This window comes from Mangrovimicrobium sediminis, from assembly GCF_004745945.1.
Lineage (GTDB): Bacteria > Pseudomonadota > Gammaproteobacteria > Pseudomonadales > Halieaceae > Mangrovimicrobium > Mangrovimicrobium sediminis.
The window spans coordinates 1-229,099 of sequence record NZ_SRLE01000002.1; the positions used below are offsets into that span (position 1 = coordinate 1).

A 229,099-nucleotide genomic window follows, 5' to 3' on the forward strand; every position below is an offset into this window, starting at 1 on the left:
AGTTCGGGGGGGAGTGTTCGGGGGGAGGGATCAGTGCCGCTGGCTTGTCGCCGCGGGCGAGGGCAGTACAATCCAGGGATGCTATCCACGTTCAGACAATCCACCGGCATTGCATGCCGCCGGGCCGCTGCACCGGGGCGCATAGCGCTGCTGTTTGCGCTGCTTGCCCTCGCTCCCGGCTTACCCGTGGCCGTCGCCGCGGCCGTTACGCCCGACGCGCAGGACACGGCGCCGCCCTCGGACCTGGTGAGCGAGTCCTTCGGCAACCGGGCGCTGCTCAGCTTCTGCCAGGGCCACCTGTACGGCGAGAATGGCTATCCGCTGGATATCGAGAAGGCGTTTCGCTGGTGTCGGGAGTCCGCCGAACGCGGCTCCGCCGCGGCCCAGATGATGCTCGCTGAGATCTACCTGATGGATGACTGGGTGGAGCACAACCCCGCCGAGGCGGTGCGCTGGTACACCCGCGCCGAGGAGCAGGGCAACGCCCACGCCGCGTTCGTGCTGGCCGTGATCTACGGCACAGGGGATGTCGTCCCGCAGGACAGGGACAAGGCGTATGTCTACCTGATGCGCGCCGCGTCCGCTGGCCACAGTGATGCCATCGAATTGCTGCGCAGCGTCAACCCCGATTACAAGCCGCCGCCGACCGAGGCGGAAATCGCAGTCATTCTGGAGAAGAACAGCGCGCTCAAATTCGCCCCCGTCTACCCGCCGCAAGCGCTGCGCGAGGGTACTGAGGGATACACGGTGGTCGAGTACACCATCGACGTGACCGGGCGCACTGCAGACCTGAGAATAATCGCGTCCGAGCCGGCGGGGGTGTTCGATGAGGCCTCGCTGAATGCCGCGCGCAAGTTTCGCTACCGGCCGACCCTGGAGGACGGCGTGCCGGTGGAGCGGCGCGGGGTGACCAACAAGTTCACGTTCGAGTTGGAGGATGACCCTGGGCAGAGTCCTGGGAAATCTGAGTAAGTCGGGATTGGGGAAGAGATGGTGCCCAGGAGAGGACTTGAACCTCCACGGCCGTTAAGCCACTAGCACCTGAAGCTAGCGTGTCTACCAATTTCACCACCTGGGCAGGGGGGTTCGTCGCTGTCGCAACGGTAGAGGGCGCGCACTTTACTTTTACCGCGCGGCTTTGTCAATCCTCGCGTATAATGAAACTTTCCCAACGCCCCTTCTACTTATAACCCCCTGAATCTGCATGTGAATCTATGACCAAAAAAGGCAAACCTGCCGACCCCCACGCGGACCGCGAAGCGGCCAATTACGATAACCCCATCCCCAGTCGCGAGTTGATCCTCGAGGTCCTGCGCGAAGCGAACCGACCCCTCAACCAGGAGAAGCTGAGCAAGAAGCTCGGCATCGGCGGCGAGCGCGACAGCGAAGCCCTGCGCCGGCGCCTGCGCGCCATGGAGCGCGATGGCCAGGTCATGTACGACCGCAAGGGCGCCTATGCCCTGGTCGACAAGCTCAACCTCGTGCACTGCAAGGTGCAGGGGCATCGCGACGGCTACGGCTTCGCGATTCCGCTGGGCGAGGGCGAGGACATCTACCTCGGCAGCCGCCAGATGCACTTCGTGTTCGACGGCGACGAGGTGCTGGTGCAGATCACCGGCGAGGACCGCCGCGGCCGCTTTGAGGGCAAGGTGGTGGAGGTGCTGAACCGCGCGGTGACCCGCGTGGTGGGGCGCTACGAGGAGGAGAGCGGCATCGGCTGTGTCATCCCCGACCACAGTCGCCTGACCCAGCACATCCTGATCCCGCCGGCGGAGAAGCACGGCGCGAAGCACGGCCAGATCGTCACCGCCGAGATCACCCAGTATCCCACCCGCACCCTGGGCGCCAAGGCGCGCATCGTCGAGGTGCTCGGCGACCACCTGGACCCGGGTCTGGAGATCGACGTCGCCATCCGCTCCCACGGCATTCCCCACGAGTGGCCGGAGGAGGTGCTCGCCGAGGCGGCGCGCCTGGAACCGGAGCCGCGCGAGGAAGACAAGCAGGACCGCATCGACCTGCGCGAACTGCCCTTTGTCACCATCGATGGCGAGGACGCGCGCGACTTCGACGACGCGGTGTACTGCGAAAAACGCCGCGGCGGCTGGCGCCTGTTCGTCGCTATCGCCGATGTCTCCCACTACGTGCGACCGGGTTCGGCGCTGGACGAGGAAGCCGCGTCGCGCGGCAACTCGGTGTACTTCCCCGAGCGCGTGGTGCCCATGCTGCCCGAGGCCCTGTCCAACGGGCTGTGCTCGCTGAAGCCGCAGGTGGACCGCCTGGCCATGGTCTGCGAGATGGAAATCAGCCGCGTCGGCAAGCTCAGCGGCTACAAGTTCTACGAGGCGGTGATCCACTCCGCTGCGCGTCTCACCTACACCCAGGTGGGCATCGTGCTGGAGAAGGGCGCGCACCCGGATGTGCGCAAGTTCCTGGTGCCGCACCTGGAGCGCCTGCACGCGCTTTACCACGTGCTGCGCGAGGCGCGCGATGTGCGCGGCGCGATCGATTTCGACACGGTGGAGACGCGCATCATCTTCGACGAGCAGCGCAAGATCGATTCCATCGTACCGGTGGTGCGCAACGACGCCCACAAGCTGATCGAGGAGGCGATGCTCGCCGCCAATGTGGCCACGGCGGAATTCCTCGAGGCCAGCGGCCTGCCCGCGCTGTACCGGGTGCACGAAGGGCCGTCGGAGGAAAAACTCGAGAACCTGCGTAAGTTCCTCGGCGAGCTGGGCCTGGACCTGCGCGGTGGACTCAAGCCCTCGCCCCTGGACTACCAGCACCTGCTGGAACAGATCGCCGAGCGCGACGACGCCCACGTCATCCAGACCATGCTGCTGCGCTCCCTGAGCCAGGCGGTCTACCAGCCGGATAACAAGGGCCACTTCGGCCTGCACTACCCGGCCTACGCGCATTTCACCTCGCCGATTCGCCGCTACCCGGACCTGCTGGTGCACCGCGGCATCCGCCACCTGCTGCGCTCGCGGCGCAAGGTGGAGGGGGTGCAGCGTGTCAGCGGTGCGAAGACGATCCCCAAGAAGCAGATCTTCCCCTACGACGAGGCGGCCATGGCGGCGCTGGGCGTGCACTGCTCGATGACCGAGCGGCGCGCGGACGACGCCACCCGCGAAGTTGACGCCTGGCTCAAGTGCGAGTACCTGCAGGAACATGTGGGCGACGAGTTCGAGGGGGTTATCAGCGCGGTCACCAGTTTCGGCCTCTTCGTCGAGCTGAAGGACCTGTATATAGAAGGCCTGGTGCATGTTACCGGGCTGCCCGGGGACTACTACCAGTTCGACCAGGCCAAGCAGCGCCTGACCGGCGAGCGCAGCGGCCGCAGCTTCCAGCTGGGCGGGGCGGTGCGCGTGCAGGTGGCGCGGGTGGACCTCGACGATCGCAAGATCGATCTCGAACTGATCGACGCCAAGCCGCCGAAGAAAGAGCGGGGGCAGGCGCGCGGGGAGAAATCCACGGGCGGCGAGCCCGGGGGCAAGAAAGGCGGCGGGAAGAAAGGCCAGGGCAAGTCTGCCGCGGGCAAGCCCAAGGGCAAGCGGCGCAGCGGCATGCGCCGCCGCTACTGATTCCCGATGGACTACCGCTACGGCATCCACGCCGTGGACAGCCTGCTGCGCCACCGGCCGCGAGAGATCCAGCGCCTGCTGGTGCAGTCCGGGCGCGAGGACAAGCGCGTTTCTTCTTTGCTCGAACTGGCACGGGACCAGGGCGTGGCCGTCGAGCGCCTGCCGCGGCGCGAACTGGATGCGCTGGCAGGTGGGCGTCACCAGGGGGTGGTGGCCGAGGTGGCCGCAGTGGCGGGCGAAGCCAGCGGCGATAACCTGTGGGACGAGGCCGCCCTGCTGCGCCACGTCGAGGCCAGCCCGAGTCCGGTCCTGCTGCTGGTGCTGGACGGCGTCACCGACCCGCATAACCTCGGAGCCTGCCTGCGCAGCGCCGACGCCGCCGGGGTGGACGCGGTGATCGTACCGCGCGACAAGTCCGCCGACCTCGGTCCCACCGTGAGCAAGGTGGCCTGCGGCGCGGCGGAGGTCATCCCCTTTGTGCGTGTCACCAACCTCGCGCGCACCCTGGAGGCCCTGAAAGAGCACGGCGTGTGGCTGTACGGCACCGCCGGCGAAGCGGAAAACTCCATCTACGACAGTGACTTGCGCGGCCCCATGGCGCTGGTGATGGGCGCCGAGGGCAAGGGCCTGCGACGCCTCACCCGCGAGCACTGCGACCACCTGGTCAAACTCCCCATGGCCGGCACCGTGAGCAGCCTCAACGTCTCCGTCGCCACCGGCGTCTGCCTCTTCGAAGCCGTCCGGCAACGCAAGTAAAAGCGGGGTCAGAGCCCTTTTTGACGCTTTTTGCTTCCTTCTGCCCAGCCCCAAGGCTTGCGAGGGATCAAAACTGTCCAAAAAGGGCTCTGACCCCGGTTTGGATTGCGCCAAAGTGCCGCTTGCGGCGGCTGGTTAACTTACGTACAATCCGCGCCTCAAAATTTGCCCGGCGGCCCGCAGGCTGCCGATCTCCTTGCCACACCGCCCCGCGAGGGTGACGGGTGGCATAAACCCGTAAGGAGCCTTAGATGCGACACTACGAGATCGTATTCATGGTCCATCCGGACCAGTCCGAACAAGTGCCCGGTATGATCGAGCGCTACAGCAACACCATCACCAAGGATGGCGGCTCTGTCCACCGCCTGGAAGATTGGGGCCGCCGCCAACTGGCCTACCCGATCAACAAGGTGCACAAGGCGCACTACATCCTGATGAACGTGGAAGCCTCCAACGACGCGATGGAAGAGCTGACCACCACCTTCCGTTACAACGACGCCGTTATCCGCAACCTGGTTATTCGCCGCGACGAAGCTGTCACCGACGAGTCCTTCATCATGAAGAACGAGAAGGAGTCACGCGAGCGCAAGAGCCGCAACGATGAGCGCCGCGCAGCGGAAAGCTCCGGTAACGACAACGATTCCGACAGCCGTCCCGCCAAGAGCGAGTCCGGCGCGGAAGAAGGCGAAGAGTAAGCAGGAGGATATAGGTCATGGCACGTTTTTTCCGTCGTCGTAAGTTCTGTCGTTTCACCGCCGAGGGCGTCAAGGAGATCGATTACAAGGATCTCGAGACCCTGAAGGCCTACGTTTCCGAAACCGGCAAGATCGTCCCCAGCCGGATCACCGGCACCAAGGCGAAGTACCAGCGCCAGCTGGCTACCGCCGTGAAGCGCGCGCGCTTCCTGGCCCTGCTGCCGTACTCGGATTCACATCGGTAAGTTAGCGCTTACCTGCGCTACGCGTCCCAGCGAGGCCTGATTTGAAGGCGATAGCTGAGTTTGCCATGCGCTCCCGCTTCCACGCCCTGGGGCTCGCTGTAGCCGGGTCGGGAAGCATTCTTTTTTGCTGGATCAGCGCCGCGATTCTGGGGCTGGTCACCCTGCGCAAAGGCGTGGGGAGCGGCCTGCAGCTGATGCTGTGGGCCCTGCTGCTGCCGCTGGTGCTGATTTTCACCTACGGCGACAGCGGCCCGTTCACCCTGTTGCTGGGCACGACCCTGCTGGCAGTGGTGTTGCGGACGACGGTCAGCCTGTCGCTGACCCTGCTCGGCGGGGTCGCGGTGGCGGCACTAACCGGTCTTGGCCTGCTGGTACTGGCCAGCGCGTACCTGGAGCAGTTGCTCGCGGTGTTCGTGGAGTTTATCGCGTCGCTCGAGCAGCAGTTTGCCGAGGGCGGCCAGCAGGTCACCCTGCAACGGCCCAGCGCGCTGCAGATTGCCGGCCTGATGGGCGCGGGCATGGGGATGAGTTGCATCCTCTGCCTGCTGCTGGCGCGCTACTGGCAGTCGGCGCTGTACAACCCGGGCGGCTTTGGCAGCGAATTTCGTGCCCTGCGCTACCCGCCCGCGGTGACCGCGGCGATGGTGCTGGTGGCCGTGGCGGTGTCTGCCCTGGGCGTGGAGTATCGCACCTGGGCGGTGATCGCCTCGCTGCCGCTGAACTTCGTCGGCCTCGCACTGGTGCATGCGCGGGTGCAGATGCGCGGTATGAGCGGTGGCTGGTTGGTGGGTTTTTACCTGGCCTGGCTGCTGCTGGACCCGGTGAAGCTACTGATGATGGTATTCGCCGTGGTAGACAGCTGGCTGGATTTTCGCCGGCGCTGGGCGGGGGCAGAGCCACCCGCACGCGGCGACGGTTAACAGAATTCGAGAACGAGGGAGTGCGCTCCCCGAAAAGAGGAAACCAAGATGGAAGTCATTCTGCTGGAGAACATCGGCAACCTGGGCGTACTGGGTGACCGGGTTGAAGTGAAGGCCGGCTTTGGCCGCAATTTCCTGATCCCGCAGGGCAAGGCCGTTCCCGCCACCGAGTCGGCGATCGCCGAATTCGAAGCGCGTCGCGCCGACCTCGAAGCTGCCGCGGCGGAAGCCCTGGGCGCCGCCGAGGCACGTGCCGCTGCAATCAACGAGCTGGGCCTGATCAGCATCACCGCCAACGCCGGTGAGGAAGGCAAGCTGTTCGGTTCCGTCGGCACCCGCGACATCGCCGATGCGGTCACCGCTGCCGGCTGCGAAGTCGACAAGGCCGAAGTGCGCCTGCCCGAGGGCGCCCTGCGCGAGATCGGTGAATACGAGATCGCCATCCAGGTGCACGGCGACGTCACCGCGATGGTCGCTGTCGCCGTCATCCCGGAGTAAGTCCCCGCCGGCCCACGGGCCGCGCGTAGCTCCACCGAGAATGCACCGACCACCCCGTGGCCGGTGCATTTTTGTTGCCCGCGAAAAAGTGGGGTCAGATACGACTTTTTTTGATGTGTGTTCAGCGCGGGCCCGGCATCAGTGCAGGACTTCCCAAAGTAGTCCCTGGGAAATCTCCCGCCGGCAGTCGCGAGCACATCAAAAAAAGTCGTATCTGACCCCACTTTTTCGGTCCGGGCTACCTAGCCCAGGCATTTTTCGGTAATCTGTTTCGCCCGATAAGAAAGCGTTCCCGATGGCTGAACCCGACTACAGCGACCCCCTGCCCGAGCCGCCCTGGTCCCCCGATGGCGACATCGCCCGGATCAAGATGCAGCCGCACTCGGTGGAGGCGGAGCAGTCGGTCCTCGGCGGCCTGCTACTTTCCGCGGACGCCTGGGACTCGGTGGCCGAGGAAGTCGCGTCAGGTGACTTCTACCGCCCCAATCACCGCCTGATCTTCCGCGAAATCGCCCGGCTGGCCGACGATGCCGAGCCGGTGGACGTGATCACCGTCGCCGACAAACTCGAGGCCCGCGGCGAACTCGACGCCGCCGGTGGCCTGCCCTACCTGGCGGAGCTGGCCCAGAACACCCCCAGCGCCTCCAACATCCGCGCCTACGCCCAGGTGGTGCGCGAGCGCGCCACCCTGCGCAAGCTGATCGAGGCCGCCCAGGAGATCGCCGAGTCCGGCTTCAACCCGGAGGGCCGCAATTCCCAGGAGCTGATCGACGAGGCCGAGCGCGCGATCATGCAGATCTCCGAGGCCGGCCGCCGCAGCGGTGGCCCCGAGGGCGTCAACGCCCTGCTAGGCAGGGCACTGGAGCGCATCGAGGAGTTGTTCAATACCGGTGGCGACATCACCGGCCTGACCACCGGCTTCAGCGACCTCGACAACATGACCTCCGGCCTGCAGCCGGCGGACCTGGTGATCGTCGCCGGCCGCCCGTCCATGGGCAAGACCAGTTTCGCCATGAACCTGGTGGAGAACGCTGCCCTGGCGCAGGGCAAGCCCATCCTGGTGTTCTCCATGGAGATGCCCGCGGAACAGCTGATCATGCGTATGCTGTCCTCGGTGGGCCGCATCGACCAGAAGCGCGTGCGCACAGGCCGCCTGGAGCAGGAGGACTGGCCCAAGCTCACCGCCGCGGTGAACAAGCTCAAGGACGTGTCCCTGCACATCGACGACACCCCCGCGCTCACCCCCACCGAACTGCGCAGCCGCGTGCGCAAGGTGGTGCGCGAGAACAAGGGCGAGATCGGCATGATCATGATCGACTACCTGCAGCTGATGCAGGTGGCCGGCTCCTCTGAGGGGCGTACCGCGGAGATCTCCGAGATCTCGCGCAGCCTCAAGGCTATCGCCAAGGAGTTCAACGTGCCGGTGGTGGCGCTGTCGCAGCTCAACCGCTCGCTGGAACAGCGCCCCAACAAGCGCCCGGTCAACTCCGACCTGCGCGAATCCGGCGCCATCGAGCAGGACGCGGACATCATCCTGTTCATCTACCGCGACGAGGTGTACCACGAGGACACCCAGGACAAGGGCGTCGCGGAGATCATCATCGGCAAGCAGCGTAACGGCCCCATCGGCACCTGCCGGCTGGCCTTCATCGGCGAATACACCCGCTTCGAAAACCTCGCCCGCGGCGCCCAGGCGGACTACTAAAAAAGGGGTCAGAGCCCTTTTTTCCTTCAGCTACCTATCTCTAAAAGTCTCATCTGACCCCATTTTTCCGTGTGGATGCAGGGGCGGTTCCTGCTCAGACAAAGACGCAGGATGTTTACGGGTTGATCACCGCGATTCACTAAACTGGGTTGTATAACGCGGACTCCCGCACCGCGGCCCGATAACGATAAGTGAACCAGGTGAGAACCATGACGCATTCCCGCAAGTTCCACGCAGCCAGTGTGTTTTTCGCAACCGCAGTTCTTTCCCAGGCCGTCGCCGCCCAGACGCCGTCATCGACCGCCGGCGGCGCCATGCTCGAGGAGGTGATGGTCACCGCCCAGCGCCGCGAAGCGACGCTGATGTCGGTGCCGCTGTCGATCCAGGCGATGTCCGGCGAGAAGCTGACCAACAGCGGTATCACCGACCTCTCCTCGCTGAAATTCACCACCCCGGGCTACTTCCCGGACACCAACAACGGCTTCGTGCAGATCTACATGCGCGGCATCGGCAACGCCATCTTCCTCGGCGCCGACCCCAGCGTGGCGACCTTCATCGACGACGTGCCGCAGATCTACGGCATGTCGGTGGACGAACTGGTGGACGTGGAGCGCGTGGAAATCCTCAAGGGCGCCCAGGGCGGCCTGTACGGGCGCAACGCCACCGGCGGCGTGGTCAACATCATCACCCGCCAGCCCTCGCTGGAGGAACTGACCGGTGAGGTGCGCGTGAGCTACGGCGAGGAGGACACCTTCAGGGGCACCGCCTACGTCAACGTGCCCCTGGGGGACATGGCCGCCTGGAGCCTGTCGCTGGAGAAGTCCACCCACGACCCGTACATCAAGAACAACGCCGCGCGCACCCCCTACAGCGCCGCCTACTTCCCCTCCGGGTCCTTTCTCGGCACGCCGCAGCAGACGGCGGATTTCTTCAACGCCGGGCAGAAGCCCTCGGAGATCTACGACCGCGACTTCACCGCCGCGCGCACCAAGCTGCTGCTGCAGCCGACGGATGACCTCTCGATCACCCTCGCCGCCAACTACGCGGAGAAGGACGACACCGCCAGCAGCCAGTTCGTCAGCTCCACGCCGGAGTTCAACCAGGCGGCACTGGTGGGTCTGATCAACAGCTTCGGTATCCAGGTCGAGCTGCCGCCGGGCTTCATCCCGGACAACACCAACAAGGACTGGACCACCGCCATCGGCCCCGAGCAGGTGGGCTACATCGAGGACAAGAGCGGCTCCGCCACCGTGGTCTGGAACGGCCCCGGCTTCGACCTCACGTCCATCACCGCCTACCGCGAGATGGAGAACAAGACCCGCGGCGACTCGGGCACCTCGGCGGTGCTGTTCGTGCCCTTCGATATCAGCTCCGAGCGCGACTACGTCTACCAGGAGTTCCGCTTCACCTCGACCGGCACCGGCCCGTGGAGCTACCTCGGCGGCCTCACCTACCTGGACAACAACCTGAGCGGCCACACGGATGTGTACTTCCTCAGCTACGACGTGCTCTTCGGCGTCACCGAATTCGACCAGGAGATCAGCAACTGGTCGGCCTACGCCGAACTCGGCTACGACCTCACCGACCGCCTGAACCTCACCGTTTCCGGCCGCTACATGACCGAGGAGAACGACGTGAAATTCACCCAGCCGGTGGTCTCGGGCATCAACAACGAGGAGAGCAAGTTCGTACCCTCGGCCACGCTCAGCTACCAGATGGATGACAGCCTGTTCTACCTGCGCTGGGCCCAGGGCTTCAAGACCGGCGGCGTCAACGTGCTGGTGGCCCCGGCCTTCTACCCGCAGCCCTCCGACGGCAGTATCTTCGACCCGGAGACCGTGGACACCTTCGAGGCCGGCTTCAAGGCTTCGCTGGCCGACCGCAGCGTGCAGGTCACCGGCGCGGTGTTTTACAACGACTACAGCGACCTGCAGGTGGATGTGCGTGCGCGACCGGAATTCCCCGCCATCACCAGCGCCATCATCAACGCCGACTCGGCCGAGACCTGGGGTGTGGAGGGCAGCGTGGCCTGGCAGGTGGCGGCGCCGCTGACCCTGGGCGTCAACGCCGGCTACCTGCAGGCCGAGTACAAGGATTTCGCGCTCGCCGGTAGCGAGGTGCTGGCGGACTTCGACCTCAGCGGTGAACAGATGCCCAAGGCACCGGAGTGGCAGCTCTCGGTGGACGCCGCCCTGGACCAGCCGATCGGCGAGAACCTGCGCCTGGTGGGCAATGTGCTGGCCGCCTACACCGACGAGGTGGTGTTCAAGTACTCCGCGCTGCCCGGCATCCTCCCCGACGCGACGGGCGACAGCTACTGGCTGGTCAACGCGCGCATCGGCGTGCACAGTGCGGACGACAAATGGGGCTTCGATATCGTCGCCGACAACCTGTTCGACGAGGTCTACTACATCGGCGCCGATGCCGGCGTGTTCGGCAACCTGCTCAACTACGGCAACCGGCGCATCGTGCGCGGCGAGTTGATCTACCGGTTCTGAGCCCGTGGCGCGAGCGCCTGGCGACGCGGCCGCGCCGACCCGCGCGACCTGTTCCCCGAACTGCGCGAACTCGGTTGCAGCGCCCCGCTGGACTACGCGCTGGGCGATATCTCCGTGCACGATATCCTCACCGTGCACGGCGCCGGCCCCAACCTCACCGACCGCCCGCGCTGGGCCTACCTGCTAGTGCTGCACCCGCAGGACGCCTGCTGGAACGGGGCGCAGCCGGAGGCCTTCGACCCGGCGGGCATGGTACTCAACCAGTGGCTGGATGATGGGCGGTTTCCGGTGCTTGGCGGCTAGGCGGGTCCCGCGGTGAGTTCGTGGCCCGCGGCGTTGCTCCAGGCCGCTTTTTGTTGCGCCTGGCCTGCGTGCTTCCGGGCTATCACTGCGCGCTATTGCCCGTACGATCCCCGATAAAGGCGGCAATCTCCCGGTCCTCCGCCAGGAAGTAATCCAGCGTTTCGCGCGGGAGGATCTGCCGTTCGACGTTCTCGGCCATCTTCGCCAGGCGCTCATCGGTCGGGTGAGCCAGGCGAAATTGCACAAGCTCGTCGATGTAGTCCTCCTTGTGGTCGACAAACTCCTCGAGGAACAGCGAAGACAGCAGGTGGTTGCCGGATTCCTCGTACCAGATATACGACTTGATACCCGAGTTGATCATGGTGCCGAGGTGCGAGCGATACAGGCTGGTCCTGCCCGCTTCGATGTGCCCGGCTAATCGCGTATCCAGGACGATGGTGGGCAGTGCCGCTATCGATCCCGTGTTCTGCACGCCGAGCCAGAACCCCCAGAGCAGGCCGCCGCACAGTCCTCCAAGTGCCGCAAGCAGGGCGGTCAGTATCAGTCTGGGCATGCTAGTCCCCCAAGCGGTGGGCTGTACGCGAGACGCCGGCTCGTGCTTCCTGCAGCGGCGTGTTGTTACTCGAAGCCGGTGGATGCGCGCAGCGCGCGCAGGGCGTCCTGTCGCTCCTCCAGCGTCATCGGCGTGCCCGGTTGCTGCTCCAGTGCCGCCGGCGCCGGAATCTCCAGGTCCTCCCCGCGCAACACCGCCGCGCAGTAGCCCTGGTAGCGCTCGCGGAACACCGGCCAGGTGCGCTGCTCCGGTTCGCTGGAGAGGAAAAACCAGTCGCTGTCGCGCCCGGCGAGGTACACCGCCGGGTGGCTCCAGGGCTGGGCGGACTTCGGCGAGGCGGCGTTGCAGGCCTCGAGGTAGGCGTCGCGCGGGGCGGGCAGGCCCAGCCCCTGCAGGCTGGCGGTGCAGCACTCGAGCATGCGGTGCAGGGTGGGCAGGTACTCGCTGTGCTCGATGGCGTACTTGGCGCCGCGCAGGATCTGCTCCACCGGGAACTCGCCCAGCGCGTCCAGCCACAGTTTCTTGATCTGGTTGATCTGCGCCTGGTCCGGGTAGGCCGCGTAGTACTGGTTGTGGTAGTTCAGGCGAAACAGGGCGAAGACCTGGTTGATCGCCTCGATATGCGCCTCGTCCGCGGCGCGCGGCGCGTCAGTTTGCCCAGCTGGTGTCGCTGAGGTCGTCCTGGAGGCTGCGATCTCGCGTTCTACCCGCTGGATTAGATCCCTGCTGTCCGCCATGGTCGTCGTCCGTTCGTTGCAACTGGTGCCGCTTGGCCCAGTGGTATTTTACATGTTGCAGGAACTTGCTGTTCCAGGAAGTGTGCACCTGGCCGCTGTCCTTCCAGTACACGATGAATTCCGGCAGCAGCTCGCGGGCGAAGTCGAGGTCGATGTGCGACATGCGCAGGATGTCGAACACGTCCGGGCTCGGCCGCCAGTGGCTGGGGATGGGGCGCGCCTCGGTGCCGTGATTGACACTGGCGGTATACCGCGCCCACTGCAGCCTGACGTGTTGAATGAACTTGGTGTTCAGCTCCTTGGGCGGTGTGCCGCGCTCGCGCCAGTAGAGTATGAACTCGGGAATGGCATCCTCGATGAACTCGCGGGCGATGCCGCCGCGCTCCATGATCTCCAGCGCATCCTCGCTGGGGCGCCAGTCGCGGTTCAGGGGCGCGGGTTCCAGCACCTCGAATCCTCCGCCACCGGACTGCTGCTCCCGTTGCCAGGCGCTGGTGACATGCTGTCGAAACTTGTTTTCCCAGGCGTGACTGGTCTCGCCGCGCTCGCGCCAGTAAAAGATGAAATCTTCCAGTTGGTCCAGGGCAAACTGTAGCGGTATGTTGTGATTCAGCGACAGGTATTTCAGCAGGTCTTCACTGGGCGACCAGTTCGCCGGCAGGTGCGACGCGCTGCGCCGGGTGGGCGCCGGTTCCGGCGCCGCGGCCGAGTGCGGAGTCCGGGGCTGGGTGGGTGCCTGCGAGTGCCCTTGAGAGTGCTCCAGGTTGTGCGTCTGGGTGTGGGCGTGAGCCTGGGCCTGAGGGCGCAGCGGTTCATTGAGGGCGAACACCAGTCGCTCCCCCGCGTGCAGCGGCGGCGAGTCGACCAGGATCACGCCCTTGTCCACCAGCGAGCGGCTGATGCGCTGCAGGTCGGTGGCGCTCCAGAACGGCAGGCTGGCGAGCAGGTACTCGCGCGGCACGCTGAGCCAGGCATGGTTGTCGCGCAGCTGTGGGGCGCGATGCTCGAACAGGGCGTGCAGGTGTTGCAGCAAGATGGCCTCCTCTAGCCCGATAGTCGCCGCCAGGCCGGGTGAAAACACCAGCTGGCGCTCGGGGACAATGGAGGAGTCGCTCATCGCTTTACCGGTTTCTGTAGCGGGTCTGCTAGGATACCGGCCTTGCGCGAGTAGCGGTAGCTCCCGGTGCCGCAGGGATGCTCCCGGCCGGGGCGATCGCACCCGGCTTGCGCGCTGCCTGTCCTGCGCAAGTGCAGGCTCGGCGCCGCCCCGCGCCTGAGCGGGCGCCCACTCGCCGGCGCGTGACCGGCGCGAAAAAAACGCGAAAAAATCGACGACGGAAATTCATGGCCAAACAGAAAACCGCCTACGTCTGTACCGAGTGCGGCTCGGACTACGCCAAGTGGCAGGGCCAGTGCGCCGACTGCGGCGCTTGGAACACCATCAGCGAGGTGCGCCTGGGTCCGGCGCGCAGCCCCGCGCGCGGCACCGCCGGCAACCGGGCGGGCTTCGCCGGGGCGCTGTCCGGTGCGAAGGTGCTGGCGGAGATCGACCTCGAGGACCTGCCGCGCTTCTCCTCCGGCGCGGGGGAATTCGACCGCGTGCTCGGCGGCGGCCTGGTCCCCGGTTCCGCGGTGCTGGTGGGCGGCCACCCCGGCGCCGGCAAGAGCACCCTGCTGCTGCAGACCATGTGCCACCTGGCCCGCGACATGGAGGCCCTGTACGTCACCGGTGAGGAATCCCTGCAGCAGGTGGCGATGCGCGCGCGGCGCCTGCAACTGCCCCAGGACCGGCTGCGGCTGATGTCCGAGACCAACGTCGAGACCATCGCCGCCGCCGCCCAGGAGCTCAAGCCGCGCGTACTGGTGGTGGACTCCATCCAGGTCGTGCACTCCGACGACATCGCCTCGGCTCCGGGCAGCGTGTCCCAGGTACGCGAGTGCGCGGCCTATCTCACGCGCTACGCCAAGCTAACCGGCACCGTGCTGTTCCTGGTCGGCCATGTCACCAAGGACGGCTCCCTGGCCGGGCCCAAGGTGCTGGAGCACATGATCGACTGCTCGATCCTGCTCGAGGGTTCCCACGATTCGCGTTTTCGCACCCTGCGCGGGCAGAAGAACCGCTTCGGTGCGGTCAACGAGCTCGGCGTGTTCGCCATGACCGAGCAGGGCTTGCGCGAGGTGAAGAACCCCTCGGCGATCTTCCTCGACCGCAGCCACGGCCCGGCCCCGGGCAGTGCGGTGATGGTGGTGTGGGAGGGCACGCGGCCGCTGCTGGTGGAGATCCAGGCGCTGGTCGACGACAGCGCGCTGGGCAACCCGCGGCGGGTGGCGGTGGGCCTGGAGCAGAATCGCCTGGCCATGCTGCTCGCCGTGCTGCACCGCCACGGCGGCCTGCAGGTGGGCGACCAGGACGTGTTCGCCAACGTAGTCGGCGGGGTCAAGGTACTTGAGACCAGCGCCGACCTGGCGCTGCTGCTGGCGATCGTCTCCAGCTATCGCGACCGGCTGCTGCCGCGCGACATGGTGGTGTTCGGCGAGGTGGGTTTGTCCGGGGAGATCCGCCCGGTGCCCTCGGGCCAGGAGCGATTGTCAGAGGCCGCCAAGCACGGCTTCAAACGCGCCATCGTGCCGCGCGCCAACGCCCCGAAGTCGCCGATCCCGGGTATGGAGGTGCAGGCGGTCAGTACGCTGCAGGAGGCGCTGTCTGCGGTCGAATAGCCCGCGGTTTCCGTCATTGAGGCGTGGTGGACAGGGCGCGTCGCGAGCATCGCTTCGACCGGTAGACGCTGCGGCCCGGGTGAATCAGGTCAGCTGCGCCAGTTCTTCGTCCAGGGTGGCGAGGTCCATGAACCGGCCCAGCAGGTCGCACAGGGGCTCGATGTTCTCGCGGTCGACGTGCTGCACGGCAAAACCCAGGCGCTCCGCCTCCACGTGCTGCAGGTAGGCGTGCAGTTCCAGTTCCTTGTCATCTTCCAGGTGAATGACCAGGGTGAAGGGTTCGTTGTACTGCGCGTCCCAGGTCAGGGGCTGGTCGGTGGCGAGGCCGCTGAGGGAAAGATCGATCAGCCGCTGTCGCCACCGGCTGCCGCCCTGGTGGATGTCCACGGGCAGGTCCACATTGACACGGGTGTGGGACCGGCGGTCTGACTGGGTCACGGTGTTCCTTTCCTTGCGATGGCTTGCTCCATCCCAGAACTATAGCGCCGCGGCCTGTCTTGGCAAGCGCGCTCCGGGAAATCGCCGCAAAGCGCGACCTGGGTCACTGTATTCGCACGGCCAGCGTTGAAATTGCTATAGTCCCCCGGGCCACGAAGCTGTCGCGGGTTCCTTTCCGGTACGGCGCATAGATAACCGTGGTGGCAGTCGCTCGATACCTCAACCGCAATCAGGGAAACCAGGCCATGCCCAGGATGCCAATCGCCCTTCGCGCCTGCTTCGGTGTGGCGCTTTGCCTCGCTGCCTGCACGGCAAAAGCCGAATGGCTGGCGCAGACCCGCAGCATGATGGGCACCGAGATTCGCGTGGAGCTGTGGGCGGAGAATGCGGAGCGCGGCAGCGCGGCCCAGCAGGCGGTGTTCGACGAGGTACACCGCCTGGACCTGATGATGAACCCGATGAACCCGGACAGCGAGTTGTCGCGCATCAATCGCGAGGCGGCGCAGGAGCCGGTGGTCACTACGCCAGAGATTGTTGAGGTGGTGCAGCGTGCCCTGTACTACTCCGACCTCAGCGGCGGTGCCTTCGATATCACCTTCGCCTCCGCGGGACGCCTTTACGACTACCGCGGCCACGTCAAACCCTCCGCCGACGCTCTGGTTCAGGCCGCCGAAAAAATCGATTACCACCACCTCAGGCTGGACCCCGAAGCGGGCAGTATCGCCTTTGACCAGCCCGGCATGGCCATCGATCTCGGCGGTATCGCCAAGGGCTACGCGGTAGACCGCGGTATCGCCATCCTGCGCGCGGCGGGCATCACCTCGGCGGTGGTCGCCGCCGGCGGCGACAGTCGCGTCCTCGGCAACCTGGGTGACCGCCCGCGGGTCATCGGCATCCGCCACCCGCGTAAGGACGGCGAGTACGCGGCGCTGATTCCCCTGCAGGACACCGCGATATCAACCTCCGGCGACTACGAGCGCTACTTCGAGGAAGACGGCGTACGCTACCACCACATCATCAACCCGCGCACCGGCGGCTCCGCCGGCGGCGTGCAGAGCGCCAGCGTGATCGCCCCCCACGGCATCGACAGCGACGCCATGTCGACCACCGTTTTCGTCCTCGGCGTGGAAAAAGGCCTGGCCTTCATCAACGCCCGCCCCGGCGTCGAGGCCATCATCGTCGACAGCGAAGGCCGCCTCCACTACTCCGACGGCCTGCTGCAAGAATAGGGGTCAGAGCCCTTTTTGGTCGTTTTGGATGTGTTGCCGGTGAGCGGCCGTCCGTATCTCACATCAAATTCGTGCAAAAAGGGCTCTGACCCCGGGGTTAGTACCAGAGGGTGAGGAGGAGCTTGATGACGTCGGCGTCGAGTTCGTACTGGGGTTCCTCGCCGGGCAGGAAGCCCTCGCGGGTGAGGTCGGTGAAGTCGTCGTACTCGAACATCTTGCGGTCGTATTGCAGGGTCATGCCGGCCTGGTAGCCGAAGCGCCATTCCAGCGGGCGCTTGTAGCTAAGGCCGATGGAGAAGGTCTGGTCGCTGAACTCGCTGATCTCCTTGTCGCGTCCGCGGTAGTCCTTCTCGTCCTGGGACGGGAACAGGAACAGGTCCTGGTAGAAGTCCGCGCCGGTCTGGGTGTACCAGCGGTACTTGAGGTCCACCGTCCAGTGCTGGCGCAGCACGTGTGAATAACTGAGTTGCGCAGTGTGCGCGTCGATACCCCAGTCGTCAGTGTATAAGCGGTACATCGCGCCCACCGCCGCGTACCAGGGCAGGCGGTAGCGCAGCTGGATCGAACCCGCGTCCGAGGTGCGCGTTTCCGGGTAGACCTCGCGGGCGAACTGGAAGCCGGCGGCGGGGTCCAGCGGGTCGCTGAGGAAGCGGTAGCTGCGATAGGGGTTGTTGAGGTAGCCCTCGTCGGTGATCAAGTCGTAGGTCAGGTCCATCACCAGCTTCGGCGTGAGGATCTGGCTGACGCCGAGTCGGAAGGTGTGACGGTCGAGGTCCTCGTCGAACTCGTTGTTGCCGTTTTGCGAGACCTCGTCCTGGCCCAGGGCATAGCCGAAGCTGAGGGTGGTGAGGTCGCCGAAGAAGTCGTGGCTGACACCGAAGGAGTAGGTGGCGGCCTGGTAGTCGCTCTCGTCGCTGATCGTCACGCCGGCGCTGTACATGCTCTTGCCGTACAGGTAGTCCGCGCCCACCGAATACTCCGTACGCGTCTCGCTGTATTCGCTGGCGCCGGAGGCGATGACGTCGATGGAGGCGCTGCTGACGAAGTCCACGTAGTAGCTGCCGGAAACCGACAGCGTCTCCTCGAAGTTCTTGCGCACCAGCACCGCGGGGCCGTCGACGGTGACGCCGCCGCCGTCGTAGCGGTGGTACATGGCGTCGGCGCGTTCTTCGGGTAGCACGGTAGCCTGCGCGGTTGCCGCGCAGAGCAGGGCCGCCAGTAGCGGCGCGAACCTAGTTGCAGCCACAACCCACTCCCGCGCCGCCCTCGGCGCCGCGCGCCCCTTCGCGCGCCTCGTTCACGTGCTTGTCGTAGGCCCCGGCGATGGGGTCGCGCTCGAAGCGCATCAGCGGGTCCGCCAGGTACTGGCGCTCGTAGGGTTTCACCCAGGGCTCGATACCGCAGCCGGCGAGGCTGGCGAGCAACCACAATGCGACCAACAGGCGCGCACGCATGGCCTACTCCTTCACCAGTTGGCGGACTTGTTCTTCGTACAGCGCCTCGTTGCCAGGCTTGTAACCCTTGTGCGCGAAGCGGATCTGGCCGCTGCGATCGACGATCACCGTCACCGGCATGGCGTCCACGTCGTACAACTCGCTCACCGCGTTGTCCTCGTCGAACAGTACCGGGAAGGTCACCGGGATGTCGCGCAGGGCGCGCTCCGCCTCGCCGCGGTCCTGCTCCACGTTGACACCGAGGATGGTGAAGCCGAGGTCCTGGTACTTCTGCTGCAGTTCATCCAGCCGTGGCATTTCCTGGCGGCAGGGTCCGCACCAGGAGGCCCAGAAGTTGATCAGCACCACCTCGCCGCGCAGTTCGCTGAGGCGGATGTTCTTGCCACCCGCGCTCTTCAGCGTGAAGTTCGCGGCCTCGCCCTCGGCGGTCACCGCCAGCGCCAGCGGCGCGGCGAGCATCAGCAGTATGGCAATCAGTGTTCTCATGGGCGGTTACTCCCGGCAATGGCCTAGAAAAAGAAAGTGACCCCGGCGGTCCACTCCACGTTGTTGGTGAGTTCCTCCTCGCCCAGCGCGTCGCGGTCGAAGATGTGGTCGCGCACGTCCAGGCGCAGGGCGATCCAGTCATTGAATAGCAGGCGATAGCCGATGCCGGCCACCGCGGTGAACCAGGTGTCGCCGAGGAAATCGGTGCCGCCGACGCCGCCGACCAGGTACAGGTCCGACTTGAACGCGCGCTTCTCGGAGAAATAGATCTCCCCGGGCAGGAAGTTCCAGCCCACGGTGAGGTCGTAGAAGGTGAAGTCGCGCTCACTGTCCTTGAACAGCGGCGGACCGCCGCTGAGTTTCTCGTAGCTGGTGAGGTCGGCCTGGGCGGTGCCCACGCTGGCCTCGAAGAAAAAGTCCTCGGATACGTGCCAGGCCCCGCGCAGGCCGTACACCCACTCGCTGGAGAAGTCCTGGATGCTGAGGCCGCCGACGAACAGCCCCACCTCGAAGTTCTCGGTGTCGATAGCCGGGGTCACGATCTCCCGGCGGTCCACCTGCGGGTCGATCACCTCGACCGGTTCCTGCGCCAGCGCGCCCGCGGCCGCCAGCCACAGGCCTGCGCTCAGTAGAACGCGCTGATACCGATATTCCATTCTCCTGCCTCCTCGTCGTCATCACGGTCAGTCATGATGACGTGGTGTTTATATTGCAGGCGCAGCATGAGGCGCCCGGTCAGGTAGATCGTCACCCCGGCGCCGACATTGGCCACGTTGTCCACGCGGTCCTCGGTCTGTACCAGCGATGAACGCGGGTTGGTCTCGCGGATGCCCACGCCGACGGTGAAGAACGGCGAGTAGCGCCAATGCGGGAACATCTCGTGCACCAGGTTCAGGCTGCCCATGCGCCCGTCGGAGAAATCCCCGTAGTTCTCGGTGTAAGCGCCCTCGATCGACAGGTTGCGGGTGAAGTGCCAGCCGGTATACGCGGTGATCGCGTCGGAGCTGTCGAAATTGCCGAGCATGAAGCCCGCCTCGAAGCGCCGCCGGGAGAAGTCCTCGCGGTCCGGCGCGGCGAAGGCCAGCGGCTGGCCGGCGGCGTCCACCGTGCGGCCGATCTCGTCCACGTGGACCCAGCCCTCGATGCCGCGGGCGTTGCGCACCTTGATCCAGTCGGTGCGGCGCTTGAGTAGTTCGATGGTCTCGCCGCGCTCGGCGACGTAGAACACCGGGTAGGTGCGGCCCGGCTGGGTGCGCATCTCGATATAGGCTTCCACCACGCGGCTGGTTACTGCGGGGTCGTCGTCCGCGCGGGCGGCGGCCGGCAGGTAGGCGAGGCCGAGCGCAGCGGCGCACAGGCCGCAGCGAAGCACTGTGCGTATGCCCCGGGATAGGGCCGGGCAGAGCGAGCGGGCTCGTGATCGAAATAGTGATCGAGACAGTGACCGCGACAGCGGCCAGTACAGGAACAGTTGGCAGGCGCGCGCCACGGCTCAGTCCGCCAACCGGCTGTCGAAGGGGTTGTTGAAATACTGCGCGCCGATATCCAACCACTCGGAAACCAGCCGCAGCTCCGCCTCGCTGAGCAGGCCGACGTGATCGATGGTATTGCGCGTGGCCGGCACCGGGTCGCTCTCCTCGATGCAGTTGGCCGGCAGCGGCGGCGCATCCGCCGGGCCGCAGCTGCCGCCCTCGAAACAGGCGAAGAAGCGCTCGCTGCCGTTGGCGCTGCCGGCCTGGGCGGTGGCGGCCACGCCCGGGGTCTGCGTGGTGACCGTAGTGTTGCCCTCGTCGTCGGTCACCGTGCACTCCCACACGCGGTCGGCGAGGGCGCCGTTGGCGTCCAGCCACTGCTCGCCATCGCCGGTGAGAAGTTCGCGGTAGGAGCGGTACTGCAGCGGCTCGGCGTCCGAGGGCAGGGCGTCGAGGTCCAGCTGTCCCGCGGGCACGACGGTGTCTCCGGCGCTGGTATGGCAGCCGGTGCAGGTCTCGATTTCGTTGCCCTCGCCATCCATCACCGGTGCGCGTACGCGGTCCCAGATCGGCTGGATGTGGTCCGGGTAGTTGATCACGATGCGCCCGGGCAGGTTGCTGTCGAAGCCGCGCACGATGATCGGGTACTCCGGCGGGATGTTGGTCCAGGCCGGGTCGTAGGCGCGGTCGTCGATACTCGCCTCGGGGGTGAGGTCCGGGGCGCTCCACAGATCGGTCCAGGCCGGCTCGCTGGCCAGTTCGCGGGCCGGTGCCGCGGGGTTGTCCAGCGGCATGCGCGCGTCCCAGGTGGCGGCCATGCTGTCGCCGGGGGTATCTGCGAACAGGGCGTCGGTGTCGGTGTTGGGGTAGCCGAGGATACCGGTGGGCAGCGCCCGCGCGCCGGGGTTGGCGGGCACCGGTGCGGAATCCTCGCGGCCGTGGGGCAGGCCCTCGCCCTCGTCGTGGCAGCCGGTGCAGTGCAGCACTTCGCCCGGGGCCAGTTGCAGCCAGTAGTCGTGGCGGGCACCGCCGATGCGCCGGCCGCGCACGTCCAGCACCTCGAAGTTGAAGGCGCGCTGGGCGGGGATATTCACCGTCACCGAGCCGTCCGGCTCCACCGGCACGTAGCCGAGAATCTCGCGGAAACCGAAGCCGGTGCTCACGCCGAAGGCGTAGCGGGGTACTTCGTAGACGTCCGGGTCGGGCAGCGGTACCGGCTGCAGGATGCGCAGGAAGCGCGCCGGGCGCTCGCGGAAGGCGGCGCTGCCGGGGCGCGCGTGATTGGCGATGCCCGCCGGGGAGTCGTCGGCGCCATCGCTGTCGTAGAGGCTGTCGATGCGCAACTGGCCCTGGCCGACCACCGCGAGGTCCGCGTTCTCGGCCTCGGCGCGCGGCAGCACCGCGGGGAAGTCGCGGTTCTCCAGCGCCACCGCCTCGCTCACCTGGAAGCCCTCGCGTGCCAGCACCACCGGGCGCTGGGTGTCCGAAGCCGGGTCGTACACCCAGGCGCCGTAGTTGGGCGGCGCGGCTACGGTGTTGTCCGGCTGCAAGGTGCACGGCTGCAGGTCGCCGGCGTCGGGTTCTTCGTCCGGCGCCAGCTCGGCGTCCTCGTCCACCACCCGGCAGGCGCTCCAGGTCACCAGCAGGCGGCCGGTGCCGTCGCGCAGGGGGTACAGGCTGGCGTACTGCCCGCCGGGGGAGAGCAGGCCGTCGCTGCGCACCTCGGTGTCGGTGAGGGATTCCTGGCCGCTGCCGGCGGCGCCCTGGCTCTGCCACAGGGGCTGTTCCAGGTCGGCGAAGCTGGCGGCGTCCACCAGCACGATCTCGCCGCCCAGGCTGGCCGGGCGGTAGCCGCGGGTGAGGGTGGCCAGGCGGCCGTCGTCCAGCTCGCGCGGGTAGGCGTAGGCGATGCGCGCGCCCTCGGTGCCGCCGTTTTCGCTGTGGAAGCCGTACACCGGCATCAGGCCCGCGCCGGAGGGCCGGATGCGGTACAGGCTGATGTGGTCGCCGGTGCTGTTGTTCCAGCGGCTGAACAGGATCTCGCCGTCGGCGGTGACGGTAGGGTCGAGGTCGTGGCTGCGGTTGAAGGAGATCTGCGTGAGCTCCTCGCCGCGGCGCAGCGGGTCATAGATATGCAGCACGGCGGCGGGGTCGTCGCCGTCCTCGTCGAGGGCGGCGAACAGCTGGCTGCGGCCCTCGTCGAGCAGGCGCGCCTGGCTGGCCACCTGGCGGGTGGAACTGAACACGATACGATCGTCGGGCAGGAAATGGGGCGCGATGTCCTGGGCGCCGCCGGCCTCCATGCCCTCGTTGCGCTGGATGCGCGAGGGCATAACGTAGCTGGCCTCGCCGGTTTCCAGGTCGTACCACCACAGGTTCCAGGTGGTGTTCTCGAGGTTGGCGGCCACCGGTTCGGGCACGACGCGGGCGGCGAACAGCAGCACGTCGCCGGCGTAGCTGCTCTCCAGGTCCTTGATATCGATAGCCAGGTTTTCCGCGTCAGTTGCCAGCTCTTCGGCGACGATAGCGGCAATTTGCTCGGTGATGTTGGTCTCGTCCGCAGACGTGGAGGCGCTGTCGCGCAGCCACAGTTCGGCCCCGGGCGTGAAGGCCAGCGGGTCGCGCAGGTCGGTGGCGGTTTCGGGCAGCGGCCGGCGCACGTAGGCGATGGGAATCTCCAGCACCACCGGGTCCTCGCCCTGTTCGTCGGCGACCAGCGTGACACTGCCGCCGCCACCCCCGCCGCCGCAGGCCGTGAGGGTGGCGAGCAGGCATGCCGCCGGCAGCAGCCGGCGCGCGCGCTTGGACACTCGCGTCTCGGACATCCCTCGTTTTCGACCCCTGACCCATGAATTCGGGCTAAAGCTAAGCAAAGGGTTTCGCGCACCGGCAAGCAAAATCCGGAGAAATTGGCATTTATCTGAAATGTCCACATTTCGCCGGTTTTTTCTTGTGGACTGTGAACTGCTCTGCAAAGTTTGTTGCGGGGTGAACCCGTGAAAACGTGAGTAATGACTAATAAATTCAGACAATTGGCAGGGTATTGCGCGATCGTAGCGGTGTTGCTGGTGCCGTCGCTGGCGGCGGCGGACGCGCGCGAGCAGGCGCGCCGCATCCACGACCGCCTCACCGGCGTCCCGCCCACCGACGCGATGCTCGACGCCATGACCACCGCGGTGGCCGGCGGCCGTGCGGAGGAAGCCGCGCTGTACGCCATCGACGGCGCCCCCGGCGTCGCCGCCAACGGCGATTTCTACACCGTGGTGCTGAAAAACTGGGTGACCCCCTGGACCAACGAGGCGCAGGACCGCTTCGCCCCGCTCAACGACTACAGCGCCACGGTGATCGGCATGGTGCGCGATGACGTCGACTTCCGCGAGATTCTCTCGGCGGACACGATCTACGTCGGCCAGGGCGCCGGCCTGCCGGCCTATTCGCGCTCCGACAACGACCACTACGCCGCCCTCGAACGCTCCGGCGCCAACCTCGGCGACCCGGGCGTGCTGGTACCGCGCAGCCAGAGTGCGGTCACCGGCCTGCCGGGGCCGGCGGTGGCCGGCGTGCTCTCCACCCGCGCCGCGGCCCGCGCGTTCTTCGTCGACGGCACCAACCGCGCCATGTTCCGCTTCACCATGCTCAACCACCTGTGCATGGATCTCGAGCAGCTCAAGGACGGCACCCGCCCCGCGGACCGCATCCGCCAGGACGTGTCGCGCAGCCCCGGCGGCGACAGCCGGCTGTTCCTCAACAACTGCGTGGAGTGCCACGCGGGCATGGACCCGATGGCCCAGGCCTACGCCTACTACGATTTCGATTACCCCTCCGAGGAGGCCATGCCCAATCTCGAGGAGGAGGCGCGCATGGACCTCGGGCAGATCGTCTACACCCCGGGGGCGGTGCAGGGCAAATACCTGATCAACGAGAATTCCTTCCCCGCCGGCTACGTCACGCCCAACGATCACTGGACCAACTACTGGCGCCTGGGCGTGAACAGCGCACGCATCGGCTGGCTGGGCGCCGCGGGCAACAGTGGCAGCGAGGACCTCGCCGCCAACCCGGCCTACTCGGAGGGCAACGGCATGGCCTCCCTGGGCCGCGAGCTGGCCAACAGCCGCGCCTTCGGCCAGTGCCAGGTGAAAAAGGCCTTCCAGTCGATCTGCGCGCGCGAGCCGGCGGCTTCCGAGGCGGGCGCGGTGAACCAGATCGTCAACGGCTTCAACAGCGGGCACAACATGAAACAGGTGTTTGCCCAGGTGGCGGCGTACTGCGCCGCGCACCTGTAGGGGGTCGCCATGCTGCGCGCCATTGCCGTCACCAGCCTGAACCTGTTCCTCCTCGCCGCCTGTAGCGCCGGCAGCGGTGGCGGCGGCAGCGAGCGCGAGGTGGACACCAGCAATCCCTCCGAGGGCGGCGAATTCGTCTACTCGGGGCCGCCGCCGGCCTCGGACGAGATCCAGAGTTTCAAGATCAATTTTTACGACCCGCTGGCGGCCAACAACCGCTGCGGCGAGTGCCACACGCCGGGCGGCAGCGGTACCACCGCGTTTGTCGACCAGGGCAACGTCAACGAGGCCTGGCAGGCGGCGCGCACGGTGGTCAACCTGAACGACCCGGCCGCCTCGGCGGTGGTCACGCGGGTGGCCAACGGCCACAACTGCTGGCTCGGCGCCGGCCAGGAAGAGGCCTGCGCCACCACCCTCACCGGTTATGTCGAACGCTGGGCGGCGGACAGCGTGCAGAGCGCCGCGGTAGTGCAGCTCTCGCCGCGGCGGCGGCTGGCCCCGGGCGGCGCCCGGGTGACCCCGGCCACCCTGGACGAGGCCCTGGTGCTGATGCCTAACCTGCAGTCCGGCGGTGAACTGATGGGCCTGCTCGGCGAGTTCTGCGCCGGCTGCCACGCCGAGGACGCGCCGGTGCCGCAGGTGCCGTTCTTCGCCAGCTCCGACGCGACCCTGGCCTACGCCGCGCTGCGCGACAAGATCAACCTGAGCCGCCCGCAGGACTCGCGGGTGGTGCTGCGCCTGTTCCCCGAACTGCACAACTGCTGGAGCGACTGTGAGGCCAACGCCGGCGCCATGCAGGCCGCGGTGCAGCGCTTCGCCGACACCATCGAGCCCACCGAGGTCGACCCGGCGCTGGTCACCAGCATGGCCCAGGTGCTGGAGGCCGACGGCATCGTCGCTACCAGCGGCGGCCGCTACGAGACCGACCTGGTGGCCAAGTGGGAATTCCGCGAGGGCAGCGGTGCCACGGTGGCGGACACCTCCGGTGTGCTGCCGGAGATCCCGCTGGCCCTGTCCGGGGACTACTCGTGGATGGCCAGCTGGGGCATCCGCTTCGTCAACGGCAAGGCGCAGGGCGGCGTCACCGGCAGCGGCAAGCTGTTCGAGCAGATCGGCGGCACCGGTGAGTACAGCCTGGAAGTGTGGGTGGCGCCGGCTAACGTCAGCCAGGAGGAGGCGTGGATCGCCGGCTACTCCGGCGGCGAGCAGAACAGCAACCTGGTGCTGCGCCAGAGCCTGTACAACTACGAGGTGTTCGCGCGCAGTTCGGTCACCGAGCAAAGCAGCGCCGGCGAGCCGGCCCTGGTCACCGACGACGACGCCGAGTTCGCCCAGGCCACGCTGCAGCATGTGGTGGTGAGCTTCGACCCGGTGGAGGGGCGGCGTATCTACGTCAACGGCCAGTTCACCGGCGACGTCGACCCGGCTGGCGGCGGCCTGCTCAACAACTGGAACGAGGCCTTCGCCTTCGTGCTCGGCAACAGCACCGCCGGCAGCAACCCCTGGGCCGGCGCCCTGCGCATGGCGGCGGTGTACAACCGCGCGCTGACCCCGTCGCAGGTGCTGCAGAACTTCGAGGTCGGCGTCGGCCAGAAATACTTCCTGCTGTTCAGCGTCAGCGACCTGGTCAGCGACGGCGCCTGCAGTGGCACGCGCAACGGCGAGGCGGTGGACTACTGCTACGTGGCCTTCGAGGTCAGCCAGTTCGACGACACCAGCTACCTGTTCGACGAGCCCTTCTTCGCCAACCTGAATCCGGACGGCGGCGATGTCGACTTCGACCTGCGCGGCATCCGCGTCGGCGTCAACGGCCGCCTGGCCGCCGTCGGCCAGGCCTTCGTCAACGTCGATACCCGGGTCTCCGGCGGCAACCTCGGCGCGCAGCCGCAGGTGCTGGCCAATATCGGCACCATCCTGCCGCTGGAGTTCGGCGCCGAGCAGGACCAGTTCTTCCTCGCCTTCGACAGCATCGCCGGTACCAGCGGCGCGGCGGACGACGGCGAAGTACAGAGTTTCGCCCCGGTGTTCAGCGGCGCGCCCGCCCCGGACGTGGCCATGCGCACCTTCGACGAGGTGAACGCCACGCTCTCGGCGCTCACCGGCGTGCCCACCGGCAGCAGCGTGGCCAGCCAGGTCACCGGCAAGACCGTGGCCGAGACCTACGCCGCGGTGCGCCGCGCGCTGCCCGGCATCGCCGACTTCAACGCGTTCATGTCATCGCACCAGATGGCCGCCACCCAGCTGGCGGCGGCCTACTGCGACGCACTGGTGCAGAGCCCCAGCCTGCGCTCTGCCGTGTTCCCGGCCGGCTTCAACTTCAACGCGCCGGTGGCGGACCCGGGCATCGACTGGCGCAACCAGGTGGCCGCGCCGCTGGTCGACCGCGCCGCCAATACCGGCCTGCTGGATGCTGCTGATCGCGCTCGTATCCTCGATGAGGTCGAGTTGCTGATTACCGACGACCGCGATCTCGCGCCCTACGTGCTGCTTAACGGCGAGTGGGTGAGCGATCCCAATCCCGCCGCGCACAACAAGCGCGACGGCCTGATCTACTGTGAAAACAACGCACCGTGCCCCGCCTCGCGCACCGCCGACGTGGTCAAGGCGGCGTGTACCGCGGTGTACGGCAGCGCCCTGGCGCTGATCAAGTGAGGGGAATGTCCTGATGGCACGCCGCTATCGATTCTTCCGGCCGGGCGAGGCGCTGCGCCACCCGGACCACCACCGCCCGCTGACCCGCCGTGACCTGCTCGGCCAGGGTTTTCGCATGGGCGGCGCCACCATGCTGGGGACGTCCCTGGCCAGCCTGCTCGGCACCCGCGCCCTGGCGCTGTCGCCGGACCTGCTGGACCCCGCCGTCACCCCGTTCAGCAGCTGTGAGCTGGGTTCGGTGGCCGGGCGCAAGCTGCCGTTCATCTGCTTCGACCTGGCCGGTGGTGCCAACATCGCCGGCTCCAACGTACTGGTCGGCGGCCCCGGCGGGCAGCAGGACGCGCTGTCCACCGCGGGCTACGCGCGCCTCGGCCTGCCGCCGGACATCCTGCCCTTCAACAACAACCCCGGCTCGCTCAGCGGCATGTTCACCGACGACTCCCTGGGCCTGCTGTTCCACTCCGAGAGCGCGCTGTTGCGCGGCATCCTGAGCAAGGCCACCGGCACCCGCGGCTTCGTCAACGGCGCGGTGATTCCCGGGCGCTCGGAGAACGACACCGGCAACAACCCGCACAACCCGATGTACGGCATCTACCGCGCCGGCGTGCGCGGCCAGGTGCTGCAGTTGATCGGCTCGGAGAATTCCGAGTCCGGCGGCAACTCGCTGGCCCCGGCGATGATGATCGACCCGGAGTTGCGCCCGACCAAGATCGACCGTCCCTCGGACGCCAGCGGCCTGGTCGACGTCGGCGACCTCAACCTGCTGCTGGACAACCCCGAGGACATCGTCGCGGTGATGGAGACCATGAAGCGCATCACCGACCAGAAACTGCGCCTGGTGAACACGCGGGTGAACAATCCCACCGGCGAGGACCAGCGGCTGAAGGAGCGCCTGAGCTGCGAGTACCTGCGCAGCGCCGACACCCTGGAAAAGTTCGCCAGCCCCGACGCCCTGGACCCGCGCCGCGACGCCAATATCGTCGGCCCCGCGGGCATCTTCAGCCAGGCCGAGTTCGACGGTGACGGCGAGTTCCAGAAGGCCGCGTCGGTATTGAAACTGGTGATCGATGGCATCGCCGGCGCCGGCACCATCGAGATGGGCGGCTACGACTACCACACCGGCGACCGCCGCACCGGCGAGGCGCGCGACTTCCGCGCCGGCCAGTGCATCGGCGCCTGCCTGGAATACGCGCGGCGCACCGCCACGCCGCTGATGATCTACGTGTTCTCGGATGGCTCGGTGTCCAGCGACGGCAGCACGGAAGTGGTCAATGGCGTGGAGAAGGGCGTGTGGAGCGGCGACAACTCCTCCACCGCGGCCTCGTTCTTCCTGGTCTACGACCCGGCCGGCGCGCCCATGCTCATGGATACCCGCGGCGACCCGCTGCTGCACCAGCAGATCGGCTGGATGCGTCCGGACGCCTCGGTGGAAACCACCTCCACGCCGGCGGCGGCCAACGTCAACCTCAACGTGGAGCTGGTGATCCTTAACTACATGGCCCTGCACGGCCAGCAGAACCTGTTCGCCGAGGCGGGCTTCTTCCCCGGCCAGGGGCTGGGTACGCCGGCGGCGCGCGACGGCCTGATCGCCTTCCAGCCCCTGCAGAGCGTCAGCGGCGGGGTGCTGGTATGAAGGTTTGGGTAGCGAAAGTTTTCGCGGTACTGGCCTGGGCCGGCCTGCTTGTGCTGGCAGTCCCGGCGCCGCAGGCGCTGGCCCAGGACGCCGCTGACAGCGCGCAGGGCAGTCTCGCGGACCAGATCCAGGACATCAAGCAGCAGACCCTGCAGCTGAACCGCGACCTGTTCATCCTCGAGGAAGAGCTGCTGTACCCGACCAACACGCAGATGGCGGTTTACCTGTCGGTGGATATCGGCACCTTCTTCGCCCTCGACGCGGTGAAGCTGAGTATCGATGGCACAGTGGTCGCCAACTACCTGTACACCGAGCGCCAGGTGGACGCGCTGCAGCGCGGCGGCATCCACCGCCTGTACCTGGGCAATGTGAAGAACGGGCCCCACGAGGTGGTAGCGGTGTTTACCGGCAAAGGGCCCCAGGACCGCGACTACCGCCGCGCCACCTCGCTGGTGGTGGAGAAGACTGCGGGCGCCAAGAACCTGGAACTGCAGATCAGCGATTCCGAGGCGCGCCAGCAGCCGGAGTTCATGGTCAGGGAGTGGTGAGGGTGCGCGCGGCGCAACACATGACGGGTGCGGTCTGCCGGCGGGTGCTGGCAGCCCTGTGCCTGTCGTGGGCGCCGCTGGCCGTCGCCCAGCCGGCGGAAGATGCCGCGCCGCGTATCGACCTGCGCTACGGCGTGACCCTCTATCACTACTACCAGCAGCAGTACTTCGACGCGCTTACCGAGCTCTCCGCGGCGCAGGCTATGGACCTGCTGCCGGTGAACGCCGGCGCGGCGGAACTGCTGCGCGGCGGCATCAGCCTGTCCTACGGCATGGACCGCGAGGCCCGGCGCATTTTTGAAACCCTGCTCGACACCACCGACCAGAATGTCGATCGCGACCGCGTGTGGTTCTACCTCGGCAAGCTGGCCTGGCGCCGCGGCGACGGGCTCGCCAGCGCCTCGGCCCTGGCGCGCATGCAGCCGGGCTACACCGGTATCGTCGCCGACGAGGCCAATTACCTGCGCGCGGTGCAGGCGCTGCAGCGCGGCGATGCCGCCGGCGCCGACGCCGCACTGGCGGCGCTGACCGACGACTGCCCGTTCCGCCCCTACTACTTCTACAACCAGGGCGTGGCGCTGGCCGGCGCCGGCGAGTTGCAGGCCGCTGCCGAGGCGTTCCGCCAGGTGCGGGAGATCGGCTGTGACGACCTGGAAGGCCGCGCCCTGCGCGACCGCGCCCTGGTCGCCGCGGGCTTTGCGGACCTCGCCCAGGGCGAGCCGCAGCAGGCGCGGCTGGACTTCCTCGACGTGCGCCTGGAGGGCCCGGAATCCGACCGCGCCCTGCTCGGCTACGGCTGGGCCCTGGCCGGGCGCGAGCTCTACCGGGACGCGCTGCTGCCCTGGGAGACCCTGGCCGCGCGCAACCTGGTCTCGGCCAGCGCCCGCGAGGGCCTGATCGCGATTCCCTATGCCTACGAAAAACTCGGCATGCCGGCCACCGCGCTGACCCACTACCGCGATGCGGCGCAGCGCTACGCCCAGGAGCGCGCCGGGGTGGTGGCCGCCATCGAAGCCCTGCGCGAGGGCGACCTGGCCCTGCTGTTCGGCCTGGAAAACGCGGCGGATCACGCCTGGCTGGGCGGCGACGAATCCCTGCCCGAGGGCGAGCACGCGGTGTACCTGACGCAGTTGATCAGCAGCGACAGCGTGCAACTGGCGCTGCAGGAACTGCGCGACCTGTACGAAATGCAGCGGCGACTGGCGCTCTCCGCCGAGCGCCTGGCGGTGTTGCGCCAGGTGGACGACGAACAGCGCGAGGCCTGGCGCGAGACGCTCGAAGGCGGCCGCGCGGAACAACTGGCACAGCAGCGCGAGCGGCTGGCCGCTGCAGCCGGGCAGTTGCGCAACCAACTGCAACAGGCCGAAGCCGCCAACGACGGCCGGGTGCTGGCGGACGCCGAGCAGGTGGACCGCTGGCAGCGCCTGGAGCGCGCCGAGCGCCGCGCCCGCGCTATCGGCGACGCCGATGCCCAGGCGCGCCTGCGCCTGCTGCGCGGCCAACTGCAGTGGCGTGACAGCGAGGCATTCCCCGGCCGGCTGTACACGCTGCAGCGCGAGATGGGCGAACTGCAGGGCCTGGTGCAGCAGTCCGAACAGGCGCTGGAGGCCGTGCGCGTGGCGGCGGCGAGCCACAACTACGCCACCTTCGATACCCGTATCACCGACCTCGACGCGCGCGTCGGCGCGCAGCGCGAGGTGCTCGATGGCGCCCTGGCCCTGGCCGAGGACCAGCTGCGCGGTGCTGCACTGGCGGAACTGGAAAGCCAGCGGCAGTTCCTCGCCCTGGGCGAAGGGCGCGCGCGTCTCGCCGTGGCGCGGCTGTACGACCGCGCCAGCCCGGACGTGCCGCGATGAGTGCTCCGGTGATGCACGCCCTCGCCGGGCGCCGCCCGTGTGCCGATGCGCGTGGGGCTGAGGCCGAGGTTTTCAAACTGCGCGGCAACAGTCGCGTCGCCCTGCAGCGCCTGGCCCTGGCCGCCGCCCTGTGCAGCCTCGGCGGCTGCAGCTGGGTATGGGATTTCAACCTGCCCGGCAGCGGACCGCCGCCGGAGCCGACCCTGGCGGACCTCAAGCCCGCGGAGGAGACCGAGGGCCCCATCCTGCCCTACGAGCCGGGCGAGGAGGAGCAGGTGCCGGAGGTGGACCTGGCCCAGCTCGAGCAGTATTACCGCGAGGTGCTGGTGGTGGCGGAGGACCCGGAGCTGCGCTTTGAGGTGCGCCGGCGCCTCGCCGATTTGCAGATGATGGCCAACGAGGCGCAGGGCGCCGAGGAACCCGGCGCGGTGTCCTACGCGGGGGTGATCGAAAGCTACGAGTCCCTGCTGCGCGAATACCCGGAGGCGGCCGGCAGCGACCAGCTGGTCTACCAGATGGCGCGGGCCTACGACATGGAGGGCCGCGGCGACCGCGCCGTCGCCCTGATGGAACAGCTGAGCGAGGAGTACCCGGAGTCCGAGCACCTGGCCGAGGCCGAGTTCCGCAAGGGCGAGGCCTACTTCGCGGCGGGCAACTACCTGCAGGCGGAACTCGCCTACAACCGCGTGGTGCAGACCTACGACGACAACGACTATTACGCCAACGGCCTGTACATGCTCGGCTGGTCGCGCTTCAAACAGGACGCCTGGCCGGAGTCCGCCGCGGCGTTCGTCGCCACCCTGGACGAGCTGATGCCCGCCGACAACCGGCTGGAGAGCATGGCGCGCGGCGACCGCGAGATGGCCGCCGACTGCCTGCGCGCGCTGGCGGTGATGTACAGCTACCAGGGCGGGGGCGACGCTATCGCCGCCGGCTTCCGGCAGATGGGCGAGCGCCCCTACCAGCACCTGGTCTACCTGGCCCTGGGCGAGCTCTACCTGGAGCAGGAGCGCTACCAGGACAGCGCCAGCACCTTCGCCGGGTTTATCGCCGAGCACCCGGAATCGCCGGTGGCCCACGAATTCCAGTGGCAGGCGATCCGCGTCTACGAGGCGGGCGGCTTCCCGGAAAAAGTGATCGAGGCGAAGGCGGACTACGTCGCCAGCTACAGCGTACTCGGCCCCTACTGGGCGGCGGCGGACGACACCCAGCGGGACATCATGCGCCCCCGCCTGCAGGAGTACGTAGACCAGTTGGCGCGCTACCACCACGAACTGGCGCAGGCCGGCGAGCTGCCGGCGGCGCGCGATGACTACTTCGCCGCGGCCGACTACTACGGCCTGTACGTGGATAGCTTCCCGGAGGACGAGACCGTCCCGGAAAAAATGTTCCTGATGGCCGAGGCGCGCGAGGCCGGCGGCGACCTGCGCCAGGCGATCGCCGACTACCAGCGCATGGCCTACCGCTTCACCAACCACGGCCAGGCACCGGAGGCGGCCTACGCGGCGCTGCTCGCCTACGACCGCCTGGACGACCTTAGCGCCGAGGAACAGGCCGAGCAGGTCGACAGCCAGCTGCGCTTCGCCTACACCTTCGCCTGGGACGAGCGCGCCCCGGTGGTGCTCGGGCGCGCCGCGGCCAGCCTGCTGGCGGCCCAGGACTACCCGCGCGCGGTGGACGCCGCCACCGACCTCACCCAGTGGCAGCCCTATCCCGGTGACGAACTGGTGATCGGCGCCTGGCGCGTGCTCGGCCACGGCCAGTTCGAGAGCGCCAACTACGCCCAGGCGGAACACGCTTACGGCCAGTTGCTGGCGCGCCTGCCGGCGGGCGATGCGCGCCGCGCCGACGCCCAGGAACAGCTCGCCGCGAGTATCTACCGCCAGGGCGAGGCGGCCTCCGCCAGCGGCGACCCGCTGCTCGCCGCCGGCCACTACGCGCGGGTCATCGAGCTGGCACCCACTGCAGAGATCCGCCGCAACGCCCAGTACGACGCCGCCACCAGCTACCGCGCGGCGGGCGAGCTGGACAGCGCCAATGCGCTGTTAGTGGACTTCCGCCAGCGCTTCCCGGACAACGCCCTGAGCGCCGGCATCGGCGCCATCCTGGTGGAGAACTACGAGGCGCAGTCCGACTGGCAGTCCGCCGCCCGGGAGCTGGACCGCATCCACGCGGATGCCGCCGACCCCGAGGTGCAGCGCGAGTCCCTCTACCTCGCCGCCGACTACTACCTGCGCGCCGGCGACGAAGCGCGCGCTATCGAGCGCCTGCGCAGCTACGCCCACGGCTGGCCGCAGCCGCTGGCGCCGCGCATGGAGGCGATGCTCACGCTGGCCGACCTGTACGGCACATCGGGCGAAACCGACAAGCGCCAGTACTGGCTGAACGCCATGGCCGATGCCCACGATAGCGCCGGTGCACAGGCCACCGACCGCAGCCGCTACCTCGCCGCCAGCGCCGTCTCCGAGCTGGCCGACGACGCCTACGCCGGGTACACCGCCATCGCCCTGGTCCAGCCCCTTGAGCAGAGCCTGCGGCGCAAACGCGACGCCCTGCGCGAGACCGTCGATGCCTACGAGCGGGTCAACGACTACGGCCTGCAGGAGTTCGGCACGCGCGCCACCTTCCGCCTGGGCGAGGTCTACCGCGAGCTGTCCAGCGGTTTGATGGACTCGGAGCGGCCCGCGCAGCTGGATGCCCTGGCGCTGGAACAGTACGAACTGCTGCTGGAAGAACAGGCATTTCCCTTCGAGGAGAAGGCCGTGGCCATCCACGCCGCCAACGCCGAGCGCGCCTGGGACGGCCTGTACGACGAGTGGATCGAGGGCAGCTTCGCCGTGCTCGGCGAGTTGCAGCCGGCGCGCTGGGGCAAACGTGAGTCGCGCGTGGAATACAGCCGGGGGATTCGCTGATGCGCGCGCCGCTGGCTGTGACTGTTTTGCTGCTCGCCGCGCTGGTGCTGCCCGGCTGCAACAGCTCGCCGGTGCGCGGCTTGCGCGAACTGGTGGCGCCGATCGACCCGGCCACCGAGCCGGTGCCCGCCGCCGCCCAGGCGCGTTTCGACCAGGGCCTGGCGGCGATGCAGGCCGGCCGCTGGAGCGATGCGCTGTCGCTGATGGCGGACCTGTGGCAGGACTACCCCTGGCTCTCCGGCCCGCCGCTGGATGCGGCGCTCAGCTGCCTGCAACTGCAGCGGCCGGAGGAGGCCGAACGCTGGTTCGGGCGGGCACTGGAGATCAACCCTGGGAACCTGGATGCGCGCAACGCCTACGCGATTTTTCTGCGCGAGCAGGGCCGTTTCGGCGAGGCTGAGGCGCAGTACCTGGAGGCGCTGGCCACAGACGACGCCGACGCCACCACCCACTACAACCTGGGCATCCTCTACGACCTCTACCTGGGCCGCAAACCGCAGGCGCTGGCGCACTACTCGCGCTACCAGGAACTGTCCGGCGGCGACGACCGGCAGATGGCCGGCTGGATCGCGGACCTGCGCCGGCAACTGGATGCGGGGGGGCGCTCGTGAAGAAACTGGTTTACATCGTGGTGCTTGCGCTGGCGCCGCTGGCCGCCGCCCAGGAGCCCACCGTGGAACTGGAATCGCGGGTCATCGGCAACCGCGAGCTGCCGCGGGTGATGTACATCGTACCCTGGCGCCAGGCGCCGGACGTGGACCTGGGCTGGGAGCCCGAGCAGGTCATCGCCGGGGAACTGTTCCAGCCGCTGCGCCGCGACGAGTACCGGCGCCAGCTGCACTACCGGGAAAAACTGGCCGAACCCGGCGACGACGGGTCCGGCGCATCATCGACTTCGACTGACTCACAGAGGAACTGACATGGACAGCTTTGACATAGTGGTCCGCTTTTTCCAGAACGGCGGGCCGTTCATGTACCCCATCGCGCTGGTGCTGGTGATCGGCCTGGCCATCGCCCTGGAGCGCTGGCTGGTGCTGGGGGTCGCGCGTCACCGCAACCGCCGCGCGTTCGATGTCGCCATGGGCCAGCTGCGCAACAAGCAGTACAAGGCGGTGGTGGATACCGGCGCCGAGTCCAGCGTACCGATTGCGCGTATCGTCGCCGCGGGTATCGCGCGCTACGTCAGCAGCCGGCGCCGCGAGGACATCGAATCGGCGATGGAGGAAGGCGTGATGGAAGCCCTGCCGCGGCTGGAAAAACGTACCCAGTACCTGGCGACGCTGGCCAACGTGGCCACCCTGCTCGGCCTGCTCGGCACCATCATCGGCCTGATCGCCGCGTTCACCGCGGTGGCCAGCGCCGAGGCCACGGAGAAGGCGAGCATGCTCTCCACCTCGATCTCGGTGGCGATGAACACCACGGCGTTCGGCCTGATCTCGGCGATCCCGCTGCTGTTGCTGCACGCGGTGCTGCAGACGCGCACCTCGGAGATTGTCGACAGCTTCGAGATGGCCAGCGTGAAAGTGGTCAATGCCCTGGCCGACGCTGGCGCGCTGCCCGCGCGCACGCGCGAGTCCGACGCGTAATCCGCGCGCAATATTACCGGGAGTGCGCGCATGAGACGCCATCGCCGACCACCCGTCGAACAGGCGGAACTGGATATCACCGCGTTCATGAACCTGATGATCGTGCTGGTGCCCATCCTGCTGCTGGGCATGGTGTTCGCGCGCATCACCGTGGTCGACGTGTTCCTGCCCGAGGGCGCCAGCGGCGAGTCCGACGAGCGCCTGGAACGGCTGGAACTGGTGATCCGCGACAGCGGCATGCGCGTGGACTACCCCAGCGGCATCCTGCTCAAGAAAATTCCGCTGACGGAGGAGGGTGAACAGGACTTCGCCCTGCTCTCGCTGGTGCTGCAGGAGGTGAAGCGCCAGCTCACCGAGAAGGGTATCGAGAAGCGCGAGATTACCCTGTTGCCGGAACCGGATACCGATTACCAGACTATCGTGCGCGCCATGGATACCGTGCGCACCTTCAAGGCGGTGGTCGCCGCGTCTGTTGTGGATGCCGCGCTGTTCCCGGAGATCGCCTTTGGCAGCGCACCGGTGATAGAACCTGCGCCAGAGGAAGGCGGCGTGATGGAGGAAGCGCAATGAGTTCCCTGCGGGCGCGACGTATCGCGCGCAACCACCGGCGCAACCGGCCGGCGCGACTCAACCTGGTTGCGCTGATGGACATCTTCACCATTCTCGTGCTGTTCCTGATGGTCAATAACGGCGATGTCGAGGTCCTGCAGGCGGACAGCAATATCACCCTGCCGGAGTCGATCTCCGAGCAGCGCCCGGAGCGTAATGTCACCATCAAGGTCACCCGCGAACACCTGCTGGTACAGGGCGTGGCGGTGAGTACATTGAACGACGCCCTGGGCGGCGAGGAGCCGTTGATTGCCGCGCTGCAGGCGGAATTGCGCCACCAGGCGGAGCTGGCCGGTCCGCTGGACGAGGAGGCGGAAAAGACCGGCCGCCCGGTGATCATCATGGGCGACGAGACCACGCCTTACAGCCTGCTGCAGCGCATCATGAGCACCTGTGCGGCGGAGGACTTCCGCGATATCTCGCTGGCGGTGAACAGCGTGCCGGCACCGGCGCTGGCGCCCGCCGCGGCTCCGCGCCTGGACCCGCTGGCCAGCGGGCAGGAGGGTTGAGCATGGGTGCCGCGCTGTCGCCTGTCGAACTGGTCCTGCCCTGGGAGTCCGGGGAGGGCGAGGACCGCCGCTTCGGCATGATCCTCGCCGCCATGCTGGCGCTGTTCCTGGTGGTGGCGGTGGCGGTGCCGCTGATCGAGGTGCCGGACCTGGCGCTGGAGGAACCGGACGCCGAGCCCGAGGTGCTGGCGCGGGTGTTGATCGAGGAAAAGGAACTGCCCAAGCCGGAGCCGGTGGAGCCCAAACCGAAGGAAAAACCCAAGCCCAAACCTAAGCCGAAGGACCTGCCGCCGGTGCCGGCCCAGGCGGTGCAGGTGGAGCCCATCGACCTGCAGCAGCAGGCGCGCGACGACGCCCTGGCCGCCGGGGTGCTGGCGTTCAAGGACGACCTGATGGACATGCGTGACACACTGGACGTGGACGACCTCGACCGCGCCCAGACCAGCCGCGGCGAGACCGCGGCGGCGCAGGTGGAGCGCTCGGTGATCACCGCCAATACCGCGGGTAGCGGCGGCATTACCACCGCCGACCTCAGCCGCGACGCCGGCGGCCCGGCGCTCTCCGGCCGCGAGGCGACCAAAGTGCACAGCAACATCGCCGACGACGCCAGTGCCAACGCCAATGCCGCGGGCAGTGCGAACAGTCGCGGCAAGGGCCAGTCCGCCAGCCTCGGCGGGCGCAGCGACGCCGCCATCCGCCAGGTCATGGATCGCAACAAGGGCGCGATCTTCGCCGTCTACAACCGCGCCCTGCGCGAGGACCCGCTGCTGCAGGGCAAACTGGTGTTCGAGATGGTGATCGAACCGGACGGCCGCATCTCCAGCCTGACCCTGGTCTCCAGCGAACTGCAGGACGCGGACCTCACCCAGAAGATCCTCACCCGCATCCGCATGATCAACTTCGGCACCCAGAACGTCCGCGCCACCCGCGTCAACTACGCCTTCGACTTTCTGCCCTACGGCTAAGCCCAAAAAGTGGGTCCAGATACGACTTAAATTGATTCCTAGAGAGGCATCAAAAAAAGGCGTATCTGCCCCCACTTTTTTTCAGTCCGGGGCTGTGACTCTCTTTCCCCTCTGTCATGACCCCGGCCGCAAAAAAGTGGAGATCGTCGAGCACACGCCAGAATCACTTGATGCAGGACAAGTTTTGCTGCCTCGCTTCACCTAGCATGGTTCGACGCGACCGCCCAGGAAAAGAAAAAGGCTCGCGGTATGCCAATGGAGGTTTCGGCAATGGAACAGCACACAGCAACACTTTACGACCGCGACGGCCATCTCTGCCTGTTCTTCACCGGCCTGGTCGACGGCGAGGGAATTCCCAGTAACCAGTTGATGATCAAGCACGGCGGCGAGGCGGTGCTGTTCGATCCCGGTGGTGACCTCACCTACACACCGCTGTCCATGGCGCTGTCGCGGCACCTCACACTGAAGACCGACCTGCGCTACGTGTTCGCCTCGCACCAGGACCCGGACATCATCACCTCGCTGCCGCGCTGGTTGATGCACACGGACTGTAAGGTGGTGTGCTCCCGTTTGTGGTCGCGCTTCCTGCCGCACCTGGTGTCCGGGGTCGTGTCCGGGACGATGAAAAAATCCCTGCACAAGCGTCTGCTCGAGTTACCGGACGAGGGTGGGCAGATTCCCCTCGGCGACAGTTATATCGAGGCGGTACCGGCGCACTTCCTGCACTCGGTGGGCAATTTTCATTTTTACGACCCGATCAGCAAGATCCTGTTCAGCGGCGATGTCGGCGCTGCAGCGACGCCGGGCATGGATCACGTGCCGGTGGATGATGTCGCCACGCATATTCCGCTCATGGAAGGCTTTCACCAGCGCTACATGGCCAGCAACACCGCATGCCGCAACTGGGTCGCCCGCGTGCGCGCAATGGACGTGGAGATGCTAGTCCCGCAACACGGCCGTCCCTTCGTCGGCAAACAGAAGATCGGCGAGTTCCTGGACTGGTTCGAACAACTACAGTGCGGCGTGGACCTGCTGCAAGAGGCCTGAAATAAAAAGTGGGGTCAGATACGACTTCAAATGATGTCGATGTTCAGGCGAGCCCGGCGATCAACATCATTTAAAGTCGTATCTGACCCCACTTTTGGTGGGTGCTACTTAAGCTTGCGGTATTTGACGCGGTGGGGCTGCTCGGCAGCCGCGCCCAGGCGCTTCTTGCGGTCTTCCTCGTAGTCCTGGTAGTTGCCCTCGTGGAACACCACGCTGCCGTCGTCCTCGTAGGCGAGGATGTGGGTGGCGATGCGGTCCAGGAACCAGCGGTCGTGCGAGATCACCAGGGCGGCGCCGGGGAAGGCCAGCAGGGCTTCTTCCAGTGCGCGCAGGGTTTCCACGTCGAGGTCGTTAGTCGGTTCGTCGAGCAGCAGCACGTTGGCGCCCTGCTTGAGCAGCTTGGCCAGGTGCAGCCGGTTGCGCTCGCCGCCGGAGAGGTCCTTGACGTGCTTTTGCTGGTCCGAGCCCTTGAAGTTGAAGCGGCCGCAGTAGGAGCGCGAGGGCACTTCGTAGCTGCCGATGCGCATGATGTCGTGGCCGTCGGAGATCTCCTCCCACACGGTCTTGCTGCCGTCCAGGGAATCGCGGGACTGGTCGACGTAGCCCAACTGCACGGTCTCGCCCACCTTCACCTCGCCGCCGTCCGGCTGCTCGATACCCATGAGGATCTTGAACAGGGTGGATTTACCCATGCCGTTGGCGCCGATGATGCCGACGATGCTGCCCTTGGGCACGGTGAAGCTGACGTTCTCGAACAGCAGCCGGTCGCCGAAGGTCTTCTTCAGGTCCTTCACCTCGATCACGTTGTCGCCCAGGCGCGGGCCCGGCGGGATGTAGATCTCGTTCGTCTCGTTGCGCGCCTGGAATTCCTGGGACTGCAGCTCCTCGAAGCGCTGCAGGCGCGCCTTGCTCTTGGCCTGGCGCCCCTTGGGATTGGAGCGCACCCACTCCAGCTCGGCCTTGATCGCCTTCTCGTGGGAGGCCTCCTGGCGTTTTTCCTGCTCCAGGCGCTTCTCCTTGGCTTCCAGCCAGTCGGAGTAGTTGCCCTCGTAGGGGATGCCGCGGCCGCGGTCCAGCTCGAGAATCCAGCCGGCGGCGTTGTCCAGGAAGTAGCGATCGTGGGTGATCGCCACCACGGTGCCGGGGTAGTCGTGCAGGAAGCGCTCCAGCCAGGCCACGCTTTCCGCATCGAGGTGGTTGGTGGGCTCGTCCAGCAGCAGCATGTCCGGGGCCGAGAGCAGCATGCGGCACAGGGCCACGCGGCGGCGCTCACCGCCGGAGAGCCTGGTCACGTCCGCGTCCCAGGGCGGCAGGCGCAGGGCGTCGGCGGCGACCTCCAGCTTGGTCTCGATGTTGTGCGCATCGGTGGCCTGGATGATGTCCTCCAGGCGCGCCTGCTCCTTGGCCAGGGCGTCGAAGTCGGCGTCCGGCTCGGCGTAGGCGGCGTAGACCTTCTCCAGGTCGGCCATCGCACTGATCGCCTCGCCCAGGCCTTCCTCGACGTTGCCGCGCACGTCCTTCTCCGGGTCCAGCTGCGGCTCCTGGGGCAGGTAGCCGATCTTGATGCCCGGTTGCGGGCGCGCCTCGCCGAGGATGTCGGTGTCGATGCCGGCCATGATGCGCAGCAGGGTCGACTTGCCCGCGCCGTTCAGGCCCAGCACGCCGATCTTGGCGCCCGGGAAGAAGGACAGGGAGATGTCCTTGAGGATCTCTTTCTTGGGCGGCACGACTTTGCCGACCCGGTTCATGCTGTAGACGTATTGGGCCATGGGATATCCGCGGGAATAAAACGACGCGCGCATTCTAGCAAACCCGGGGCAGTCCGGGGCAAACGCCATCAGCGCCCGGCAAGTCGCGCGCCGGGGCGGTCACGCAGCATTGAAAAATTGATGTCTCTCACGGCTTCAGCAAAACCGCGGAGTGCCGATAGCTGAGCAGTAGTATTTCGCCAGAAAGCGAATTATGCTGTCGGTCCGCTCAATTCGGGCGGTGTACAAAAATTAGCCAACCCGACCCTATGACCTACTGTATTGGAATCAGGCTTAAAGAAGGCCTGGTGTTTTGCTCGGACTCGCGTACCAACGCGGGGCCCGACCGTGTCAGCACCTACGGCAAGCTGCACCGCTTCTCCCTGCCCGGGGAGCGCCAGCTCATGCTGATGACCGCCGGCAACCTGGCCACCAGCCAGGCGGTGGTGGCGCAGATCGAGCGCGACCTGCGCGAGGACGCCAGCTTCAACGTGGCCAAGGCGCAGTATGTCTCGGATATTGCCGACTACATCGGCAAGCTGGGCCTGAACGAGCAGAAGAAGTACGCCTCCGGCGGCCCCGGTGCGGGCTTCAATGCCGAGGCCACCTACATCCTCGGCGGCCAGATCAAGGGCCAGCCCACCGAGCTGTACCTGGTCTACCCGGAAGGCAACCACATCACCGTGTCCGAGCAGTACCCGTTCCTGCAGATCGGCGAGACCAAGTACGGCAAGCCGATCCTCGACCGCATCATCCGCCCGGACACGGACCACGAGACAGCCATGCGCTGCGCGCTGGTCTCCATGGATTCCACCATGCGCAGTAACGCCACGGTGGGCCCGCCCATCGAGCTGCTCTACTACGCCGCCGACACCCTGGCGGACCCCGCCGAGTACTGCCGGTTCGAAGAGAACGACGAGTACCTGGTGAGCCTGCGCCGCGCCTGGGATGACAATATCCGCAGGGCCTTCAACGACCTGCCCTCGCTGCAGGCGGTGTTCGACCGCGACCTCTAGGCGGGCAGCCGCTCGCCTCAGCCGACCTCGACCAGGGTCACCCGCATTCCCTCACAGCTGTCGTCCAGCCGTAACTGGCAGGACAGGCGCGAGTGCGGGCTGCGGTTGTCCACCATGTCCAGCAGCCCGTCCTCGTCCTCGGACATCGGCGGCAGCCGGTCGGCAAAGGCCGGGTCGATGTGCACGTGGCAGGTGGCACAGCTCAGGCAGCCGCCACACAGGGCGAGCAATTCGTCGCAGCCGGCGTCGCGGATGGCCTCCATGAGCGTGCCTTCGGGGTCGACGGCGACGCTGTCGACACTGCCATCGAGGCGTACAACGTTGATGCTGGGCATGGCGGAATCGGTCCTGGTCGGTGGCGGGAAAGGGGCCGGGTCCGGGCGCTCAGGGCGCCAGGACCAGGTGCAATTTTGACAGGCCGCGGATGATAAAGCTCGGCTCGTAGTCCAGCTCGCGCGCCCCCTGCGGCCCGTGGTGGGCCTCGTCCAGGCTGATGCGCGAGGTTTTCGCCAACAGGTGTTCGAGCAGGATGCGTACCTCGACCCGCGCCAGTGGCGCGCCGGCGCAGGTGTGCGCGCCGCGGCCGAAGGCCAGGTGTTCGCGCAGGCGCGGGCGCTGCATGTCGAATGCCTCAGGGTTTTCCCAGCGCTTCGGGTCGCGGTTGGCCGCGGCCACCGCGATCATTACCGGTGTGCCCGCGGCCACCGGCAGGCCGGCGATGCTGGTGTCGCGCACCGCCAGCCGCGCGGTCATCTTGGTCGAGCCCTCCATGCGCAGGACTTCCTCAATGAATGCCGGGATCAGCCTGGGGTCTGCGCGCAGCTCGTCCTGCAGCGCGTGGTCCTCGGCCAGCCGGCGGATCGAATTGCCCAGCAGCTTGGCGCTGGTGTCCTGGCCGGCGCCGAACAGGAAGGTCGCCAGGCGCACGATTTCCAGCGCATCCGGCGTGCTGCCGTCCGGGTAGGTGGCGTTGGACAGCTCGCTGAGGATGTCCTCGCGCGGATTCTCGCGGCGGTCCATCACGTACTGGAAGAAATAGGTGCCCATGACCACCAGGGGGCTATTCTCGTCGAAGGACGGGGGAGCGTCCGCCTCCATGTTGCCGGGTGGCGGGGCGTTGTCGATCACCTCGCGAAAGTGCTCGCGGTCGTCGGCGGGCACGCCGAGCAGGTCGGCGATCACCAGGGTGACGAAGGGTGTGGCGACCTCGTTGATCAGTTCGCAGCCGCCTTTGGCGACCATCTCGTCGATCAACTGCGCCGAGTAGGACTGGATGAATTCCTCGTTGGCCTTCAGGCGGCTCGGAGTGAACAGCTTGTTGAGGATGGAGCGCGAGAATTTGTGCTGCTGGCCGTCGTAGGCGACCAGCAGGTCACCGCCGAGAAATTCGCCGCGGTGTGCCTCGATCTGGTCGGTGATGTTGTCGCCCTCGGGGGTGAAGGGCAGCGGTACCGCCGGCCCCTGGGGCGCATTCGCCGAGGAGAAATCCTCGGTGTTGCGCAGCACCTCCACGGACTCCTCGAAGCCGGTGACAACCACCAGGTTGCGCAGGGTGGAACGAAATACCCCGCCGCGCTCGCGGATGCTCTCGAAGTACTCGTAGGGATCCCTGAGTACCGACAGGTCGGTGAAATAATCGCGTTCTGTATCCTGTGCCTGCTGCTCCACCACATGCCTCCTGTGCGGCCGTATCCGCTGGGAGGGCCGCTGTTTTGTTTATTTTATGGAACTGTAAGTTCCGGAAGTGATGGGGAGAGTGACAGTATCCACGAGCCGGGTCAAGTTGTGAGGCGACCACCACCGGACACGCCTGACCACGGCCCGGCGTGCAGTTCCCGCGATTTTTGGCTAGTATGAAGTGTCGTTGTGTAAAACCGCGGTGTTCGCGGGCCGTGGGTGGCACTCACTCGTGCCCTGTGGCGTGAATACCTGCCGCCGGCCGAGGAAGACATGTGGAACAGAAAGTTTCCAAGATAAGCTCCGATCCCAGGGCGCTGCGCTCGCGCGAGGCGCTGCGCCGCGCGATTCTCGCGCTGCTCGACCGCATGCCCCTGGAGCAGATCACTATCGCCGACATTACCGGCGAGGCGGACGTCGGCAAGACCACCTTCTTTCGTCACTACGCCTCAAAGGAAGCGCTGCTCGACGATATCGCCGACGAGCAGATCAAGCGCCTGATCGGCCTCAGCCTGCCGGTGTTCGAGGCTCACGACCTGCAAGCCGCGGCTATCGCGCTGTTCTCCTACGTGGACGCCCATCGCCCGCTGTGGACGGCGCTGCTCACCGGCGGCGCCGCCGGCTCTATCGCCGAGGCCTACACCCGCCAGTCGCACGCGGTGGCGGCGACCAAGCAGCCCCCGGCGGGCTGGCTGCCGGCGGATTGCGGGGTGGCGCTGGTGGTGAGCGGGACGATAGGCCTGCTGGCATGGTGGCTGGGGCAGGAACAGCCCATTTCCATCCGCCGGGTGGCGGAGATCTACGAGAAGCTGGTAGTGGCGCCGGTGTTTGCCGCCAACCGGGCTCCCGACTGAGTCGCTACCCAGCCCCGGGGCGCGGTTCAGGCCCCCAGTCGCTGCACATCCACCGCCACGTCCAGGGCGTGGCCGGCACCGCCACCCAGCACCGAACCCTTGAGCGGCGTGATATCCGAGTAGTCCCGGCCCCAGGCGGTGGTGATGTGTTGCTCCATCGCCATCAGGTTGTTGGTCGGGTCGAAGTCGGCCCAGCCCTCGGTCGGCGAGTACACGGAGAACCAGGCGTGGCTGGCGTCGGCGCCCTCCAGCTTGGTCTGGCCGGGCGGCGGCAGGGTCTCCAGGTAGCCGCTGACATAGCGCGCCGGGTAGCCCAGCGAGCGCAGGCAGCCTATCGCCAGGTGGGCGAAGTCCTGGCAGACGCCGGCGCGCAATTCCAGCACTTCCTCGAGCGGCGTGGTCACCTCCGTGGAGCGCGGATCGAAGGTGAACTCGCTGTAGATCTTGTGGGTGAGTTCGCGCACGCAGGAAAAGAACGGCCGGTCGTCGACAAAGCAGTCGCTGGCGTAGTCCGCCAGGGTCTGGCTGCGCACGACCTTGGGCGAGTCGAGCAGGAATTCCCGGGCGCGGATGTTCTCCTCCGGCTCCAGGTTGTACAGCAGGCTGCGCACTTCAGCGCAGGTGGCGCCGAAGTCCAGCGCCAGGCTCTGCCGCTGGGCGAAGATCTCCACCTCGCTCTCGGCGACCACCTCCAGGTAGCGGTGCGGGAACTGTACGGTGAAATGGTAGGCGTGGTTGCCAAAGTAGTCGGTGCGGTCCGCGCCCTGGGCGGGCAGCGGGTCGACGCTGATGCTCGCCCGCTCGCAGCGCTGGTAGAAAGTGTTGCGCGGCAGCAGGTGGGTCACGCTGTAGCACTGGCTGACAAGGCCCTGGTACTCGTAGCGGGTGCGGTGGCGGATGCGGTATTTCACGGCTCGTCCCTCCGCTCCGACAGGGTCATCGGCTGCGGGCCGCCGGTGTGTTCGAAGTACGTGTCGGTGACCACGCCGGCGATATCGCTGACCAGGCGCTGGATGCGCGCCAGCAGCTGGTCGAGCCCGCCGCGCAGGAATTCGTCGTCCTGCGTGGCCGCAAGCTTGGGCAGGTCCGCCAGGGTCAGCTGGGAGACGGCCTCCAGGTGCAGGCGCTGCTCCGGGGTAAGGCGCGTATCCTGGCGGTCCGCCGGCAGGCTGGCGAGGTGTTCGCGCAGGCGCTCGAACTGGAAGGCCAGCGAGCGCGGGTTGGCCGGTTCCAGCAGCAGCAGGTCCAGCGCGTCGTCGATGTTGACGTTGCGCTGGTAGCGGCGGCGATAGGTCATCAGCGCCTCGGCGCTGACCAGGACGGTCTCCAGCAGCAGCGATTCGGCTTCGCCGCTCACCTTGGGCACCAGCAGCGAGCGCAGCAGTGAGATAGTCAGCAGGCAGCGCTCGACGCGCCGGCCCATGTCGAGGAAGTGCCAGCCCTGGCCGCGCACCATGGATTCCTGGGACAGGCCGGCCAGGGCCAGCAGGGTCGAGACCAGCCGGTCCAGGGCCTCCTCCGGCGCGGAACTGTAGTCGCGCTGCAGCAGCTCGGGCAGCTGTGCCATCTCGTCGCGCAGGTCGTTGAGGATGCGCTGGGTGTCCGCCGACATGAACTCCTTCACCTGGTCCACGGCGCGCAGCAGGGCGTGCAGCGAGTAGGTGATGCTGCCCGGCCGGTCGGCGTCGATGATCACCGACAGCAGCTCCGGAATCGGTGCCTCGGTATTGGCCTTTTTCGCCATGAAGCCCGGGTAGGTGCCGGTGAGGTGGGTGACCGAGCGCAGCAGCAGGGGGCGGCTGTCCGGGTCGATCGAGTGCTCGCCCTTGAGGCAGCTGAGCACCGTGCGCATCAGGCGCAGGGAGGCCTCCGCGCGCTCCGTGTAGCGGCCCACCCAGAACAGGTTGTCGACCACGCGACTGGGCAGTTCCATGCCCGCCCAGCCGGTGCCGGCGGCGCGCGGCTCGGCGCCGGCGTCCAGTTCGGTGCGCTTCTCCGGCTCCGAGGCGAGGATCCAGGTGTCCTTGCTCAGCGAACCGAGGCGGTTGGAGATCTCGAACGCGCCGGACTGGGCACCGACCCGGGTCAGCCCGCCGGGCATGACCACGTAGGAGGATTCCCCGGCCACCGCGAAGCTGCGCAGCACCAGTGGCAGGTCGGCGTTCTCGCCGGCCTGGCCGTCCCACACCGGCGACAGCGACGGGTTGAGGCGTTCCTGGGCAGCGTAACGCAGCGGATGTTCGCTGATCTGCGCGGCCAGGGCAGTGCGCTGGGCGGGGTTCAGCGTGGCGCCGTCGACGATGCGCGAGTCGGGTCCGCGCGAGGTGGTCTTGACGATCAACGTGTCGAGGTTGCGCAGGGTGTAGTCGAGGTCGGCCGGGTCGCCGCACCACCAGCAGCGGGCGGAGGGCAGGCGCAGGTCGCGACCGAAGAAATACTGCGCCGCCGCCGGCAGGTAGCGCGGCAAGCCGCGGTTTTCCAGCACCCCGGAGCCGAGCGGGTTGACCACGGTCACGTTGCCCATGCGCGCGGTCTCCAGCAGGCCGGGCACGCCGAGCTGGGATTCGCTGAGCAGCTCCACCGGGTCGCAGTAGACGTCGTCGACCCGGCGCAGGATGACATCGATGCGCGACAGGCCGTCCAGGGTCTTCAGCCACACGTAACCGTCGCGCACGGTGAGGTCGCGGCCCTGTACCAGCGGGTAGCCGAGGTAGTTTGCCAGGAACACGTGCTCGAAGTAGGTCTCGTTGTAGGCGCCGGGGGTGAGCACCGCCACCCGCGCCACCTCGCCGTTGGGGTTCAGCTCGCTGAGCTTGAGGCGCAGGTTGTTGAAGTACAGCGACAGCCGGTGCACGTGGCTGTCGCGGAACAGGCTCGGGAACACCCGGCTCATGGCCATGCGGTTGACCAGCGCGTAGCCGGTACCGCTGGGGGTCTGGGAGCGGTCCGACATGACCCGCAGCGCGCCGTCCGGGCCGCGCACGATATCCGTGGCGTACTGGATCAGCTGCTGTTCGCCGGGCAGCGCCAGGCCCTGGCACTCGCGCAGGAAGCCGTCGTGGCTGAACAGCAGCTCGGGCGGGATGATGCCGTGCTTGAGCAGGTTGCGCGGCCCGTACAGGTCGCGCAGGATCAGGTCGAACAGCTCGGCGCGCTCGCGCACGCCGGACTCGATATCGTTCCACTCGTCGCTGGAGAGCAGGAAGGGGACCGGGTCCAGCCCCCAGGGGCGCGCGGTCAGCCCGGCGCTGTAGTCGTTGTAGGTGGCGCCGTCGTCGCGCAGGATGCGGTCCAGGGTCTGCTGGCGCAGGCGCAGCTCGTCCGGCCCCAGCTCCTTGAAGCTGTCCAGCAGGTATTGCCAGTGCTCGCGCACGCCGCCATCGGCCTGGAAGGCCTCATGGAAGGCGTCGGCGGGTGCGGAGACCGCCGCTGCTGCGCGTGTCTGGTCCTGGGTGGGCATCGTTACCACTGAAAACGTTGTTCGGAACTCTCAATTATTGCCCAAATGCGGGATTCAGGCTATCCGGACTCCCCGGCCATGCGGGGCGAGGGGAGCCCCGCGCCGCGGTCGCAGCGCGGGCGTGCCGGTCGGGGTCAGCGTCCCGGCCGGCGCAGGTCCAGCGTGTGCGGGTATTCGCCCGCCGGCTCTTCCGGCGGCGGCGCCATCGGCCGCGGCGGCTGCTGGTTGGGGAAGAACTCGCGGATGCTGTCGAACTCGCCCAGCGGCGGGAACAGGTTGGGCGTGTGGCCGTGGTCCCAGAAGCGGTTGACGCGCCGCGACTCCGCCTCGAAGGCGTTGACCGGGAAGGTCTCGTAGCTGCGCCCACCCGGGTGGGAGACGTGGTAGGTGCAGCCGCCGATGGAGCGTCCGTTCCAGGTGTCGATGAGGTCGAACACCAGCGGTGCGTGTACGCCGATCATCGGGTGCAGGGCCGAGGGCGGCTGCCAGGCGCGGTAGCGCACCGCGGCCACGTACTCGCCGTGGGTGCCGGTCTCGCGCAGGGGTACGCGGCGGCCGTTGCAGGCCAGCACGTAGCGGCCCGGGGTGAGTCCGGAGAGCTTCACCTGCAGGCGCTCCACCGAGGAGTCCACGTAGCGCGAGGTGCCGAAGCTGCTGACTTCCTCGCCCAGCACGTGCCAGGGCTCGATCGCCCAGCGCAGCTCCAGGTTGATGTCGCCGATGTTCATGTTGCCGTAGTGCGGGAAGCGGAACTCCTCGAAAGCCGCCAGCCACTCCAGCTGGAAGGGGAAGCCGTGCTCGTTGAGGTCGTCGATGACATCCTTCACGTCGGTCCACACGTAGTGCGGCATCATGAAGCGGTCGTGCAGCAGGGTGCCCCAGCGCACCAGCTTGTGGTTGTAGGGGTTCTTCCAGAAGCGCGCCACCAGGCAGCGCAGCAGCAGTACCTGAACCAGCGCCATGTGCGAGTGCGGCGGCATCTCGAAGCCGCGGAACTCGAGCAGGCCGAGGCGTCCCGTCGGCCCGCTGGGGGAGTACAGCTTGTCGATACAGAACTCGGAGCGGTGGGTGTTGCCGGTAATGTCGATGAGCAGGTTGCGCATCAGCCGGTCCACCAGCCAGGGCTGCATGACCTCGCCCGGGGGGATCTGGCTGAAGGCGATCTCCAGCTCGTAGAGCATCTCCGAGCGGCCTTCGTCGACCCGCGGCGCCTGGCTGGTCGGGCCCAGGAACAGGCCGGAGAACAGGTAGGACAGGCCCGGGTGGTGCTGCCAGTAGGTGACCAGGCTCTGCAACAGGTCCGGCCGGCGCAGCAGCGGGCTGTCCTCCGGTCGCGCCGCGCCGAGCGTCACGTGGTTGCCGCCGCCGGTGCCCGAATGGCGGCCGTCGAGCATGAATTTTTCCGTGCCCAGGCGCGACTGGCGAGCCTCTTCGTAGAGCGCGGTGGTGTTGTCCACCAGCTCCGCCCAGCTGGTAGCCGGGTGGATGTTGACCTCGATGACGCCGGGGTCGGGGGTGACCAGCAGGCGCTGCAGGCGCGGGTCGCGCGGCGGTTCATAGCCCTCGATCACCAGCGGCAGGCTGAGGTCGCGGGCGGTGCGTTCCATGGCGTGGACCAGGTCCACGTAGTGTTCCAGGTACTGCAGCGGCGGCAGGAAGACGTGCAGTTTACCGTCGCGCGGTTCCACGCAGAGCACGGTGCGCACCACGTCGCCGGGGTAGCCGCCGTCGTCTTCCGTCGCACTGCCCGGTGCCGGTTGCGGCTGGATGGGCTGCGCCACCGACGCCTTGTCATCGGCGGGCGGCAGCGGCCCGCGCGGGTCGAAGCTGTCGCGCTCGGGTTTTATCGCATCGCGCTTGCTCTGCGGTTGCTGCAGGGCGTCCAGCGGCAGGCGCAGGCCCATCGGCGAGTCACCCGGCGCCAGGTTGACGCGCTCGGCGCGCAGCTGCCACGGGCCGCTGCGCCACGGGCCTCCCGGCTCGCGCTCCAGCGGCAGCAGGTAGCCGGTAGGGGTGTTCAGGCCGCGGCTGAGCAGCTTGGCCAGGCGCCGGCGCTCGGCGTCGTCCTTGATGTCCGCCTTGGTCGGGTCGAGGTTGTCGGGAAGGTTCTGCTCCTTCCACATGTAGTAAAGAGCATCCTCGTAGGCGGGGAGAATGTACGAGGTGCTGATGCCCAGGGCCTCAGTCAGCCAGTACATGAAGCTGCCCGCTTCGGACAGGCCGTGGCCGTAGTCGCGGTCGACCCGCGCCAGCAGCGCCGGGTCCTCCCACAGGGTTTCGCCGTCGGTGCGCCAGAAGCAGCCCAGCGCCCAGCGCGGGGTCGGCTCGCCCGGGTACCACTTGCCCTGGCCGTAGTGCAGCAGGCCGCCGGGGGCGAAGCGGTCGCGCAGGCGGATGATCAGGTCCTTGGCCAGCTTGATCTTGTGCTCGCCCAGCGCAGCGATATTCCACTGCGCGGAGTCCATGTCGTCGATGGAGACGAAGGTCGGCTCGCCGCCCATGGTCAGGCGCACGTCGCCGGCCTCGAGCTCCGCGTCCACCGCCTCGCCCAGGGCCTGGATGGCCAACCACTCGGCCTCGCTGTAGGGCTTGGTGACCCGCGGGTCCTCGTGGATGCGCTCGACCTCGTTGAGGAAGCTGAACTCGACCTCACACTGGCTCGTAGCGCCGGTGATCGGCGCCGCGGAAATCGGGCTGGGGGTGCAGGCCAGGGGGATGTGGCTCTCGCCGGCGAACAGTCCCGAGGTCGGGTCCAGGCCGACCCAGCCGGCGCCGGGCAGGAACACCTCGCACCAGGCGTGCAGGTCGGTGAAGTCGGCCTCCGGGCCGGAGGGACCCTCCAGGGATTTCTGGTCCGGCGCCAGCTGCACCAGGTAGCCGGAGCAGAAGCGCGCGGCGAGACCCAGGTGGCGCAGGATCTGCACCATCAGCCAGCCGGAGTCGCGGCAGGAGCCGCGCTTGATCTCCAGCGTCTCCTCGCAGGTCTGTACACCCGGCTCCATGCGCACGTTGTAGTCGATATCCTGTTCCAGGCGCTGGTTGAGCGCCACAAGGAAGTCGATGATCGGCATCTTGTCGCGCTTGACGCCGGCCATCCAGGCCTTGAGCAGCGGGCCGTCCTCGACGATCTCCAGGTAGGGGCCGAGTTCCTTGACCAGGTGCGCATCGTAGGTGAACGGGTAGTGCTCGGCGTACTCCTCGACGAAGAAGTCGAAGGGGTTGATCACCGTCATGTCGGTAATCAGCTCGACCTCCACCGACAGGTGGTCCTCTTTTTCCGGGAACACCAGGCGTGCAAGGAAGTTACCGAACGGGTCCTGCTGCCAGTTGATGAAGTGGTTTTCCGGCTTCACCTTCAGCGAGTAGCTGTAGATGCGGTTGCGGCAATGGGGCGCCGGGCGCAGCCGCAGCACGTGCGGCGCGATGTTCACATGGCGGTCGAACTTGTAGTACGTATTGTGCCGTACGGCGACACGGATGCTCATGGCGATCTCCGGAGTTTACGGCTCCTGGCGCGGCAAAAACCAGGTTTCGGCGACGCTGTCCGACAGCGCATTGATGTCCAGCTGGATGCGGTCGATGAAGCGGTGCAGTTCTTCCCAGGAGACGTTCTCCGGGTTGAGCCGCGACAATCGGCGCCGGGCGCGTTCCAGCTCTTTCAGGGCGGGTTTGTGGTGGCTCAGCTGCGACAGCTCCGCGCGCAGGCCGTTGAGGCAGAACGACAGCGAGCGCGGCAGGGTGGCTTCCTTGAACAGGAAGTCCACCACCGGCGCGGCCTCGGGGATCGGGCCCACCTTGCGCCGGTAGGCGCTCATCGCCGACAGGCTCTGCAGCAGCGAGCTCCACACCAGCGGGTCGATGGTCGGGTTGTGGCGATCCTGCTGCATCAGGGCGCCGGCGCCGACGTCGATGATGCGCGTGGTCATGTCCGCGCGCTCGACCATGTGGCCCAGGGCCATGAAGCGGTAGGTGTCGTCGCGGGTCATGGTGGTGATGACCAGCCCGCTGATCACCTGGCAGCGGCTGATGACCTGGTCCAGGAACTGGTGCCGGTGGCGGCGGCCGACGGATTTCTCCGCCGTCTCCTGGGCGTACAGGTACAGTTCGTTGACGTGCTCCCAGACCTCCGCCGGCAGCACGTCGCGGGTGGTGCGCACGTTCTCCCGGGCCGACTTGATCGACTGGCGGATGCTGCCGAAGTTGTCCTCGTCGGTGATGACGAAGCTGAGCACGTTCTGCTCGTTGTAGGCGCGGTAGCTCTGCTCGAACACCGGCTGGCCGTCGAGGATGCGCACCAGCGCGTCCCAGCCCAGCTCGGTGCCCATGGGGATGTCCAGCACCAGGTGGGTGTAGGCCTGGGTGACGCGGGCGGTGTCCTCGGCGCGCTCGAGGTAGCGCGCCATCCAGTACAGGCGCTCGGCGACGCGGGAGAGAAGTCTCATTGGCTGCCCTCCACGATCCAGGTGTCTTTACTGCCGCCGCCCTGGGAGGAGTTCACCACCAGCGAACCCTTGACCAGGGCCACGCGGGTGAGGCCGCCGGGGGTCACCCAGACATTCTTGCCGCTGAGGATGAACGGGCGCAGGTCCAGGTGGCGCGGTTCCACGCTGTCCTCGAGGTAGGTGGGCGCGGTGGACAGCGCCAGCGTCGGCTGGGCGATGTAGTTGCGCGGGTTCTCCTCGATCAGCTTGGCGAACTTGGCGCGGGTGGCCTTGGTGGCGCGCGGACCGACCATGATGCCGTAGCCGCCGGACTCGTTGGCCGGCTTGACCACCAGTTTGTCGAGGTTGGCGAGTACGTAGTCGCGGTGTTTCGGGTCCATGCACAGCCAGGTCTTGACCGAGGCCAGCTTGGGCTCCTCCTTGAGGTAGTAGCGGATCATGTCCGGCACGAAGGCGTAGACGACCTTGTCGTCGGCTACGCCCGAGCCCGGCGCGTTGGCGATGGCCACGTTGCCCTTCTTCCAGGCGCGCATGATGCCGGGTACGCCGAGGATGGAGTCGGAGCGGAAGGCCTCCGGGTCGATGAATTCGTCGTCGATGCGCCGGTAGACCACGTCGACCCGCTCCGGGCCGCCCACCGTGCGCATGTAGAGGCAGTCGTCGTCATCCACGAACAGGTCCGAGCCCTCCACCAGTTCCGCGCCCATGCCCTGGGCGAGGAAGGCGTGCTCGAAGTAGGCGGAGTTGTAGATGCCGGGGGTGAGTACCACGATGCACGGCCGCTTGTGCTCGCGCGGCGACAGCGAGGCGAGCATGGTGTAGAGCTGGGCCGGGTAGTCGTCCACCGGGCGGATGCTGTAGTTCTCGAACAGTTCGGGGAGGATGCGCTTGGTGATCTCGCGGTTCTCCACCATGTAGGAGACGCCCGAGGGTACGCGCAGATTGTCCTCCAGCACGTAGAACTTGCCGTCCTTGTCGCGCACGAGGTCCGTGCCGCAAATATGCGCCCACGCACCATAACGGGGCGAGATGCCGGCGCACTGGGGTTTGTAGTTGGTGGAATCGAGCACGATATCCGCCGGCACTACCTTGTCCTTGAGGATGCGCTGCTTGTTGTAGATATCGTTGATGAAGGCGTTCAGGGCCCGGGTGCGTTGGTTGAGGCCTTCACTGACCAGGTCCCACTCCTTGCCGGGGATGACCCGGGGAATGATATCGAAGGGCCAGGAGCGGTCGATATTCTTGCCTTCGGAGTAGATGGTGAAGGAGATGCCCATCTCGCGAATGGCCAGTTCTGCCGCGGCGCGCCGCGCTGCCATCTCCTCCCCGCCAAGGCCTTGCAGGAGGTTTACCGCCCGCCGCGCCGCCACTCGTGGCCGGCCGGCCGGGGTGATCAACTCGTCGTAGAAGGGGCCGCTATCGTAGGATTTCCAGCTTTTTTCCATGGGGGTCCTGTTCTTGTGGCGTGCACGAAGCGCGCCTTGCCGCTGCTTATGCAAACAGCGCGCCACTGGCAATGGTATAGCCGATCACACCTCCCGGTGCAATGACCACGTACGCACCTCCCACTGTACCGAACATAAAGTGGGGTCAGATACGACTTTTTAGGATGCCATCAAAAAAAGTGGGGTCAGATGTGACTTTTAAAGATGTCTGTGGCGTGTGGGTTGGCATGGGGGTGCAGTCTGCGCGGAGCCCGACCCCTCCTCGAAAGTCGTAACTGACCCCACCTACCGGGCGCGTGCCAGGTGTGAGGCATCTTTTAAAGTCGTATCTGACCCCACTTTCTGGGGGTGGCGGGGGTTGCACGAAAAGTGGGCGATTGCTGGTTCTGCGGGCCTGGCTTTTTCTGTAAAATGCGCCGCTTTCCAATTGTCGCCCCGGCCGTGAATCGGCGCGCGGGGCGGCTCAGCAGACGCCGGGAGTCCAGCATGTTCGACAAAAGCATGACCATCGAGGGGTTCGACGACGAGATCTTCTCCGCCATCGGTGAAGAGGAGCGTCGCCAGGAGGAGCATATCGAGCTGATCGCCTCCGAGAACTACGCCAGCCCCCGGGTGATGCAGGCACAGGGTACCGTGCTTACCAACAAGTACGCCGAGGGCTACCCCGGCAAGCGCTACTACGGCGGCTGCGAGTACGTCGACAAGGCCGAGGAACTGGCTATCGCGCGCGCCAAGCAGTTGTTCGGCGCCGACTACGCCAACGTGCAGCCGCACTCCGGCTCCCAGGCCAACAGCGCCGTGTACCTCGCCCTGCTGCAGCCCGGGGACACCGTGCTTGGCATGAGCCTCGACGCCGGCGGCCACCTGACCCACGGCGCCAAGCCCAACTTCTCCGGCAAGGTCTACCACGCGGTGCAGTACGGCCTGAACGCCGAGACCGGCGAGATCGACTACGAGCAGGTCGAGGCCCTGGCCCTGGAGCACAAGCCGAAGATGATCGTCGCCGGCTTCTCCGCCTACTCAGGGATTGTCGACTGGGCGCGCTTTCGCACCATCGCCGACCAGGTCGGCGCCTGGCTGATGGTCGACATGGCCCACGTCGCCGGCCTGGTTGCCGCCGGCGTCTACCCCAACCCGGTACCCTTTGCCGACGTGGTCACCTCGACCACCCACAAGACCCTGCGCGGTCCGCGGGGCGGCATCATCCTGGCCCGCGCCAACGAGGAACTGGAGAAGAAGTTCAACTCCGCGGTGTTCCCCGGCGGCCAGGGCGGCCCGCTGATGCACGTCATCGCAGCCAAGGCAGTGTCGTTCAAGGAGGCGATGAGCCCCGAGTTCGTCGAGTACCAGAAGCAGGTGGTGAAGAACGCCAAGGCCATGGCGGCGACCTTTATCGAGCGCGGCATCAATATTGTTTCCGGCGGCACCGAGAACCACCTCATGCTGGTGGACCTGATCGGCAAGCCCTACACCGGCAAAGACGCGGACGCAGCGCTGGGCGACGCCTATATCACGGTCAACAAGAACGCGGTGCCCAACGATCCGCGCTCGCCGTTCATCACCTCGGGCCTGCGCGTGGGTACGCCGGCGATCACCACCCGTGGCTTTGGCGAAGCGGAGTGCGTAGAACTCACCCACTGGATGTGCGACGTGCTGGAATCCCTGGAGAACGGCACCTCAGAGCAGGTGATTGCCGAGGTGAAGGCGAAAGTCCTCGCCATCTGCGCGCGCTTCCCGGTCTACGGCTGAGCGCTCGGCTCCTCGTTCACCGACTACCCAGCCGCACAGGCTGGGTCACCGCGCCAGTTCCCCCGGCGCGGCGCCGGTGGGGCCTTCGGCCGGTGCTGGAACCGGCTGCGGCGGCGGTCCCGGCTGGGGCACCTCGCGCAGGGCCGACCAGGTGCCGCTGGTGCCGCTGCCATCGGTGCAGCGCATCACGCCTTCCATATAGATAGCTGTTGGGTCTTCGGCGATGTAATTGGGCATACAGCCGCCGGTGAAATGCATGATGACCTGGGTCTCCAGGGACAGCCCGACGCCGGCGGAGCCATCGCCCATCTCAAAGTTGATGAATGGCCCGATCTGGTTGATGTCCAGGCTGGAAACCAGGCAACTGCCCACCCGCCAGCAAAACTCGATGTTCCAGGCCCCGCCCACCGGGGTAGTGTCTATCGCCTGCGATTGGGCGGGCGCGGTCCCGCACAGCCCTGCAAGCAGCAGTGCGGCGGCGGTCGGCAGGTGTCGGTAGGTGGTGTTGGTTTGGTTCATGGCAGCCCCCCAAAGCACAGAATAGTGCGTTTTGCTGGGGAGAGAAAAGGCGGGGGCGATACCTGCCCCCGCCGGATGCGTCAATGCGCAGGGTTTAGCGCGGCCCGGCAGAGCTGACGCCTGCCGCTTGCACACTCGCGCCGGCAACCTTGGTTGCGGTCCATGTGCCGGAGTCAGTGGAGCCCTCGGTGCACTTCATGCGGCCCGACATCAGCGTGGCGCTCGGGTTTTGTGCAATGTAATTGGGCATGCAGCCACTTTGGTAGTGCAGGATGACCAGGGAGTTCAGTGCGAGGCCGACGCCGGAACCGCTGTCACCGGTGGTGAAGGTGGCGAACGGGCCGAACTGCACGATATCCAGGCTGGTGGTGCCACAGCCGAAGCCATCCCAGCAGAACTCCAGACTCCAACTGCCGCCTACGGGCGCCGCCGCGACTTCTGACTCCCCTGCAGAAGCGCCGTGGCTGAGGCTCAGCGCAAGCGCTGAACCGAGGACAAAACGGGATACATTCATCAATGAATTTTTCAAGGCAAATCTCCTTTTCTTAGTGTTGGGCCGCGCTGCGGAAATGGCGGCCCGTCGTAGGGACGTGCGGTCGCCGAGGCGACCGCTGCTAAGCCTAGTACAGGCTGGCGCTCGCTCAAGGTGAAATTGAGTTGCAGTGGACAAATAATTGCGCCCGAGGGTTTTTATCCCGGGAAATGTGTTACTCTTCAACAACTTACGATGTCAGGAGAGGCCTGAATGCACTGTCCTTTTTGCGCCGCGGAGGATACCAAGGTCATCGATTCGCGACTGGTGGCAGAGGGCGACCAGGTGCGCCGCCGGCGCGAGTGCCTGAGTTGCAGCGAACGCTTCACCACCTACGAGGTGGCGGAACTGGTGATGCCGCGCATCATCAAGCAGAACGGCGACCGCGAACCCTTCAACGAGGACAAGCTGCGCGCCGGCTTCCAGCGTGCGCTGGAGAAGCGCCCGGTCTCTGTCGAGAGCATCGAGGCGGTGATCAACCAGATCAAGCACGAGCTGCGCGCCACCGGCGAACGCGAGGTGCGTTCACTGGTGCTCGGCGAGCTGGTCATGGAGCACCTGAAGAAACTCGACAAGGTTGCCTACGTGCGCTTTGCCTCGGTGTACAAGAGCTTCGAGGACATCGAGGAGTTTCGCCTCGCCATCGAGTCCCTGGAGGCGGAGCCCAGGACCGACTGACGCGTGGCCGACTCGCGTGACATCGAACTGATGGCGCGGGCGTTGCGCCTGGCGCGCCGCGCCCGTTACTCCGCCCGCCCCAACCCCCATGTCGGCTGTGTGCTGACGCGCGACGGTGCGGTGATCGGCGAGGGTTTCACCCAGCCCGCCGGCGGCGACCACGCCGAGATCCAGGCCCTGAAAGCCGCCGGCGATGCGCGCGGCGCCACTGCCTATGTGTCCCTTGAACCCTGCGCCCACCAGGGTCGCACCGGACCCTGCGCCGATGCCCTGCTCGCCGCCGGGGTGACCCGCGTGGTCGCGGCCACCCGCGACCCCAACCCGCAGGTCGCCGGCGAGGGGCTGCGCCGCCTTGCCGCGGCGGGAGTTGCAGTGGAGTGCGGCGTGCTGGAGCGCGAGGCGCGGCGCGAGATCGCCGGGTTTATCGCGCGCATGGAGCGCGGCCGCGGCCGCATGCGGGCGAAGCTGGCCATGTCGCTGGACGGGCGCACCGCCATGGCCTCCGGCGAGAGCCAGTGGATCACCGGCCCGGCGGCCCGCGCCGATGTGCAGCGCCTGCGCGCGCGCAGCTGTGCCGTGGTCACCGGTGTGGGCACGGTACTCGCCGACGACTGTTCGCTGACCGTGCGCGCGGCGGAACTGGGCCTGCCTCCGGAGGATATCGCGCTGGCCACAGCGCACCCGCCGCTGCGCGTGGTGCTGGATTCCGGCCTGCGCACTCCGCTCGCGGCGAAGGTTCTCGACGCGTCGGCGCCCAGCCTGTTGTGCCATGCCGCGGATACTCCTGTGCCGCAGGCGTTGGCCGCCGCCGGTACCGCCCTGTGCGCGCTGCCGCGCGACGCGCGGGGCCTCGACCCCCACGCCCTGGCCGCCGTGCTGGCGGCGCGGCATTGCAACGAAATTCTGGTAGAATGCGGCCCCCGTTTGGCCGGGTCCCTGCTGCGCGCAGGCCTGCTGGACGAACTGGTGATATACACGGCGCCGGTGCTGCTGGGCAGCAGTGCGCGCCCCCTGCTGGACCTGCCGCTGGCGCATATGGCGGACAAGGTCGCACTGCAAATCGAGGATCTGCGCCAGGTGGGGCAGGACTGGCGCATCACCGCCATCCCCACCGCGCACAGCTAGGAGCCCGCCGGCGCGGGCGTTCGGAAGACTATGTTTACAGGTATTGTCCAGGCCGTCGGCGAGGTGGCCGCACTGCAGCCCTCCGGCGGCGACCTGCGGCTGCGCATTCGCAGCGGCAAGCTGGATCTGGCCGACGTCGAACTCGGCGACAGCATCTGCACCAGCGGCGTCTGCCTCACGGTGACCGAACTGCCGGGCGACGGCTACTGGGCGGACGTGTCGGTGGAAACCCTCGATTACACCACTCTCGGCAAGCTGGCGGTGGGCGACCGTGTGAACCTGGAAAAATCCCTGACCCCGGCCAGCCGGCTGGGCGGGCATATCGTCTCCGGCCACGTCGATGGCGTGGGCGAGGTGGTCAGCCTGCATACGGACGCCCGCTCCACCCGCTTCGTGCTGCGCGCGCCGGATGCCCTGGCGCGCTACATCGCGCACAAGGGCAGCATCACCGTGGACGGCACCAGCCTCACGGTCAACGCGGTGAACGGCGCCGAGTTCGACCTCAACATCATTCCCCAGACCATGGCCGAGACCCTGTTCAGCGAGTACCGCGCGGGCACCCGGGTGAACCTCGAGGTCGACCTGATCGCCCGCTACCTGGAGCGCCTGGTGCTGGGCGACGCCGCGGCGCAGCCGGGGGCCGCGGGATTGTCGCTGGAAACCCTCGCCGAGCACGGTTTCCTCGGTGGAGGTAAGGCACGGTGAACATGCAGGTCAACAGCGTCGATGAGCTGGTCTCCGAACTGCGCCAGGGGCGCATGGTGGTGCTGGTGGACGACCACACCGAGGATCTCAACCAGGGCGTGGTCATGCTGGCCGCCGAGCACTGCGATGCCGGCCACGTCAACTTCATGGCGCGCAAGGCGCGCGGCCTGGTGTGCCTGGCGCTGACCGAGGAGCGCTGCCGCCAGCTGGACCTGCCGCCGATGGTGGACGACGCGATTGGCGAGAAATCCAATTTCACCCTGTCCATCGAGGCGGCCGAGGGCATCGATACCGGCATCTCCGCTGCGGACCGGGCACACACCATCCAGGTGGCGGTGGCGCCCCACGCGCAGCCTGCGGACATCGTCCAGCCCGGGCATATCTTCCCGCTGACCGCGGTGCCGGGCGGGGTGCTGACCCGTGCCGGGCACACCGAGGCCGCCACCGACTACGCGCGCCTGGCGGGCCTGCTGCCGGCGGCGGTCATCGCGGATATCCTCACGCCGGAGGGCACCCTGGCCGAGGGCCAGGCGCTGGCGGATTTCGCCGATGCTCATGAGCTGAAGATCGGCAGTATCGCCGACCTCATCCACTTCCGCCTGGTCAACGAGCGCACCATCGAGCGCGTGCGCGAGGGCGCCATCCAGACTGCCTACGGCGAGTTTCACCTGGTGGCCTACCGCGAATTCAACAGCGGCGACATCCATCTCGCCCTGACCCGCGGCGACATCGCGCCGGACCAGCCGACCCTGGTGCGGGTGCACGCGCAGTCGGCGCTGCGCGACCTGTGCCACTCGCACCTCGACGAGCGCCCCAGCTGGAGCATGGCGAAATGCCTGGAGGCGGTGGCCGCCAGCGAGCGCGGGGTGATCGTGCTGCTGGCCCGGGACGAATCCCCCGAGCGCCTGCTGGACAGCATCGACATGGCCCTGGGCGGCACGCCGGCGGCGGTGCTCAGCCAGCCGGATATCTATACCTCGGTAGGCCTGGGCTCACAGATTCTGCGCGACCTGGGGGTGGGAAAAATCCATCTGATGGGTGCGCCGATCAAGTACAATGCCATCTCCGGGTTCGACCTGGAGGTGCTGGATTTCGTGGACCCCTGACTGTGTAAATGGCTGCGTTAGCAGCTATGCAAGCACCGCGAACAACATGCAAGCACCCGCGCGGCGGGCGACGAGAAGGAACGACCAATGAGCGATATCAAGACCATCGAGGGCGATTTCACCGGGGCCAAGGGCAACTACACCCTGGTCGTGGGGCGCTGGAACAGTTTCGTCGTCGAGCACCTGCTGGAGGGCGCGGTGGACTGCCTGCGCCGGCATGGCGTGAGTGAGAGCCAGATCACCATCGTGCGCGCCCCGGGTGCGTTCGAGATCCCGCTGGTGTGCAAGAAGGTCGCGGCGAAGGGCGACAGCGACGCCATCCTCGCCCTCGGCGCGGTGATCCGCGGCGGCACCCCACACTTCGAGTACGTCGCCGGCGAGTGCACCAAGGGCCTGGCCTCGGTGACCATGGAATACGGCATCCCGGTCGCCTTTGGCGTGCTCACCGTGGACACCATCGAACAGGCGGTGGAGCGCTCCGGCACCAAGGCGGGCAACAAGGGCGAGGAAGCAGCGATGTCCGCGCTGGAAATGGTCAGCCTGCTGGGCAAGCTGGGCTGAATGAGCAAGCAGCAACCCAATACCCTCGCCGCCGAGCGACGCAAGGCGCGCCACTACGGCATGCAGGCCCTGTACCAGTGGTACATGGCCGAGGCGCCGCTGAACAACATCGAGGCGGAGTTTCGCACCGACTACGACTTCGCCCATGTCGACCTGGAGTATTTCCAGGCCCTGTTGCACGGCGTGCCCGCGCAGGTGGATGAACTGGAGGCGATCTTCGAGCCGCTGCTGGACCGCCGCATCACCGACCTCGACCCCATCGAGCGCACCCTGCTACGCATGGGCACCTTCGAGTTGCGCGAGCGCATCGACGTGCCCTACAAGGTGGTGATCAACGAGGCGGTCTCCCTGGCCAAGAAATTCGGCGCCACCGACAGCCACAAGTACATCAACGGCGTTCTCGACAAGGTCGCGCGCCAGCTGCGCGAGGCCGAGGTCGGCGCCGCGTCCTGAGCCACCCATGCCACACTCGCGGCGAAAAGGGGTCAGGCGAAAAGGGGTCAGAGCCCTTTTTTCGAGGATCAAAAAAAAGGGCTCTGACCCCTTTTCGCCTGACCCCTGTCCTGAAAGATGTCCGTGGGCGAGTTCGAGCTGATTTACCGATATTTCTCGGCGCTGGGCCACGGGCCTGGCGTGGACCTGTCCGTGGGTGACGACTGTGCGCTGCTGCGGCTGGAGCCGGGGGAGCGCCTGGCGGTGTCGGTGGATACCGTGGTCGAGGGCGTGCATTTCCCCGAGGACATGTTCCCGGAGGATCTGGGCTTTCGCGCGGTGGCGGTGGCGGCCTCGGACCTCGCCGCCATGGGCGCCCGCCCGCTGGCCATGACCGTGGCCCTGACACTCCCTGACTCGGACCAGCTCTGGCTTCACTCCTTCAGCCAGGGCGTGGCCCAGGCGGTAAGTGAGTTCTCACTCCCATTGGTCGGTGGCGACACCACGCGCGGGCCGCTGGCGATCTGCGTGCAGGTGATGGGTGCGCTGCCGCTGGACAGCGCGCTGCTGCGCTCAGGCGCCAGCCCAGGGGATGCGCTGTGTGTATCCGGGACCCTCGGCGATGGCGCCGCGGCGCTGGCGGTGCTGCAGGGCGATTTCACCCCGCCGGAGGGGTTCGAGGAAGCGCTGCTCGAGTGCTACCTGCGCCCGCGCGCCCGCCTGGCCCTGGGGCGGGAACTGCTCGGTGTGGCCAGCGCCTGTATCGACATCTCCGATGGCCTGCTGGCGGACGCCGGGCATATCGCCGCGGCCAGCGGCGTCGGCCTGCGCATCCAGCCGGAATTGCTGCCGCTGTCGCCGGCCCTGGCCGGACACGCGGAGCGCGAGCGGGTGTTGCGCTGGGCACTGTCCGGCGGCGACGATTATGAGCTTTGCTTCACCCTGCCTCCGGGCAGCGCGCTCCCCGCCGGATGCACGCGTATCGGCGAGGTGGTGGCGGGCGAGGGCGTCGATGCGGGAATCGACCTGGAGGGCAGCGGTGGCTTCGAGCATTTCTGAGCTTAGCGAACAGGCCCGCCGCGGGCCGCGCCCGGACCTGCGCCGCTCGCCCGCGCAGCTGCTGGCCTTCGGCTTCGGTTCCGGCCTGTCGCCACGGGCACCGGGTACCGCGGGCACCGTAGCCGCCGTGCCGTTGTACCTGCTGCTCGCCCAGCTCGGCTTGCCCGGCTACAGCATTGCGCTGGTCCTGCTCACCGGCCTCGGCGTGCTGGTCTGCCACCGCGCCAGTCGCGAGTTGGGCGTCCACGATCACCCGGGCATCGTCTGGGACGAGTTCGTCGGCTACTGGATCACGCTGTGGGCGATGCCCGTGCACTGGACCTGGATGCTGGTGGGATTCGTGCTGTTTCGCCTGTTCGATATCGCCAAGCCCTGGCCGATCAGCTACCTTGACCGCAGGGTCTCCGGCGGCGCCGGGATCATGCTGGACGATATCGTCGCCGGCGTATTCGCCTGCGCCTGCCTGCACCTGCTACAGGGATGGTTGTCATGAACAGTTCTTTGCACAGCGCGCCAAAGCGCAACGGCCTGCGCGTCCTCGCGCTGGTCGCCGCCTGTCTGCTGGCGTCCCTGGCCGCGGCCGGGCCGCGGGTGGTGGTCCAGGGCCTGCTGCCCGGCGCCGCGATCATCTCGGTGGACGGGGAGCGCAAGCTGATGCGCGCCGGCGACGAGTTCCGCGGCGTGCGCCTGCACGCGGCGACACCGGAGGTGGCCGATGTCGAAGTGGAAGGCGAGCGCATGCAATTGCGCCTGTCCCAGGTCGTCGGCACCGCGTATGCGGAGCCCGAACTACAGTCGGTAGTCATCCGCCGCGACAATGCCCTGCAATACCAGACCCGGGCCGCGATCAACGGGCGCGACGTCATGGTACTGGTGGATACCGGCGCCAACCTGGTGGCCATGAACGAGGCCGATGCGCGCCATCTCGGCGTCGATCTCGCCAATGCCGAACCCACCCAGGTGGAAACGGCCTCGGGCATGGCGCGCGCCTGGCGCGTGAGCCTGCGTTCGGTGGATGTCGGCGGCATCGTCGTCCACAACGTCGAGGCCGGTGTTATGGAGGGCCGCTTCCCGGTCACCATTCTTCTTGGCATGACCTACCTGCGTCACGTCAAAATGGAGGAAAAGCAGGGTGTTATGACCCTGTTTCGCACACAGTAGCGGCGCTCGCCCCGCGCGCTGCAAAACTGTTAGAATACGCGCCCCCGCTACGGATGAATTTTTCTTGACTGTACGCTTCGTAGACTCCGCTAGCCTGCCCACCGCCTGGGGCGAGTTCGACATGCACGGCTTTGAAGACGCGCAAGCCAACAAGGAGCATGTGGTGCTCACCATGGGTGATGTCGGCAATGGCGAACCCGTGTTGGCCCGGGTGCATTCCGAGTGCCTGACCGGTGACGCCCTGTTCAGCATGCGCTGCGACTGTGGCAACCAGTTGCAGGCAGCCCTGGAGGCGATCGCCGCCGAGGGCCGCGGCGCCCTGTTCTACCTGCGCCAGGAGGGTCGCGGTATCGGCCTGCTCAACAAGATCCGCGCCTACAAGCTGCAGGATGCGGGCGCCGACACGGTGGAGGCCAACGAACGCCTCGGCTTCGGCGCCGACATGCGCGACTACAGCATCCTCAAGCCCATGTTCGACCACCTGGCCATCGACTCGGTGCGCCTGATGACCAACAACCCGCGCAAGGTGCAGGCGCTGGAGGAGTTGGGGGTAAAGGTGGTCGAGCGCATCCCGCTGCACACCCACAGCAATCCGCACAACGAGAAATACCTGCGCACCAAGGCGGGCAAGCTGGGGCACCTGTTCGGCTGACACCCTGCGCGCGCTGCTCCAGCGCTCGCACTCTTATCCAGCTTCAGCGCTAGCGTCTTGCGTCAGAGATAGGGATTTGTTTCAGCGGTCACGTTCCACGATGTACCGCGCCAGTTCGCGCAGCCGGTCGGCAGAAGCGCCGAACGTCTCCAGCGCGGTGAGCGCCGCCTGCAGCAGCTGTTGTGCCTCCTGCCTGGCGCCGTCCAGCCCCAGCAGTTTCACGTAGGTCGGCTTGTTCGCGGCCGCGTCCTTGCCGCCGGTCTTGCCCAGTGCCGAGGGGTCGCCGTCGACATCGAGAATGTCATCGACCACCTGGAAGGCGAGCCCGATGTGCCGCCCGTAGTCGTCCAGGGCGCGCAGCTGCGCCTCGCTGGCGCCGGCGGCGATGCCGCCGAGGGCGAGGGCGGCGCGGATCAGCGCCCCGGTTTTCAGCTGGTGCATCGCCTGGAGTGCGGCCAGGTCCATGTCCGTGCCGGTGGCATGTATGTCGATGTACTGGCCCCCGACCATGCCCTGCATCCCCGACGCCCGGGCCAGTACGCCGATCATCGCGACCTTCTGCGCTGCATCCAGCACATCGCTCCCGGCGATGACCTCGAAGGCGCGCGCCTGCAGGCCGTCGCCCACCAGGATGGCGGTGGCCTCGTCGTAGGCCCGGTGCAGGCTGGGTTGGCCGCGGCGCAGGTCGTCGTCGTCCATCGCCGGCAGGTCGTCGTGGATCAGCGAGTAGGTGTGGATCAGTTCCAGGGCGTGGGCGGGCGCGGCGGAGCGTGTGCGGTCAGCGGCACCGAGTGCGGCCGCGGCCGCGTGGCACAACACCGGGCGGATGCGTTTGCCGCCATTGCCCAGCGAGTAGGCGCCCGCTTCGGCCAGCCCCCCGGGTACCGCGGGACAGTCGCTGCCCGGCGGTTGGCACAGGGCGGGAAGCGCCTGTTGAAAGTCCTGTTCGCAGTCCTGCAGGAAGCGCGCAAGCTCCGGGCTCACTACGGTTCCTCGGTTTCGTCGAAGGGTGTTGCACGCGGTTCGTCGCCGTTTTCCACCAGCAGTTTGACCTGTTGTTCGGCGTCCGTCAGCTGTGCCTGGGCGCGGCGAATCAGGGTGATTCCCTGTTCGAAACTCGCCAGAGAATCCTCAAGGGGGGTTTCCGTGTTTTCCAATTTTTCCAGCAGTTTCTCGATGGATTCCATGGTAGATTGGAAATCGGGGCTCGGGCTTTCAGCCTTTTTTTTGCCTGTACTCATGCAGTGATCCTCTGGGGCGGGGGGCGTGGCCGCAAGCCTGGATGCTGATAAAACTGGGGCAATGGTAGTCGAATTTGGAACCTGTATGAAGTCGATAAAGTCGGCCGGCGACCTCGCCATCAACGGCGCTCCGCCGGCTTTTCCCGAGATGCTGCACGTCGGGCGTCCCTGGGTCGGCCCGCGCGAGGCCTTCGATAAATATGTCGATGGCATCTACGAGAGGAACTGGCTGACCAACGACGGTCCGCTGGTGCAGGAACTGGAGCGCCGCGTCGCCGAGCACCACTGTGTCGAGCACTGCGTGGCCATGACCAACGGCACTATCGCGCTGGAAATCGCGATTCGCGCCCTGGAACTGGGCGGCGAGGTCATCGTTCCTTCCTATACCTTCATTGCAACCGCGCACGCACTGCACTGGCAGGAAATTACCCCTGTGTTCGCTGACATCGACCCCGCGACACACTTGCTTGATCCCGCGGCAGTGCGACGCATGCTCACACCGCGCACCTCCGCCATCATTGGCGTGCACCTCTGGGGACGTGCCGCGCCGGTAGACGAGTTACAGGCCATCGCCGACGAGCACGGTCTGCACCTGATGTTCGACGCCGCGCACGCGTTTGGCTGTTCCTACAAGGGCCAGATGATCGGCAGTTTCGGGGCCTGCGAGGTACTCTCCTTCCATGCCACAAAGTACTTCAACAGCTTCGAGGGCGGCGCTGTCCTGACCAATGATGTCGTCCTGGCAGACAAGATGCGCCTGATGCGCAACTTCGGTTTCTCGGGCATGGACAACGTCATCCATCCGGGAACCAACGGCAAGATGAGCGAGATCTGTGCGGCGATGGGGTTGGTCAATCTCGATTACCTGGAAGAGCGCAAGCGGGTGAATCGACTCACCTATGAATCCTACCGATCAGCGTTGCAGCGGATACCCGGGTTGTCGGTGCTGGAGTATAACGACGCGGAGAGCAACAACTACCAGTACGTGGTCGTCGAACTCGACGCCCGCTTCCCCAGCAGTCGCGATGCTTGCCTAGAGGCGCTGCACGCAGAGAATATTCGCGCTCGTCGGTACTTCTGGCCGGGTTGCCATCGCATGCAACCCTACCGGAGCCTGTTTCCCCACGCCGGGCTTCTACTGCCAGAGACGGAAGATATTGCCGCCCGTGTCCTAGTGATGCCTGCCGGTGGAATGGTTGATGAAACGGTGGTCGAGACGGTGGCTGCGGTGTTTCGGGTGCTTGCAGAGAATCCGGCGTGAAGCTGGGAATCATGCAGCCTTATTTTTTTCCTTACCTGGGCTACTTCCAGCTGTTGAATTACGTTGATGAATTCGTGCTCTACGACAATATACAGTTCACCAAAAAAGGGTGGATTCACCGCAACCGGATCCTTATGAATGGCGCGCCCGTCTATGTTTCGCTGCCGTTGAAGAAAGACTCGGATTACCTGGATGTTGTGCGGCGGGAAATTGCGGAGAGTTTTGTGCAAGAGCGTGAAAAAATGTTGCGCCGCATTGCGGCGAGTTACCGCGCAGCGCCCCAGTTTTCAGCTGTATTCCCGATGCTGGAGGACTGCCTGCGCAGTTCAACCTCTAACCTGTTCGTCTTCCTGCGCGAGTGCATTCGCGCCGTATGCAGTTTCATAGGCATCGAGACGCGGTTGGTGACCTCTTCCACGATACCCGTGGATCACACTTTGCGGGCACAGGACAAGGTCATCGCGATCTGCGGGGCACAGGGTGCCTCCGGCTACATTAATCCAATTGGGGGGGTTGGCCTATACTCCGCCGATGCGTTCGCCCGGCAGGGCGTAGAGCTGCAATTCCTGGAACCACAAATCAGGCCCTACGCGCAGGGCGGCATTGAATTCGTACCGAACCTTTCCATGATCGATGTGATGATGTGGGTACCGCCCGATGAGTTGCGAGAGCGATTGCAGGAGTTTCGCCTGGTCGCATGAGTGCAGGATGGACCATGTCTACTTGGTCTGGGTATATTCGGACACACAACCGGCACGCAACTGCAGGCTCACTGGAGACGATGGCATATGGCGGTACCATGGGGCGCTCCGCTAGCGCAGCCCGGCAAACGCGAGTTGCAGGTCCCGGTAGAAGAGCCGCAGGAAATACCGCGGAAACTGGCGGGTACGTAATTTCTGCGTCAGGTACTGCGCTGAAGCGAATTGGCCGCATGCCAGTAGTCGGGAAATCTCCGGCGCTGGTGTCGACACGTAGCCGCTGACTTTAGCGGACATTCGGGCGAGGAAGATACGCGCGTCACCCGTGTAGAAATGAACCCGCCCGTCGCGCTGCTCCGCGCAGCCGTGGAGTTCGCCCACCAGTTTGTCGATGTCGTTTCCCAGCGCTGTCATTACTTGGTCACTCGCCAATGGCTGCAACAGGTCAGCCAGTCGGAGGCTCGCGCAGAGCTGAGCCTGGAGACAGTCAAACCTGGCTCGGGACGGTACGGGGTGTCTTGCCTCGATGACGGTCGCGACGAGTTCCAGCATGCGCAGGTCATGGGCCAGTTGGTTGGGCCGGTTGCCCGACATGCTTCCGTCGTGAACCCGGTAGTGTACAAATGCATCTGCGGCCGGGCATGGCGGCCCGTAGTGTGCTAGTAGCCTGAGCCAGAAATCGTAGTCCTCGCAGGCTTTCAGGGTAGTGTCGAAACGCAATCCAACGTTCCTGGCCGCATCGGCGCGTACCAGCCACGCATGTGGAGGGGCGATATTGGCAAAGCACAGGGCGGCCTCCAGTTCCTCCGCCTCAGGGAGTGTCCAGCCAGCGAGTAGTCGGTGACGCAGGCGTTGTGTCAGCGAGCCGGTGGTCATTTTCAGGTGGGTGCGGCAGCAGCAGAAGACTGCTTGCGGATTTGCCTCCAGGGCGTCGATCTTACGCTCTATGCAGCGTGGGTCGAGCCAGTCATCCGCGTCGAGGAACTGCAGGTAGTCGCCGCGAGCCAGGTCCATCCCTGCGTTGCGGGCCGCCGGCAGGCCGGCATTTTCCTGTCGGTAGTAGCGCACCCTTGCGCCATAGGCGTCCACCCTGTCAGCGGTGTCGTCGGTAGAGCCGTCGTCGACCACGACCACCTCGGTGTGCGGCCAACTCTGGGCAAGGGCGCTGTCTACCGCCTGCTCGATAAAATGCCCGTAGTTGTAAGCGGGGATGATGATACTGACCAGCGACTTGTTCACGTTACAGGGGTCGGTGGTTCAGGGCTTTCAGGCTGGGCGCGGGGTCTCGTCCGGCCGTGGTGCGCCCCGATTGTAGTGGTCTATCGTCGGGCACCGACTGGCTCAGCGCAGCCTGTGGATCAACCTGCGCAGCTTGCTCCGGCGGGAGCGCGCCTGCTCTCGCAGGGGCTGGCGAGACGATTGGGCAAGAAAGTTGAACGTACACTGGTCTGCAGTTAGGTAGCGGTAGCTGTGTTTACTCGCCGGGATCAGCCGTGAATCAAGCCCATTTTCCGAGATGAACGCACAGTAATTATCGTAGCGTTCGGCGTAGGTTTTACGGAAGCGGGCGAAATTAACCGACGAGGCTAGGGATGTCAGGGTGTGCGAGGCAAGGGTGTCGTATGTTACCGAGGGGAAGTTGAACACCTCGATCATCTCGCGTGTGCGTAGATCCCGGTAGGCGAGCACTGCGGGAACACCCTGGATAAGCGCGGCGATGCATCCGTGAAGCCTCGGTCCAAAAACAAAATCGTGCCCGCCGATGGTATTGAACCAGTCGTCAAAGCCCGCCGGGAAGATACCCCGGTCGCGTACTGCGGCAAGGGCACTCTTGCCATCCTCTAGTGTGTCGTAAAACTTGCGCTCCATTTCAAGCAGTCGGGTATCTTCACCGAGGTCATCTGTAAAGATTGCTTGGTCCTGGAAGTCCTGTCCGAGCAATGGCATGCCCTGGAGCAGAGCGGCCGGGTCGACAGCCAGTGTTTTGTGATAGACCACCAGCGGTTTGTGGACCGGCCCGACCTTGTCGGCAATAGGGAAATCGCGGCCCAGATTCCAGTAAATTGTCGGACAGCCGATCGGCAGTACGTCCTTGTAGCCGTTGCGGTGAAGGACTGAAGCGGTGTAGGGGCCGCGCACACCTATCCAGGTAGAGCTCTCAGCCGCGATATCCAGAATGCGACAGACTGATGTGTGGAGCGGGTAGTTCTCTTCGCCGGGCTGTACGTAGTCTGACAAGCCCAAGGAAACGACGATAACTTTCATCTGCAACTTTTCGACGATATCGGCATAGCGCTGTACGCTGCGTGTAGCGTGCGCGTGTGTGGCGAACGCCATAATGCATGTGTCATAGCGATTCTTCAGCGCTGCCATATCGGAGAAGTCATCGACGTAATCCGCGTCGAATTCCCGCATGATCGCCCTGGTAATCAGGGAGCCGCCGAAATTGCTCGCGAAGTAGGTGTTGTCCTGGCGCCATTTATCGTAGGCCCCGGGGTAGTTGTACTCCGGGCTAATACCGATGGTCATGGCCTTCATGCCGGTCGTTTTCCTGTTCCGAGATCTTATGGTCTGGTCTGAAATTGGCTATCGCACAGCGTCCGGTCGGTGTGGCTTTCAGATACGCCGAGGTCGCGTCATTGTACTGGGATATGCCGACAGAGGCTGCAATGTGTGGGGATATTTAACGATTTTTTTGGTAGTTTGCATATAAAAGTGTTGGCGACCACGCTATCATTTTGCGCAAACGCAGGGTCAGGCAGCGCCTGCTGGACCGCTGGTGCCGAGATGCGCTCCTTGGCCATCTCGCTCTATTCATACGATCAACAACACTATGCAATTAGGCGGTTACTTCGAACTGGAACTGCCGGAGTTCGGCGACCAGGTGCACCGAGATGCCATGGCATTTCAGTCTGCCAGGGCATGCCTTCATGCCTACCTGCGTACGAGCAGACCCCGCAGGTTGCATATACCCTATTTTATATGTCCCAGCATCCTGCCGGCGATCCGGCAACTGGGTATCGAGATTGTCTACTACCGGTTGGGCGAGGAAATGCTGCCGGAGGAGACGCTTTGTATCGAAACCGACGAGCGCCTGCTGTTGGTGAATTATTTCGGGTTGCTCGGAACGCGCCTGGCTACGGCCTGTCCGCAGGTGCCCCGATCCGCGGTCATTCTCGATAATGCACAGGCCCTTTTTTCCCCCCCTCTGCCAGGCGTCGCTGCCACAATATATTCACCGCGGAAATTCCTCGGTGTTACCGATGGGGGATTCCTGTACACCGAGGCCGCAGTGCCTTGCCCTGATACCGCGTTTTCTGCCCACGAGCATCTGGCACATCTGTTGTTGCGCGCCGCTGGGGAGACCGAGGCGGGATATCGTAGTTACCAGCGTGCGGAAGCAGCCCTGGATGATTTCGAACCCAGGGCGATGTCTATGATCGCCAGGCGCCTACTGAGCTCGGTGGATATGAGCTTCGTGGCTAGCTCGCGTACCAACAACTTCAACCGTTTGCACGCAGCCCTGTGCGATGTTAACCGTCTCCCTGTCGACCTCGCGATACCTGCACCACTGTGCTACCCACTCATGCTTGAGCATGACGTTACGGATTTCTATCGCCAATTCCATGCAAGGCATATATACCTGCCGCGCTACTGGCCCGAGTGCCCCGCTCTGGGTGTTGGTGGGCAGGAGGAAAAACTGGCGAGGCATATCATTTATCTGCCGGTTGACCAGCGAATGTCCGCGCAGCAGGTGGACGAATTGTTGAAGGTCATAGAGGTGGTGTGTGGTTGAGTGCAGCGAGGGTGGCGTGTCTCGGCAGGGAAATCGGAAAGGGGCTGGTAGCGGATCGCCTGCTTGGGTATTGGGTTCAGACGGGCGCATTGGGTGGGGAGTTGCGTGTGGCAGGTGACAAAACCTCAACCCCATTCGCCTCACTTGAGCGGTCTCCCGAGTTCGCTGAAAATCCGCGCCTCAATATGTTGCTTGCGGAGCTTGCCCGCCAGCTCGGCCCGGTGGATGCTCTGGCCAGTGCGAATCTGCAGGCCCCAAAATTCCCACCGCTAATGGTGCTCGGGAATCCCAGGAGTGGCACGACCCTGCTTATGAGTCTGTTGCAGCAGTCTGGCGGGTTTGCGGTGCCGACCAATGTCCTGGCCCGGTTCGCCTACGCGCCCTACCTCGGTTCGTTGATCCAGCAACTCCTGTTTAACCCGGAGTTCGACTACCGCGGCCAGCTTGGTGGTGCCGCGGGCGGGGAGGGCGGGCATTCGGTGCTGGGTTCGACCCGTGGTCCGTTGAACGTCAACGAGTTCTACCATTTCTGGCGACGTTTTTTCCCCGCAGGTGATATCGCCGAGCTGGATGCCGGAGCACTGCAGGCTGTAGATATCGAGGGTCTTCTGCGCGGTATCGCTGCTATCGAGTCGGTATTTATCCAACCGGTGGCGCTCAAGGCGCTTATGCTGCAGTTCAATCTTTCGCATTTCCAGGCTCTTCTGCCACCGGTATTCTATGTGTATATCCGTCGTGATCCTGTGGATGTCATGTGTTCGATACTGCGTGCACGGATGCGGTATTACGGCGACGAACGACAGTGGTGGTCAGTGAAGCCAGCCCAGTATGAGCACCTCAGGCACCTGTGTGTCGAGGAGCAGATAGCCGGGCAGGTGTACTATACCGAGCGCGCTATAAGGAGCGGCTTGCGTGTAGTGCCGGAAAACCTACAGTTGGTCGTGGATTATGAGTCGATTTGCCGTGCACCTGCGGATGTCATCGCGGAGTTGCGCCGGTCCTACCGAGAGCTCGATGTCACTTTGGAAACGCCTGGCCAGTTGCCGGAGCGGCTTGCTGTTTCGCACAGCGAGGATGTCCCGGTGGAGATGCGGGAAAGACTGCGCGAAGCCTATTCCCGGCTCGATTTGGAGTCTTAGGCCTTGAGTGTGAATTCGGGAGCCTGGAAGCGCTGCCTCTTTGGTGCCAGATCGACATGGGGTGGTAACTCTTGATCTCCTCACGCCCCGGCTTGCTGCACCGCCTGCTTGGCGCACTTGGCATCTTCCAGCGGGGAAACAGTCCGCAGTTTATGGTGATCGGTGCGCAAAAGGCAGGGACTTCATCACTGCACAGTTATCTCAGCCAACATCCGCGTCTGTGTGGTTCCAGTCCCAAGGAACTGCGCTATTTCAACTCCCGGCGATTCGAGATGCATAGCCTGGGTAGGTACTGTCGCGATATGCGCGGCCCGGCCGGCAGTATCTTCTTCGAGTCGACACCGGATTACCTCTACTCACCCCAGGCAGCCGGTAGAATCGCCGGGGCGTATCCGGATATCCGGTTGATCGTAGTCCTGCGCGAGCCGGCGGCGCGCGCTTACTCTGCCTGGAATCATTTACGTGAGCTGTTCGAAAGCGGCGGGTATCGCGCCCGGGCCAGGAGTCGGTATCGTATGCCCGACAACCTGCTCTACGAGAAGCTATTTATCGGCCGGGAGTGCTTTCCAGGCTTTCGCGAGTGTCTGGATGTCGAGCTGGAGATGATCGCACAGGGTGAGGGGCTGGAGCCCTCGCTGCTACGCAGAGGCCTGTACTTTGAGCAATTGCAGAAGTACTGGGCTTTCATCCCCCGAGAGCAGATGCTGATCCTCGGTTTTCGCGAACTGGTAGTGCAGCCACTAGTCGCCCTGGAGCGCGTGGCCAGGTTTGTTGGCCTTGAGGGTTGGCCGGAGATTGATCTCGACCTCGCTCCGAGGAACGCACGTCGATATCCAGCTCGTATGGCGGAAGCAGACGCCCGATTCCTTGAGCGATACTACGCACTGCCCAACGCGGAACTGGTCGCTGCGATCGGCGAGATCGACTGGTAGTGGCCGCCCAACTACGACAGAAAACCACTGTCGGCGTGGCCTGGAGCCTGCTCGAGCGTGCTGTGTTCAGAGGGGTGGGGGTGCTGGTCACCCTAGTGCTCGCGTGGTTCGTCGTTCCCGAGAGTTTCGCGCTAATTGCTGTTGTCAGCGTCTGCCTGGCTTTCGTCAACGTGATTGTCGATGGAGGAATGACTGATGCGCTGATCCGTATGCGAGCTTGTAGTACTTCCGTCCTCAATACGGTCTTTGTCTGCAATCTCGTTGCGGCGGTTGCGATGTATGCAGGGCTGTGTGCCGCCGCACCGTTTCTGGCGGAATTCTTTCGACAGCCGAGCCTCGTGCGCCTCTTGCCGGTGGGTGCGCTGGCGACGCTGTTCTATGCCCTGTCCGCGGTGCATCGGGCACAGCTGGTTCGCAAGATGAATTTCCGAGTGCAAATGCGTGTGTCGTTTCCCGCGGCTTTTTGCTCGGGACTGATAGCCATTCTGCTGGCGATGCTGGGATTCGGCGTGTGGGCGCTTGTGTTCCAGATCGTATTGCAAGCGGCCTTGCAGGCTGCGTTGTACTGGCGCGTCAGTGACTGGCGGCCGCAACTCAAGTTTCACTGGCAGGATTTCCGCGAAATTTTTGCCTTTAGTGGTTTCCTGCTTCTCGCACGTATCCTCAATGTCCCCTTCAGGCATATGTATGTCATAGTGATAACAAGGCTCTATGCTCCCGAGGTGGCCGGCCTATATTTTTTTGCCGAGCGGGTTCGAAACCTTTTGCTGGATCAATTAGTTGCCGCGATCCAGTCCGTAACCTACCCGGCTCTTTCCAGCCTGCAGAACGACGATGCCCGACTAAAGCAAGGCTACCGCGATATCGTAGCGACGAGTGCTTTCCTTTTTGCGCCTCTGGTGATTGCGGTGGTGGTCTTGGCGCCATTGTTTGTCGAAGTCATTCTGCCGGAGCGTTGGCTCTCGGCATCACCTTACCTGCAACTTACGATTCTTGCCGGGTTGCTCTACCCGCTGCACGCGGTAAACATCAATATCATGAAGGTTAAGAGACGTGCTGACCTCGTTTTCTGGGTCGGGGTCGTCAAGAAGTGTATGGCCGTGGGAGTATTGTTGGTTTCTTTGCGCTGGGGTGTCATGGGTGTTTTGGTAGGGCAGGTGATCAACTCATTCCTCTCGTTTCTGCCAAACAGTTATTGTTCGAAGCGTCTACTGGGATATACGTCTTGGGAGCAAGTGGTTGATTACGCCCCAAGCGTTCTCCTGGCAATTGCCGCGGGCGGATTCGCGACCGGCCTCCAGCTGTTGCTGGACTTGACGCCCGTGTTGGCATTGCCAATGGCTGCCGTTGCAATGCTGGCTACATACGGCAGTCTAGCCTACCTGTTTGGAATGCGCGGCCTGCGTTTCGGCCTCGCGATTCTTGGCGACCTCTCCTCGCGACGCTCCCAGAGCGACTGCTGACCGAAGGGTGTGTGCTTATCTTTATGCGCCGGTACGGTGTGGAAATTACATTCCCTGTTGCTCGCAAGGAAGAAGCCTGAATTTTGCCGCCGTCAGTGGACTGTCATCGGCTATTCTCATATCGATCCGTCGCTATTGGTGCGGATTAGTGGTGCAGCTCCTGCTGCTTGGCGTCGCCATGGCGGGCGGTATACCATGTCACGCAATTCTATTGCCTCGCCTCGTCAAAAGCTGCATGAAACGTTCTGGCCAATACTGCACAGGCTCTCTTAAGCGCATCGGACATAGCGCTTGGAAGTGAGCTCTAACAGTCAGGCGCTGCCGACCGAGGCGGAGATCATCGCGACATGGCGGGATCCTCAAAAGATTGACGTCAGTGTACTGTGCCCGACGTACAATCATTGCGCCTACGTCGAGTATGCTCTTCGGGGTTTCCTGCTGCAGTCGGGGAGCTGCTCATTCGAAATACTGGTGCATGATGATGCATCAACCGACGGTACGGCGCAGATCATTCGCGACTACCAGCAACGCTATCCCAACATCATTCGCGCGACTCTGCAGGTAGAGAACCAGTTTTCCAAGGGCGGCTTCAGGCCGGCGTTCTTCCTCGCGAGCCAGGCTCGGGGTCGGTACCTGGCGCTCTGTGAGGGGGATGATAGCTGGGTCGATACGCACAAGCTGCAGCGGCAGGTGGCGGCGCTCGACCAGCGGCCCAGTATCAACCTCTGTGTACACGACGCGTACTGTCTTGATGACTCCGGTGCGCCGTCTTCCTACACATTTCTGGAGCGGGGCTCCGGAGAATGCTTGCTGCGTTACAGGGATATTTTCCGCTGTCACGGCCAATTCGCGCCGACCTCTTCATTTTTCCTGCGTAGTGAGTACATGCAGAATCCACCGGAGTTCATCTACAGCGCACCTATCGGAGATTTCTTCATCGAGGTATTTGCAGGGTCAGGAGGGGTTTGGTACCTCCCGGAAAAGATGTCGGTCTACCGCCGTGCAGTCCCGGGCAGCTGGTCGGCGGAGATAACAGTAGACCACCTGCGCAGTATTACATTCGATAGCTCCTTTTTGGCCAGTCTGGCGGAACTCGAGTCGTACCTACCTGACGACTTGGCCCCGTTGGTGGGATATAAGCGCGTCGATGTCCTCGCAAGCCTTGGCTTGCGGCATGCCGCTCTAGGGCAACTTGGAACTGCACTACGTTACGCCGTGCTATGTTTGCGAGAGAAACCGTTCTATTTTCGTTCCTGGGTGATGCCCTGGCGCGTCCTTCGCCGCTGGGCGCTCAGGGGTCGCTAAGTGGGTATTCAATCGGCGCGGGCGATAAGCGTGCGAATGTCAGGATAAGCCTCCAGTATGCGTCGGAACTGGCGGTCATTTTCGCTGCGGTGGTTGGCATACTTCAGGCTGTCACCGCGGATATCCGGCACCTTCAGATAGTGGTCGAAGGGTCTGGCGAAGTCCATGAGGCGGCACGGTGTCGAACAGCGGAGGCTCATGGCCTTCAGCCACAGGTCATCCGCGCTGGGAGCCAGCTCAGTGAAAGCCTCGACATTTGTCACTTCCCGGTCGAAGCTGGCGGCAGTGTAGATAACGCCACCACAGCCAGTCGGACAAACCAGTAGGGATTCTGCTGATTGCTGGTGCTCGTACTCCCAGCGCGCATATGGTGCGGGTGTGCCGTCGCTGTGCCTCGTGATCAGGTGCGCGCGGCCGCAATGTATAGTTTCGGGTGCCCGGCTGTAGGCCAAGTAGAGACGCTCGATATGGTCGTGAGGATAGATAACGTCGTCGTCGACAGTGACCAGGATGTCGTCGGGATAGCGCAGCAGAGCGGGAATGATTTTCTTGTATGAACGCAGTTCCTCGCAGTACTCGATTTGCAAGCCGCGCGCTTGCTGTAGCGCCAGTATTACGGGAACGGGCTGGTCGCGGAACTCCTCCTCGGCCAACCACAGAATGATTCGATCGGGCTTGACCGTTTGTTGCAGCAGGCTCTCGATGACCAGGTGCACGCTGTGAATGCGATGGGCGTAAGTAGTCAGCGTGACGGTGAGCGAGCGCTCTCGGGGTTCGGATGAAATGCCTGGTGACTTGCTGGTCAACGCGAGGTGGTTGTAGTGGTCCAGTCTCCCGTAAGTGGTGTGCAGTTTCAGCCATTCGCTGAACTTTTTAACCTTCCTGAATGGACCGAAGTACATCTACCAAATGCTCGAATTCATATGAAGCCACTCTACTGATTACGCTACAATCCGGTGTTTTCGATCAGCGCCCATCGATGACAGGCGGGGGACCAGGGTTGCAAGTAGACGTAGTGTATACATGGGTCAATCATGAGGACAAGGATTGGCTCGTCCAGTACCAGTCGGCGCTGGCAGCCAATTCGGACGAGGGTGCCCGTCACCGAACTGCGAAGACCATTGCGCGTTTCCAGTGTCGCAACGAGCTCGTGTATTCGATACGTTCCGTGAAGAAATATGCGCCCTGGGTGCGCCGCATCTTCGTGCTGACCAACTGTACACTCCCGGCAGAGGTAGCCGCTGACCCCCGGGTAACCCCGGTCAGCCACGAGGCGGTTTTTCCGGACCCGGCGGTTTTACCTGTTTTCAATTCGCGAGCGATAGAATCGAACCTGCATCGAATTGAGGAGCTGGCCGAGCACTTCCTGTATTTCAATGACGATTTCTTCCTCTGCCGGCCTGTCGAGAAAGGAGATTTCTTCGACGCACAGGGCAATGTGTATGTCTTTCCCAGCAAGCACGATATGCCCGATCCGGAAAAAGCCGACCTGTCGCCATTTGAGCACGGTGCGCTGAACACCTGCCGGCTTGTGTACCAGGAGACCGGATACATGCCCGCAAAACGCCTGCACCACGCGCCGTATCCGGTGAGGCGCAGCACACTCGTGGAGATCGAGCGCAAGTACCCGGAACTCCTGGCGCAGACACGGGAGCACAAGTTCCGGCACAATGCCGACATCCCGCTGGCGACATCCATGCACGCCTACTATTCAGTAGCCCACGGTCGCGGTGAACTGCGCGACTTCGCGTGCCGTTACGTCGACATTGGGGATCCGGCGTTCCTGTTGCTGGTGCTCCCCCTGTCGCCGTTGCGTCGGGGCAAGTACGTGTCACTGTGCCTCAACGAGCGAGAGGATATGCAGTACTTTCCGCGGTTGCGTGACTGGTATGTCCAGCGCCTGCTGGAAAAAATGTTCGGAGGCCCGTCGACTGGGGCGGTCCGGGAATGAATTCAGATAGAGGGGCCCGCGGTCGCAGACATGAGTAGAGTCGTCATTACTTTCGGCACATTCGACGTCTTCCACGTCGGGCACCTGCGTATTCTGCAGCGGGCGGCCGCGCACGGGGACAGCCTTGTGGTCGGCGTATCGACCGACCAGCTGAATCACAGCAAAAAGGGACGCTATCCGGTATACACGCAACAGGAGCGCGCAGAGATCGTCGCGGCGATCAAATGCGTAGACACGGTGTTCTACGAGGAGTCCCTCGATCTCAAGGGCGACTACATCACGCGGTACGCGGCGAATGTGCTGGTCATGGGTGACGACTGGCACGGCAAGTTCGACCATTTCGCGGGCCAGTGCGAGGTGGTCTACCTACCCAGGACGCCGGCCATTTCAACCACCGAGGTAATCGAGAAGATTCGCTACTGATCTTACGCCAGTATTTCCGACAACCTTTCCAGTTGCTGCTGCGCGGCAACGCCGATTGTGGATTGCGCGTAGATTTCCTGCAGTACCTGTTCCTGTAACACGCCGTATTCGGCCGTGAACCGTTCGGGGTCATCAAGGTAGGCGCCGATGGCTGCCTGTAGTCTTTCCAGGCTGTCGACGACAGCGCCTGCGCGGTAGGACGCGTCGAGCGAAAAGCCGTGCCTGAACGGAGCCGGTACATCGAGGAATACGATCGGTCGGCGCAATGCCAGAAAGTCGAAGGCAATTGAGGACCAGTCGCAAAGCAGGATATCGGTTTGCAGCAACAGATCCTCGGTATCCGGGAAGTCGCGCTGTGAACAGAACACCACGCCTGGACAATCCACGCTGTTCATGCTCGAGTTCAGGTGGCTCCTGATCAACAGTGTGGCGCCGTTCTTGCGCGCGACCGCGGCGATGGCGCGGACAAAGTTTTCCGCGGTCTCGCCGAAGGGAAATAACTCGCGTCCGGTATCGTCCTGTTTCCACGTCGGCGCATACAGGATGCGCTTTCCCGGTGGCAGGGTGAGTTCCGCGGTCGACTGCCCACTCGCGGGCGTGCAGTTGAACAGCGAGTCCGTTCGCGCATAGCCGAGCACCCTGAGGCGCTCCCGCTCAAAACCGAAGCGCTCCTGGTACAGCGCTGCCAACAGCGGTGACGACAGCCAGATTTCGTCGTACTTGCGCTGCAGGGCGAAGTCCTTCGGGACGAAACCCTTGAAGGGAATGCCGTGCCAGACGTCCACGAAGCGAATATTGCTGATGTGGATGAGAATGCCCATGGCGTGCAGGCCATGATCCGTAACCATGACGCTGCAGCGCGCCAATGCCGCGATAATTGCGATCTCGGTACCGCTAAGGCAGTGGATACCCTGCCTGCGCAGCGCGGCGGCATATTCCGGGTCCAGGGCGATGAAGCGAACGTCAAGGTCATCGGCGAAGCTCCGTTCCCACTCCCGGTAGAGGGCCTTGAGGTTGCCGGAGAACTGGTGGCCATAGAACAGCACCAGCGGTCGCCGGGGCCGCGGCAGCAGGGGGCGCAGCAACGCCGCCACGGCGGCACAGGCGCCCTGTCGGGCGAGCAGCCACCAGTGCGAGGCGCGTCGGGTATCGATCTTCACCTAGCCCCCGGAGCGCTCATGGCTGTTTTTTCCCGGGTTCCAGCAGCGGACCCAGTGCGTTGTGCAGGTGCTGGTGAAAGCGCGGCCAGCTGTACTTTTCCGCATGGCTGCGACATGCGACGGCCTGGCCGGCAGGTTGTTCCTCGAGTTGTTGCAGGACCCTCCGGGTGAATTCGGCGTAGTCACCCGGTGGGACCAGCTGTCCGCTGTCTTCGCTGATGGCGTCGGCCACACCGCCGCAGTGGAAGGCGATGGTCGGCGTGCCGCAGGCCGCAGCCTCGATCGCGACCATACCGAAACCTTCGACGTCGCCGGGGATCTCCAGCAGCGGAAAGACCTGCAGATCTGCCGCCGCGAAGGCAGCCAGCAAATCCGCATCGCTGACCTGGCCGAGGAATCTCACCTTGTTCTCCAGGGACAGCGAAGCCACGCGCTCCAGTACCCGGCCCATCTCGCCCTGTTGGTTCAGGCTGTCCCCGGGGTTATCGCCAACCACCACCAGTCCGGCTTCGGGCTTTTCAGCAAGGATTGTAGCGAGACAGTTTTCGATGAACCGGGATAAACCCTTGCGTCGCGTGATGCGCCCTGCGAACAGGAGTATCTGTCGGAACGGGATGTCGTAGCGTGCGCAGAAGTCTTCCCGAGAAGCAACCTGAGAGAGGTCAGGGATACTGGTGCCAGGATTGACGACGCTCACCTGTTTCTCCGCCACGCCCCGTTCGCAGGCCAGCGCCATGGTGTTGTGGCTGTTGGCGATGACCAGGTCGGCGCCGCGCAGGCAGGGGGTGAACAGGGTTTGGTATGCGAGGTTGTCCACCACGATGTCCAGGCCGTGGACGAAAACCGCCGTCGGTACACCGAAGCGCAACTGCAATGCGCGCAGGGAGGGCGCTGCCAGTCCGCTGCCACCGATAACCAGGTCGAAACGGCGCCGGCTGCAGGCGCGCCAGGCGGCGAGCGTGCCCCGGGTGACGAAGCCGCCGAGCGAGGCGGGTACTTCGACGACCTCGCAACCCGCCGGCGCCCAGACGCTGCAGCCGCGTGGCCCGACGATGCTCAACTGCGCCCACTCGGCGAGCCCCTGCGCGGTGTGCTGCATGAGCCTTTCCATACCGCCGGTCAGCGGCGGGAAGTTGCGGGTGACCAGCAGCAGTTGCGGTTTGTCTGGGTTCGGCATGGCCCCGTCTTCAGGCCGCGGGTTTGCGCAACAGCCAGATGTGCGGGGTGGCCCACTTGCAGTAGCGGGCCACGGTGCTGGCCAGTCGCCACTTCAGGCTGCCCGGGCGCAACATGTATTCCACGCCGAACTTCTCCGGTTCGCTGATCACCCGCGGTGAATAATCGTGCAACTCGAAGCCGGCACACAGCCGGCGCAGCCCGGTATAGCTCAGGTGTTTCTCGTGGTAGTACCGGCCTTTGCCCGCCGCGCGCATGTACAGGTGGGCGAGCGGTCGCGGCAACAGGGAGAGCAGCGGCAGGCGGTAGTGGGGCTCCATCAGCATGACGCGATTGTTGCCGGAGAAGTAGCAGAATCCACCGGGCCGCAGCACGCGGAAGATCTCCGCGAAGAGGACGGCGGCATCGGGCACGTGTTCGTAGACGTGGGAGCAGACCACCACGTCCACGCTGTTGTCGCCGCGCTCGAGTTGCATGGCATCGCCCACCGCGAAGTGCAGGTTGGGTTTGTCGAAGCGCTCCCGGGCGAACGCCATCGCCGGTTCATCGATGTCGATGCCGAAGACTTCACCGAAGTGGTCCGCCAGGTAATTGTCGATGATGCCGCTGGAACTGCCGACGTCGAGTAGCGTGAGGGAGCTGAGGTCTTCCGTCTGCAGGAAATCCCGGCACACGCGGACGATGGTCTCCGCCTTGCGGCTGCGGCCATCGCTGTCGAAAACCGAGGGCCGGATCTCCGAATAGTTGAACTGGTATTCGCGCTGCATCGCCCGGCGTTCAGGGTGTCTGCAGGCCGGGATTGGCGGCCGTTCGCCGCTCGGGAAACTCAGCTGCCGCCGTCAGGGGCTGGCCGTCGGAGCAGCGCTGCGCGATGGCGTCGGTGATGCCCGCCGCATCCAGCCCTGCCTCCTGCAGCAGCAGGGAATGCGCCCCGTGCTGGATAAAGCTGTCCGGCAGCCCGAGGTTAAGCACCGCGACATCCACACCGTGTGCAGCCAGCAGTTCGTTGACTGCGCTGCCGGCACCACCGGCCACCGCGTTCTCCTCCACGGTCACGATCAGGCGGTGAGTCTCGGCGGCCGCCAGCACCGCGTCCTCGTCCAGCGGCTTGACCCAGCGCATGTCCAGCAAGGTGGCACCATGCGCCTCCGCGGCTTCGCGCGCGGCCGCCAGAAGGGTACCGAAATTCAGGATGGCCACGGCGCTACCTCGGCGCAGTGTCACCGCGCGACCGATCTCCACCGCCGCCATGGTTTCCTCGATGGTTGCCCCGGGGCCCTGCCCGCGCGGGTAGCGCACCGCCGCGGGGCCGGGGTGCTGGAACGCGGTATACAGCAGCTGCCGACACTCGTTCTCGTCCGAGGGCGCGCCGATTACCAGGTTGGGTATGCAGCGCAGGTAGCTGAGGTCGAAGGCGCCGTGGTGAGTGGGGCCGTCCTCGCCCACCAGGCCGGCGCGGTCGATGCCGAAGGTCACGTCCAGGTTCTGCAGCGCCACGTCGTGGATCAGCTGGTCGTAGCCGCGCTGCAGGAAGGTCGAGTAGATGGCCACCACCGGCTTCAGGCCATCGCAGGCCATGCCCGCGGCCAGGGTTACCGCGTGCTGCTCGGCGATGGCGACGTCGTAGTAGCGCTCCGGGTACTGGGCGGCGAACTCGACCATGCCCGAGCCCTCGCACATGGCCGGGGTGATGCCCACCAGCCGGTCATCCTGCGCCGCCATATCGCACAGCCACTGGCCGAACACCGCCTGGTATTTGGGGCCGCGAGGGCGCGCCGCAACCGTGGGCTGCGGCTGCTTGGGCTTGGCCTCGATCTTGTTGATGGCGTGGTAGCCCACCGGGTCTTCCTCGGCGGGCAGGTAGCCCTTGCCCTTCACCGTGCGGATGTGCAGGAACTGCGGGCCGTCGAGTTCCATCATGTTGTTCAGGGTGCGCACCAGCTGCGGCAGGTCGTGGCCGTCCAGCGGGCCGATGTAGTGGAAGCCCAGCTCCTCGAACAGGGTCCCCGGGGCCACCATGCCCTTCATGTGCTCCTCGGTGCGCTTGGCCCACTCCCAGAGGAAGCTGAACTTCTCGAGGAAGCGCTTGGAGCGCTCGCGCATGCCGAGGTAGGTCTTGGTCGCCCAGATCTTGGCGAAGTAGGTGGCCAGGCCGCCGGTGTTGTGGCCGATGGACATCTGGTTGTCGTTGAGGACCACCAGCATGTTGGGGCGCTCGTGGCCGGCGTGGGCCAGCGCCTCGAACGCCATGCCGCCGGTGATGGCGCCGTCGCCGATCACCGCCACCACCTTGCGCTCGATGCCCTGCTGGCGCGCCGCCAGCGCCATGCCCATGGCGGCGGAGATACTGGTGGAGGAGTGGCCGACGCCGAAGGTGTCGTACTCGCTCTCGCTGCGCTTGGGGAAGCCGGCCAGCCCGCCGGCCTGGCGGATGCTCTGCATCTGGCGCATGCGCCCGGTGAGGATCTTGTGCGGGTAGGTCTGGTGGCCCACATCCCAGACCAGTCGGTCGTGCGGCGTATCCAGCACGTGGTGCAGGGCGACGGTCAGTTCCACCACGCCCAGTCCGGCGCCGAAGTGCCCGCCGGACTGGCCGACGCTGTACAGCAGGTAGCGGCGCAGTTCGTCTGCCAGCTGCTCGAGTTCGGCGCTGTCGAGGTCCGCGATGGCGGCGCCTTCGTCGATGGCCTGGAGCAGCGGGGTGGGCGGTGGCGCGACTGGTATTTCGGAGATCATGGGCGGATTCTAACCCATAAACCCCCCTGCCGTGGCCTAGGTTTCGGCGTTTCCAGCTATCGGCTCCTCCGCCTCCAGCGCCGATTTCAGCAACAGGGACAGGCGCAGGTAGCCGTGCTCGTTGAGGTTCAGGCCGTCGAAGCGGAAATAGGCCGGGTCGGGGTTGCCCTCGGCGTCACAGAGCAGGGCGTTGGCGTCGAGGATCTCCACCCGCGCGTCCCCTCGCGCCCATTCCTGCAGCAGGCGCGTGGAGGCCTCCACGCGCTCGCGATCGCCGGGGTGCAGCGGAGTCTTCAGCGGCGAGATGACATAGATGCGCCGGGTCCGGGCGAAGCCCGCGTCCAGGGCCACCAGGTCGCGCACGGCGCCCGCCAGCTGTGCGGCGTCCTTGTTGTCGCGCAGGTGGAAGTCGCTGTCGCCGGGCATCACCACCAGGGTATCCGGCCGGTAGTAGGCGACAAGGCGCTCATAGTGGTGGGCGATATCGTCGATGGTGGCGTTGCCGAGGCCGCGCATGAGCACCGGGCGCGGCGCCAGCAGCGGTTCCAGGCCGCGCCACAGGGTCACGCGGTGGCCGCCCACCACTTCGATGGGGCGCTCGGGCAGCGTGGTGCTCTGGTCCTCGCGCACATAGGCCGCCATATGCGGGGCCCAGGCCTCGGGCGAGGCATCCAGCGTGGCGGTGGTATCCCTGGCTACCAGGTAGGTCAGGTGCACGACGGGCGCCAGCAGGAGTACCAGGCAGATGGCGCGCAATACTCTCCAAGGGATCATGTCATCTTCCGTGTATGGCCCAATGGTCGCCCCTGTCGGGGCGCGCGGCAAGCGCGCATCGCGAGTGTGTGAAGCACCTCGCAGCTTTGCGCTCCGGACATGGGAATCTGCCCCGCGCACTGTAGGATCAGCAGATGATATACCAGCGGTACATTCCGGCCCACGAGTTGTTCAGTGCGCAGCTCGAACTGCTGATGCAGAACGGGCAACTGCCCACCGTGGCCGCCCACCTGATCGGCGTCGCCGCGGCGCTGGCCATGTTCTGGCCATTCCTCGACCCCACCGCGATGCTGCTGTGGGCCGGGGCATTCCTGGCGCTGCTGCTGTTGCGCTCGCTGCATATGAGTCGCGCGCTGAGCAGCCACGCCTATCGTATAGCGCCGCGCTGGGTGTACGCCTGGCTGGTACTGGGTTCGGCGGCCACCGGCACGATCTGGTCGGCGGTGTACATCTACGCCGCGCACCATGTGCCGATCACCATGCAGTACACCTTCCTGCTGCTGATCCTGATGATCACCGCGATATCGGTCGGTTTCTCGGTGATCCTGCGCGAGTATTTCATCGTCTACCTGTTCACCGCGATCTGGCCGATCGCCTGGTGGAGCCTGGCCAACTACTGGGAGCAGCCCTACAACCTGGTGCTGGGGCTGGTGCTGTTGGCCTTCTGCGCCCTGCTGGTGGTGATCTGCGACCGCATGTACCGCTCCTTCCGCAACATGATCTCGCTCAACTGGGAGCGCGAGGCGATGTCGCGTGAACTGGGCGAACTGACCCACTCCCTGCGCGAGCGCAACCGCCAGCTGCGCGACGCCCGGCAACAGCTGACCTGCCTCGCCAACATCGACGAGCTCACCGGGCTGGGCAACCGGCGCATGGCCAACAGCGCGCTGAACGACGAGATCAACCGCGCCCGGCGCACCGGCGCCTGCCTGTCCCTGGTCATGCTCGACGTGGATTGCTTCAAGGCCTACAACGACACCTACGGCCATCCGGCGGGGGACCGGGTGCTGCAACGCCTGGCCGATCTCATGCAGCGAGCCACCACCCGCGCCGGGGAGCTGGTCGCGCGTTTCGGCGGCGAGGAGTTCATCCTGATCCTGCCCGGCGCCTGCGCGGAGACTGCCCTGCGCACCGCCGAGCGCCTGCGCCAACTGGTCGAGGAAGAGGCGATCCCGCATGCCGGCTCGCCGCAGTTCGGTGTGATTACCGTCAGCCAGGGCCTGCTCACGCTGGAGCCGGGTACCGATGCCCAGCCCGGTGAACTGGTTTCGCGCGCCGACCAGGCGCTGTACCGCGCCAAGCAACTCGGGCGCAACCGGGTGGTGGTGGCCGGGCCGTCGCCCAGCGCGGACATTGGCGCAGCGCCGCCGGGCTAGTCGTCCTCGCCGGTCTTGAAGCGGTGGATCTGCCGCCGCTGCTTCTTGGTCGGGCGCCCCAGGGGTCGCTCGATCATGCCGCCCGCCGCCTTGCGCGCAGCGGCCGCCGCTTCCCGCCGCTGCAAGCTCTCCGCCGTTTCCAAATACAGTGCCTGGGCCTCGGGCGCGCCGCGGCGCTGGTCGGACAGGCCCTGCACCACCACGGTTTTCTCATCCCAGCCCTGGCGGATCTGCAGGGTGTCGCCGACGGCGATCTCCCGCGAGACTTTCACCCGCTGGCCGCCCAGGTGGACCTTGCCGCCCTCGATGGCCGCCTTGGCCAGGCTGCGGGTCTTGAAGAAGCGCGCCGCCCACAGCCACTTGTCCAGGCGCAGGCGTTCGCCCTGGAAGCCGCTCATGGCTGTGCCGCCTCGGGCATGATTTCGTCGAAGTGGTGAATGCCGGGGAAGCGAGTATCGATGCGCTTCTGCCGCCGGCTGTCCGGCTGCAGCAGGGTGAGCAGGTGTGCGATGCCGTAGCAACGCGCGGATTCCAGTACTCGCTCGGTGTCGTCGATGAGCAGGGTGCGCGCCGGGTCGAAGGGGTGCAGTGCCTGTAGGCGGTGCCAGAAATCCTGCTCCTCCTTGGGCGCGCCCAGCTCGTGGGAGACCACCACGCGGTCGAACCAGCCGGTGATGTCGACATGGCCCATCTTGATGTCCAGGGTCTTGCGGTGGGCGTTGGTCACCATCACCACGTCGCGGCGGGCGTCGCGCAGGCGCTGCAGGAACTCCAGCACAAACGGCCGCACCGCCACCATGTGGCGCAGTTCGTGGGTGAGGGCGGGGATATCCAGTTGCAGGCGCTCGGACCAGTAGTCCAGGGAGTACCAGTCCAGTGTGCCCTGCTCGATGCCAAAGGCCTCGTCCAGGCGCGCCGCGGACTCCGCCGGGCTCAGTTGGTGGGTGCGGGCGTAGACCTCGGGGATGTGCTCGACCCAGAAGAAGTTGTCGAAGTGCAGGTCCAGCAGGGTGCCGTCCATGTCCAGCAGCACGGTATCTACACTGTCCCAGTCGATCATCGGTCCTTCCGTTTACGGGGCTGCGGCGATTATACCCGACGCCGTCCGCGGCCGGGCAGGGCGGCGCAGTTCCCGGTATAATGCGCCGGCTTATGTCACACACCGATTTATCACTACCGGGCCTGGTCGCGCCGCTGCTGGCGGTATGCCGGGAGGCCGCCGCGGCCATCGTCGAGCACTACGACTCGCCGGGGGCCGATGCGTTTCACGCCAAGGCCGACGACTCCCCGCTGACCCGCGCCGACCTCGCCTCCCACGCCATCCTCAGCCGCGGCCTGCAGGCGCTGGCGCCGGGGGTGCCGGTACTCTCCGAGGAATCGCGCCCGGAAGACGTCGCCGGTCGCCGCGACTGGCAGCGTTTCTGGCTGGTGGACCCGCTGGACGGCACCAAGGAGTTCCTCGCCCGCACCGGTGAATTCACCATCAATATTGCCCTGATCGAAGAGCATCGGCCGGTATTCGGCCTGCTCTATGTACCCCTGCGCAGCCACGCCTTTGTCGGCATTCCCGGTGAACTCGCCCTGCAGTTCACCGGCCCGGACTGTCCGGGACTGCCGCTGGCCACGCGTCCGCTGAGCGCGCAGCACCCGCTGGTGGTACTGGCCAGCCGGCGCCACCGCGGCGAGCGCCTGACCAGCTGCCTTGCGGGGCTGGCCAGCGCCGGTTGGGAGATCGAGCGCCGCAACAGCGGCAGTGCGCTCAAGTTCTGCGACCTGGCGGCAGGAGACGGGGACTTCTACCCGCGTTTCGCACCCTGCTCGGAGTGGGACACCGCAGCCGGGCAGGCGCTGCTGGAAGCGGCCGGGGGCGCGCTGCTGGACCTCGCCGGGCAGCCGCTGCGCTACAACTGCCGCGACAGCCTGCTCAGCCCGCCGTTCCTGGCCATCGCCGACCCCGGGCACGCCCTGTGGGCCGATGTGCTCGCGGAAATCGCCGCCTCCGGCACGGCGCGCTGAACGGCGCTTGTACCGGCAATCGAATCGGGTATAGAGTGGCACTCTTGTCTGACGCTGCACCGGGAAGCACGTTGCGAACATGAGTGACATCGAAGAGCCTGGCAAGGACGCCGAGTCCGCACAGGAAGCCGCCAACGAGGTGATGACCCCGGCCATGCGGTTGATGGAACTGCAGGGCAAGCACCGCGCCCTGGACGCCCGGATTCACGAGATGTACGAGTACCCGTACCAGAACCAGATCCTGCTGCAGCGCCTGAAAAAAGAAAAACTGCGACTCAAGGACGCCATCGAACGCCTCAAGGACGAGATGATTCCCGACCTGAACGCCTGATCGCATGGCCGCAAGGAGGTCCCCCGTGTTCCGATTCCCACTCGCCGTTTTCTGCCTGGCGACCATCCTGGTATTTCCCGCGGCCGCCGGTGCCGCCGAGGAGGCGCCGCGCGTCAAGATCACGCCGATCAAGGGCCCCCTGTACGAGTTGCAGGGCAGTGGTGGCAACGTGGTCGCCTCCGTCGGTGACGACGGCGTACTGTTGATCGACTCGGACTACGCCGAGTACGCCCCCGCCTACGAGGCGGCGCTGGCCGGCCTGAGCAGCGTGCCCGGCGCCCCGCGCTTCCTGTTCAACACCCACTGGCATTTCGATCACGTGGGCGGCAACGCCTACTGGGGCGAGCAGGGCACGCTGATTGCCGCTCATGACAATGTCTACCAGCGCATGAGCACCCGCCAGGAAATGAAGGTGTTCAACCGCGTGGTCGAGCCCAGCCCGGCGGCGGCGCTGCCGGTCATCACCTATGCCGATGAAGTAGCGGTGCATTTCAACGGCGACCTGGTGCGCGCCCGGCACTACCCGCACGGGCACACGGACGGCGACAGCATCATCTTCTTCACCGGGCAGAATGTCGTGCACATGGGCGACCACGTGTTCAAGGGGGCCTTCCCCTTTATCGATATCGGTTCCGGCGGCAATGCGTTCAGCTTCATCGACAACCTGCGCGCCGTGCACGGCCAGGTCAACGACGAAACCGTACTGGTGCCCGGCCACGGCGCCGGCTTCCTCGACCGCGCGGGCCTCGCCGCCTACATCGAGGTCCTCGCGACCACCGCGGAGTACACCCGCGCGCAACTGGCCGCCGGCAAGTCGGTGGAGGAGATCGCCGCGCAGGACTGGTGGGAGCAGTACGCCAGCTACGGACAGGGCTTCATCGACACCGCGTCATGGGTCAGCTTCATCGCGGGCAGCCTGTAAACGGCCGTTAGCGCGCGGCTTGTAGTGAGTGGCCTGTAGTGAGCAGTGTAGTGCGGAGGCAGTGTAGTGCGGAGATAGCCCCGTGAACCTGGTCCAGTACGCGGTTCCCTTTTTCATCCTGGCCATGCTCGTCGAGCTGGCCTGGGGCGTATCCCGCGGCCGCAATACCTACCGTATCAACGACAGCGTCGGCAGCCTCTCCCTCGGCGTGCTCAGCCAGGCGCGGCGATTCGTCACCCTCGGTATCGGCGGCTACGTCTATCACCTGGTGACCGAATACTTCTCCCTGCCATTGCTCGACGCCGGGCACTGGAGCACCTGGCTGCTGGCCCTGGTGCTGTACGACTTCTGCTATTACTGGCTGCACCGCCTGGGCCACGAGCGCAGCATCCTGTGGGCCGCCCACGTCGCCCATCACCAGAGCGAGGAGTACAACCTGAGCACGGCGCTGCGCCAGACCAGCACAGGCTTCCTGCTCGGCTGGGTCTTTTATGTGCCCATGTACCTGCTCGGCATTCCCGCCGAAGTGGTGGTGACCGCGGGCGCGATCAACCTGATTTACCAGTTCTGGGTGCACACCGAACATATTCCCAAACTGGGCTGGTACGAGTGGGTGTTCGTCACGCCATCCAACCACCGGGTGCACCACGCGCAGAACGACATCTACATGGATCGCAACTACGGCGGCATGTTTATCCTCTGGGACCGCCTGTTCGGCACCTTCCAGGAGGAACTGGCCGAGGAGCCCCCGGTGTTCGGCATCCGCGGCCCGCTGCGCAGTTTCAGCCCGCTGCGCGCGCTGACCCACATCTACGCGGACATGGCCCGCGACAGCTGGTACACCCGCGACTGGCGCGACAAGCTGCGCGTGTGGGTGGCGCGCACCGGCTGGCGGCCGGCGGACGTGGCGGCCGCGAACCCGCGACCCAAGCCCGAGCTGGCGGCGTTTCGCAAGTACGACCCGGCGGTCGCCGCCCGGGTGCCGCTGTATGCGTTGTTCCAGCTGGTCGCGTCGATTGCCCTGCTGCTGTGGATGCAGTCAGCGCAGCTGTCCTACGCGGCAGGTTTCCTTGGCTGGTGCGTGCTGCTGGCGACCCTCAGCCTGGCGGCGGCCTGGCTCGACGGGCGGCCGGCGCGGTGGGTCCTGGCGCTTGAAGGTGTGCGTCTGCTGGCTAGCGCGCTGCTGCTGGTGTGGGGCGCGGATGCCGTTTCCGGTGCCCTGCTGGCGGCGCTGGCCTACCTGGTCCTGAGCGCGGCCTGGCTGGTTCAGCTCGGGCGCAGCAGCGATTGCGGTTCCAGGCTGGCCGACGCCGAGCCGTTGTCCACGTAGATCACGCCGCCGGTCACCGACACGTTGAGTTGTGCGCCGCGCTCCAGCAGTTTGGCGGCAGCCTCGACCTCCTCCCAGTCAAACTGCCACAGCTCGAGGCGCGGCAGGTCCTCTAGGGCGGCGCGTTCCTTCTGCCACCAGGTGCCCGAACTGCGGCCGAAGGCATAGACGATCACTGTCGCGGCGCGGCCGCAGGCCTTGCGCAGGCGCGTCGGCTCCGGCTGTCCTACCTCGATCCAGGCGGCGATGTCGCCGTTGTCCTGCACTTGCCACAGGGCCGGCTCGTCGGTATTCGACAGGCCGCGGCCGAACTCCAGCCCCGGTCCCGCATTCAGGCAGTAGGCGAGCAGGCGCACCGCGAGACGCTCCAGGGTTTCCGAGGGGTGCCGGGCGAGGGTCAGGGTGAGGTCCTCGTAGTGCTGGCGATCCATGTCCGCCAGCGCGACCTGCGCCTTGTAGATCGTCGGTTTCAGGGCCATCAGGCAGTCTCCTCGCCGCGGCGTCGCCACAGCACGGTGGCGCACAGGGCGGCGAGCAGGGTATCGGCGAGCAGGGCGAGCGCGGTGCCGGCGCTCAACTCGCCGGTGGTGTAGTGCAGGCGCAGCGCCGCCGCGGCCAGCGGTGCGGCCACGCCGAGGTACAGCGACAACTTGCCGCGGCCGGCCAGGCCGAGGGCGATAAACAGGTAGACCGTACCCTGCATCAGTGAGGCCAGCGCCGCCCAGTCCAGTGCCCGCAGCCACAGGGAGCCGATATGGCCGGCGCCGCAGGCGATCGCCAGTGCGGCCGAGCCGTGGCGCAGGTTGGGGCGGGGCAGGGCGGGCATGCGCGCTCAGGCCTTCAGTGCGTTGGCGACATGCGAGGCACAGGGAATGTCCAGCGCCGCGCAGACGTGCCGCGCGGCGTCCACCAGGCGCGGCAGGTTGATACCGGTCTCGATACCCATACCGTGCAGCATGTAGACCACGTCCTCGGTGGCCACGTTGCCCGCGGCACCGGCGGCGTAGGGGCAGCCGCCGAGGCCGGCGACCGAGGCGTCGACGGTGGCGATGCCGCGCTGCAGCGCAACCAGGATATTGGCCAGGGCCTGGCCGTAGGTGTCGTGGCAGTGCACGGCCAGTTTATGTGCGGGGAACTCGCTCAGTATCAGGTCCAGTAACCGCGCCATGCTGCCGGCGGTACCGGTGCCGATAGTGTCGCCGATGGAGACCTCGTAGCAACCCATGTCGAAGAGCGCCCGGGTCAGCGCATGGACCGCATGCGGGTCCACCTCGCCCTCGTAGGGGCAGCCCAGGGCGCAGGAGATGTAGCCGCGCAGGGGCACTCCGGTTTCACTGGCGGCGGCCGCGACCGGCGCCAGGCGCTCCAGGCTCTGCTCGATGCTGCAGTTGGTGTTCTTCTGCGAAAAGCTCTCCGAGGCGGCGGTCATGATTGCGATCTCGTCCGCCGCCACCGCCATGGCGCGCTCGAAGCCCTTGAGATTGGGGGTGAGTGCGGTGTAGCGCACACCCGGCGCGCGGCGCACCTGGCGGAATACCGCCTCGCTGTCCGCCATTTGCGGTACCCACTGCGGGTTGACGAAGCTGCCGGTCTCGATGACCGTCAGGCCGGCCGCGGCGAGGTCGTCGAGCAGGCGCAGGCGGGCCGCCAGCGGAATCTGCTCGGGCCGGTTCTGCAGGCCGTCGCGGGGGCCGACTTCCACCAGCGTGACACGGGAGGGGAGGGTCATGGCTGCCTTGTCATCAGGTGCGGGGAGGCGCGCCGGTTCAGCGGCTGGCGTTGAACAGCTCGCGGCCGATCAGCATGCGGCGGATCTCCGAGGTGCCGGCGCCGATCTCGTAGAGCTTGGCGTCGCGCAGCAGGCGCCCGGTATTGGCCTCGTTGGTATAGCCGAAGCCGCCCATGGCCTGGATCGCCTCCAGCGCGCACTGGGTAGCTTTCTCCGCGGTGTACAGGATCACCGCGGCGCAGTCCTGGCGCGTTTCCTCGCCGCGGTCGCAGGCGGCGGCGACGGCATAGAGGTAGGCGCGGCTGGCGTTGAGGTCGGCGTACATGTCGGCCAGTTTGCCCTGCATCAGCTGGAACTCGCCGATGGACTTGCCGAACTGCTTGCGGTCGTGCAGGTAGGGCAGCACCTCGTCGATGCAGGCCTGCATGATGCCCACCGGCCCGGCGGCGAGGACGGTGCGCTCGTAGTCCAGGCCGGACATGAGGATGCCGACGCCGTCGCCCTCGTTCTTGAGCAGGTTTTCCGCCGGTACCGCGCAGTCCTCGAATACCAGCTCGCAGGTGTTGGAGCCGCGCATGCCCAGCTTGTCGAGCTTGGGCGAGCGGGAGAAACCGGGCAGGTCGCGTTCCACGATGAACGCGGAGATACCCTTCGAGCCCGCCGCCGGGTCGGTCTTGGCGTAGACGATGTACACATCCGCGTCCGGCCCGTTGGTGATCCACATCTTGGTGCCGTTGAAGATGTACACGTCGCCCTCGCGGCGCGCCTGCAACTGCATGCTGACGACGTCGGAGCCGGCGTTGGCCTCGCTCATGGCCAGTGCGCCGATCTTTTCCCCGGCGCACAGGCCGGGCAGGTACTTCTCTTTCTGCGATTCGGTGCCGTGCTTGCGCAGCTGGTTCAGGCACAGGTTGGACATGGCGCCGTAGGAAAGACCCACGGAGGCCGAGGCGCGGCTGATCTCTTCCATGACGATCGAGTGGGCCAGGTAACCCATGCCCGAGCCGCCGTAGGCCTCCTCCACGGTGATGCCGAGGATGCCCATGTCGCCGAACACCCGCCACAGCTCGTTGGGGAAGGCGTTGTCGCGGTCGATCTGCGCCGCGCGCGGGGCGATCTCCTTCAGGCACATCTGGCGCACTGCGTCGCGCAGCATGTCGATGTCTTCGCCGAGGCCGAAATTGAGGGACGGGTAGCTGCTCATGGGGAATTCCTGTGTTGCTGCATTGCGGCGCGGGGCGGCGGCGCCCGCCAGCGGCAGACAGTATAGCGAGCTGCGCGGTGAAGTAGGAGGGCGCGGCCCGAGCTGTGCCTGATATCAGCTGTGCCTGTTATCATCCGCTGATCGTGCACGACTTGCGTAACACCATGACCAGTTCACCGCTGCTAACCCTGCTCGCCGACGGCGAGTTCGTCTCCGGCCAGACCCTCGCCGACGCCCTGGGCGTCAGCCGCACCGCGGTGTGGAAACAGCTCAACAAGCTGGGCGAACTCGGCCTCGAGGTCGAGTCGATCAAGGGTCGCGGCTACCGAATCCCTGGCGGCATCGAGTTGCTGGATGCGGACGCGGTGCGCGCGGCGATGAATCCGCAGGCGCTGGGCCTGCTGGCGCAGCTGGACCTGCGCGACGAACTGGGCTCCACCAATGCCGAGGCCATGGCCCAGGTGGCCGCCGGCCGGCGCAGCGGCTACGTGTGCTGCGCCGAGCGCCAGAGTGCCGGGCGCGGCCGGCGCGGCCGGCCCTGGGTCAGTCCTTTCGCCCGCAACCTCTATTGCTCCGCGGTCTGGGAATACGCCCAGGGCGCGGCGGCGCTGGAGGGCCTGAGCCTCGCGGTGGGTGTGGCGGTGGCGCGGGCGCTGCAGCGCGCCGGTGTGGCCGACGTGCAACTGAAGTGGCCCAACGACGTGCTGCACGGCGGCAACAAGCTCGGCGGTATCCTGCTGGAGATGAGCGGCGACGCCGCCGGCCCCTGCCAGGTGGTGGTGGGCATCGGCATCAACGTTGATATGCCGCCCACCGCGGGTGCGGACATCGACCAGCAGTGGACCGATGTGCGCCGCGCCGCCGGTGGCCCGGTGCCGGGTCGCAGCGTCCTGCTCGGTTACCTGCTGGACGAGTTGCTGCCCATGCTGGCGGATTTCGAGCAGGGCGGCTTCGCCCCCTGGCGCATGGCCTGGGAAGCGCTGGACGCCTATGCCGGGCAGCCGGTGGTACTGGCCAGCGGCGAGCGGCGCGTCGCCGGTGTGGCGCGCGGTGTGGACGAGCGCGGCGCGCTGCGCCTGGAAACCGCGGCCGGCGGTGTGCAGAGTGTGTTTGGCGGCGAAATCTCCCTGCGGCCCGCGTCGTGAACTGTCCCTGCCTGCAGATCGACCTCGGCAACAGCAGTGCCAAGTGGCGGCTGGTGGACGATGGCCAGGTGCTGGCCCGGGGTCGCTACGGTCGCGATGATCCCGCCAGCCGCGAAGCCCTGCTGGGTGTAGCGCCGGTGCCGGTAGCAATCTGGGTGTCCAGCGTGGCCGATGCGGAGCACGAGTCACAACTTGTGACCATGCTGGGCGAGCGCTGGGGCGTGGAACCCTGGTTTGCACGTACCCCCGCCCACTGCGCGGGCCTCTCCAACAGTTACGCCGAGCCGCAGCGCATGGGCGTAGACCGCTGGCTGGCGATGCTCGGCGCGCGCGCCCGTTGCGCCGACAGGCTGTGTGTGGTGGATGCCGGTTCTGCCCTGACCATCGACCTGGTGGATGCCGGCGGGCGCCACGAGGGTGGCTACATCATTCCCGGCGCCCGCCTGATGGAGCGCGCGCTGTTGCTCGACACCGGTCGCGTGCGCTTCGAGCAGGACCCCCAGTACGACCTGGCCCCGGGCACCTCCACTGCGCAGGCGGTGCGCCACGGCATTGCCCTGGCCCAGGCCGGCGCTGTCCAACAGGCCCTGGCCCAGGCCGGCGAACCAGCGCCTGCGCTGTTCTTCTGTGGTGGCGACGGGGCCCTGCTGCGCGACCTGCTCGGCGAGCCCGGCGAGTTCGCCGCGGACCTGGTCTTCGAGGGCCTGCAGGTGATGGCCGCCGAGCAGGGAACTCAATAGCGACGCGGTTCAGTCCGCTGCTGGGCGGGTCAGTTGCAGGTGTTCGCCAAGGTAGCGGGAGCCAGGCAGGGAGAGGTGGCCCGGGTCGCGGTACAGCAGCACGCCGTCGTGCATGCCGGTGCAGAAATCCGCATCGCAGAAGACTGCCGGCGTATCCCACAGCATCACCCCGGGCCGCTGGGCCGCGACCGTCTCCAGGATCCTGCGGTAGGCGGCCTCGCGCCGCTGGTGGCGGGCAGCGGGTGTGCGGCATTCCCGCGGCGTGAATGGCGCAAGGCGCAGCGGTCGCAGATCCACGCAGGTCGCCGGGTCGAAGCCCAGCCCCGGCCAGTCGAGAACCAGTACCACCTGTTTGCCGGCTGCCTGCAGGCGATCCACGGTGGCCGCCAGCGCGCGGGCGAACACCTTGCGGTTGCTGTCCAGTGCCGGCGCCGCGGGGTCCTGCAACTGGTAGCGCCCGCGCTGGCTCAGGTACATCGGGCCCATGGAGGACAGGTACACGGTCTCGATCTGCGGGTTGGCCAGCACCCAGTCGAGGTTGCCGGCGGTCGCCGCGCGGCAGGTGTCCGGCGCCCCGGCATCGCGCACGCTCACGTCATACAGCGGCGGGCAGCCACCGACACCCAGGCGGATCACACCGGTCGGCGTATCCCGGTAGTAATGCGCCAGGGCGAAGAACACGTTGCTCGAGTGGCTGTCGCCGAGCACCGCCACCTGCGGCGATTTGCCGTCACTGAGACAGCGTCCAGGCACGCTGAGGCGGTCGGAGCAGTCGTCGCGTTCGTGCAGGCCCAGTTCCTTCCAGTAGAGCGTCTGCGCGCTGGCATTGAACTGTGTGGTGCGCGCGGGCACTCCGTCCAGCCGCCAGATCACGAGCCCGGCCAGCGCCACCAGCAGCATTGCGCCCAGCAGCAGCGCGGGAACCCGCCGCGCGCGGTGGTAGCGCAGCGGCCGCTCGAGGATGCGCCAGGTGAAGGCGGCGAGCAGCACCGCCAGCGCCACCGCGGCGCCGCGCACGGTCGCGGGCGGTTCGCCGGAGTACATGATGCGGGCGAAGGTCAGCAGCGGCCAATGCCACAGGTACAGCGGAAAGCTGATCTTGCCCACCAGCACCAGTAAGGGGTTGGCCAGCAGCCGGTTGGCAATACCCGCCGGGCCGGCGGCAAGCATGGTCGCGGCGCCGAGTACCGGCAGCAGCGCCCACCAGCGCGGGAATGCCGCCGCGCTATCGATGACGATGGTGGCGGTGACCATCAGAGCCAGGCCGGCGAGTGAACACAGGTGCTGCGCGGTGCGGCCCGCTGCGGCGGGTGTGCGGCTTGCGGGCAGGGCTGCGAGGGCGGCGCCGGCGAGCAACTCCCACACGCGGTTCCAGGGCAGGAAAAAGGCGCTGGCGCGATCCGCAGCCAGCAGGCCGCTGGCAAAGGACAGCAGGAGCAGGGCCAGGATCAGCGGCAGCGCCTGCCGCAGGCGCAGTGCCAGCAGGAGCAGCGCCGGCCAGACCAGGTAGAACTGTTCCTCGACGCCAAGGGACCAGAAGTGCAGCAGGGGTTTCAGCTTGCTGTCGGTGTCGAAGTAGCCCGCCTCGGTCCAGTACACGAGGTTGGGGACGAAGCCCGCACTCGCGGCAGTGTGCTTGCCCAACTGGGCGTATTCGTAGGGCAGCAGGACCCACCAGCCCGCCAGCATTGTGACCGCGAGCACCAGCGCCGTGGCGGGGAAGATGCGCTGGACCCGGCGGCGGTAGAAGTGCGCCAGGCTGAAGCTCCCCGCGGCGCTCTCGCGCAGGATGATGCCTGAGATCAGGTAGCCGGAAATAACGAAGAAGACGTCGACGCCGACGAATCCCCCCGGCAGCCAATCGGGAAAAGCGTGGTACACCAGCACCGCGATGATGGAGAAGGCGCGCAGCCCGTCGATATCCGGCCGGTAGCCGGTGGTGTCGCTCACCGGGAGGCGTGCGTGGCGCCGGGTCGTGGCCACACGCGCCTCGCGCTACAGGGAATGTTGTGCACAACAATCATGCGGGTTGCCTGGCCGACGGGTCCCGGGGGTGAAAAGGCGGTAGCGCGCGAGGATAGCGGGGCGGGCCGCGCCAAGTCCAGTATCAGGTCACCAGCGCTGGTGGCGCGCCCGGGTTTTACGCGTATTAGCCCAGGGGGGTAGGCGTTCGGCGGCGTTTTTTCCCGCTACTGACCCGGGCGGGTACATGAGCAGCACATGGCCGTGGGATACAGTTTTCTGCAGATTAGTTGCACTGTCTCGGGTCCGTGATCACTGCAGGGGTGATCGCAATACCGGGCAGGCTGGCGACAGAGAACTGAACAGATACCCGGGGGGAAATATGGCCAGGCACTGGCTAGGTACGCAGGTCTTGGGGATGGCGCTGGCCGCGCTGTGCTCGACCCAGGCGCAGGCAGCGCTGGTCGGGTCGCTGGAGTTTCTGGAGCCGGATGGTACGGCGGCGGCGAACGAGGCCATCGAGGTCTGGGTACGCCTGACCCTGGACCCGGCGTCGGACGACCTGACCTGGGATTTGAACCAGAACTTTCCCTACGGCGTGGACCCGACCCTGATCCCCGATACCGGGTTCGGTGGCGAAGCCTTCGAGAGTTATTACGGCGCCTACAGCTTCGTTGCATTCTCCTGTAACGACACCTTCCTCAGCACGCCTGGATCGTGCAGCGGCGGGCCCTATACAACCAGTTATCCCAGCGGTCCCGGCCTGTGGTTTGACCAGGACAGTGGCTCGCTGGCCGCCGGTGCCAGCATGGACATCCTGCTGACCGTCCTGGTCCCGGATGGCGGTGTGGCACCCGACGGCACCTATACACTGTTCAATATCGGTTTTGGCATGGGTGTCGATGGCGAGGATGCCAACGGCAACTATCTCGATGCCGATATCTTCAGCTTCAGCACCGATTGCGGTGATGAGAGCTGTGCATTTACCCGCACCATCTCAGCGGTACCTTTGCCCGCGGCGGCATGGCTGTTCAGCTCGGCCCTGTTCGGCCTGGTGGTGGCGCGGCGCCGCAGCTGACCGCACCGCATCGCGATTCACAAGCCACCCCGCAGCGCGGGGTGTTTTTTTATCTGGCGCCGGCGCGTGCAGCGCTTGCATGCCCCCGGTGCTTTGCATAGAATCGGCGACCTTCAAAATGCCGTCCCCAAGCAGGGTTCCTGCTGCCAGGGCGGTATTGGCAAGACTGGTTCTGGCTGGCGTAGCTCAGCAGGTAGAGCAGCTGATTTGTAATCAGCCGGTCGGGGGTTCGATTCCTCTCGCCAGCTCCATTTTCCCACCGGAACGCATGTGTAGCGCGAGCCCCGCGGGGGCCCGGTCGCCGCACACTGCTGCGCGTTTTCCGGGCGGGCGTAAGTGGATAATTTTGTTGAAAAGAAGCGGTTGACAAGGGCATTAGGCATCCGGACAATATGCCGCCTTTCGGAGGGGTTCCCGAGTGGCCAAAGGGATCAGACTGTAAATCTGACGCGCGAGCTTCGGTGGTTCGAATCCACCCCCCTCCACCATGATTTTCGGCGACGCGATTGTGAACTTGCGCGCCAACTGGTTGAAAAGCCAGTAAATAATGCAGGTGCCACACGGGAACGGTGGGCAGGCATAGGAAGGCGTCGACTTCGGTGTCCCGCACGAGGGCCGTGGTCGGAGGGATGGCTGGACTATCCCGGGGCTACACAGGTGGCCTGGAGGCGAAGGCGGCAGCTAGCAAGTGATCGTCGCCCGGACTCCGCAGACAATCTGGTTAATGCAGGTCGCGGGTATAGTTCAATGGTAGAACCTCAGCCTTCCAAGCTGATGATGCGGGTTCGATTCCCGCTACCCGCTCCAGAGTTGGAAGGATAAAGCTCATATAGCTCAGTAGGTAGAGCACTTCCTTGGTAAGGAAGAGGTCACCGGTTCAAATCCGGTTATGAGCTCCATTCCAGTTCTGTCGTTTATAAGTGGTTATGAAGGGTTTTTACTCAGGCGCGAACCGGCAAGGCCGACGCCAGTGTTAAGGAGACTGTCGTAATGGGAAAGGCAACATTTGAACGCACCAAGCCGCACGTCAACGTGGGCACCATCGGTCACGTGGACCACGGCAAGACCACACTGACCGCGGCCCTCACCCGCGTGTGCTCGGAAACCTGGGGCGGCGCTGCTGTCGCGTTTGACGGTATCGACAACGCGCCGGAAGAGAAAGAGCGTGGCATCACCATTGCGACCTCCCACGTGGAGTACGACTCCCCGACCCGCCACTACGCGCACGTCGACTGTCCCGGACACGCCGACTACGTGAAGAACATGATCACCGGTGCTGCGCAGATGGACGGCGCGATCCTGGTGTGTGGCGCCACCGACGGCCCGATGCCGCAGACCCGCGAGCACATCCTGCTGTCGCGCCAGGTTGGCGTACCCTACATCGTCGTGTTCCTGAACAAGGCCGACCTGCTCGCAGAAGACTGCGGCGGTGCGGACTCCGAGGAATACGAAGAGATGAAAGAACTGGTCGAAATGGAGCTGCGCGAGCTGCTGGACCAGTACGAGTTCCCGGGCGACGACACCCCGATCATCTGCGGTTCCGCGCTGATGGCGCTGAACGGCGAAGACGAGAACGAACTGGGCACCACCGCGGTGAAGACCCTGGTCGAGACCCTGGACAGCTACATTCCGGAGCCGGAGCGTGCGATCGACCAGCCGTTCCTGATGCCGGTGGAAGACGTGTTCTCCATCTCCGGCCGCGGCACCGTGGTCACCGGTCGTGTCGAGCGCGGCATCATCAAGGTCGGTGAAGAGATCGAGATCGTCGGTATCAAGGACACCACCAAGACCACCTGTACCGGTGTCGAGATGTTCCGCAAGCTGCTGGACGAAGGCCGTGCGGGCGAGAACGTGGGCGTTCTGCTGCGTGGCACCAAGCGCGACGAAGTCGAGCGTGGCCAGGTGCTGTCGAAGCCGGGTTCTGTAACCCCGCACACCAAGTTCGAGTCTGAGGTGTACGTACTGTCCAAGGAAGAAGGCGGTCGTCACACTCCGTTCTTCAAGGGCTACCGTCCGCAGTTCTACTTCCGCACCACGGACGTGACCGGTTCGGTCGAGCTGCCCGAAGGTGTCGAGATGGTGATGCCGGGTGACAACATCCAGATGGTTGTGACGCTGATCGCGCCGATCGCCATGGAAGAAGGCCTGCGCTTCGCGATCCGCGAAGGTGGCCGTACCGTTGGTGCTGGCGTCGTCGCCAAGATCATCGAATAAGACCCAGTTGGGTCGGGGTTGTCGACTCCGACCCCTGTTTGGCCAAGCCGAACCGCCCTCCAAGAGGCAGTTCGGCTTCGTCGTCTAGGTTGGAAGATTTAGGCCAGTAGCTCAATTGGCAGAGCAGCGGTCTCCAAAACCGCAGGTTGGGGGTTCGATTCCCTCCTGGCCTGCCATTTTATGGCAGGGGTGGCGCACCGGCGTCACCAATGGCAAGAACAGGTGAAAGCCGCGCAGGCCCCGGGCAGTTGTCCGCCGGGCCTGGGTTTTCACGGGAAGGATAGAGATTGATGAGTGCTGAAACCACGACCAGCCGGTTCGACGGCCTGAAGTGGCTGGTCGTCGTCGCCCTGATCGCGGTAGCGGTAGTGGGCAACAACTATTATGCCGACCAGTCCATGCTGTACCGGGTGCTCGGCATCGTGGCGCTTGCCGTGGTGGCGGGCCTCGTTGCCCTGCAAACCGCCAAGGGCGCTGCATTCTGGGCGCTGGTCAAGGGCTCGCGCACGGAAATCCGCAAGGTCGTTTGGCCCACCCGCCAGGAGGCACTGCAGACCACGATGATCGTGGTGGCGTTCGTGCTGCTCATGGCTATTCTCCTGTGGGGACTCGACAGCCTGCTGGGCTGGCTGGTCTCGCAGGTCATCGGGTAACGGAAACAGGTAAAGGGTTTCAGCATGTCTAAGCGTTGGTACGTGGTTCACGCCTATTCCGGCTACGAGAAGAAAGTCGCGGCGTCGCTGAAGGAGCGCATCGAACTGCACAGCATGCAGGACCAGTTTGGCGATGTCCTGGTGCCCACCGAGGAAGTCGTGGAGATGCGCGGTGGCCAGAAGCGCCGCAGCGAGCGCAAGTTCTTCCCCGGCTACGTACTGGTGCAGATGGAACTCAACGATGATACCTGGCACCTGGTCAAGGAAACCCCGCGCGTGATGGGTTTCATCGGCGGCAAGGCGGATGCGCCGGCGCCGATTACCGAAGCGGAGGCGAACGCCATCCTGCAGCGCGTCGAGGCCGGTGTGGAAGCGCCGCGGCCCAAGACTTTGTTCGAGCCCGGCGAGATGGTGCGGGTTATCGACGGCCCCTTCAACGACTTCAACGGTGTCGTCGAAGAGGTCAATTACGAGAAGAACCGCCTCAACGTGGCGGTACTGATTTTCGGTCGCTCTACCCCGGTGGAACTGGAATTCAGCCAGGTCGAAAAGGCCTGAGGAATCGAAAAGGGGTCAGAGCCCTTTTTTAAAGCAGTTACCTGGAAAAGGGCTCTGACCCCTTTTCACACTGATGGGGAGCCCCAGTAGGCGCGAGCCGAAACGGCGTTATTACCCGGGAGACAAGCAATGGCAAAGAAAGTCGAAGCTTATATCAAGCTGCAGGTGCCTGCCGGCCAGGCAAACCCGAGCCCGCCCGTGGGCCCGGCGCTGGGTCAGCACGGCGTCAACATCATGGAGTTCTGCAAGGCGTTCAACGCCGAGACCCAGGGCATGGAGCCCGGTCTGCCGACCCCCGTGGTTATCACGGTTTACAGCGACCGCTCCTTCACCTTCATCAAGAAGACCCCGCCGGCGGCCGTGCTGCTGCGCAAGGTCGCGAAGATCCAGAAGGGCTCCGCTACCCCCAACACCAACAAGGTGGCCAAGGTCACCCGTGCCCAGCTCGAGGAAGTGGCTACCCAGAAGTGGCCCGACCTGACCGCAGCGGACATGGATGCAGCGGTACGTACCATTGCCGGCAGCGCTCGCAGCGCCGGTATCGAAGTAGAGGGGGTGAACTGAGATGGCCAAGCTTTCCAAGCGCGTTCGCGCGTACCGTGAAAAAGTCGATCCCCGCAAGTCTTACCCGCTGGAAGAAGCGGTCGGCCTGCTGAAGGAGTTCGCCACCGCCAAGTTCAACGAGACCGTCGAGGTCGCCGTGAACCTGGGTGTCGACGCCCGTAAATCCGACCAGGCTGTCCGCGGCGCGACCACGCTGCCCTTCGGCACCGGTTCCGAAGTGCGTGTCGCCGTGTTCACCCAGGGTGACGCGGCCGAGAAGGCCAAGGCGGCCGGCGCCGACTTCGTCGGCATGGAAGAGCTCGCCGAGCAGATCAAGGGCGGCATGATGGACTTCGACGTGGTCATCGCCTCCCCGGACGCCATGCGCGTCGTCGGCCAGCTGGGCCAGCTGCTGGGTCCGCGCGGCCTGATGCCGAACCCGAAGACCGGCACGGTAACTCCCGACGTGGAAACCGCAGTGCAGAACGCCAAGGCTGGCCAGATGCGCTACCGCACGGACAAGAACGGCATCATCCACGGCGGTATCGGCAAGGTTAACTTCGAGCTGGACGCACTGCGCGGCAACCTCGAAGCGGTACTGGCCGACCTGAAAAAGGCCAAGCCGTCGACTTCCAAGGGTATCTACCTGAAGAAGATCAGCCTGAGCACCACCATGGGCCCGGGCGTGACCATCGACCAAGCGTCGCTGGACCTGTAAGGGTCCCCGCCCCTCCGTCAAAAGAGGGGCAATGAAGAATATTGTCGGGTCGCACCCACAAGGCGCGGCCCCTCGATACCTCCCCAGGGATGGAGAGGTGGTCGGCCCGGAACGAACCCACAGGTTCACGCCGGGCCACTTTGAGGTCTTTTGGACAAGGCTGGGCGCAAGCCCGATCAGCTGAGAAAAGAAGGCCATCAAAGACCGTAGGTGTCACGGCCGCAGCGGTAGGCGGCACGGGCTTAATCCACGCGTCTTTCCGGGATCTCCCGGTAGCGCGGCAGCCTACGCAGATGGTGAATACGTTCACCAGGCAAGCGGTAGTCGCATAGTTTTGTGACTGCTTTAGTTAGCAATCCAGGAGTAATGCCAGTGGCAATTGGACTCGAAGACAAGAAAGCGATCGTAGCTGAAGTTAACGAGACAGCCACCAGTGCCCTGTCCCTGGTTATCGCCGATGCACGTGGCGTGACCGTGGACGGGATGACAGCTCTGCGCAAGGAAGCGCGTGAAAACCAGATCGTATTGCGTGTTGTGCGCAATACCCTGGCCAAGCGCGCTTTCACGGGGACCGAATACGAGTGCGTCAACGACGCCATCGTAGGCCCGTCCCTGTTCGGTTTTTCGATGGAAGACCCGGGCGCGGCAGCACGACTTTTCAAGGACTTCTCCAAGGAGAATGACGCCTTTGAAGTCAAGGCACTGGCGGTTGGCGGCCAGATGCTGGGTGCGGATCAATTGGATGTGCTGGCGAAGCTGCCGACGCGCGATCAAGCGCTCTCGTTGTTGATGAGCGTAATGAAAGCGCCGGCAACCAAGCTGGTTCAGACGATCAACGAAGTACCTGGAAAACTGGTTCGCACACTCGCAGCAGTACGCGATCAGAAAGAGGCGGCGTAAACCCCGCCTTTGGGAAATTTTTTACTCAGCTAGATAGGAGATATGAGTCATGGCTCTGTCCAAAGACGACATTCTGAATGCAATCGCTGATATGAGCGTAATGGAAATCGTTGAGCTCATCGAAGCAATGGAAGAAAAATTCGGCGTGACCGCCGCTGCTGCTGTTGCAGCTGCGCCGGCAGCTGCTGGCGGCGACGCCGGCGGTGCCGCGGAAGAGAAGACCGATTTTGACGTAGTTCTGACCGCCGCTGGCGAGAAGAAAGTCAACGTCATCAAGGTTGTTCGCGAAGTCACCGGTCTTGGCCTGAAAGAAGCCAAGGGCCTGGTCGACGGCGCACCTTCCCCGATCAAGGAAGGCGCTTCCAAAGACGAAGCCGAAGAGATCAAGAAGAAGCTGGAAGAAGCTGGCGGTTCTGTCGAGCTCAAGTAAGCTGGACGCCGCCCGCAGACATCCGGGCAAGGACGAGGCTGGTGGAGCGCAAGCCCACCGGCCTTTTCCCGCTTCATGAAAGACAGTTCCGACAGGTAGGTTGTTTCGGCAAAGCCGCCAACCAAAAGTGGGGTCAGATGAGACTTTTTGTGATGTCTCATCGCAGACGGGCATCAGAAAGAGTCTCATCTGACCCCACTTTTTAAACACGGCTTTGCCGAAGCAACTGCCACAGATCATGCTGGGGAGTACCGATGGCATACTCGTACACTGAAAAGAAACGTATTCGCAAGGATTTCGGCATGCTGCCGAAGGTAATGGACGTCCCTTACCTGCTTGCGATTCAGCTCGACTCTTACCGCAAGTTTACCCAGCAGGGGATTCCTGCATCCGAGCGCGGCGACTACGGCCTGCACGCGGCGTTCAAGTCCGTATTCCCCATCGTCAGCTACAGCGGTAACGCGGCGCTGGAATACGTCGACTACGCCCTGGGCACCCCGGTGTTCGACGTGGGCGAGTGCCAGCTGCGCGGCGTCACCTACTCCTGCTCGCTGCGGGTCAAGGTGCGCCTGATCATCTACGACAAGGACTCCTCCAGCAAGACCATCAAGGACATCAAGGAGCAGGAAGTCTACATGGGGGAAATCCCCCTGATGACCGAGAACGGTACCTTCATCATCAACGGTACCGAGCGTGTGATCGTCTCCCAGCTGCACCGCTCTCCCGGTGTATTCTTCGATCATGACAAGGGCAAGACCCACTCCTCCGGCAAGCTGCTGTACTCCGCGCGGGTGATTCCCTACCGCGGCTCCTGGCTGGACTTCGAGTTCGACCCCAAGGACCTGGTCTACGTGCGTATCGACCGTCGCCGCAAGCTGCCGGCGACCATCCTGCTGCGCGCCCTCGGTTACCAGACCGAGGAAATTCTGGACATGTTCTATGACGTCAATTCGTTCAACCTGAACGACGACGGCAATTTCCTCATGACCCTGATCCCCGAGCGCCTGCGCGGGGACGTCGCCACCTTTGAAATCAAGGCGGGCAAGAAGGTCGTGGTGGAGCAGGGCCGCCGGGTCACCGCGCGCCACATCCGCGAGCTGGAAAAGGCCAACATCACCGAGCTGGAGATCCCGCGCGAGTACCTGTACGGCCGCCCGCTGGCGAAGAACATCGTCGACGAAAAGACCGGCGAAGTGCTGGTCGAATGCAACACCGAGCTGTCCGAGGAAATCATCGGCAAGCTGGTGGAAGCCGGCATCACCAGTATCGAGACCCTGTACACCAACGAGCTGGACTGCGGCCCGTTCATCTCCGATACGCTGCGCCAGGACACCACCCGCAACGAGCTGGAAGCGCTGGTGGAAATCTACCGCATGATGCGCCCCGGCGAGCCGCCGACCAAGGAATCCGCCGAGAACTTGTTCCAGAACCTGTTCTTCTCGCCGGACCGCTACGACCTGTCCGCGGTCGGCCGCATGAAGTTCAACCGCCGCCTGGGCCGTGACGAAGTCACCGGCAGCGGCGTACTGGACCGCGAAGACATCGTCGACGTACTCAAGACCCTGGTCGGCATCCGCAACGGTAAAGGCATGGTCGACGACATCGACCACCTGGGTAACCGCCGTGTGCGTTCCGTGGGCGAGATGGCGGAGAACCAGTTCCGTGTCGGCCTGGTGCGCGTCGAGCGCGCCGTGAAGGAGCGCCTGTCCATGGCCGAGTCCGAGGGCCTGATGCCCCAGGACCTGATCAACGCCAAGCCGGTATCGGCTGCGGTCAAGGAGTTCTTCGGTTCCAGCCAGCTGTCGCAGTTCATGGACCAGAACAACCCGCTGTCCGAGGTCACCCACAAGCGCCGCGTCTCCGCGCTTGGCCCGGGCGGCCTGACCCGCGAGCGCGCGGGCTTCGAGGTGCGCGACGTACACCCGACCCACTACGGTCGCGTGTGCCCGATCGAGACCCCTGAAGGTCCGAACATCGGCCTGATCAACTCGCTGGCGACCTACGCCCGCACCAACGACTACGGCTTCCTCGAGTCGCCCTACCGCAAGGTGGTGGACGGCCAGGTCACCGACGAGATCGAGTTCCTCTCGGCGATCAACGAAGCCGAGTACGTGATCGCGCAGGCCTCGGCCTCGCTGGACAAGAACAACCGCTTCACCGACGAACTGGTCAACGTTCGCTACATGAACGAATTCACCGTCAAGTCGCCGGAAGACATCGCCTACATGGACGTGTCGCCGAAGCAGGTGGTGTCCGTGGCCGCGGCGCTGATCCCGTTCCTCGAGCACGACGACGCCAACCGCGCACTGATGGGCTCGAACATGCAGCGCCAGGCGGTGCCGACGCTGAAGAGCGACAAGCCGCTGGTGGGCACCGGCATGGAGCGCTACGTCGCCGCCGACTCCGGCGTGTGTGTCGTCGCGCGCCGTCCCGGCGTGATCGATTCCGTGGATGCCAGCCGTATCGTGGTGCGCGTCAACGACGCCGACGTCGGTGTCGACGAGGCGCCGGTAGACATCTACAACCTGACCAAGTACACGCGTTCCAACCAGAACACCTGTATCAACCAGCGCCCGATCGTGAAGACCGGCGACGCGGTGGCCCGCGGCGACATCCTCGCCGACGGCCCCTCGGTGGACATGGGTGAACTGGCCCTGGGCCAGAACATGCGCATCGCGTTCATGCCCTGGAACGGCTACAACTTCGAGGACTCCATCCTGGTTTCCGAGAAGGTCGTGAAGGAAGATCGCTTCACCACCATCCACATCCAGGAGCTGACCTGTATCGCTCGCGACACCAAGCTGGGGCCGGAGGAAATCACCGCCGACATCCCCAACGTGGGTGAGAGCGCGCTGGCCAAGCTGGACGAATCCGGCATCGTCTACATCGGTGCCGAGGTAGACGCGGGCGACATCCTGGTGGGCAAGGTCACGCCGAAGGGCGAAACCCAGCTCACCCCGGAAGAGAAGCTGCTGCGCGCGATCTTCGGCGAGAAGGCCTCCGACGTTAAGGACACCTCCCTGCGCGTGCCCTCCAGCACCAAGGGTACCGTCATCGACGTACAGGTCTTCACCCGCGACGGCCTGGAGAAGGACCCGCGCGCGCTGCAGATCGAAAAGCACCAGCTCGACGAGTACCGCAAGGACCTCAAGGAAGAGTACCGCATCTTCGAAGAGGCGACCTTCGCGCGCCTGGGCAACCTGCTCAAGGGCGCCAAGACCGTCTCCGGCGCCGGCCTGACCAAGGGCACCGCGCTGAACGACAAGGTGCTGGGCGAACTGGACCGCGAACAGTGGTTCAAGCTCAAGCTGGACAACGCCGACCTCAACGACGCGCTGGCCTCCGCCAAGCGCCAGCTCGACGAGCAGAACAAACTGCTCGAGGAGCGTTTCGAGGACAAGAAGCGCAAGCTGCAGTCCGGCGACGACCTCGCACCGGGCGTGCTCAAGATCGTCAAGGTCTACCTCGCCATCAAGCGCCGCATCCAGCCGGGCGACAAGATGGCTGGCCGCCACGGTAACAAGGGTGTGATCTCCGTGATCATGCCGGTGGAGGACATGCCCTACGACGAGAACGGCGAGCCGGTGGACATCGTGCTCAACCCGCTGGGCGTGCCCTCGCGCATGAACGTGGGCCAGATCCTCGAGACCCACCTGGGCATGGCTGCCAAGGGCCTGGGCGTGAAGATCGACCACATGATCCAGGAGCAGCGCAAGGTCGCCGAGATCCGCCAGTTCCTGGAGGCGATCTACAACAACGGCGCCGGCCGCATCGAGGATATCAAGTCACTGAGTGACGCCGAGATCCTGGAACTGGCCGGTAACCTGGTCGGCGGCGTGCCCATGGCGACCCCGGTCTTCGACGGCGCCGCGGAAGAGTCGATCAAGCAGCTGCTGGAGCTGGCGGACCTGCCCGAAAGCGGCCAGTTCACGCTGTACGATGGCCGCACCGGCGAGGAGTTTGATCGCTCCGTGACCGTCGGCTACATGTACATGCTTAAGCTGAACCACCTGGTGGACGACAAGATGCACGCGCGTTCCACCGGCTCCTACAGCCTGGTTACCCAGCAGCCGCTGGGCGGCAAGGCGCAGTTCGGTGGCCAGCGCTTCGGGGAGATGGAGGTCTGGGCCCTGGAGGCCTATGGCGCCGCCTACACCCTGCAGGAGATGCTGACGGTCAAGTCCGACGACGTGACCGGCCGCACCAAGATGTACAAGAACATTGTCGATGGCGACCATCGAATGGAGCCGGGCATGCCCGAGTCCTTCAATGTGTTGGTCAAGGAAATCCGTTCGCTCGGTATCGATATCGAGCTCGAGAACGAATAACCGGCCAACGAGATAACCTCGCGGAGGAAATACTTTGAAAGACTTACTGAATCTGCTGAAAGCCCAGGGACAGGTTGAAGAGTTCGATGCGATCCGCATCGGCCTGGCCTCGCCGGAGATGATCCGCGCCTGGTCTTTCGGCGAAGTGAAAAAGCCCGAGACCATCAACTACCGTACCTTCAAGCCGGAGCGCGACGGCCTGTTCTGCGCCAAGATCTTCGGCCCGGTGAAGGACTACGAGTGCCTGTGCGGCAAGTACAAGCGCCTCAAGCACCGCGGTGTGATCTGCGAGAAGTGCGGCGTTGAAGTCGCCCTGGCCAAGGTGCGCCGCGAGCGCATGGGCCACATCGAGCTGGCCAGCCCGGTCGCGCACATCTGGTTCCTGAAGTCGCTGCCGTCCCGTATCGGCCTGCTGCTGGACATGACCCTGCGCGACATCGAGCGCGTGCTCTACTTCGAAAGCTACGTGGTCACCGACCCGGGTATGACTACCCTGGAACAGGGCCAGTTGCTCTCGGACGAGGAATACTACGAGGCGATGGAGGAATTCGGCGACGAATTCACCGCCAAGATGGGCGCCGAGGCCGTGCAGGACCTGATGATGCAGCTGGACCTCGACCAGGAGATCGCCACGCTGCGCGAGGAGATCCCGGCGACCAACTCCGAGACCAAGATCAAGAAGCTGTCCAAGCGCCTGAAGCTGATGGAAGCCTTCGCCAACTCCGGCAACAAGCCGGAGTGGATGGTGCTCAACGCGCTGCCCGTGCTGCCGCCGGACCTGCGCCCGCTGGTACCGCTGGACGGCGGCCGCTTCGCCACCTCGGACCTCAACGACCTGTACCGCCGGGTGATCAACCGTAACAACCGTCTCAAGCGGCTGTTGGACCTGAACGCCCCGGACATCATCGTGCGCAACGAAAAGCGCATGCTGCAGGAAGCCGTGGACGCCCTGCTGGACAACGGCCGTCGCGGCCGCGCCATCACCGGCTCCAACAAGCGCCCGCTGAAGTCCCTGGCCGACATGATCAAGGGCAAGCAGGGCCGTTTCCGCCAGAACCTGCTGGGCAAGCGCGTGGACTACTCCGGTCGTTCGGTGATCGTGGTCGGTCCCGCCCTGCGCCTGCACCAGTGCGGCCTGCCCAAGAAGATGGCGCTGGAGCTGTTCAAGCCGTTCATCTTCGGCAAGCTGGAAGCGCGCGGCCTGGCCACCACCATCAAGGCGGCCAAGAAGATGGTCGAGCGCGAGCCCCCGGAAGTGTGGGACATCCTCGCCGAGGTCATCCGCGAGCACCCGGTGCTGCTGAACCGCGCCCCGACCCTGCACCGCCTGGGTATCCAGGCCTTCGAACCGGTGCTGATTGAGGGCAAGGCGATCCAGCTGCACCCGCTGGTATGTGCGGCCTACAACGCTGACTTCGACGGCGACCAGATGGCGGTACACGTACCGCTGACCCTGGAAGCCCAGCTCGAAGCGCGCGCGCTGATGATGTCCACCAACAACATCCTGTCGCCCGCCAACGGCGAGCCGATCATCGTGCCTTCACAGGACGTGGTACTCGGCCTGTACTACATGACCCGCGAGCGCATCAACGCCAGGGGCGAGGGCATGGCCTTCGCCAATGTGTCCGAGATCCACCGCGCCTACTACGCCGGCCACATCGACCTGCAGGCGCGCATCAAGGTGCGCATCACCGAGACCGTGATCCAGGACGAGGGCGATACCTTGGAGCGCACCGTGGTGGTCGACACCACCGTGGGCCGCGCCCTGCTGTGGGAGATTGTGCCCAAGGGTATCGGTTTCGACATGGTCAACCAGGCGATGACCAAGAAGGCCATCTCGCGCATCATCAACCAGTGCTACCGCGTGGTCGGCCTGAAGGCGACGGTTATTTTCGCCGACCGCCTGATGTACACCGGTTACGACTACTCGACCCGCTCCGGCGCGTCCATCGGCGTCAACGACTTCGAGATCCCGGAAGAGAAAGCCGAGATCATCGAGCGCGCCGAGGCCGAGGTACTGGAGATCGAGGAGCAGTACGCCGCCGGCCTGGTAACCCAGGGCGAGAAGTACAACAAGGTGATCGACATCTGGTCCCGCGCCAACGACCTGGTCTCCAAGTCCATGATGGAAGGCCTGTCCAAGGAGACCGTGGTCAACCGCGAAGGCGAAGAGGAGCAACAGGCTTCCTTCAACTCGGTGTACATGTACGCCGACTCCGGCGCCCGGGGTTCACCGGCCCAGATCCGCCAGCTGGCGGGTATGCGCGGCCTGATGGCCAAGCCGGACGGCTCGATCATCGAGACCCCCATCGTGGCGAACTTCCGCGAGGGCCTGAACGTACTGCAGTACTTCATCTCGACCCACGGCGCTCGTAAGGGCCTGGCGGATACCGCACTGAAGACTGCGAACTCCGGTTACCTGACCCGTCGCCTGGTCGACGTGGCCCAGGACCTGGTGGTCACCGAGGAAGACTGCGGCACCGACGCCGGCCTGTTGATGACCCCGGTCATCGACGGCGGCGACATCATCGAATCCCTGGGCGACCGGGTGCTGGGCCGCATCGTGGCCCGCGACGTGATGAAGCCGGGTTCCGGTGACGAGATCGCCATCACCGCCGGCACCATGCTCGACGAGCTGTGGATCAAGCGCCTGGAGGAAATGGGTATCGACGAGATCGAAGTGCGCTCGCCGATCACCTGTGAAACCCGCCACGGCATCTGCTCCTACTGCTACGGTCGCGACCTGGCCCGCGGTCACCGCGTCAACATCGGCGAGGCCATCGGTGTGGTCGCCGCCCAGTCGATCGGTGAGCCCGGCACCCAGCTGACCATGCGTACCTTCCACATCGGTGGTGCGGCCTCGCGGGCGACCGCGCAGGACAACATCCAGGTGATGAACGACGGTACCGTGCGCCTGCACAACCTGAAGACCGTGGAGAACAGTGACGGCAACCTGGTGGCGGTGAGCCGCTCCGGTGAACTGTCGGTGCTCGACACCCTGGGCCGCGAGCGCGAGCGCTACAAGCTGCCCTACGGTGCGGTGCTCAAGGTGAAGGACAACGAGAAGGTCACCGCCGGCGCCATCGTCGCCAACTGGGACCCGCACACTCACCCGATCGTCACCGAGGCGGCGGGTTACGTGAAGTTCAGCGGCATGGACGAAGGCATCACCATCAAGCGCCAGACCGACGAACTGACCGGCCTGTCCAGCATCTCCGTGATGGAAGCCGGTGAGCGTCCCGCGGCGGGCAAGGACATCCGTCCGGCCCTGACCCTGGTCTCCGACAAGGGCGAGGAACTGCACCTGCCCAACACCAACGTCCCGGCCCACTACTTCCTGCCCGCCCACGCGCTGGTCGGCCTGGAGGACGGCGCCAAGATCGAGGTGGGTGACGTCATCGCGCGTATCCCGCAGGAAGGCTCCAAGACCCGCGACATCACCGGTGGTCTGCCGCGTGTTGCCGACCTGTTCGAGGCGCGCAAGCCGAAGGAACCCGCCATCCTGGCGGAGATCTCCGGCACCGTGTCCTTCGGCAAGGAGACCAAGGGCAAGCGCCGCCTGGTGATCACCCCGACCGAGGGCACTGCGCCCGACGGTTCGGAAACCTACGAGGTGCTGATCCCCAAATGGCGCAGCATGTCGGTGTTCGAGGGTGAATTCGTCGAGAAGGGTGAAGTGGTCTCCGAAGGTCCGCCCAACCCGCACGACATCCTGCGCCTGAAGGGCATCGAGGAGCTGGCGAAGTACATCGTCAACGAGATCCAGGAGGTCTACCGCCTGCAGGGTGTGAAGATCAACGACAAGCACATCGAGGTGATCGTTCGCCAGATGCTGCGCAAGGTGATCATCACGTCCAGCGGCGACTCCACTCTGATCAAGGGCGAGCAGGTGGAATTCACCACCCTGCTCGAGGAGAACGAGCGCCTGCTGGCCGACGGCATGGTCGCCGCCAACGGCGAGCGCGAGCTGCTGGGTATCACCAAGGCCTCGCTGGCGACGGAGAGCTTCATCTCCGCGGCCTCCTTCCAGGAGACCACCCGCGTCCTCACCGAGGCGGCGGTTACCGGCAAGCGCGACTTCCTGCGCGGCCTGAAGGAGAACGTGGTCGTGGGTCGCCTGATCCCCGCCGGTACTGGCCTGGCCTACCACGACGAGCGCAAGCGCCGTCGCGAAGCCAGCTCGGAGATGGCGGTGTCCGCCCAGGAAATCGAAGCGGCACTCACCGAGGCTCTGCAGGCGGACGACTGATCGCCCGCGGCGCCCCGGCGCACAGCGTTACTGCAAGGGCTCACCCGCGAGGGTGGGCCCTTTTTCTTTGCGCCGTCCGGTGGCAGCCGCCGGGGTCAGAGTCGCGACTGCGACCCCTTGTAGCCGGCCCGCCGCGTGCAGCCGGGGTCAGAGTCGTGACTCTGACCCCTCAAGGCCCTGCGTCATCCCAGAATGTGAGCAGGTGCACTATCCGGACACGCCGACACCGGCAAGTGCCAGCTTTATGATGCAAATCCAGGGCGTTCCAGCTAATGTTCATAGAGAGATCAGGGGCATGGATGCAGTATGGAGAACAGGCCTGTGGGGACCATGAATCAAGCCAGGCGGGACGTGAGGGCAAGCGGCGCCGCTGCGCCCGTGCCAATTCGGCCCCCGGCCGGCGGAGCCGCGCGGTGATCTGGCAGTTGTTGCTGCGGGTGATCGACCCCCTGGTGCCGCGCAGCATCCGCGAGCACCAGCAGGTCGAGGAACTGGTGCGCGCGCGCTCCCTGGTGCTGATCACCCTGACCAGCTGCCTGGGTGCAGCCGGGGTACTGGCGGCCTCGCTGGTCTCGACGATTCTGCCCGAAGACATGCGGCTGATCTCCACGCTCGCCCTGCTCGCCCTGTTGCTGGGCAATGCGCTGGCACTGTGGGTGTTCCGCTACAGTGCGCGTTTCACCCTCGCCGCAAACATCTATGTCCTGAGCGTCTATCTCGCCACGGTGGGCACATTCCTGATGGCGGATGCCCCGGAATACGTGCATCTGCTGATGATGATGTTCTGTATTCCGGTGGTCATGTCCTATATTGCCGACCACACATCGGCGATAAGCTGGCTGGTTGTCATCACCGTTTCTCCCTGTCTCGCAGTGCTGGCCGGTAATCCCCTGGTCGGCGCCATGTTCCTCGCCTGCTGGTGGCTGGGTTGTTTCACCATGTTTTCGGCGCTGTGTATGGAGCAGTTCTACCGCGAGAGCATGCGCTCCCGCCTGCATATGGAGCGGGACCGCTTCGAGTTTGCCGCCGCCCACGACCCGCTGACCGGCCTGGCCAATCGCAACACCTTCGACCAGCGCCTGCAGCAGAGTATCGAGCGCTGCGCGACGACCGGCGAGCGCCTCGTGCTGGTGATGATCGACCTCAACCGCTTCAAGCCGATCAACGACTGCTACGGTCACCAGACCGGCGACCTGATCCTGACCACCGTGGCGCAGCGCCTGCGCAACCTGGTGCGCCGGGCGGACACCGTGGCCCGCCTTGGCGGCGACGAGTTCGCCATCCTCGTCCACAGTCGCGACGCGGACGGCATTGCCGCGCGCATTTCGCGCACCATCGGTGCGCCGGTGGCGGCGGATGGCCAGCGCCTGAGCGTGGGCTGCAGTACCGGGGTAGCGGTATGTCCCGATGACAGCCTCGAAGCCGGGGAACTGCTGCGCATCGCCGACGAGCGCATGTACGTCGACAAGCGCCGCCGGCGCATGGAAGTCGTGGTCTGACGTTGCTCTCGCAGGATTACTCCTGCGCCGCTTCCTCCTGCCCGGCGTGACGCCGGAACCATTCCAGGATCGCCGCCACCTTGCCCAGCAGTTGGCTGGGGCGCTTGTAGATGCTGTGTGAGGCCCCGGGCATGCGCACCATGGCGGTGTCGATGCCGCGCATTTTCAGCGCCTGGTAGTACTGCTCGGTCTCCGCTATCGGCGTGCGCAGGTCGGCCTCGCCGGTCAGCAGCATGGTCGGCGTGTTCACTTTACCCACCAGCGACAGCGGCGAGCGCCGCCAGTAGGCGTCGGGGTCGTCCCAGGGCATGGCGCCGAACCAGTACTGGGCGAAATACGGCGGTACGTCGGAGGTGAGCACGAAGCTGGTCCAGTTGATCACCGGCTTGGCCACCACCGCCGCGCGAAAGCGGTCGGTATTGCCGACGATCCAGGCGGTCAGGGTGCCGCCGCCGGAGCCGCCGGTGACGTAGAGCTGGTCGGTGTCCACGTAGCCGCGCGCGATTACCGCGTCCACCGCGGACATCAGGTCGTCGTAGTCCTGGCTCGGGTAGTTGTGGTGGATCTGGTTGGCGAAATCCTCGCCGTAGCTGGTGCTGCCGCGCGGGTTGGCGTACAGCACCACGTAGCCGGCGGCGGCGTACAGCTGGATCTCCGCGGCGAAGTGCGGGCCGTAGGCAGCGAAGGGGCCGCCGTGAATCTCGAGGATCAGCGGGTATTTCTTTTGTGGGTCGAAGCCCGGTGGGGTGGCCACCCAGGCCTGGATATCCCGGCCGTCGTGGCCGGACTTCAGCCACAGTTCCTGCACCGGCGCCAGATCGCGGTAGCCGAGCAGGTTGTCATTGAGCGCGGTGACGCGCTGGTTCTTGCCGCGGCGCCCGACGGAAATGTCCGCGGGAGCGGCGGCCGAACCCGAGGTATACGCGTAGACGCCCTTGCCGCCCACGGCGAAGTTGGCGCCTGTGTAGGGACGGCCCAGGGACAGGCCGCCGAGGTCGCGCGCCAGTTCATCGATGTTGCCCGAGAGGTCGACGGCGGCGAGTACGGTATCGCCGCGGTCGTCGTAGCTGAACAGGATGTGACGGCCGTCCGCCGACCACTGCGGGTCCTGCGCGCTGCGGTCGAGGTCCGGGAGCAGGTCGCGGCGGCCGCTGCCGTCGGCGTTCATCACATACAGGTGGTTGCGCTGGTAGCCCAGGCGCTGGTCGTCGTAGCCGAGGAAGGCAATGCGCTTGCCATCTGGCGATACCACCGGGTGCGAGTCCGGACCGTCGCGCTCGGTGAGCGCGGTGATCGCACCGGTCGCGATATCCACGCGGTAGATCTCGCTGTTGCCGATGCGCATCTCCCAGTCGGGATCGCGGTTGGCGGAGACGAACAGGGCGCTGCCGTCCGCCGCCCAGGCGATACCGCCACCGTGATGGAAATCGCCCGAGGTGACCTGCCGCGGGCTGCCGCCTTCCGCGGGCATGATGAACACCTGGGTGAAGCCGTGGTCCCGGTTGCCGCTGCCGTCGTCCCGGTACAGGGTGCGGTCCACAATCACCGGCGAATTGGCCCACTCGGCGCCCTGGGGCGCGCGCGGCAGGCTGCCCATGGTTGGCGCATCGGCGGCCACACGCATGGAAAACGCCAGCCACTGTCCGTCCGGCGACCAGGCCAGTTGGCTGGGCTTTACTGGCAGTCGGGTCAGTTGCGCGGTGCGCGGCACGTCCAGCCAGGTGACGAACAGCTGGGAACCGATGTCGTCGCGATCGATGTAGGCGACGCGGTCGCCCTGTGGTGAGAGCACCGCGCCGCTGACGTTTTTCGCGCCGGTGGTCACGGGAGTCTCCTCGCCGCTGTCGATGTCCAGCAACCACAGGTTGCTGCGCGAGCGGTCGCGCATGATATCCATGGAGTGACGCAGGTAGAGCAGGCGCTCGCCGCGGTTGTCCACCAGCGGGTGGCTGGCATAGCGCAACTGGAACACGTCCTCTGGCGCGAACACCGGGCCGGGTGCGCCGCGCGCCGCCAGGCTCGCGAGGCACAGGCAGGAAAGCAGGGCAAACCCTGCAATTCGACGGGAGGTCATCATGGGTTTCTCCTCGAGTGGTCGGTGCGGTCGGGCTGCCTGTGCGCGCTGCGCGGACGGCGACTCCGCCTTTTCCCCCTCAGGCGGTATAGTACGGCGCAGAAACCCGGGGAGATGAGTCTTGCGATTAAAACACAAAACAGCACTGGTGACCGGTGCGGCCAGGGGCCTGGGCGCGGCGATTTGCCGGGCCTTTGCCGCCGAGGGAGCACAGGTGGTGGTCACCGACGTGGACGAGACGGCGGGCGCCGCGCTGGCCGCCGAGCTTGGCGGTATCTGGCAGCGCCTGGACGTCGGCGACGAGGACAACTGGATTGCCGTGATGGCGCAACTGCGCGAGCGCGGCGTGGCCCTGGATATCCTGGTCAACAACGCCGGCGTGATCGGCATCGGTGACGGCGCGCCGCAGGACCCGGAGCACGGCGACCTGGCCAGCTGGCACGCGGTGCACCGCATCAACCTCGACGGCACGTTCCTCGGCTGCAAGTACGCGATCCGCGCCATGCGCGAGCGCGGCCGCGGCTCGATCATCAACATGTCCTCGCGCGCGGGACTGATCGGCGTACCCGCCGCGGCGGCCTACGCGTCATCCAAGGCGGCGGTGCGCAACCACACCAAGACAGTGGCGCTGTACTGCGCTCAGCAGGGGCTCGATATCCGCTGCAACTCCATCCACCCGGGCTCGATCATGACCCCGCTGTGGGACCCGGTGCTCGGCGAGGGCAGCGCGCGCGAGGCGGCGATCACCGCCTTCACCGCGGGCACGCCCATGGCGCGCTTCGGCACACCGGAGGAAATCACGCCGCTGGTGGTGTTGCTGGCTTCTGACGAGTCCACCTACACCACCGGCGCCGAGTTTCATATCGACGGCGGCGCACTGGCCGGCTGAGGCAGGGCGCAGCGGCGCTCGTCTGCTGCCCGCCAGCTCGCGCCGACGGGTTCTGTCCCGGCCCGGGAATCGCTACAGTAGGTAGACACGATAATCACAACAGCAGGGAGAACCCGCGGTATGAGCAAGCCCAATGTATCCATCACCACGCCACAACACACCCTGGACGCCTACCTGGCGACGCCCGAGGGCGAGGGGCCCTGGCCCGGGGTGGTCATCATCCACGACATCTTCGGTCTCACCCCGGTTGCTACCGGCCATGCCGACTGGCTGGCCAGCGAGGGTTTCATGGCCATCGCGCCGGACCTGTATTCCTGGGGCGGTACCCTCAAGTGCGTGAAGGCCACCATGTCCGACATGCTCAAGGGCGAGGGCGCGGCCTTCGACGATATCGACACGGTGCGCCAGTGGCTGTCGGACCAGGCGGGCTGCAGCGGCCAGATCGGCGTTATCGGGTTCTGCATGGGCGGCGGCTTCTGCCTGTTGCTGGCCTCGGGCCACGACTTCCAGGCCTCCGCACCCAACTACGGGATGCTGCCCAAGCAGGAGCTGGAGGACGTGTTGCGCGGTGCCTGCCCGGTCATCGCCAGTTACGCCGGCAAGGACAAGCAGCTACAGGGCGCCGCGGCGAAGATCGAGGCGGCGCTGGTCAGCAACGGCGTGCCCCACGACGTCAAGGAATACCCCGAGGCCTACCACTCCTTCATGGACGACCACCACACCCTGGTGCCGCGCATCCTCGGCAAACTGCTCGCACTGCGCTTTAACGAGAAGGACGCAGCGGACGCGCGCTCTCGCATCAGCGCCTTCTTCCGCGACCACCTGGCCGCCTGAGCGCGCTGCGACATAACCGGAGAGTATCGATGACCCAACGCCATTTCGTGCAGACCTGCTACGTCGTACCGGATCTCGAGGCGGCGATGCAGCGCTGGCTGGATACCACCGGCATGGGGCCGTTTATCGTCATGAGTCACGTCAGCCCCAGCGACGGCTTTTACCGCGGCCAACCGGATGACCTGGAGATGAGTTGCGCCTTCGTGCAGGCCGGCCCGATGCAGATCGAGTATATCCAGCAGCACAGTGACGGCCCCTCGGTGTACCGCGATATGTACGCGCCGGGGGAGGGCGGTTATCACCACCTGTGCTACTTCGTCGACGACCTCGACGCCGAGATCGCCTATTACCGCGAGCGCGGTATCGACGCCGCCTACCTGGCGAAGTTCGGCGACCTGCGTTACGGCTACTTCGACACCCGCGCGCAGCTGGGCGGGTTTACCGAGGTGCTGCAGCGCGAGCCGGGCGTGCTGGGCTTGTTCGAATCCATCGCCGAGGCGGCGCGCGACTGGGACGGCAGCGACCCGGTGCGCTATCTCGATCTCGGATAGCTCTGGCCGGGCCCGAAAGGCTCAGTCGAAGTCGTCGCTGTCCGGCAGTTCCGGTGGGTCGCCGCCGGCGTCACTGGCGTCCGGGTCCTCGATCGTAGCCTCGGTATTCGGGTTGTTGGGGTCTACCGCGGCTGCCTCGCCCGCCGGCTCCCGCGCCGCGGCGCCGGCCTGCCAGGCCATTTCCTCCACCTCTTTTTTCGGCGTGGCAATGGCGATGTGGAAGGCGGCGAAGCCGGGCAGCACCACCTGGTTCAGGGCCATGCCGATAACCCGCCCGTCGTGGGGTGAATAGATCTTCGAGCTGATGTTGGTGATCGGGTCGGTGACCTCGCCGAGCAGATCGCCCTTGCGCACGCGGTCGGCGAGGTTGACCACGCTGAACAGGATGCCGCCGCGGTCTGCGCGTACCCACACCGAGCGGTAGTACACCGGTTCCGGGTAGCCCCACAGGCTGAAGCGCTCGATCATGCCCATCTTGCTCATCAGGGTGGTGATGCCGTCCACCCCGTGTTCCACCGCGGCCTCCTGCAGGCGCATCGATTCGCCGGCCTCCAGGGTAAGTGCGGGAATGCCCGCTTCCACCGCGGCGCGGCGTAGGCTGCCCGAGGCGCCGCCGCTTTGCAGTACCACCGTCGTGCCGAAGGCCTCGGTGAGTTCGCGAACCTGCGGGTAGCGCAGGTCCGCGCGCAGCTGCGGCATGTTGGTGCGGTGGAAGGAGCCGGTGTGCAGGTCGACCAGCGCGGAGCAGTGGCGGATGACGCCCTCGAAGAACGAATGCGCGATGCGCGAGGCCGAACTGCCGGAGGGATTCCCCGGGAAGTAGCGGTTAAGGTCGCGGCGGTCGGCCAGGTAACGCGAACTGCGGTGAAAGCCCTGCAGGTTGACGATGGGCACGCCGATTACCGTGCCCACCAGCGATTCCTTGTCCAGGTTGTAGAGGATGCGGCGCACGATCTCGATGCCGTTGAGTTCGTCGCCGTGCAGCGCGGCGGTGAGACACAGCACCGGGCCCGGGCGCCTGCCGTTGACGATCAGCACCGGGGTGGGTGTGGCGATGCCCTCCAGGGTGTGGCTGGGCGACCAGGACAGGCGCGTTGTGGTGGCCGGGGGAATCTCGGTGCCGAGCAGGACCAGGGTCGGTTCGGGCGGTGCCGGGGGGACTTCTTCCTCGGCGATCGGGACGAGCACTTCCTGCGGATCGTCCGGTTGCACCTCGGTACCGGCGGGTTCGACCACGGGCGGTGGTACAACTGGTTCTTCAACTACCGGTTCATCGAGTTCTACGCTGACCGCTTTCGCCGGAGTGCCTTCGGCGCCTTCCGCGGCCTCTACAGGTGCGGCTTCAGATGCGGACTCCGGCGTCGCGCCGGACGCTGCTTCCTGTGCCTCCAGCGCGGGCGTTGGCGACTCCACCGCCAGCGCCGATAGCGCCAGCAGTGCACCCAGGCCTGCCGCGGCCAGCACGCGTATTGTCAGTTGCCCCGTCACCAGTTGCGGATTGCCGTTGCTCGTCCGATGGGTTGTCGATAGCGCGGGTATCCGGCGGACACCGCTGGCGCCAGACTACCGTATTCCGCTCACGCCGGGTAGTTGCGACACACCCGCTGCAGGCTTCGGTGGCGAGCGTTGGCGGGCTGTGCAATGCAGCGGCATTAGCCCGGGTGGGCTAACGATGCTTGTCCCTCTGTGGGACTTAAGCCCCGTATGTGCGAAAAGCTGTGACGTCCCTCACAGTACGGGAAAGTGGGTTGGACGGGTTGCGGGTCTTCACTTAGGTTTGATACAGGTGTGCGTAATCGTGGTTCAAGCGCAGCGTACGCACCGGAAAAAGGGAGTGACGCAGCGCGCGCTATTTTCCCCGAATCAACTAACTGGGCCACCCGCGGGGCGGTCACGGAGTAAGGCTGTGACAGCGGAAGCAACCATGCAGACGATACGCCGGGCGCCGGGCCTGGACCGCGCCGACCCGGGCGTGTACCGCCAGTTGCTGGACACCATGGGCAACGCCAAGTCGGTACGCACCCACCGCGATTTCTTCGAGTGGCTGCAGGGCGACGTGTACAACTGGATTCCGCACCAGACCCTGCTCGCCGCCTGGGGCGACTTCACCCGCGGTGAACTGTCCTACGATGTCGCCTCCTCGCTGCACGGTCTCAACACCAGCATGCTGGCCAGCGTGCGTGGCCTGGACTACACGGTCACGCGCCTGTTCGAGGCGGTCAGCAAGTCCAGCCGCGGCTGGATCTTCTTCAACGACTTCCATCGCCTGGCCCGCGAGTCGGGCATGGATGTGGACTCGCATTTTTACCGCACCACCACCGCCACCTCGCGCGGCCTGCTGGCCTGTGCGATGCGCGACGAGCGCGGTCGCCAGGACTGCCTCTACGTGTTCTCCATCTCCGCGGAGCACGCCGCCCTCGACGAGGTGGTACTGCGCCTGCTGTTGCCCCACCTGGATTCGGCACTGCGCCGGGTCGAGTGCCTGCCGCCGGCGGCCACCGAACAGGAACAGGTGATCCGCCAGAACGTCGAGTCACTGAGCGACCGCGAGCACGAGGTGCTGACCTGGGTCAGCCAGGGCAAGTCGAACGAGGAGATCGGTACCATCCTCGGCATCAGCCACAACACGGTTAAAAATCACCTGAAGCGCATCTTCAACAAGATGGGTGTCACCGCCCGCTCGCAGGCCGTGTGCGTCTACCTGCAGGGCATGGCGAGTAATTCCCGCTGAGCTTTTCGCTCGCTTTTTGCGGGCGTTTTTCACCTGATTGTTCCCCGGAATCGACGAGCCGCCCCGCTACCGCGGTGAGCGGCCGCAGCGCGATTGACAGCATACCGCGCCGCGTAGAACCATAACTCCCGTACCCCACAAACTTCTCGCCGCGTCGCTAGCGCGGTTTTCGGCGAGTGCTATACAAGAGGAAATTCCATTGAATACAACACCCGTTCGTATCGCCGCCTTCGCACTGTTTTCGCTGTTAACCGCAGGTTGCGTGTTCATCGATGGCGAGCACGTGAAGGACACTGACTGGGAAGTCGAGCAGCGCGACAACCGCGCGGCGATCAGCAAACTGGAAATCGGCATGACCCGCGAAGCGGTCCTCGACCGCCTCGGCACGCCGAACGATTCCGAGGCATTCACCGCCGACGGCGAGGAAGTGCGTGTGCTGTTCTACCGCACCCGCCACACCACCTCGGATGGCCGCACCACCCGCGACGAAACGACGCCGCTGGTGTTTCGCGGCGACCGCCTGGTCGGCTGGGGGGACGAAGTCTACAGCGACCTGCGCTGAGCGCGATTCAAGCGTGCGGGCCAGCGCGCCGAAATACGTCTAGTATCTGTAGGGCCGGCACCCGATGCGGTGCCGGCGCTGCGGTACCCAGAAATTTCGGTAAGCGCCAGACAACCAGGGGAGCGTCGGACGCATGCACGAACTGCCCAGCAGCTTTGCCCAGGTCCCGCCCGCCGGGGAACCCAAGCGCCGCTTCATGCGCCACCCCTCAGATATTCCCATCCAGGTCCGCGCCGAGGGCCTGGCCGCCGCACCGGTGAGTCTGCACAACATGAGCCTCGGCGGCCTGTGCTGCGAGACCGGCCAGGCGCTGGACACCGGCACCCCGATCAGCATCCGCATTCCGCTTATCGATACCGACTACGAAGGCCACGGTGTCGTGGTCTGGTGCCGGGCTCTGGGGGCGCGCTACGAGGTCGGTATCCAGTTTGTCGAGGAGCGCGAGGCGTTCAAGGGGCGCATGGTCGAGCAGGTGTGCCGCATCGAACGCTACCGTCGCCGTGTCTTCGAGGAAGAGGGGCGCGTCCTCGACGGCGAGCAGGCCGCGCGCGAGTGGATCGCGCGCTTTGCCGGCGCCTTCGCCGCGGCGGAGGCGGACGATATTCCCGGTCGCGAGGTGTGAAACCACCGGGTTCGGGACAACGCTGTTGACTACCGTTTATATTGGTGACAGTATCATGCCACCAAAATAATCCAGCGAGAGTCACAGCCATGACTGCACAAACCGAAACCAGCGCGGACGCCCCGGTCTACTGGGACCCTTACCGTCCGGACCTCGGCAACGACCCCTACCCGACCTTCCGCCGCCTGCGCGAGGAAGCGCCGCTGTACCACAACCCCGAATACGGCTTTTACGCCCTCAGCCGCTTCGCCGACATCGAGGAGCACTTCGCCAACTGGGAGATCTTCAGCTCCTCGCGCAGCGATATCCTCGAGTTCATCCAGGCCGAGGAACTCGAAGTGCCCCCGGGCATGTTCATCTGGCAGGACCCGCCCCAGCACACCGCCTACCGCGCGGTAGTGGCGCGCGTGTTCACGCCCAAGCGCATGAACGCCCTGGAGGCGCAGATTCGCGCCTACTGCGCGCGCTGCCTCGACCCGCTGGTGGGCACCGACCGCTTCGATTTCATCAGCGACCTCGGCGCCCAGTTGCCCGGCGGCGTGATCGGCATGCTGCTGGGTATTCCCGACGAGGACCGCGACGCCGTGCGCGAGCGCGTCGAGGGCGCCCTGCGCACCGAGGAAGGCAAGCCGATGGAACTGGACCAGGCGGCCTATGTCGGCGAGGGCTTCGAGGACTACATCGACTGGCGGGTGAACAACCCCTCGGACGACCTGATGACCGAGTTGCTCAACGTCGAGTTCAAGGACGACACCGGCACCCTGCGCAAACTGACCCGCGACGAGATCCTGATTTTCGTCAACGTGCTCGCCGGCGCCGGCAACGAGACCACCTCGCGCCTGATCGGCTGGTTCGGCAAGGTGCTGGGCGACCACCCGGACCAGCGCCGCGCCATCGCCGCCAACCCGGCGCTGGTCAACCCCGCCATCGAGGAGATCCTGCGCTTCGAGCCGCCGGGACCTTCCGTGGCGCGCTACGTGATGAAGGACGTGGAAGTGCACGGCCAGGTCGTGCCCGCGGGCAGCGTGATGCTGTTCCTGCTCGCCTCGGCCAACCGCGATTCCGCGCGCTTCCCGGATGGTGATACTTTCAACATCCACCGCGAGGGTCCGCCGCATATCACCTTCGGCCGCGGCATCCACTCCTGCCTGGGTGCTGCGCTGGCGCGGGTCGAGGGCCGGGTGGCGCTGGACGAAGTGCTCAAGCGCTTCCCTGACTGGACCGTAGACACGGCGAACGCCAAATTGTCCTCGTCCTCCACCACGCGCGGCTGGGATACGCTGCCCAGCTTCATCGGCTAGGGTCCGCGCATGGCGAAGATCACCTACATCGGCTTCGATGGCGAGGAAAACGTGCTGGACGTGGAGAACGGGCGTTCGGTGATGCAGGGTGCGGTGAGCGAGGGCCTGCGCGGTATCATCGGCGACTGCGCGGGCTCCTGCTCCTGCGCCACCTGCCACGTGTACGTGGACCCGGCCTGGTTCGACAAACTGGCCGAGCCGTCCGAGATGGAGGCCATCCTGCTCGAGGAGGTCTGCGACCCGCAGCCGACCAGCCGCCTGTCCTGCCAGATCACCGTCAGCGATGCGCTCGATGGCCTGGTGGTGCGGATGCCGGAAAAACAGGTCTGATGCGCTGTCCCGGGCCGGCTGTGGTGGCCGGCCCGGGGCAGCATTCTTTCAGGGTTGGTTGATCACCCGGAGACGATCGATCCGTCAGAGTTGGTCGATCACTCAGAGCTGGTCGAGCGTGGCGTCCAACTCGTCGACCATGGACTCGAACACCGCCAGCGCCGCGTAGATCGGCTCCGGCGAGGTCATGTCCACTCCCGCTTTCTTCAGCAGTTCGATCGGGTAGTCGTTGCTGCCCGAGCGCAGCATTTCCAGGAAGCGGTCGCGAGCCGGTTCACCCTCCTCGAGAATCTTCACTGCCAGTGCGTTGGCGGCGACGAAGGACGTCGAGTACTGGTACACGTAGAAGTTGTCCGTGCGCAGGAAGTGCGGGATACGGCTCCACTCGCTGGCGTTGAGCGGGTCCGCGACCACCGCGTCGCCGTAGAAGTCCTCGAACACGTCGGCATAGATGCCGTTGAGTACGTCCTGGGTCAGGGCCTCGCCGCCCTCGACCTTGGCATGGGCGCGCATCTCGTAGTCGGCGAAGGACGCCTGGCGGAAGAAGCCGCCGCGGAACTCGTCGAGATAGTGCTGCAGCAGGTAGGCTTTCTCCTTCGCTGTTTTCGCATCCTTGAGCATGCTCTGGAACAGGATTGCCTCGTTGGTCATGGAGGCAATCTCGGCGATGAAGATGCGGTAGTCGCCGTAGGTGTAGGGCTGGGTGCCGCGCGACATGTACGAGTGCAGCGAGTGGCCGTACTCGTGGGCCAGCGTGGACACGTCGTTGAGGGTGCCGGAGTAGTTCATGGACAGGAAGGGCTTGGAGTCGTACATGCCCCAGGAGTAGGCGCCGCCGCGCTTGCCCTTGCTTTCGAAAGCGTCCACCCAGCCCTCGTCAAAGCCCTTCCAGTACAGGGCGATGTAGTCCTCGCCGAGCGGGGCCAGGCCGCGTGCGACAATTTTCTTGGCCTCCTCGAAGTCGATGTCCTCGAACGGGCTCTCGACCATCGGCGCGTACATGTCCCACACCTGCAGTTGGTCCAGGCCCAGCGCCTTGCGCCGCACCTCGAGGTAGCGCTGCAGCTGCGGTGCGCCCTCCTTGGCCACGCGCACAACGTTGTAGTAGACCTCTTCGGGAATCGCGTTGCGGTAGGTGGCGGCCTGCAGCGCGGAGTCGAAGCCGCGGGCGCGGGCGAAGAAGATGCGGCTTTTCACGTGGCCTTCGTAGTTGGCGGCCAGGGTGTCGCCGTGTTGCTCGTAGGGGGTGAACAGGCCCTTCCAGGCCGCCTCGCGGTAGGCGCGGTCGGAACTGGCCAGCGCGGCGCCGTACAGGCCCTTGGTCAGCTCCACGGTCTCGCCCTTGTCGTTGACCACCTCGCCGAAGCTGAGGTCGGCGTTGTCCAGGGCGCCGAACACGCTGGAGAACTTGCCCAGCGGGTCCGAGGCCATGGCCAGCAGCGACTCCTCCTTCTCGGACAACGTGTAGGGACGCATGCGCGACTGTTCATCGAGGAAGTGGCGGTAGGGTTCCAGGCCCGGGGTGCTGGCGATCATCGACTCCAGTTTTTCCTCGGGGATCGCCACCAGCTCGGGGGTCATGAAGGAAGTGAGCGTGGACAGCTCCGCGGCCAGAGATTGCGAGCGCGAGTAGCGCGCGCTGTTGTCGCTCACGCGCATGTCCTCGAAGGACTTGAGTCCGGAATAGACGAAGATTTTCTCCAGCCGGCGGCTCAGGCCCTCGTAGGCCTGGATCGCCTCGAGCAGGGTCTCACCGCTGTCGGCGAGGTGGCCGGAGAAGCGCTTGATGCCCTGCATGTCTTTCTGGAATTGCTCGACGTCCGCCTCCCAGGCGGCGGCCGAGGCGTACATGGAGGACAGGTCCCATTTGTACTGGTCGGGAATCTCCGAGCGCTCTTTGGCCTGGGGGTAAGCGGAAAGGGCGGTGCCGCCCAGTGCGAGTGCGAGGATACAGCGTGAAAGTAAACGCCTTGGTGCCATGGGGTTCTCCATTGCCGGTCTGATTTTTTGAGGATCGGTCGGGTTTCGCCACCGCCGCCGCGGACTCGTCGCGCCAGTGCCGGATGCAATGACCTGCCTATAAGACGAACGAAGGGCGCGGTCCTTCAACCGGTTCCGCCGCCGGCGATTCATCAAATGGTCACGCCAGCCCGCTAGCGTGGCCTGATTCGAACCGGGCGGCAAGCGCCCGGGAAAGCAGCGGTATGGGGGACAGTGCTATGGGCAACGACAAAACGGGTGACAACGGTAGCGGCAACTCTGCGGGAATGACGCGCAGGCAAGTGCTGCGCAGCGGTGGTGGCGGCCTCGCCGCGCTGGCCCTGGGGACGGCGGGCCTGCCGGCCATGGCCGGCCCCCTGCGCCCGTGGTCCCTGGCGCGACTGGGGCCGCTGCAGGCGCCCAACGAGCTGGGTTTTCGCCTGCCGCAGGGCTTCAACGTGCGCGTAGTGGCCGAATCCGGCCTGTACGTGGCCAGCGGCGACGTGCCCGGGCGGCTCGACTACCGCTGGCACAGTTTTCCCGATGGCGGCGCCACCTTCGCCTGCGACGACGGCGGCTGGATCTATGTTTCCAACAGCGAAACCGCGAGTTTCCTCGGCGCCGGGACTTCCGCGCTGCGCTTCGATGCCAGCGGTGCGGTGGTCGACGCCTATCGCATTCTCGGCGGCACCAATGGCAACTGCGCCGGCGGGCCGACCCCCTGGAACACCTGGCTGTCCTGCGAGGAGATCGACTTCGGCCGGGTGTTCGAGTGCGACCCGCACGGCATCGAGCCGGCGCAGGAGCGCCCGGCCCTGGGTTACTTCAAGCACGAGGCGGTCGCCGTCGACACCCTGTTCGGCCACCTGTATCTCACCGAGGACGAGGGCGATGGCCGGCTCTACCGCTATGTGCCGGACGGCACCGACGAGCTTGGCCGGCTCAACCTGTCCGCCGGCCGGCTGCAGGTGGCCGCGGTGGATGCACAGGGCTACGTGCGCTGGCTGGACCTGCCCGACGCCAACCCGGGCCTGCGCGACACCCCGACCCGGCAGCAACTGCCCGAGAGCACCGCATTTCGCGGCGGCGAGGGTATCTGGTACAGCGACGGACAGGTCCATTTCACCACCAAGGGCGATAACCGGGTGTGGCGGCTGGACACCAACCTCAACCACCTCGAGGTCATCTACGACGCCGCGACCGCAGCCGACCCCATGCTCACCGGCGTGGACAACCTCACCCTGTCCTCCGGCGGCGATATCCTGGTGGCCGAGGATGGCGGCGACATGCAGATCGTGGTCATCGACCGCTGGGGCCACATGGCGCCGCTGCTGCAGGTGGTCGGCCAGGACGGCTCGGAGATCACCGGCCCGGCCTTCAGCCCGGATGGCCACCGCCTGTACTTCAGCTCCCAGCGTGCGGCCGCCCTGCGCGGTGGCGACAAGGGCCTGGGCGTGACCTACGAGCTCACCGGCCCCTTCGCCCGCTTCCTCGCGCCGGCCTGAGCCGGCCCGCACTGGCAATCCTCCCGGGAAGGTAATAGCCTTCCCTGTCATTGCGCGCAGCCGCGCCGCAACCGCCGCTTTTTTTGCAGGAGGCCTTCCATGCCAGCCCTTCGACGCCTACTCGCCGCAGCCTTCATGTGCTGCAGCGCATCGACCTTCGCTGCGCAGCCGGCCACCGCGCCGGCGCACGAGGCCGCGCAGCAGATCACCGACAAGTACATGCGCGACTTCATCCGCGAAATCTCCAGCGACGCCTACGAGGGTCGCGGCCCCGGCAGCCGCGGTGACGCGAAAGCCCGCGCCTACCTGGTGCAGCAGATGCAGGCCCTCGGCCTGCAGCCGGGCGCCGCCGGCGGGCAGTGGGAACAGCCTTTTGACCTGGTGGGCGTCGAGGCGCAGCAGCCACCCAGCTGGACCTTCCAGAAGCGCGATCACGCCCTGGTCCTCAAGCAGTGGGACCAGTTCATCGTCTTTAGCGGCGTGCAGCAGTCGAAGGCGCGCCTGGTCAATGCGGAGCTGGTGTTCGTCGGCTACGGCATCCAGGCGCCGGAATACGACTGGGACGACTACAAGGGCGTGGACCTCACCGGCAAGGTGCTGGTGATGATGAACAACGATCCGGACTGGGACCCGGCGCTGTTCGCCGGCGACACCCGCCTGTGGTACGGCCGCTGGGACTACAAGTACCTGAGCGCCGCGCAGCAGGGCGCCGCGGGGGCGATTATCATCCACACCTCGCCCTCCGCCGGCTACCCCTTCCAGGTGGTGCAGACCTCGTGGACCGGCGTGCAGTACGAACTGCCCGCCGGCGACGAGCCGCGCAGCCAGGTCAAGGCCTGGGTGAGCGAGGACGCCGCCCGCGAACTGGTCGCCCTGGGCGGCTTCGACCTGGACAAGCTGCGTGCCAGCGCCCGCGAACGCGACTTCCGGCCGGTGCCGCTGGGGGTGCACACCTCGCTGGCGATGAGCGTGGAGGTCGAGCGCGTGGAGACGGCCAACGTGCTCGGCCTGATCCCGGGCAGCGACCCGGTGCTCAAGGACGAGGTGGTCCTGCTCACCGCGCACCACGACCACCTGGGTATCGGCACCCCCGACGCGAGCGGCGACACCATCTACAACGGCGCCATGGACAACGGCGCCGGCATGGCCCAGGTGCTGGCCATCGCCCGGGCGATCAAGGCGTTGCCCGAGGCGCCGCGGCGCTCGCTGCTGGTCGCCTTCGTCGCCGCCGAGGAACAGGGCCTGCTGGGCTCGAAGTGGTACGCCGAGCACCCCACCTTCGCGCCGGGGCGTATCGCCGCCAACGTCAACTACGACGGCGGCAATATCTGGGGCGATACCCACGACGTGACCTACATCGGCCTGGGCAAGTCATCCATCGACCAGATCGCGACCCTGATCGCCGGCGAGCAGGGCCGGGTGGTGAAGCCCGACCAGTTCCCGGACCGCGGCTACTACTACCGCTCGGACCAGTTCAGCCTGGCCAAGATCGGCGTGCCCGCCATGTACCTGGACACCGGTACGGATTTCGTCGACCGCCCCGCCGGCTGGGGCCGCGAGCAGAAGGACCACTACACCGACCACAGCTACCACCAGCCCAGCGACGAATACAAGGAGAGCTGGAACCTGGACGGCATGCTGGATGATGCCCTGCTCGGCTACTGGACCACACTGGCGCTGGCCAACGCCGACACGCTACCGACCTGGACCCCCGGTGACGAGTTCGAGGCCGCCCGCCTGCGCGCCCTGGAGGCGTTGGACACCCCCTAGACCCGTTCGCGCACCTGCGGCGGGCCGCCTCCGCCGCAGGCCCGCCCCGGCGGCGATCAGGCACCCGACTTTAGGGTGTAACTCCCTGTCAAAGCGCCGATTTCCCGTTTTTGTGACACGCCCCCCAAACCTGCGGCGCGGCGCTGTATTTGCACGGGGCCTACCCTTATTCTGCGCTGGAGTCACGGTGGTGAGAGGGACTTCACGACAGATCTACAGGAGGCACAGGATGATGGGGTTTGCCACCCATCGTGTAGCGCAGCGCATGCAACCCAGCAGTCCCGGCCTGCGGCAGGGTGGTTTCACCCTGCTGGAGGTTTTGATTGCGGTTGCTATCGGCTCCATCGTCCTGACCATGGGCATGTCCGCCTACACCGAGCACCAGAAGCGCGTGCGCCTGGAGCTCGTCGTCGCGGACATGAAAATGGCTGAGCTGGCCATATTCAGCTACTTCCAGGATTACCAGCGCTACCCCCCCTCCCTCGCCGACGTCGGTTTCACCAAACTGGACCCCTGGGGCAACCCCTACCAGTACCTCAACATCGCTAATGCACCAGCGCCCGGAAAGGGCAAGGGCAAGGGCGGCGTCGGCAAGATGCGCAAGGACAAGAACCTGGTGCCCATCAACAGCGACTACGACCTCTACAGCATGGGTCCGGATGGCCGGTCTGTCGGTCCACTCACCGCCAAACCCAGCCGCGATGATATCGTGCGCGCCAACAACGGTGCTTTCATCGGCCTCGCCGCGGACTACTGAGCGGGCGCCCCGTGTTTATTCCCCGGCTGAAATTTCCCCAGGAGCGGATAACCCGCCGCCTGTTCGCCATCTTCACCTGGCTGGCCCTGGTACCCGTGTGCCTGCTGTCGCTGGTGGCGCTGAGTTATGTCAGCAGCACTTCCCAGGAGCAGATCAACAGCGTACTGGATCGCGAGGTCACCACCTTCGGCGATACGCTGGTGGGCCGCCTGCGCCTGGCCGAGGAGCGGCTGATCTTGTTCGACCACAATCTCGATACCGACGAGCCGGGGATCGCGCGCAGTTGGGCAGAATTTGACGCGCTGCCGGACGGCGACCTGGTATTCGGCGTGTTGCCGGCCAGTGCCTTCGCCGCCGATGCCGAACAGGCCGAGCACTTTGGGCGCGGACGCAGCCTGCTGGTGGTGCGCGCCCTGGGCGGCGGCAAGAGCGCGGTGTACTTGCTGCACAGCGACACCGGGGCACATGCGGACCACGCCTTTGCCGCGGTGCGCATCGGCAGCCACTTCATGCTCGGCGACCCGACGGCGCGCGACTACACCCGCGACTATTGCGTGTACCTGCCCTCCGGCACGCGCCTGTACGCCACGGACCACAACCTGTGCCGGGAATTCGGCTCCTCCGCCAGCGTGTTCAAAGGCCGGCGCAGCCTGAATACGGGCAAAGGCCTGTACTACATGACCTATCGCAGCCTGTTCCTGCGCGAGCGCTTCCTGGCGCAGGACTGGAAGGCCAGCATCGTGACGCGCAGCGCGGAAGTGCTGCAGGTCTCGCAGATCTTCCGCAGTCGCTTTGTCATCTTTGCCAGCCTGGTGCTGCTGGTGGTGTCCCTGTTGAGCATCCGCCTCATCCGCCGGCAGATGGCGCCGCTGTCGGCGATCATGGAAGGCATCGACCGTGTCTCGCAGCAGGACTACGACGAGCGCGTGGAGGTGCACAGCGGCGACGAATTCGAGGAACTGGCCGAGGCCTTCAACCAGATGTCCGGCCGCGTTTCACAGCAGCTGGCCACGCAGGAGTCGATGTCGGAGATCGACCAGATGATCCTCGCCCGCTGCAACCGGGAGGATATCCTGCGCATCGTGCTGCGCAAGACGCTCAACGTGCTACCCGGCGACAGCGTCGCCCTGCTCATGCCCGAAGCCCGCCACGCCGCGCGCCTCTTCTGGCTGGACGACAACTGCGACGAGGGCTTCCAGGCCGCCGAGGTGGAACTGCTGGACGAGGACCGCAAGCAACTTATGGAGCTGGGTCCGCGACTGGTGGATGTCACGGCGGACCTGCTGCCCCTGTTCCTGCTGGTGCCTTATATCGACAACTGCCGCTCGCTGCTGCTGGTGCCAATTACCCTGGAGCGCGAGCTGGTAGCGGTTGCGGTCATCGGTTTCACCAACAAACACCGCGCCGACCCTGAAGAAATCGAGCTGGCCGCCCGCTATGCGGACCGCATAGCCGTCGGCCTGTCCAACGCGGAGTGGGAGGAGCGGCTCTATCGCCAGGCCCACTACGACAGCCTTACCGGCCTGCCCAACCGCATGTCGCTGACCGACCAGTTGCGCCTGCAGATCAACCAGGCGCGGCGCGACGCCGGCAGCTTCGGCCTGCTGTTCGTCGACCTGGACAACTTCAAGCTGGTCAACGATACCCTGGGCCACGATGTCGGCGACCAGTGCATCCGCGAGATGGGCGAACGACTCAGCCAGTGCCTGCGCGAGGAGGACGTGGTCGCCCGGCTCGGCGGCGACGAGTTCGTGGTGCTGGCGGTGGACGGCGGCCAGGAGGTGGCGGACGTGCCGGCGATGATTGCGCTGGCCAACCGCATCCTGCAGGCCGCGGACCAGCCGATGACGATCAAGGGTTACGACTGGCGTTCCAGCGCCAGTATCGGTATCGCGCTGTACCCGCGCGACGGCGAGACCCCCGAGGAGCTGATGAAGAACGCGGACCTCGCCATGTACCACGCCAAGGCCACCGGCCGCGGCAAGTTCCACTTCTACTCGGAGGAGCTCAACGCCCGCTCGGAAGAGCTGATGCGCCTGTCCGTGGAGCTCAAGGCGGCGCTGTCGCAGCGGCAGTTCGAGGTCTACTACCAGCCCAAGGTCGACAGCAGGAGCCTGGATATCGTCGGCGCGGAAGCGCTGATCCGCTGGAATCACCCGCAGCGCGGCCTGCTCTCGCCGGCGCATTTCATCGACGCCGCGGAGAGCCTGGGCCTGGTCAACCAGCTCGGCGACTGGATTCTCGAGGATGTCTGTCGGCAAATCTGCGAGTGGCGCGGGACCGCGCTGCCGGTGGTGCCGGTCTCGATCAACGTGTCCGCCAACCAGATCCGGCGCGACAACCTGCTGCAGTTGCTCGAGGTGCAACTGCGGCGTTACCAGCTGCAGGGCTCAGACCTGGAACTGGAGATCACCGAGGGCGTGCTGGTCACGCGTATCGAGGAAACCGTCAGCGTACTCAATGCGATTCGCGAGCTGGGCACGACGATCAGCATCGACGACTACGGCACCGGCTATTCCTCCCTCAGCTACATGAAAACCCTGCCGGTGGACAAGCTGAAGATCGATCGCTCGTTTATCACCAGCCTGTGTTCGGACGAGATCGACCAGGCCATCGTCAACTCCACCATCATGCTCTCGCGCAGCCTCGGCCTGAAGGTCATCGCCGAGGGCGTCGAGGAAGCCGGCCAGCTGGCCATGCTGCGCGAGTTCGGCTGCCACGAGATCCAGGGCTTCTACTTCAGCCCGCCGGTGCCCGCCGGGCAGTTTGCTGACTTCCTCGCCCAGGGTATCCCCGGTCTGGAGCACTGCGGCTGAGACTGGTCACTGCTGCGCGTTCGGCCAGCGACTTGTTATAGTGCCGGCTGTGACAAACCCGGGTAGCGTTGCATGACCCTCTTCACATGACTCTCTCCACATGACCATCTTCCAGTGGCTCGCCGGCTCGGCGCTGGCCCTGTTGTGCGCCGCGGCCGTATTCGTCTGGTGGCCGCGCTGGCGCCGCCGGCGTATGCTGCGCCAGCCGTTTCCCGCCGCCTGGCAGGCGCACCTGGCGGAACTGCCCTGGTACGCCCGCCTGCCCGCCGCGCTGCGCGAGGAGTTGCAGCGCCTGGTGCGGGTGTTCCTGCATGAAAAACAGTTCGTCGGCTGCGAGGGCCTGGAGGTCAGCGATCGCATGCGCGTGATCGTCGCCGCCCAGGCCTGCCTGCTGCTGCTCAACCGGCCGCATCGCGGCTACCGCGACCTGCGCTGGGTCTATCTGTTTCCCGGCGAGTTCCGCGCCCTGCAGCCGGAGTACGACGAGGCGGGGGTGGTCTCGCATCGCCGCGGTTCGCTGCTCGGCGTGTCCTGGGAGAACGGTCGTGTGGTCCTGGCCTGGGACAGTGTGCTGCAGGACCTTGCCGACGCCTCCGACGGTCGCAACGTGGTGCTGCACGAGTTCGCCCACCAGCTGGACCAGGAGGACGGCGCCGCGGACGGTGCGCCGCTGCTTTACACGCGCGAGGGTTACCGCGACTGGTCGGCGGTGCTCGGCCACGAGTACCATCGCCTGCAGGCACAGCTGGCGCGCGGCCGGGAGAGCCTGATCGACCCCTACGGCGCCAGCGATCCGGCGGAATTTTTCGCCGTCGTCACGGAGCTGTTCTACGAGCGCCCGGCGGCCATGTCCAGCGCCTACCCCAAACTGTTCGAGGTATTGCACGGCTACTACCGGGTGGACCCGCGGGACTGGCGCTGCGATGCCAGGGGGCCGAGCCTGGAGGGGGAGGGTACCGGCTGGCCGGGCACCTGTCGCACGCCGCCGCTGCGACCGCCGGTGGCGGACCTGGATACGTTGGACTGACGCCACTTTGATACGGAAGGACTGAGACATGATTGGAACAACTTCAATTTCAGTGACAGGCATGAAAAGGCATTGGTTCTGGCCCGCCGCGTTCGCTGTTGCTGCTATCAACGCTTTCACCATCGTTATCGATGGCTGGCAGGCGCCCCAGCTCAAGGAGTTTGGCGTAATTTTTGATTTCGCCGTGCTGATTCCGCTGCTCTACTTTTTCTGCTATCGGAAGTTGGGTAAACAAACCCTGGTACGAACAATCGCTTTCGCATGCCTTGGTTTTTGGGTGGCTGGGAAGATTGTTCCAGATACACACCATTTGCTGATTGATCAGCTTGCCTGGGTGCGCTACCTCGGGCTGGCGGTCCTGGTTCTTATTGAAATCCGCATCGCCACCGAAATCTGGCGCCTGGCATTTTGCAGTCGATCTGAGGACGCGAGCGAAGCGATAAAGTTGAAAGCCGAACAGGAAGGTATGCCGCCCTGGGTCGCAAAACTGATGGCCGCCGAAGCGAAATTCTGGAAAAAATTGCTGCAGGCCGTTCGCAGCATCTTCGATTGCTCTCGCTGAGCACGCAGAGCAAGTCAAGAACGTGGTGCTGCACGAGTTCGCCCACCAGCTGGATCAGGAGGATGGCGCCGCGGACGGTGCACCGCTGCGCCAGCGGGCCGAGCCTGGAGGGGGAGGGCACGGGTTGGCCCGGTCATTGCCGCACTCCGCTGGCCTCGAAGTTTGTTGCAAATGAGAATCCATCTCACTAACATCAATCCCCTGGGGCGTCGCTGACAACGACAGCGACGTTTTTCTAGCGAGGGGGAAGCCGATGTATCTACTGACGGGCGTGGTCCTGCTGGCCGTGGGTACTGCGGGGCTGTATTGGTCCTGGCGGCGATTGCGCTTTGCCGGCGCCTGGCTAGTCACCACGAGTTGGCTGGTGATCGGCATGTCGCTATGGGCGTGGTGTGCGGGACTGGGCGCGGAAATTGGCCTCGCCGCCGGACTCCTCGGCCTCAGCCTGTGCGGCGGTGCGCTGGTGGCGCTCAATCTCGAGCTGCGTCGGCGCCGCGCCCTGGCGGAGGCCGCTACGGGGCGCATTGAGATCACTCCGCGCTCCTGGGGCCGGCACCTGCTCCTGTTTGTGGTGAGCGTGCCGCTGGCCGGTGCCGCGGCGATTATTGGCAGTGTCTACCTGTGTCGCCTGCTGCCCTGGCATCCTACCAACGAGATGGCGCTGGCGGTGTTCCTGGCACCGGTGGTCTGGGGCCTCGCCGCCTTCTGGGCCTGCGCCGACCCGCGCCCGGCGCGTCCCGCGCTCGCCTGCCTGGCCTTTGCCGCGCTGCCGGCGGGCCTGCTCTACCTGTGAGGTTCCCGTGAAATTCAGTCTCTCTCCCGGGCTGGTCAGGCAGTCCCTGGCCAGCCATTCCTGGCTGGGTCTGCTGGCTGGCGCGGCCATGTACCTGGTGTGTCTGTCCGGCACCCTCGCCGTGTTCTACCCCGAGTTCGAACGCTGGGAGCAGCCCGCGGTGGCGGAATTCACCGTTTTCGACCCGGCGCTGCTCGAGGGCGCCTACAGCGAAGCCCTGGCCCGTGACAGCGAAGCAACCGAACACGTGTTCATCGGCCTGCCGTCGCCGGGCATGCCTCGCGCCAGTGTATCCACGGACAACGGCGGCTGGTTCGTCAATGGCGACGGCAGCCTGGGCGAGCCGGTGGCCCACGAGTGGACCCACTTCCTGCTCCACCTGCACCTCTACCTGCACCTGCCCGAGAGCTTCGGCATGATTGTGGTGAGCCTGCTCGGCGCGCTCCTGTGCGGGCTCATCGTCTCCGGTGTGCTGGCCCACCCGCGCCTGTTCCGCGACGCATTCAGCCTGCGCCTGCGCGGCTCGAAGCGCATGGAGCAGGTGGATATCCACAACCGGATCAGTGTCTGGGGGCTGCCTTTCCACCTGATGATCGCCGTCACCGGCGCCTACTTCGGACTCGCCTCGCTGGCCATCTTGGTGATTGCCCAGGCCTACTTCGACGGCGATACCGACCGCGTGGTCGGCGAGCTGTTCGGCCCGGAGCCGCAGCTCGAGCAGCGCCTGGAGGGACCGGCGGCGGTGGCCAGCGCGGTGCACCAGGTGCGCGCGATGGCCCCGGAGGTCACCCCGATCTACGTCACCCTGGAGGAGGTCGGCACTCCGCGGCAGTTCATCGAGGTCGGCGCGCAGATGCCGGAGCGGCTGATTTATTCAGAGGTCTACCGCTTCGACAGCGCGGGCCGATTCATCGACCGCGCAGGCTACAGTGACGGCGAGGCGGGCAGGCAGGCGGTGTTCTCCAGCTACCGGCTGCACTTCGGCCACTTCGGCGGGCGCCCGGTCCAGTTCGCCTACCTGGTGCTCGGACTGGGCCTCAGCGTGGTGGCGGTGACCGGGATCAACATCTGGTTCGCCCGGCGCAAGTCCCGCGATGCGCTGAACAGCCTGTGGACGGGGTTCGTGTGGGGCACGCCGCTGGCGCTGGCCGCCAGCGCGGTGGCCCTGGTGCTGCTGGCGGTCCCGGCGGCGCCAGTATTCTGGCTGTTCCTGGTGGCCTGCTGCAGTTTCAGCCGTTACCTGGATGACGATCGCCGGGCGCGGCGCGCGCTGCTGTGGGCCGGTGCCGGCGCCATGCTGTTGCTGGCCGCCGGCCACGCGCTGAAGTTCGGCGGTGTCGCGTTCAGCGGCGCCGCCCTGTGGGTGAATGTTGGCCTGGTGTTGTGTGCCGCGGCCTTTGCGCTGGGCGCGCTGCGGCCGCTGCCGGCCCGCGACGCCGCCGTGGAGGCGGCGCCCGAGCCGGCCTGAGGGCGATGGATCAGAAGCGGTAGGCGACCCGGCCGACGACGGTCCGCGCGTCGCCGGGGAAACAGTCGCCGCGGGCCAGGCAGGCACCGTAGTAGTCCTTGTCGGTGAGGTTGCGCACGTTGAGGGTGAAGTCCCAGTGCGCCATCTCGTAGCCCAGCATCAGGTCGCCGAGGGTGACCGAGGGCGTCTTGATGGTGTCCAGGCCACCCCAGCGCGCGCTCATGTAGCGCACCCCGACACCCGCCTTGAGCCCGGCCAGGGCGCCGCTCGGGCGATAGCCGATCCAGGTGGAGGCCTGGTCCTCAGGCACGCTGTCGACGCGGTACCCGTTGGCGGTCTCGGTCTCCAGGTGGCTGAGATTCAGTTCCACGCTGAAATCGCCAAACTGCGCCTGGGCCTCCAGTTCCACACCCTCGAAGCTGGCCTTGCCGCTTTGCTGCTCCACCAGGTTGGGGGCAGAAAGGGGGTCCGAAAGGTTGCTCTGCTCGATATCGAACCAGGCCAGCGTCACCAGCAGCGGGAAGCTGTCGGGCTGGTACTTGATGCCGGCCTCGACCTGCTCGCCCTCCTGTGGGTCCAGCGGCTGCGGGTTTTCCGGGTCGCCGTTGTCACCGATCACCGGTTCGAAGGAGGTGGCGTAGCTGATGTAGGGCGCGAGGCCGTTGTCAAACTGGTAGAGCACGCCGGCGGCGCCGCTGAAGGCATCGTCCTTCTGTTTGGCGCCGGCGGTCTCGCTCTCGGTCTTGTCGTAGCGCAGGCCCAGGGTGATGCGCCAGTCGCCGATGCTGACCTGGTCGTTGAGGTACAGGCCGTAGTCGACGCTGTCGGTGTCCGGGCGATCGACGACGCGCTCGTTGATGTAGTCGGTGGGCGCGCCGGTGTACACCGGGTCGAAGAGATCGATCCAGTACTGGTCGCCGAAGAAGTCGTCCGGGCCGCCGGTGGCGAAGCTGTAGCCCAGCGCGAAGCCATAGAAGTAGGCATCGCTGCCGGTGGTGACATCCTGGTACTGGGCGCCCATCAGTACCTCGTGCTCCAGCGCGCCGGTGGCGAACTGCGCGCGCAGGCGGGCGTCCACTGCAGCCTGTTCGGAGGTGGCGTCGTTGCGGTAGAAGGTGCGCGGTACCGTCCCGTCCCCGTACAGGCTGCCGTCCGGGTTGTAGACGTAGCGGTCGCCACCGAGGAACGCGCTCCAGGCCTGCTGGTAGTCCGCCTGCGCGTCGGTGTAGCGCGCGGTCAGCTCACCTGACCAGGTGTCGTTGAAGCGGTGATCGGCCAGCAGGGTGACGGCGGTGGTGGTCGCGTCGTAGCGGTTGAAACCGGGCTCGCCGGTATAGGTGCTGCTGTCGATGTGGCGGCCGTTGGGGGCCTCGTACAGGGTGCCGTAGAGGGGCAGGAACTGCGCGGCGGTGTCGCTCTCGATCTCGGTGTAGTTGAGCAGCAGTGTGATATTGGTGTCCTCGCCGGGGCGGAAAGTGACCGAGGGGGCAATGACGATGGAATTGTCGTCGACGTGGTCCACCTGGGTCTCGGCGTCCCGGTAGACACCGACCAGCCGGTACAGCCAGCGGCCGTCGGCGTCGAGGGCGCCGGTGGAATCGAAGGCCAGCTGCTTGCGGTCGAAGCTGCCGTACTCGGCGACGATCTCATGGGCGGCCTCAGCCCGCGGCCGCTTGCTCACCACGTTGACGATACCGCCGGGGGAGCCCTTGCCGTAGAGCACCGAGGCCGGACCCTTGAGGACTTCCACCTGCTCCAGCGTGTAGATGTCCGGCCGCGTGTTGTTGTAGTTGCCGAACAGGGATTGCAGGCTGTCCTGGTACTGGGGCACGTTCAGCCCGCGCACGCGTAGCCAGTCGCCGCGGGTGGCGAAGCCGTAGGTCTCGCCGGTAACACCGGCGCTGTAGGTGAAGGTGTCGTCGAGGACCAGCGCGCCCTTGTCGAGAATCTGTTGCTGGCTCTCGATGGAGACCGAGCGCGCGGTCTCCATGATCGGGACGCTGGATTTCAGTGCGGAATAGCGCGAGAGCTGGCCGGTGACTATCACCTCCTCCACACGCTCGGGGTCTGCATCGGCCTGGGCGGCGGTGGACAGCGCGCCGCAGAGCAAAGCAGCCAGGGGTTTTCTCGAAAACACGTTGGGATCTCCATGGTTGTTGTCGGCAGGGTTATAGTCCGCATGCTATTACAGAATAAGCTAAATATAAATAATAATGATTATCATTTAAGTATTGCGAGGGAGATTGGCTCGGCCGGTGGTATCCGGCCCTACAGGCAGTGGGGCCAGGCCGGTGTCGGGTTTGAGGTCGGGCCAGGATCATGCGTGTGGCGGGCCGGCGTGGAAGGTGTGGCCATGCCAGCGCGGAAGTTGTGGTTGCGCCGGCGCGGAAGTCGTGGCCAGCGCCCGGCGCAGGGGCGGCAACTTCGCCTGGCAACCCGTGGCCAGCGAAGCGCGTTGCACACGCGAGACTGACGGCGGGCGGAATCTCTATAATGCGCCGCTATGCGCCGTTCCATCGTCCATCGTATTTCTCCGCGCGTTGCGCTGCTTGTCCTGTTGTTGTGCTTGTCCCCGTTCCCGGCGGTCGCCGCAGGCGCGGATGAGGGCAGCAGCCGCTTCCAGCGCGCGGTCGGCGCCGTGGCCGCGGCACAGGACGCGGCGCTGGCGGCGCGCTTCGCGGATGCCGCGCTGTTGGAGCTCGCCGAGGTCTACCTCGCCGAGGCCGACCTGGCGCGCAGTGAGGTGCGCTCCGGAAACAACGGACTGGGGCTGGAGGCGTGGTCTGCCGCCGTGGAACGCTACGCCGCCGAGCTCATTGCACTGGCGGACGCCGCGGCAGCTGGTTCGCCGGTAACCCTGCGCCGTTATCCCCGTGAAGTACCGGCGATCAGCGTCGAGCAGCGCACGGTCATGCTTTCACACCCGCGCGCGCCACAGCAGGCGATGTATGAACAGGCGGTGCTGGCGCGTTTCTGTACCGGCGGCATCTGCGACCGGTTGCTGGCGACGCAGGTGCAGTCGATACCGCTGGCTTCGGCCAGTGTCCAGCCGCGCTGGGAATTCAGCGCCGGCAACTCGCTGTGTGTTTACCGCGGTCTGGCCCTGCGCTTCGGCCCCGCCGGCGACCTCGCCCGGCGCCGCGACCTGTGCCGGCAGTTCCTGCAGGAGGCCGAGACCCTGGCGCTGGAGATCGCCCGGCAACAGCGCCACGGCGTGGCCGTGGAGTGGCCGCACCTGCGGGTTCTCTCACTGCAGGGTCGCCCCGGACAGCTGGCGCGGCTCAACGAACTGGGCGACACCGTGTTCGCCGAACTGCCGCTGCTGGCCAGTACCCCGGGTATGCCCGCCGCCATCGCGTCCTGGTTGCGCGGGCGCAGCAGCGGTGCTGGGGACGTTGCACTGGAGCTTGCCGCCGGTGACCTGGGCTGGGAGTAGGCGACTCCCGGCGCTGTTGGTGCTCGACCCGGCCAGCATCCCGTCATCTGCAAGCACAGCGGTGTCGCCCACCCGCGCAAGAAACAAATGAGGAATTTGTGACAGTTTCGTGATTACTCCGATAGAGCGTGAATCGCACACTGGCGATCTCCACTCACCAGGAATGCAAAGTCATGAAAAAGTCGCTATCCATACTCTCCCTGTTGTCGCTGTGCTCGCTGCCGGCGGGCGCTGCAGACATCGACATTGAAATCACCAACCTCACCCACGGCAGTTTTTTCACACCGTTCCTGGTCGCGGCGCACGCGGACAACGTGAGCCTTTTTGCCAGCGGCGAACCCGCCAGTGCCAGCCTGCAGGCGATGGCCGAGGGTGGCGACATCAGCGGCCTGGTGGCCGATGCCGAAGCCGTCAACGCAACGCTGGTGACCGACCCTGCAGGGGGGTTGCTCGCGCCGGGGCAGGCCGCCAGCACCAGCCTCAATACCGACGACGCGCCGGACAACACCCGGCTGTCGATCGTGGCGATGATCCTGCCCAGCAACGATGGTTTCATGGGGCTCAACAGTGTCGAGATTCCCAGCGAACCCGGGCGCTACATGTTCAGCGTGAACGCCTACGACGCGGGCACCGAGGGCAACGATGAAATCCTCGGCGGCGGTGCCCCGGGTGATCCGGGCTTCCCCGCGCCGCCGCCGGTGATGGCGACCAGCGGTACCGGCGGCACCGGTGTCGCCGCGGATGCCGAGGGCTTCGTGCATATCCACCGCGGCGTGCTCGGCGACGCCGACCCCAGTGGTGGCGTGAGCGATATCGACGCCACGGTGCACCGCTGGCTGAACCCCGTCGTGCGCGTTGTCGTCACCGTAAACTGAGGGCGGCCCGATGAAACGATTGCTGATACCCGCGCTGATTGCGCTCGCCGCCGGCTGTAGCGATAACAACTCGAACTCCAACCCGAGGCCGGACGAGACCACGCCCCCCGAGCCGGAACCGGTGGTCAACGCCATTTTCGAGGTGGGCGTGGTCAACCTCACCAACGGCCAGCCGCTGTCACCCATTGCGCTCGCGCTGCACGATGACAGCTTCGCCGCCTTCGCCGTGGGCGCGCCGGCCAGTGCCGGTCTCGAGCTGCTGGCGGAGGGCGGCGATAACAGCCAGCTTCTGGAGGAAGTCGAGGGACGCGTGGAAGCCAGTGGCGAAGCGCCCCTGGGTCCGGGCGGTGAGGAGACCTTTGTCCTCGAACTCGATGGCGACGACGTCAGCGACCTGCACCTCAGTGTGGTGAGCATGCTGGTCAACACCAACGATGCTTTCACCGCGCTGAACGGCGTGGACGTGTCCGCGATGGAGGTGGGCGATACCTGGATGGTGAATGCCGTGGCCTACGACGCCGGGACCGAAGCGGACAGCGAAGCGGCCGGCACCATTCCCGGACCCGCCGACGGCGGCGAGGGCTTCAACGCCGCGCGCGATGACGCCGCCGACCAGGTGACCATGCACAGCGGTGTAGTGACCTCGGACGATGGCCTGCCGACCTCGGTGCTTACGCAGATGCATCGCTTCGACAACCCGGTCGCGCGCTTTACCGTGACCCGCACGCAGTAGAGTACGGCCGGCGCAGTAGCGATACTGCGCCGGTGCTCGTCGGGCGTTTGCGGCTGGCCCGCCGCGAGGTTTACCGCCCCTTGCGTGCGTTGGCAAACGCCGCGGCGAAGGCGTTGTTGGCCGGCGGATTGCTGTCCTGGCGCTTTGGCTGGCGCGGCGGCTTGCCGCCGGAGCGCGAACCACCGTCGCGGCGGCCGCCCTCACCGCGCTCGCCGCCGCGACGGGAGCCGCGCTGTGCGCCCTCCTCGCCGGCGCTGTCGGACAGACGCATGGACAGGCCGATGCGCTTGCGCGGCTCGTCCACTTCCATCACCTTCACCTTGACGATGTCGCCGGCCTTGACCACCTCGCGCGGGTCCTTGACGAACTTCTCGGACAGCGCCGAGATGTGCACCAGGCCGTCCTGGTGTACGCCGATATCGACGAAGGCGCCGAAGTTGGTGACGTTGGTCACCGTGCCCTCCAGCACCATGTCCGGGCGCAGGTCGGAGATCTTCTCGACGCCGTCGGCGAAGCTGGCCATCTTGAATTCCGGGCGCGGGTCGCGGCCGGGTTTTTCCAGTTCGGCGATGATGTCCTTCACCGTCGGCAGGCCGACACTCTCCGAGGTGTAGTCCGCCGGGTCGAGGCCGCGCAGGAACTTGCCGTCGCCCACCAGGCTGCTCACCTCGCGGCCCTGGCGCGCGGCGATGTTCTGCACCACGCCGTAGGATTCCGGGTGCACCGAGGAGGCGTCCAGCGGGTTGTCGCCGCCCTGTATGCGCAGGAAGCCGGCGGCCTGTTCGAAGGTCTTGTCGCCGAAGCGCGAGACCTTGAGCAGGGCCTGGCGGTCGGCGAAGCGGCCCTGTTCATCGCGCAGGGCGACGATATTGCCGGCGATGCTCTGGCTGAGGCCGGACACCCGCGCCAGCAGCGGCGCCGAGGCGGTGTTCACGTCTACCCCCACCGCGTTCACGCAGTCCTCTACCACCGCGTCGAGTTGGCGCGCCAGCTGCACCTGGCTGACGTCGTGCTGGTACTGGCCGACGCCGATGGACTTGGGCTCGATCTTCACCAGTTCCGCCAGCGGGTCCTGCAGGCGGCGGGCGATGGAGATCGCGCCGCGGATGGTGACGTCGAGGTCCGGGAATTCCTTCGCCGCGAATTCCGAGGCGGAGTACACTGAGGCGCCGGCTTCGTTGACCATCACCTTGCGGCAATTGAGCTCCGGATGCGCCTTGAGAAGGTCGCCGACGAAGCGGTCGGTCTCGCGGCTGGCGGTGCCGTTGCCGATGGCGATCAGCTCCACGCCGTGTTCGCGGATCATCTTCAGCAGTACCGCTTCCGCTTCCTGCACCTTCTTCTGCGGCGGGTTGGGGAAGATCGCGCCGTGGTCCAGCACCTTGCCGGTGGCGTCGATCACCGCCACCTTGACCCCGGTGCGCAGGCCCGGGTCCAGGCCGATGGTGGCCTTGTGCCCGGCGGGCGCCGCCAGCAGCAGGTCCTTGAGGTTGCTGGCGAACACGCGAATCGCCTCTTCCTCCGCCTGTTCCCGCAGTGTGCCGAGCAGGTCGGTCTGCAGGTGGGTGAGCAGTTTGACCCGCCAGGTCCAGCGCACCGTGTCGCGCAGCCAGCCGTCCGCGGCGCGGCCGCAGTCCTCGATGCCTACGTGCTGGGCGACCATGGCCTCGCAGGGGTGCGTCTCGGTGGGGCTCTCCTCGGCGTGCATCACCAGGCTCAGGTTGAGCACGCCTTCGCGGCGGCCGCGGAACATGGCCAGGGCGCGGTGCGAGGGTACGCCGGACAGCGCCTCGGTGTGCTCGAAGTAGTCGCGGAACTTGGCGCCGTCGTTCTCCATGCCCTCGGTGACGCGGGCGGCGAGCAGGGCGTTCTCGGCGAGGAAGCTGCGCAGCCGGGCCAGCAGGTCTGCATCCTCGGCGAAGTTCTCCATGAGGATCTGCCGCGCGCCGTCCAGCGCCGCCTTGGCGTCCTCGATCCCCGCGTCCGGGTTGAGGAACTGGCCGGCGAGGGTTTCCGGGTCCTGGGTCGGGTCCTGCAGCAGGCCCAGCGCCAGCGGCTCCAGCCCCGCCTCGCGGGCGATCTGCGCCTTTGTGCGGCGCTTTTGCTTGTAGGGCAGGTAGAGGTCTTCCAGGCGCTGCTTGGAGTCCGCCGCGAGCAGGGCGGTCTTCAGCTCGGGGGTCAGCTTGCCCTGCTCCTCGATGCTGGCGAGGATGCTGGTACGCCGCTCCTCCATCTCGCGCAGGTAGTGCAGGCGTTCCTCCAGCTGGCGCAGCTGGGTGTCGTCCAGGGCGCCGGTGACTTCCTTGCGGTAGCGGGCGATGAAGGGGACGGTGGAACCTTCGTCGAGCAGGCCGATGGCCGCCTCGACCTGGGCCTCGCGCACGGCGAGCTCTTCGGCGATGCGCCGGGAAATGCTGTTATTCATGTGTCGATCAAGTAATACCGCGGTTGGGTTGGGGGGGTAGTAACGCTGTCGTGGGCGGGATTATCGGCGATGCGCGGCGGCAATTCGATCTGGAATTTCCGCCGGTTTTGTGCCTCGGGGGGATTTTCTGCGCTTTTCGCGAGATTGCCCGTGTTGTGGGTGCAGGGGTGCAGAGGGGTCAGGGTGCAGGTAGCGCCGGGTAGAGAGCTGGGTGCGGGCGCGTGGGGCGCCCGCGCTCAGTACCAGAAGTCGTTGTACCAGGTCGAGTATTCCTCGTGCCCGGGCACGTCGCGGGCGTTGGCGGTGCCGTCCACCGGGATCTGGATCACCGCCGGGCGGCCGCTGGCCAGGGCGCGCTGCACCGCCGGGCCGATGTCCTCCTCGCGCTCCACGAACTCGCCGTGGGCGCCGTAGCCCTCGGCGACCTTGTCCAGGCGCAGCTGCTTGCCCCAGTGGGCCTCGGTTTCCGGCGTGCCCTCGCCGAGCATGCCGCGGTAGCCGCGCACCTCCACGCCCCAGGCGTAGTCAGCGGAGACGATGCAGATCACCGGCAGGTTCTTGCGCACCGCGGTTTCCAGTTCCGAGGTGTGGAACAGGAAGGCTGAGTCGCCGGATACCAGCACCACGCGGCGCTCGTTGCCCACCGCCAGCTGCGCGCCGATGGCGTAGGGCAGGCCGGTGCCCAGGTGGCCGAAGTTCTGGTTCCAGATGGAGTCGCGTGGGGTGACCTGGGCGTAGGTCCAGGTGTAGATGCTGGTGGCCCCGCCGTCGCGCACGAATACCGCGTCCTCCGGCAGGGCACGGGTGGCCTCCAGCATCAGCCGCGCCGGGTGCACCGGCTGGCTGCCGCGCGGCGCTTCGGCCTCGCAATCGGCGCGGAACTGGCGGTGCAGTTCGATAAGGCGCTCCACCTCCGCGCTGCGCTGGCGCGGCGTGTCCGCCAGTGCCGCGGTCAGTTGCGGCACGGCGTCGCGCAGGTCGGCGAGGATCGGCACATCGATATGGCGGTTGACGCCGAAGGCCAGCGGATCGCACTCGATGTATATCCACTTGCGCGCGGCGTCGCCCTTCTCCCAGTGGCCGCCGACGCCGTGCTGTACCGGCTCGCCGATCTCGGTGCCGATGGCGACGACCAGGTCGGAGCCGGAGACCGCCTGCGCCCCGGCGGGGGAGAAGCCGCAGGGGAAGGTGCGCTCCTCGGCCCCGGGCGGGAAGGAACTCACCGGGTAGGTGTGGATGACCGGGCACTGCAGGTTGTCCGCCAGCGCGGCGATGGCATCGTGGGCGCGGGCGGTGAATGCGCCCTGGCCGACCAGCAGGATGGGGTTTTGCGCCGCGCGCAGCAGCGCCGCGGCCTGGGCGATGGCGCCGGCATCCGCGGGCTGGTGCAGCACGCGGTAGTCGGCGGGTGGCAGGGCAGGGGGAAAGTCCTGTTCCGCCTGCATGGTGTTCATGGGAATCTCGATATACACCGGGCCGGGCCGGCCGGTGAGCGCCTGGCGGAAGGCCTCGCGGATGATCTCGTCGGTCTGTTCCGGGTACTCGATCACCGCCACCCACTTCATCGCCTCTTCAAAGTAGCGGTACTGCGGCGTGTACTGGATGCGCCCGCGGCGCACCCGGCGCGCGGCGATCTGCGCGCGCTGGCCGCCGATGAAAATCACCGGGGCATTTTCCTTGGCCGCGTTTATCGCCGCCGGTACCAGGTTGGCCACGCCCGGGCCCTGGTTGCCGACGATCACGCCCGGCGTGCCGGTCATGCGCCACATGGCCTCGGCCATGAACGCGCCGGCCTCCTCGTGGTGCGGTGCGATCACCTGCCAGCCGCGCTCCTCGGCGGTGACGAACATGTGGAAGAAGCTGGGGTCCGGGATGCCGAACAGGTGGCGTATGCCCTCCGCTTCAAGCAGTTCGAGGACGCGTTGGTAGACTTTGCTCGCCATGTTGGGGTCTCCGCCAGGGCAGTGGTTGCGATGGATGACTGTGGGTGGCCAGCGGCGGACGGCGCAGGCTGCGCGCGTCCGCCGCGGTGTGTCAGCGAATGGCTTCCGTGCCGAGTACCGAGGTGCGGTGCATGGTGCGGCCGGAGTTGCGATCGTAGGGAATCACGCGGTGCAGGGCGCCGCTGTTCTTCCACACCACGAAGTCGCCCTCGGCCCACTCGTGGCGGTAGCTGAAGTCCGGCTGCGCCGCCCATTCCAGCAGGCGCACGAGCAGGGCGCGGCCCTCCGCCAGCGGCATGTCCAGCACGCGCTCCGCGGTGGTGCCCACCAGCAGCGACTTGCGGCCATCCTCGTGGGTCCACACCAGGGGGTGGTCGTTGCTCTTGCTAATGCCCTGCCAGTCCGCCGGGGTGACGTCCAGTTCCAGTACGCCGCGGATGCTGGCGAACACCGAGTGGTGTACACGCAGTCCCTCGAGTTCCGCCTTGTCCGCGTCGGGCAGGTGCTCGTAGGCGGCGTACAGGTTGCAGAATTCGGTCTGGCCGCCCCTGGGCGCGACGCTGCGCGCGGTGAGCAGCGAGGCCAGCGGCGGCGGGAAGGTTTCCATCACGCCATCCATATGCCAGAAGAAGGTGCCCAGCACGTACTCGGGGGCGTTGTTGATCTTCGGGTCCAGGGTGATCTTGTACACGTCCCGCGCGGCGGCCTCGCCGCCCGGGGCCTGCTTGACAAAATTCACCCGCTCGCCGAACAGGTCGGTGAAGGCCAGTTGTTCGTCGTCGTCCAGCCCGATGCCGGGGAACAGCAGCACGATGCGCTCGTCCAGCAGTTCGCGGCAGGCGGCGGCGAATTCGGGGTTGGCGAAATCGGCGCGGCTGGCGTGAATCCGGCTGCCGATCAGGGGCTTGATGTGTTCTGTATTGAGTTCCATGGCGACCCGCTTGTTATTGTCTTGATGGCCATCGCGGGCGACTGTGGCCGCCCTTTTCAGGAAGTATGCGCCAAGGACGGCGAAATATCGACGGTTAAGTCAACGATGTTGTTTACTAAAATCAGAATTGTCCGGACACACGGTCGCGCCCGGGAAAGGCTTTCGTGCGGGTACCGCTCGCCCGGGGACGGATTATTGCTGGAACTTGCGCACCGCGCCGAGCAGGCAGCGGCAGGTGACCTGCCCCACCAGTTTGCCGTTCTCCACTACCGGGCGGCGGCGCTTGTTCTTGGCCAGCATGTCCTGGGCGACGTCGACGATGTCCTCGTCCGGGTGCGCCACCACCAGGTTGTCCGAGGCCATGTAGTCGCGCACCAGGCCGGCGCCGGTGTTGTCGTAGGCGGCGGCGAGCACCGCACGCAGGCAGTCCATCTCGGAGAGGATGCCGACCAGGTTGCCGGCGTCGTCGATCACGCAGACGCCGGAGATCTTGTTGTCGAGGATGACTTTCATCGCCTCGTTGATCGTGTCGTCGGGTTTGACCTTGACCGGGTTGGTCAACATGTAATCACGCAGACTGACGGACTTGAGCATGGCTGCCACCTTGCGGGCTGTTATCGATTTTTTCCCGAGTATAGCCTTTTCACCGGGCGAAGGGGCGTGCGCCGCGCGGGCTTGTCAGGCCTGTAGATAGCGCCTACTATCAATTCGACAGAATAACCATCGTACAAGCGGCGCACCGCCAGGGTGCCGCGCGGAGTGAACCCATGCCCTACAGACTCGACCGCCCGCCGTCGGACTTCGACGCCGGCACCGGCCTGCTGCAACTCGAGCATTTCCAGATGGCCTACGTCACCAATGACATGGCCCAGGCCTGCGAACTGTTCCAGCGCCGCCTCGGCATCCGCGAGTTCGCCACGCTGGCGGGCGAGACCCCCGGCGGCGGCCAGATCGAGGCGAAGTTCGCCTGGGTGGGCACGCTGATGTACGAGATCATCTGCGCCAGCGGCCCCGGGGCGGAGATCTTCACCGGCCACCTGCCGGTCGCCGACGGCTTCGTCATCCGCCACCATCACCTCGGCTACCTGGTACAGAACCAGGTCCAGTGGGATGCGATCCAGGCCAACGCCGCGGCGCAGCAGTTCGAGATTCCCCACCACAACGTCAACCCGCTGGTGGAGGTCTGTTTCGTGGCGGTGCCGGAACTCGGGCACTACCTCGAGTACCTGTACGCCACCGACGTGGGCATGGGCTTTTTCGACAGCGTGCCCAGGACCTGAGCCGATGACGGAGATCGCCCCGGTGTTCGATTACCTCGAGGACCTGCAACTGGCGGTGGACGAGATCGCCAATACCTGGCGCCCGGACGACCCGGCCTACCGCGCGGACGTCTATCGCCAGATCATGATGCAGTTTTCCTACGGCTACTTCGCCTTCTTCCACGCCGACCCCGCCCACCCGGACTGGGCGCCGCTGTGGAACCCGGTGTACACCCTGCAACCGAACCCGGACGACATCTACCTGTACGCGCCGGTGAGCAGCGACCACCGCTACCGGGTCAGCGGCAGCCGCGGCACGGTGAAGATGCTGGCCTTCAACACCCAGTCCAACCTGCCGGGGCTGCCCGGCGAGGTGGACATGACCGGCGAGTTCTACGCCGACCTCGACGACCGCGACCTGCTCATCGGCGACGATGGCGAATTCGAAATCCTGCTGGGTAGCGAGCGCCCCGCCGGCCACGCCGGCAACTGGCTGCAGATCAAGCCCGGCGCCACGGTGCTGATGGTGCGCCAGCGCAGCTACGACTGGGCCGGGGAGGAGGACGCCAACCTCGCCATCGAGTGCCTGGACCCGGTGCCGCCCAAGCCGCGCCTGTCGCCGGAGGACATCCTGCAGCGCATCCGCCAGATGGCGGCGATGCCGGTGGCGGCGACAAAACTGTTTTACTGGATGCAGAACCAGGTGCGCGAGAGCGTCGGCGTCAACGTGTTCCAGCCCATGCCCCTGGGCGGCGCGCTGTCCAAGCAGATCTACCTGCCGGCGGTGTTCGAGTTTGCGCCGGACGAGGCGTTGATCCTGGAAACAGACCTGCCCGCGGTGCGCCCCTACTGGAACTTCCAGCTTAACGACCCCTACTTCAATGCGGTCGAGTACGTGTACCGCCTGTCCAGTACTAACGGCCACTTCGCGCGCTTGAGCAGCGATGGCAGGTTTCGCGCGGTGATCTCGCTGGAGGACCCGGGTGTCCCCAACTGGCTGGACCCAGCGGGTTTTACCGAGGGCACGATCTACGGCCGCTGGTACGACTGCGACAGCCAGCCGACACCGACCCTGCGGCGCGTGAAGTTCGCCGACCTGCGCGAGCACCTGCCGGCGGACACGCCTGCCGTGAGCGCCGAGGCGCGTGCGCAGGAGTTGCGCGAGCGGGTGCGCGGCTGCCAGCGGCGTCGGCGCTGGTAAACGCGCTGTCCGCAATCGGACGCTTCTGCCGGATATGTATCCGCAGCGTCAGTCCCGCCCGCCCTGTTCGGTGCACAGCAGGGCGACAAAATCGTCAGCCATCGCGTCGGTGGCCTGCATCTCACCCTCGTTGAAGCGCCGGAAGACCTCCTCCACGGCGCTCACCGGATCGGGGTGATCCACGCCGTAGACAGCGACATAGCGGTGCTGTGCCCGGTTGCCGGTGAATTGCTGAACGTCGTAGCGCCGCGCCGAGGTAATGCCCGGGCAGTCCAGTACGTTGGCGAGGTGATGCCGGTCATACCACTCGTTGAACGCGGCGTCCCTGCCGGGGACAGCGTTGGTCAGCGCAATGAAAATACAAGTGGCCATGCGTGTTCCCTCTGGCTGTTTGTTCTGGTGCAGGCTGGAACCGTCTGCCTGTCCCGGCGGCGAGCTTCGACTCTACGCCGGCCACGGCACCTGGAACAGCGCGCAGGGCGATCTTTCGCACCACATTATTTGTAGCTTTGCCGAATTCTTCAAAAAGCCTGTCGCGGTAGCTCTGGCCTCCCATGGCACCCCTCCATAGCATCGTTCCCCATGATTTATCGCAGTCCGCAAGGGAAATCCCATGGCGTTTGAAGGATCCGAAAGCCTGCTGAGCCGCTCGCGCGATTTCGTTCGCGACCACATGGCGGCCTACCTCGACAGCGGCGGCCGCGAAGGCCATATCGTCGACGTCTCGCACACCGGAGTAGAGCGCCTGTTGCCCACGCTGTTATTACAGACGATCGGCCGCAAGAGCGGTCGTCCGCTGCTCGTACCGCTGATTTACGGCTTCCATGGCGGTGAATGGGTCGTGATTGCCTCCAAGGCAGGCTCGACGTCTCATCCGGCCTGGTACCTGAACCTGCGCGAGATGGAGGAGGTGCGCTTCCAGGTCGGCGGGCAGTGCTTTCGCGGCCACTGGCGCGAGGCGCAGGGCACGGAGAAAGCCGCCGTCTGGGACTACATGTGCGGCGTATTCCCGCCCTATGCGGATTACCAGGCTGCGGCGGGCGAGCGCGACATCCCGGTCATCCTGCTGCGCCCGGCAGCAGTGATGCCGGTCTTCCAACCCTGACTACTCACAGCGGCCTGCGCGGGGGTATCGACCCGCGCCGGCGAGGGATACAACAATGAAAATAAAAAACAACACTGCGGACACTTTGAATAAGCCTGTCGCCCGGACAGCGCTCCACACAGGCCTGCTACTGGCATTGGCGCTGCCGGTTGTGCCCGGCATTGCCCACGCCCAGGCGGACGCCGGTGCCCAGGGTGGGCTGGAAGAGGTGGTGGTCACCGCACGCAAGCGCGCCGAGCGACTGGAGGATATTCCGGTGTCGATCACCGCGCTTAGCGGTGAACAGATCGACAATATGGACCTGACCAGCCTGGAGCGTGTCGCGGCGTATACGCCGCAGCTGGTGGTCACCCGTGCTCCCTTCGGCTCAGGCGCCTCGCTGACGCTGCGCGGTATCGGCTCGCCCTTCTCCAGCGTGGGTATCGAGCAGTCGGTGGCGGTGATTGTCGATGGCGCGTACTACGGCCAGGGCCGGACGATCAACGAAGGCCTGTTCGACGCACGCTCGGTGGAGGTGCTGAAGGGGCCGCAGGCGCTGTTCTTCGGCAAGAACGCCACCGCCGGCGTGATCTCCATCCAGACCGCCGATCCCGGCGAGGAGCTGGAATTCAAGGCCCGCGGCGGCTACGAGTTCGAGCTGGAAACCGTGCTCGGCGAAATGATGGTCTCCGGCCCGTTGACCGATACCCTGGGTGCACGCCTGGCGATACTGGGCCGCAAGAGCAACGCGGGCCTGTCGGAAAACCTGGCGGAACCGGTGGACGCGGAGTTCTTCGACGTGGCCACCAGCCAGACCAATGTCTACACCTTTCCCGGTGCGGCCCGCGACCAGCCGAAGGAGGAAGAGCTGTTCGGCCGCCTGACCCTGAAGTGGGACCCCTCCGACGATCTCAGCTCCACCCTCAAAGCCTACGTCTCGGAGCGCAGCCAGGGCTCTATGACGGCCAACGTGATCGTGCAGTGTCCCGAGCCGACGTTTTTCTCCAACCCGGGTATCGCCTGCCCGAAGGACGATTACAAGACCTACCAGAACGCATTGCCCGCACAGATCGGCAACAACTTCCCCTACGCCAAGGGCAGCGACCTGTACGAGGATTACGATTCCTACGCCTTCAACCTGAACACCGACTACGACGGTATCGATCGCCTGTCCCTCAACCTGGTGCTGAACTACCAGGAAAACGACTACGAGGCGATCCAGGAGTACTTCTACGAGAACGTCGTCCCCGGCTACGCCACTTACAAATCGACCTTCGACGCCTACTCTGCAGAGCTGCGTGGCCTCACCCAGTTCGACGGCCCGCTCAACTTCCTGGTCGGCGGGTATTACCAGCAGACCGAGCGCCACCACCAGGATATCGTGCTCATCGCCGGGCTGGAGAACACCGCGGAGGACAGGAACCGGTACGTCACCTTCGACAAGGATTCGGAAACTGACGACGACACGCTGGCGCTGTATTTCCAGGGCATTTTCGAACTCGGCGACGACATCGAGATAACCGCTGGTGCGCGCTACACGGACGAAACCAAGAAATCCTATTTTGTGCAGCCCTACGTCAATCCCGCGGTCACCAATGTCTGGGTGCCGGATCAGTTCGTGCGTGACGACCAGAGCTTTTCCGACTGGTCGCCCGAGGCAACGGTCTCCTGGAAGATGACACCGGACCTCATGCTCTACGCGGCCTACAAGACCGGCTTCAAGTCCGGGGGCTTTTCCAACAACTCGATCCTCACCCCGACCACGCCCCCCGGCGGCCTGTCCTTCGACGAGGAGACGGCGGAGGGTTTCGAGGGCGGCCTCAAGGCGACGTTGCTCGACCGCCAGCTCAGCCTCAATGTCATCGCCTACCGCTACGAGTACGAGGACCTGCAACTGGACTTCTACAACGCGGCAAACGTGTCTTTCGTCACCACCAACGCCGGCTCCGCCGTGACCGAGGGGATTGAGTTCGAGGCGACCTACGCGCCCAACGCGCTGCCGGGACTGAACCTGCACGGTACGCTGAACTACAACAGCGCCGAGTACGAGGAATTCCTCGGCCCCTGTTATATCGGCCAGACCGCCGCTGCAGGATGCGTGCTGACCGGCCCCGGAGGTGCGCCGTTCCAGGATCTCGGCGGCCAGGCCCTGGCCAATGCGCCCGAGTGGACCGCCTCTGCGGCCGTCGCCTACGACTGGGAACTCGGCGCCGGACGCAGCCTCGCCCTGCTGGTGCAGGCCAAGTACGTGGACGACTACTACGCATCGGGCTTTGGCTCGCCGCTGTCGCAGCGGGACAGCTACTACCGCGTCGATGCCTCGGCGCGCCTGCGCCTGGACAACGATGCCTGGGAAGTGGCAGTCATCGGCAAGAACCTCACCGACGAGTTCATCGTCACCGGCGCTTACGATATCACCGGTACCGGCTTCGGCACCGGTGAGGCGCAGGGCCGGTTGGCGGACCAGGCCAGCTCCGTGGACCTGCCGCGCACCGTACAGGTAGAGTTGACCTACCGCTACTAGACTGGCGGCGTTGCCGGCAACGCCGTCCGGGATACCGATGCCCCCGAGGGAGAGCCCATGAAAATAATATGCCTGTTGCCGCGCCGAGCCGATCTCACGCGCGCGCAGTTCAAGCAGTACTACGAGGAAAACCACGCGCCATTGATCGAGAAATTGCTGCCGTTTTATACCGAGTACCGCAGGAATTTCCTCGCCGACGAGCAGGACTACGAAACGGGTCATCTGGAGAACAAGGCGGAGGACGCGCCGCCCTTCGACGTGATCACCGAGCTGACGTTCTCCACGCGGGAGAACTACGAGAAGATGGTCGCCGCGCTGTCCGACCCGGCCATTGGCGACGTTATCGCCGCGGATGAGGCGAACCTGTTCGACCGCGACAATATGCAGGTTTACCTCGTCGAGGAGGTCGCCTCGGCAGCGCGCTGAGCTGGTTTCTGCGGGCCGCTGGCGATCAGTTTGCCGGCGGCTGCGCGCGCTCCGCCGCCAGCCAGGCCTCCACCGAGGGCACGAATTCCTTTCTCAGCGCCCCCAGCAACAGCAGCGTCACACCGTCCATGATCTGGCTGTGCAACTCGTCGGTGTCGCCGTGCTGTGACCAGTCGAAGATACTGATGGTGTTGATGCGCGTGATCTGTGACGCCAACCGCTCCGGGTCGACGTAATCGCGCAGCAGGCGCTGCTCGCTCATGTGGCGTATGAATGTCGCCTTGTGCCGCGTGCTGTGCGGCTGTAGCAATGGCATTAGCTGCCACTTGTCGGAAAACGCGGCGGTGACCATCTCGTGCAGGAAGGCCGGGGTTTCCACCGCGCACTGGTGGTACAACTTGCCGATGTTGAGGAACATCGCGGGTCCCGGCGTGGCGCTGAACGCATTGCGGTCCAGGGCGGTGGTGTGTTCATTGATGGCGCAGGCGAGCAACGCGTGGCGCGAGCCGAAGTTATTGTGAATGGTCTGCACGGATGTGCCGCAGGCCGCGGCGATTTCGCGCACGGTCAGCCCCTTCTGCGTGCTGCTGGCGAGCAGCTTGCGGGTCATGGCGAGTATGGACGCGCGCCGCGAGCGCTGGTTGCCCGCCTCCGCGGAGGCCGGGCACTCCGGTTCGTGGGAGGGCGTCGACAGCATAGGCAGGAACGGGTCCGGCAGCCCGGACGGGGCGGTTCGCGAGGATGCGCTGTGTGGCACTGGCATGCTTTCCTCCCCTGTCATTTATGCTTATTCCGGAGTAGGCGACGTTCAGATCAGGTAGCTTACCACAGTCGGTTTCATCTCGATTCGGTCCCCCGCTGATGATGGCTCCCGGCCCATTCTTGCTTACCCCGGCTCAGCGCCCCACCACCTTGTCCAGCCCCTCGCGCATCATGCCCGCCCAGCGTTTCAGGGCGCGATTGGCGTCCGCCCGGTTGGTGACGCTGTTGGTCCATTGCATGGTGCCGAAGTCGCTGCCGCGCCGGCGGTCGGCGACGCGTGCCAGCACCTGGCCGGTAGTGCCGTCGAGCAGCTCGATCACCAGGGTCATCTCACCGGCCGAGGTGGTGTAGCTGCGGCTCCGGCCCGCGCTCATGGTGTCCGGCGCATTGATATCGAGGTTGATGATGGCCGGGCGTATGATCAGCACCGCCTCGCCCTCCTCAAACTCGTCGACCAGCGTATAGGGCGGCGGAGCCTGCAGCGCTTCACGCATTTGCTCCGTGCACATCGCGCCCAGGGCGTCCTTGATGCGGTCGACGTCCTTCTGCGTGACCCGGCTGCCGAGGTCCAGCCGGCTGCTGTTCTGGTCGCGCAGCCAGTTCTTGCGGAAGGCCACGCTGCAATCGGCGAGGCCGAACGTGGTGTAGGCATCCAGTTCGGCATCCGGGAGCAGGTAGACGAACTGGAAGCGGGTGTCCGGCTGCAGTACCAGGCCGTCGTGGGTTTGCGCGGGCGGCTCGGTGGTGGTGCAGGCTGTGATGGCACCGAGCAGAAGCGCCAGTAGGGTCGTCCGGAATGGCTTGTTCATTGTTGTTATGACCTCATGCCAGTGGCGGGGTGTGGGTAGTCTAGCAGTCGTGACTACAACAGACATGCACCTTGGTATCCGTATTCGGCCCGCGCAGCGCGGCGAAGGCATCGGGCAGTTCATCCAGCGACACCTCGCTGGAGATGATCGCCTTCGGGTCGCAGTGGCCCTTGTCCATCTGTTCGGCGATGTACAGGAACTCGCGCAGGCTGTAGCCCACGGCGAATTGTAGCGAGGCGCACTTGTAGGAGGCGATGGCGGGGATCACCGGGTCGGGCGCCATGCAGAAGCCCAGCGACATCACCTTGCCGAACGGCGCCACGTGGTTGACCGCCTTGGACAGCATGCCCTCGGCACCGACACATTCGAGCACCAATGTCGGCGCGCCGCCTAGGGCCTCCTGTACTTCCGCCACCTCGTTGTCGCCGTAGGCGATGAACTTGTCCGCGCCCATGGCCAGGGCCAGCGCCTCGCGTCGCGGCGAGCGCGACATGGCGACGATGCGCCCCGCGCCCAGGCGCCGCGCCCAGTAGATGGCGTACAGCGCCACTGTGCCGCCACCCAGTACCAGCACCGGGTCGCCGGGGGTGATGTGGGCCAGGCGCACGCCATAGAGGCTTACCGCCAGTGGTTCCACCAGGGCGCCGTCGGCCATGGACAGGGTGGACGGCAGGCGTGTGGCGGCGGCCACGGGCACCGCCGCCAGTTCGGAAAAGCCGAACATTGCCGAGCCGATGCGCGACTGGCACAGGATCACGTTGCCGTGGCTGCGGCAGGCGGCGCACTCGCCGCAGGCGGCGGAGGGCAGTACCGCGATACTGTCGCCGACTTTGTAGTCGCTGACCTTGCTGCCCACCTCGATGACCCTGCCCGCGTACTCGTGGCCCAGCTGCACGTTGCTGCCGTAGTCCCAGGCCTCGCCCTTGGTCATCGACAGGTCGGTGCCGCAGATGCCGCAGCGGTGCACTTCGATCAGCACCTCGTTGGGCCCGGGCTGCGGGTCGGGCAGGGTCTCGATGGTCAGCGGCTGGCCGCCGCCCGGATAGATGGCTGCCTTCATGGGCGGGTCTCCAGCAGGTCGAAGCGCTCGAGGTAGTCGCCGTAGGGCGCGCGTGCCTCGGCCTCGGTGATGGCGTAGTCGGCAATGTCGTAGCGGTGCACGCCGTGTTGCAACTCGGGCTTTTCCTCGATGCGCTGCGCCAGCGCGGCGCGGGTGGCGTCGGGGATGTCCATATCGATGAAGGCGTAGATGCGTTCCAGCACGGCCATCGGCTCGCGGTGGAAGTCCGCGTGCACCACATCCAGCACCTGGCCGGGGTGGTCCGCGCGCACGCGGTCGGCCTTGCGCAGGGCATTGGCCCACTTGGCCACTTCCCGGCGCAGCATGATCTCGCCACGCTGCGCACCGCGCGCCGGGTCTTCCAGCATCGGGTGCAACTGCATCAGCAGCGAGACCAGCGAGGGAATGCACTTCGCCGGGTCGCGGTGGGTCTGGATCACCTTCGCATCCGGGAACACCGCGAACAGCAGGTCCAGGTGCTCGACATGCCCGGGGTTTTTCAGCAGCCAGCGGGTGTCCGGCGCGCTGCTGCCGATCAGTTGCACGCAGCGGTGGTAGTAGTCGTAGGCGGCGCGCTCGTCCTGGCACTGCCACCAGGCGTCGTAGCTGGGAGCGGACCAGCCGCAGCTCCACAGGTTGGAGACGAAAGACTGGCGCAGCAGCATGCAGCACTCGTGGACCTCCTCCGCGGCGATATGGTGCGCGGCGCGCTTGCCCGGCGCCGCGGCGTAGCGCGCCTCGATCACTTCGACACTCTTGCGGAACTCCGGGTACTCGGCCCAGGTATCGACGGGCGGGCGCGGCATGGGTGAGTCCAGCAGCCAGGTCTGCAGGCCCTGGAAGCGCGGGTCCACCGCCATCAGCCGGTGCAGGGCGGTGGTGCCGCTGCGCGGGATGCCGGTAATCACCACCGGGGCGACGATGGGGTGTGCGTCGAAGCCGGGGTTTTCGCGCATCGCCTTGTAGGCCTGTGCGCGGCCCTTGAGTACACCCACCACCATACCCCAGGCCACGCGGCGGCCCTGCCCGGTGAAGTGGGGGTCGTAGTCCATGGATTGCAGCAGGGCGGTCAGGCCCGCCAGGTAGTCGGGCGGGCCGAAGTCGTCGCTGCCGACCTCGGCGGCGACGGTGTCGTGCAACTGGATAATGGCGTGGCGGAAACTCGCGGGCGGGTCGTAGGACAGGTCCAAGCGAGGCCCTCAGCCGGCGGCCATGGCCGGCACCGCATCCAGGTCGATGCCGCCGAGGGCCGGCCCGCCGTTGACCGCGATGGTCTGGCCGGTGATATAGGAGGCGGCGTCGCTGGCCAGGAACACGATCATGTTGGCCATCTCGTCCGGCGTGCCGGGGCGGCCCAGGGGAATGCCGGCGCCCATGTCGTCGGCATCGAGGCCGGCGGCATCCCAGGCGGCGGCCGCGCGCGGTGAGGCGATCATGCCCGCGGCCACGCAGTTGGCACGGATGCCGTAGCGCCCCCATTCGGCGGCGGTCACCGTGGTGAACATCTGCAGCGCCGACTTGGCCGAGGCGTAGTGCGCCCCGCCCTTCACGCCGGTGATGCCGGCGTTGGAGGAGACATTGACGATAGCGCCGCAGCGCTGCGCCATCATGTGCCTGCCCGCCTCGCGGGTGGCGACGTAGGCGGAGCGCACGTTGAGTTCGAAGATACTGTCCCAGCCGCGGCTGGGAATGTGTTCCAGCGGCCCCATGCGGGTGCCGCCGGCATTGTTGATGAGAATGTCCACGCGGCCGAAAGATTCCACCGTGCGCTGAACCAGCTGCACGACGGCGTCCTCGTCCTTGACGTCGGTGGGCACCGCCAGGCAGCGCTGGCCGCTGCGGTCGGCAATGCGCTGCGCGGCGGTCTGGAGTTCCTCGGCACCGCGGCTGGCCACCACCACACTGGCGCCGAGTCGCGCCAGCTGTAGTGCCGTGGCATAGCCGATGCCGGTGCCGCCGCCGGTGACAATAGCCACGCGGCCGGCGAAGTCCAGTTGCTCACTGATCATGGCGTGGGCGTTTCTCCCTTCGGGGAAGGGCGGCCCTCAGGCCGCCGACTCGGTTTCCGCGATGGTGGTGGCGTGCTTGTGGAACATCACGCCAAGGTCGCCGGAGGTGACCGGGCGGTCGACGCCCTCTTCCACCGGGCGCGCACCACCGGTGGAGACCGGTGTGGTGTCCACGTTGGCTGCGGCCGCCTTGGCGCGCAGCGCACCGACGGTGAGTTCCTCGCGCGGGATGTGCTGGAACGGGTCGAAGCGGAAGAAGCGCATGGCGTTCTCGTGGGTGACCTTGGCGATCTGCGCGTCGCTCAGGTGCTTGACCTGTTCCCACAGGTGCTCCGCCGCGTTCGGCCATACCGCGTCCGAGTGCGGGTAGTCGGTCTCGAAGGCGACGATGTCCTCGCCCACCTCGTCCAGGTGCTTGAGACCGAAGGCGTCGTCGATGAAGCAGCACAGGAAATGGCGGCGGAACAGCTCGCTGGGCTTGATGTCCTGGAAGCGCGAGTTGGTCCACGCCTTGTGCCGCCAGTTGGAGAAGTCGGCGCGCTCGAGGAAGTAGGGAATCCAGCCGATGCTGCTCTCGGACAGGGCGACGCGCAGGTTGGGGTAGTCGTGCAGCGCTTTCAACTGCAGCCAGTCCGCCGCGCCCACGGAGATGGACAGGGGCATGGTGGTAATCCAGGCCTCGATCGGGGTTTCCATGGAGGCGTGGGGCACCGGGTTGCCGCTGCCGATGTGCAGGGCGATGCTCATGTCGTGGTCGGCGATCGCCTTGAAGAAGGGCGTCCAGTACTCGTTGTGGATGCTGGGCAGGCCCTGCTTGGTCGGGTTCTCGGACATGCTCACGGCGGTCACGCCCTTGTCCGCCATGCGCTTGATCTCGGCGAGCATGGCTTTCATGTCCCAGGTGGGCAGGATGGCCAGGGGGATGAAACGGCCGGGGTAGGCGCCGCACCACTCGTCCACGTGCCAGTCGTTCCAGGCGCGCAGGTGGGTCAGGGCGAGGTCCTTGTCCTCGGCCTGGTGGAAGGTATCGTTGTCGAAGCCGATCGAGTTGCCGAAGTTCATCTGCACGGCGATGCCGTCCACGTTCATGTCATTGACCCGCGCGTGTACGTCGTAGCAGCCGGCGCGCATGTCTTCCAGCGCGTTGGGCTCCATGCCGTACTCCTCGAGCGGGCGGCCGACCACGGCATTGAGCCCGATGCCGGGCTTGGTCTTGCCCTGGTAGGACCAGTAGTTCTTGCCGTTCTTGTCGGTCTTGAGTTTCGGGGCCTTGGCCAGCGCCTCGCCCGACAGGTGGTTGTCGAACAGGTTGGGGGGTTCGCAGATGTGGTCGTCGGTGCTGATCAGCACCATGTCGTTCATGTTGGTCGCCATGACTTCCTCCAGTTGTTTGTTATGCCCGCCGCCCGGCGGCGGGGGTGGTGCCTGTCTCGTGCCGGGGGCGCCGCTGCTTCGGCGGCTTGCCCGGACCTCCAGTTTAGTCCTTTTTTGCCTGTGTTTGCCCGCTTTGCTGCCAGTGTCGCCTTGCTACCAGCGCCGTCGCCGCTGGCAGGCGCGCACCCGCAGGCGCAGTTCCTCGGCGCGCTGCTCGGGCGTGACCACCGGGGTGTCCGCGGGCAGGTGGTCGCGCAGTGCGTTCAGCGGCACGCGTTTTATGGTCGGCACCGGCTCGCTGTCGCAGTCGTACCAGCGGCCGTAGATGCCGCCCTCGGTGTAGCCCGCCGGGTCCAGCCAGTTGGGCACGCCGGGGTCTTCCAGGGCGATCACCGCGCGCAGCCGGCCGTCGCTGCTGGCCTGCGCGTAGTGGCCGTTGGTGCTGGACAGGCGGTAGACGTATTCCAGCGCGTTGAAGTACGGGTCGTTGAGCTGGATGTTCCAGTAGGGACGGCGTTTGGGCAGGTCGGTCTCGATGATCAGCGCCTCGCCGGGCTCGAGCTGGAAGCAGGCCGGCCAGTAGGTCTGCTTGACCAGGGCGCCGGGGTAGCGCACGGGCTCGAACACGTTGTAGCCGACCCGCTCGCGCACGCCGTTCTGCATCGCGTAATACAGGTTGGTCTTGCGCGCGGGAAACTTCGCCATCGCCTGGATGCGCGTGAGAATCTCGTCCGGCGTCAGCCGCGGCTTGGGCGGGACCGCGTCCAGGCACTCGATGGAAAGCACCGGGTCCACCTCGTTGAGCCAGTCGTAGCTGCGAAAGCGCACCATCATGCCGCCGGCCTCGGGGTCGATGGTCGCCCACCTGCCGCTGTAGCCCGCGGGTCGCGTGGCGCTGAAGATCACCTCGAAGTCCTCGCCCGGGGTGAGGCCCAGGTCGGTGCAGTCGACCTCGTTGTGGCCGCTGGGTCGGGGCATTTCGTCCACCGTGCCGGAGAGCGCCTTCTGGGTAGTGAAGGAGAGGATCTTGCAGGTGCCGCGGTTGCCGGAGACGCGGTAGGTGAGGTCGCCGCGGATCGGCGACTGCAGGTAGATGTCGTCCGGGTTGGGTTGCAGTGTGTAGACCGGGTTCCACAACGGCGCCCAGTCCGGGTGTTCGGCGTCGGCGTGGAAAAAGGCGAAGTAGGCGTAGGACAGGCTGGCCATGGTCTGCCGGTAGACGTCCGCGCGGTAGGCCGGGTCCTCCGGGTGCCAGGTGTCCTTGAGGTTGGCCACGGCGCCTTCGAGGTCGCGCAGGTAGGCGAGGATCGTGGGGTCGATCTGCATGGTATTTCCCGAGCCTTTTATTGTCTGTGGCCGACCGCCGGGGCGGGAGCGCCTGGCTGGATTTGATGATAGCGTATACTATCTAAGTGCGGGGCGCCAGCGTCCGGGTGACCACCGGCGCGGCGGATGGCCGTGGTGTCGGCGGCGATTCTGTTACAGACTAGGGGCCGGCGCCGAGCGGCGGGACGGTGATCCGGGCTGTTCGGGCGCGGCGCAGCGGGCGCTGCCAGTCCTGCGCTGTATACGATAAAAATCACGACAGCACTCAAGACAACACGCACGACAGCACTCACGACAACAATAACAAGCGGTGAACCGAGCGCGCGCCATCCCGGCCTCCGCGTCCGGCTCGCCAGCGAGCGGAGGCACACAGCATGCCCGATACGCCACAACCCGGCCTGCCCAGCCTGGCCGGGCGCAAGATCATCGTCTCCGGCGCCGCCGGCGGCGGCATCGGCACCACGGTCGCCGCCTGGGCCGCGCGCGCCGGCGCCACCGTGGTGGCGGTGGATGCCAGCGCGGAAAAACTCGATGCGCATATCGCACCGCTGCAGCGTGCGGGACTGGACCTGGTGCCGGTGGTCGCGGACATCCTTGACGAGGCCGGCGTCGCCTCGGTGATGGCCGCTGCGGCCGCGGCCGACGGCGACCTGCACGGCCTGGTCAGCGTGGTGGGCGGGGCGCCGCCGCCGACCTGGGGTCCGGCCACACGGCTGGCGCGCGAGCACTGGCACGCGCAGATCTCCCTCAACCTGGACGCCATGTTCTTCATCAGCCAGGCGGTCGCCGCCGAATTGCAGGCGCAGTCGCGGCCGGGCTCTATCGTCGCCATCTCCTCCATTAACGGCCTGACCTCCTCCCCCTACAACGTCGGCTACGGCGCCGGCAAGGCGGCGCTGGGCTCGGTGGTGGAGACCATGGCGCTGGAGCTGGCGAGCGCGGGCATCCGCGTCAACGCGGTGGCACCGGGACCGGTGGCCACGCCCACCGCCAGCCTGTCCAGCGACCCGCAGCGCCTGCGCCGCGGCATTCCCATGGGGCGCTACGGCGAGCCGGAGGAAATCGCCGGGCCGGTGCTGTTCCTGCTCTCGGACCTGTCCAGCTTCATGACCGGCCAGTGCCTGGTCGCCGACGGCGGCTGCAGTATCAAGTGGTGCCACCTCACCGACGACAACCTGCCGATGTTCCTGAAAGAAGCATCGGTGCGAACCGTGATGAATATCCAGGACTAGCGGGGCAGATCATGAGCGATACCAACCATGCGCCCGGGCGCGAGGCGCGGCTGGCGGCCATGCTCGACCGCCAGGACATTCTCGACTGCCTGGGCCGTATCAGCCGGGCGATCGACCGCTTCGACCGCGAGCTGTTCCTCTCCGGCTACCACGAGGACGCGGTGGTCGACGCCGGCAGCCTGGTGGGGGCGCCGGGCGAGGTCTACGACCGCGGCGCCGAACTGCACGAGCACGGCCAGACCTCGACCCTGCACAACCTGCTCAACCACTACTGCGAACTGGACGGCGACAGCGCTCACACCGAGACCTATTTTTTCTATTCCGGGGTCAACCGCGACGGCAGCAACTGGATCGGCGGCGGCCGTTACCTGGACCGCTTGGAGCGCCGCGCCGGCCACTGGCGGGTGAGTTTCCGCTACACCCTGATGGAGTGGTCGGCGACCCTGGACGGCAACGCGGTGCCGCTGTTCGAGCAGATTCCCGACCTGCACGCCAACGGCACCCCCTGCCGCACCCGCGAGGACCCGTCCTACCGGCGGCCGCTGGTCAACCGCCGCGCGCCGCGCTCGCCCGGCGACATGCGCGAGCTGAGCCGGCCGCGGGGGGACGACGCGTGAGTGATGCACCCCTGTCCGCCGCCCGCCACTGGTGGGTGATTCTCCTGTGTTCGCTGGTCTGCCTGCTGGACGGGTACGATGTGCTGGTGGCGCCGATCAGCGTGCCGGTGTGGAGCGAGCAATGGCAGTTGCAGGCGTCCGCGTTCACCCCGGCGCTGGCCGCCACGGTGCTGGGCATGGCGTTGGGTGCAGTGTTCATCGCGCCGCTGGGGGATCGCCACGGCCGCCGCCCGGTGCTGGCACTGAGTTTTGCGGTGGTCGGCGTGGCCAGCCTGATGACAGCGCGCGCCGACAGCGTGCTCGAACTCACCCTGTACCGGGTGGTCACCGGCCTCGGCATGGGCGCCAGCCTGACCAACGCCCTGGCCCTGGCTTCGGAGGTGGCGCTGCCGCACCTGCGCACGCGGATCACCGTGTGGGTTTACTCCATGTCCGCCGTGGGCAGCATCATCGGTGGCCTGGTGGCGCCAGCGATTCTCGAGCGGCTGTCCTGGCAGGGCCTGTTCTACACTGGCGGGGTGCTGCCCCTGGCGCTGGCGCCGCTGCTCTGGTTCGGCCTGCCCGCCGGCGGTGGCAGTGCGCCGGCAGCCGGCGCCGCGGGCGGCCTCGCCGGAATCATGCGCAACCTCGGTGCGCTGCTGGCGGCGCCCTACCGCGCCACCACCTTGCTGCTGTGGCTGTTCTACTTCGTTTGCCTGTTCACCATGTACGTGATCTCCAGCTGGCTGCCGACGCTGATGCACATGAACGGCTGGACCCTGGCCGCCTCGGTGCGCGGCATCATGTATTTCAGCCTCGGCGGCGTGCTCGGCGGCTTCGTCATCGGCTGGCTGGTGGATCGCCGGCACACGGCGCTGGCCCTGTACGGCGGCTTCGCGGTCGCTGGGCTGGCGCTGCTCGCGCTGCTGGTGGCGCCGGCGGATTTATTCCTGTGGATGAGCCTGGTCGGGCTGGTGGGTGCCGGTGTGGTCGGTGTGTCCTACGCGATCGGCGCCCTGGCGGCGGCGACCTACCCGGCTGAACTGCGCGCCGGGGGTATCGGCACCGCCAGTGCCATGGGGCGCCTGGGTGCGACCCTGGCCCCGGTGTTCGGAGGCTGGCTGATTGCCGGCGGGGCCTCGGTGCTGGAAATCTTCGCCAGCCTGGTCGCGGTGGTCGCCCTGGGCCTGGTTGCGGTATTCGTGTTCAGCCGGGTGGGACTGCCACTGCGCGATGCCGGCGGCTGACGTGGGCGTCTACATCAGCCCGTTCTTGCGCAGGGTGGCGGCCACCTCCGCGATGTAGTCGATGTGCTCGGCGGCGGTGCTGAAGCCCTGGCCCATGGTGTTGACGCAGGCGTGGGTGCCGCCGGCCTCGCCCCAGCGCGCCACGGTCTCCGCCACCGCGTCCGCACCCTTCGCCTTGAGCATGTTGCAGTGCAGGCCGAAGCTCTCCGGGTCGCGGCCGCCATCGCGCAGCAGTGTTTGCAGCCTGGCCGCCTGCTCGAAGGCGTCTGCCGCGCCGTCGGCGCAGATGAAGCCGTCGGCGATGCGTGCGGCGCGCTCCAGCGCCACATCGGCGAAGCCGCCCATGTAGATGGGAATCTGGCGCCGGGGCTTGGGCAGCAGGGCGGCGCGGTCGACGCGGTCGAACTCGCCGCTGAACTCCACCAGCGGCTCGCCCCACAGCTGGCGCAGCAGGTCGACCTGTTCGCCGACGCGCTTGCCGCGGGTGTGGAAGTCCTCGCCCATGGCGTCGTACTCGACGTAGTTCCACCCGATACCCACGCCGAGGCGGAAGCGCTGGTTGGAGAGCAGGTCGAGGTCCGCCGCCTGGCGCGCCACCAGCACGGTCTGGCGCTGGGGCAGGATGAGAATACCGGTGACGAACTCCAGGGTCGTGGTGATGCCCGCCAGGTAGGCGAACATCACGAAGGGGTCGTGGAAGGGGTCGTTCTCGGTGTAGGGGCCCCACAGCTTCGGTTCGCGGTCGTGGGTGGCGCCGAGCACGTGGTCGTAGGCCAGCAGGTGGTCGAACCCCTGGGCTTCCACCGCCAGCCCGATATCGCGCACCGCCGTCGGCTCTCCCTGCAGTTCGTTCTGCGGATAGATAATGCCGATTTTCATGAACGACTCCCCATTCTGAGCATGAAAGTTCTATAAATGCGCGTTTTGTGCATGGCTATCCAACGCCAGTATGCCAGAATTCAGCCGTGGAGAATGCGAGGCCCCGGGGAGCGGGGCCGCTATCAATAAGGAAGCCTATGAAAACACTGCACCTGTTGCGTCATGCCAAGTCATCCCAGGATGAGTCGGGACTGGAAGATCGGGAGCGCGGCCTGACTGCCCGCGGCGAGCAGGACGCGCCGCGCATGGGCGCCGCCCTGGCCGACGAACTCGAGCCCATGGTGATAGTGGTGAGCGCGGCGCGCCGCGCGCAACTGACCCTCGAGGGTTTGTGCGCGGGCTGGCCCGGCCTGGGCGATCTCGAGCACCGCACCGAGGGTGCCCTGTACACCTTCGACGGCGACAACCTGCAGGACTGGCTGCGCACCCAGGCCGGTGCCGGCGACAGCCTGTTCCTGATCGGCCACAACCCGGCGTTCACCGACCTGATCAACCAGCTGGTCGGCGAGAAAGCGATCGACAACCTGCCCACTGCGGGCTACGCCCGCCTGCAACTGGACATCGACGACTGGCCGAAACTGTGGCCCGGCTGCGGCACGCTGGAGCGCGTCATTCGTCCCAAGGAACTGTAAACGCCCCCGGTTCCGGGTAGTCTGCGCAGGCGCTGGCCAGCAGCTCACCCAGGCGACACACCACCGGACCCGCGCGGTCCGGGTCCGCATACACCAGGTACAATTCGGCATAGCGACGCGAGCGCGCCCCCAGGGGCAGCTCGCGCAGTCGCCCGGCCTCGAGTGCGGCGCGCGCCCGGGTCAGCGGCAGCCAGGCGAAGCCCATGCCGCGCTCGATCATCGCCACTGACGTGGCCAGGTGACTGACCGTCCAGCGCTGCTCCGCGCCCAGCCAGCCGGAATCCACGCTGCGGCTGCGCGCGGAATCGCGCACCACGATCTGTCGGTGGCGCTGCAGGTCCTGCAGTGAGAGTTCGCGGCCGAGGCCGTGCAGCGGGTGGTCCGGATGGGCGACGGCGACAAACTCGGCGCGCATCAGCGGCTCGCCAAGGAAGCCGTCCGGCGTGCTGCCGGTCACCAGCAGGTCGACGATTCCCGCGGTGAGCAACTCGGCGCCGCCGGACAGCACCGTCTCGTACAGCTGCACGCGGGTATTGGGAAAGGTGTCGGACAGCGACTGCAGCACATCCGCCAGTGCCAGGTAGGGATAGATTTCGTCCACCGCCACGCGCACCTCGGCCTCGACGCCGGTGGCCAGGCTGGCGGCGACCTCCTCGATTTGCTCCGCCTGCGCCAGCAACTGCTGGGCGCGGCGCAACATCAATTCCCCCGCCTCGGTCAGCTGCGCCTTGCGTCCCACCACCTCGAGCAGGGGCAGGCCGAGCTGGTCCTGCAGTTTGTGCACCGCGTGGTTGATGGTCGACTGGCTCTTGTGCACCGCGGCGGCGGCCTGGGCGAAACCGCCGTGCTCCACTACCGCCTGCAGCATGCGCCACTGTTCCAGGGTTGTCCGGTGCATGATCGATAAATATCCGATAAAGACGAAAGGATTGGCGGATATTATGCGATTTAATTCCTAAAAAAACGATAATAAGCTGCTCCCTCGACTGCAAGGGAGGAACCCCCAATGAAACCACGTGAAGTCATGGAAGTCCGCGCCAGCCGCGCCACCCGCGACGGCGACGGCGTCGCCATCGCCCGCGTCGTGGGCATGGGCCACGCCCGCATGGACCCGATCCTGATGCTCGACGAGCTGCGCTCTACCGAGCGCGGGGATTTTATCGGCGGTTTCCCGCCGCACCCGCACCGCGGCATCCAGACCCTGACTTACATGAAGCGCGGCGGCCTGATCCACGAGGACAGCGCCGGCAACCGCGGCGAGATCCGCAGCGGCGGGGCCCAGTGGATGTCCGCCGGCAGCGGCGTGATCCACTCGGAGATGCCGACCCCCGACACCGGCGAACTGCACGGCTTCCAGATCTGGGTCAACCTGCCGGCGGCGCGCAAGATGAGCGAGCCGCGCTACCGCGACCTGGCCGTGTCCGAATTGCCGACACTGCAGGTGCCGGGAGTGAAAGCTGTCGCCATCGCCGGCGACTGGACGCTGCGCGGCGTCGGCGAGCTGACCGGCCCGCTGGACGAACTGGCCCGGGTGGCCGGCCTGCTGGACCTCGACCTGGCCGCGGCGCAGTCCGTGGAACTGGCGCTGGCGCCCGGCGAGAACGTCCTGGCCTACGTGTATGACGGTGCCCTGGTCGAGCGCAACGTTACCCACGGCGCTGGCCGCCTGCTGCTGACTGGCGACGGTGACAGCTGGACCCTGCATGCGGGAGGCGAGGGCGCCAGGGTGCTGCTGCTGCGCGGCGAGCCGCTGCGCGAACCGGTGGCGCACTACGGTCCGTTCGTGATGAACACGCCGGAGGAGATCGACGAGGCGCTGCGCGACTACCAGGAAGGTCGCCTGATTCGCTCGGCCTGAGCGGGTTGATTCCCCCGGGGCGCGTCGCGCGCGGTTGGCGACGCTGATTCCCGGGCTCCCCAGGCGGGTGCGACGGCTGCGCTGCGCTGCGAGGAGTGATAGGCTTTGCTCTTCTTTTTTCGAGCGGAGTCACTCCCATGCGTATCGCCCTGTGCGCTGTCCTGGCCTGCCTGCTGGCGGGCTGTGCAAGCAAGGCTGCTGTCGGCCCTTCCTCCCGCGTCGCCTGCACCGAGCCGCGCCCCCAGGTGTGCACCATGGAATACGACCCGGTGTGCGCGGAACTCGCCACCGGCGGTACCACCGAGGCCTCCTCGCCCTGTAACGCCTGCGCCCGCGACGATGTCGTCGGCTACAGCCGGGGGCAGTGCGAGTAGTGTCACTGACCAACAAAATCCTGCTGGCCATGGTCGCCGGGATTTTACTCGGCTCCATCCTCAACCTGCTGGTCAACGCCGACGCGCTGGCCCTGCAACACCGCCAGTGGGTGGACACCTACGTCATCGACGGCCTGTTCGAGGTGGTGGGGCGCATCTTTGTCGCCTCGCTCAAGCTGCTGGTGGTGCCGCTGGTGCTGGTCTCGCTGATCTGCGGTTCCGCCTCGCTGGGCGACAGCGCGCGCATGGGGCCGATCGCCGGCAAGACCCTGGCCCTGTACCTGGCCACCACCGCCATCGCCATCACCCTGGCCCTGCTGGTGGCTTCACTGGTGAGCCCGGGGGCGGGCATCGAGATGCAGGGGGTGGCGGCGTTTGAACCGACCCCGCCACCGCCGCTCAAGGAAGTGCTGGTCAACATCTTCCCCTCCAACCCGGTGCAGGCGATGGCCGAGGGCAACATGCTGCAGATCATCGTGTTCGCCCTGCTGTTCGGCTACGCCATCTCCCACGCGGGTGAGGCCGGCCGCCGTCTCGCGGCGTTCTTCAACGACCTCGACGCGGCCATCATGAAGATGGTGGAGATCCTCATGGCGCTGGCGCCCTGGGGTGTGTTCGCGCTGCTGGCGCGCCTGTTCGCCAACCTCGGCCTGTCCGCCATCCTCGACCTCGCCGCCTACGTGCTCACCGTGCTCGGCGTGCTGCTGTTGCATGCGCTGGCGGTGTACAGCCTGCTGCTCAGCATCCTCGGCCGCCTGTCGCCGCGCATGCTGCTGCGCAAGATGCGCCCGGTGTGGGCCTTCGCCTTCAGCACCGCGTCCTCCGGCGCCACGCTGCCGGTGACCCTGCGCACGGTGGAGAAAAAACTCGGCGTGCACAATTCTGTCGCCGGTTTCACCGTGCCGCTGGGGGCCACCATCAACATGGACGGCACCGCCATCATGCAGGGCGTGGCGACGGTCTTCATCGCCCAGGTCTACGGCGTCGAACTGGGCCTGGCTGAGTTCCTCACCGTGATCCTCACCGCGACCCTGGCCTCCATCGGCACCGCGGCGGTGCCCGGGGTCGGCCTGATCACCCTGGCCATGGTGCTGGAGCAGGCGGGCCTGCCGGTGGAGGGCATCGCCCTGATTATCGGGGTCGACCGGATCCTCGATATGGTGCGTACCGCGGTCAACGTGACCGGCGACGCCACCGTCTCGGTGATCGTGGCGCGCAGCGAGCAGCAGTTCGACAGCGCGATCTACGACGACCCGCGTGCGGACACTGCGGCGGCCGCCCGCAGCGCCGGGGCCATACCCTAGGGCGGGCCGGCGCTGTGGTATCCTGTGCGCCTTTTCCCAACCCAGCGCCAGGTTTCTCGCATGTCGATTCAGTGCACCATCGTGCCGGTCACTCCCTACCAGCAGAACTGTTCCATCATCCGCTGCCAGGCCACCGGCCGCGCCGCCATCGTCGATCCCGGCGGTGACGTCGAGCGTGTGCTCGAGGCGGCGAAGAATATGGATGCCGAGGTGGAGAAGGTCATCCTCACCCACGCCCACATGGACCACTGCGCGGCCTCCGACGTGCTGCGCCAGCGCCTGGACATTCCGATCGAGGGCCCGCAGAAAGAGGACAACTTCTGGCTGGAGAAACTGCCGGAGTGGTGCCGCATGTCCGGCTTCCCCCACGCCGATGCCTTCGTGCCGGACCGCTGGCTGGAAGACGGCGACACGGTGACCGTCGGTGAGCAGGTACTGGAAGTGCTGCACTGCCCGGGGCATACGCCCGGCCACGTGGTGTTCTACTACCGTCCGCAGCAGGTCGCCTGGGTCGGCGACGTTTTGTTCCAGGGCTCCATCGGTCGCACCGACTTCCCGCGCGGCGACCACGACCAGTTGCTGGCCAGTATCCGCGGCAAGCTGTTCACCCTGGGTGATGACATCACGTTCATCCCCGGCCACGGCCCCACCTCGACCTTCGGCCACGAGCGCCGCAGCAATCCCTTCGTAGCGGACCCCAACTATGGCTGAGGCGGAATCCCGCGAGGCTCTGCTGCGCCGCGAGTACCACGGACAGACCGCGCGCATCCGCTGGCACGACCTGCAGACCTATTACGCCCACGGCTCGGTAATCGCCGTCGCCGCCGACCTCGACCTGGTGGAAGTGGCGGTGCAACTGGGCCTGGACAACACCGCGCAGTTCCAGCAGTGGATCGCCGACAAGCGCATCGCGCCGGTGCACGACGAGCAGGCGCTGGCCTGGTACGAGGGCGATGCGGTGTTGTGGGCGGTGGTGGCGCCGCCCTGGGTGCTGGTGCAGGTGGTCGACGAGCGCCCTAGCGAATCATCTTGATCCAGTCCCCGACGCGCGGCTCGCCGCGCGGGTAGAGCCCGTTGATCAGGCGCAGCTGCTCCTCGGCGTAGGGGATGTCGACGCTGGAGGCGAGGCTGGCCATGGTCGCGCCCCGCGGCACCTGGATGAAGTGGACGAAGTGCGGGTCCGGGTTGGTTTTCTCCTGCGGCGCCAGCGGCCGGAAGCTCTCGATCATCGCCAGTAGCTCCGCGTCTGCGGCGGCGATGTCCGCCGCGCTGGCCACGAACAGGTAGCTGTAGTTGTAGTCGATCACCGCCAGCCGTTTGGTCACGCCGGCGCTGCTGGCCAGGGCGGTGTAGCCCTGCAGGCCGGCCTGTTCCAGGGCCTTGCCCTCACCGAGTTCTCCGGTGGCGGCGTCGCGCAGTGCCTGTTCCGGACCGTCGCTGGTACGCCGGCGCAGGGTGATGGTCAGGCTGCTGGCGCCGTCCGCCGAGCTGGCGATGATGGCGCGGCTGCCGGTTTCCACGGTCCAGCCGGGCGGGTGGGCGAAGCTGAAGGCGAGCTTGTCGTGGTAGTAGCGGTTCTCCTCGCGCTGGCCCTGGATGCTCTCGCCCCAGACCAGGCCATCGAGGTGGCCGAGGAACTCCCCCGGTTGCTCGGGGCTCTCCACGTATTCGTCACTATGCAGCTCGCGGGCCTTGTCGATCACCTCGTGCAGGCGCTTGTCGTTGCGCGGGTGCGAGGCGTACAGGCCGTGGTAGGTGCCCGCCGGCTTGCCGCTGCTGCGCGCCTTGATGCGCGCAAACTGTTCCTGGTCCTTGAGTACCGACAGCACCTGCAACATGGCCTGCGGGTCGTAGCCGGCGCGGGAGAGGAACTCCGCCCCCAGCCCGTCCGCCTCCAGTTCCATGTCGCGGCCGTAGCCGCTGAGTAGTTCCGCACCGTAGATTTCCGCGGAGCGCGCCACGTCGCCACTGCCGGTAAAGATGAAACTGGCGATCGCCGCCGCCTGGCCCGCCCAACTGGCGCGCTGCTGCCTGCCGTGGTGGTTGGCGGTGATGTGGGCGATCTCGTGACCGAGTACGCCGGCCATTTCCTCCTCCGACTCGAGGTAGGGCAGCATGCCGCGGCTGATGTAGATGAAACCGCCGGGGGCGGCAAAGGCGTTGATGATCCCGGAGTCGAGTACCCAGAAGGTGAACTCGCCGTCCGGGTCATCGGAGGCGGCCACCAGGCGCTGGCCCACACGCTCGACATAGGCCTTCAGTTCCGGGTCGTCGTAGATCTGGCCGGCCTCGACCATCTGCCGGTGCGCCTTGGCGCCGGCGCTTTCGCCGTAGACCGCGTTCGCCGCGGCCAGCAGCAGGAGCAGCACAACTGCGAATTTCCTGCCCATGCTCAGTAGTTCCCCGACAGGAACTGCAGCAACTGGGCGCCCAGGCTGTCGCAGGCGGTGCCCTGTACCGGCGCGATGATCGGGATGGGCACGATCACCGCGGGCATGTAGGACTGGCCGGTGGCCGTGGTGTTGACGCGCCCGACCTCTGACTGCCCGGTGAGGTCCCAGATGGTGGCCTCGTACTCGGCGTCGTTGGACCAGGTGCCGAAGCCGAAACAGCCGCCGATGCCGGGGCCGACCGCGCAGGCCATGGAGCCGCCGGCATCGGAGCTGACCGTATTGCCGTCGATCCAGATCATGTAGCCGGTGTTCAGCTCGCGCATGCGCTGGGCGACCACCTGCTGCTGCAGCAGGCGGTCGATGTCCTGCGGGTGCAGGGGCGCGGTGCGCGGTTCGAACCAGGGGTAGAGGGCGTTGATGAAGTCCAGCTCGCCGATCACCCGCACGCCGGGGTCGCGGTCGGTGATGTAGTCGCCCAGGCACTCGATGAAATCCGGCTCGGTCTCGTAGTCCGCCGCGTGGCGGCGGCCGAGGATCACCACCGAGGCGTTGCCGACCCCCGCCTCGGGTTCGTTGTACACCAGTTCGTCCACGCGCGCGGTGACGCAGCCCTGCAGCAGGGCCAGCGCGGCGATTACCAGGGGCAGGCGCGCGCTCACGAGCGGTCCTCTTTATCCGCTGACGCAGCCGGCGACGACATCACCACCGCCGGCTCAAGGAAGGCCCGCACCGCCGGCAGTTGCGCGAAACTGGTGATGAAATTGGCGCCGGCATCGCGCAGGGCGACCACCGCCGCGAGGTTGACCGCGGCCTGGTCGCTCTGCAGGAAGGCGGTGGGCGTCTTGCCGTAGGCCGGCATGGTCCACTCGGCGATCAGCTCGCCGCCGGTGGTGACCAGTTCAAAGCGGTAGCGCATCCAGATCTCGTAGACCTTGACCTTGGTCTGCGTGGGAATGGCGTACTGCAGCTCGTCCACGTGCGGAATGAGCACGGCGTTGACCACCGGGTTCATCTGTTGCGGGCCGGGCGGCCCGTCCATGTACACCAGATCCCGGAACATGCCTGCGAGCACGGTATCCCACATCTCGACCTGGGCCGGACCGGTCTCCACGATCCACGCCGACTGCTCGCGGCTGGTGGTCTCGTCGTGGAATTCGTGGGTGCGGAATTCCTGCGGGTACCACACGCCGATCTTCAGCGGCAGCGGGTCCATCAGCGGGCGCGGGAAACGCCCCTGCACGTTGACCGTGGTCGGCCCGCAGGCGCACAGGGCCAGCGCCAGCAGCGCGGCCAGCGCCAGGCGGCTAACACGGCCAGGACGGTTAAAGCGGCTCACGTTGTCAGGGCCGGAAGTCGTTGAGCGCAACAAACGTCCCTCCGTTGCGATAGGCCAGCTCCCGCATCAGGGTGGCGAAGCGGATACCGGTGCCCTGCATGTTTGGGGCGCGGGCAAACTGCACTGGGAAGCCCACGCCGTGGATGCGCACCCGGCGGTTGCCCTGGGCGTCCGCCCGGTTGAGCTGGTCCACGGTATCCACCACCTCGGCGATGGAGCGGCCGCTGAATTCGTCGCCGAACACGTACAGGCTGATTTTCTTGTCCGGGCTGTAGTAGGTGCGAATCGCCGCCTCGATGCCCTCCACCGGGCTGGAATTACTGAACGCGTTCCAGTTGCGCAGGGTCTGCATGATCACCTTGCGCCGCGCCGGCGAATCCGGAATCCACTCGCCGCGGTAGCTGCTGAACATGTACTGGCCCATGTCGTTCATCACCTGGATGCCCTTGACCCCGGGGTAGACGTTCAGGGTCGCCTCGACCTCCATGACCATGCGGTCCCAGGCGTAGGAGAACATCGATCCCGAGGTGTCGATGATGAAGATAATGTACTCGCTGTCCACGGGAATGCCACCGATCAGCGCGTTTTTCGCCAGGTGCTGCCGGCCCAGCAGGCGCTCCATCTCGGCGGACAGCGACTGCCGCGCCCGCGCCAGCTTTTCCGTGATCACCTCGTTGCTGCTGCTGGACACGCGGGTGTCCTCGAAGCGCGCGCGGGCGCTGGCCAGCTGCCCCTCGAGGATGGCGATGCGCTCATCGTACTCGGACAACTGCTCGTGGCGCGCGTTGAGGTCGCGGTTGAGCACCACGGTCTCCCCGCGCACTTCGTGCAGCTGTTCCTGCAGGTCCGCCAGCTGCGCCTCGAGGTTCACCGCCGAGGACTCGATGATCTGCGGCTGCACGGTCTTGGTAATCATCAGCAGCAGGATCACCGCGCCGAAGCCGCAGCAGATCACGTCGAGGAACGACAGCGAGAATTCCTCCGGTGCCCGTCGCAAGCGCGCCATCAGGGCCAGTCCCTGGAGGGGCTGAGGAAGGAACCCTGGCTGACCTGGGCCAGCCGCCAGTAGTTCGCCGCCGCCATCGGGTCGCCCTCCAGTGGCTCGAGGATGACGTTGACCGGTACGCCGGGGGGCAGCTTCTTAACCGCACTGGCGAACAGTTCCTGGCGCTGCTTGCCGCTGACCTTGCCGCCGCGCGGCGCGCCCGCGCCCTGGGTGGGCAGGCCGTCGGTGATGAGGAAGATGTTGTCCGGCGCGGGCACCAGGCGCTGCAGCGCGAGAAACGCGTTCTCCAGGCTGGTGCCACCTGTGGGCACCACCTGGCGCAGCTCGGCGGACACCTTGTCGAGGATCGCGCGGTCGGCCACCGGCAGCCAGCGGTCCGCGGTATCGGGCAGGGCGAAGCGCGCCTGGTTGCCGAAGGCGACCACCTGGTAGTCCGCGCCCGGCGGCAGTTGCGCCAGCAGCCAGTCCACGGTGGCCAGGGTGCGCGTCCACTTCTCGGCCTTGCGCTGCACTCCGGCTTCCATGTTGCGCAGGCGGATGATATTGACCAGACGGTCCGCGAGCATGCTCGAGGAGGTGTCGACCAGGATGGCGATGCGCTGGCCGCCCAGCTTGAGGCCGGTGAGGTACTGGCGATTGCCCTCGCCGATGAACCCGCGCGCGTTGCGCCCGCTGTCCTCGCTGGCGGCGGCGCGCAGTTTTTCCACCTCCCGTTCCAGCGACTGGATCTCCGCCTGCAGCTTGCCGACTTCGGCCGCGCCGTCGGGGTTCTCGGCGAGCAGGCTCTGGATCCTGGCCTCGTAGTCGGCAGTCTCGTCAGTGATGCGGGTGGCGCGCCCCTGCGCCTCCACCAGCTTGAGGTCGACGTCGGACAGGGTGTTGCGCAGGGCTACCAGCCCGGCCTGGCCCTCCTCGACCTCCTCCTCCATGAAGTTGACCTCGGCCAGCAGCTCGCGGTTGATCTCGTCGGACTGCGCCTGCACCGAGTGGTCGATAATCAGGAACACCAGCACCACGGCGCCGAAGCCGCAGGACATGATGTCCAGGAAACTGAGGTTGAAGGGAATGGCACTGCGTTTGCGGCGGGCCATGTTCAGCTACCGTGGTCGACCACTTCGATCAGCCGGAACTCGCGCTCGCCGGCGACGATACAGTCGCCGGTGGCGAGTGCCTGGCCGCTGGCCGCGCTCGCACCATTCACCAGGGCCGCGCCGCGCAGGGTCCACGCGCCGGCGTCGAGGACAATCGAGACGCCCGCGGCGAGTGGTGTGCCTGCGGCGGCCAGGGGCTGGGCGCTGGCGCCCTGCAACAGGTGCGTGGGCGGGCGCGCTACCGGTGCCGGCTGCTGCGCGGTCTCCGTGTCGTCGGCGGCGCCGTCCAGGCAGGGCAGTTCGGTGACAAAGGCCAGGGCGGTGTCGCGCACCACCAGCTGAGCCTCGAGAGCCGTGGCGCTCGCCCGCAGTTGTTGTTCATCGACCTTACGCGCCTGCGGGAACGCCTCGGCCATCCCCGGCAACAGGGCCACCAGGGGGTCGACGAGCAGCGATGCGGCGTCATCCAGCGCGGCGTGCGCGGCCTGGAACAGGCGCCCGGCGGCGCTGGTGAGTCCGCTGCGGTCCAGGCGAACCCGGTAGCCGTCGATCTCGATATCACATTCGCTGTGGGCGCTGAGCGTGGCCAGTGCGCCGGGCAGCGCATCGTACAGGGCCTGTTCGCTCGCCGCGCGGCGCCGCGGGTCGAAGCGCGTCTGGCGGATGAAGGCGTCCGCCACCACCTGTACCTGTTGTTCCTGTAATTGCAGCAGGCCGCAGCCGGGCAGGGGCGTGCTGCGCTGCACGCTCACCCGCTCCCCGTCGTGGCTGAAGCGCGTGAGCAGGGCCTGGTGCAGCTGCAGCTCGAGGTGGGCATCGGCGCGCTGGCCGGCGGCCAGCAGCACCGCGCGGTCGACCAGACCGACGATGCGGAACGGGCACTGCTGGGCGATCCCCAGCAACAGGCTGAGCTGCTCGCGCGGCATGCTGCCGGGGCAGGCCAGCAGCAGCTCGTCCGGCGCCCCGCCTTCGGCGTGCAGGTGTTCCAGGTGCGCGTGCACCAGGTCCGCCGTGTGCCGCGCCGGTCCCAGCGCCGGTTGCAGCGGGGCGGTGCCCAGCTGCCACCAGAAGCGGTTGTTGATGTCGCGTGGGCGCAGCCGCGCGCTGGCCCGCGCCGCCTCGCCGAAGCGGTAGGCGCCGCCGTCGAACAGGGCGTAGCCGGGGCTCTCCAGCGGCGCGCCGTCGGTCCACAGGCGCAGCTTGCAGTCGTTGATGTCGAGCAGGGCGACGGGCATGGACGGCGCCTCAGGAAACCAGGTGGCGCAGCAGGCGCTGGTCCGCGTAGCGCTGGCAGTCCAGCACCAGGCGCTCCTGCACCAGCTGCAACTGGTGCAGGCAGAACATGATGATGATCGACAGCACCAGGGCGACGAAGGTGCTGTTGAAGGCCACACCGAGGCTCACGGTGACGCCGGAGATATCGCCCTCCACCGCCTTGTAGGCCTGGCCGAGGGCGTCGCCGATACCGCGCACAGTGCCGATAAAGCCGATCGACGGGATGGCCCAGGAGATGTAGCGCACCATGGACAGCTCGGAGTCGAGCCGGTCCGCCTCGATCTCGCAGTTCTCCTTGATGGTGTCGGAGACCGCTTGGATGCTGCCGGTGGTGGCGAAGCGCTGCAGCGCGGCGAGCAGTGTGCGCGGCAGCAGGTAGTCCTGCTCCGCGTCCGGCAGGGCTTCGATGGCGCGGCTGTACTCGCGCGCGTCCTGCGGCAGTACGCTGGTGCCCTCGGGGATATCCAGCAATGAGCGCGCGAACAGCGCCTGCTCGTGCAGGGTGCGGCGCGCCTTGTAGCCCATCACCGCCAGCGCCCACAGCAACAGGATGAAACAGGCCTCCTGCTCGAAGTCGCGCACCACCACCGCCAGGCTGCGCTCGGGCACGAAGTCGCCGCCCGCGGCCTGCAGTTCCATCTGCCGCGCGATCGCCGCGTCCGCACTGGGCCGAATGGCGCCCACGTATACCGCGTGCACCACGATGACCGCGATGAGCAGCGCGAACAGCTGGTAGATGAATTCGGACGACATCCTGTGCTTCATGCGCGGGCCTTAAATGTCTGCGGGAAAGGAGACCGACAGGTCCTCGGAAATCTGTTCCGAGGCCTCGTAGTCGGCGGGGTTGCGAGCGGGGGCGCTGGTGGGCGGCGCCGCCTGTTCGCCGGTATCGCCGGCCGGGTCTGGCGACGATTCCTGCGCGGGCGGCGGCTCGGGTGCGTCCTCCGCAGTTTGCGCCAGCGCCGGTGCGACCCACAGCGCGAGCAGCAGGGCGAGGGTCTTGTGCATGCCGTTACTCCGCATACCGGGCCAGCCTGAATCCTACGTCATCGCGCCCGGCTTGCCCATAATCGCGGTAGGATAGGCGCAGTTCGCCGATGCGGCTGTGCGACCAGCCGGCGCCGCGGATCACGTAGTTGTCGCCGCTTTGCGCACCCAGCGGGTCGGTCTCCGCCTCGCCGGTGCCGGAGGGGATGCTGTATGCATCGTTGGTCCACTCGGCGACGTTGTGGCCCATGTCGTACAGCCCCAGGGCGTTGGCGCCGAACGCGGTGACCGGTGCGCTGACCACGTGGCCGTCCTCGTAGCCGGCGAGGAAGCGACCGGTGATGTACGCCGAGGAGTTGTCCGCGTAGTTGCCCACCGGCTCTTTTGGCGGGAACACGTCGCCCCAGGGGAAGCGCAGCAGGTCGGCCCCCTTGCTGCGTGCGGCCCAGGCCCACTCGGCCTCGCTGGGCAGGCGGTAGCCGGTGGAGCGCGCATCGAAGCCGGTGATCACGCCGCGGGTCTCGATATAAAACGGCGCCAGGCCCTCGCGCCGGCTCAGCCAGTTGCAGAAGCTGGCCGCCTGCTGCCAGCTGACCTGCACCGCGGGCTGCTGGTCGCGGTTGAGGCTGTTGCCCTCGATCTGCCCGGAGTTGTGCTCCTTGCGGTACTGGCGGAACTGGGCGTTGGTGACCTCGGTAGTCTGCAGGTAGAACGCGCGGCGCAGGGACACCGGGTGCAGCACCTCATTGGCGCGGCGGCCCGGCTCGCGGCGCGAGGCGCCCATGGTGAAGTCCGCGGTGGGCGAATCCGCCGGGCGGAACAGCAGCAGGGACTGGCCGAGGGCGCTGGTCACCTTGCTCGGGGTGCGCGCGGCGCGCGCTTCGGCGTCGGTGCGCAGGGTGATTTCCAGTTTCTGCTGCAGCCCGGGGCGCGGCGTCACCTGCTGGCGCTGGGTGTTGTAGCCGGGCAGCACAACCTCCACCCGGTGCGCGACTGCCGGCAGCGACAGTACCTGGCTGCCGCGTCCCACCGTGCGGCCGTCGATGCGCAGCTCCGCCTCGGCGGGGGCGATGACGAAGGCCACCTCGCCGAGTTGGGCGCGCAGGGCGATCTCGCGGCTGTCGCGGGAGGCGGCGGGCATGCGCAGGGTCTCGCTGTGGCGGCGGTAGCCGGGCTTGAATACCGCGAGCTGGTGGTCGCGCTCCGGGGTCACCTCGACTTCCAGCGGCGTCTGGCCGAGGAACTCACCGTCCAGGGTGACATTGGCGCCCGCCGGTGTGCTGGTCAGCTGCAGCAGGCCGACGGCGGGTTGCAGTTCGATGCTGCCGAGGTCCTGTGCCTGGCCCGCGATGACCTCGAGCTGGTGCACCCAGTCCGCATAGCCGGGGCTGCGCAGGATGAGCTGGCGCTCGCCCTCGACGACCTGCAGGGTGGCGGGGGTGGTGCCGGCGGGTTCGCCGTCGACCAGTACCTGGGCGCCGGCCGGTGTGCTGGCCAGCGCGATGTCCGCCCAGGCCGGTTCCAGGGCGAACTCGAACTGTTGTGCGAGGCCGCGGCCGGTGACCTCGATGTCCTGTTCCGCGCCGCGGTAGCGCTCTGCACTCAGTTCGAGGCGATGGCTACCGGCGGAAACTGACACGCCCTGCAGCGGCGTCCGGCCGAGCACCTCGCCATCGAGGGTGACCTGTACCTCGGCGGGGGTGGTGCGAATGTCGAGGCGGCCGGGCAGGGGTGCCAGCGCCAGTGCCAGGCGCTGGTTCTGCTCGTCGGTTACCGTGACGCTGGTTTGCAGCGGTTCGTAGCCGGGTGCCGATGCACTCACCCGGTGTTCCCCCGGCAGGAGCAGGTAGCGCGAACCGAAGGGCACAGCCAGGCCGCTGACGCTGATGTCGACCTCGGCCTGCGCGGTCACCTGCACTTCCAGCGAGCGCGCGCTGAACAGGAACCACAAAAGCGCGACGGCGCACAGCACGGCCGCGCCCAGCGCCCAGCGCAGGCCGCGGCGCTCGGATCGGCGGGGGGGCGGCGCGCTGCCCAGCGGTTCGAACGCGCTGGGTTCGATCCGGGTGGGTTCGCTGCGGGCGGGCTCCAGCGGCGCCGGATCAAGCGGCGTTGGGGTAAGCGAGCCCGGCTCGATCGGTGTGGGATCGATGGGCGTGTGACGATCATTGCTGCTCACAGGATGCGCTCGCTACAGGCCACGGTCACGGGCGCTGGCGCCTGGTCCGCGCTGACCTCCAGGGTCACCAGCACATCGCGGTAGCCCACGCGGGAACCGCGCACCGTGTAGCTGCCGGGACGCAGGTCCAGCTGGCGCTGCTGAAAGCGGCCGAGCCGGGCGGTGCGGTAGATGAGAACCTCAGTCTGGCCGTCCGAGTGCAGGGTAACGGTGACCGGGGTGTTGGCCTTGCGCAGCAGGGTGTCGATTGTTTCGACCTGCCCGCGCAGCCGGGGGCCGGGATTGTCGATGCCGCGGCCCTGGGCGAGCAGTTTGCCGGCGGCCTCGGCGACGGCGACGTCCGACAGCCGGCCGGGGTTGTCGACGATGTCCTGCAGACCCTTGTCCAGGGCGGCGCGCCGCTGGGCGCGGGCCAGGCCCTCGCGGGCGAATACCACGCTGGCATCCAGCGCCAGCGCCTGCTCGTAGGCGGTGACTGCGTCCGACCAGTGTTCGTCCTGTTCCTGTTGGGCGCCCCGCGACTTGAGCCGGCCCAGGCGTCCGGACTGCTCGGCCACGGCCAGTTCCGCGAGTGCACTGGTGGCCTCGTCGGAGCCCTCGCGCAGGCCGGCGGCGCGCTGGAAGGCGGCGCGCGCCGCGCTGTAGTCGGCGCTGTCCAGGGCGCGGTAGCCCTCGCTCATGGCCTGGTTGAACTGCAGGTCGCGGTAGGCCGCGGTGACGCGCTGCAGTTGCGCCTGAACCCGCGGGTGCGCGGGGTCCAGTTGCGCGGCTTCGGCCAGCGCCGCCTCGGCCGCGGCCAGGTCGCCGCTCGCCTCGGCTGCGGCCGCGCCCTCCTGCAACTCGTTGACCCGGGGCAGTTGCTGCAGGCGCTGTTCCAGCGCGGGGATCGCACCGGCGTCGGGGTCGATCAGGCGGGCTATGTCCAGGGCGCTGCGTGCCGCGTCCAGGGCGTTGCTATCGATGGCCTCGCCCACCGCAGCCAGCTGGCGTTCGCCGGCGGCGGGCAGGTCGGCGCGGATGGCCTCCAGCTGCTGCAGGGCGCTGGCGTAGGCCTCACGGGCGGCGACGAAGCGGTTCTCGCGGTAGTCCTCGTCGCCCTGGCGCGCGGCTGCGATGGCACTGGAATAGGCCTCGCCCGCCCACTGTTCTGCGCCGTGCTCGTCCAGTTCAAACTGCACGGCGAGCAACTGCTCCAGCACCTCGCGGGCCTCGCGGCGCAGTTTCGCGGTCTGGGCGTCGGCCCAGGGTGAGTCCTCCTCAACCGCCTGTGAGCTGCCGCCCTGTGCGGGGGTGTGCGCCGGGGAGGGCGTGGCAACGGTGCCGGGTTCAGCCTCCGGCGGGGTGACCCGCTGAGGCAGCCAGAACACGACCAGCAACGCTGCGAGCAGCAGCGCGCCGAGCGCCGGCCACAGCCAGCGCGGCGCACCGGCAGGCGGCGGCGGTTCGGCGGCTGGGGAGGGCGGCGCCAGCTCGAAGGGTGTGGGCTCCAGGGGCTGGGCTTGCGGTGACTTCAATCGGGGGGACCTTGCGTGCGTTGGAAGTATGCGGCTCGTGGCTGGCGTGTTTCAGTTAGAGTGTATCAGTCGAATCCGCCATCGCCCCGGGCGCGGGCTCCAGCGCGCCGATTTCCGTCTCGTAGATGTCGGCGAGCAGTTCCTGCCACTGCGCGTATTGGTCCTCGACGGTGCCGGTGAGGGTCACGCTGCGGTCCTCGAGGTCGATGACCTGCGGTGTGATTTCCGCCTCCAGCGACTGGCCCAGTTCCGACAGGGCCTCGATACGCAGTTTCGATTCACTGCGCTTCTCCAGGCCGCTCTTGAGCAGGGCGCCGCCGCCGAGGATGGCGACACTGCCGGCGGCGCGCTGGGCCTCCCGCCTGTCTCTCTCTTCTTCGTCCTCAGGGTCGTCGTTGGCAGCGTCGTAGTGGGCGAAGATGCCCGCCAGCACCGCGGTGGCGCCGGCGATCATTTCGGCGCGACTCTTCGCCTGCAGTTCCTGCAGTTCGATCGCCTCGGCGTAGCTCTCCTTGCGCCACTCCTGGTAGGGCGGGTAGATCTGGTTGTCGAACTGGTCGTAGTACTCCTGCATGGTATCCACGTAGAGGTTGTCGCGGTCGCGAATCCTGCCGATGCGCGCGAGCATCGGGTCGCCCTCCGCGGGCAGGCGCGTGACCACGTAGTTGCCGTCGCGGTTCTTCTCCAGGTAGCCGGCGAAGGCGTCGGGGGAAAAGTGCTGGGCGAAGCGCAGCTCCGAGGTGAGGCGGATATTACGGCGTTCGCGGTCGCCGAGTTTTTCCTGCACCGCGAGCAGGTCGTTGGCGATGTCGTTGTACACCGCCTGGAACGGGTCGTAGTGACTCGCGGCGGTTTCCTTGTAGGCGTAGGCGCTGGCGTGGCCCTCGTAGGTGCGCTCCAGCCAGGTCTGGCCGCGCGCATCGCGTGCGGTGATTGCGAGTTCGAGGTGTTCGCCGTCCGAGTGCAGGATCTCGCCCTGGACCAGCAGGTCGGCGATGCGCTCGGGGTCCGGCACCACGCGCACCGCGCCCCAGGCGCCGCTTTGTTGCATGGCCTCGGCCAGTTGCCCGGGCATGAAGCGCGCCTCGGCATTGCGTACCTCGGGGTAGACCAGCAGCACTTCGTCATCATCGAGGTCGTCGATACCCGGGTCGAAGGTGGCGATACCGACATCCAGCAGCAGGTCGTCGGGCACCTGCCTGCTGGGCGCGTCGATGGCGGGCACGGCGGTGGTTTTCACCGTGCTGCTGACGCAGCCCCCGGTGAGCGCCGTTGCTGGCAGCAGGACGAGCAGGAGTGCGAGGCGCAGGCGCAGCTGGCGGGTCACTGGCCGATGCCCTTGTACTTGCGGTACTCGTCCCACAGCTTCTCGCGTACCGCCGGGTCCGGCTCGCGCTGGGCCGCCTCGCGCAGTTGTCGCGCGACCACGTCGTCGTCCGCGCCGGAGGGGATGTCTCCGGGCGCGGGGTACTTGGCTGTGCCCGAGGGCATCGGCGCGCTGCCCGCACCACCGCCGCCCCCGCTGCTACCGGTGCTGCCGTACAGGCCGCCGTCCTTGCGCGCCACGGCGTTCTCGTAGGGTTCGTGCCGGGCGGGAGTGTTGCGCGCCGCGTCCTGCGCCGCGCTGGCGTTGTCGCGCGCGCTGCTGCGCTGTTTTTCCTGTTCGTCGAGGATCATGTCGTCGAACACCGCGGTACCCTGGTCGAGCTGGGCGTCGAGGATGGCCACCTGCTCGGCGGTGGTGAGGATCTCGCCGCCGCCCGGCAGGCCCACGCCGGCGGCATCCGGCAGTCCGGCGCCCGCGCCTGTTTCAGCCCCTGTTCCAGTGGCTGGATCGCCGGTGGTTGCGGCGACAGGACCTGTGCCGCGGGCATCGGCCGCGGCCGGGTCGGGCTGGTTGAAGTCGGGCAGGGAAGGGGGAGGAGCGGTGTTGTCGTTCATGTCCGGCAGGGCGAGGTCGCCGCCGGGTTCGAAGCCGGGTTCGCCCGCGCCGCCTGGGGACGTGCCGCCGAGGACGCCATCCGGGGAGCCGTCGGGCGAGCCATCCGGGTGTCCGTCGGGATGTCCGTCAGGAGAGCCCTCGGGCGAACCGCCGGGCATGCCGCCGGCACCGCCCGGTCCATTGCTGGCCGTCGGCGGTGTCTGGCTGCTGGAAGGCTGGGTCGGGTTGCTCGCACCGAAGCAGCCGGCCAGCAGCAGGCTGGCGCAGGCGAGGGTGGCGAGTCCGCGATGTACCCGGCGCGCCCCGGCGCCGGGAGAGTCAGTTGATTGCATAAGCCCTGGTTATCCCCTCGGCATCGACCGGGCCCTGGGCCGCCAGGCGCGGGCGGAACAGTGTCCCGCGCAGGATACGCATGATGCGATTGGCGGAGCTGCGGTCGATGTCGTTATCGTCTATGCGCTCGAGGTGGTGCACGCGGCCCGTATCGCTCACCGAGAAGCGCAGCAACAGGTTGCCCTGTTGCGGGTCCACGGCGGGGGGCAGGTAGCGCACCGCGTCGTTGTCCGGAATTTCCACCGGCTCGCCGAACAGTGCCTCGATCTTCGCTTCGGCATCGTCGTGCGGGAGGAGTTCCCCGACCGCCGCGCGGTAGCGCTCGGCGGCCGCGCGACGCTGCCCGTGGAACAGTTCCCAGTCGCCGTACACCGCCAGCGCCTGGGCCGCCGGTTCACTGCCGGGGCCGTGCAGGGCGCTCTCCACCTCGTAAAGCATTTCGGCGACGCTCTCGCCCTTGCGGTAGCTCTGGGCCCGGTACAGGTTGAAGCGGCTGAGCTGCGGGTCCTGCGGGAACCCGCCGTTGCCGACCATGGCGTACTGGGCCTGGGTTTCGATCATGGCCATGTTGTAGTCCGAGATCAGGTACTGGGCGCGCAGCATATTGTGCAGCGGCGGCAGCATTTGCACGGAGTACCTGCCGCTGTCGCGGCCCAGTTCGTTGACGGCCTGGGCGTTGAGGTCCCAGGCGGTCATCAGCCGGGTGTAGTTGTCCCGCTCCAGGCCCAGGCGAAAGGCGTTGTACTGCCAGTCGGCCTGGCGCATCAGCGCCTGGGCGCGCTCGGCGCCGGCATCCAGGTTTTGCATCTGCACGCGGTACAGGTAGAGCTCGCGTTCGTCGGCGGCTTCATAGTCACGCAGGGCCAGGTGGCTGGCGATCTCGCGTTCGAGCAGGGGGATCTGTTGCGGGCAGTACAGCCCCTCGTTGATGCGCGCCAGGTGCACGCCGCGCTTGAACAGCTCGACCGCCTCGCGGTGCTTGCCGCGGCGTTGCAGGTTGATACCCAGGCCCCCCAGGTGTTCGCCGAGCTGGTCGGCGTAGGCGCCCCCGCTGGATTCAAGCTCGCGGATGGCCGCGCGGTAGTCGGCGGCGTCGCGCCGCGCCTCGGCAGCGCTCGGGCCGCTGGCCGCAGCGTTCAGGGCCAGCGCCTGCTCGGCAGCCGCGGGTGCCGCAGCCGCGGCGAGTGACAGGATGCCGGCACAGGCCAGCTGGCAGGGTCTTCTGCTCATCGATGCCCTCTGGGCGGCCGGTCGCTGCCGCCGTTGAATTCGCAGAAATAACGGCGGGATTATAAACCCGTGCATGCGCAACGTCAGTAGGCCGCCACCGCGCCACCGGGGCGCCGCGGGTCGGTGGCGCCGAGCAGCCAGCCGTCCTCGAGCATGATGGTCTGGGTGCGGCCCAGGGTGCGTCGGGTCGGCTGTACCGGCTGGCCGCGCTGGCGCAGTAACTCAACGGTGTCGGCGCTGATGCCCCGCTCCAGCAGCAGGGTGTCCGGCCACCACTGGTGGTGGACGCGCGGGCTCGCGGCGGCGGTGGCGGGGTTCATGTCGAACACCATGGTGTTGAGCAGTACCTGCAGCACGGTGGTGATGATCTGGCTGCCGCCCGGGCTGCCGGTGGCCAGCCAGGGCTTGCCGTCGCGCAGGACCAGGGTCGGCGACATCGACGACAGCGGCCGCTTGCGCCCCTCGATGCGGTTGCGCTCACCCTGGATAAGACCGAAGGCATTGGCGCTGCCCGGGTCGGCGGCGAAGTCTGCCATCTCGTTGTTGAGCAGCACACCGGTGCCGGGCACCATCTTGTGGTTGCCGAAGCTGAAGTTCAGTGTGTAGGTGTTGCTGACCACGTTGCCGGCGGCGTCGGCGACGGTGAACTGGGTGGTGTCGCTGCCCTCCGGCGGCACCGGCAGGCCGGGGCCGATGGTGTCGGCCGGGGTCGCCTTGTCCGGGTCGATGCCCTTGCGCAGGTGCGCGGCGTAGGCCTTGTCGGTCAGCTGCGCCACCGGCACCGCGACGAAGTCCGGGTCGCCCAGGTATTCGCTGCGGTCGGCGTAGGCGCGTTTCATCGCCTCGGCCAGCAGGTGGATATAGGCGGCGCTGTTGTGGCCCAGTGCCTGCAGGTCGTAGCCCTCGAGCAGGTTGAGCATCTCGATGATGTGCACGCCGCCGGAGGAGGGCGGCGGCGCCGAGACCACCTCGAAACCGTGGAACGTGCCGCGCACCGGCGCGCGCTCGGCCACGCGGTAGTTGGCGAGGTCCTGGGTGGTCATGATGCCGTCCCCCGCGCGCATGGCGGCGGCAAAGCGCTGCGCCACCGGCCCGCGGTAGAAACCGTCGCGGCCGTCGCGGGCGATCTGTTGCAGGGTCCAGGCCAGGTCCGGCTGGCGCCAGGTCTCGCCCATGCCGTAGGGGTTGCCATCGGGGTGAAAGAACACGGCACGCGCGGCGGGGTCGCGGCCGAGCATGTCCGCGCGCTGGCCGATCTCGTGGGCGAGGGCGAAGCTCACCGGGAAGCCCTGCTGGGCGAGGCGGATGGCCGGTGCCAGCACCTCGGCGCGGTCCAGGCTGCCGTACTTGTCCAGGGCGTGCAGCATGCCGGCCACGGTGCCCGGCACGCCGGCGGCCTGCAGGCTGAAGTACTCGCGCTGCTTGTCCACCTCGCCGTTGGCGTCGAGGAACATGTCGCGGGTCGCCGCGGCGGGTGCCATTTCCCGGTAGTCGATGAACACCTGGCGCTGCTCTTTGGCCAGGTGGATGAGCATGAAACCGCCGCCGCCGAGGTTGCCGGCGCGTGGGTAGGTCACCGCCAGGGCGAAGCCGGTGGCGACCGCGGCATCCACCGCGTTGCCGCCGCGGCGCAGCATCTCCAGGCCGACCTCGGCCGCGAGGCGCTCCGGGCTCGCGACCATTCCGCGCTGCCCCACCTCGGGCAGGAAGCGCTCGCCGTAGTCGATTATGGGTAGCGGCGCGGCAGGGGTTTCGGCGCGCGCGGCGAGCGGCGACAGCAACAGCAGGGACAGCAACAGTCGGGCGAGGGGGCGTGGGGCTTTCACACTGGCTCCGGTTCGGGGTTTGCCCAGACTTTAACGGTTTTCCCTTCCGGCGCATACTCGGCGGCACAGGAACGCGGCGGGACAGGCGATGCAGGCACTACTGGATGAGCTGGCGCAACGCTGGCAGGCGATGTTCGAGGCCCTGGCCCGCGGCGAGGACCTGCCGCCGGGGCGGCGCCTGCGCGCCGAGGGTATGGCCGAGGCCGCGGTGATCGCCGGTATCGCCAGTGCGGCGGAACTGGACCGGGCGATGGACGATTGCTACAACGCCGCCTTCGGTCGCCGCCTGGCGGCGGATTTCGGCGCTGACTGGCGGCAGTTTCACCGCTTCCCGGAGATACCCGCGGTAACGCGCCGCGCGCCGGTAGTACCGACGACCGCCGATTGACTATAATCGCCACACCCTAAAAAGGAGTTTCCCGCATGTTGCACCGCGCTTTGATGGCTGTCTTCGCCCTGGCCCTGCTGTCCCTGTTGAGCGCTTGCGCCTCGACGCTGCAGGCCAACATGGACTTCGACGAAAAGTACGACTTCACGCAGGTGAAGACCATCGCCATCCTGCCGGTGGATCGCACCAGCGTGTCCAACATCGTGGTCAGCGACCTGCAGGTCGATCGCATCAATGCGGCTATCACCGAGGAACTCACCGGCAAGGGTTATGTGGTAACCAGTGACCGCGCCACCGCGGACGTCTGGCTCACCTGGCACCTGGTGACCGAGCAGCGCACCGACGTGCGCACCTACGACGGCCTGAGCTACTACAACTGCTGGCGCTGCGGCCCGGCGGTGTCGGATGTCAGCGTGCGCCAGTACACCCAGGGCACGTTCATCGTCGACATGATCGACCCGCTGCGCAACCAGTCGGTGTGGCGCTCGATCATCCAGTCCGAACTCAAGCCGCAGCCAGAGGGCGACAAAGCCGCTGAGCGCCGCAAGAAGGCCGCCACCGCGGTATTTGCCGGGTTCCCGCCCAATTGATCGGCCGTGTCCATCAAATAAAGTCTCATCTGACCCCACGTTCGAAAGTGGGGTCAGATACGACTTTAAATGATGGCTCGCCGCCACAGCGGCCTGACAGGAGTTAGCTGTGCACTTTGAGGATTTGCGCCGCGAATACACCGCCGGCGGTCTCAGTCGCGAGATGCTCGACGACTGCCCCCTGCGCCAGTTCGAGCACTGGCTGGAGCAGGCGGTGAAGGCCGAGCTGGAAGACCCCACGGCCATGGTGCTGGCCACCGTGGATGCCCAGGGCAATCCCTGGCAGCGCATCGTGCTGCTCAAGGGGCTGTCCCAGGGCGGTTTCGTCTTTTATACCAACCACGGCAGCGACAAGGCGCGGGACATCGCCCATCATCCGAAGGTCTCGCTGCACTTCCCGTGGAACGAGATCGACCGCCAGGTCATCGTCGCCGGTAGCGCGCAGAAGATGAGCATGGCCGAGTCCGCCGCCTATTTCGTCACCCGCCCGCGGGAGAGTCAGATCGCCGCCTGGGCCTCGCGCCAGAGCCGGCCGATCTCCACCCGTGCGCTGCTCGAGGAGCAGGCGCGCTCGCTGCGCGAGAAGTTCGGCCGCGGGGAGATCCCGGTGCCCGATTTCTGGGGGGGTTACCGCGTGCTGCCCGAGCGTATCGAGTTCTGGCAGGGGCGCGAGCACCGCCTGCACGACCGCTTCCTTTATACCCGCGACGATGGCGACTGGGCTATCCAGCAGTTGCAGCCCTGAGCGGGATCATCTCGCCCCTCGGGAGAAAGGCAGTTAGTTTCTCTCCCCGCCACTCCAATCCGGGATCGAGTCCGGAGACGGACGAGGCAGCCCCGCCTCAGGCGCGACGTTGGCGCATATGGCGTGATTCACCCTCGATACCGAGCAGGGTGCGGCGGATCATATCCAGGCCCGCCGCCGCCACCATGGTCTGGAACAGGTGGCGCTCCACCGGCCACAGCAGGCGCCGCGCCTGCAGCGAGTCGCGCGCTCCCCAGGCCAGCCACACCGTGCCCACCGGCTTGTCCGGCGTGCCGCCGCCGGGCCCGGCAATGCCCGAGGTGGCGATGGCGAAATCCGCCCCCGCCGCGTCCATCGCGCCCAGCGCCATGGCCCGCACCACCGGTTCGCTGACCGCGCCGTGTTCGGCGAGCACCGCTTCCGGCACTCCGAGCACGCTGTGCTTGATGGCGTTGTCGTAGGTGACGAAGCCCGCGTGGAAGGCGTCCGAGGCGCCGGGCACACGGGTCAGCAGGGAGGCGATCAGCCCCCCGGTGCAGGATTCCGCGGTGGCCAGGGTCGCGCCGCGTTCGCGCAACAGGGCCAGTACCACGTCCGCCAGGCGCGCGTCGCCTTCGCCGATGATGTGATCCCCGAACAGTTCGCGCAGGCGCTGGTAACACCAGTCCCGCTGCGGCAGGTCCGCGGCGCGGTCCACGCCCAGCTTGATTTCCAGTTGCGGTGCGCCGGCTCTGAAGCCCAGTTGCACCGCCGTCGGCCAGTCCGGGATGTTGTCGGCGATGATCTGCTGCGCCGAGGATTCGCCCAGGCCGAAGGTCTGCAGGCGCAGGATGTCGCGCTCCAGGCGGCGCCCGAGGCGTTGCGCCAGGTCGCGCAGGATGCCGTCGAGCATGGCGGCCAGCTCGCCGGGCACGCCGGGGGTGCACAGCACGCGGCACTCGCCCAGGTTCAGTTCGAAGCCCACCGCGCTGCCTATCGGGTTGTCGATGATCCTGCAGCCCGCCGGTAGCAGGGCCTGCTTGAGGTTGGCGGCGTTCAGCGCGAGGCCGCGGCCGGCGCACCAGGTCTCCAGGTGGGCGACCGCCGCCGGGTGCTGTTCCAGGCCGACACCGGCGACGTCCGCGAGCACCTGCGCGGTGAGATCGTCGATGGTCGGGCCGAGGCCGCCGTTGATGATCACCAGGTCCGATTGCGCCGCCATCGACGCCAGCTCCGCGCGCAGCAGCGCCGGGTCGTCGCCGACGGTGACCTTGCGCTGCACGTCGATGGCCAGCTCGTCGAGGCGGCGCGCGATCATCGAGGAATTGGAGTCCACGGTGTCGCCGCTCATCAGTTCGTTGCCGGTGAGCAGGAGCTGCACGCGCAGCGTGGTGTCGGTCATGTGGGTGTCTCGTCCGGGAGGGCGGGGCCAGCATAGCGCCAATCGGTTGCGGCGGGCAAAGCCTCCGGCTGTGGCGCTTCAGAAACCGCCGTGGGTGTCGAGGTGGGCCAGTTCCTCGGCGCTGGACGCGCGGCCGAGGATGGCGTTGCGGTGCGGGAAGCGGCCGAAGCGGGCGATGACATCGTGGTGGGCGCGGGCGTAGCGCAGGAAGTCCTCGACCAGGGGCGAGGGGTGATCCAGGGCGAGCTGCTCGAACAGGGCCAGGCACAGGGCCTGGTCCGCCGGGTCTTCGCTGTGCTCCAGCGGCATGAACAGGAACACCTGGTGGGCGCAGGGCAGGGCGCGGTGGGCCTCGCCGGCGGTCCAGCCGCGGGCCAGTGCTGCCGCCCGCGAATCGCCGGCGAAGGCCTGCGGGGTGCCGCGGTAGATGTTGCGCGGCAGCTGGTCGAGCAGCAGGAGCAGGGCGATGCGACCGCGATCGTAACCGGTCCAGTCTTCAAAGCCGCCTGCCACTGCCTCCCCGGTGAGTGTGCCGAAGCGCTCGCGGCAGGCGCGGTCGAAGGTCTCACCGCCGGCGAACCAGTTCCTGCGCTGCGCCGGCGGGCTCATGCCGCTCTCGTCCAGCTCGCCGAACCAGAATGCGTGCAGTGCCTCCACGGCGTCGTTGTCGGCGATGGCGAGGTCCTCCCTGCCGGCCCGAAATCAGCCACAAGCATAGCGGAAATCCACCTGGCCGCTTACATTGGCCAGCGCCATTGCGTACACTGTCCTGCCCGGTTTTTCCCATGGATCAGGTCGCTGAGGTAGTCATGAGACGCGTGGTTTTCAATCAGAAAGGCGGGGTCGGCAAGACCAGCATCACCTGCAACCTGGCGGCGATCGGCGCCGACATGGGCTATCGCACCCTGGTCATCGACCTGGACGTGCAGGGCAACACCACCCACTACCTGGTCGGCGAGATCGACGCCGAGGCCTTCCCGGCCGAGGCCCAGGGCGTGGCCGGCCTGTTCAAGCAGACGGTGGGCTCGCGGCGCATGCAGAAGAACCCGGATTCCTTCGTCTGGGAGACCCCCTACGAAAACCTGTTCCTGATGCCCTCCAGCCCGACCCTGTCGTCGATGGAGAAAGAGCTGGAGTCCCGCTACAAGATCTACAAGCTGCGCGACGCCCTGGAAAAACTCGACGACGAGTACGACCGCATCTATATCGACACACCGCCCAACTTCAACTTCTATTCCAAGTCGGCGCTGATCGCCGCCGATACGGTGCTGGTGCCCTTCGACTGCGACAGCTTCGCCCGCCAGAGCCTGTACTCGCTGATGGACAACATCGCCGAGCTGCAGGAGGACCACAACCCGGACCTCGAGGTGGAGGGCATCGTCATCAACCAGTTCAACAGCCAGGCCCGCCTGCCCGGCGAACTGGTGGCGGAGTTGGAGGAGGAGGGCTACCCGGTACTCAGCACCTACCTTGGCGCCTCGGTGAAGATGCGCGAGTCCCACCGCGAGCACCGCCCGCTGGTCGACCTCGCCCCCAGCCACAAGCTGACCCGGCAGTACTTGGAGTTGCACGCGGAGCTGGAGCGCATCCTCTCCCGGGCCGCGGCCTGAAGCGGTCCCCACGGAATAAATTTATAATTTTCCGTTATTTGTAAAGCCGTTATTGATTCTTTAAAGTTTCAGGCCCATTACCCGTAGAACCCGGAACCACAGCGTGCTCGATCTCGATCTCGACAGCGTCAACGCCTCCCTGCGCGATGCCAGCGCGCAGGATATCGTGCGTTGGGCGCTGGGCCTGGGCGCGCCGGCCATCGCCACCACCAGCATGGGCAAGAACGCCGCGGTGATGCTGCACCTGGTGAGCGAGATCGACCGCGAACTGCCGACCATCTGGGTCGACACCGGCTATAACCTGCGCGATACCTACCTGGTAGCCGAGCGCCTGATCCGCGACCTGGAACTCAACATCCACGTCTATTCCCCGCTGATGACCAGTGAGCGGCGCAACGCGATCATGGGCGGTATTCCCACGGTGGACGAGGAAGAGCGCCACGCGCAGTTCACCCAGGAGGTGAAACTCGAGCCGTTCGACCGCGCGCTGGCGGAGTTTCAGCCGGAAATCTGGCTGACCGGTATCCGCCGCGAGGAGACCGAGCACCGCCGCAACCTGGACATCGTGTCCGTGGATGGCCGCGGGATCGTCAAGGTCGCGCCTATCTTCAACTGGTCAGACGAGGACGTGGAGGCCTACATGGCGCAGCATGAACTGCCCACTTGCCGCCACTATTTCGACCCGACCAAGGTTCACGACGGCCGCGAGTGCGGTCTGCACACCGCGGCCTGAGGCCGTATCAGCCCATTATCAGTCCGACGGTGACCGCCATCACGGCGGTGGCGAGGACGAATATGCCGATCACGGAAAACAGCCGGCGCATGGCGCGGCGGTCGGCGAGGGTATCTTCCTGAAGCAGATGCTGGGTCATGGTGAGGTTCCTTTTTGTTATATCAACAGCCCTTCTCCGGGCATTTTTGCAGGGTGCCCCAGCCGCTGCGAACCCGCATTGACCTGGATCAAGCCCGCGCGCACCCCGCGGGCGGGGAAAACTGTGTGTTTCTCCACATTTCACAGGCGCGGCCCGGCGGCGCTGGGGTAGACTCTGCTTCCAGTTCCCGCCGCGCCCACGGGCCCGACCGGGGAAGCGCTCACCCGCTCTGGCCACCTGCGGAAACAGGGTGAGAGAGACTGAAAAAGACCTGCGACAGGGGGTTGCCATGACTACCAGGAATAACATGCGTGCCGCGCTGGCCCTGTGCCTCGCGCTGCTTTGTCCCGCCGCCCTGGCGGACACCGTCGAGTACATCAACACTCACTCCGAGGTGGCGCTGAAAACCCTGCGCCAGCACACCGAGGACGCCGATGCGATCCTGCGCGACGCCGCCGGCGTACTGGTGTTCCCGGATATCTTCAAGCTCGGCTTCGGCGTCGGCGGCCAGTACGGCGAGGGCGTGCTGCTGGTGAAGGGCGAGCCGGTGGCCTACTACACCACGGCCGGCAAGGATTTCGGCCTGGCCGAGGGGCACAAGTTCAAGTCCGAGGTGATTGTCTTCCGCACCCCGGAAGCACTGGCGGACTTCCAGAACCGCCGCGGCTTCAAGATCGGCCAGGACGGCCAGGTGGCGCTGGGCAAGCTGGCTTCGGACCGCAGCCTGTGGTTTGGCGCCCAGGATGCGGCCAGGGGCGGCCAGGACGAGGTCGTCGGCTTCATCCTCTCCGACCAGGGCCTGGTCGCCGACCTGACCATGGACGGCTCGCGCATCACCCGCATGGCGCGCTGAAGCGCCTGTTACCCCTGAGGCGCGCGGCTCTTTCGGGCTGCGCGGCTCTCTCAGCCAGCACGGCTCTCTGAGGCCGCGCGGCTATCTCAAGGCGCGCAACTGGCTCGGCTCCCGCTGCTGCACACGCCTGACCCGCGGGGCATTGTGGTGCCCCGCCGTCCATTTCGGTATGCTCCCCGCCTCGTTCCCCGGAGGTCCCGAACATGTCCCAGATCATCCCCGTCGCCCGCGCCCTGCGCGGTGAGATTGCCGTCGGCGAGCAGGTCACCGTGCGCGGCTGGCTGCGCAGCAAGCGCGACTCCAAAGCGGGCATTTCCTTCCTCGCGGTGCACGATGGCAGCGCCTTCGACGCCATCCAGGCGGTGGCGCCCGAGAGCCTGGCCAACTATGCCAGCGAGGTGCTGAAGCTCTCCACCGGCTGTGCGGTGGAGGTCACCGGCGAACTGGTAGCCTCCCAGGGCAAGGGTCAGTCGGTGGAGATCCAGGCCAGCGCCGTGACAGTGGTCGGCTGGGTCGAGGACGCTGAAACCTACCCCATCGCCAAGAAGCGCCACACCTTCGAGTACCTGCGCACCCAGGCCCACCTGCGCCCGCGCACCAACACCTTCGGCGCCATCACCCGGGTGCGCAGCACTCTGGCCAACGCCATCCACAACTACTTCCACGAACGCGGTTTCAACTGGATCAATACACCGATCATCACCGGCAGCGATTGCGAGGGCGCGGGGGAACTGTTCCGCGTGAGCACGCTGGATCTCGCCAACCTGCCGCGCGACGGCAAGGGTGGGGTGAACTTCGAGGCGGACTTCTTCGCCGGGGAGGCTTTCTTGACCGTCTCCGGGCAGCTCGAGGTGGAGGCCTACTGCCTGGCGATGAGCAAGGTCTACACCTTCGGCCCCACTTTCCGTGCCGAGAACTCCAACACCAGCCGCCACCTGGCGGAATTCTGGATGGTTGAGCCGGAGATCGCCTTCGCCGACCTGGCGGACGACGCCGACCTCGCCGAGGACCTGCTCAAGCACCTGTTCACGCGGGTGCTGGAGGAGCGCGAGGACGACATGGCCTTTTTCCAGCAGCGTATCGACAAGACCGTCATCGAGCGCCTGCGCGGGGTGATCGACAACCGCTTCGAGCGCATCGACTACGCCGAGGCCATCGACATCCTGCAGAACTGCGGCCGCAAGTTCGAGTTCCCGGTGGCCTGGGGCACGGACCTCGCCTCCGAGCACGAGCGCTTCCTCGCCGAGGAGCACGTCGGCCGCCCGGTGGTGGTGATGAACTACCCGAAGGAGATCAAAGCCTTCTACATGCGCCTCAACGACGACGAGCGCACGGTGGCGGCGATGGACGTGCTGGCGCCGGGTATCGGCGAGATAATCGGCGGCAGCCAGCGCGAGGAGCGCCTCGACGTGCTCGACGCGCGGCTGGACGATCACCAGAAAGAAGACCTGTGGTGGTACCGCGACCTGCGCCGTTACGGCACGGTGCCCCACGCAGGCTTCGGCCTGGGTTTCGAGCGCCTGCTCAACTACGTCACCGGGATGGAAAACGTGCGCGACGCGATTCCCTACCCGCGCACGCCGGGCCACGCTGATTTCTGAGCGGTATCACTCGCCGGGTCCGCGGCGCGATCCGTGCGCGGCGAAGCCTGGCGGGTACTGACGAGATCGGAGGTGCGCGACAGGACCCGCGTGCGCACAACCCGCACCTAGCGCAGCGAGATCACCGGCCAGCCCGCCGCCTCGGCGTGGGCGCGAAGGCGCTCGTCCGGGTCCACCGCCACCGGCCGGTCCACCTGTTCCAGTAGGGGCAGGTCGTTGTGCGAGTCGCTGTAGAACCACGCGCCTTCCATGCTCGCATTGTGCTCCTTCACCCATTCCTGCAGCCGTGCCACCTTGCCCTCGCGGTAGGTGGGGATGCCCAGCGGCTCGCCGGTGTAGCGCCCGTCCAGCATCTGCGCTTCGCAGGCCAGCAGTTCGTCGATGCCGAAGGCGCGGGCGATCGGCCGGGTAATAAAGGCGTTGGTGGCGGTGATGATCAACAGGGTGTCGCCGGCCGCGCGGTGGCGCTCGACCAGCGCCCGCCCGGCGGGCAGGATGATCGGCTCGATCTTGCGGCGCATGAACTCCCGGTGCCAGGCCTCGACGGTCTCCGGCGGCTGGTCGCGCAGCGGGCCGAGGGCGAAGCGCAGGTAGGCGTTGATGTCCAGTTGCCCGGCCTGGTAGTCCGCGTAGAAGCTGTCGTTGCGTGCGGCGAAGCCCTCGGCGTCGACCAGGCCGGCCTCGCACAGGAACTCGCCCCACAGGTGATCGCTGTCGCCGCCGAGCAGGGTATTGTCGAGATCGAAGATCGCCAGGGACATGGTTGCGTGGGCCTCGCCAAAAGCGCCAGAGCATAGCCGGCAGCGGCACCGGAGTAAATTTCTCTGGCGCTGGAAAGTGTGGAACAATAGCCGGCGCCAGCGCAACGATAGCGATAACAAGTGATAGATAAGGACGGTTTCAGGCCCAATGTGGGCATCGTACTCGCCAACGACGAGGGCCAGGTGCTATGGGCCCGGCGCGTCGGCGGCCGCGATGCCTGGCAGTTTCCGCAGGGGGGCATCAACCGCGGCGAGAGCCCGGAACAGGCCCTGTACCGGGAACTGCACGAGGAAGTGGGCCTGGAGCAGGATGCTGTCGAGGTGCTCGGCGTGACCCGCGGCTGGCTGCGCTACCGGCTTCCCCAGCGCTATATCCGCAAGGACCAGAGCCCCGCCTGCATCGGGCAGAAACAGAAATGGTTTTTGTTGCGCCTGTTGGCCGGGGATGACGCCGTGCGGCTGGACCTGAACGAAAAACCCGAATTCGACAACTGGCAGTGGGTGAGTTACTGGTACCCGCTGAACCAGGTCATCTCCTTCAAGCGCGAGGTCTACCGCCGCGCGATGAAGGAGCTCGCGCTGCCGCTGGGGCGTCTTTCAGAACACAAGGGCCGCGCCTGATGGCAATGCTCGAAACCCTGCGCCACATCGTCCAGGAGGTGAACGCCGCCTCCGGGCTGGAGCAGGCGCTGCGCATCATCGTGCACCGGGTGCGCGATGCCATGGGCACCCAGGTGTGCAGCGTGTACATGCGCGACCCGGGCAGCGACCGCTTTATCTTTCGCGCCACCGAGGGCCTCAACCAGGACCAGATCGGTCTCGCCGGGCTGGCCCCGGGTGAGGGCCTGGTGGGTACCGTAGCCGAGCGCGAGGAACCGCTCAACCTGGAGAACGCCCCGTCGCACCCGGCCTTCCGCTTCTTCCCGGATATCGGTGAGGAGCCGTTCCACGCCTTCCTCGGCGTGCCCATCATCCACCAGCGCCAGGTGCTCGGTGTGCTGGTCGTGCAGCAGGCGGAGCGGCGCCGCTTCGACGAGGGCGAAGAAGCCTTCCTGGTCACCATGTCCGCGCAGCTCGCCGCGGTCATCGCCCACGCCCGGGTCACCGGCGCCTTCGATCTCGATGACAAGAGCGATGCCGTCGGCGCGCGGGTCAGCGGGGTGCCGGGGGCACCGGGTATCGCCATCGGCAACGCGGTGGTGGTGTCCCCGGACGCCGACCTGTACGCGGTGCCGCGCAAGGAGATCGAGGACCGCCGCGCCGAGTTGCACGCCTTCCGCACCGCACTGGCCAGGGTGCGCGAGGATATCCAGAAAGTGGCCGACAACCTCGGCGGCGAACTGTCCGCCGAGGACCGCGCCCTGTTCGATGTCTACCTCGGCATCCTCGACGACTCCAAGCTGGGGCGCGAGGTGGTCAGCCTGATCAAGGCGGGGCAGTGGGCGCAGGGCGCGCTCAGCGAGGTGATGATCCAGCACATCCGCCATTTCGAGCGCATGGAGCACAGCTACCTGCGCGAGCGCGCGGTGGATGTGAAAGACCTCGGCACGCGCATGCTGGCCTACCTGCAGGCGGCGGACAAGGAGATCAAGGTCTTCCCGGAGCAGACCATCCTGGTCGGCGAGGAGCTGACCGCCTCGTCGCTGGGCGAGATCCCGCGGGACAGGCTCGCCGGCCTGATCTCGGTGCGCGGCTCGGGCAATTCCCATGTCGCCATCCTCGCCCGCGCCATGGGCGTCCCGACGGTGATGGGGGCGGTGGACCTGCCCTACACCCGGCTCGAGGGGCGCCAAGTCGTGGTGGACGGCTACAACGGGACCGTGCACCTGAACCCCCGGCCCGAAGTGCTGGCGCGCTTCGAGGAAGTGCTGGATACGGACCGCGCCCTGTCGCGCGACCTGGAATCCCTGCGCGACCTGCCCTGCGAAACCCTGGACGGCCACCGTTTGCCGCTGTACGTGAATACCGGATTGATGGCCGATGTCGCGCGCTCCCTCGAACAGGGCGCGGAGGGCGTCGGCCTGTACCGCACCGAGGTGCCGTTCCTGCTGCGCGAGCGCTTCCCCTCCGAGGAAGAGCAGCGGCAGATCTACCGCAACCAGCTGGAGGCGTTCGCGCCGCGGCCGGTGACCATGCGCACCCTGGATATCGGCGGCGACAAGGCGCTGCCGTATTTCCCCATCGACGAGGACAACCCATTCCTCGGCTGGCGCGGCATCCGCGTCACCCTGGACCACCCGGAGATCTTCCTCGCCCAGGTGCGGGCGATGATCAAGGCCAACGCCGGCCTCAACAACCTGAGCATCATGTTGCCGATGATCTGCAACGTGTCGGAGCTCGACGAGGCACTGCAGCTGATCCACCGCAGCCACGAGGAGATCCTGCAGGAGGGGGTGGATGCCAGCCCGCCGCGCATCGGCGTGATGGTCGAGGTGCCCTCCGCGGTCTACCAGGCCCAGGGCCTGGCGCGGCGCGTGGATTTCCTCTCGGTGGGCTCCAACGACCTCACCCAGTACCTGCTGGCGGTGGACCGCAACAACGCGCGGGTCGCCGACCTCTACCACGCCATGCACCCGGCGGTGCTGCACGCGCTGAATACCGTCGCCCAGGCGGCGCGCAGCGAGGGCAAGCAGGTCAGTATCTGCGGCGAGCTGGCGGGGGAGCCGGAGGGTGCGGTGCTGTTGCTGGCGATGGGCTACGACGTGCTGTCGATGAATGCTACCAGCCTGCCCAAGGTGAAGAACGCCCTGCGCAATATCCACCGCGCCGAGGCGCGCGAACTGCTGGCCGAGGTGCTGGTGATGGAGCGCGCCGAGGACATCCACGCCTGCGTGGTCGGGTTCCTCGCCGACCACGGCCTGCAGCGGTTCATTCACACCCCCATGGAATAGGGCGCCTCGCGCCGTTCGACGAATACCTCGCCGGACTCAGGACAGCGCCGGCGCCAGGCGTTGTTCCACGCAACCCGCCGCGCCGCCATCCGCCGCGAATGCCTGCTCCCGCCAGTGCAGTGTTCCCTGTGCGTCGCGCCACAGGCTGGTGCAGGCGCGCGTGCCGTACACCGGGTCGACGATGAACTGCGCCGAGAACTTGCGCTCCATTTCCCCCTCGAGTCCCTGCAGGGCCAGCTCGCTCTCCCGGGCCTGTTGGCGGTCTGCCAGTGTGCCGGCCAGGGCGTCGTGGTCCAGCGGTTGCTCGAGCACCTGCCGCAGCTGTCGCCGCGCGGTCTCCACCTTTGGCCAGGGCGTATCCAGCAGCGCGTTGGACAGCCCGTAGAAGCCCGGGTCCAGGCGCCGGGCGCCGCCGCCGGCATTGCTCGCATACCACAGCTCGTCGCCGGCGCCGAGCAGCAGGTTGAAGCCGGCGTAGTCGGCAAAGCGAGTCTCGATCTGAGCGATGTAGTCGCCTGGCGAGAGGCTGCCGGTGAGGAAGTCCAGGGTCAGCTCGCCGCGCGAGCGCGGCGCCGGGGCGGTGCGCGAGGGGTCGCGGAAGTTGGTGATCGCCGCCAGGCGCCCGCCGCGGGTGACGCCCAGCCAGGTGCCGCCCGCCTGCAGGTCGCGCCCGGCCAGCACCTGCGGGTGCTCGGGCCAGAACGCCGCCGCGGCGGTGGGGCGGGCGTGGAACTCGTCGCGGTTGGCGACCAGGGCCAGCGGGTAGCGTTGGCTGCAGCGATGGGCGAGGACGATCAGGCACATGCGCGCAAGGGTACGCGGCTTCGCGGTGCGGGGAAACTCCGGCGTGGCCGGGAAACATTTGAGAAAGCGCGGGCGCTGCACGATAATACGCGCTCTTTTCGATGGTTCCCGCATGCTGCCCTATCCGCAAATCGACCCCGTCGCGCTCGACCTCGGGCCGCTCCAGGTGCACTGGTACGGGCTGGCCTACCTCGCCGGGATCGTCGCGGGCTGGTGGCTCGCCCGGCGCCGCGCGGTGCACCCCTGGACGCCGGTCAATCGCGAACAGGTCGACGACCTCGTGTTCTATGTCGCCCTCGGCGTGGTGCTCGGCGGGCGCATCGGCTACATCCTCTTTTATGGCGGCCAGCGCCTGATCGACGACCCGAGTTGGGCGCTGCAGGTGTGGAAGGGGGGTATGTCCTTCCACGGCGGTTTCCTCGGCGTGTTGTTCGCCCTCGTGCTGTTTGCGCGCAAGATTGGCGCGGGTTTCTGGCGACTGGTGGATTTCGTCGCGCCCTTCGTGCCGGTGGGCCTGGGCCTGGGCCGGCTCGGCAACTTCATCAACCAGGAGCTGTGGGGGCGTCCCGCCGATGTGCCCTGGGCCATGCTCTTCCCGGCGGATGAGCTGCAACTGGCGCGCCACCCCTCGCAGCTGTACCAGTTCGCCCTGGAGGGCGTGCTCATGTTCTGCGTGCTGTTCTGGTTTTCGCGCAAGCCGCGGCCTACCTGCGCGGTGTCCGGCTTGTTCGCCCTGCTCTACGGCTGCGTGCGCAGCTTCGCCGAGTTCTTCCGCGAGCCGGACGCGCACATCGGTTTCGATGCCTTCGGTTGGCTGACCCGCGGCCAGTTGCTCAGCCTGCCGATGATCCTCGTGGGCATCGGGCTGCTGGTCTACGCATACCGCGGCGGGCGCGCCGCCACCCCGGACAACGCGAGTGCCCGATGAAACAGTACCTCGACCTGCTGCAGGACATTCTCGACAACGGCGTCAGCAAGGGCGATCGCACCGGCACCGGCACGCTCTCCGTGTTCGGCCGCCAGTACCGACACGACCTGGCCCACGGCTTTCCGCTGCTCACCACCAAGAAACTGCATTTCAAGAGCATCGCCAATGAGCTGATCTGGTTCCTGCGCGGCGACACCAACACCCGCTGGCTAAAGGAAAACGGGGTTTCTATCTGGGATGAATGGGCCACCGAGTCCGGCGACCTCGGCCCGATCTACGGCGCCCAGTGGACGGCCTGGCCGACCCGCGATGGCGGCGCCATCAACCAGATCGACTACGTGGTCGACTGCCTGCGCAACAACCCGGACAGCCGCCGCATCCTGTTTCACGGCTGGAACGTGGAGTACCTGCCGGACGAGCGGGTGAGCCCCCAGGACAACGCCCGCGCCGGACGCATGGCGCTGCCCCCCTGTCACCTTTTGTACCAGTTCTATGTGGCGGGCGGGCGGCTCTCGGCGCAACTGTACATCCGTTCAAGCGACTCCTTCCTCGGCCTGCCCTACAACACCGCCAGCCTCGCCCTGCTCACCCACATGCTGGCGCAGCAGTGCGACCTGCAGCCGGGTGAGATCATCGTCACCACCGGCGACTCGCACCTGTACAGCAACCACCTGGAGCAGGTTCGCGAGCAGTTGTCGCGGGCGCCGCGGGCGCTGCCGCGGCTGGAGCTGCTGCGCCGCCCGGCGAGCATCTACGATTACCGTTTCGAGGACTTCGCGATCCACGACTACGACCCCCACCCGCATATCGCCGCGCCGGTGGCGATCTGAGCGCATGCCGCGACTCGCTGTCATCGTCGCCGCGGCGACCAACGACGTGATCGGCCGCGATGGCGGGCTGCCCTGGCACCTGCCCGCGGACCTGAAGCACTTCCGCGACATCACCATGGGCAAGCCGATGCTGATGGGGCGCAAGACCTATGACTCCATCGGCCGCCCGCTGCCCGGGCGCACCAGTATCGTGGTGACCCGCGATACCGCGTGGTCCGCTCCGGCCGGGGTGCATGTCGTGTACAGCGAGGAGCAGGGCCAGGCCCTGGCGGCGGAGCTCGCCCGCGAGCAGGGTCTCGAGGAGTACATGCTGATCGGTGGCGCCCAGTTGTATGCCAGCCTGTTACCACAGGCGCAGCGTATCTATCTCACCCGTGTGCAAGTCGAAGTGCGTGGAGATGCACGTTTCCCGGCACTGGACGCGGGCGAGTGGCGGGAAGTGTCGCGCGAGGATCACGCGGCGGATGACAAAAACCCCACCGGATACAGTTTTATCGTGCTCGATCGGGTTGTTACTGTCATCTGAGTGTCATCAAAACGTTACCACCTTTCGTGACTCGATTTTTAAGTGTTACCTAACTACTCAAAAGCCGGAGGGCGTGCTGTCGGCGGCTGGCGAGAATTGAAAATCAGTTTGCAATCGGCTTAAATGTGCTCCCTCTGTTTACCGACTCTGGTTGTATTCACTATATACAAAGTTCCGATCCCGGTTTGATCAGAGCCGATTCTTTTTCGTTGGACACAGGAAATAAAACTCCCATGACTATGCATCGATTGAAACATGCACTGATCGCTGCACTCGTCACTGCGGGCACCCTCGGGGGGGCAGCAGTTGCGGTGCAGGCCAGCACACTGGACTCCGTACTTCAGGTTGGCGAAGCCAAGAACAAGGCCGCCAGAGAGTCACAGGTGAAGATCGACCGGCTGGCCGATGAAACCCGCGACCTGCTCAACGACTACAAGACCGTCACCAAACAGATCGACGGCCTCAAGGTCTACAACGCCCGCCTGCAGCGCCAGATCGATAACCAGGTCCAGCAGATGGCCGACATCGATGAGTCCATCGACCAGGTCACGGTTATCCAGCGGCAGATGACCCCGCTGATCATTCGCATGATCGACGGTCTCGAGAAATTCATTGAGCTGGATGTGCCCTTCCACATGGAAGAGCGCGAGCAGCGCATCGCTTTCCTGCGCTCCAACCTGGATCGCGCCGACGTGAGCGTCGCGGAGAAGTTCCGCCAGGTGCTCGAAGCCTACCAGATCGAAAACGAGTACGGCCGTGGTATCGAGGCCTACAAGGGGGCGGTCGACATCAACGGCCAGGAGCGCGAGGTCAACTTCCTCAGCATCGGCCGCATCGCCCTGGTCTACCAGACCACCGACACCGAACTGGCCGGCGCCTGGGACCAGGCCAGCCGCAGCTGGGTTCCGCTGGATCGCAGTGAGTACCGCAACGCCATCATGGCTGGCCTGCGCATCGCGCGCAAAGAAGCCGCCATCGACCTGCTGACCCTGCCCCTTCCCGCTCCGGAGGCCCTGTAATGAGCATCAAATTGTTTAAGGCCGCCACCAGTGCCGCACTGGCGGGTCTGCTGACCTTCTCCGCCCTGCCTGTGTTCGCCCAGGAAGCGAAGAGCCTCGACGAGCTGCTCGAGTTCGTCAAGCGCGGCCAGGTCACCGAAGCCAAGGAAAACCGCGAGCGCGAAGCCCGCTTCGCCCGCGACAAGGCCAACCAGGCCGCTGAACTGAAGCGTGCCGAAGCCGAGCGCACCCGCCAGGAGCAGCTCTCAGCCCAGCTGGAAGAGCAGTTCGAAGAGAACGAGCTCCAGGTAGCCGCCAAGCAGCAGCAACTGCGCGAGAAGCTGGGTACCCTGTCCGAGCTGTTCGGTCACCTGACCTCCGCCACGGGCGACCTCGCCCGCAACCTGGAAAACTCCCTGACCTCGGCGCAGTACCCCGACCGCGAAGTGTTCCTGCAGGGGCTGATCGACAAGATGAGCCAGTCGGACAAGCTGCCCTCCATCGATGAGATCGAGCGTGTCTGGTACGAGCTGAACCGCGAAATGGTCGAATCCGGCCGCGTCGTGACTTTCGACTCGCAGGTGATCAAGCCCAACGGTGACCAGGTCCAGCAGCGTGTCCTGCGCGCCGGTACCTTCAACATCGTCTCCGACGAGGGCAAATACCTGAACTTCCAGCCCGGCAAGGGCACTCTGGAAGAGCTCGCCCGCCAGCCCTCCGGCGCCTACCAGGGCTGGGCCAAGGCCCTGTTCTCGGCTACCAGCGGCGCGAACAAGTTCGGCGTTGACCCGACCGGCCCGACCGGCGGCTCCTACCTGTCCGCGCTGATCAACAGCCCGACCCTCGAGGAGCGTTGGCACCAGGGTGGTCCCGTCGGCTACGCCATCACCGCAGTGGGTGTGTTTGCCCTGTTGCTGGCCGTATGGCGCCTGCTGGTCCTGAGCGCGGTCAGCGCCAAGGTCAACAAGCAGCTGAAGTCCGACAAGGCCAACACCAACAACCCGCTGGGCCGCGTACTGAAGATCCACGAGGACAACCCCTCCATGGATACCGAGACTCTCGAGCTCAAGCTTTCCGAGGGTATCCTCAAGGAAACCCCGAAGCTGGAAAGTGGCCTGACCGTGCTCAAGATCATCGCCGCGGTGGCCCCGCTGATGGGTCTGCTGGGTACCGTGACCGGTATGATCATCACCTTCCAGGCGATCACCATCTTCGGCGCCGGCGATCCCAAGGCAATGGCTGGCGGTATCTCCAGCGCGCTGGTAACCACCGTACTCGGCCTGCTGGTGGCAATCCCCACCGTACTGCTGCACACCTTCGTCAACGGTCGTGCGCAGCGCATCATCCATGTCCTGGATGAGCAGACCACCGGTATCATCGCGGAGCACACCGAAGCCAATCTGAGGTCTTGATATGGGCGGACTGGGTGGAATGTATGAAGTCCTTATGGGCTTCATGGACAAGGGCGGCCCTGTGCTGTGGCTCATCGCCGTCCTTCTCTTCGTCATGTGGATGCTGCTCTTCGAGCGAATCTGTTACTTCAAGCTTGGCTGGAAGGGCGATGTCGCCCGCGCGATCGGCACTTGGGAAGGGCGCTCTGAGCGCAAGTCCTGGAATGCCCACCAGATTCGCGAGAAGCTGATCTCCGAGTGCCGCATCCAGATCAACCAGTACCTGCCGGTGATCAAGACCCTGGTGGCCCTGTGCCCCCTGTTCGGTCTGCTCGGCACGGTCTGGGGGATGATCGAGGTGTTCAACGTCATGGCTGTCACCGGCGGTGGCGATGCCAAGTCCATGGCTGGCGGTGTCCAGCAGGCCACGATTCCCACCATGGCGGGAATGGTCGCCGCCCTGTCCGGTGTGTTCGGCAATACGTATGTGACCAGGATTGCCCAGCGGGAGACCGAGTTCCTGCAGGACAACCTGACAACCGATCATTGAGAGCGTAGTTAATGCGTAAGAGAAACCGAGGTGCGAATGAGGAGGAGGCGGAGATCGATCTCACGCCGATGCTGGATGTCGTCTTCATCATGTTGATCTTCTTTATCGTGGTCGCCTCTTTCCTCAAGGAGGCGGGTATCGAGGTCAACCGGCCCGACAAGTCCCAGTCCGACCCCTCTGATGCGACCAGTATTGTCGTGACCATCACCGGTGACGACCAGATCTGGATGGAAAACCGGCGTATCGATATCCGGGCCGTGCGGGCCAACGTGGCCAAGCTGCTGGCCTCTGACCCCGAGCAGTCATTTGTGGTGAGAACCGAACCCGGTGCGACTTCCAAGACCCTCATCGCTGTCGGCGACGCCGCCCGTGAAGCGGGAGTCCTGGCTGTGAACTGGCCAGAGGAGGCGAAGCGGTGAGTAGGCGAGGCAACAACTCAGGTGGCGCGGCGTCCCAGGGCGGCGGTGAGGGTGAAATCGACTTGACCCCGATGCTGGACGTGGTCTTCATCATGCTGATTTTCTTCATCGTGACCTCCTCGTTCATCAAGGAACCGGGCGTCGATATCAACAAGAGCGAAGCCCTCTCGACCGGGGCCTGTGAACGCGGCACCATTATTTTCGCGGTCACTGCAACGGGCGATATCTACTACGACAAGAAAGAGATCACACTGGACGGCGCCCGCCGCATGGCGGAAGCGGCCAAGAAGGAGTCGCCCAAGGCGAACTTCGTGATCCAGGCGGACGAGGAGTCGCCCACGTCGGTGCTCAACGATTTGTTCACGATACTGAAGCCGCTGATGGACGCGCCCCTGTGTGCTTCTACGGAAGAGGCGGGATAGATGGGTAAGTCAGTACGATTCATCGTAGCAATCGCGCTCGCGGTGCCTGTGGCGATTGGTCTGTTTGCCATCATGAACAAGCTGATCGACCGCCACTTCGAGAACCCGGACGTCAAGGCGACCAAGGTGGCCGAGATCGTCCGCCAGGACAAGGAAATCGAGACCCAGCGCGAGGTCAAGAAGCCGGAGAAGGTGGAGGATCCCGAGGAGCCGCCGCCGGACCTGGATACCCCCGAACTGGATATGGATGTCGACGTCGATATCGTCAACGTTGCCCCGGTCGGCAAGGTCGACGTCAGCGTCAGCACCACGGGCATGTCCACCAGCGACGGCGAATACCTGCCCATCGTGAAGGTCGCCCCGATCTATCCGCGTCGCGCGCAGTCCCGCGGTATCAGCGGCTACTGCATCGTCGAGTACACGGTAACGACCTCGGGCGCTATCCGCGATCCGCAGCCGGTCGACTGCCAGCCCTCGGGTATGTTCGAGAAGGCCTCGGTCAGCGCCGCGCTGAAATTCAAGTACAAGCCCCGTGTGGTGGACGGCCAGGCCATCGAGGTGGCCGGCGTGCAGAACAAGTTCACCTATGAGCTGGAAGAGTAACGAGGCACAGGTGCTATGACATTGTTGAAACCGACAACCTGGACCCGCGCCGCACTGCTGGCCCTGCCGGTACTCGCCGCGCAGGTCGCGGTCAGCCAGTTGCAGTCCGACCTCGGCGCGACACCCTTCGCCGCCGCCGTGGCCCAGGAAAAACAGGCCGACCAGCGCGAGACCCGGCGTACCCCGGCGCTGCGCAACCAGGTGTATGAGAAGCTCTCCGAGGCGCAGACTGCGGTCGAAGCCAAGGATATGGCCACTGCGCAGAAGATCCTCGACGACATGCTCGACGACAGCGGCAAGCGCGCCCTGAACAGCTACGAGCTGGCCAACGTGTGGAACCTCTACGCGTTCGTCTACTACGACAAGGGCGACTTCGCCAATGCGTTGAAGGCCTACGAGAACGTGGTCAAGCAGCCGGACATCCCGCTGGCCATGGAGATCAATACCCGCTTCACCATCGCCCAGCTGTACTTCGTACAGGAGCAGTGGCAGCGCGGTATCAACGCGCTCAACGAATGGTTCAAGATGACCGATACCCCGAATCCGGAAGCCTATGTGCTGCTGGCCCAGGGTTATTACCAGCTCAAGCAGTTCGACAAGTCGCTGGCCAACGTCGAGAAAGCGATCTCCATGCACAACGAGCGCCAGCGCGAGAAGCCCGCGGGCGAGCGCAAGGCGGCCAAGGAGCAGTGGTACAACCTGGCGCGCTTCCTGTACTTCGAGAAGAACAACGTGCCCAAGACGGTGGAGATGCTGGAAATCCTGATCCAGAACTATCCGAAGAAGGAGTACTGGGTCCAGCTCTCGCACATGTACGGCGAGCAGAAGAAGGAGACCGAGCAGCTCGCGGCGATGGAAACCGCCTATGTACAGGGCATGCTCGACAAGGGTTCGGAGCTGGTCACCATGGCCTACCTCTACCTGAACCGCGAAGTGCCCTACAAGGCTGCCAAGGTAATGGACCAGGGCCTGACTTCTGGCGCTGTGGACGGCACGTCCAAGAACTGGGAAATCACCGGCAGCGCATGGCGCCAGGCCCAGGAAGTGGACAAGGCCATCCCGGCGATGGAAAAGGCCGCGGCCAAGTCTTCAGAGGGTGAACTGTACGCGCGCCTGGGCAACATCTACCTGGATGGTGACCAGTTCCGCAAGTCGGTAGATGCGATCGACAAGGGCCTGGCCCGCGGCGGCGTACGCCGTCCGGATACCGCTTACCTGGTGAAAGGTATGGCCTACTTCAACCTGAAGGAGTACGACAGCGCGCGCAAGGCGTTCCAGATGGCAGCGCGAGACAAGCGCTCCGAGGAGTTTGCCAAGCAGTGGCTGAAATACATGGACTCCGAACTCGAGAGGCAGCGCAGCCTGGCCGAGGGGTAATCCGGACGCGAAAGCCACCGCGCGCTGGCGCGTGGTGGTTAAGCGAAAAAAGGAGCTCGTTGAGCTCCTTTTTTTATTGTGTTGTTACAGGGCGATGACGTTGGCGGCCTGCGGGCCTTTCTGGCCTTCGGTCACCTCGAACTGTACTTTCTGACCGTCGGCCAGGGTACGGAAGCCCTCTCCCTTGATAGCGCTGAAATGAACGAAGACGTCGGGACCGTCCTCGCGCGCGATGAAACCAAAGCCCTTGCTCTCGTTAAACCATTTAACGGTGCCGGTGGTGGTGGACATAACTCTATTACCTGTATTACCTGATCGCCCCGTGAGGGGACTTGCATTGAACGAACACGGTTGACGTACAAAGGACCTTTGGGGAACTTCGAGCGCTTTCCAATTCAGCCGAAAAAAATCCGACTCTCTTGAGTGTATCACCAGATTTCGTAACTCGCCGTGTTCCGGGGCAAAAAATTTCTCGGGAATAATTCGCCAATTCTGGCCAATCTTTGACCAGCTGGTCCGCCGTGCGGCGCTCAGGTGGGAAGCAGGGGGGCGTGGGCTGCACCCACCAGTCCGGGGTGGGAAGCGGTGATGATGTGCACCGGCATGCGCGCGAGTATGCCGCGCATGGCACCCTTGCTCTGCAGGCGTTGCAGGAACGCGGTCTCGCCGAGGAAGCCGGCAATGCGCGGCACGATACCGCCGGCGATGAACAGCCCCTGCCAACAACCGGTGACCAGGGCGAAGTCGCCGCAGGCAGAGCCCAGCAGGTCGCAGAAGGTGGCCAGGGTGAGGCGGCACAGCGGGTCATCGCCGTCCAGGGCGCGGGCGGTGATCTGAGCCGGGTCCAGCGCGTCGGCGGCGCCGCCGTGAATCCGGGTGATGGCCTGGTGTAGCCGCTGCAGTCCCGGCCCGCTGACCAGCAGTTCCGTGTAGATGTCCGGGTGGTGCTCGAGCAGGAGCGCGAAGATCTCCAGCTCCAGCGGATTGCCCGGCGACAGCCCGGCGTGCCCGGGTTCGCCACTGCCGACCACCGGCTCGCCGGCTATTCGGCGCAGGGTGGCGCCACCCAGCCCGGTACCGGGCCCGATCACCGCCAGGCGCTCGCCGTCGTTCGTCTCGCCCGGCTGCACCGTAAGCAGTTCGCTGTTGTCGAGGTGGGGCAGGGCGTGGGCATTGGCCTCGAAGTCGTTCAACCAGCGCACTGCGCGCCAGCCGAAGCGCGCGCGCAGGGCCTCGCGGGAGAACTGCCAGCCGATATTCACCATCTCGATGCGGTCGTCGGCCAGCGGCGCGGCGATCGCCAGGCTGGCCTGGCGCGGCGGGGCCTCGTCCAACTGCGCCAGCCACGCGTCGATGACCCCGGCGAAGTTGTCGTAGTCGCGGTTGCGGAAATCGACGCGGGCGCGGTACGCGCCGGAGGCCGGGTCGTACAGCGCCAGGCGCGTGTTGGTGCCGCCGACGTCGGCGACCAGGCGCGGTTCCCCGGACATCAGGGTACCGGCAGGATCTTGATGATGTTGGTGGTGCCCGCCTGGCCCATGACCGTGCCCTTGGTGAGCAGGATGGAGTCACCCTTGAGCAGGTAGCCGCCGTCTTTCAGGAACTCGATTGCGCGCGATTCCACCTCCTCGTGCTCGAAGGCGTCGGCGTCGAAGTACAGCGGGATTACACCGCGGCACAGGCACAGGCGCTGCAGCGTCTCGGCGTTATTGCTCAGGCCGAAGATCGGCAGGCCGGAGCTCAGGCGCGACATGCGCAGGGGGGTATTGCCGGACTCGGTCAGGCTGGCGATGCCGCGCACGTTGGGGTAGTGATTGGCGGCGTAGATCGCCGACATGGCGATGGTCTCCTGGGCGGTGGAGAACTGCCGCTCGACGCGATAGCGCGAGGTGCGCGCCACCGCCTGCTGTTCCGCCCCGCGCGCGGCGTCGGCCATGGCGCTGACCACCTCCACCGGGTAGCTGCCCACGGCGGTCTCCGCCGAGAGCATCACCGCGTCGGTGCCGTCGAGCACCGCGTTGGCCACGTCGAACACTTCCGCGCGGGTGGGCATCGGGCTGTCGATCATCGACTCCATCATCTGTGTCGCGGTGATCACCACGCGGTCCGACTTGCGCGCCTTGGCGATCAGGGATTTCTGGATGCCGATGAGCTGGGCGTCGCCGACCTCCACGCCGAGGTCGCCGCGCGCCACCATCACGCCCATGGAGGCCTGGATGATGCCGTCGAGGACTTCCTCATTGGCCACCACCTCGGCGCGCTCGATCTTGGCGATGATCGCGGACTGCAGGCCGGCTTCGCGCAGAAGGTCGCGGGTCTGCTCGATGTCCTCCGCACTGGAGACGAACGAGACCGCGACGAAATCCGGGGCGACGTGGGCAAGGTCGTCGATATCGGCCATGTCCTTGGCGGTCAGCGCCGGCGCCGCGAGGCCGCCGCCGAGGCGGTTGATGCCCTTGCGCGAGGCCAGCTTGCCGCCGACCAGCACGGTGGTCTCCACGGTGTGCTCACCAACGTCGTCCACGCGCAGGCGCAGGCGACCGTCATCCAGCAGCAGGGTGTCCCCGGGACCCACGCTCTCGCACAGGGCGGGGTAGTCGACGCCCACCGAGTGGGCGTCGCCGTCGTCCGGCCCCAGGGAGAGGTCCAGGCACAGACGGTCGCCGGGGGCCAGTTTGATCGGGCCGTCGCGGAAGCCGGCGATGCGGATCTTGGGACCCTGCAGGTCGGCCAGGATGCCGACGTAGCGCCCGGCGATCGCCGCCTGCTTGCGTACCCGGCGCGCCACCGTGGCGTGCTGCTCGGCGGTGCCGTGGCTGAAGTTGAGACGGAAGACATTGACGCCGGCCGCGATCAGCTTGGCGATCATGTCGTCGGATTCACTGGCCGGCCCGATAGTGGCCACGATCTTGGTGCGTCGGTTTACCTTGAGAGTCACTTGGAGTTCCAGTAGAGGATCACTTGGGGTGCCGGTTGCCCGGAGTTCCAGCAGCAGGTTTCCAGTAGAGAGTCAGCCGGGACTCCAGGCTGGAACGGCTGCGCTCCCGGCGTGCGCGCGTCCCCCGCTTACTGCCGGAAATAATGCCCTGTTCGCTGCGCGAGTGCCAGTTACAAACCGGCGGTTGCGCTATTTCCGCGGTGCAAGTTCGTCGATGAAGCGCCTGGTGAGGTCCGGGAAATCACTGAACAGTCCGTCCACGCCGGCGGCCTCGAACAGGGCGCGGTGCAACTCGTCGACGCTGTCGACGCCGTCGGGCAGGTCGTCGGCGCGCAGGGTGTAGGGGTGCACCAGCAGGCCGCGGGCACGGGCCGCAGCGGCGAGTCCGGTGGGGGCGAGCTGGTTGTCGCGCAGGGCGACTACCTGCGGTATCCAGGGGCCGATACCGTCGGCGTAGCCTGCGATGTGGGCGAGCCCCGCCTCGCTGCGCAGCCAGTCGTAGTCCACCGCGCTGTCCTCGCCCCAGTCGTTCTCGCCGATCAGCTGGATCAGCGGCAGCGGCGTGTGCAGCTCGCGGCGCAGGCGGATGAGGGTGGCGTCGTCGAAGCACTGCAGGAAAACCTGCTCGCTGCGCTGGTCGTAGCCGGTGGCCCTGAGCACGTCGAGCACCGCCACGGCGATCTCGTAACCCTGGGCGGTGTGCCAGTTGGGCGACTTGAGCTCGATGTACAGGCCGCGCCGCTGGCCGCGCGAGTGGTTGAGCCCGTCGATCAGCTCGATCTCCTCGCGCAGGGTGGGCAGGCGGAATTCACCCTGGCCCAGGGGGAAGCGCCCGGGGTACACGGCGCGCTGCAGGCCGTCGTCGTCGCGGCGCGAGCGCTCGTGCAGGCGCAGCTCGCGCAGCTCCTCGAGGCTGAAGTCCAGGGCGTAGTAGCGGCCGTCCTCGCGCGCGCGGTCCGGGAAGCGGGTGGCGACGTCGCTGGTGCTTTCCAAGTGGATGTCGTGGAGGATCACCGGTACGCCGTCGCGGCTCAGCACCACGTCCTGCTCGAGGTAGTCGGCGCCCATCGCGTGGGCCAGGGCCTTGGCCTCCAGGGTGTGTTCCGGGAGGTAGGCGCTGGCGCCGCGATGGGCGATGACGATCGGCTGGCTCATGCCGGAGGAAGGGGCAGCACTGTTTGACGCTGCGCCCAGTGCGAGCAAAAGCGCGCCGGCGATGCGATACAGGCGTTGCACGCCGGACTCACGCTGGGCGTCGTGTTCAGGGCAGGGCGGTGATCCACTCCGCGTTCTCGAACCACTTGTCGCGCAGTTTGTTGAGCAGGCCCATCTTGCCGTAGGAGTCGAGGTAGTTGTCGACCAGGTTCTGGAACTGCGCGTCCTCGCGGCTGATGGCGATGCCGATGGGTTCCAGGGTCAGCGGTGCCTGCAGCGTCACCAGACCCTTGCCGAGGTGGCGCAGCACCGCGAGCTTGGTGACCGCCATGTCGGCCAGCAGGGCATTGACCTCGCCGTCCAGCACCATCTGCACGCCGGCGTCGCTGCTCTCGACCAGTACCAGTTCCGCCTCGGGGATATTCTCGGTGACGAAGGTGGCGCTGGTGGAGTTCTTCACTGCCGCGAGCTTCACGTCACCGCTGTTCAGCGGGTTGCTGTCGGTGGCGCCGGCCAGCACCGTGTCGCTGGTCAGGATGGACTTGCCGGACATCACGTACGGACCCGAGAAGTAGGCGCGCTCGGAGCGCTCCGGGGTGATCGACATGTTGGAGATCACCATGTCGAGTTCGCCTTTTTCCAGCGCCGGCAGCAGGTCGCCGAAGGGCATGACCTTGATATCCAGTTGCACGCGCATCGCCGCGGCGAGGGCCTGGGCGAGATCGACGTCGTAGCCCATGACGCCACCCTGGCGATTCTTGACGGTCATGGGTGGCTGGTCGGCGGACATGCCGACGCGCAGCACCTTGAAGTCGATGATGCGCTGCAGGGTCTCTCCGGCGCTGGCAAGGCCGGGCAGGGCCAGCAGTCCGGTGAGCAGGAAGCCGATAAGGGTACGGCGGGTAAATTTGGTCATGGGCTGTTCTTCTCCTTGGGTTTTCTGGTTTGCGGGCAATCAGAGCACGCAGTGCTTGGCGTAGACCTTGGCGTCGTTGCCGGACCACTCGCCCTTGGGTGTGTCTTCCAGGCGTTTACACCAGGCTTCCGAACCAATCTCGGTATCGTCGAACAGGCAGTTCCTGGCGAAGGTGGCCGCGTCGGAGGCGGTCCACTCGGTCTTGGCCTGTTCCGACTTGGCTTCGCACCAGGCGTGACTGCCGGGTTCCGGGCTGCAGGCGGCCAGTAGCGGCAGGATCACAAGCATTAACGCTGGTACGGGCATTGCCGGCAGTGCTCTGCGCATGGGGCGGTCCTCGCTGGGGGTGTCTCGTCCTGCGGCTAAGTATTGCACCTGTGTGCGGGGGCCGCCAGTCGGCGCCGGCGCTTGGCAAGCCGGGCGGCAGCTGCTATTAATTGCCGCATGGAGAACGAGTCACCCGCCATCGATACGCGCACCCCGTCGCCGCCCTACGGCTACTCCTGTGAATGCACGCTCAGCCCCGAGGAGCAGATTCACGTGGTGGCGCTGTTTCATGCCAACAAGATCCGCCCCAGCCGGATCGCCTTTCGCGTGGGTATCGATATCGCGTTTATCGAGCAGTTGATCGCCGGCGAGGTCGAGGCCGAGCGCTTCCCGCGCCTGGTCGCGCAGTATCGCCGGGAACGCTACCAGCAGCGCATGCACGACAGTCGCCGGCGTAGTGGCGGCCAGCGCTATGAGCTACAGCAGCGTATCGAGCGCGAGTTTCACCAGGAGACCGAACTCTAGCGGCGGCTGCCAGCCGGCGCTTCAGGCCGCCGCCAGGATCAGCTCGCTGACCCGCGCGTCCAGGCTCACCGCCTTGATCAGGTGCAGTTGCCCGCGGGCGTCCTCCACCAGCGCCGTGCAGTTTTCCACCCAGTCGCCATCGTTGCAGTAGAGCACTTGGTCGTACTGCTTCACCACCGGGTGGTGCAGGTGCCCGCAGATAATCCCGTCGTAGCCCGTATCCGCCGCCAGCTTGACCGCCGCCTGCTGGTAGGCGTTGATCGCCTGCTCGGCCTGGGCGACGTGGGATTTCAGCCAGCCGGCCAGCGACCAGTAGGGCCGGCCGCTGAGGGCGCGCAGGTGGTTGAGCATGCGGTTGAGCATCATCACCATGTCGTAGGCGATGTCGCCGATCCAGCGGTTGATGCGGCTGTAGCGCACGGCGAAGTCCAGCTCGTCGCCGTGGATGACCAGGAAGCGGCGGCCGTCTGCGGTGGTGTGCACGGCGCGCTCGCGCAGGGAGACATTGCCGAACTCACTGCCGCAGAACTCGCGAAAGTTCTGGTCGTGATTGCCCGGCACGTAGATCACCTCGACCCCGGCGCGGGATTTCTTCAGCAGTTCGCGCAGCACCGCGTTGTGCGCCTCCGGCCAGTAGACGCGGCGGTGCATGGCCCAGACGTCGACGATGTCGCCGACCAGGTAGAGCTTTTTACAGTGCACCCGCTTGAGCAATTGCAGCAGGTGTTCCGCTTTACTGTGGACGTTGCCCAGGTGGACGTCGGAAATCCACAGGGTCTCGCAGTCGATGTGGCCGTCAGGTCTTTGTGCGTTCATCAGTGCTGCCCTCCCCAAGGTAGCGTTTGCGCTTCTTCGGCTTGAGTTTGCTCAGGTCGGCCAACACCAGGCTGTCGACACAGTCCCCGAATTCGTGGTCCACGTTGAACGCGGTAAAGCTCACGCCGCCGGGTTCCATGGCCGAGGCGTAGTGCTTGTACAGCGTGGGGACGGGCAGGCCCTTCTCGGCCAGCGCGTCGCGCAGGGCGCGGAAGTCCTCGTCGTGGTCCGCGCCGCTGAATTCGCTGGCGAACTGTGCCTGCAGTTGCGGCGGGATGACGAAGGGCGTGCGTGCGCTGGCCTCGAGATCCGGGTTGCCATAGTACAGGTGGTGAAAGTGTGCGATGCGCGCGATGCCGTCCTCACCGTACAGGGCGCTCACTGAAGCGGGCCCGAACAGGTAGCGGTAGCGCGGGTACTTGCGCACGAAGGCGCCGATGCCGAACCACAGGTAGTCCAGGCTGTTGCGGTTCTGGTACTTCGGCTGCACGAAGCTGCGCCCCAGTTCCAGGCCCTGCTCCATGATCGGGCGCAGGTTCGGCCCGTAGTTGAACAGGGTGCTCGAGTACAGGCCCGCCACGCCCTGGGTCTGCAGCAGCTTGTCCGCTTCGCCCAGGCGGTAGGCGCCGGCGATTTCCAGGCTCTCGCTGTCCCAGAGCACCAGTTGCTGGTAGTGGCTGTCGTAGCGGTCGATGTCACGCGGCTTGCCGGTGCCCTCGCCCACGGCGCGGAAGGTCAGCTCGCGCAGGCGGCCGATCTCGCGCATGACACAGGGCGAATCCTGCATGCGGCACAGCACGATCAGCTTGCCGTCACCGGTTTCGCCGAGCTGCTCGGAAGCCTCGATCTCGCGCTTGAGCAGCAGGCGGTTCTCCGGGTGGGCAACGGTTTCCACCGACTGGAAGATCGGCTTGCCGCCGCGCGCCAGGCGGTACACGTGCTTGCGGAACATACCGGCCAGCTGTTTGGCGGACACGCCCAGACCCGCGTAGTGCTCGTGGGGAATCGGGTTGCCTACCCGTGCGTCCACGGTGTTGTGGCTTTGCTTGAACATCTCGCGCACCAGCCACAGGGTAGAGAGCGGGCGGGCCAGGAATGAAAGACTGTAAAAGAAGAGCGAATTGCGCCCGGCCACGAACACCGGCAGGATCGGCGAGCGGGTGGCCGAGGCGATCTTGATAAAACCGTTCTGCCATTCGCCGTCGCGCACGCCCTTGGCGCCGAAACGCGATACCTCCCCGGCGGGGAAGATAATCAGCGCGCCGTCCTGTTCCAGGTGTTCGCGAATGCGCTTGAGGTTCTTCTTCGGCGTCGAACCGCCCATGTTGTGCACCGGCAGCAGTACCGGGTCCAGCGGCTGCAGGGCACCGAGTACCTCGTTGGCGACTACTTTTACATCCGGCCGCACCTGGCGCACCAGTTGCAGGAGGGCGAGGCCGTCGAGCGAACCGATGGGATGATTGGCGGCGATTACCACGCGCCCGGAGGCGGGGATGCGAGCGCGCTCCTTGTCGGTCAGGCGCAGCGTGAAATCGAAGTAGCGCAGCGTCTGCTCGATGAAGTCGAAGCCGCGCAGGTGGGGGTAGTCCCTTTCAAATTGCTGGAAACGCGATTCGTAAAAGAGAAAGCCCAGGAAGCGGCCCAGCGTGCGCGACACGCGCTGGTGGCGCTGGACAAAATCGGGGTAGCGGCGTTCGAGGAACGCCTGTATTTCCAACAAGGCGGCGCTCTCCCTACTGTTCGATCTGTGGCATGTCTTCGCTGTGCCACACCGAACCGATACTGCGACCACTCTGGTGCTGGCCGGAGGCAAGTACGTCGATCTTGCCGCCGCGTTGCAGGTAGTCGCGAATCTGCGCGTCAATCTCTTCGCGCATACGGTTCTTTTCGCTCTCGTTCATGCGTTGCTGGTTTCTGCTCATCGGAGTCCCCTCCCGACTTTTGCCGGCAGCATCGCCTTTGCGTGTTACAGGGGGACGAACTGGCGGTGAAGCTTTTATGAAGAGCCCACCGCCGCAGTATTCGTCTTACTTTGTGTGACATTTGCTGCACGTTTCTAGCTACTTTTGCGCCATTCAGGGCACGTTTTGCTAGCGGTTGCTAATTGTCATCGAACCGTCACATATCAATAACATTTCCGTCACCTCGCGCTTTTAGCATGCCGCCTGTTATCCAGTTGTGCGGATGCTGCTGCGCGCTTTGTCGGTGCGCCGCCCGCCAACTATTGCTTTTTCAACGAACAGCCGGTCCTGAGGCGTCCATTTTTATGAAGAGATTCATCAGCTTTGTGGGGATAGCCCTGTCCCTGATGTCACATCAGGTGTTGGCCGCTACGGTCTATGTCGCGGTGTTCCTCGACGAAGCGCCCCTGAGCGGCGTCTACGTGACGCTGGACGATGTGCCGCTGGGTGTCACCAATGAACGGGGCGCCGCCCAGACTCTGGTCGGCGATGGCGAGCACAAACTCGAGTTGTCCGACGACGACATCACGCTGCCCGTCACTTTCTCATCCTCAGCCGATGAAGATGTCGAAGTCCGCGTGGTGTTCCACGAGGCTGAAGGTGTCGAGCCGGTCATCGATATTCGCAAGTTCGATGAGGGCGCGACCGGCGCGAGCGGCTACATCACCGGTACCGTCACCGACGTCGCGGGCCTTCCGATTGCGGGCGCCACCGTGACCGCACCCGGCTCGGGCGCCAGTGCCACCACCGATGCCGACGGCATCTACGTGCTGCAGGTGCCGCGCGGCGACTATCCGCTGGAGGTGTCTGCCGAGGGCTATAACGACGCCACCATGGGCCGCCTACACGTGATGGCGGACATGGGCGTGACCGTGGGTGTGACCCTGCGCGAGCCGACCCCGGCTGGCACTTCGGTCGCCCTGCCCTCGACCCAGGTCGAGGAAGTTATCGTCATGGGCGTGTTCCAGGCGACCGAGAATTCCGCGGACATCGAGCGCTTCGCCACCACCATCACTAACGCGATCGACGTCGCCCAGCTCGAGCGTTTCGGCGACAGCGACGTGGCCTCCGCGCTGAACCGCGTGGTCGGCGTCGCGGTTACCGACGACAAATACGCCACGGTGCGCGGCCTCGACGGCCGCTACATCTCCAGCACCCTGAACGGCCTGCTGATGCCGAGTACCGACCCGCAGCGCCGCGACGTGCAGCTCGACCTGTTCCCGACCAACATCCTCGGTGGCATCGAGATCCAGAAGTCCTATACCCCGGACCAGCTGGCCACCACCACCGGCGGCTCGATCAAGATCCTGACCAAGGGCATTCCCGACGAACGCGTGCTGAAGGTCTCGGGTTCCCTTGGTTACAACTTCGACTTCACCGGCGACGACATCGTCTCCCATCGCGGCAGCAACACCGACTGGGCGGGCTTTGACAGCGGCCTGCGCAAGCTGCCGCAAAGTGTGGTCAATGCCACTGACGGCGGCCGCTCGCTGACCATCTGTGATCCGTCTGTCGACCCTGTGCGCTGTACCTCCGAGTTGGAAGCCGCACAGCTGGGCGTGAAGTTCCAGGATGACTACAACCTGAAGGACAAGACCGCACTGCCCGACGGCGGTGTCTCGGTGGCCTTTGGTGACCGCCTGCAGGCCGGCGACAGCTCCAACGAATGGGGCTACTACCTCGCCGCGGACTACGACTACAGCACCAGCGATCGCGGCGACGCCGAGCTGACCAACCCGCTGGATACCACCGGCTTCTACAACCGCGCCAGCGAGACCGTCAACGTGAACGGCTACGGCGTGGTCGGCTACGAGTACGGCGCCGCCAACGAGATCCTCAGCAAGACCACCCTGCTGCGCAGCACCGACGACACCACCCGTCACGAAGTGGGTGTCGATCTCGAGGGCAGCGAAGTCGACAAGACCATCTTCCAGTACGTCGAGCGCCAGTTCTTCTCCCAGGCCTTCACCGGCCACAACGACTGGGACCTGGACCACGGCATGCACGCTATCGACTGGCGTGTGGCCTACTCGCGCACCAACCGCGACGAGCCGGACCGCCGCCAGTACACCTATTTCAACGGCAACCTGTCCACCTCCGCCTTCGAGCGCCGCTGGTCGGAGCTCGAGGAAGACGCCATCGACGTGGTGTTGGACTACACCTTCACCCTGGACTGGGGCCAGCTCTCCAGCACCGACTTCAAGGCCGGTGTGCTGTGGTCGGACAAGGAGCGTGAAGTGGAGCAGTATCGCTTCGGTATCCGCCTCGGCGACCGCCGCGATATCTCGCTGGGCATCGACCAAGACCTGGAGAAGGACATCCTGCCCTACTACAACTTCGCCCTGGATCGCGTGCGCCTGGCGGCCAACACCGCGGACACCGACTCCTACGACTCCACCGAGGAGATCAAGGCCTACTACCTCACCACCGACACCGAGTTCGGCGAGGACTGGAGCATGACCCTGGGTGCGCGCTACGAGGACTTCTCCCAGGAGCTGTCCTACCCCAACCAGACCGGCGCGGACAACCTGCTCGAGGCCGACGACTGGTACCCGGCATTCGCCCTGACCTGGCGCCCCACCGAGGAGATCCAGGTGCGCGGCGGCTGGAGCGAGACCGTCTCCTACCCGGGCCTGATCGAGCGTTCCGAGTCGCTGTCCTACGACCCGGAAACCGACGACCCGATCTTCGGTAACCCGGACCTCGATGTCTCCACCATCGAGAACCTGGACCTGCGTGTCGAGTACTACTTCGCCGAGACCAGCAGCGTGTCGCTGGCGGTGTTCTCGAAGAAGATCGACAAGCCGATCGAGACTGCACTGCCCGACGCCTCCGGCTCCGCGGCCAGCGGTATCACCTTCCGCAACCAGGACTCCGCGGACCTGCTCGGCGTCGAGCTGGACGGCCAGATGGACCTGCTGGACGAGGCCGATTACCTGCTGTTCGTCGGCGGCAACATCTCCTACATCGACTCCGAGGTTGAACTGGGTCCGGATTCCCTGCGCCTCGAGGGCGCCGCGGCCAACGGTCGCCAGTTGCAGGGCCAGTCCGAGTGGCTGGCCAACATCCAGATCGGCTTCGACCACTACCCTACTGACCAGAAATTCACCTTCCTAGTGAACTGGTTCGACGACCGCATCTTCCGCATCGCCCGCGGCGCGGCCACCGGCCCCGAGATCGAGGCGGGCAGGGTACTGATCGACCTGACCTACGAAAAGATGTTCGGCGAAAACTTCACCGTCGAAGCGGCGATCAAGAATCTACTCAACGAGAAAGTGGATTACGAGCAGAACGGCAGGACCATCGAGAGCTACCAGACCGGTACTTCGATCGGCGTGACGCTTAACTACGAATTCCTGTGATGGGCGAAGCGGCAGCGCGGCTTTCGCGGGCAGTGGTAGGGGCATCGTTTCGATGCAAGACGGGAAACCGATTAACCAACATTCTTCTGACTGTTAACTGTTAAAGGAAATATCCATGTTACAGCGCAAACTCATGGTAGCGGTCCTTCTCGCCGCAACAGCCCTTGCCGGCTGTAGCGGTGACGAGGGTGACGACGTAACCATCAATATCGATGCGGGCCCGAGCGAGCCCAATGTTCCCGGTCCCAACGAACCGACCAACGGCGATTGCGACACGGTGGTTGAGGCCGACTTCGTCAGCTTCAACGACGACTGCTCCGTGGGCACCATCTCCGGCGTGATCGACGAGGACTACACCCTGATCGTGACCGTGCAGTGGCGCCTCGACGGCACCGTCCGCGTCGGCAACGGCAACCAGAATGTCGCCGACATGGCCGACGTGCAGGCGATCAAGGATGCCGGCGTAACGCTGACCATCGAGCCGGGCACCGACATCCGCGCCTTCGACACCGGCGCCCTGCTGGTAACCCGCGGCTCCATGCTGATGGCCGAGGGCACTGCGAGCGACCCCATCACCTTCAGCTCCCTGGACGACAACTACGACGGCCTGGGCGAATGGGGTGGCGTGATCATCCAGGGTTTCGCCCCGCAGTATGGCCAGGGCGGCACCGGCCCCTGCTTCGGCAGCGGCGAAGTGTGTAACGTCGAGGGTGAGGGCGGCACCGAGGTTGCGGTGTACGGCGGTAACGACCCCTCCGACAACAGCGGCGTACTGCGCTTCGTGCGCATCGCCGAGGGTGGCCTGGTGGCCGGCCCGAACAACGAGATCAACGGACTGACCCTGCAGGGCGTGGGTTACGGCACTGAGATCGAGTACGTACAGGTGCACAACAACCTGGATGACGGCATCGAGTGGTTCGGCGGCACCGCCAGCGTCAAGCACGTGGTGCTGACCGGCAACGACGATGACGATATCGACTTCGACGAAGGCTTTAAGGGCAACATCCAGTACGCCATCGTCATCAAGGACCAGGAGAAAGAGTCGCCCACCGGCTCCAACGACCCGCGCGCCATCGAGGCCAACTCCTCTGACGACGAGTACGTGCCCGAGACCGAGGCAGTCATCTCCAACGTGACCATCATCGGCGGTCCGGTGAACAACAACCCCGACAGCGACGCCGGCGCCCAGCCTGGCATGCGCCTGCGCGGTGCGGTCAACACCAACATCTTCAACACCTCTGTCGCCTGGTTCGACGCGGGCTGTATCCGCATCGACGACGCCGACGTGAACGGCGACGGCTCAGTCATCGTGCCCTCCATGATCAGCCTGACCAACGTGCTCAACGACTGTGAAGGGGGCATCTACAACAAGCGCGCGGCCGACGCCGAGAGCAACGTTGTGATGGAGACCCTGACCTACAGCGACACCCTGGCGATCAACGAGCCGGCGGCTATGCTGGGCTCTGCGCCGACCATCATGCCGGCCAACAACGGCTCCAGCTTCGTGTTCGAAGAGACCAACTACGTGGGTGCTGTTGATCCCGCGGCCTCCACCGGCTGGTGGCAGGGCTGGACCATCGAAGGTTCCGTGGGCGAGAGCGAGCCGGTGCAGGACGCCAGCTTCGTCAGCTGTAACGCCGACCAGACCCAGTGCACCGTCGAAGGCGTGATCGACCAGGATTACACCTTTGTCGCCGGTGTCGAATGGCGCCTGTCCGGTGAAGTGATTGTAGGTACCGGCAACGGCACCGTGAACAACGACGCTGACGTACAGGCCGTGCGCGATGCAGGTGTGACACTGACCATCCGCCCCGGCGTGGAGGTGAAAGCCTTCGACGACGGTTCACTGCTGGTTACCCGCGGCTCCAAGCTGATGGCGGTAGGTTCAGCGGCCAGCCCGATCACCTTCTCCAGCCTCGACGACGACTTCGACGGCGAAGGCGAGTGGGGCGGCGTGATCATCCAGGGCTTCGCCCCGCAGTACGGCCAGGGCGGTACCGGTCCGTGTTTCGGTTCCGGCACTGTGTGTAACGTGGTTGGCGAAGGCGGCACTATCGTCGGCAACTACGGTGGCAACGATCCCGCGGACAACAGCGGCATGCTGCGCTACGTGCGCATCGCCGAGGGCGGCCTGGTCGCCGGTCCGAACAACGAGATCAACGGCCTCACCCTGCAGGGCGTCGGCTACGGCACGGATATCCAGTACATCCATGTCCACGGCAACCTGGACGATGGCATCGAGTGGTTCGGCGGTACCGTCAACGTCAAGTACGCAGTGCTGACCAACAACGACGATGACGACATCGACTTCGACGAAGGCTACAAGGGCAACATCCAGTACGCCATCGTGCGCAAGAACCCGAACAAGTCTGCGCCCACCGGCTCCAACGACCCGCGCGGCATCGAGGCCAACTCCTCCGATGACGAGTATGTCCCGGAAACCGAGGCAGTCCTGGCCAACATCCTGGTCCTGGGTAGCGACGTCAACAACAACACCGAGAGCGACGCCGGCGCCCAGCCTGGCATGCGCCTGCGCGGTGCGCTGATGGTCTCCATCTTCAACACCGCGGTGCGCGACTTCGATGTGGGCTGTGTGCGCATCGACGACGCCGACGTGAATGGCGATGACAGCCTGATCGTCGAGTCTGACGTCACCCTGGTGAACGTGCTTGGCGAGTGTGCCGACGGCTTCTACAACAAGCGCGAGGCTGACACCGAAGTGAACGCGGGCGAGTCCACCAACACCGGCGTAACCGTCGATGGCGCCTACGCGCTGACCGACGCCGAAGCCCTGGTGACCCCGCCGAGCATTACTGCGGTGGACAACGGTTCCGGCTTCGTCTTCGACGAGACCGACTTCGTCGGCGCGGTCGAGCCGGGCACGTCAGCGGGCGCTGCCTGGTGGAGCGGCTGGACGATCCCGGGCGCGCTGTAAGCTTCGGGGCAATAGCCGAACCGGGGTCAGAGTCGCGACTCTGACCCCTCTCTCACAGCAAAACCAAAAACGCGCCCGGAAGGACGCGTGGATCGATGAAAAAATCTAGGTGTATTGAGCCGGCTTCACAGCCGGCTTTTTTATGCCCGCGAGTTTATCTGCGACTCAGGTTCCGACGCTGATCAGGCGGGTCTGGACGCTGCCGTCCTTGTTCTCCTGGTAGCGCAGCTTGACCTCGCTGCCTTCCGGCGCGTTGGTCACGCGCGGATCCGAGGGCAACTGGAATTCCAGCTTCTCGCCGCGGCGTACACGGCAGCGGGATTCCTCGTCGTATTTGGACATGGAGTGGAACTGCACGGTGGTCGCCTGTTCGGCGCCCTCGCCGGAGCGTGCGACCGTGCCCTCGAGCAGGCAGTCGCGCGGACCCGCGCTGGCAGTGCCGGCCGCGGCGGCCAGGGCGATGGTGGACAGGGCAATGGCAAACTTATTCATGGTAACTACCTCCTTGCTATGGGGCGCAACTCAACCGCTGGGCACCCGCGTGACGGCTCACGCCGTTGAATTCATGTAACTGTCACATTCTTGTAGCATTGGATTGCTAGACGACATTGAGCGCAGGATACGCACAAAGCGACCCGGCCATCTATCGTTGTCATAAAAAATTCATATTTATTACATGATTATGTCATGTAGTTCACGGCCTTCTGGAAGTGGACCCGGGCAGCATATCCCGCAGTCCGGACTGCTGTAAGAATATAGTCACAATAGTGTAACGATTGGCGGGTATCTTCGCGGAATCGGGCAGACTGTTTTTGCCCTTTTCTGAAAAAACATCGGAATATCAGCCAGTTATGCGGAAAATCCTGTTCCCCGCCGTGCTCCTGCAGTGTCTTCTCGCACTGCCCGCCGCGGCCTTGTCCCTCGCACCGGAAGAATTTTCCGCCTCCCGCCAGCTCGCCTGCGTGCTCGCAGAGCAGTCCCTGGGCTATCTCAGCGAGGTGGAATACGGCAGCCGCACCCACGACGTGCTGGACGGCTTTGACGAGGCAGAGCGGGATAACATCCTGTCCAAGGCGCTGGGTTACGTGGATGGCCTGATGTTTGACATCGCCGATGACGACGCACTGCAGGTCAATGATCGACTCGAGCAGTTCGTCGCCAGCCGCTCCTGCGCCGAGCAGGGCTACCAGCAGGCGACCTGGCAGCTTTGACCGCCGCCGCCTTCAGCGGCTGCGTTTCTTCCTTGTTGTTCCCGTCCGGGCTCCCTTCTGGCAGACCGCGCGAAACCCCGCCGCGGTGAACGGGATCATGCGGTCGAAGGCCGCGCCGAGATCGCTGGAGCGGCAGGTTCCCCCGGACAGTTTGTCGATGCGGCCGGTGCGCGCCAGCGCCAGGGTGAGTGACCCCGACAGGTTCTGGTAGCACCAGAAAATATCCTCTTCGCGGGCGTCGGGCAGCGCCGTGCGCAGGGCCTCGATGAATTCCAGCACCAGCTTGTCGAACAGCTTGGTCATCATCTTCGGGCCCCAGTAGGGCGAGTTGTTGATGTAGGCGACCAGGGCCAGGTAGTTGGCCCAGCCGCTGTCGCCATCGCGCTGGGCGATCTCCAGCGGCCGGGTAAATGCCTCGATGATCTGCTCCACGCTGGGCCCCTGCGGCCCCGCCTCCGCCTGGAACTGGCGCAGTGCCTGCAGGCGCGACTGGTTGAGCTCCACCGAGCGGCGATCGAACACCGCGCGGAACAGGTCGAGTTTCTTGCCGAAGTGGTAGTTGGCCAGCGCCACGTCGACGCCGGCGCCGGTGGCGATCTGTCGCAGGGTAACGCCGTCATAGCCGTGCAATGCGAACAGTTCCTCGGCGACGTCGAGGATGCGCTCGCTCTTCGGGCTGGGGGATCGTTTGCTCATCGTCGTTCGAATGCCAGGGGAGGGCAGGTTACCACAGTTGCATATTCAACGCTTGTTGAATATGCTGCGCTCACAATAACCATGACCGCGTGAGTGCCCGCCATGACACCGGAGTTGTTCAAGTACCTGATCGTCGGCTGTTACGCCCTGCTGGTGTACTGGCTGTCCTGGCGCGGCATGCGCCGGACCCGCTCGGTGGAGGGGTTCTCCATCGGCAACAAGGACATGAGTCCGTATCTTGTCGGCATCACCCTGGCGGCGTCGATCTCCTCCACCGCGACCTTTGTCATCAACCCGGGGTTTGTCTACACGGACGGACTCGCCGCCTACCTGCACTACGGCGTGGCCGGCTCGCTCGGTATCCTCACCGCGTTCCTGGTGCTCACCCGGGGCTTCCTGCGCCTGGGCGAGAAAAACGCTGCACTGACCATTCCCCAGTGGATCTTCTACCGCTACAACCACCGCGGTTTCAGCCTGTTTTTTGCGTTTATCAACCTGCTGTCGATCACTTTCGTGGTGCTTATCCTGGTCGGCTGCAGCCTGCTGGTCACCGGCCTGTTCCCGGTGGGGCAGAAGACCGCGCTGGTACTGGTGCTGGTGTTCGTCTTTTCCTACGTACTCATGGGCGGCACCTACGCGCACGCCTACACCAACTCGCTGCAGGGCATCATGATGATGCTGGTGACCGCGGTGCTGTTCGTGCAGGGCTGGAAGTACTTCGACGGCGACGTCTTCGGCGCACTGCGCTCGGTGGGTGCCGACTACGCCGCGCCGTTCAACCACAGCAGCCGGCTGTATTTCGATTTCTTCTCCGTCTTCGTCAGCGGTTTCGTGGTGACCTTCGCCCTGATGCTGCAGCCGCACATCCTGACCAAGGTGCTTTACCTGCGCAGTGAAAAGGACATCACAAAATTCATTGGCACCACGGTGGTGGTGGGTTCGCTGTTCACCCTGATGCTGATGATCGGGTTCTACGCGCGCCTGTCGGGCATCGAGGTGGGCGCCCAGGACGCGGTGGTGCGCGAGTACCTGTTGCACGAGTTTGCCGCATCCCCCTGGGGGGAGTACGCGCTGGTGTTCGTGTTCGTCACTTTACTGGCGGCGGGCATGAGCACGCTGGACGGTATCCTCGTCGCGCTGTCGGCGATGGTGGTCAACGACATTGTCGCGCCCCTGTCGCGCGGCCGCACCAATGCCCTGGCGCTGTCGCGCTGGGTGCTGGTCGCGGTGGGGGTGATCGGCGCCTGGCTGGCCTGGAACCCGCCACCGCTGATCGGCCTGTTCGCGCAAAAGGGTGTCTATGGCCTGGCCGCGGCCTCCACTGTGCCGGTAGTGTTCGGCGTGCTGGTGCGCCGCCACATACCCCTGTGGGTGGTGGCGGGCGCGGCGCTGGTGGGCCTGTTCCTGCACCTGTTCCTCAACCTGGCCGCCGGTGTGGAAAACCCGGCGGTATCCGCAACCTACGCGATTTTTGCCTCGCTGGCCTTTGGTACAGGAGGTTTGTTCGTCACCCGCGGCGAGCGCGAGGTGCACGGCGGCGCCGGTTGAGGGGATATTTCGCGCTTGACAATTCAACATCTGTTGAACTACCTTGCGCTGAAATTCAACGAATGTTGAATTAATAGATCAAAGCGCGGCGACCGGGCATTGCCGCGAATAATGTTAAGCAACGCCCACAGAATAATCAGCCCAAGAGGTGTCACAATGAAACCAGGTATCGCCTATTCACCCCTGTATGCAGCGCTCGCGCTGGCAACCGTCGCCGCCGTGCCCAGTGTGCAGGCGCAGGACACCGGTCCCGGCTTCGGCCTCGAGGAAGTCGTGGTCACCGCGCGCCGCCGCAGCGAGAGCCTGCAGGACGTGCCCATCGCAGTGACCGCGCTGTCCGGCGACGACCTCGCCCTGAGGGGCGCGATCGACATTCGCGAACTCGCCCAGTCCGTGCCCAGCGTGACCCTGGAGGCCTCCCGCGCGACCACCAATACGCTCACCGCATTCATTCGCGGCGTCGGCCAACAGGACCCGGTAGCCGGCTTCGAGCAGGGTGTCGGCCTGTACCTGGACGACGTCTACCTGGCGCGGCCGCAGGGTCATGTGCTGGATATCTACGACGTGGAACGCATCGAGGTGCTGCGCGGACCCCAGGGCACCCTGTATGGCCGCAACACCATCGGCGGCGCGATCAAGTACGTTACCCGGCGCCTGTCGGACGAATTCAGCGGATCGCTGAAGGCCAGCTACGGCAGCTACGACCAGGTCGACCTGGTGGGTACCGTGTCCGTGCCGGTCACTGACACCTTCCGTGTTGGCGGTACGGTTGCCTCCCTGACCCGCGATGGCTACGGCGAGAACCTGACCACTGGCGAAGAACACTACGACAAGGACATTTTCGCCTACCGCATCAGCGCCGAGTTCGAACCCAGCGAGGACCTGCTGGTGCGCTTCGCCTACGACGACACCGAGGACGACTCCGGCCCCCTGGGGGGGTATCGCCCCTATCCGGGCGCCTTTAGCGGCGCCCCGGTACTCGGCGACATCTACGACACCCTGGCCGGCGCCGCGGACCAGCCGTCCACGGCGGGCATCAATGGCAAGAACGAATTCACCGCGGACGGCATGATGCTGTCGGTCGACTGGAACCTGGGCGAGGCGATTACCCTGCGTTCCATTACCGCCCAGCGCGAAGACAAGACGATCACCGTCATCGACTTCGACAGCTTGCCGGGTATGGACCTCGACGCCCCGGCGATCTATGAGAACGAGCAGTTCAGCCAGGAGTTCCAGTTCCTGTACAACACCGACCGCTTCAACCTGGTCAGCGGCGTCTACTACCTGGATGCGGACGCGACCACCGATTTCGACGTGGTGCTCGGCAACCTGGGCGTCACCGCCTTCACCGGTGGCAAGGTGAACACCGAGTCCTGGTCCGTGTTCGCTGACCTGACCTGGAACTTCACCGAGAAGCTGTCCGTGGCCGTGGGCGGTCGTTACACCGACGACCAGCGTAGCGCCGACGTCTTCCGCGCCACCTACCTGGGCATAGGCTCGCCGTTCTTCGGTGTCGCCGACGCTCCGCTGTATGCCGTCACCAGCGACTATGAGGCGGAAAAAACCTTTACCGACTTCTCGCCCCGGGTGAACGTCAGCTACGCCCTGACCGACGACATCACCATCTACGGCGGCTACGCACAGGGCTTCAAGGCCGGCATGTTCGACCCGCGCGGCGCCAACCTGCTCACGCCCGAAGTGGAAAAAGGTGTGGACCCGGAAACCCTGGACTCCTACGAGGTCGGCATGAAGGCCCGCTACTGGGAGGGCCGCGCGATCACCAATATCGCCCTGTTCTACAGCGAATACTCGGACATGCAGGTGCCGGGTTCGGTGGGCATCGATACCGACGGCGATGGCATCAGTGACGACTTCGTCGGCACCCTCACCAACGCCGGCGAGTCGGAGATCTCCGGCATCGAGATCGAGGGCAGCTTCCTGCTCACCGAGAACTTCAGCGTGGATCTCTCTGCCAGCTTCCTGGATACCGAGATCAAGGAGTGGATCTTCAACGACGTCAACGTCGCCGACCAGCGGGAAATCCAGAACACCCCGGAAGAGCAGGTGCATCTCGCCTTCAACTACCGCATGGACATGTTTGGCGGCGAGACCAACTTCAATGCCAGCTGGTCCTACAAGGGTGACAGCTACCAGTTCGAGGTGCCCACGCCGATCCTCGACCAGGACGCCTACGACGTGATCGACGCCAGCATCGTCTGGTTGAGCGGCGATGGTACCTGGCTGCTGGGCCTGCACGGCAAGAACCTGACCGACGAGGAGATCAAGTCCTCCGGCTACTGCTTCGGTTTTGTGGACTGCCCCTCGGCGCTCGGCCTGGAAGACAACACGACGATCTTCTACGCGCCGCCGCGGACTTACACCGCGACCGTGGAATACCGCTTCTAGGTGCTGTCGGGGCGCATAGCCCCGGTGGATTTGTGCCGCGGGCTCCCCCCGCGGCTTTTTTTTCCGCCTGATCTGGACGATGCAAGAGACTCTCACGTGGTGACGACTTTCGATTCAAGCGCGCCCCTGCTGCCGGAAATCCTGGCCCTGCACGGCAAGTGGCGCGCGGCAAAAGATGCAGTGATCTGCGGCGCGCAGCGCTGGAACTGGGCCGAGTTCTGCGCCGCCAATCACCGCTTCGCGCACGGCCTGGCCGCGCACGGCGTGCAGCCGGGTGACCGGGTTGCGGTGGTCATGTCCAATGGCCTGCCCATGCTGCAGGCGCTGTACGGGATCATGGCCGCCGGCGCCTGCTCGGTGCCGATCAACCTGTCGGTGAGCGACCCGGCGCTGCTCGGCATGCTCGAGGATTCCGGCGCCGTGGCGGTGGTAGTAACGCCAGACCAGCTGCAGCGCCTGCTCGCCCTGGGCGATGCGCTGCCCGCACAGTTGCAGCTCAAGGTAGTCACCGGGGACGCCCCCGAGGACTGGACGGCAATGGAAGCACTGTGCGCCGGCCAGCCCGAGCACCTGCCGCCGTTGCAGCTCGCGGATGACGCGCCACTCAATATCATCTACAGCTCCGGTACCACCGGCCTGCCCAAGGGCATCCTGCACACCCAGCGCGGGCGTCGCGACTGGGCCTACGATCTCGCCGTCAGCCTGCGCTACCACGGCGCCGCGCGCACGCTGCTGACCATCGGCCTGTACTCGAACATCTCCTGGGTGAGCATGTTGTGCACGCTGCTGGCGGGCGGCACGCTGGTGGTCAGCCCGCGTTTCGATGCCGCTGAGAGCATCGACATCATTGCGCGCGAGCGCATCACCCACACCTCGATGGTGCCGATCCAGTACCAGCGCCTGGTGGAGGTATTGAAGACCCGCGGCGGCGATGTCTCCAGCATGCACGCCATGATGAGCTGCGGTTCGCCGCTGCACGAGGGGCTCAAGCGGGACATCTTCGACTGCTTTCCCTGCGGCATTATCGAGCTGTACGGCCTCACCGAGGGGATTATCACCACCCTGGAGCCTGAAGAGGCGGAAGGCCGCTGGGCCAGTGTCGGCCGTCCGCTGCAGGGCACCGACCTGTGCGTGGTCGACGACGCCGGGCAGGTGCTCGACGCCAACCAGTCCGGCGAGATTGTATCCCGCGGACGCATCTCCATGCCCTGCTACTGGGGCCGCGAGAAGGCTACGGCCGAGGCCGAGTTCATCGATACCCAGGGTGTGCAGTGGCTGCGCAGCGGCGATATCGGCTATTTTGACGAGCAGGGCTACTTTTATATCGTCGATCGCAAGAAGGACATGATCCTGTCCGGCGGGCAGAACATCTACCCGCAGGATATCGAGGCGGTGCTGGTGGAGCACCCCGCGATCGACGACGTCGCGGTGATCGGCCTCGCCAGCCGGCGCTGGGGCGAGACGCCGGTGGCGCTGGTGGTGCCGGTGCCGGCTGCTGACGAGAGTGCGGAAGCGCTGTGCGCCTGGGCCAACGGCCTGCTCGGCAAGCAACAGCGCCTGGCCGAGGTGATCCTGGTGGAGGAACTGCCGCGCAATCCCAATGGCAAGATCCTCAAGCGCGAGCTGCGCGCCAGTTACGCCGAGCGTCGCTATGAGTGAGTGTGCCCATGATTGAATATCGCGACACCTGGTACAGCAGCGCCGACGGCCTGCGATTGTATGCCCGCGACTATCCCTGCGCTGCCGGCGACGCCGCGCCGGTGGTGCTGTGCATGCACGGCCTGACCCGCAATTCTGCGGACTTCGCGCAGCTGGCGCCGCACCTGGCCCAGCGCTTCCGGGTGCTGGCGGTGGACGTGCGCGGACGCGGCAACTCCGACTACGACAGCAACCCGGACAACTACACGCCGCTGACCTATGCCCAGGACATGTTCGCGCTGCTCGACTTTCTCGATATACAGCGCGCCATTTTATGCGGCACTTCCATGGGCGGCCTGATGGCCATGCTCATGGCCGCGACCCAGCCGGCGCGTGTCGCCGGCATCATC

General features: G+C 66.0%; 211 protein-coding genes and 6 tRNA genes (1 of these 217 cut by a window edge). 131 read left to right on the top strand and 86 right to left on the bottom strand.

All coding sequences use genetic code 11. The features are described from left to right. Positions 1-186: 186 nt before the first annotated feature. Positions 187-972 carry a TonB family protein gene (locus E4634_RS01565; protein ID WP_167854720.1) on the top strand — a complete coding sequence of 262 codons (786 nt, stop codon included), beginning with the start codon at positions 187-189 and terminating at the stop codon, positions 970-972. Between the two features lie 19 nt (positions 973-991). Here E4634_RS01565 and E4634_RS01570 read toward each other — a convergent pair. After that, positions 992-1,078 (bottom strand) — tRNA-Leu (locus tag E4634_RS01570). Between the two features lie 136 nt (positions 1,079-1,214). Here E4634_RS01570 and rnr point away from each other — a divergent pair. The 9 genes from rnr (at position 1,215) to E4634_RS01615 (ending at position 11,204) form a co-directional block, all read left to right on the top strand. Next, the gene (gene rnr, locus E4634_RS01575; protein WP_135440859.1) at positions 1,215-3,584 is read left to right on the top strand and encodes a ribonuclease R; all 2,370 of its coding nucleotides are present in this window, start codon (positions 1,215-1,217) and stop codon (positions 3,582-3,584) included. Between the two features lie 6 nt (positions 3,585-3,590). Beyond that, a complete protein-coding gene (gene rlmB, locus E4634_RS01580) occupies positions 3,591-4,340 on the top strand; it encodes a 23S rRNA (guanosine(2251)-2'-O)-methyltransferase RlmB (protein ID WP_135440860.1) in 750 nt (249 codons plus the stop codon). Between the two features lie 251 nt (positions 4,341-4,591). Beyond that, complete coding sequence (gene rpsF, locus E4634_RS01585; RefSeq protein ID WP_135440861.1) at positions 4,592-5,035, top strand: 30S ribosomal protein S6; 444 nt, start codon at positions 4,592-4,594, stop codon at positions 5,033-5,035. A 17-nt stretch (positions 5,036-5,052) separates the two neighbouring features. Continuing rightward, entirely contained in the window at positions 5,053-5,280 is a 228-nt protein-coding gene (gene rpsR / locus E4634_RS01590; protein WP_135440862.1) for a 30S ribosomal protein S18, read from the top strand. Between the two features lie 65 nt (positions 5,281-5,345). Next, positions 5,346-6,200 (top strand): hypothetical protein, encoded by an 855-nt coding sequence (locus E4634_RS01595; RefSeq protein ID WP_240725043.1) that lies wholly within the window; start codon positions 5,346-5,348, stop codon positions 6,198-6,200. 48 nt (positions 6,201-6,248) lie between these two features. Continuing rightward, positions 6,249-6,698 (top strand): 50S ribosomal protein L9, encoded by a 450-nt coding sequence (rplI, locus tag E4634_RS01600; RefSeq protein WP_135440864.1) that lies wholly within the window; start codon positions 6,249-6,251, stop codon positions 6,696-6,698. A 295-nt stretch (positions 6,699-6,993) separates the two neighbouring features. Then, positions 6,994-8,403, top strand: coding sequence for a replicative DNA helicase (gene dnaB / locus E4634_RS01605; protein ID WP_135440865.1), 1,410 nt, complete (start codon positions 6,994-6,996; stop codon positions 8,401-8,403). Between the two features lie 209 nt (positions 8,404-8,612). Next, the gene (locus tag E4634_RS01610) at positions 8,613-10,901 is read left to right on the top strand and encodes a TonB-dependent receptor (RefSeq protein WP_135440866.1); all 2,289 of its coding nucleotides are present in this window, start codon (positions 8,613-8,615) and stop codon (positions 10,899-10,901) included. Between the two features lie 114 nt (positions 10,902-11,015). After that, positions 11,016-11,204 (top strand): phytanoyl-CoA dioxygenase family protein, encoded by a 189-nt coding sequence (locus tag E4634_RS01615; protein ID WP_135440867.1) that lies wholly within the window; start codon positions 11,016-11,018, stop codon positions 11,202-11,204. A gap of 82 nt (positions 11,205-11,286) precedes the next feature. Here the strand turns inward: E4634_RS01615 and E4634_RS01620 are convergent, their stop codons facing one another. From E4634_RS01620 to E4634_RS01630, 3 genes are all read right to left on the bottom strand, one after another. Next, the gene (locus tag E4634_RS01620) at positions 11,287-11,757 is read right to left on the bottom strand and encodes a hypothetical protein (RefSeq protein WP_135440868.1); all 471 of its coding nucleotides are present in this window, start codon (positions 11,755-11,757) and stop codon (positions 11,287-11,289) included. 65 nt (positions 11,758-11,822) lie between these two features. Continuing rightward, on the bottom strand, positions 11,823-12,494 hold the full coding sequence (locus tag E4634_RS01625) for a replication protein P (RefSeq protein ID WP_167854721.1): 672 nt from the start codon (positions 12,492-12,494) through the stop codon (positions 11,823-11,825). Then, positions 12,406-13,611, bottom strand: a complete 1,206-nt coding sequence (locus E4634_RS01630) for a DnaT-like ssDNA-binding domain-containing protein (RefSeq protein ID WP_135440869.1) — start codon at positions 13,609-13,611, stop codon at positions 12,406-12,408. Before E4634_RS01630 ends, E4634_RS01625 begins: the two co-directional genes overlap by 89 nt. A 227-nt stretch (positions 13,612-13,838) precedes the next feature. Between E4634_RS01630 and radA the strand changes: the two genes are divergently transcribed. Further along, positions 13,839-15,212, top strand: coding sequence for a DNA repair protein RadA (gene radA, locus E4634_RS01635; protein ID WP_135440870.1), 1,374 nt, complete (start codon positions 13,839-13,841; stop codon positions 15,210-15,212). An 84-nt stretch (positions 15,213-15,296) separates the two neighbouring features. Here the strand turns inward: radA and E4634_RS01640 are convergent, their stop codons facing one another. Next, positions 15,297-15,650 (bottom strand): PilZ domain-containing protein, encoded by a 354-nt coding sequence (locus E4634_RS01640; RefSeq protein WP_135440871.1) that lies wholly within the window; start codon positions 15,648-15,650, stop codon positions 15,297-15,299. A 245-nt stretch (positions 15,651-15,895) separates the two neighbouring features. Here E4634_RS01640 and E4634_RS01645 point away from each other — a divergent pair, with 245 nt between their 5' ends. Continuing rightward, positions 15,896-16,879, top strand: coding sequence for an FAD:protein FMN transferase (locus E4634_RS01645; RefSeq protein WP_240725044.1), 984 nt, complete (start codon positions 15,896-15,898; stop codon positions 16,877-16,879). 97 nt (positions 16,880-16,976) lie between these two features. Here E4634_RS01645 and E4634_RS01650 read toward each other — a convergent pair whose 3' ends face one another. The 6 genes from E4634_RS01650 to E4634_RS01675 form a co-directional block, all read right to left on the bottom strand. After that, positions 16,977-18,125: a DUF3570 domain-containing protein gene (locus tag E4634_RS01650; RefSeq protein WP_240725045.1), complete on the bottom strand. Its 1,149-nt coding sequence runs from the start codon at positions 18,123-18,125 to the stop codon at positions 16,977-16,979. Next, positions 18,112-18,333 (bottom strand): DUF4266 domain-containing protein, encoded by a 222-nt coding sequence (locus tag E4634_RS01655; RefSeq protein WP_135440872.1) that lies wholly within the window; start codon positions 18,331-18,333, stop codon positions 18,112-18,114. The genes E4634_RS01650 and E4634_RS01655 overlap by 14 nt, the downstream gene beginning before the upstream one ends. A gap of 3 nt (positions 18,334-18,336) precedes the next feature. Next, a complete protein-coding gene (locus E4634_RS01660; RefSeq protein WP_135440873.1) occupies positions 18,337-18,819 on the bottom strand; it encodes a TlpA disulfide reductase family protein in 483 nt (160 codons plus the stop codon). Positions 18,820-18,842: 23 nt separating this feature from the next. Continuing rightward, positions 18,843-19,475, bottom strand: coding sequence for an outer membrane beta-barrel domain-containing protein (locus tag E4634_RS01665; protein ID WP_135440874.1), 633 nt, complete (start codon positions 19,473-19,475; stop codon positions 18,843-18,845). Beyond that, positions 19,445-20,191, bottom strand: a complete 747-nt coding sequence (locus E4634_RS01670) for an SH3 domain-containing protein (protein ID WP_135440875.1) — start codon at positions 20,189-20,191, stop codon at positions 19,445-19,447. The genes E4634_RS01665 and E4634_RS01670 overlap by 31 nt, the downstream gene beginning before the upstream one ends. Before the next feature lie 120 nt (positions 20,192-20,311). Beyond that, positions 20,312-23,116, bottom strand: a complete 2,805-nt coding sequence (locus E4634_RS01675; protein ID WP_135440876.1) for an HzsA-related protein — start codon at positions 23,114-23,116, stop codon at positions 20,312-20,314. Positions 23,117-23,302: 186 nt separating this feature from the next. Between E4634_RS01675 and E4634_RS01680 the strand changes: the two genes are divergently transcribed. The 13 genes from E4634_RS01680 to E4634_RS01740 all read left to right on the top strand — a co-directional run bounded on the left by E4634_RS01680 (position 23,303) and on the right by E4634_RS01740 (position 38,891). Beyond that, positions 23,303-24,574, top strand: coding sequence for a hypothetical protein (locus tag E4634_RS01680; RefSeq protein ID WP_135440877.1), 1,272 nt, complete (start codon positions 23,303-23,305; stop codon positions 24,572-24,574). Between the two features lie 9 nt (positions 24,575-24,583). After that, a complete protein-coding gene (locus E4634_RS01685; protein WP_135440878.1) occupies positions 24,584-27,226 on the top strand; it encodes a LamG domain-containing protein in 2,643 nt (880 codons plus the stop codon). A gap of 13 nt (positions 27,227-27,239) precedes the next feature. Beyond that, the gene (locus tag E4634_RS01690) at positions 27,240-28,859 is read left to right on the top strand and encodes an SRPBCC family protein (RefSeq protein WP_135440879.1); all 1,620 of its coding nucleotides are present in this window, start codon (positions 27,240-27,242) and stop codon (positions 28,857-28,859) included. Further along, entirely contained in the window at positions 28,856-29,407 is a 552-nt protein-coding gene (locus E4634_RS01695; protein WP_135440880.1) for an AraC family transcriptional regulator, read from the top strand. The genes E4634_RS01690 and E4634_RS01695 overlap by 4 nt, the downstream gene beginning before the upstream one ends. Positions 29,408-29,427: 20 nt before the next feature. Then, entirely contained in the window at positions 29,428-31,263 is a 1,836-nt protein-coding gene (locus tag E4634_RS01700; RefSeq protein ID WP_135440881.1) for an ATP-binding protein, read from the top strand. Beyond that, positions 31,260-34,175 carry a tetratricopeptide repeat protein gene (locus tag E4634_RS01705; RefSeq protein ID WP_135440882.1) on the top strand — a complete coding sequence of 972 codons (2,916 nt, stop codon included), beginning with the start codon at positions 31,260-31,262 and terminating at the stop codon, positions 34,173-34,175. Before E4634_RS01700 ends, E4634_RS01705 begins: the two co-directional genes overlap by 4 nt. Next, entirely contained in the window at positions 34,175-34,786 is a 612-nt protein-coding gene (locus tag E4634_RS01710; RefSeq protein ID WP_135440883.1) for a tetratricopeptide repeat protein, read from the top strand. The genes E4634_RS01705 and E4634_RS01710 overlap by 1 nt, the downstream gene beginning before the upstream one ends. After that, a complete protein-coding gene (locus tag E4634_RS01715) occupies positions 34,783-35,094 on the top strand; it encodes a hypothetical protein (protein WP_135440884.1) in 312 nt (103 codons plus the stop codon). Before E4634_RS01710 ends, E4634_RS01715 begins: the two co-directional genes overlap by 4 nt. A gap of 1 nt (position 35,095) precedes the next feature. Further along, on the top strand, positions 35,096-35,761 hold the full coding sequence (locus tag E4634_RS01720; protein WP_135440885.1) for a MotA/TolQ/ExbB proton channel family protein: 666 nt from the start codon (positions 35,096-35,098) through the stop codon (positions 35,759-35,761). A 30-nt stretch (positions 35,762-35,791) separates the two neighbouring features. Further along, on the top strand, positions 35,792-36,331 hold the full coding sequence (locus E4634_RS01725; RefSeq protein ID WP_135440886.1) for an ExbD/TolR family protein: 540 nt from the start codon (positions 35,792-35,794) through the stop codon (positions 36,329-36,331). Further along, positions 36,328-36,879 (top strand): ExbD/TolR family protein, encoded by a 552-nt coding sequence (locus tag E4634_RS01730; RefSeq protein WP_206046763.1) that lies wholly within the window; start codon positions 36,328-36,330, stop codon positions 36,877-36,879. The genes E4634_RS01725 and E4634_RS01730 overlap by 4 nt, the downstream gene beginning before the upstream one ends. Positions 36,880-36,881: 2 nt before the next feature. Then, on the top strand, positions 36,882-37,844 hold the full coding sequence (locus tag E4634_RS01735) for an AgmX/PglI C-terminal domain-containing protein (RefSeq protein ID WP_135440887.1): 963 nt from the start codon (positions 36,882-36,884) through the stop codon (positions 37,842-37,844). A gap of 270 nt (positions 37,845-38,114) precedes the next feature. Beyond that, complete coding sequence (locus E4634_RS01740) at positions 38,115-38,891, top strand: oxygen-binding di-iron domain-containing protein (RefSeq protein ID WP_206046764.1); 777 nt, start codon at positions 38,115-38,117, stop codon at positions 38,889-38,891. Between the two features lie 104 nt (positions 38,892-38,995). On the opposite strand, the gene ettA is transcribed toward E4634_RS01740, so the two are convergent. After that, complete coding sequence (ettA, locus tag E4634_RS01745) at positions 38,996-40,660, bottom strand: energy-dependent translational throttle protein EttA (RefSeq protein ID WP_135440888.1); 1,665 nt, start codon at positions 40,658-40,660, stop codon at positions 38,996-38,998. A gap of 248 nt (positions 40,661-40,908) precedes the next feature. Between ettA and E4634_RS01750 the strand changes: the two genes are divergently transcribed. After that, the gene (locus tag E4634_RS01750) at positions 40,909-41,655 is read left to right on the top strand and encodes an Ntn hydrolase family protein (protein ID WP_135440889.1); all 747 of its coding nucleotides are present in this window, start codon (positions 40,909-40,911) and stop codon (positions 41,653-41,655) included. 17 nt (positions 41,656-41,672) lie between these two features. Here the strand turns inward: E4634_RS01750 and E4634_RS01755 are convergent, their stop codons facing one another. After that, positions 41,673-41,990 carry a 2Fe-2S iron-sulfur cluster-binding protein gene (locus E4634_RS01755; protein WP_135440890.1) on the bottom strand — a complete coding sequence of 106 codons (318 nt, stop codon included), beginning with the start codon at positions 41,988-41,990 and terminating at the stop codon, positions 41,673-41,675. Between the two features lie 49 nt (positions 41,991-42,039). Beyond that, the gene (locus E4634_RS01760) at positions 42,040-43,323 is read right to left on the bottom strand and encodes a cytochrome P450 (protein ID WP_135440891.1); all 1,284 of its coding nucleotides are present in this window, start codon (positions 43,321-43,323) and stop codon (positions 42,040-42,042) included. Between the two features lie 284 nt (positions 43,324-43,607). Here E4634_RS01760 and E4634_RS01765 point away from each other — a divergent pair, with 284 nt between their 5' ends. Continuing rightward, complete coding sequence (locus E4634_RS01765; RefSeq protein ID WP_135440892.1) at positions 43,608-44,186, top strand: TetR/AcrR family transcriptional regulator; 579 nt, start codon at positions 43,608-43,610, stop codon at positions 44,184-44,186. A gap of 26 nt (positions 44,187-44,212) precedes the next feature. On the opposite strand, the gene E4634_RS01770 is transcribed toward E4634_RS01765, so the two are convergent. The 5 genes from E4634_RS01770 to E4634_RS01790 form a co-directional block, all read right to left on the bottom strand. Further along, the gene (locus tag E4634_RS01770) at positions 44,213-45,097 is read right to left on the bottom strand and encodes a transglutaminase family protein (protein ID WP_135440893.1); all 885 of its coding nucleotides are present in this window, start codon (positions 45,095-45,097) and stop codon (positions 44,213-44,215) included. After that, a complete protein-coding gene (locus tag E4634_RS01775; protein WP_135440894.1) occupies positions 45,094-47,646 on the bottom strand; it encodes a circularly permuted type 2 ATP-grasp protein in 2,553 nt (850 codons plus the stop codon). The genes E4634_RS01770 and E4634_RS01775 overlap by 4 nt, the downstream gene beginning before the upstream one ends. Positions 47,647-47,780: 134 nt before the next feature. Continuing rightward, positions 47,781-51,131 (bottom strand): transglutaminase family protein, encoded by a 3,351-nt coding sequence (locus tag E4634_RS01780; protein ID WP_135440895.1) that lies wholly within the window; start codon positions 51,129-51,131, stop codon positions 47,781-47,783. A gap of 15 nt (positions 51,132-51,146) precedes the next feature. Next, positions 51,147-52,088 (bottom strand): alpha-E domain-containing protein, encoded by a 942-nt coding sequence (locus E4634_RS01785; RefSeq protein WP_135440896.1) that lies wholly within the window; start codon positions 52,086-52,088, stop codon positions 51,147-51,149. Next, on the bottom strand, positions 52,085-53,533 hold the full coding sequence (locus tag E4634_RS01790) for a circularly permuted type 2 ATP-grasp protein (RefSeq protein ID WP_135440897.1): 1,449 nt from the start codon (positions 53,531-53,533) through the stop codon (positions 52,085-52,087). Before E4634_RS01790 ends, E4634_RS01785 begins: the two co-directional genes overlap by 4 nt. A 486-nt stretch (positions 53,534-54,019) precedes the next feature. On the opposite strand from E4634_RS01790, the gene glyA reads away from it, so the two are divergent. After that, positions 54,020-55,282, top strand: coding sequence for a serine hydroxymethyltransferase (gene glyA / locus E4634_RS01795; RefSeq protein ID WP_135440898.1), 1,263 nt, complete (start codon positions 54,020-54,022; stop codon positions 55,280-55,282). A gap of 45 nt (positions 55,283-55,327) precedes the next feature. On the opposite strand, the gene E4634_RS01800 is transcribed toward glyA, so the two are convergent. Both E4634_RS01800 and E4634_RS01805 read right to left on the bottom strand, forming a co-directional pair. Continuing rightward, on the bottom strand, positions 55,328-55,801 hold the full coding sequence (locus E4634_RS01800; protein ID WP_135440899.1) for a hypothetical protein: 474 nt from the start codon (positions 55,799-55,801) through the stop codon (positions 55,328-55,330). A gap of 94 nt (positions 55,802-55,895) precedes the next feature. After that, entirely contained in the window at positions 55,896-56,330 is a 435-nt protein-coding gene (locus tag E4634_RS01805; RefSeq protein ID WP_135440900.1) for a hypothetical protein, read from the bottom strand. Positions 56,331-56,546: 216 nt separating this feature from the next. On the opposite strand from E4634_RS01805, the gene nrdR reads away from it, so the two are divergent. From nrdR to ribA, 10 genes are all read left to right on the top strand, one after another. Further along, a complete protein-coding gene (gene nrdR, locus E4634_RS01810) occupies positions 56,547-57,011 on the top strand; it encodes a transcriptional regulator NrdR (RefSeq protein WP_135440901.1) in 465 nt (154 codons plus the stop codon). A gap of 3 nt (positions 57,012-57,014) precedes the next feature. After that, positions 57,015-58,136 carry a bifunctional diaminohydroxyphosphoribosylaminopyrimidine deaminase/5-amino-6-(5-phosphoribosylamino)uracil reductase RibD gene (ribD, locus tag E4634_RS01815; RefSeq protein ID WP_346763328.1) on the top strand — a complete coding sequence of 374 codons (1,122 nt, stop codon included), beginning with the start codon at positions 57,015-57,017 and terminating at the stop codon, positions 58,134-58,136. A gap of 30 nt (positions 58,137-58,166) precedes the next feature. Then, on the top strand, positions 58,167-58,841 hold the full coding sequence (locus tag E4634_RS01820) for a riboflavin synthase (RefSeq protein WP_135440902.1): 675 nt from the start codon (positions 58,167-58,169) through the stop codon (positions 58,839-58,841). Positions 58,842-58,843: 2 nt separating this feature from the next. Further along, entirely contained in the window at positions 58,844-59,947 is a 1,104-nt protein-coding gene (gene ribB / locus E4634_RS01825; protein ID WP_135441109.1) for a 3,4-dihydroxy-2-butanone-4-phosphate synthase, read from the top strand. Positions 59,948-60,034: 87 nt separating this feature from the next. Then, entirely contained in the window at positions 60,035-60,508 is a 474-nt protein-coding gene (gene ribH / locus E4634_RS01830; protein WP_135440903.1) for a 6,7-dimethyl-8-ribityllumazine synthase, read from the top strand. Continuing rightward, the gene (nusB, locus tag E4634_RS01835) at positions 60,509-60,961 is read left to right on the top strand and encodes a transcription antitermination factor NusB (RefSeq protein WP_135440904.1); all 453 of its coding nucleotides are present in this window, start codon (positions 60,509-60,511) and stop codon (positions 60,959-60,961) included. 117 nt (positions 60,962-61,078) lie between these two features. Beyond that, a complete protein-coding gene (gene thiL / locus E4634_RS01840) occupies positions 61,079-61,999 on the top strand; it encodes a thiamine-phosphate kinase (protein ID WP_206046765.1) in 921 nt (306 codons plus the stop codon). Further along, a complete protein-coding gene (locus E4634_RS01845) occupies positions 61,980-62,492 on the top strand; it encodes a phosphatidylglycerophosphatase A family protein (RefSeq protein WP_434783490.1) in 513 nt (170 codons plus the stop codon). Before thiL ends, E4634_RS01845 begins: the two co-directional genes overlap by 20 nt. Continuing rightward, positions 62,489-63,160: a retropepsin-like aspartic protease family protein gene (locus tag E4634_RS01850; RefSeq protein WP_167854722.1), complete on the top strand. Its 672-nt coding sequence runs from the start codon at positions 62,489-62,491 to the stop codon at positions 63,158-63,160. The genes E4634_RS01845 and E4634_RS01850 overlap by 4 nt, the downstream gene beginning before the upstream one ends. Positions 63,161-63,224: 64 nt before the next feature. After that, complete coding sequence (gene ribA, locus E4634_RS01855) at positions 63,225-63,812, top strand: GTP cyclohydrolase II (protein ID WP_135440908.1); 588 nt, start codon at positions 63,225-63,227, stop codon at positions 63,810-63,812. An 81-nt stretch (positions 63,813-63,893) separates the two neighbouring features. Here ribA and E4634_RS01860 read toward each other — a convergent pair whose 3' ends face one another. Continuing rightward, positions 63,894-64,796 (bottom strand): polyprenyl synthetase family protein, encoded by a 903-nt coding sequence (locus E4634_RS01860; RefSeq protein ID WP_135440909.1) that lies wholly within the window; start codon positions 64,794-64,796, stop codon positions 63,894-63,896. Beyond that, positions 64,796-65,053 (bottom strand): exodeoxyribonuclease VII small subunit, encoded by a 258-nt coding sequence (xseB, locus tag E4634_RS01865; RefSeq protein WP_135440910.1) that lies wholly within the window; start codon positions 65,051-65,053, stop codon positions 64,796-64,798. Before xseB ends, E4634_RS01860 begins: the two co-directional genes overlap by 1 nt. Before the next feature lie 85 nt (positions 65,054-65,138). Here xseB and E4634_RS01870 point away from each other — a divergent pair, with 85 nt between their 5' ends. After that, on the top strand, positions 65,139-66,314 hold the full coding sequence (locus tag E4634_RS01870) for a DegT/DnrJ/EryC1/StrS family aminotransferase (RefSeq protein WP_135440911.1): 1,176 nt from the start codon (positions 65,139-65,141) through the stop codon (positions 66,312-66,314). After that, positions 66,311-67,015, top strand: coding sequence for a WbqC family protein (locus E4634_RS01875; RefSeq protein WP_206046766.1), 705 nt, complete (start codon positions 66,311-66,313; stop codon positions 67,013-67,015). Before E4634_RS01870 ends, E4634_RS01875 begins: the two co-directional genes overlap by 4 nt. Positions 67,016-67,126: 111 nt before the next feature. Here E4634_RS01875 and E4634_RS01880 read toward each other — a convergent pair whose 3' ends face one another. Beyond that, a complete protein-coding gene (locus E4634_RS01880; protein ID WP_135440912.1) occupies positions 67,127-68,251 on the bottom strand; it encodes a glycosyltransferase family 2 protein in 1,125 nt (374 codons plus the stop codon). Positions 68,252-68,353: 102 nt separating this feature from the next. Continuing rightward, positions 68,354-69,550 carry a polysaccharide pyruvyl transferase family protein gene (locus E4634_RS01885; protein ID WP_135440913.1) on the bottom strand — a complete coding sequence of 399 codons (1,197 nt, stop codon included), beginning with the start codon at positions 69,548-69,550 and terminating at the stop codon, positions 68,354-68,356. Positions 69,551-69,845: 295 nt separating this feature from the next. On the opposite strand from E4634_RS01885, the gene E4634_RS01890 reads away from it, so the two are divergent. The 5 genes from E4634_RS01890 to E4634_RS01910 all read left to right on the top strand — a co-directional run bounded on the left by E4634_RS01890 (position 69,846) and on the right by E4634_RS01910 (position 75,647). Beyond that, the gene (locus E4634_RS01890; RefSeq protein ID WP_135440914.1) at positions 69,846-70,808 is read left to right on the top strand and encodes a hypothetical protein; all 963 of its coding nucleotides are present in this window, start codon (positions 69,846-69,848) and stop codon (positions 70,806-70,808) included. 107 nt (positions 70,809-70,915) lie between these two features. After that, positions 70,916-71,947, top strand: a complete 1,032-nt coding sequence (locus E4634_RS01895) for a sulfotransferase domain-containing protein (protein WP_135440915.1) — start codon at positions 70,916-70,918, stop codon at positions 71,945-71,947. A gap of 71 nt (positions 71,948-72,018) precedes the next feature. Next, on the top strand, positions 72,019-72,879 hold the full coding sequence (locus E4634_RS01900; RefSeq protein WP_135440916.1) for a sulfotransferase domain-containing protein: 861 nt from the start codon (positions 72,019-72,021) through the stop codon (positions 72,877-72,879). Next, positions 72,879-74,342, top strand: coding sequence for a lipopolysaccharide biosynthesis protein (locus tag E4634_RS01905; RefSeq protein WP_167854723.1), 1,464 nt, complete (start codon positions 72,879-72,881; stop codon positions 74,340-74,342). Before E4634_RS01900 ends, E4634_RS01905 begins: the two co-directional genes overlap by 1 nt. 297 nt (positions 74,343-74,639) lie before the next feature. After that, entirely contained in the window at positions 74,640-75,647 is a 1,008-nt protein-coding gene (locus E4634_RS01910) for a glycosyltransferase (protein ID WP_240725064.1), read from the top strand. Between the two features lie 8 nt (positions 75,648-75,655). Here the strand turns inward: E4634_RS01910 and E4634_RS01915 are convergent, their stop codons facing one another. Beyond that, entirely contained in the window at positions 75,656-76,549 is an 894-nt protein-coding gene (locus tag E4634_RS01915) for a glycosyltransferase family protein (protein ID WP_135440919.1), read from the bottom strand. A gap of 113 nt (positions 76,550-76,662) precedes the next feature. On the opposite strand from E4634_RS01915, the gene E4634_RS01920 reads away from it, so the two are divergent. Further along, positions 76,663-77,598 carry a stealth conserved region 3 domain-containing protein gene (locus E4634_RS01920; RefSeq protein ID WP_167854724.1) on the top strand — a complete coding sequence of 312 codons (936 nt, stop codon included), beginning with the start codon at positions 76,663-76,665 and terminating at the stop codon, positions 77,596-77,598. 30 nt (positions 77,599-77,628) lie between these two features. Next, positions 77,629-78,021: an FAD synthase family protein gene (locus E4634_RS01925; RefSeq protein WP_135440921.1), complete on the top strand. Its 393-nt coding sequence runs from the start codon at positions 77,629-77,631 to the stop codon at positions 78,019-78,021. A 2-nt stretch (positions 78,022-78,023) separates the two neighbouring features. Here the strand turns inward: E4634_RS01925 and E4634_RS01930 are convergent, their stop codons facing one another. The 5 genes from E4634_RS01930 to E4634_RS01950 form a co-directional block, all read right to left on the bottom strand. Next, the gene (locus E4634_RS01930; protein WP_167854725.1) at positions 78,024-79,115 is read right to left on the bottom strand and encodes a CDP-glycerol glycerophosphotransferase family protein; all 1,092 of its coding nucleotides are present in this window, start codon (positions 79,113-79,115) and stop codon (positions 78,024-78,026) included. A gap of 82 nt (positions 79,116-79,197) precedes the next feature. Continuing rightward, positions 79,198-80,358, bottom strand: coding sequence for a glycosyltransferase family 4 protein (locus E4634_RS01935; protein WP_135440923.1), 1,161 nt, complete (start codon positions 80,356-80,358; stop codon positions 79,198-79,200). 10 nt (positions 80,359-80,368) lie between these two features. Further along, positions 80,369-81,124, bottom strand: a complete 756-nt coding sequence (locus E4634_RS01940) for a class I SAM-dependent methyltransferase (RefSeq protein WP_135440924.1) — start codon at positions 81,122-81,124, stop codon at positions 80,369-80,371. Between the two features lie 10 nt (positions 81,125-81,134). After that, entirely contained in the window at positions 81,135-83,093 is a 1,959-nt protein-coding gene (gene dxs / locus E4634_RS01945; RefSeq protein WP_135440925.1) for a 1-deoxy-D-xylulose-5-phosphate synthase, read from the bottom strand. Between the two features lie 36 nt (positions 83,094-83,129). Beyond that, positions 83,130-83,867 (bottom strand): SGNH/GDSL hydrolase family protein, encoded by a 738-nt coding sequence (locus E4634_RS01950; protein WP_135440926.1) that lies wholly within the window; start codon positions 83,865-83,867, stop codon positions 83,130-83,132. 134 nt (positions 83,868-84,001) lie between these two features. Here E4634_RS01950 and E4634_RS01955 point away from each other — a divergent pair, with 134 nt between their 5' ends. After that, entirely contained in the window at positions 84,002-85,243 is a 1,242-nt protein-coding gene (locus tag E4634_RS01955) for a GGDEF domain-containing protein (RefSeq protein ID WP_135440927.1), read from the top strand. Here the strand turns inward: E4634_RS01955 and hslR are convergent. Next, complete coding sequence (gene hslR / locus E4634_RS01960) at positions 85,240-85,641, bottom strand: ribosome-associated heat shock protein Hsp15 (RefSeq protein ID WP_206046767.1); 402 nt, start codon at positions 85,639-85,641, stop codon at positions 85,240-85,242. The two genes, E4634_RS01955 and hslR, sit on opposite strands and share 4 nt — an antisense overlap. Then, positions 85,638-86,303 (bottom strand): GMP/IMP nucleotidase, encoded by a 666-nt coding sequence (gene yrfG / locus E4634_RS01965; RefSeq protein WP_135440928.1) that lies wholly within the window; start codon positions 86,301-86,303, stop codon positions 85,638-85,640. The genes hslR and yrfG overlap by 4 nt, the downstream gene beginning before the upstream one ends. Positions 86,304-86,395: 92 nt before the next feature. Between yrfG and cysQ the strand changes: the two genes are divergently transcribed. From cysQ to E4634_RS01985, 4 genes are all read left to right on the top strand, one after another. Further along, a complete protein-coding gene (gene cysQ / locus E4634_RS01970; protein WP_135440929.1) occupies positions 86,396-87,259 on the top strand; it encodes a 3'(2'),5'-bisphosphate nucleotidase CysQ in 864 nt (287 codons plus the stop codon). A 79-nt stretch (positions 87,260-87,338) separates the two neighbouring features. Continuing rightward, the gene (locus E4634_RS01975; RefSeq protein ID WP_135440930.1) at positions 87,339-87,590 is read left to right on the top strand and encodes a YdcH family protein; all 252 of its coding nucleotides are present in this window, start codon (positions 87,339-87,341) and stop codon (positions 87,588-87,590) included. A gap of 25 nt (positions 87,591-87,615) precedes the next feature. Next, positions 87,616-88,512 (top strand): MBL fold metallo-hydrolase, encoded by an 897-nt coding sequence (locus tag E4634_RS01980; protein WP_167854726.1) that lies wholly within the window; start codon positions 87,616-87,618, stop codon positions 88,510-88,512. Between the two features lie 82 nt (positions 88,513-88,594). Next, positions 88,595-89,842 carry a sterol desaturase family protein gene (locus E4634_RS01985; protein WP_135440932.1) on the top strand — a complete coding sequence of 416 codons (1,248 nt, stop codon included), beginning with the start codon at positions 88,595-88,597 and terminating at the stop codon, positions 89,840-89,842. Here the strand turns inward: E4634_RS01985 and E4634_RS01990 are convergent. The 4 genes from E4634_RS01990 to E4634_RS02005 are packed head-to-tail and all read right to left on the bottom strand — an operon-like array spanning position 89,779 to position 92,775. Continuing rightward, positions 89,779-90,321, bottom strand: coding sequence for a YaeQ family protein (locus tag E4634_RS01990; protein ID WP_135440933.1), 543 nt, complete (start codon positions 90,319-90,321; stop codon positions 89,779-89,781). The two genes, E4634_RS01985 and E4634_RS01990, sit on opposite strands and share 64 nt — an antisense overlap. Continuing rightward, positions 90,321-90,668 carry a hypothetical protein gene (locus E4634_RS01995; RefSeq protein ID WP_135440934.1) on the bottom strand — a complete coding sequence of 116 codons (348 nt, stop codon included), beginning with the start codon at positions 90,666-90,668 and terminating at the stop codon, positions 90,321-90,323. The genes E4634_RS01990 and E4634_RS01995 overlap by 1 nt, the downstream gene beginning before the upstream one ends. Positions 90,669-90,674: 6 nt before the next feature. Then, positions 90,675-91,571, bottom strand: coding sequence for a hydroxymethylglutaryl-CoA lyase (locus E4634_RS02000; protein ID WP_135440935.1), 897 nt, complete (start codon positions 91,569-91,571; stop codon positions 90,675-90,677). Between the two features lie 37 nt (positions 91,572-91,608). Continuing rightward, positions 91,609-92,775: an isovaleryl-CoA dehydrogenase gene (locus tag E4634_RS02005; protein ID WP_135440936.1), complete on the bottom strand. Its 1,167-nt coding sequence runs from the start codon at positions 92,773-92,775 to the stop codon at positions 91,609-91,611. A 164-nt stretch (positions 92,776-92,939) separates the two neighbouring features. Here E4634_RS02005 and birA point away from each other — a divergent pair, with 164 nt between their 5' ends. Both birA and E4634_RS02015 read left to right on the top strand, forming a co-directional pair. Then, positions 92,940-93,920, top strand: a complete 981-nt coding sequence (gene birA / locus E4634_RS02010) for a bifunctional biotin--[acetyl-CoA-carboxylase] ligase/biotin operon repressor BirA (protein ID WP_135441112.1) — start codon at positions 92,940-92,942, stop codon at positions 93,918-93,920. Next, entirely contained in the window at positions 93,917-94,660 is a 744-nt protein-coding gene (locus E4634_RS02015) for a type III pantothenate kinase (protein ID WP_135440937.1), read from the top strand. Before birA ends, E4634_RS02015 begins: the two co-directional genes overlap by 4 nt. Positions 94,661-94,669: 9 nt before the next feature. Here the strand turns inward: E4634_RS02015 and E4634_RS02020 are convergent, their stop codons facing one another. Next, positions 94,670-96,610, bottom strand: a complete 1,941-nt coding sequence (locus E4634_RS02020) for an acyltransferase family protein (RefSeq protein ID WP_167854727.1) — start codon at positions 96,608-96,610, stop codon at positions 94,670-94,672. Between the two features lie 430 nt (positions 96,611-97,040). Between E4634_RS02020 and E4634_RS21650 the strand changes: the two genes are divergently transcribed. From E4634_RS21650 to E4634_RS02100, 16 genes are all read left to right on the top strand, one after another. Beyond that, positions 97,041-97,700 (top strand): VPLPA-CTERM sorting domain-containing protein, encoded by a 660-nt coding sequence (locus E4634_RS21650; protein WP_206046768.1) that lies wholly within the window; start codon positions 97,041-97,043, stop codon positions 97,698-97,700. A 175-nt stretch (positions 97,701-97,875) separates the two neighbouring features. Further along, a tRNA-Thr gene (locus tag E4634_RS02030) sits at positions 97,876-97,951 on the top strand. Positions 97,952-98,104: 153 nt separating this feature from the next. Further along, positions 98,105-98,188: transfer RNA gene (locus tag E4634_RS02035), tRNA-Tyr, on the top strand. A 245-nt stretch (positions 98,189-98,433) separates the two neighbouring features. Beyond that, positions 98,434-98,507, top strand: a tRNA-Gly gene (locus E4634_RS02040). 16 nt (positions 98,508-98,523) lie between these two features. After that, a tRNA-Thr gene (locus E4634_RS02045) sits at positions 98,524-98,599 on the top strand. 91 nt (positions 98,600-98,690) lie between these two features. Next, positions 98,691-99,914 (top strand): elongation factor Tu, encoded by a 1,224-nt coding sequence (gene tuf, locus E4634_RS02050; protein WP_135440939.1) that lies wholly within the window; start codon positions 98,691-98,693, stop codon positions 99,912-99,914. Positions 99,915-100,014: 100 nt separating this feature from the next. After that, positions 100,015-100,090: transfer RNA gene (locus E4634_RS02055), tRNA-Trp, on the top strand. A gap of 114 nt (positions 100,091-100,204) precedes the next feature. Further along, positions 100,205-100,567: a preprotein translocase subunit SecE gene (gene secE, locus E4634_RS02060; RefSeq protein WP_135440940.1), complete on the top strand. Its 363-nt coding sequence runs from the start codon at positions 100,205-100,207 to the stop codon at positions 100,565-100,567. Positions 100,568-100,591: 24 nt separating this feature from the next. Continuing rightward, the gene (gene nusG, locus E4634_RS02065; RefSeq protein ID WP_135440941.1) at positions 100,592-101,125 is read left to right on the top strand and encodes a transcription termination/antitermination protein NusG; all 534 of its coding nucleotides are present in this window, start codon (positions 100,592-100,594) and stop codon (positions 101,123-101,125) included. Positions 101,126-101,254: 129 nt separating this feature from the next. Beyond that, positions 101,255-101,689 (top strand): 50S ribosomal protein L11, encoded by a 435-nt coding sequence (rplK, locus tag E4634_RS02070; RefSeq protein ID WP_135440942.1) that lies wholly within the window; start codon positions 101,255-101,257, stop codon positions 101,687-101,689. Position 101,690: 1 nt separating this feature from the next. Then, the gene (rplA, locus tag E4634_RS02075; RefSeq protein ID WP_135440943.1) at positions 101,691-102,386 is read left to right on the top strand and encodes a 50S ribosomal protein L1; all 696 of its coding nucleotides are present in this window, start codon (positions 101,691-101,693) and stop codon (positions 102,384-102,386) included. 372 nt (positions 102,387-102,758) lie between these two features. Further along, entirely contained in the window at positions 102,759-103,286 is a 528-nt protein-coding gene (gene rplJ, locus E4634_RS02080; RefSeq protein WP_135440944.1) for a 50S ribosomal protein L10, read from the top strand. A gap of 49 nt (positions 103,287-103,335) precedes the next feature. Beyond that, the gene (gene rplL / locus E4634_RS02085) at positions 103,336-103,716 is read left to right on the top strand and encodes a 50S ribosomal protein L7/L12 (RefSeq protein ID WP_135440945.1); all 381 of its coding nucleotides are present in this window, start codon (positions 103,336-103,338) and stop codon (positions 103,714-103,716) included. Between the two features lie 254 nt (positions 103,717-103,970). Then, positions 103,971-108,044: a DNA-directed RNA polymerase subunit beta gene (gene rpoB / locus E4634_RS02090; RefSeq protein WP_135440946.1), complete on the top strand. Its 4,074-nt coding sequence runs from the start codon at positions 103,971-103,973 to the stop codon at positions 108,042-108,044. A gap of 34 nt (positions 108,045-108,078) precedes the next feature. Continuing rightward, the gene (gene rpoC / locus E4634_RS02095; protein ID WP_135440947.1) at positions 108,079-112,293 is read left to right on the top strand and encodes a DNA-directed RNA polymerase subunit beta'; all 4,215 of its coding nucleotides are present in this window, start codon (positions 108,079-108,081) and stop codon (positions 112,291-112,293) included. A gap of 413 nt (positions 112,294-112,706) precedes the next feature. Further along, a complete protein-coding gene (locus E4634_RS02100) occupies positions 112,707-113,792 on the top strand; it encodes a GGDEF domain-containing protein (protein WP_167854728.1) in 1,086 nt (361 codons plus the stop codon). Positions 113,793-113,808: 16 nt separating this feature from the next. Here E4634_RS02100 and E4634_RS02105 read toward each other — a convergent pair whose 3' ends face one another. Continuing rightward, positions 113,809-115,869 carry a S9 family peptidase gene (locus E4634_RS02105; RefSeq protein WP_240725047.1) on the bottom strand — a complete coding sequence of 687 codons (2,061 nt, stop codon included), beginning with the start codon at positions 115,867-115,869 and terminating at the stop codon, positions 113,809-113,811. Between the two features lie 118 nt (positions 115,870-115,987). Between E4634_RS02105 and E4634_RS02110 the strand changes: the two genes are divergently transcribed. From E4634_RS02110 to E4634_RS02120, 3 genes are all read left to right on the top strand, one after another. Further along, complete coding sequence (locus tag E4634_RS02110; RefSeq protein WP_135440949.1) at positions 115,988-116,755, top strand: SDR family oxidoreductase; 768 nt, start codon at positions 115,988-115,990, stop codon at positions 116,753-116,755. Positions 116,756-116,875: 120 nt separating this feature from the next. Next, positions 116,876-117,589, top strand: a complete 714-nt coding sequence (locus tag E4634_RS02115; protein WP_135440950.1) for a dienelactone hydrolase family protein — start codon at positions 116,876-116,878, stop codon at positions 117,587-117,589. Positions 117,590-117,618: 29 nt separating this feature from the next. Continuing rightward, on the top strand, positions 117,619-118,140 hold the full coding sequence (locus tag E4634_RS02120) for a VOC family protein (RefSeq protein WP_135440951.1): 522 nt from the start codon (positions 117,619-117,621) through the stop codon (positions 118,138-118,140). A 21-nt stretch (positions 118,141-118,161) separates the two neighbouring features. Here the strand turns inward: E4634_RS02120 and E4634_RS02125 are convergent, their stop codons facing one another. Continuing rightward, on the bottom strand, positions 118,162-119,628 hold the full coding sequence (locus E4634_RS02125; protein ID WP_135440952.1) for a succinylglutamate desuccinylase/aspartoacylase family protein: 1,467 nt from the start codon (positions 119,626-119,628) through the stop codon (positions 118,162-118,164). 436 nt (positions 119,629-120,064) lie between these two features. On the opposite strand from E4634_RS02125, the gene epsA reads away from it, so the two are divergent. The 5 genes from epsA to E4634_RS02150 all read left to right on the top strand — a co-directional run bounded on the left by epsA (position 120,065) and on the right by E4634_RS02150 (position 123,686). Next, a complete protein-coding gene (gene epsA, locus E4634_RS02130) occupies positions 120,065-120,871 on the top strand; it encodes an XrtB/PEP-CTERM-associated transcriptional regulator EpsA (protein WP_135440953.1) in 807 nt (268 codons plus the stop codon). Positions 120,872-121,070: 199 nt separating this feature from the next. Beyond that, complete coding sequence (locus tag E4634_RS02135; RefSeq protein WP_240725048.1) at positions 121,071-121,433, top strand: DUF3192 domain-containing protein; 363 nt, start codon at positions 121,071-121,073, stop codon at positions 121,431-121,433. A gap of 133 nt (positions 121,434-121,566) precedes the next feature. Beyond that, a complete protein-coding gene (locus E4634_RS02140) occupies positions 121,567-122,055 on the top strand; it encodes a PilZ domain-containing protein (protein WP_135440954.1) in 489 nt (162 codons plus the stop codon). An 89-nt stretch (positions 122,056-122,144) separates the two neighbouring features. Further along, positions 122,145-123,356, top strand: coding sequence for a cytochrome P450 (locus E4634_RS02145; protein WP_135440955.1), 1,212 nt, complete (start codon positions 122,145-122,147; stop codon positions 123,354-123,356). A 9-nt stretch (positions 123,357-123,365) separates the two neighbouring features. Continuing rightward, entirely contained in the window at positions 123,366-123,686 is a 321-nt protein-coding gene (locus E4634_RS02150; protein ID WP_135440956.1) for a 2Fe-2S iron-sulfur cluster-binding protein, read from the top strand. Between the two features lie 102 nt (positions 123,687-123,788). Here the strand turns inward: E4634_RS02150 and pepF are convergent, their stop codons facing one another. Further along, a complete protein-coding gene (gene pepF, locus E4634_RS02155) occupies positions 123,789-125,666 on the bottom strand; it encodes an oligoendopeptidase F (RefSeq protein ID WP_167854729.1) in 1,878 nt (625 codons plus the stop codon). Positions 125,667-125,953: 287 nt separating this feature from the next. Here pepF and E4634_RS02160 point away from each other — a divergent pair, with 287 nt between their 5' ends. The 9 genes from E4634_RS02160 to E4634_RS02200 all read left to right on the top strand — a co-directional run bounded on the left by E4634_RS02160 (position 125,954) and on the right by E4634_RS02200 (position 136,364). Continuing rightward, entirely contained in the window at positions 125,954-127,171 is a 1,218-nt protein-coding gene (locus E4634_RS02160; protein ID WP_135440958.1) for an alkaline phosphatase PhoX, read from the top strand. 99 nt (positions 127,172-127,270) lie between these two features. Next, positions 127,271-128,941 (top strand): M28 family peptidase, encoded by a 1,671-nt coding sequence (locus E4634_RS02165; protein ID WP_135440959.1) that lies wholly within the window; start codon positions 127,271-127,273, stop codon positions 128,939-128,941. A gap of 265 nt (positions 128,942-129,206) precedes the next feature. Further along, the gene (locus tag E4634_RS02170) at positions 129,207-129,698 is read left to right on the top strand and encodes a type II secretion system protein (RefSeq protein WP_135440960.1); all 492 of its coding nucleotides are present in this window, start codon (positions 129,207-129,209) and stop codon (positions 129,696-129,698) included. Positions 129,699-129,709: 11 nt separating this feature from the next. Then, on the top strand, positions 129,710-132,514 hold the full coding sequence (locus E4634_RS02175) for a putative bifunctional diguanylate cyclase/phosphodiesterase (RefSeq protein ID WP_135440961.1): 2,805 nt from the start codon (positions 129,710-129,712) through the stop codon (positions 132,512-132,514). 100 nt (positions 132,515-132,614) lie between these two features. After that, positions 132,615-133,541 carry a M90 family metallopeptidase gene (locus tag E4634_RS02180; RefSeq protein WP_135440962.1) on the top strand — a complete coding sequence of 309 codons (927 nt, stop codon included), beginning with the start codon at positions 132,615-132,617 and terminating at the stop codon, positions 133,539-133,541. A 28-nt stretch (positions 133,542-133,569) separates the two neighbouring features. Continuing rightward, the gene (locus E4634_RS02185) at positions 133,570-134,103 is read left to right on the top strand and encodes a hypothetical protein (protein WP_135440963.1); all 534 of its coding nucleotides are present in this window, start codon (positions 133,570-133,572) and stop codon (positions 134,101-134,103) included. A 25-nt stretch (positions 134,104-134,128) separates the two neighbouring features. Then, a complete protein-coding gene (locus E4634_RS22070; RefSeq protein ID WP_353511669.1) occupies positions 134,129-134,278 on the top strand; it encodes a zinc-dependent peptidase in 150 nt (49 codons plus the stop codon). 78 nt (positions 134,279-134,356) lie between these two features. Continuing rightward, positions 134,357-134,896, top strand: coding sequence for a hypothetical protein (locus E4634_RS02195; protein ID WP_135440964.1), 540 nt, complete (start codon positions 134,357-134,359; stop codon positions 134,894-134,896). 7 nt (positions 134,897-134,903) lie between these two features. After that, positions 134,904-136,364, top strand: coding sequence for a PepSY-associated TM helix domain-containing protein (locus tag E4634_RS02200; protein WP_135440965.1), 1,461 nt, complete (start codon positions 134,904-134,906; stop codon positions 136,362-136,364). Positions 136,365-136,374: 10 nt separating this feature from the next. Here the strand turns inward: E4634_RS02200 and E4634_RS02205 are convergent, their stop codons facing one another. Next, a complete protein-coding gene (locus tag E4634_RS02205; RefSeq protein ID WP_135440966.1) occupies positions 136,375-138,501 on the bottom strand; it encodes a TonB-dependent siderophore receptor in 2,127 nt (708 codons plus the stop codon). Positions 138,502-138,930: 429 nt separating this feature from the next. Between E4634_RS02205 and E4634_RS21415 the strand changes: the two genes are divergently transcribed. The 3 genes from E4634_RS21415 to E4634_RS02220 all read left to right on the top strand — a co-directional run bounded on the left by E4634_RS21415 (position 138,931) and on the right by E4634_RS02220 (position 141,408). Then, on the top strand, positions 138,931-139,800 hold the full coding sequence (locus E4634_RS21415; RefSeq protein ID WP_167854730.1) for a hypothetical protein: 870 nt from the start codon (positions 138,931-138,933) through the stop codon (positions 139,798-139,800). A gap of 173 nt (positions 139,801-139,973) precedes the next feature. Further along, positions 139,974-140,675 (top strand): spondin domain-containing protein, encoded by a 702-nt coding sequence (locus tag E4634_RS02215; protein ID WP_135440967.1) that lies wholly within the window; start codon positions 139,974-139,976, stop codon positions 140,673-140,675. 10 nt (positions 140,676-140,685) lie between these two features. Next, positions 140,686-141,408 carry a spondin domain-containing protein gene (locus tag E4634_RS02220; protein WP_135440968.1) on the top strand — a complete coding sequence of 241 codons (723 nt, stop codon included), beginning with the start codon at positions 140,686-140,688 and terminating at the stop codon, positions 141,406-141,408. Positions 141,409-141,478: 70 nt separating this feature from the next. Here the strand turns inward: E4634_RS02220 and E4634_RS02225 are convergent, their stop codons facing one another. The 4 genes from E4634_RS02225 to E4634_RS02240 form a co-directional block, all read right to left on the bottom strand. Next, positions 141,479-143,833 carry a Tex family protein gene (locus E4634_RS02225; protein ID WP_135440969.1) on the bottom strand — a complete coding sequence of 785 codons (2,355 nt, stop codon included), beginning with the start codon at positions 143,831-143,833 and terminating at the stop codon, positions 141,479-141,481. A gap of 236 nt (positions 143,834-144,069) precedes the next feature. Further along, positions 144,070-145,776 (bottom strand): thiamine pyrophosphate-binding protein, encoded by a 1,707-nt coding sequence (locus tag E4634_RS02230; protein WP_135440970.1) that lies wholly within the window; start codon positions 145,774-145,776, stop codon positions 144,070-144,072. Positions 145,777-145,867: 91 nt separating this feature from the next. After that, a complete protein-coding gene (locus E4634_RS02235; protein ID WP_135440971.1) occupies positions 145,868-146,707 on the bottom strand; it encodes a TauD/TfdA dioxygenase family protein in 840 nt (279 codons plus the stop codon). 192 nt (positions 146,708-146,899) lie between these two features. Beyond that, entirely contained in the window at positions 146,900-147,301 is a 402-nt protein-coding gene (locus E4634_RS02240; RefSeq protein WP_240725049.1) for a CBS domain-containing protein, read from the bottom strand. A gap of 173 nt (positions 147,302-147,474) precedes the next feature. Here E4634_RS02240 and E4634_RS02245 point away from each other — a divergent pair, with 173 nt between their 5' ends. Together E4634_RS02245 and E4634_RS02250 are read left to right on the top strand one after the other, a co-directional pair. After that, entirely contained in the window at positions 147,475-147,987 is a 513-nt protein-coding gene (locus tag E4634_RS02245) for a hypothetical protein (protein ID WP_135440972.1), read from the top strand. Positions 147,988-147,991: 4 nt separating this feature from the next. Then, positions 147,992-149,167, top strand: a complete 1,176-nt coding sequence (locus E4634_RS02250) for a DUF1214 domain-containing protein (RefSeq protein WP_135440973.1) — start codon at positions 147,992-147,994, stop codon at positions 149,165-149,167. Positions 149,168-149,215: 48 nt separating this feature from the next. Here the strand turns inward: E4634_RS02250 and E4634_RS02255 are convergent, their stop codons facing one another. Continuing rightward, a complete protein-coding gene (locus tag E4634_RS02255; protein WP_135440974.1) occupies positions 149,216-149,539 on the bottom strand; it encodes a DUF4286 family protein in 324 nt (107 codons plus the stop codon). A gap of 241 nt (positions 149,540-149,780) precedes the next feature. On the opposite strand from E4634_RS02255, the gene E4634_RS02260 reads away from it, so the two are divergent. The 3 genes from E4634_RS02260 (at position 149,781) to E4634_RS02270 (ending at position 153,201) form a co-directional block, all read left to right on the top strand. Continuing rightward, on the top strand, positions 149,781-150,272 hold the full coding sequence (locus E4634_RS02260; RefSeq protein WP_135440975.1) for a nitroreductase/quinone reductase family protein: 492 nt from the start codon (positions 149,781-149,783) through the stop codon (positions 150,270-150,272). 136 nt (positions 150,273-150,408) lie between these two features. Further along, the gene (locus E4634_RS02265) at positions 150,409-152,775 is read left to right on the top strand and encodes a TonB-dependent receptor (protein ID WP_167854731.1); all 2,367 of its coding nucleotides are present in this window, start codon (positions 150,409-150,411) and stop codon (positions 152,773-152,775) included. 57 nt (positions 152,776-152,832) lie between these two features. Then, positions 152,833-153,201 carry an EthD domain-containing protein gene (locus E4634_RS02270; protein WP_135440977.1) on the top strand — a complete coding sequence of 123 codons (369 nt, stop codon included), beginning with the start codon at positions 152,833-152,835 and terminating at the stop codon, positions 153,199-153,201. Positions 153,202-153,226: 25 nt separating this feature from the next. Here E4634_RS02270 and E4634_RS02275 read toward each other — a convergent pair whose 3' ends face one another. From E4634_RS02275 to E4634_RS02305, 7 genes are all read right to left on the bottom strand, one after another. After that, positions 153,227-153,964: a TetR/AcrR family transcriptional regulator gene (locus tag E4634_RS02275; protein ID WP_167854732.1), complete on the bottom strand. Its 738-nt coding sequence runs from the start codon at positions 153,962-153,964 to the stop codon at positions 153,227-153,229. A gap of 133 nt (positions 153,965-154,097) precedes the next feature. Beyond that, positions 154,098-154,772: a DUF3313 family protein gene (locus E4634_RS02280; RefSeq protein ID WP_167854733.1), complete on the bottom strand. Its 675-nt coding sequence runs from the start codon at positions 154,770-154,772 to the stop codon at positions 154,098-154,100. 40 nt (positions 154,773-154,812) lie between these two features. Next, positions 154,813-155,832: an alcohol dehydrogenase catalytic domain-containing protein gene (locus E4634_RS02285; protein WP_135440980.1), complete on the bottom strand. Its 1,020-nt coding sequence runs from the start codon at positions 155,830-155,832 to the stop codon at positions 154,813-154,815. Beyond that, positions 155,829-157,022 (bottom strand): sulfotransferase family protein, encoded by a 1,194-nt coding sequence (locus E4634_RS02290; RefSeq protein WP_135440981.1) that lies wholly within the window; start codon positions 157,020-157,022, stop codon positions 155,829-155,831. Before E4634_RS02290 ends, E4634_RS02285 begins: the two co-directional genes overlap by 4 nt. Before the next feature lie 9 nt (positions 157,023-157,031). After that, positions 157,032-157,841 carry an SDR family NAD(P)-dependent oxidoreductase gene (locus E4634_RS02295; RefSeq protein ID WP_135440982.1) on the bottom strand — a complete coding sequence of 270 codons (810 nt, stop codon included), beginning with the start codon at positions 157,839-157,841 and terminating at the stop codon, positions 157,032-157,034. A 36-nt stretch (positions 157,842-157,877) separates the two neighbouring features. Next, the gene (locus E4634_RS02300) at positions 157,878-159,215 is read right to left on the bottom strand and encodes an amidohydrolase family protein (protein WP_206046770.1); all 1,338 of its coding nucleotides are present in this window, start codon (positions 159,213-159,215) and stop codon (positions 157,878-157,880) included. Between the two features lie 153 nt (positions 159,216-159,368). After that, positions 159,369-160,541 (bottom strand): hypothetical protein, encoded by a 1,173-nt coding sequence (locus tag E4634_RS02305; RefSeq protein WP_135440983.1) that lies wholly within the window; start codon positions 160,539-160,541, stop codon positions 159,369-159,371. A 374-nt stretch (positions 160,542-160,915) separates the two neighbouring features. Between E4634_RS02305 and E4634_RS02310 the strand changes: the two genes are divergently transcribed. Genes E4634_RS02310 through E4634_RS02320 form a run of 3 tightly spaced genes read left to right on the top strand, consistent with a single transcriptional unit; the run spans position 160,916 to position 163,616 of the window. Then, complete coding sequence (locus E4634_RS02310; RefSeq protein ID WP_135440984.1) at positions 160,916-161,773, top strand: SDR family NAD(P)-dependent oxidoreductase; 858 nt, start codon at positions 160,916-160,918, stop codon at positions 161,771-161,773. 11 nt (positions 161,774-161,784) lie between these two features. Continuing rightward, positions 161,785-162,390, top strand: coding sequence for a nuclear transport factor 2 family protein (locus E4634_RS02315; RefSeq protein WP_135440985.1), 606 nt, complete (start codon positions 161,785-161,787; stop codon positions 162,388-162,390). Continuing rightward, positions 162,387-163,616 (top strand): MFS transporter, encoded by a 1,230-nt coding sequence (locus tag E4634_RS02320; protein WP_167854734.1) that lies wholly within the window; start codon positions 162,387-162,389, stop codon positions 163,614-163,616. The genes E4634_RS02315 and E4634_RS02320 overlap by 4 nt, the downstream gene beginning before the upstream one ends. Before the next feature lie 9 nt (positions 163,617-163,625). On the opposite strand, the gene E4634_RS02325 is transcribed toward E4634_RS02320, so the two are convergent. Next, positions 163,626-164,495, bottom strand: a complete 870-nt coding sequence (locus tag E4634_RS02325; protein WP_135440987.1) for an LLM class F420-dependent oxidoreductase — start codon at positions 164,493-164,495, stop codon at positions 163,626-163,628. Between the two features lie 137 nt (positions 164,496-164,632). Here E4634_RS02325 and E4634_RS02330 point away from each other — a divergent pair, with 137 nt between their 5' ends. Beyond that, positions 164,633-165,127 carry a SixA phosphatase family protein gene (locus tag E4634_RS02330; RefSeq protein WP_135440988.1) on the top strand — a complete coding sequence of 165 codons (495 nt, stop codon included), beginning with the start codon at positions 164,633-164,635 and terminating at the stop codon, positions 165,125-165,127. Here the strand turns inward: E4634_RS02330 and E4634_RS02335 are convergent. Then, a complete protein-coding gene (locus E4634_RS02335; protein ID WP_135440989.1) occupies positions 165,105-166,025 on the bottom strand; it encodes a LysR family transcriptional regulator in 921 nt (306 codons plus the stop codon). The two genes, E4634_RS02330 and E4634_RS02335, sit on opposite strands and share 23 nt — an antisense overlap. 108 nt (positions 166,026-166,133) lie before the next feature. Here E4634_RS02335 and E4634_RS02340 point away from each other — a divergent pair, with 108 nt between their 5' ends. The 5 genes from E4634_RS02340 (at position 166,134) to E4634_RS02360 (ending at position 169,696) form a co-directional block, all read left to right on the top strand. Then, complete coding sequence (locus E4634_RS02340) at positions 166,134-166,985, top strand: pirin family protein (RefSeq protein ID WP_135440990.1); 852 nt, start codon at positions 166,134-166,136, stop codon at positions 166,983-166,985. Positions 166,986-167,122: 137 nt separating this feature from the next. Then, positions 167,123-167,359, top strand: a complete 237-nt coding sequence (locus E4634_RS02345; protein ID WP_135440991.1) for a hypothetical protein — start codon at positions 167,123-167,125, stop codon at positions 167,357-167,359. After that, positions 167,359-168,663, top strand: coding sequence for a dicarboxylate/amino acid:cation symporter (locus E4634_RS02350; RefSeq protein WP_135440992.1), 1,305 nt, complete (start codon positions 167,359-167,361; stop codon positions 168,661-168,663). Before E4634_RS02345 ends, E4634_RS02350 begins: the two co-directional genes overlap by 1 nt. 60 nt (positions 168,664-168,723) lie before the next feature. Beyond that, the gene (locus E4634_RS02355) at positions 168,724-169,374 is read left to right on the top strand and encodes an MBL fold metallo-hydrolase (RefSeq protein ID WP_276606614.1); all 651 of its coding nucleotides are present in this window, start codon (positions 168,724-168,726) and stop codon (positions 169,372-169,374) included. Beyond that, positions 169,367-169,696: a DUF2288 domain-containing protein gene (locus E4634_RS02360; protein WP_135440993.1), complete on the top strand. Its 330-nt coding sequence runs from the start codon at positions 169,367-169,369 to the stop codon at positions 169,694-169,696. Before E4634_RS02355 ends, E4634_RS02360 begins: the two co-directional genes overlap by 8 nt. On the opposite strand, the gene E4634_RS02365 is transcribed toward E4634_RS02360, so the two are convergent. The 14 genes from E4634_RS02365 to ggt form a co-directional block, all read right to left on the bottom strand. Beyond that, positions 169,680-171,053: a M48 family metalloprotease gene (locus E4634_RS02365; protein WP_135440994.1), complete on the bottom strand. Its 1,374-nt coding sequence runs from the start codon at positions 171,051-171,053 to the stop codon at positions 169,680-169,682. The genes E4634_RS02360 and E4634_RS02365 overlap by 17 nt on opposite strands. Positions 171,054-171,055: 2 nt before the next feature. Continuing rightward, positions 171,056-171,715, bottom strand: a complete 660-nt coding sequence (locus E4634_RS02370) for a hypothetical protein (RefSeq protein ID WP_240725050.1) — start codon at positions 171,713-171,715, stop codon at positions 171,056-171,058. Further along, positions 171,712-172,392, bottom strand: a complete 681-nt coding sequence (locus tag E4634_RS02375; RefSeq protein ID WP_240725051.1) for a hypothetical protein — start codon at positions 172,390-172,392, stop codon at positions 171,712-171,714. The genes E4634_RS02370 and E4634_RS02375 overlap by 4 nt, the downstream gene beginning before the upstream one ends. A gap of 4 nt (positions 172,393-172,396) precedes the next feature. After that, positions 172,397-173,398: a vWA domain-containing protein gene (locus tag E4634_RS02380; protein ID WP_135440995.1), complete on the bottom strand. Its 1,002-nt coding sequence runs from the start codon at positions 173,396-173,398 to the stop codon at positions 172,397-172,399. Further along, on the bottom strand, positions 173,398-174,489 hold the full coding sequence (locus E4634_RS02385) for a VWA domain-containing protein (protein WP_135440996.1): 1,092 nt from the start codon (positions 174,487-174,489) through the stop codon (positions 173,398-173,400). Before E4634_RS02385 ends, E4634_RS02380 begins: the two co-directional genes overlap by 1 nt. Positions 174,490-174,491: 2 nt before the next feature. Further along, the gene (locus tag E4634_RS02390) at positions 174,492-175,724 is read right to left on the bottom strand and encodes a hypothetical protein (RefSeq protein ID WP_135440997.1); all 1,233 of its coding nucleotides are present in this window, start codon (positions 175,722-175,724) and stop codon (positions 174,492-174,494) included. 10 nt (positions 175,725-175,734) lie between these two features. After that, a complete protein-coding gene (locus E4634_RS02395) occupies positions 175,735-176,517 on the bottom strand; it encodes a MotA/TolQ/ExbB proton channel family protein (RefSeq protein WP_434783491.1) in 783 nt (260 codons plus the stop codon). Positions 176,518-176,538: 21 nt separating this feature from the next. After that, on the bottom strand, positions 176,539-176,772 hold the full coding sequence (locus E4634_RS02400) for a hypothetical protein (RefSeq protein WP_135440999.1): 234 nt from the start codon (positions 176,770-176,772) through the stop codon (positions 176,539-176,541). A gap of 4 nt (positions 176,773-176,776) precedes the next feature. Further along, complete coding sequence (locus E4634_RS02405) at positions 176,777-178,930, bottom strand: PEGA domain-containing protein (RefSeq protein ID WP_240725052.1); 2,154 nt, start codon at positions 178,928-178,930, stop codon at positions 176,777-176,779. Further along, positions 178,927-180,444, bottom strand: coding sequence for a tetratricopeptide repeat protein (locus E4634_RS02410; protein WP_135441000.1), 1,518 nt, complete (start codon positions 180,442-180,444; stop codon positions 178,927-178,929). Before E4634_RS02410 ends, E4634_RS02405 begins: the two co-directional genes overlap by 4 nt. Before the next feature lie 55 nt (positions 180,445-180,499). Further along, positions 180,500-181,771 carry a hypothetical protein gene (locus E4634_RS02415; protein ID WP_240725053.1) on the bottom strand — a complete coding sequence of 424 codons (1,272 nt, stop codon included), beginning with the start codon at positions 181,769-181,771 and terminating at the stop codon, positions 180,500-180,502. Continuing rightward, positions 181,768-182,718: a hypothetical protein gene (locus E4634_RS02420; RefSeq protein ID WP_135441001.1), complete on the bottom strand. Its 951-nt coding sequence runs from the start codon at positions 182,716-182,718 to the stop codon at positions 181,768-181,770. The genes E4634_RS02415 and E4634_RS02420 overlap by 4 nt, the downstream gene beginning before the upstream one ends. Beyond that, positions 182,705-183,949 (bottom strand): hypothetical protein, encoded by a 1,245-nt coding sequence (locus E4634_RS02425; RefSeq protein WP_135441002.1) that lies wholly within the window; start codon positions 183,947-183,949, stop codon positions 182,705-182,707. Before E4634_RS02425 ends, E4634_RS02420 begins: the two co-directional genes overlap by 14 nt. Positions 183,950-184,032: 83 nt before the next feature. After that, positions 184,033-185,775, bottom strand: a complete 1,743-nt coding sequence (ggt, locus tag E4634_RS02430; protein WP_240725054.1) for a gamma-glutamyltransferase — start codon at positions 185,773-185,775, stop codon at positions 184,033-184,035. An 88-nt stretch (positions 185,776-185,863) separates the two neighbouring features. Here ggt and E4634_RS02435 point away from each other — a divergent pair, with 88 nt between their 5' ends. From E4634_RS02435 to pdxH, 3 genes are all read left to right on the top strand, one after another. Then, positions 185,864-186,163 carry a hypothetical protein gene (locus E4634_RS02435; RefSeq protein WP_135441003.1) on the top strand — a complete coding sequence of 100 codons (300 nt, stop codon included), beginning with the start codon at positions 185,864-185,866 and terminating at the stop codon, positions 186,161-186,163. 35 nt (positions 186,164-186,198) lie between these two features. Beyond that, positions 186,199-186,753, top strand: coding sequence for a DUF4136 domain-containing protein (locus tag E4634_RS02440; RefSeq protein ID WP_135441004.1), 555 nt, complete (start codon positions 186,199-186,201; stop codon positions 186,751-186,753). Positions 186,754-186,862: 109 nt separating this feature from the next. After that, entirely contained in the window at positions 186,863-187,498 is a 636-nt protein-coding gene (pdxH, locus tag E4634_RS02445; protein WP_135441005.1) for a pyridoxamine 5'-phosphate oxidase, read from the top strand. A gap of 97 nt (positions 187,499-187,595) precedes the next feature. On the opposite strand, the gene E4634_RS02450 is transcribed toward pdxH, so the two are convergent. After that, complete coding sequence (locus E4634_RS02450) at positions 187,596-188,879, bottom strand: CinA family nicotinamide mononucleotide deamidase-related protein (protein WP_135441006.1); 1,284 nt, start codon at positions 188,877-188,879, stop codon at positions 187,596-187,598. 78 nt (positions 188,880-188,957) lie between these two features. Further along, on the bottom strand, positions 188,958-189,536 hold the full coding sequence (locus tag E4634_RS02455) for a DUF924 family protein (RefSeq protein WP_135441007.1): 579 nt from the start codon (positions 189,534-189,536) through the stop codon (positions 188,958-188,960). Between the two features lie 152 nt (positions 189,537-189,688). Between E4634_RS02455 and E4634_RS02460 the strand changes: the two genes are divergently transcribed. Both E4634_RS02460 and E4634_RS02465 read left to right on the top strand, forming a co-directional pair. Next, entirely contained in the window at positions 189,689-190,489 is an 801-nt protein-coding gene (locus E4634_RS02460) for a ParA family protein (RefSeq protein WP_135441008.1), read from the top strand. A 103-nt stretch (positions 190,490-190,592) separates the two neighbouring features. Beyond that, on the top strand, positions 190,593-191,222 hold the full coding sequence (locus E4634_RS02465) for a phosphoadenosine phosphosulfate reductase domain-containing protein (RefSeq protein ID WP_135441009.1): 630 nt from the start codon (positions 190,593-190,595) through the stop codon (positions 191,220-191,222). Positions 191,223-191,229: 7 nt separating this feature from the next. Here the strand turns inward: E4634_RS02465 and E4634_RS21970 are convergent, their stop codons facing one another. Next, positions 191,230-191,361, bottom strand: a complete 132-nt coding sequence (locus E4634_RS21970) for a hypothetical protein (RefSeq protein ID WP_276606615.1) — start codon at positions 191,359-191,361, stop codon at positions 191,230-191,232. A gap of 289 nt (positions 191,362-191,650) precedes the next feature. On the opposite strand from E4634_RS21970, the gene E4634_RS02470 reads away from it, so the two are divergent. Both E4634_RS02470 and asnS read left to right on the top strand, forming a co-directional pair. Continuing rightward, positions 191,651-192,214: a lipid-binding SYLF domain-containing protein gene (locus E4634_RS02470; RefSeq protein WP_135441010.1), complete on the top strand. Its 564-nt coding sequence runs from the start codon at positions 191,651-191,653 to the stop codon at positions 192,212-192,214. A gap of 203 nt (positions 192,215-192,417) precedes the next feature. After that, positions 192,418-193,815 carry an asparagine--tRNA ligase gene (gene asnS, locus E4634_RS02475; protein WP_135441011.1) on the top strand — a complete coding sequence of 466 codons (1,398 nt, stop codon included), beginning with the start codon at positions 192,418-192,420 and terminating at the stop codon, positions 193,813-193,815. A gap of 107 nt (positions 193,816-193,922) precedes the next feature. On the opposite strand, the gene E4634_RS02480 is transcribed toward asnS, so the two are convergent. Next, positions 193,923-194,576, bottom strand: a complete 654-nt coding sequence (locus E4634_RS02480) for a histidinol-phosphatase (protein WP_135441012.1) — start codon at positions 194,574-194,576, stop codon at positions 193,923-193,925. Between the two features lie 120 nt (positions 194,577-194,696). Here E4634_RS02480 and E4634_RS02485 point away from each other — a divergent pair, with 120 nt between their 5' ends. Then, a complete protein-coding gene (locus tag E4634_RS02485) occupies positions 194,697-195,197 on the top strand; it encodes an RNA pyrophosphohydrolase (RefSeq protein ID WP_135441013.1) in 501 nt (166 codons plus the stop codon). A 5-nt stretch (positions 195,198-195,202) separates the two neighbouring features. Further along, on the top strand, positions 195,203-197,467 hold the full coding sequence (gene ptsP / locus E4634_RS02490; protein WP_135441123.1) for a phosphoenolpyruvate--protein phosphotransferase: 2,265 nt from the start codon (positions 195,203-195,205) through the stop codon (positions 197,465-197,467). 36 nt (positions 197,468-197,503) lie between these two features. On the opposite strand, the gene E4634_RS02495 is transcribed toward ptsP, so the two are convergent. Next, positions 197,504-198,352, bottom strand: coding sequence for an NRDE family protein (locus E4634_RS02495; protein WP_240725055.1), 849 nt, complete (start codon positions 198,350-198,352; stop codon positions 197,504-197,506). A 31-nt stretch (positions 198,353-198,383) separates the two neighbouring features. Between E4634_RS02495 and lgt the strand changes: the two genes are divergently transcribed. From lgt to E4634_RS02545, 10 genes are all read left to right on the top strand, one after another. Next, positions 198,384-199,199 (top strand): prolipoprotein diacylglyceryl transferase, encoded by an 816-nt coding sequence (gene lgt, locus E4634_RS02500; protein WP_135441014.1) that lies wholly within the window; start codon positions 198,384-198,386, stop codon positions 199,197-199,199. Continuing rightward, positions 199,196-200,029: a thymidylate synthase gene (locus tag E4634_RS02505; RefSeq protein WP_135441015.1), complete on the top strand. Its 834-nt coding sequence runs from the start codon at positions 199,196-199,198 to the stop codon at positions 200,027-200,029. The genes lgt and E4634_RS02505 overlap by 4 nt, the downstream gene beginning before the upstream one ends. Positions 200,030-200,033: 4 nt before the next feature. Beyond that, positions 200,034-200,555, top strand: a complete 522-nt coding sequence (locus tag E4634_RS02510) for a dihydrofolate reductase (RefSeq protein WP_135441016.1) — start codon at positions 200,034-200,036, stop codon at positions 200,553-200,555. A 233-nt stretch (positions 200,556-200,788) separates the two neighbouring features. Further along, positions 200,789-201,574 carry a DUF3450 domain-containing protein gene (locus E4634_RS02515; protein ID WP_135441017.1) on the top strand — a complete coding sequence of 262 codons (786 nt, stop codon included), beginning with the start codon at positions 200,789-200,791 and terminating at the stop codon, positions 201,572-201,574. After that, positions 201,574-202,965 carry a MotA/TolQ/ExbB proton channel family protein gene (locus E4634_RS02520; protein WP_135441018.1) on the top strand — a complete coding sequence of 464 codons (1,392 nt, stop codon included), beginning with the start codon at positions 201,574-201,576 and terminating at the stop codon, positions 202,963-202,965. Before E4634_RS02515 ends, E4634_RS02520 begins: the two co-directional genes overlap by 1 nt. A 19-nt stretch (positions 202,966-202,984) precedes the next feature. Then, positions 202,985-203,494, top strand: a complete 510-nt coding sequence (locus E4634_RS02525; RefSeq protein WP_240725056.1) for a MotA/TolQ/ExbB proton channel family protein — start codon at positions 202,985-202,987, stop codon at positions 203,492-203,494. Between the two features lie 11 nt (positions 203,495-203,505). Next, positions 203,506-203,913 (top strand): ExbD/TolR family protein, encoded by a 408-nt coding sequence (locus E4634_RS02530; RefSeq protein WP_135441019.1) that lies wholly within the window; start codon positions 203,506-203,508, stop codon positions 203,911-203,913. Between the two features lie 71 nt (positions 203,914-203,984). Next, positions 203,985-204,335 carry an ExbD/TolR family protein gene (locus E4634_RS02535; protein ID WP_135441126.1) on the top strand — a complete coding sequence of 117 codons (351 nt, stop codon included), beginning with the start codon at positions 203,985-203,987 and terminating at the stop codon, positions 204,333-204,335. After that, the gene (locus E4634_RS02540; protein WP_135441020.1) at positions 204,336-204,938 is read left to right on the top strand and encodes an energy transducer TonB; all 603 of its coding nucleotides are present in this window, start codon (positions 204,336-204,338) and stop codon (positions 204,936-204,938) included. 15 nt (positions 204,939-204,953) lie between these two features. Continuing rightward, positions 204,954-206,315: a tetratricopeptide repeat protein gene (locus E4634_RS02545; protein WP_135441021.1), complete on the top strand. Its 1,362-nt coding sequence runs from the start codon at positions 204,954-204,956 to the stop codon at positions 206,313-206,315. Positions 206,316-206,399: 84 nt separating this feature from the next. Here E4634_RS02545 and cspE read toward each other — a convergent pair whose 3' ends face one another. The 6 genes from cspE to E4634_RS02575 form a co-directional block, all read right to left on the bottom strand. Beyond that, positions 206,400-206,606, bottom strand: coding sequence for a transcription antiterminator/RNA stability regulator CspE (gene cspE, locus E4634_RS02550; protein WP_135441022.1), 207 nt, complete (start codon positions 206,604-206,606; stop codon positions 206,400-206,402). Between the two features lie 239 nt (positions 206,607-206,845). After that, the gene (locus E4634_RS02555; protein WP_135441023.1) at positions 206,846-207,805 is read right to left on the bottom strand and encodes a glucokinase; all 960 of its coding nucleotides are present in this window, start codon (positions 207,803-207,805) and stop codon (positions 206,846-206,848) included. Continuing rightward, positions 207,805-209,253: a pyruvate kinase gene (gene pyk, locus E4634_RS02560; protein ID WP_135441024.1), complete on the bottom strand. Its 1,449-nt coding sequence runs from the start codon at positions 209,251-209,253 to the stop codon at positions 207,805-207,807. Before pyk ends, E4634_RS02555 begins: the two co-directional genes overlap by 1 nt. Before the next feature lie 189 nt (positions 209,254-209,442). After that, entirely contained in the window at positions 209,443-210,489 is a 1,047-nt protein-coding gene (gene glpQ, locus E4634_RS02565; RefSeq protein ID WP_240725057.1) for a glycerophosphodiester phosphodiesterase, read from the bottom strand. A 25-nt stretch (positions 210,490-210,514) separates the two neighbouring features. Then, positions 210,515-211,324, bottom strand: coding sequence for a transporter substrate-binding domain-containing protein (locus tag E4634_RS02570; protein ID WP_135441025.1), 810 nt, complete (start codon positions 211,322-211,324; stop codon positions 210,515-210,517). 39 nt (positions 211,325-211,363) lie between these two features. Then, complete coding sequence (locus tag E4634_RS02575) at positions 211,364-211,651, bottom strand: DUF3012 domain-containing protein (RefSeq protein ID WP_206046772.1); 288 nt, start codon at positions 211,649-211,651, stop codon at positions 211,364-211,366. A 117-nt stretch (positions 211,652-211,768) separates the two neighbouring features. Here E4634_RS02575 and E4634_RS02580 point away from each other — a divergent pair, with 117 nt between their 5' ends. Next, the gene (locus E4634_RS02580; protein ID WP_135441026.1) at positions 211,769-212,116 is read left to right on the top strand and encodes a hypothetical protein; all 348 of its coding nucleotides are present in this window, start codon (positions 211,769-211,771) and stop codon (positions 212,114-212,116) included. Positions 212,117-212,137: 21 nt separating this feature from the next. Here the strand turns inward: E4634_RS02580 and E4634_RS02585 are convergent, their stop codons facing one another. The 3 genes from E4634_RS02585 to E4634_RS02595 are packed head-to-tail and all read right to left on the bottom strand — an operon-like array spanning position 212,138 to position 214,854. After that, complete coding sequence (locus E4634_RS02585; RefSeq protein ID WP_135441027.1) at positions 212,138-212,932, bottom strand: UDP-2,3-diacylglucosamine diphosphatase; 795 nt, start codon at positions 212,930-212,932, stop codon at positions 212,138-212,140. Then, positions 212,913-214,652 carry a bifunctional ornithine lipid synthase OlsF gene (gene olsF / locus E4634_RS02590; protein ID WP_135441028.1) on the bottom strand — a complete coding sequence of 580 codons (1,740 nt, stop codon included), beginning with the start codon at positions 214,650-214,652 and terminating at the stop codon, positions 212,913-212,915. Before olsF ends, E4634_RS02585 begins: the two co-directional genes overlap by 20 nt. 13 nt (positions 214,653-214,665) lie before the next feature. Next, the gene (locus E4634_RS02595; RefSeq protein WP_135441029.1) at positions 214,666-214,854 is read right to left on the bottom strand and encodes a hypothetical protein; all 189 of its coding nucleotides are present in this window, start codon (positions 214,852-214,854) and stop codon (positions 214,666-214,668) included. 344 nt (positions 214,855-215,198) lie between these two features. Between E4634_RS02595 and E4634_RS02600 the strand changes: the two genes are divergently transcribed. Both E4634_RS02600 and E4634_RS21655 read left to right on the top strand, forming a co-directional pair. Further along, positions 215,199-218,255, top strand: coding sequence for a TonB-dependent receptor (locus E4634_RS02600; protein WP_167854735.1), 3,057 nt, complete (start codon positions 215,199-215,201; stop codon positions 218,253-218,255). A gap of 115 nt (positions 218,256-218,370) precedes the next feature. Next, on the top strand, positions 218,371-221,190 hold the full coding sequence (locus E4634_RS21655; RefSeq protein WP_206046773.1) for a beta-helix domain-containing protein: 2,820 nt from the start codon (positions 218,371-218,373) through the stop codon (positions 221,188-221,190). A gap of 165 nt (positions 221,191-221,355) precedes the next feature. Here E4634_RS21655 and E4634_RS02610 read toward each other — a convergent pair whose 3' ends face one another. Next, on the bottom strand, positions 221,356-221,682 hold the full coding sequence (locus tag E4634_RS02610; RefSeq protein ID WP_135441031.1) for a hypothetical protein: 327 nt from the start codon (positions 221,680-221,682) through the stop codon (positions 221,356-221,358). A gap of 359 nt (positions 221,683-222,041) precedes the next feature. Between E4634_RS02610 and E4634_RS02615 the strand changes: the two genes are divergently transcribed. After that, positions 222,042-222,401 carry a hypothetical protein gene (locus E4634_RS02615; RefSeq protein WP_135441032.1) on the top strand — a complete coding sequence of 120 codons (360 nt, stop codon included), beginning with the start codon at positions 222,042-222,044 and terminating at the stop codon, positions 222,399-222,401. Positions 222,402-222,413: 12 nt separating this feature from the next. On the opposite strand, the gene E4634_RS02620 is transcribed toward E4634_RS02615, so the two are convergent. Further along, positions 222,414-223,097, bottom strand: a complete 684-nt coding sequence (locus tag E4634_RS02620) for a TetR/AcrR family transcriptional regulator (protein ID WP_135441033.1) — start codon at positions 223,095-223,097, stop codon at positions 222,414-222,416. Between the two features lie 102 nt (positions 223,098-223,199). On the opposite strand from E4634_RS02620, the gene E4634_RS02625 reads away from it, so the two are divergent. The 4 genes from E4634_RS02625 to E4634_RS02640 all read left to right on the top strand — a co-directional run. Beyond that, positions 223,200-224,645, top strand: a complete 1,446-nt coding sequence (locus E4634_RS02625; RefSeq protein ID WP_135441034.1) for a sodium:solute symporter family transporter — start codon at positions 223,200-223,202, stop codon at positions 224,643-224,645. A 156-nt stretch (positions 224,646-224,801) separates the two neighbouring features. Further along, a complete protein-coding gene (locus E4634_RS02630) occupies positions 224,802-227,051 on the top strand; it encodes a TonB-dependent receptor (RefSeq protein ID WP_135441035.1) in 2,250 nt (749 codons plus the stop codon). A gap of 96 nt (positions 227,052-227,147) precedes the next feature. Beyond that, entirely contained in the window at positions 227,148-228,710 is a 1,563-nt protein-coding gene (locus E4634_RS02635; RefSeq protein ID WP_240725058.1) for a class I adenylate-forming enzyme family protein, read from the top strand. A gap of 8 nt (positions 228,711-228,718) precedes the next feature. Then, positions 228,719-229,099, top strand: partial view of an alpha/beta fold hydrolase gene (locus E4634_RS02640; protein ID WP_135441037.1) — the 5' end (the start) only. 483 nt of this gene lie beyond the right edge of the window; only the first 381 of its 864 coding nucleotides appear in the window; the start codon lies at positions 228,719-228,721; its stop codon lies off the right edge, out of view.

Bases quoted from the DNA above. Each gene is read 5' to 3' on its own strand.
- E4634_RS01820 (WP_135440902.1), top strand. From the start codon at position 58,167: ATGTTTACAGGTATTGTCCAGGCCGTCGGCGAGGTGGCCGCACTGCAG.
- cspE (WP_135441022.1), bottom strand. From the start codon at position 206,606: ATGTCCACCACCACCGGCACCGTTAAATGGTTTAACGAGAGCAAGGGC.
- E4634_RS01675 (WP_135440876.1), bottom strand. From the start codon at position 23,116: ATGTCCGAGACGCGAGTGTCCAAGCGCGCGCGCCGGCTGCTGCCGGCG.
- E4634_RS01645 (WP_240725044.1), top strand. From the start codon at position 15,896: ATGCCCAGGATGCCAATCGCCCTTCGCGCCTGCTTCGGTGTGGCGCTT.
- E4634_RS02440 (WP_135441004.1), top strand. From the start codon at position 186,199: ATGTTGCACCGCGCTTTGATGGCTGTCTTCGCCCTGGCCCTGCTGTCC.
- radA (WP_135440870.1), top strand. From the start codon at position 13,839: ATGGCCAAACAGAAAACCGCCTACGTCTGTACCGAGTGCGGCTCGGAC.
- E4634_RS02585 (WP_135441027.1), bottom strand. From the start codon at position 212,932: ATGAACGCACAAAGACCTGACGGCCACATCGACTGCGAGACCCTGTGG.
- E4634_RS02470 (WP_135441010.1), top strand. From the start codon at position 191,651: ATGACTACCAGGAATAACATGCGTGCCGCGCTGGCCCTGTGCCTCGCG.
- E4634_RS01935 (WP_135440923.1), bottom strand. From the start codon at position 80,358: ATGCCGAACCCAGACAAACCGCAACTGCTGCTGGTCACCCGCAACTTC.
- E4634_RS02540 (WP_135441020.1), top strand. From the start codon at position 204,336: ATGGGTAAGTCAGTACGATTCATCGTAGCAATCGCGCTCGCGGTGCCT.
- E4634_RS02335 (WP_135440989.1), bottom strand. From the start codon at position 166,025: ATGCACCGGACAACCCTGGAACAGTGGCGCATGCTGCAGGCGGTAGTG.
- E4634_RS02365 (WP_135440994.1), bottom strand. From the start codon at position 171,053: ATGGGCAGGAAATTCGCAGTTGTGCTGCTCCTGCTGCTGGCCGCGGCG.
- hslR (WP_206046767.1), bottom strand. From the start codon at position 85,641: ATGAGCGGCTTCCAGGGCGAACGCCTGCGCCTGGACAAGTGGCTGTGG.
- E4634_RS01740 (WP_206046764.1), top strand. From the start codon at position 38,115: ATGGAACAGCACACAGCAACACTTTACGACCGCGACGGCCATCTCTGC.
- E4634_RS02380 (WP_135440995.1), bottom strand. From the start codon at position 173,398: ATGGCGCGCTTGCGACGGGCACCGGAGGAATTCTCGCTGTCGTTCCTC.
- ptsP (WP_135441123.1), top strand. From the start codon at position 195,203: ATGCTCGAAACCCTGCGCCACATCGTCCAGGAGGTGAACGCCGCCTCC.
- E4634_RS02215 (WP_135440967.1), top strand. From the start codon at position 139,974: ATGAAAAAGTCGCTATCCATACTCTCCCTGTTGTCGCTGTGCTCGCTG.
- E4634_RS02450 (WP_135441006.1), bottom strand. From the start codon at position 188,879: ATGACCGACACCACGCTGCGCGTGCAGCTCCTGCTCACCGGCAACGAA.
- rplL (WP_135440945.1), top strand. From the start codon at position 103,336: ATGGCTCTGTCCAAAGACGACATTCTGAATGCAATCGCTGATATGAGC.
- E4634_RS02400 (WP_135440999.1), bottom strand. From the start codon at position 176,772: ATGCACAAGACCCTCGCCCTGCTGCTCGCGCTGTGGGTCGCACCGGCG.
- E4634_RS02420 (WP_135441001.1), bottom strand. From the start codon at position 182,718: ATGCAATCAACTGACTCTCCCGGCGCCGGGGCGCGCCGGGTACATCGC.
- E4634_RS02535 (WP_135441126.1), top strand. From the start codon at position 203,985: ATGCTGGACGTGGTCTTCATCATGCTGATTTTCTTCATCGTGACCTCC.
- E4634_RS01730 (WP_206046763.1), top strand. From the start codon at position 36,328: ATGAGTTCCCTGCGGGCGCGACGTATCGCGCGCAACCACCGGCGCAAC.
- lgt (WP_135441014.1), top strand. From the start codon at position 198,384: ATGCTGCCCTATCCGCAAATCGACCCCGTCGCGCTCGACCTCGGGCCG.
- E4634_RS02330 (WP_135440988.1), top strand. From the start codon at position 164,633: ATGAAAACACTGCACCTGTTGCGTCATGCCAAGTCATCCCAGGATGAG.
- E4634_RS02595 (WP_135441029.1), bottom strand. From the start codon at position 214,854: ATGAGCAGAAACCAGCAACGCATGAACGAGAGCGAAAAGAACCGTATG.
- E4634_RS02145 (WP_135440955.1), top strand. From the start codon at position 122,145: ATGACTGCACAAACCGAAACCAGCGCGGACGCCCCGGTCTACTGGGAC.
- E4634_RS02385 (WP_135440996.1), bottom strand. From the start codon at position 174,489: ATGGCCCGCCGCAAACGCAGTGCCATTCCCTTCAACCTCAGTTTCCTG.
- E4634_RS01680 (WP_135440877.1), top strand. From the start codon at position 23,303: ATGACTAATAAATTCAGACAATTGGCAGGGTATTGCGCGATCGTAGCG.
- E4634_RS02600 (WP_167854735.1), top strand. From the start codon at position 215,199: ATGAAGAGATTCATCAGCTTTGTGGGGATAGCCCTGTCCCTGATGTCA.
- E4634_RS02245 (WP_135440972.1), top strand. From the start codon at position 147,475: ATGCCCTACAGACTCGACCGCCCGCCGTCGGACTTCGACGCCGGCACC.
- E4634_RS02345 (WP_135440991.1), top strand. From the start codon at position 167,123: ATGCGTATCGCCCTGTGCGCTGTCCTGGCCTGCCTGCTGGCGGGCTGT.
- E4634_RS01940 (WP_135440924.1), bottom strand. From the start codon at position 81,124: ATGCAGCGCGAATACCAGTTCAACTATTCGGAGATCCGGCCCTCGGTT.
- E4634_RS01700 (WP_135440881.1), top strand. From the start codon at position 29,428: ATGACGGGTGCGGTCTGCCGGCGGGTGCTGGCAGCCCTGTGCCTGTCG.
- E4634_RS02250 (WP_135440973.1), top strand. From the start codon at position 147,992: ATGACGGAGATCGCCCCGGTGTTCGATTACCTCGAGGACCTGCAACTG.
- E4634_RS02000 (WP_135440935.1), bottom strand. From the start codon at position 91,571: ATGACCCTCCCCTCCCGTGTCACGCTGGTGGAAGTCGGCCCCCGCGAC.
- E4634_RS02340 (WP_135440990.1), top strand. From the start codon at position 166,134: ATGAAACCACGTGAAGTCATGGAAGTCCGCGCCAGCCGCGCCACCCGC.
- yrfG (WP_135440928.1), bottom strand. From the start codon at position 86,303: ATGATCGACTGGGACAGTGTAGATACCGTGCTGCTGGACATGGACGGC.
- E4634_RS02160 (WP_135440958.1), top strand. From the start codon at position 125,954: ATGACGCGCAGGCAAGTGCTGCGCAGCGGTGGTGGCGGCCTCGCCGCG.
- E4634_RS01990 (WP_135440933.1), bottom strand. From the start codon at position 90,321: ATGGCCCTGAAACCGACGATCTACAAGGCGCAGGTCGCGCTGGCGGAC.
- ettA (WP_135440888.1), bottom strand. From the start codon at position 40,660: ATGGCCCAATACGTCTACAGCATGAACCGGGTCGGCAAAGTCGTGCCG.
- E4634_RS02355 (WP_276606614.1), top strand. From the start codon at position 168,724: ATGTCGATTCAGTGCACCATCGTGCCGGTCACTCCCTACCAGCAGAAC.
- E4634_RS01870 (WP_135440911.1), top strand. From the start codon at position 65,139: ATGAAGTCGATAAAGTCGGCCGGCGACCTCGCCATCAACGGCGCTCCG.
- E4634_RS02610 (WP_135441031.1), bottom strand. From the start codon at position 221,682: ATGAATAAGTTTGCCATTGCCCTGTCCACCATCGCCCTGGCCGCCGCG.
- E4634_RS02630 (WP_135441035.1), top strand. From the start codon at position 224,802: ATGAAACCAGGTATCGCCTATTCACCCCTGTATGCAGCGCTCGCGCTG.
- E4634_RS01725 (WP_135440886.1), top strand. From the start codon at position 35,792: ATGAGACGCCATCGCCGACCACCCGTCGAACAGGCGGAACTGGATATC.
- E4634_RS01755 (WP_135440890.1), bottom strand. From the start codon at position 41,990: ATGCCCAGCATCAACGTTGTACGCCTCGATGGCAGTGTCGACAGCGTC.
- E4634_RS02150 (WP_135440956.1), top strand. From the start codon at position 123,366: ATGGCGAAGATCACCTACATCGGCTTCGATGGCGAGGAAAACGTGCTG.
- E4634_RS02435 (WP_135441003.1), top strand. From the start codon at position 185,864: ATGCAGGCACTACTGGATGAGCTGGCGCAACGCTGGCAGGCGATGTTC.
- E4634_RS02395 (WP_434783491.1), bottom strand. From the start codon at position 176,517: ATGTCGTCCGAATTCATCTACCAGCTGTTCGCGCTGCTCATCGCGGTC.
- E4634_RS02280 (WP_167854733.1), bottom strand. From the start codon at position 154,772: ATGAACAAGCCATTCCGGACGACCCTACTGGCGCTTCTGCTCGGTGCC.
- E4634_RS02260 (WP_135440975.1), top strand. From the start codon at position 149,781: ATGGCGTTTGAAGGATCCGAAAGCCTGCTGAGCCGCTCGCGCGATTTC.
- E4634_RS02300 (WP_206046770.1), bottom strand. From the start codon at position 159,215: ATGGCGACCAACATGAACGACATGGTGCTGATCAGCACCGACGACCAC.
- E4634_RS02505 (WP_135441015.1), top strand. From the start codon at position 199,196: ATGAAACAGTACCTCGACCTGCTGCAGGACATTCTCGACAACGGCGTC.
- E4634_RS02555 (WP_135441023.1), bottom strand. From the start codon at position 207,805: ATGTCCGGGGAACCGCGCCTGGTCGCCGACGTCGGCGGCACCAACACG.
- E4634_RS01665 (WP_135440874.1), bottom strand. From the start codon at position 19,475: ATGGAATATCGGTATCAGCGCGTTCTACTGAGCGCAGGCCTGTGGCTG.
- E4634_RS02195 (WP_135440964.1), top strand. From the start codon at position 134,357: ATGTATCTACTGACGGGCGTGGTCCTGCTGGCCGTGGGTACTGCGGGG.
- E4634_RS02325 (WP_135440987.1), bottom strand. From the start codon at position 164,495: ATGAAAATCGGCATTATCTATCCGCAGAACGAACTGCAGGGAGAGCCG.
- E4634_RS02180 (WP_135440962.1), top strand. From the start codon at position 132,615: ATGACCATCTTCCAGTGGCTCGCCGGCTCGGCGCTGGCCCTGTTGTGC.
- E4634_RS02240 (WP_240725049.1), bottom strand. From the start codon at position 147,301: ATGCTCAAGTCCGTCAGTCTGCGTGATTACATGTTGACCAACCCGGTC.
- E4634_RS02220 (WP_135440968.1), top strand. From the start codon at position 140,686: ATGAAACGATTGCTGATACCCGCGCTGATTGCGCTCGCCGCCGGCTGT.
- E4634_RS02105 (WP_240725047.1), bottom strand. From the start codon at position 115,869: ATGATGACCTCCCGTCGAATTGCAGGGTTTGCCCTGCTTTCCTGCCTG.
- birA (WP_135441112.1), top strand. From the start codon at position 92,940: ATGACCAGTTCACCGCTGCTAACCCTGCTCGCCGACGGCGAGTTCGTC.
- rplI (WP_135440864.1), top strand. From the start codon at position 6,249: ATGGAAGTCATTCTGCTGGAGAACATCGGCAACCTGGGCGTACTGGGT.
- E4634_RS02285 (WP_135440980.1), bottom strand. From the start codon at position 155,832: ATGAAGGCAGCCATCTATCCGGGCGGCGGCCAGCCGCTGACCATCGAG.
- E4634_RS01705 (WP_135440882.1), top strand. From the start codon at position 31,260: ATGAGTGCTCCGGTGATGCACGCCCTCGCCGGGCGCCGCCCGTGTGCC.
- E4634_RS21650 (WP_206046768.1), top strand. From the start codon at position 97,041: ATGGCGCTGGCCGCGCTGTGCTCGACCCAGGCGCAGGCAGCGCTGGTC.
- E4634_RS02230 (WP_135440970.1), bottom strand. From the start codon at position 145,776: ATGGCGAGCAAAGTCTACCAACGCGTCCTCGAACTGCTTGAAGCGGAG.
- E4634_RS02530 (WP_135441019.1), top strand. From the start codon at position 203,506: ATGCGTAAGAGAAACCGAGGTGCGAATGAGGAGGAGGCGGAGATCGAT.
- E4634_RS02235 (WP_135440971.1), bottom strand. From the start codon at position 146,707: ATGGAACTCAATACAGAACACATCAAGCCCCTGATCGGCAGCCGGATT.
- E4634_RS01785 (WP_135440896.1), bottom strand. From the start codon at position 52,088: ATGAGACTTCTCTCCCGCGTCGCCGAGCGCCTGTACTGGATGGCGCGC.
- E4634_RS01790 (WP_135440897.1), bottom strand. From the start codon at position 53,533: ATGGAAAAAAGCTGGAAATCCTACGATAGCGGCCCCTTCTACGACGAG.
- nrdR (WP_135440901.1), top strand. From the start codon at position 56,547: ATGCACTGTCCTTTTTGCGCCGCGGAGGATACCAAGGTCATCGATTCG.
- E4634_RS01885 (WP_135440913.1), bottom strand. From the start codon at position 69,550: ATGAAGGCCATGACCATCGGTATTAGCCCGGAGTACAACTACCCCGGG.
- E4634_RS02460 (WP_135441008.1), top strand. From the start codon at position 189,689: ATGAGACGCGTGGTTTTCAATCAGAAAGGCGGGGTCGGCAAGACCAGC.
- E4634_RS02005 (WP_135440936.1), bottom strand. From the start codon at position 92,775: ATGAGCAGCTACCCGTCCCTCAATTTCGGCCTCGGCGAAGACATCGAC.
- E4634_RS02185 (WP_135440963.1), top strand. From the start codon at position 133,570: ATGATTGGAACAACTTCAATTTCAGTGACAGGCATGAAAAGGCATTGG.
- E4634_RS02575 (WP_206046772.1), bottom strand. From the start codon at position 211,651: ATGCGCAGAGCACTGCCGGCAATGCCCGTACCAGCGTTAATGCTTGTG.
- E4634_RS01595 (WP_240725043.1), top strand. From the start codon at position 5,346: ATGCGCTCCCGCTTCCACGCCCTGGGGCTCGCTGTAGCCGGGTCGGGA.
- E4634_RS01995 (WP_135440934.1), bottom strand. From the start codon at position 90,668: ATGCCCGCCCTGCCCCGCCCCAACCTGCGCCACGGCTCGGCCGCACTG.
- glyA (WP_135440898.1), top strand. From the start codon at position 54,020: ATGTTCGACAAAAGCATGACCATCGAGGGGTTCGACGACGAGATCTTC.
- E4634_RS01735 (WP_135440887.1), top strand. From the start codon at position 36,882: ATGGGTGCCGCGCTGTCGCCTGTCGAACTGGTCCTGCCCTGGGAGTCC.
- E4634_RS02390 (WP_135440997.1), bottom strand. From the start codon at position 175,724: ATGCCCGTCGCCCTGCTCGACATCAACGACTGCAAGCTGCGCCTGTGG.
- E4634_RS02140 (WP_135440954.1), top strand. From the start codon at position 121,567: ATGCACGAACTGCCCAGCAGCTTTGCCCAGGTCCCGCCCGCCGGGGAA.
- E4634_RS02170 (WP_135440960.1), top strand. From the start codon at position 129,207: ATGCAACCCAGCAGTCCCGGCCTGCGGCAGGGTGGTTTCACCCTGCTG.
- E4634_RS01975 (WP_135440930.1), top strand. From the start codon at position 87,339: ATGAGTGACATCGAAGAGCCTGGCAAGGACGCCGAGTCCGCACAGGAA.
- E4634_RS02480 (WP_135441012.1), bottom strand. From the start codon at position 194,576: ATGTCCCTGGCGATCTTCGATCTCGACAATACCCTGCTCGGCGGCGAC.
- E4634_RS01915 (WP_135440919.1), bottom strand. From the start codon at position 76,549: ATGTACTTCGGTCCATTCAGGAAGGTTAAAAAGTTCAGCGAATGGCTG.
- cysQ (WP_135440929.1), top strand. From the start codon at position 86,396: ATGTCACACACCGATTTATCACTACCGGGCCTGGTCGCGCCGCTGCTG.
- rplA (WP_135440943.1), top strand. From the start codon at position 101,691: ATGGCCAAGCTTTCCAAGCGCGTTCGCGCGTACCGTGAAAAAGTCGAT.
- E4634_RS02570 (WP_135441025.1), bottom strand. From the start codon at position 211,324: ATGACCAAATTTACCCGCCGTACCCTTATCGGCTTCCTGCTCACCGGA.
- E4634_RS02425 (WP_135441002.1), bottom strand. From the start codon at position 183,949: ATGAGCAGAAGACCCTGCCAGCTGGCCTGTGCCGGCATCCTGTCACTC.
- E4634_RS02360 (WP_135440993.1), top strand. From the start codon at position 169,367: ATGGCTGAGGCGGAATCCCGCGAGGCTCTGCTGCGCCGCGAGTACCAC.
- E4634_RS02275 (WP_167854732.1), bottom strand. From the start codon at position 153,964: ATGCCAGTGCCACACAGCGCATCCTCGCGAACCGCCCCGTCCGGGCTG.
- E4634_RS01950 (WP_135440926.1), bottom strand. From the start codon at position 83,867: ATGATCCCTTGGAGAGTATTGCGCGCCATCTGCCTGGTACTCCTGCTG.
- E4634_RS02165 (WP_135440959.1), top strand. From the start codon at position 127,271: ATGCCAGCCCTTCGACGCCTACTCGCCGCAGCCTTCATGTGCTGCAGC.
- E4634_RS01610 (WP_135440866.1), top strand. From the start codon at position 8,613: ATGACGCATTCCCGCAAGTTCCACGCAGCCAGTGTGTTTTTCGCAACC.
- dxs (WP_135440925.1), bottom strand. From the start codon at position 83,093: ATGATCTCCGAAATACCAGTCGCGCCACCGCCCACCCCGCTGCTCCAG.
- tuf (WP_135440939.1), top strand. From the start codon at position 98,691: ATGGGAAAGGCAACATTTGAACGCACCAAGCCGCACGTCAACGTGGGC.
- ribB (WP_135441109.1), top strand. From the start codon at position 58,844: ATGCAGGTCAACAGCGTCGATGAGCTGGTCTCCGAACTGCGCCAGGGG.
- E4634_RS01775 (WP_135440894.1), bottom strand. From the start codon at position 47,646: ATGCCCACCCAGGACCAGACACGCGCAGCAGCGGCGGTCTCCGCACCC.
- E4634_RS01955 (WP_135440927.1), top strand. From the start codon at position 84,002: ATGATATACCAGCGGTACATTCCGGCCCACGAGTTGTTCAGTGCGCAG.
- ribH (WP_135440903.1), top strand. From the start codon at position 60,035: ATGAGCGATATCAAGACCATCGAGGGCGATTTCACCGGGGCCAAGGGC.
- rplK (WP_135440942.1), top strand. From the start codon at position 101,255: ATGGCAAAGAAAGTCGAAGCTTATATCAAGCTGCAGGTGCCTGCCGGC.
- E4634_RS02115 (WP_135440950.1), top strand. From the start codon at position 116,876: ATGAGCAAGCCCAATGTATCCATCACCACGCCACAACACACCCTGGAC.
- E4634_RS01710 (WP_135440883.1), top strand. From the start codon at position 34,175: ATGCGCGCGCCGCTGGCTGTGACTGTTTTGCTGCTCGCCGCGCTGGTG.
- E4634_RS02625 (WP_135441034.1), top strand. From the start codon at position 223,200: ATGACACCGGAGTTGTTCAAGTACCTGATCGTCGGCTGTTACGCCCTG.
- rpsF (WP_135440861.1), top strand. From the start codon at position 4,592: ATGCGACACTACGAGATCGTATTCATGGTCCATCCGGACCAGTCCGAA.
- E4634_RS02120 (WP_135440951.1), top strand. From the start codon at position 117,619: ATGACCCAACGCCATTTCGTGCAGACCTGCTACGTCGTACCGGATCTC.
- E4634_RS21655 (WP_206046773.1), top strand. From the start codon at position 218,371: ATGTTACAGCGCAAACTCATGGTAGCGGTCCTTCTCGCCGCAACAGCC.
- xseB (WP_135440910.1), bottom strand. From the start codon at position 65,053: ATGAGTACAGGCAAAAAAAAGGCTGAAAGCCCGAGCCCCGATTTCCAA.
- rpsR (WP_135440862.1), top strand. From the start codon at position 5,053: ATGGCACGTTTTTTCCGTCGTCGTAAGTTCTGTCGTTTCACCGCCGAG.
- E4634_RS01695 (WP_135440880.1), top strand. From the start codon at position 28,856: ATGAAGGTTTGGGTAGCGAAAGTTTTCGCGGTACTGGCCTGGGCCGGC.
- E4634_RS02580 (WP_135441026.1), top strand. From the start codon at position 211,769: ATGGAGAACGAGTCACCCGCCATCGATACGCGCACCCCGTCGCCGCCC.
- E4634_RS01780 (WP_135440895.1), bottom strand. From the start codon at position 51,131: ATGAGCATCCGTGTCGCCGTACGGCACAATACGTACTACAAGTTCGAC.
- E4634_RS02225 (WP_135440969.1), bottom strand. From the start codon at position 143,833: ATGAATAACAGCATTTCCCGGCGCATCGCCGAAGAGCTCGCCGTGCGC.
- E4634_RS01890 (WP_135440914.1), top strand. From the start codon at position 69,846: ATGCAATTAGGCGGTTACTTCGAACTGGAACTGCCGGAGTTCGGCGAC.
- rpoB (WP_135440946.1), top strand. From the start codon at position 103,971: ATGGCATACTCGTACACTGAAAAGAAACGTATTCGCAAGGATTTCGGC.
- thiL (WP_206046765.1), top strand. From the start codon at position 61,079: ATGTCCGTGGGCGAGTTCGAGCTGATTTACCGATATTTCTCGGCGCTG.
- dnaB (WP_135440865.1), top strand. From the start codon at position 6,994: ATGGCTGAACCCGACTACAGCGACCCCCTGCCCGAGCCGCCCTGGTCC.
- E4634_RS01850 (WP_167854722.1), top strand. From the start codon at position 62,489: ATGAACAGTTCTTTGCACAGCGCGCCAAAGCGCAACGGCCTGCGCGTC.
- E4634_RS02270 (WP_135440977.1), top strand. From the start codon at position 152,833: ATGAAAATAATATGCCTGTTGCCGCGCCGAGCCGATCTCACGCGCGCG.
- secE (WP_135440940.1), top strand. From the start codon at position 100,205: ATGAGTGCTGAAACCACGACCAGCCGGTTCGACGGCCTGAAGTGGCTG.
- E4634_RS02515 (WP_135441017.1), top strand. From the start codon at position 200,789: ATGACTATGCATCGATTGAAACATGCACTGATCGCTGCACTCGTCACT.
- E4634_RS01800 (WP_135440899.1), bottom strand. From the start codon at position 55,801: ATGAACCAAACCAACACCACCTACCGACACCTGCCGACCGCCGCCGCA.
- E4634_RS01660 (WP_135440873.1), bottom strand. From the start codon at position 18,819: ATGAGAACACTGATTGCCATACTGCTGATGCTCGCCGCGCCGCTGGCG.
- E4634_RS02620 (WP_135441033.1), bottom strand. From the start codon at position 223,097: ATGAGCAAACGATCCCCCAGCCCGAAGAGCGAGCGCATCCTCGACGTC.
- E4634_RS01620 (WP_135440868.1), bottom strand. From the start codon at position 11,757: ATGCCCAGACTGATACTGACCGCCCTGCTTGCGGCACTTGGAGGACTG.
- E4634_RS01925 (WP_135440921.1), top strand. From the start codon at position 77,629: ATGAGTAGAGTCGTCATTACTTTCGGCACATTCGACGTCTTCCACGTC.
- E4634_RS02315 (WP_135440985.1), top strand. From the start codon at position 161,785: ATGAGCGATACCAACCATGCGCCCGGGCGCGAGGCGCGGCTGGCGGCC.
- rlmB (WP_135440860.1), top strand. From the start codon at position 3,591: ATGGACTACCGCTACGGCATCCACGCCGTGGACAGCCTGCTGCGCCAC.
- E4634_RS21970 (WP_276606615.1), bottom strand. From the start codon at position 191,361: ATGACCCAGCATCTGCTTCAGGAAGATACCCTCGCCGACCGCCGCGCC.
- nusB (WP_135440904.1), top strand. From the start codon at position 60,509: ATGAGCAAGCAGCAACCCAATACCCTCGCCGCCGAGCGACGCAAGGCG.
- E4634_RS02525 (WP_240725056.1), top strand. From the start codon at position 202,985: ATGTATGAAGTCCTTATGGGCTTCATGGACAAGGGCGGCCCTGTGCTG.
- rnr (WP_135440859.1), top strand. From the start codon at position 1,215: ATGACCAAAAAAGGCAAACCTGCCGACCCCCACGCGGACCGCGAAGCG.
- E4634_RS01690 (WP_135440879.1), top strand. From the start codon at position 27,240: ATGGCACGCCGCTATCGATTCTTCCGGCCGGGCGAGGCGCTGCGCCAC.
- E4634_RS01625 (WP_167854721.1), bottom strand. From the start codon at position 12,494: ATGGCGGACAGCAGGGATCTAATCCAGCGGGTAGAACGCGAGATCGCA.
- E4634_RS01685 (WP_135440878.1), top strand. From the start codon at position 24,584: ATGCTGCGCGCCATTGCCGTCACCAGCCTGAACCTGTTCCTCCTCGCC.
- E4634_RS01750 (WP_135440889.1), top strand. From the start codon at position 40,909: ATGACCTACTGTATTGGAATCAGGCTTAAAGAAGGCCTGGTGTTTTGC.
- E4634_RS02305 (WP_135440983.1), bottom strand. From the start codon at position 160,541: ATGCAGATCGACCCCACGATCCTCGCCTACCTGCGCGACCTCGAAGGC.
- E4634_RS02310 (WP_135440984.1), top strand. From the start codon at position 160,916: ATGCCCGATACGCCACAACCCGGCCTGCCCAGCCTGGCCGGGCGCAAG.
- E4634_RS02545 (WP_135441021.1), top strand. From the start codon at position 204,954: ATGACATTGTTGAAACCGACAACCTGGACCCGCGCCGCACTGCTGGCC.
- pepF (WP_167854729.1), bottom strand. From the start codon at position 125,666: ATGGCACCAAGGCGTTTACTTTCACGCTGTATCCTCGCACTCGCACTG.
- E4634_RS01720 (WP_135440885.1), top strand. From the start codon at position 35,096: ATGGACAGCTTTGACATAGTGGTCCGCTTTTTCCAGAACGGCGGGCCG.
- E4634_RS02255 (WP_135440974.1), bottom strand. From the start codon at position 149,539: ATGGCCACTTGTATTTTCATTGCGCTGACCAACGCTGTCCCCGGCAGG.
- E4634_RS02510 (WP_135441016.1), top strand. From the start codon at position 200,034: ATGCCGCGACTCGCTGTCATCGTCGCCGCGGCGACCAACGACGTGATC.
- E4634_RS02615 (WP_135441032.1), top strand. From the start codon at position 222,042: ATGCGGAAAATCCTGTTCCCCGCCGTGCTCCTGCAGTGTCTTCTCGCA.
- asnS (WP_135441011.1), top strand. From the start codon at position 192,418: ATGTCCCAGATCATCCCCGTCGCCCGCGCCCTGCGCGGTGAGATTGCC.
- nusG (WP_135440941.1), top strand. From the start codon at position 100,592: ATGTCTAAGCGTTGGTACGTGGTTCACGCCTATTCCGGCTACGAGAAG.
- E4634_RS01655 (WP_135440872.1), bottom strand. From the start codon at position 18,333: ATGCGTGCGCGCCTGTTGGTCGCATTGTGGTTGCTCGCCAGCCTCGCC.
- epsA (WP_135440953.1), top strand. From the start codon at position 120,065: ATGCAGACGATACGCCGGGCGCCGGGCCTGGACCGCGCCGACCCGGGC.
- E4634_RS02520 (WP_135441018.1), top strand. From the start codon at position 201,574: ATGAGCATCAAATTGTTTAAGGCCGCCACCAGTGCCGCACTGGCGGGT.
- E4634_RS02295 (WP_135440982.1), bottom strand. From the start codon at position 157,841: ATGATCAGTGAGCAACTGGACTTCGCCGGCCGCGTGGCTATTGTCACC.
- E4634_RS01630 (WP_135440869.1), bottom strand. From the start codon at position 13,611: ATGAGCGACTCCTCCATTGTCCCCGAGCGCCAGCTGGTGTTTTCACCC.